A 186087-nucleotide genomic window follows, 5' to 3' on the forward strand; every position below is an offset into this window, starting at 1 on the left:
ATGATTTCGCGTAGCTCGTGCTCGGGCGGCCGACCGATGTCCAGGGCATGCCGGCGTCGCTCGGCCCGCCAGGCCGCTAGGACCGGCTCGACCAGCTCCCAGCGGGCATCGGACAGATCACTCGGATACGCACGACGTTCGGTCATGTCCTGGGCATACCGCCCAAATCCGAGTGCGCCCAGGCGCGCGGCAGTGCCCACGGAAGCACAGTACAGATTCGGGCGTCCCGGAATGAGGCAGGCGCAAGCCGTCTCCAGCCCCAGCCGTCACCCCACCGGGCCCATAAGAGCCGATCAACCCGGCAGCCTCTTCAGCACCCCACCATCACGCCGAAGTAAAGCGGTGATAGCAGGGTGTTCCAGATGAAAACGACCTCTAAGAGGTCGTTTCTTATGGATGGCTGTCACCAGCACCGGAGGAAGCGAGCGCTGGAAAGGAGTGGCCCGTTAAGGGGTGGCTCAGTACGGTCGCCTGGTGTGCCTCCATGCCATCACCTCCTACAAGCTGCACTACGCGTGCGTGTCGTGTCAGCTTCAAGCGGCATGCCGATCCGGAGCGCGAACGCGTCGCCGGGACGGATGCCGACCATCGGGCCGCCACCCTTCGCACGATGAAAGCCAGGGACCATGCGTTCACCGTACGAGCGAGCACCGACATCCTCCAGCAGGGGCGCGAGCTTCACGCTCCTGCGACCTTTCGAGGTAGATGACACCCGCTCTTCAGCGCGACTTGGACTACGGGAGCGGACGCCCGAACGGCCTCCGCGCGCACTCGCCGTGCGCAGAATCAGGGCCTGAGCAACACCTTGATCGCGGTGATCATCGACTGTCCGGTACCGACGCACGAACGGCGCGCCACAGGTCGGAGCCACAGACGCAGGAGGCAACGACCTTAAGTCAGGCCGGCACCGGCGCGGGCTGGATCCGCTTCGCGTCCCAGGCCAGCCACACGCAGGCGGCCGCGAGCAGTACGCCGTGCGCGATCCGCAGCGCGGGCGGACCGAAGAACTGCGGCAGGAACAGCCCGAACCCGACCGCGAACAGGATCGCCGGCACCGTGCGCATCCGGGCTGCGACGAGGATCGCGCCCGCCGCCATGGTCAGCAGCCCGAGCCCGAACATCGTCATCGCGAACGGGTTGTAGCGCACGTCCTCGGCCAGGTCGAGGACGTTCGACTGGTTGGCCATCGCATGCAGGCCGAAGTCCTCGGCGCCGTAGTACGGCAGCGTCAGGCCGGCGCCGATCCAGAACACGATCGCCGCCACGCGGTTGATCGGCAGCAGTGCAATCGCGACCAGGATGAACCCGATCATCGCGCACAGGTGCGCGACGATCCACGCGGTGGAGCCCATCGCGGCGGCGGCACCCGAGGTGGTGGACTCGTCCTCCCATGGGCGGAGGGCGGGGTAGAGCAGGAACAGTACGCCTGCGACGGACAGCGGGATCCTCATGATTCGTTCCTCAGGCTGGCGAGATACATCTGGATGAGCTGGTCGTAGGTGTCGTCGAGGTCTTCCGGCAGGCCGAAGCCGCCCGCGGATTCGATGGACGCGAAGCCGTGCAGGAGCACCCGCAGGCGCCGGGTCGCGTGCACGGCCGCCGAGCCCTCGAGTCCGTAGCCGCGCAGCGTGGCGTACATGACGCCGACGAGCTTCGCGCCGGCCGCCTCCTGGATCGGGTCGTGCAGCGGGTCCATCGGCAGCGCGGCGTACCGCTTCGGGTGCGCGGCGACGTACGCACGGTAGGCGTGCATCAACCCAGTGACCGCCTCATTGCCACCGGTGCCCAAGACGGTCGTCGTGAACCGGTCGGTCATATCCTCCAGCACCCGCACTCCGACGAGCGTCTTCAGTTCGCCGAGGCTCGCCACGTGCTTGTAGAGCGACGGCGTGGCGACCCCGCAGCCGTGCGCCACGGCGGCGAGCGTGAGGCCGTCCGGCCCGTGCTCGTCCACGATGCCGAGTGCCACATCGACCACGGCGGCCGGCGTCAGCGACCTTTTAGCAACCATAGCCCAGAGGCTATTGCCATTAGCCAAGGACGTCAATCGGCACCGGAGCCGGCGAGTGGATGGTTCAGACCGTGGCGTCGAGGCGGGACGTTCGCAGGTGGTCTGTGGTGGCCGCAGCCCTGGGTGAAGATCTCCGCTACGAGGGGCGACCGGTCTGCGGGTGCGGCAGGGAGCCGAAGTTCCGTCCGCGTACGCGTGCCGAACTGCGAGCGCGTCGGCTCGTTGCTTCCAGGGACGGACTTCCGCTGTCCGAGATGTTGTCCCGTGCCGACCCGCTGATTCCAGCAGGCGACTGAGCTCATGCCTTATCGGGTGAGTCGGCGGTGGCAGATGAGGGCTGCGGCGATGCCGACGAAGGCGAGGAAGTGCTCAGCCTTGCGTTCGTAGCGGCGGTGCAGGCGCCGACATCCGGACAGCCACGAGACCGTTCTCTCAACGACCCAGCGGTGGCGGCCGAGTCGGGTGGATGACTCGATGCCCTTGCGGGCGATGCGGTGGCGGATGCGACGTTTGCGCAGCCACCGGCGCAGGTGGTCGTAGTCGTATCCCTTGCCGGCGTGGAGCTTGGCCGGGCGCCGGCGGCGTGGGCCGCGTCGAGAGCGGATGGGCGGGATCCCGCGCACGAGTGGTTGCAGGCCGAGGCTGTCGTGCATGTTGGCACCGGGGATGCCCAGCGACAGGGGCAGCCCGTTCCGATCCGTGATCAGGTGGATTTTCGATCCCGGCTTGCCACGGTCGGTCGGATTCGGTCCGGTCAGTGGCCCTCTTTTGCCGCCCTGACGCTGACGGAGTCGATCGCGCACCGCGACCAGTCCAGCTCCCCTCGGGCGCCAAGTTCGTCGAGGATGACCCGGTGGAGCCTGGCCCAAACCCTCTCCCGGCTCCACTGGGCGAAGCGCCGGTAGACCGTGGGCCAAGCCGGCCCGAACACCGGCGGCAGTTGCCGCCAGGTACACCCCGAGGCGGCCACGAAGATGATTGCCGCTAGGCATTCACGGTCACCGGCCCGTCACCGGCCGCCGCCCTGCGGGCGTATGACCTGCGTCGGCGGGACCACTCGCCGGAACACGTCCCATAACTCGTCCGGCACCAACCGCTCCACCAAATCCGTCATGCACGGATCAACGAACAATCACGCCATAAGAAACGACGTCCAAAGGCCGTCCCTCGCCGACGCGCCCCTCTCGGATCACGATGTCCGGAAACCGACTCGGTCACGTGGACCCGGTGCCCGTACGAGCGTGCGACGACGTCCCGCGGCCCCCGTCCGGTGCCGGGTCGGCCGGTCCGGGCAGACCGCTGGGACCGGCTTCCGGGACCGGGCGTCCGAGGGCCGACTCGGCGCTTTCGCCGAGGAAGCCGCCCGACTGGTGCTGCCACAGCTTGGCGTAGGCGCCGTCCGCCGCGAGCAGTTCCTCGTGGGTGCCCTGCTCGACGACGCTTCCGCGGTCGAGGACGACGAGGCGGTCCATGCCGGCGACGGTGCTCAGGCGGTGGGCGACCACGAGGGCCGAACGTCCGTCCATCAACCGCCACAGGGCGTCCTGGACGAGGAGCTCGCTCTCCGAGTCCAGCGCGCTGGTCGCCTCGTCGAGCAGCAGGATCGGGGCGTCGCGCAGGATGGCCCTGGCGAGGGCGACGCGCTGGCGCTGGCCGCCCGAGAGTTTGACGCCCCGCTCCCCCACCAGAGTGGCGAAGCCGTCGGGGAGTTGGTCGGCGAACTCGGTGACGTGCGCGGCCGCGGCCGCCGCGTGGATCTCCTCGTCGGTGGCGCCGGGCCGGGCGAAGGCGATGTTGTCCCGCAGGCTGCGGTGGAACATGGCGGGTTCCTGCGGGACGTAGGCAATCAGGGAGCGCAGGTCGGTCTGGCGCAGCCGGCTGATGTCCTGACCACCGATCAGGATGCGTCCGTCGTCAAGGTCCGACATCCGCAGCAGGAGCCGGGTGAGCGTGGTCTTGCCGCCGCCGGACCTGCCGACCAGACCGATCCGTGCGCCTGCGGGCACGTCCAGGTCGAGTCCCTGGAAAATCGGCTTCGCACCCGTGTGGGCGAAGGTCACCGCCTCGAAGCGGATGCCGGTGTCCCGCGGTGCGAGCGGTTCGGGTGTCGCCGGGTCGAGCACGGTGGGCGGATCCAGCAGCAGCTCCGTGAACTGTGCGGCCTCGGTCATCGAGCTTTCCAGACGCCGGTAGATCTGGTTGAACTCGAACATGATCTGCGTGGCGTTGGAGTAGTAGGTGAAAGCGACGACGATCTCCTCGACTCCCTGGCCCGAGCCACCGAAGGCGATGGCCACCAGCAGACCCAGCACGTTGGTCAGCACGGACATGGGGGCGACCAGGGTGTCGACGCGCAGATTGCCGAAGTCCCACGACCTCAGCGTCAGGCGCCGGGAGTCCGCGACACGGCTGCGGTGTTCGTCGGCCTCCCGCCGCTCGGCCGCGAAGGCCCGGATGGTCTCCATGTTCATGAGGCTGTCGGCGACGTGGCCGGAGACCCGGGCGATCGCCGCCTCGCGGTCGTTGACGAGCCGCTGCCTGCGACGGACCAGAGGCGTCGCGGCGACCACGGTCAGCGCGATCATCACAAGAAGGCCGACGACGAGCATCGGTTCGTAGCTCCACAGCACCACGGCACCGAACACCAGGGGGACGAGACTGCCCACGATCCGGTACGTCACCGTGTCGACGAAGTCCTCGAAGCGCTTGCCGAAGCTGAGCACCCGTTTGGTCAGGGAGCCGGCGAAGTTGTCGTGGAAGAACGCCGCGTCCTGGGCGAGGAGTTCGTCCATGCCGCTCACGTACAGGTGTTCCATGCCGAGGGCCTCCACGCGGTTCAGGCAGTGCTGCCCGATCCGCCACACGGCCTCGGCGAGCAGCAGCGTCACGCCGAAGCCCAGCACGTACGGCAGCGCCGGGCCGAGGGTGAGACCGCCGTCCTCGGCGGCCTGTCCTGCCAGCTTGGCGATCAGCAGGGGGGCGACGTAGCGGATGCCGATGTTGCCCACGGCCGGTAACAGCAGCGCGGGCAGGGCCAGCAGCCGTAGTCGCAGCAGTTCCCGGCCGTAGCGGCGTAGTGCCAGAACGACCGCGCTCCTGCCCGGCGTCGGCCCTCGCGTACCTGTTGTCCCCATCACACTCCCGGAGGTTCGGAAGTCGGAAGTCTCCCGTCCGCAGACTTTCTCAGTCCAGGCATTTACCGCGGACTGGCGAGAACTGGACACCGCGGCGTTCGGCGTACGCAGCGGACGTATCCGGTGACGCCCTCGCACAGCACAGTTGGGGCCGCGCTGCACTGGGCAGCCGCCGCCTCCTCTCGTTGCGATGCGCGGAAGCTCCGGAGCGCGGCTCGCTCCGGAGCTTCCGGGACAGCCCCTCGTCAGGGCCGCTGCCGGCGTCGTCAGGCCGCGGTACTCACCGGTTCGCCTCGTTCGGCGTCGTGCAGGGACTGGATCAGCCAGGCGCGAGCGCGTGCGACGCGGGAACGGACCGTACCGATCGGACAGTCGCTGAGCTCGGCCGCTTCCGCGTAGGGCAGACCGGCGATCTGGGTGAGTACGAACGCCTCACGGCGTTCGTCGGGCAGTGCCTCCAGCAGGTCGGTGAGGACGATGCCCTCGTCGAAGCCCGGCAGGCCGCGCTCCTGGGCGCACTCCGCAGTGGCCTGCCAGTCGTCGGTGTCGGCCAGGCGAGGCCGGGCCGAGGCATGCCGGTAGCTGTCGATCACCGCACGGCGTGCGATGGACAGCAGCCAGGTCCGGGCGGAGGAGCGGCCCTCGAAACGGTGCAGGCTGCCGAGGGCCCGCACGAAGGTGTCCTGGGCCAGGTCGTCGGCTGCCTGGGGGTTGTGGCTGAGGTAGGTGACGTAATGACGGACGTCTCGCTGCAGAGCGCGGACGAAGTTCTCGACTGCTCTCGGATCACCGGCGCGGGCGGCGAGCGCCCAGGCCGTTATCGACTCCTCGGTCGACGTCTTCTCGTCGCGGGTTCTCTCGGTGTGCGGCGTCGTGTCGGATGCGACAGGCAGGGCAGGACTGATCACCTGAGGTCCTTCTCGGAAGTCCGGAGATCCGGCGTGCGCAGATCCGCGCGGGCCCGGGGCATGGGGAAGGGACCGCGTGGGACGGGCAGCGGATCCGGTGATGGCGTGGGGTGGCGGACGTACGCGCGCAACGGCGACGTACGCCCGCCGCCCGGACCGCCCGGGCGCGGGACGCGCGGGGCGGTGCCGGGGAATCGGCTGTCTCAGACGACAGCGGTTCCCACAGGCGGGCCCCGAGAAGTGATCGCGTGCGCGAGGAGCAGCCGGTGCGGCGTGCGGGCCGAGCGGCCGCGGCGGGCGCGGATGCGCGGTCGGTGCGGTGGCGCCGGCACGGTCAGAGGCAGCCGGAGCGGAGCGGCCAGCCATCCGGCGACGGCCCGCAGGATGCGGAACGCGGCGCGTTCGCCGTACGCGAGCCACAGGCCGCACAGCAGAGCGGCGAGCAGGTGGGCGGCGAGCATGCCGGCGGAGGATGTCCCGCCCATGGCGTGACCCATTCCCGCCATGGCGTCCGAGGAGCCCAGGGCACCCGTCGACTCCCCCACGTCGACCCCGGGGGTCGTAGGCATGACATGGCTCATGTGGACCATCGAGGCCATGTGGTCGCGCGTGCTGTGAACCGTTCCGCCCGTGGGCGCCGGCAACGGGGGCGGCGTCACCAGCCCCTGCGCGCAGGAGAACCACAGGTGCAGCGCCGTCTGCACGGCCACCACCACGGAGGAGACGAGAAGGAGGCCGCGCTCCCGGGCGGCCAGACACCACGCCGCTCCGCCGGTGACGACCGCCGCCGATGTCAGCGCCCACCAGGGCACAGCGGTGCCTGACATCAGGACGTGCCCCAGGGCGGCGAGCAGCACACAGACGGCCGCGAACACCGCGGCCCGTGTCATGCGCAGATGCCACCCAGCAGTCATGGCCGCTCATCCTCGCATTCCTGACCCGCCGTCATGCGGGGATACGGAAACTTCCCACATCCGACGCTCAGCACTCTGACGGTGATTCACATCACAGTAAAGAGCGGGAACCTGATGAGTGTCGGGTCCGACTGCTGTCCCGGGAGGTGCGTCTGTGACGACGGATCGGGTGGGACGAGCAGGGCCCAACGGAGCGCGAGCGGTGGGCGAGAAGGGGGCGGATCCGGCGACCGGCGCTCTGACCGCGCTGCTCACCTGCTCCATGGCCTTCTCGATGATGCAGTTGTTCCTGATCGGGGCGCTCGGCCCGCGGCTCGTGGTGGAGCTGGACGTCTCGCCGACCGCTCTGGGGCTCACGACCACCATGGGATTCAGTACGGCGGCCGTGCTCTCTCCGGTCGGCGGCCGGGTGGTGGACCGGGTCGGGCCGCGGCGTTGTCTGGTGGCCCTGCTGGGAGTGGCGGCGGTGGCGCTGGCGTTGATCGGGTCGGCCCCGAATGCCGGGTTCCTGCTGGCGGCCGTCGCGCTCGGCGGGCTGCCGCAGGCGCTGGCCAACCCCGCCACGAACAAGGCGATCCTCGCCGTGGTGACGCCTGCCCGGCGCGGTGCGGTGACCGGGATGAAGCAGTCGGGGGTGCAACTCGGGGCCTTCGCGGCCGGGCTGCCGCTCGCGGCACTGGCCGGGCTCGCCGGATGGCGGGGTGCCGTGTGGACGGCGGCGGGCGCCGCGGCGGTGGCGGCGGTGTGGGCGGCGCGGGCGATGCCCGCCGATCCTCCGGCGAAGTCGAGCCCGGCGGTCTGGGTGCCGCACGGCATGATCGCCTGGCTGATGGCGTTCTCGCTGCTGCTCGGCTGCGGCATCGCCTCGGTGAACACCTATCTGTCGTTGTACGGCACCGAGCGGCTCGGTCTCGGCCCCACCTCGGCGGGTGCGCTGGTGGCCGTGCTGGGTGTGGCCGGGATCGCGGGCCGGGTGGGCTGGTCGAAGGTCGCGGGGCGGCCCGACCGGGCGGCCTGGCTGCCGGGTTCCCTGGCCGTGGGCGCGGTGGCCGCGGCCCTGCTGCTGGCCGGCTCGTCGTCCTTGCGCCCGTTGGCGTGGGTCGCGGCCGTGGCGGTGGGCGTCTTCGCCGTGGCGGCGAACGCGGTGTCGATGGTCCTGGTGATGCAGCGGGCCGCACCCGGTCGGGCGGGCCAGGACTCGGCACTGGTCTCGGCGGGCTTCTTCGCCGGATTCGCGGTCGGGCCGCCGCTGTTCGGGGTGCTGGCGGAGGCCGGGCGGTACGGGGGCGGGTGGCTGCTCGTGGCGGCCGAGTTCGCGGGAGCCGGGGCTGTGGCACTGCTGTGGGCCGTGCAGGAACATCGGGCAGGCGTACGGTCATGACGGCACGCACGGACGAGGGCACGCCCCCGCAGGAGGACCGACAGGCGCCGCCCGGCCTGGCAACCGCTCCCTCCTGGGCAGGTCCGGCACTCGCCCGCGTCCTGGCCCGAGTCGCCGTCACCCGCACCGAGGTCGGCGACCGGTTCCCGCTGTACGCGGACCCGGGCACCGGCACGTGGCGGACGACCGCGCGCGGCTCCTGGACCGGAGGTTTCTGGGCGGGGCTGCTGTGGCTGCGCGCCCGGTACACCGGCGACGCCGCCGACCGTGCGGTCGCACGGGCCTGCACGGCCCGCCTGGCCGGCTGGGCCGAGGCGGACACCGCCGCCCGCGGACTGATCTTCTGGTACGGCACCGCCCTCGCGGACGACGAACCGAGCCTGCGGGACCGGGCCGCCCGGGCCTGCCTGAACGACTTCGTCCCGGAGCTCGGTCTCGTGCCGTGGGGTTCGGCGTTCGGCGGACCGCGGCTGACGGCGCGTGTGGACGGCGTGCCCGGCATGGTGCCGCTGCTGGCGACGGCGAACCCTGAGGCAGCCCTCTCCCATCTGTGGCGACATGTCGAACTGTGGCTTGGTGCGCGGCCGCCCCGCTGGTCGTGGCGGCACGAGCCCGGCGCGGGCTGGACCGCGTGCGCCGATCCTCCCCCGGGCTGGAGCAGGGGGAGGGCGTGGCTCCTGCTCTCGCTCGCCGAGGCCGCACCTCTGGCAGGCGGCGACGAATTCCTTGACCACGTCGGCCGGTTGCTGACGGAGCACCTGGTGCCGCCCGCCGACTTCGCTCACCCCGGCGGCCCTTGCGACACCTCCGCCGCCGCCGTCACCGCACTGGCACTGCTCGGCCTCGGTCACCGGGACCGAGCAGTCGCCGTCCTCAAGGCACTGGTCGACAACCACCTGACCGCCGACGGCCGCCTCCTGGACGGCTGTTACGACCTGGCGGCCGAAACAGCCGTGCGACAGGAGCTGATCTGGGGCGACTTCTTCCTGGCGTACGCCCTCGCCGTCCTCACCGGCCTCCGTGGACAGGACCTCAGGCCGGATCCGTTCGCAGCACGCGCCGCGCCACCGAGGTGATGTGCAGCTCGTCCGGACCGTCGAGGACGCGGGCCGCGCGGGCGGTGCGGAAGAGGGCGGGGAGCGCGGTGTCCGGGCCGAGGCCCGCCGCGCCGTGGACCTGGATCGCCGCGTCGGCCACCAACTGCAGCGTGCGCGCCGCGGCGACCTTGGCCAGACCCACCTCCACATGGGCGTCGCCGCCCGCGTCCAGCCGGGACACGGCCTCGTGGACCAGAGGCCGGGTCGTGCGCAGGGCGAGCAACGACTCGAAGACGTGGCGCTGGACGAGTTGCAGGTCGCCAAGGGGGCCACGAGAACGGGTGCGGGTGACCGCTCGATCTCTCATGAGCTCGAAGGCGCGGGCGGCCTGGCCGAGCCAGCGCAGGCTGCGCAGGATGCGGCCGAGCTGGAGCCGTTCGGCGGCGACGGCGAGAGCCTTGCCGCGTTCGCCGATCAGATGGCCGTCGTCCACCGCGACACCGTCGAGTTCGATCTCCGCCTGTCCGGCCGCACCGAGTACGGGAAGCTCTCGCACCACCCGGAAGCCACGGGAGACTGTGGGGACCAGCAGCAGGGACAGGCCGTTTCGCTCCGGGGCCCGGCCGTCCGTGCGGGCGAGGACCGTGACGAGGTCGGCGTCGGCGGCACCGCTGACGAACCACTTGCGCCCGGTCAGCCGCCAGCCTCCGGCTTCGCTGTCGTCGGCGCGGGTGGTGGTGAGGAAGGGGTCGGTGCCGGGGACGTCCGGTTCGGTCATCGCGTAGCAGGCTCGCAGGTCGCCGGCGACCAGTGGTGCGAGATAGCGGTCGCGGACGCGCGCGCTGCCGTGCCGCCACAGCATGAGCGCGTCCAGCAGCGAGGCCGATCCGAGTGCCGCCGGGCCGTGGTCACTGGCGCCCTCGGCCTCCGCGACATGGGCGTACGATCTCAACGGCAGCCCATGGCCGCCCAGTTCGGCCGGGAGGGGCAGCGCCCAGAGCCCCTCGGCCTTGGCCTCCTTGCGCAGCCGGCGCAGCGCCGCCGCCGCGTCCGGGCCGCCGCCGTCCAGGACCGGCTCGCACGGCACGACTCGCATACGGACGAAGTCCGCCACCTTGTCTCTCAACTCCCTTAGTTCCGACGGACATTGCGGATCGCCCCACGCCACGTCCAGCACCTCTCGCTCACCCCTTCGGGAACTCCGGCACCTGCCGGTCCGACCACCTCTTCGTGGAACTGGTCGGGGGCGACCGCTCCCGGGTTCCCGCGTGTCAGGAAAGGAGGGGCATGACATCACCAGCCACACCGGCCGTCGCGCACGCGACGGCCCGGCCGCTCGACGGGCTGCGTCTGGAAACCTCGGGACCGCCGGGACCGGCGGACGGACTCGTCGCGGAGCACCTGCGGCTGCTCGGCGCGGAGGGGGCCGCACACCCTGGCGGCCGTATCAGGCTCGGCGGACCGGAGTTCAGCGGATTCACCGCCCACACGAGGTGGGGCGACAGGGCCCTCGACGAGGCGACCGTGCAGGCGGCCACCGGCGTCATGGCCGTACACGGTCGCCGCGGCGGCACCCCGCGCGGCCTTGCCGTGGACTACGCCGCCACCGCCACCGGCCTCCTGGCCGTGCAGGCCCTGCTGGCCGGGCTCCTCTCACAGGCTCGCGGCGGACATGCCATGAGCGCGGAGGTCAGCGCCGAACGGGCCGGGCTGCTCGCCGTCTCCCAGTACCTGGCCGCGGCAGGCGCGGAGGAGGGTGAGGCCGCCGAAGTCGCCCCGGGCGGGCCGCCTTTCACCTCCGCCGACGGGGTCGTCTTCGAACTGGAGACGCTCGACCCGGGCGCGTGGGCCGGCTTCTGGCGTGCGCTGGACGCTCCGCGGGATGCGGTACGGCGCGGCTGGCGGCCCTTCCAGTTCCGGTACGCCACGGCCTGCGCGCCCTTTCCTCGGTCACTGCACGACGCCGCCCGGGCCGCCGCCTGGGCGCTGATCCGGGAAGCGGCCCGTTCCTCCGGTGCCGAGGTGTGCCCGCTGCGTTCGATCGCCGAGCGGGCCGCCGAGTACGACGGGGCCCCGCCGTGGGAACTGACGCAGCACCCCGCGTCGTACTCCGGCGCGGCTGCGGGACGGGCCGACGCCCCTCTGGCCGGGCTGACCGTCCTGGAGGCCGGCCGCCGGATCCAGGCGCCGCTGACCGCGCATCTGCTGGGGCTGCTCGGCGCGGAGGTGGTGCGGATCGAGCCGCCCGGCGGGGATCCGCTGCGCGGCATGCCGCCCGCCTGCTCGGGGATCTCGGCGCGCTGGCTCGCGCTCAACCGCGGCAAGACGGCCGTCGAGGTGGACATCAAGTCGCCGGCAGATCGCGAGCGGCTGCGCGCGATGGCGGCGGAGGCCGATGTGTTCCTGCACAACTGGGCACCGGGCAAGGCCGCCGAACTCGGCCTGGACCACGAACACCTGGCCGCCGTCAACCCCGCGCTCGTCTACGCCTACACCAGCGGCTGGGCCGGCCGACTGCCCGACGCCCCGATGGGCACCGACTTCATGGTGCAGGCCCGTACCGGGGTCGGCGAGGCCGCGCGCCCCGCCGACGAGCCGCCCGCGCCGTCCCTGATGACCCTGCTCGACGTGCTCGGCGGGCTCACCGGTGCCGAGGCCGTCCTCGCCGGGCTGCTGCTGCGGCAGCGCACCGGGGCCGGTGTGCGGGTGGATTCGTCGCTGCTGGGGGCCGCCGACATGCTCACCGCGGCCGCTCGGACGCGTGCCGCGCGGGGTCTCGATCCGCGCCGGCCGGCGGGCTTCCGCCGGCCGCTGCCCACGGCCGACGGCTGGATCGCCCTCCCGGACCACTCCGCCGTCCCGTACGAGGTCCGCGACCTTTCCACGACACAGGCGCTGGAGCGGCTGCGCGAGGACGGTCTGTCCGCTGTCCCGGTCGTCACCGACCTCGCCGACCTGCTGTCCTCCGGCTCGATCGGCCGCGACGCACACGGCGCACCCGCCGTCCCCGCCCCCTGGAGGTTCGCATGACCGTCGCCCTGCACGACCTGCTGCCCGCCGAACTGCGCCGTACCTGGGCCGTGGACGGAAGCTGCCCCGACCTCGACCTCTACAGCCTCTACCGCGCCCGCCGGATCGCCGATCCGCACCACACGGCCGTCCTCGACGCCAAGGGCAGGCTCTGTTACACCGCGCTGGACCGCAAGGCCCGATGTCTCGCCGCTGGACTCGCCGGACTCGGCATACGTGCCGGCGACGTCGTCGGCGTCCAGCTTCCCAACGGACGCGACGCCGTCGTCGTCGACCTGGCGCTGGCCGCCCTGGGCGCGGTCGCGCTGCCCTTCCCCGTCGGGCGCGGCGGGCGCGAGGCGGCGTCGCTTCTGCGCAGATCCGAGGCGGTCGCGGTGATCGCGGCGGCCGAACACCGGGGCAACCACCATGCGGCCGACCTGCTGGCAGTCGCCGGTGAGTTGCCCGCGCTGCGGACGGTCATCGCCTCGGGAGCCGCACCCGAAGGGGCCGTCGCGCTCTCGACGTTGCTGCGCACCGACCCGAAGGCCCTGGTCCCGGCCCGCCCCGACCCCGACTCCGCCGCCCGCATCCTGGTGTCGTCCGGCTCCGAGGCCGAGCCGAAGATGGTGGCCTACTCGCACAACGCCCTGGCCGGTGGGCGCGGCAACTTCCTCGGCTCCCTCATACCGGACGGCCGCCCGCCGCGCTGCCTTTTCCTCGTGCCGCTGGCCTCGGCGTTCGGCAGCAACGGCACTGCCGTGACACTCGCCCGGCACGGCGGGACCCTGGTCCTGCTCGACGCCTTCACCCCGGAGGCCGCGCTGGCGGCACTCGTCGAGCACCGGCCCACCCATGTCCTGGGCGTGCCGACCATGATCCGGATGATGCTGGACCGCATGGCGGAGAACGGCCGGCCGGACTTCACCCCGCCCACGGCCGTGATCGTCGGAGGCTCACCGCTGGACCCGGCCACGGCAGCGGAGGCACGCGAGGCCTTCGGCTGTCCGGTCGTGAACCTCTACGGCTCGGCGGACGGCGTCAACTGCCACACCGGGCTGGTGGATGAGTCCTCCGACGGTGACGGGCGGCCCGGCGTCGCCGCGGGGCGCCCCGATCCCCGGGTCGCCGACATACGGATCACCCTCCCCGGCGCCCATGAGTTGGAGGAGGTGCCCCGGGGTACGGTCGGCGAGATCGTGGCCCGCGGTCCGATGACCCCGCTGTGCTATGTCGCCGCGCCCGACCTCGACTCCCGCTACCGCACGGCGGACGGCTGGGTGCGCACCGGGGACCTGGGACTCATCGACCAGGACGGGACGCTGAGGGTCGTCGGGCGGCTCAAAGACGTGGTGATCCGGGGCGGGGCCAACATCAGCCCGGCGGAGGTGGAGCTCGAACTCGCCACGCATCCGGGTGTGCGGGACGTGGTGTGCGTGGGCGTACGCGACCCGTTGATGGGTGAGCGGCTCGCGGCCTGCGTCGTGCCGCGGGACGGCGCGGCGCCCACGCTGGAAGAGCTGTGCGCCCACCTCGGCACCCGTGGTCTCGAGCGGCGCAAGCACCCGGAACGGCTGCTGGTGCTGGGCGAGTTGCCGCTGACGCCGGCGGGCAAGCCGGACCGGGTGGCACTACGGGAACAGTGCACGGCTCAGGCGGAGGAACGGCGGCCTCTGGCATCGGCCGGCTGACCCGCCGGTGAGCGGGAGGGCCGCCCGGTGACACCCCGGGCGGCCCTCCCTGCGCGTGTCCGCCCCGGCTGCGGCTCAGGATGAGGCCATCGCCTTCTCCACCGCCGTCGCCGCGTTCCTGTACACGGCCAGCAGATCCAGGTCCTCGGCCGGATAGTTGACGATCTCCACCTGGTGCGCGCCCGAGTCGGGAAGCACCTTGCCGGTCGTCATATGGACGTTGTCCAGGACGAGTTGCGGCCTCTTCTTCGAGAGGTCGGACAGCTGCTTGGCCGTCACCGCCTCGGGGCCGTACGTACCGACCAGGTTCGCGCCCGCCATCTTCGCCGACCACGTCGAGAACATCTGGGCGACGACGGTCGGCGCCTTGCCGTCCGGCCAGGCGGCCTTGAGGTCCTTCTGCAACGTGGCGTACTCGGTGTCGAAGGACGTGATCCACTTGGCGGCAGCCTCTTCGGTGCCGAACATCTTGCCCAAACGGGTCACCTCGGCCTTGGCCTTGTCGGCGTCGTTGTCGAGGTCGACCTCGACCAGCCTGGCGTTCGACCCGGCTGCCTCCTTGAACTTCGCGGCGTAGGGCTCGAAGGGCGCGTACAGCACGAAGTCGGCGCCCGCCACGGCTGCCAGGTCGGACGGCTTCGGGTCGTAGTCGGGAGCGTGCTGCACCGACTCCGGGACAATGACCTTGACGTCCCTCGCCCCTGCGGCCTTGGCGAAGGCGCCCTCCCAGCTCGTGGTGGCGACGACGACCGGGGCGCCCTCGTTCGTGCCCCCGGGCTTCGCCTCGGACGAGGAGGACGAGGAGGACGACGGGGTGTTCTCGCTGCCGCAGCCGGTGAGCGAGAGCGCGGTGCCGAGGGTCAGTGCGAGGACGGAAGTGACGGGGCCGCGGATGCGCGCCATGAGCTGATTCTCCGTTCGGGTACAAGATGCACGGCGAGGACGACCACGCCGGAGGTGAGGACCAGGACGGGTCCGGGCGGCCAGTCGAAGCGGAGCGCGATGAGGAACCCGGTCAGGTTCACGACGACACCGGTACTGACCGCCCAGAGGACGATGGAGGACAGGGAACGGCCCAACCGCCGTGCGGCGAGGGCGGGCAGGAGAGTGAGCGCGTCGACGAGCAGGGCACCGGTGAGCTTGATCGCCCCGGCGACCGACACCGCGACCAGGACGAGCAGCAGGAGGGTGAGCCGCTCGACGCGTACGCCCGAGGACAGGGCGAGCTCACGGTCGTAGAGAAGAAGCGCGATGTCCCTCCTGCGCCACCAGAACAGGCCCGGCACGGCGACGGCCAGTGCGGCCAGCAGCCAGAGGTCCGCGCTGCCGACCGAGAGGATGGATCCCCACAGCAGCGCGAAGGCTCCCGCCGCGTTGACGCCCGAGACGGCGAGCACGAGCAGCGCGGCCGCGATCGCCAGGCTCATCAGCAGGCCCATCGCACCGGACAGTCCGTCCGGGGTGCGGGCCAGGGGCGCGACCCCGGCCCCGGCGAGCGCACACGCCACCAGCGCGCACAGCATCGGATCGAGTCCGGTCAGCAGAGCCACCGCGATGCCCAGCAGCGCCACGTGCATCATCGCGAACCGCACCGGCATGATGTCGAGACCGACGATGACGACCCCGATCACGGGCAGCCCGACGGCCGCCACCAACAGGGCGGCGCCCGCTCGCTGGACGGGCACGAGCTGCAGCAGCTGGCCGACGTCGGCCGCGGCCAGAACGCTCACCGGACCTCCCGCAGCCGGCCCGCGGCCATCTCCAGCACCCGGTCGCAGCGGTCGGCAAGGGCTCGGTCGTGGGTGACGACCACAACGGTCACCGGCAGGGACAGCAGCACGTCGGCCGCCTCCTCCTGGCCGGAGAAGTCGAGTGCGGCGGTGGGCTCGTCGGCCAGCAGCACCCCTGCCCCCGCGGCGACGCAACCCACCGCCCGTGCCAGGTACATGCGCTGGAGCTGGCCTCCGGACAACGTGTGCAGCGGCCGGTCGGCGAGATGCCCGACGCCGAGCTTGTCCGCCGCCTCGACCGCTTCGGCGCCGGACGCGCTGCTCGCCAGCAACTCCCGGCCCAGCAGCGGAAACCGGCCGGTCGCCGGCTTCTGCGGGATCCACGCGCAGGTCCGGCGCCGCCATGCCCACTCGGCCGCGCTCCGGGTGTCCCGCCCCCCGACCAGGATCCGGCCGGCGAACTGCCGGTGCAGGCCGAGAACGGCACGCAGCAGCGTCGTCTTGCCCGATCCGTTGGTGCCGGTCAGCGCCACCCGCTGCCCCGCCGCGATGTCGAGGCACACCTCGCGCACCGCTTCGACCCGGCCGTGCCGGCACACGACGCCGGACATCCGGACGTCCAACCCCTCCATGCCACCTCCCTGCTTCGTCACCAGAGCAGTCGGATGGAGAGGCCGGTGAGTTCCCCGGAGAGGTGCCAGGGTTTCGCCCTCGTGGCGCGAGCACGCTCACCACCGGGCCCGACTGCCCGTACAGGACGGGTGGGTGGGGCCGGGCCGCACGCCTTGACGCCCCCGATCGGTCACGCCCCGTCCTGGCCGGGGCGGACAACCACGGCGAGGGCCTCGACGCGTCCCGCGTGTTCGAAGTGCAGGACGAAGGGCACCAGATCGCCGGCCTGCCACCGCCTGGTGACCGGCACGGTGACGTCGCCGGTGTGCGGTGACATGTCCAGCGTGCCGCCGGCCGGAACCGGCAGGCTGTCCGTTGCCTCACGGTAGCCGGATGCCCCCTTGCTCATCCGGTGGCGGCTGAGGGAGATTCCTCCCACGACGGCGGGTGACGTCACCTGCACCAACCGGTCCGGTGCGTCGCCCGTGTTGGTGACCCTGAAGAGCGCAGCCGTCTCGGGCACGTCCCCGAACGGCAGGTAGAGCCGTGCGTGGGTGACCCCGATGTGCGGTGGGCTGCCCGCGTTTCCGGAGGCGGCCCACACCGACAGGCCGCCCAGAGCGAGGACGCAGGCGCACACGGGGGCCATCGCCCCGAGCAGGGTCTCGGTGAGGCGGCGGCGGGTGGGAATCCAGGGGTGGGCTGTCATCGGCGGGCACTCCCGGTCGGCGTCGAGCGGCGGGGACGGGTGGGGGGCCGTCCCCTGGTGGAAGAGGACGTCACGGCATGCTCCGAGGGGCCGGCGGCCGCTTGCGCCCGGACGCGCGCGACGGCTGCCAGACGCGCAGCCGCAGGCTGTTGCCGACCACGAGCAGGGAGCTGGCGGACATCGCCGCGGCCGCGAGCATCGGGTTGAGGAGACCGACCATGGCGAGCGGCACGGTGACGGCGTTGTAGCCGAACGCCCATGCCAGGTTGGTCCGGATGGTGCCGAGTGCTGTGCGGGCGAGCCGTACCGCGTCCGCCAGGGCCTCGATGTCGCCCCGGACCAGCGTCACGTCCGCGGCCCCGATCGCCACGTCCGTGCCGCTCCCCATGGCGATGCCCAGATCGGCGCCGGCCAGGGCGGCGGCGTCGTTGACACCGTCGCCGACGACGGCGACCCGGTGGCCCTCGGCCTGCAACTCGCGTACGAGGGCGCCCTTGCCCTCGGGCGTGCACCGGGCGTGCACCTCGTCGATGCCCAGCTCCGCCGCGACGGCCCGGGCGGCCACCTCGCCGTCACCAGTGGCGAGGACGGGGCGCACGCCCAGCCGCCGCAGCCGGTCCACGGCCCGGTAGCTTCCCGGCCGCAGGACGTCCCCGATCTCGATCAGGGCTTCCGCTCTCCCGTCCACCCGCACCATGACCACTGTGTGCGCGGCGGCCTCGGCGGCCGGCAGCGCGCCCGCGAGGGCCCGCGGCAACTCGTCGTCCGGAATTAGGACTTCGACTTGGTGCTCCTCCACCGCGCCGCGTACGCCACGCCCCGGCAGCGCGACGAAGTCACGCACGTCGGGCAGGCGTTGCCCGCCCAGGATCCGCCCGGCGTATGCCGTGACGGCCCGGCCGAGCGGATGCTCCGAGCCCTGCTCGACGGCCCCCGCGAGTCGCAGCACCGCCTCCGTGCCGAGTCCGTCGGGCCCGGTGGTGACTTTGGCGACGCTCATATGGCCGGACGTGAGCGTGCCGGTCTTGTCCAGCACCACGGCATCGATGTGCTGCAACCCCTCCAGAGCCTCGGCGCCCTTGACGAGGACACCCAGCTCAGCACCCCGCCCGGTTGCGGCCATCAGCGCGGTCGGGGTGGCCAGGCCGAGTGCGCACGGGCAGGCGACGACGAGCACGGCCACGCAGGCGGTGATCGCGGCCTGCGGCTCCACGCCGGCACCCAGCCAGAATCCCAGCGTGGTGGCGGCCAGGGCCAGCACCACCGGGACGAGCACTCCGGCGACCGTGTCGGCAAGGCGCTGCGCCCGCGCCTTCCCGGCCTGGGCCTCGGTCACCAGCCGTGTGATGCGGGCCAGTTGGGTGTCGGCGCCGACCGCCGTGGCCTGCACGAGCAGGAGCCCGCCGACGTTGACGGCTCCGCCGACCACCGAGTCGCCCGGACCGGCCTCCACCGGCTCACTCTCCCCGGTGACCAGCGCGAGATCGACGGCGGAGCTGCCCTCGACCACCGTGCCGTCGGTGGCGACGCGCTCCCCGGGCCGGACCACGAAGACCTGCCCGACCCGCAGTTCCTCCATGGGAACGAGTCTTTCCCCGCCGGCATTGCGTACCGACACCTCCTTGGCCGCGATGCGGGCCAGCGAGCGCAGCGCGGCGCCCGTTCCCCGGCGGGCCCGCGCCTCCAGGAAGCGGCCCGCGAGCACGAACAGGGGCACCCCGACGGCCGCTTCCAGGTAGAGGTGCGCGACACCGTGGGAGGTCGAGGGCACGAGGCTGAACGGCATCCGCATCCCGGGGGCGCCCGCGCCGCCGAGGAAGAGCGCGTACGCCGACCAGGAGAACGAGGCCGTCACTCCGAGCGACACCAGCGTGTCCATGGTCGCCGCCGCGTGACGCAGCCCGCGCACCGCGCGCCGATGGAAGGGCCAGGCCCCCCACACGGCGACCGGTGCGGAGAGCACGAAGCACAGCCACTGCCAGTTGCGGAACTGCGTAGCGGGAGCCATCGACAGGACGAGCACGGGAACCGCGAGCAGGGCCGTGACGATCAGCCGGTCGCGTTCCTGCCGCGGTTCCGCAGGCTCGTCGTCAGCGTGCTCCTCACGCCGCGCTCGGGGCGGCTCGGGCAACGCGGCCGTGCAGCCGGCCTGCTCGACGGCGGCGATCAGCTGCTCCGGGCCGACCCGCGGCGGATGACTGACCCGGGCACGGCCGGTGGCCAGGTTGACGGTGGCGGTGACGCCGTCCAGCTTGCCGAGCTTCTTCTCGACCCGCTTCACACAGGCCGCGCAGGTCATTCCGCCGACGGTGAGATCGGTGACGACCTCCAGGGATGCCGGTTCGGCAGCCATCAGCCCCCGCTTCCGTGGTTCATGTGCGTGCCGCCCATATCGCCCCGGTCCATATCAGCGCCGTCGTGGCCGCCCGTGCCGTCCTGGGTCGTACGGGTTCCGTGCATTCCGGGAGCCACGGGCCCGACGGAGGCTCCCACGGCGTAGGAAGCGGTGAACATGAGTGCCAGCAGCAGGAGGAACCCCCACAGGACAGGCGGCGGCAGCGCGCTGGGGGACGCCTCGGCCACGGGGCCTTCAGCGCGTTGCGGGGTCTGGTCCATCACCGAGTCTCCAGGTCGCTTCGTACGGCAACCGTGCTGTCGAGCCGCACCACATCACTGGTCGGACGCGTCGGCGCCCCAGTTCCTCGGCAACGATGTGCCATGGGTCACACGTTCTCGCTCGTCAACGACGAGAGACGACGAGACGGACGGCACGCTGGACGGAATGGCCACACTCCGCAGGGGAGCGCGGAACACTCCGCGGGCGAGGACGGGACGAAGCGGTTCGGTTTCCTCGTGGAGCGAGCAGCGCGGCCGCCGCCTTTCGTCCCGCGCCGGCAGACCCACGGCCGCCGCGCCGGAGGAGGCCGCCAGGTGCATCCCGGCCGTGTCGTGCACGGTGCCCCCTCCCCCACGGTCGGCAGCCATGCCGCCGGAGTCCGTCACGGCGACCACCCACGCCGTGGCCCCGGCAGCGGCGAACTGCCGAGGAGGGTCTCGGCGTCGCACTCGGCACGCGTGGGCTTCGCCACAGTTTGCCCATTTCGGGACGCATGAATGCCTATAAGTGGTTCTAAAGCCAGTTACAGTCCTCGGGCAGTCAGCTCCGGGGATTCGAAGAGCAGTGACATGGGAGAAGCGTTTGATCACGGCACGTAAACGACGCACCGGGCTGGTCGCCACGGCCGGCGTACTCGGCGGCGTAGTCGCACTCACGGCCCTGGGCGGCACCAGCAACGCCGCCACCAGCGGCAGCGGCGCCGGGGACCACCCGAAATCGCAGGTGCGGCAGGATCAGGCGGCCGCCCCGGACGTTTCCGAAGCCCGAGTAAAGATCACGCCCGCGCGGGGAGCCGACAGCGTCGGGGCCGGCAAACCCGTCAAGGTCACTGTCAGTAAGGGCAAGCTCACCAAGGTGACCATGACCGCCGTCGCGACCGGTGCCGAGATTCCGGGCACCCTGTCCGCGGACGGCACGTCCTGGAAGCCGAACGTCTCGCTGGAGCGGGCCACCAGGTATCAGGTCGCCGCAGAGGCCGAGGACGCCAAGGGCCTCTCCGTCACCGGGTACGCCACGATCACCACAGCCTCCCCGGCCGACGGCTTCATCGGGCACCTCTCCCCCGAGGACGGCTCGACCGTCGGCGTGGGCATGCCGGTGACCGTCAACTTCGACAAGGCGATCAGGGACAAGGCCGCCGTACAGTCGAAGATCCAGGTCAGCTCCAGCAGCGGCCAGCAAGTCGTCGGCCACTGGTTCAACAACGACCGTCTGGACTTCCGCCCCAGGGACTACTGGAAGCCCGGCTCCACCGTCACCGTCAAGCTCGACCTCCACGGCGTCCAGAAGACGATCACGTTCAAGATCGGCCGGAGCCAGATCAGCACCGTCGACGCCAAGACGAAGCAGATGACCGTCGTACGGGACGGCAAGACGATCAGGACCATCCCGATCTCGTCCGGCAGCCCCGAACACCCCACGTACAACGGGCAGATGGTCATCTCCGAGAAGTTCAAGCAGATCCGCATGAACGGTTCGACCGTCGGCCTCACGAAGAAGGACGGCAAGCCCGCGTACGACATCGCGGACGTACCGCACGCCATGCGTCTGTCCGCCTCGGGCACGTTCATCCACGGCAACTACTGGAGTGCCGACTCGGTCTTCGGCAAGGTCAACACCAGCCACGGCTGCGTGGGTCTGAAGGACGTCAAGGGCGGCGACGACGGCAAGCGGCCCGCCGCGTGGTTCTTCGACAACTCGATGATCGGTGACGTCGTGATCGTCAAGAACTCCGAGGACAAGACCGTGCTGGCCCCGGACAACGGCCTCAGCGACTGGAACATGCCGTGGAGCCAGTGGGTCGCGGGCGGCACGACCGGCTGACGTCACGTCACCCCCACATCGGAACCGGGCTCTTTGGCGTCGCGGTACGTCAAAGCTGCCCGACGACCGGCGAGTTCACCTGAGCGTCGACCAGGATCGAAGTCGTGCGGGCGAAGGGCGCGTACGGCAGGGCGGGATCCGTCTCAGTCGTCCCGGCCCGGTGAGCATCGGGCGTTCGTGTCGGTGCGCCGCGAGGACGCGCGGACCCGGAACCGGGCGGTCGTCAGGACCGGTCCCGCGCTCGGCTCGCCCGCGATGCGCGCCTGGAGAAGGTCGAGCAGCGCCAACGTCGTTTCCGCGGCATGGAGTTCGACTGCTGAGATGGCGGGCCGGCTGTGCCGGGTGTGCTCGGAGTCGGAAGCCGCGGCAAGCATCGTCCGATCGGGCACGGCGACGCCGCGCGCCGTGAGACCCGCGAGCACGCCGGCCGCCTGACGACCGGTGTGGCACAGGATCGCGTCGGGGATCCCGTCGTCCACGATCGCGTGCGCGATGTTCTCGCCGCCGTGCTCGCCGGCGCGCTCGGCCGACGTGTAGACGCGCGGCGTGATCCCGACGCTCTCACACCACGCGCGGTACGTCGCCTCGCTGTCGATGTTCCACGCGTTGGGGTCGGTTCCGCGCAGCAGCACGATCGACCGGGCACCGGATGCGGCGAAGTGCTCGTAGATGCGCCCGAAGCTGGAGCCGTCGTCCTCGGTGGCCCAGTCGGTGAAATCCGGGCGGCTGGGATCGCGTCCCAGCGTCACGTACGGGATCCCGCGCCGTTCGAGGAGATCGATCACCGGATCGTCCACGTGCGGCATCGTCACGATGTAGCCGTCGAGTGACAGCGCCAGTGGTGGTGTCGGCCGCTTGGTCGGGTCGGGCACGAGCATCACACTGAGTCCGCGGTCCATCGCCTGTGCCGAAGCGGCACCGATGTAGCGAGTGAACACGTCGACGCCCCGCGGCGTGTACTCACCCAGCGCGTCCAGCGATCGCATGACGAGGCCGATCGCCCCGACCGACGAACGTCGCAGACCGCGCGCGAGGGCGTCGGCCTGGTACTCCATCTCCTCGGCGACGGCCCGGACGCGCAGCCGCGTGGCCACGCTGAGCGTCCCGGTGCCATTGAGCGCCATCGAGACCGCCGCGATGGAGACACCCGCGCGCTGGGCGACATCGCGAATGGTGACGCCCTTCGATCGAGCCATGACGGCCCCTCCTTGGTACGTACCTTTCGCTGCTCCCCCAGACCGCCGGACCGTGGTCGCCGACGCACGCCGGGGCGGCAGAAAGGCAGAAAGTGACACGACAAACACCATTGTATTAAACGTTTTACGTACCTAGCGTGTCGCCCGCCCCTCACCGTGACGGGCCTCACAAGCAAAGGTCGCACAGCAACACCATGAAGCTGCACACACTGCGCACGACCACCACCGACTCCCGCGACCGTGGACGCGAGATCGGCACGCGGTACGCGGACCAGGTGCGTGACGTCAGCGCCCGCTACCTGGCGCATTTCAGGGTTCTGGGCATCTCGGAGACGACCGTCCGCGACATCGTCGCCCACAGCCATGACGCCTTGCGCGACTGGTATCCGGCTCTGGCCGAGGAGTCCGACGGAATCGCCGAGGCATCAGGAATCGAGCCATGGCAGGTGGCAGCGGTCGGCGCACGGACCGAAGTACTGGCCGCCACGCCCGGCAAGGGCGAGTGCACAACCGCCGTGCACACACCGCTCTCCGGCGGACCGCCCGAGACGATCCAGACATGGGACTGGCACGACTCGCTCACGCCGGACGGTCTGCTGCTGTCGCTCGTGACCGGAACGCGACGCCGGGTGAAGCTCTTCACCGAGTTCGGCACGGCCGCGAAGATCGGGGTGAACGACGCCGGCCTCGGCCTGCACTTCAACATCCTGCACCACCGCTCGGACAACGCCGCCGGCGGTGTGCCCGTCCACGCTGTCGCGCGTCGCGTCCTCGAGGAGGCGGCCACGGTGGCGGAGGCCCGCGACATCGTCGCCTCCGCGACCGTGAGCGCGTCCACCGTGCTGACCGTCGCGACCTACCGGGACGGCCACTCCGCAGCAGCGTCCATCGAGATGTCACCGGCCGGATTCGCCGTGGTGCGACCCGGTGCGGACGGCTGGCTCATCCACACCAACCACTTTCTCGACCCCGGCCTCGCCGGCGGTGACACCAGCACTCCGGAATCGGTGTCGGCCGAGCGGTACCACCACGCGCGCGCTGTGCGCGGCGGCATGACCGGCCGCTCCGCGCCGGAGCGCGCGGCCGCCTTCTGCAGCGGTGACGGTGCCGCCGCGGTGGTGTGCGTCCGTGCCGACGATTCCCAGCCGGGCCACGAACAGTGGAGCACCTTGTTCACGGCCTCTCTCGACCTTCCCGGCGTTGCCCTCGAGTACCGGGCAGGCGACCCCGACGCTGCGGCCCGTGAGGGTCTCGACCGTTTCTGAGGAACCCGATGGACAAGGACACGACCATGCCCGCTCATCTCTACCGCAACGCCCGGATCTTCACCTCCGGCCAACGCCCCTGGGCCGACTCGCTCGTGGTGGTGGGCGACCGGCTCACCTACGTCGGCGACGGGGCCACCGCAGCGCGTGTGGCCGGACCGGATGCCCTCATCCACGACCTCGACGGCGCGACCGTCCTCCCCGGCTTCGTCGACGGCCATGCGCACGTGATCGGCACCGGTGAGGCGGCGGTCCAGGTCGATCTGTGGGGCACCAACACGGTGGAGGAGATCCAGCGGCGCATCCGGACGTGGGCGGAGGAGAACCCCGACGCACCCCGGGTGCTCGCCACCGGGTGGAAACACGGTGACATCCCGGGCGGCGTACCCGATCGGGGCATGCTCGACGCCGTCGTCGCCGACCGGCCCGTCTACGCGCAGGCCTACGACTTCCACTCGATCTGGCTGAACTCGGCCGCCCTCGCCGAAGCCGGCATCGACGACACCACGGCATCGCCACCGGGAGGAACGGTCCACCGGGACGAGCGGGGCGCGGCCACCGGCCTGGTCGACGAGACCGCGATGCACCACCTCGTGTGGCCGGTACTCGACCGATTCGCCACTGACTTCGACCGTGACGAGGCCCTGGCGGTCGTCCTCGCGGCGTACGCCGAGTCCGGGATCGTCGGTTCGACCGAGATGGCGCTGGGCGAAGGCGACTACGAGGCGATGCGTCGTGCCGATGAGGCGAGCGTCCTGACCACTCGAATCGCCGCGTTCTGGCGCGTCCAGCCCACCGGCGACGAGGGGAGGAACCTCGCCCAGGTCGAGCGCGCCGTCGAGCTCGCCACCCGCCGGGCGACCCCGTTCCTGCGCGTGACCGGCATCAAGGTCATGGTCGACGGAACCGTCGACGGGTGCACCGCGTCCCTCGGAAAGCCCTACGTGAACGGCACGAACGCCGACCCGATCTGGAGCCTTGCCGAACTCGCGCCGGTGGTGGCCGCCGCGGACGCGGCCGGTCTGCAGGTCGCCCTGCACGCCATCGGTGACGAGGCGATCCGGGTCGCGATCGGGGCCGTAGAACACGCCGTCGCCCTCAACGGCCCCAAGGAGCGCCGCCACCGCATCGAACATCTCGAAGTCGTCGACCCGGCGGACATCGACCGGCTGGCAGCACTCGGGATCACGGCGAGCATGCAGCCCGTGCACGCTGATCCTGCCATCCAGGAGAACTGGCGGCGCGTGCTCGGCGACGAGCGGGCCGACCGCGGCTTCCCGTGGCCCGAGATGACCGATGCCGGAGCCACCCTCGTGCTCGGCACCGACTCCCCCACGTCGCCGCATGCGCCGCTGCCCAACATGTTCATCGCGGCGACACGGCGTTCGGCACTCGATCCGTCGCTGCCCGCCAACATCGCGCACTACGCCCTGCCGCTGGCCGACGCGATCGTGCACGCCACACGTGACGCTGCCTGGGCGAGCCGCTCCGAGCACCTGCACGGCCGTCTGGCCGAGGGGTTGTACGCCGACTTCATCGTTCTCGACCGGGACATCTTCACCCGGCCACTGGAGGAACTGCTCGACACGCGGGTGCTGCGCACGGTCGTGGGCGGCCGCGTGGTCCATCACGCGCAGCCAGGGGTGAACCGATGAGCCCCGCGACCGTGACGGCACCCGTGCGATCAGGGCGGGCGAAGGCGAAGCAGCGGCCCGGCGGCGTGATGCTGCGGTTCGTGGCCACTCGCGTCGTGGGGCTGGTGGTGACCTTGTTCATCGCGAGCCTGGTGGTCTTCGGAGCGCTCTACGCCGCGCCGGGAAGCCCGCTCACCTACCTCACGCACGGTCGCACCATGAGCCCCGAGGCAATCGCCTCGATCAAGGCCGAGTATCACCTCGACGACCCCGTCTGGCAGCAGTACCTGAGGTGGCTCGGCGGCGTGGTGCACGGCGACTTCGGAACATCGATCATCTACAACCAACCGGTGGCGTCGCTGGTCGGAAGCCGCGCCTTCGCGACCACGCTGCTCGTCCTCATGGCCGCGGCGATCGTCCTGGTGCTCGGGTTGGCCATCGGCACCCTCGCCGGCCTCAGGCCCGGCCGGTTGTCACGGTCCGCCATGGCCGGCGCGACGGCCGTCATGGCGGTGCCGACCTTCGTCGGAGCGGTCGTGCTGATCATCGTGTTCGCCGTCGACCTGGAGTGGTTCCCGGTGTTCGGCGCCGGCCGTGCGGGCCTCGACGAGGTCCACCACATGGTTCTTCCGTCGATCGCGCTCGCGTTCGCGTCGGTCGCGTTCGTCGCGCGACTCGCCCAGACCGCGATCCGGCAGGAGCTGTCGGCCGATCACGTGCAGACGGCGATCAGCCGTGGACTGCCCCGCGGGGCCGTCGTACGCAGACATGTGATGCGCAACGCCGCGATGCCGGTGCTCACCGTCGCGGGTCTCACGATCGCGGGCCTGATCGCGGGAAGCGTCGTCGTGGAACAGGTCTTCCAGCTCGGCGGGCTCGGTCAGTTCCTCGTGAGTTCGGTGCAGCAGAAGGACTTCCCCGTCGTACAGGCGATCTGCCTGATGTACGTCGCCGCCTTCATCGTGCTGAACACCCTCATCGACGTCGCCTACACACTGCTCGACCCGCGCGTGTCGATCGGGAAGAAGGACTCATGAGCACGACAGCAGCGGTGCGACGGATCGGAGCCCGAAAGGCCGGCCCACGGACGATGCGTCGTACGAGATCCGTCGGCATGTCCGGTTGGGTGGCGGTCGCCGTCCTCGGACTCGTCGTCTGCTTCGCCGTCCTCGCACCCCTCCTCGCCCCCCACGATCCGAACGCCGTCGACCTCTCCGGTGCGTACCAGGGCTCGAGCGGCACCCATCCGCTGGGAACCGACGCAAGCGGGCGGGACCTTCTCTCGCGCCTCGTCCACGGCTCCCGGACCGCGCTGATCGGACCGTTCCTCGTCGTGATGATCTCGACTCTCCTCGGGACGATCCTCGCGCTCGCGGCCGTGTGGTTCGGCGGTTGGTTCGACCAGATGGTGGTGCGCGTCGTGGACGCCGTGTTCGCCTTCCCGGGGCTGCTGCTGGCGATCCTGGCGACCGCCCTGTTCGGGTCCGGTCTGAAGGCCGCCACCGCGGCGCTGTCCCTCGCCTATGTCCCCTACATCGCGCGGATCGTGCGGAGCGCTGCGCTGCGAGAGCGTTCACTGCCCTACATCGCGGCACTGCGGGTTCAGGGCGTGCACGGGCTGCGGATCGCCTTGCGGCACATCCTGCCCAACGTGGGCGGGTTGATCGTCGCCAACGCCACACTCGCCTTCGGGTTCGCCCTGATGGACTTCGCCGGCCTGTCGTTCATCGGCCTCGGGGTGCAGCCACCGACATCGGACTGGGGCGCGATGGTCGGCAGCGGTATGGCCGGTGTGCTGCAACAGCACCCTCAGGAGGCCCTGTTCGCCAGCGCACTCATCGTCATCACCGTCGGTGCCGTGAACGTGCTCGGCGACCGGCTCACGGAACGCTGGGAGGCACGCTCGTGAACGCACTTCTCGAAGTCGACGGTCTGACGGTCCGGCTGCCTGTCGCGGGCGAGTTGCGCACCGTGCTGCGCGATGTCTCGTTCTCACTCGGCAGCGGAAGCACTCTCGGTCTGGTCGGCGAGTCCGGTTCGGGCAAGTCGATGACGGTGCGCACCATCGCACGCCTGCTCCCCGACGACGCCGACGTCCGGGGCGGTGTCCGCTTCGACGGCGCCGAGGTGTTCGACCTGCGCCCCGACGCCCTGCGGTCCTATCGGGCGAAGGACGTCGCGATGATCTTCCAGGACGCACGGGCCCACACGAACCCCGTACGCACGATCGGCGACTTCCTCACCGAGGCGATGCGCACCAACGACCGGATGCCGAAGTCCGCTGCTCGCAAGCGCGCCCAGGAACTGCTCGCCGAGGTCGGCATCGGGGACCCGGAGCGCCGGCTGCGGCAGTACCCCCACGAGCTCTCCGGCGGCCTGCTGCAACGGGTGATGATCGCTGCCGCGGTGGCCGCACGACCCCGGCTCGTCCTCGCCGACGAGCCGACCACCGCGCTCGATGTCACCACCCAGGCGGAGGTGATGGCGATTCTCGGGCGCATGCAGCGCGAGTACGGCATGGCGATGCTCTTCATCACGCACGACCTGGAGCTCGCCGGTGCCGTGTGCGACGAGACGATCGTGCTGTACGCCGGCCAGGTCATGGAGCGCCAGGCGTCGGTGCGGTTGCACCAGGACCCGCTCCACCCCTACACCGCCGCACTGGTGCAGGCACGACCGGAGATCGACCGACGCGTCGACCGACTGCCCGCGATCACCGGTCATCCGACCACCGCCTACGAGGCACCGGGCGGCTGTGCGTTCGCGCCGCGCTGCCGCTTCGCCGAGGAGCGGTGCCGGGCAGGAGTGCCGCCCCTGCTGCAGATCGGCCCGTCGCAGACCCGGTGCGTCCGGATGCCCGGCCTGCGCGGACAGATGGTGGAGCAGCAGCACGTCGGCTCCCCTTCGCACGAGGAGGTCCAGCGATGACCGCACCGCTGCTCGTGGTCGAGCACCTGACCAAGACCTTCGGCCGTGGGCGTGCCGAGGCAACGGCGGTCGCCGACGTGAGCTTCGCCCTGGCCCCGGGCGGAGCCCTCGGCATCGTCGGCGAATCCGGCTCCGGAAAGACGACCACAGCCCGGATGATCATCGGCCTGGAGCGTCCCTCCGGCGGTCGCATCATGTTCCGGGGCGAGGACCGCACACACCCGGCGCGTTCCGCACGCAGTCGCCGTGAGCGGGGCCGGGACATCCAGATCGTCTTCCAGGACCCATACACCTCGCTCGACCGCCGTCAGCGCGTCGGCGACTGCCTCGCGGAAGTCGTCGGCGTGCATTTCCGGCTCGGCCGCGACGGGACCAGGAAGCGCGTGAGCGAACTCGCCGAGCTCGTCGGACTCGACGACCGGCAGCTCGCGGCACTGCCGAGGGCACTCTCCGGAGGGCAGCGCCAACGCGTCGCCATCGCTCGCGCGCTCGCCGCCGATCCGGACATCCTCATCCTCGACGAGGCCGTGTCGGCCCTGGATGTCTCGATCCAGGCGCAGATCCTCAATCTGCTCTCGGACATCCGGCAGAAACGCGGCGTGAGCTACCTGTTCATCAGCCACGATCTCGCCGTCATCCGCCAGGTGACCGACGACACGATCGTCATGCGTCACGGCGCCGTCGTCGAGCAAGGGCCCACCGCCGCCGTGCTCGACAACCCCCAGGACCCCTACACCCACTTGTTGCGCGACAGCGTCCCTCGCAGCGGGTGGGACCCCGAAGCCCTCACAGCCCGACACTGAACGGGAGTTCCGCCATGTATTCACTCCGCCCCCGCAGACGGGCGACGGCACTGGCCGCCGTCGCCGCCGCGGCCACCCTGGTGCTGGCCGGCTGCTCCGGAGGAGGCACCTCCGGCACCGGAGCGACCGGGTCCTCCGACGCGTTGACGACCTTCACGCCGAAAGGCTCGGGGTCGGTCGACACGATCACCTGGAACGTCTTCCAGGGCGAGCCCCAGACCGTCGACCCCTTCCAGTCGGCCGACTACACGCCGAACATGATCAACTCGAACATGTGCGAGACACTGCTCGCCCAGACGCCCGACTTCCGGATCAAGCCCAATCTGGCGACCTCGTACGCGAACCCCGACCCGACGACCTGGGTCTACAAGCTGCGCGGCGACGTCACCTTCTGGGACGGCTCGCCGATGACCGCCGACGACGTCGTGTGGAGCATGCGGCACAACATGACGGACAAGTCGAGCTTCTACGGCTACCTGTACTCGAACGTCGCCTCGATCGCGAAGACGGGCACCGATGAAGTGACCGTCAGACTCAAGAAGCCGGACTACCTCTTCAACGACGAGCTGGCGAGCTTCGCCGGTGTCGTCGTCGAGAAGAAGTTCTACGAGCAACACGGCAAGAAGGTGGGTACGCCGGGCGTCGGTGTCATGTGCACCGGCCCCTACACGTACGGCAAGTGGACGCAGGGTCAGTCGATCAGCGTGAGCCGTTACGACGGCTACTGGAACAAGTCGCTGCCGTTGAAGGTGAAGAACATCGATTTCACCTTCCTGACCGACGACTCCGCGATCACCTCCGGCCTGCTCTCGGGCCAGATCGACGGGACGTACGGTCCGCCGACGGCCGGGCTGGCACAGCTGAAGGCGTCGTCGGCGGGCAAGCTCTACTCGGGTGCCGCGCCCCTGGCCGTCACGCTCGTGGTCGCGAACCAGAAGGGCGCGATGGGCAACGCGGACGTGCGCAAGGCGCTCCAGATGGCCATCGACTGGAAGGGCATCGGCGACCAGGTGTACGCCGGTGAGGGGACCGCTGTTCCGCTGCAGACCGTGCCGGCCGTGTACGGCTTCGCGAAGGACGAGCTGACCTCGTACGCCGACTCGGTCAGGACCGACGGCTCCGCGAAGGTCGACGAGGCGAAGAAGCTGCTCGCCGGCGTTCCGGCCGACGTGAAGTCGAAGCAGATCAGCCTCGTGGTTCCGCAGCAGGCGGAGACGCAGCAGCTGGGCCTGGGGATCAAGGCCGCGGCCGACAGGATCGGCTTGCACTTCAAGCTCAACGTCGTACCCGCGACCGGCTACTCGAACTACCTGTACGACCCGGCGACGCGGGGCAGCACCGACCTGCTGTACACGCAGTTCTGGCCGAACATCCCGAACCCGCTCGACTGGCTGGGCCTCACCGCGATCACCGGAGGCACCTTCAACCAGTCCGGCTACAGCGACATCGACGGGCTCTACGCCAAGGCGATCAGCACGAAGGACGACGGCGCCCGCGCCAAGCTGGTCGTGCGGATGGAGCAGAAGCTGCACGACGAGATGAATCCGATGTTCTCCGGCATCCAGCTGACGAACGACGTGTGGCTCGGAAGCAGGATCACCGGGGCGCCGGCGGCGTTCGACTACGTCTACTACCCATGGGCGGCGTACCTCGGCGGAACCGGCAAGTAGTCCTCGTCCTGGTCGACGGCCCGGCGGTGGGGAGCGCAGCGGGGGTGGGACGGTCTTGCGTGGGCCGTCCCACCCACGTGTGCCGCTGGTCTCACCCGTGCCGAAGCTCCGCCAGCAGCCGGCGCGTCGCTGAGGAAGGGCTCGCGCTGACCTCCTCCAGCGCGAGTCCGCATCGGCGGTAGTGGTTGATGACCTCGTCGTACTGCCCGAGCGCCCCCGCGATCCGCATGAGCAGCCGCCACATCGACTCCCGGTAGGGATCGCCCTCCAGGGCCTGCTCGGCCAGGGCGAGCGCTGTCTGCGGTGTGTCGAGCCGCCAGGCGAGTTCCGCCGCGTCGGTGGTGACGTCGAGGACGAGCCGGGCCAGTTCCGCCCGCCGTTTCTCCGCCCACGCCGACGTGGCCCGCGGCAGGTACGGTCCGTGCGCGGCCACGGCCAGCGCGGACGTGAGACGGGTCAGGCGCTGATCGCCCCCGCACTCGGCCGCGGTGGCGACCCAGCCGGTGAACTCGTCGGTGTACGTGGTGACCTGGGCCGCACCGGCCAGCGAGATCGTGCCGTCCTCCAGCCGCAGCGCCTCCTCGTCGGGCAGGACGAGACGCAGATGATGGACGGCCTGGCGGAGGTAGGCGCGCGCGGAGCTGTCGGACCGACTGTCGAAGAGCGCGTCGAGCGCGGCCGTCCGGGTCACTGTACGCTCGGGCGCCGCGAGGAGCAGGCCCATCAGCTCGTACGACTTGGCGATACGGGGTCGGACCAGCTCGCCGTTGACGAGGAGACGGGTGGGTCCGAGGTCGTGGAACTCCACCACGGCGGACGTCCCTTCGGCGGCCGGCAGCGGCTCCCGTACCTCAGCGGGCGCGGGTCGTACGGAGGTGGAGAGGAGGGGGCGGCCGAGGCTGTGCCAGGAGGAGTCGGTGTCGGTGAGCCCGTCCAGGCGGCGGGAGAGCACGCCGGGGAACGCGCGCAGCGCGCCGAGCAGGGCGTGCCGGGTGCCCAGCCGGTAGGCGGTGGCGAGCGCCAGGTCGGCGGCGCGGTCGGCCGCGTCGGGGTCGCCGGCCCGCCACTCGGCCTCCGCCAGGTACACCGCGGCGGCGCACAGCTCCAGGATGCGGTCGGCCTCGTGCATCGAGACGACCGCGCGGCGCAGCCGGACGAGGGCCTCCGCGTCGTCGGCGGGCGTGCCGCAGCCGAGCAGGGCGAAACCGTGGAGTGCGTCGAGTTGTTCACCGGTGGACTGGTAACTGCGCGCGTAGGGAAGGGCCTCCAGGTCCTCCAGGACCCGGCGGGCCCGGTGCGGGTCGCGGCACAGCCACAGTTCGAGCTTCGCCTCGGCGAGCATCGAGAACATGTCCCATACCAGGCTGCCGTTGCGCCGGGCGATGTCGCGGCCCTCGGTGAGGAAGGCGCGGGCCCGCTCCTCCTGGCCCAGTTCGGCGGACAGCTCCACGCCGACGACCGCGCTCAGCCCGGCCGTCACCACACCGCGTTCGACGGTGGCGCGCAGCAGCCGGTCGGCCTCGTCGAGACGGCCCAGCGCCCGCAGCGCGGCGATCCGCCAGGGCCCGGACACCACGCCCGCCCAGCGGCTGTCGGTGCTGGCGAGGACGTCGTTCAGGCGGCCGCGCCAGTAGTGGGCGCGGGCGATCAGACCCTCGGCGGGCACACCGACCGCGCTCGGCGGGGTCCGGCCGCGGTCGCGGGAGTCCACCAGGCTCGCGAGGTAGTGCACGGCCTCGATGTCGTCGCCGGGCGGAGCGAGCCGCAGCAGCCGTTCCAGGTCGTCGACGCGGCACGCGTGGTAGTACGACCACGCCATCATCGCGGCGGCCCGGGTGGACCGGGAGGCGATCGCGTCGCGCTCGCCGAGCTGGTGCAGCTGGTCGGCGATGCGCACCCCGCGCCGGTAGTCCTCGCGGCCCACGGCCAGCATCAGTTCGGCCGTGGTCAGCGGGGAGCTGCTCGCGGAGTCCGCGTAGGCGAGCTGGTCCAGCCAGCGCTCGGCGACCTCGTGGTCGCCGCGCTCGATGACGTCCTCGATCGCCTCGACGGCGTGCGGCAGCGCCGCCGCGGTGTCGCCGAGGCCGAGGAATGCCTCGGCGGCCTCCTCGTGCCGGCCTTCCGCGCCGAGGAGTTCGGCCGCGGTGAGCCGGGCGGTACGGGCGCGGACGGCGCCGTACTCGTCGAGCTGCTGCACCAGGCAGTCGCGGAAGCACAGGTGCAGCCGCATCGCGGCCGGGCGGGTCTCCCAGACGGCGGGCAGCTGGTGGGCGCGCAGGGCGGTGAGGGTGCGGGCCGCGTCGGGGAAGCCGAGTGCCTCGGCGCGCGGCACCGTCACCACGTCCAGCACCGATGTGCCGATGAGGAAATCCCGCTGATCCTCCGTCAACCCGTCGAGGAGCTGCTGCGATATGTACGCGGACAGCGGCTCCGTGTCGAGGGACGGCCAGGCGTCGTCGTCCGCGGCCGGTGTCTCGGCGAGGAAGCACACCCCGGTCACCCAGCCTCGGGTCACCCGCAGCAGCTGCTCCACGTCGCGGGACGGGCCCGGCAGCCCTGCGACGACCTGGGCGGCCTCGGCGCGGGTGAGGGCGAGCTCGGCCTCGCCGATCACGGCGGGCGGCCCGCCCGGCCCCGTACGCGGTACCGGTGCCTGACCGAGGCGCACAGCACGCCGGCTCACGAGCAGGAACCGCAGGCCCTCGGGTGCGTACCGGAGCAGGCCGTCGAGGACGGTGAGGGCGGCGGGGGAGCCGCTGAGCCGCTCCACCTCGTCGAGGACGAGCACCAGTTCGACATCGGCGTCATCGTCGCCGTTCGTGACGGAGTCGCTGGCGCCGCTTCTGGTGCCGTTCCGCCAGGAGTCCGAGGTTCCCTTCGCCAAGGCCGCCTGGTCCGTCGCCTCGGCCAGCAGCCCCGCGGTCTCCGCGTGCGGAATGCCCGCCGCCAGGGCCGAGGCGACCGTCCCCGCGACCTCCGGAACGGCCGAGGCCAGCGCCGCCTCCAGATACGTCAGCAGGCGGCCGGACGCGCAATCCGTGTCGTCGAGGGACAGCCAGGCGACGCGCCGGCCGGTCGCCGCGAGGTACTGGCGCACAGCCGTCGTCTTTCCGGAACCCGCCATTCCGAGGATCTGCACCGTCTGGTGCCGGTGCAGCGCGTGGTCGAGCAGGGCGGTGAGACGGGGGCGGGCGACGGCGCGGTCGGGGAGGGGAGGCAGCTGGATCTTGCGTCGGATGAGATGGACGTTCTCCCGAATCATCCGTACCGCCTTGTCTCGTCGTGCCGGGCCGCGCCGACGGCTCAGTGCGGTCCGGCGTGGCGGAAAAAAGGTGCTGAAGGACGGAATCTACGTGGTCAGTGGCCGAAATTGCATCCCCCTCCGGGGACGGCACCTGCCCCGGGCGCGGCGAAACGGGGGTTCCCCGTGCTGGTTTCGCCGCCGTTAACGGGCCGCGCGGCAGCCTGTGGGACGTGACGAGAGCGATGACGCAAGCCGGTCTCCAGGGCCGTGCGGACAGCAGGCCGCTGCCGGTACGTGAAGTACGGCGGCTGGCCGCGCTGTTGGCGCGGGCCATGGAGTCGGGTGAGCCGACGGCCCCGCTCCACCTCGCCTTCCCTGAGGTGGACGGCGCCGAGGCCGAACGCATCCGTGCGGCCCTGCTGGACCGCACCGCCGACGACGGCCCGCGCTGGGCCGTCATCGCCGACCCCGCACCCGGCGGTGAGCGCTCGCTCGCCCACGTCACGGCCGGCATGGTGCACCCCGGTGGCCGTGTCCTCGTCGAGCGACCGGACGCCGTGGTGCTGCGGGCGCGGCTGCTGCTGCGCGTCGCACCCGGTTCCCCCGGCCTGCTGCCGCCGCTCGCCCTGTGCTGGGAGCTGCGCCGCCAGGTCTACGGGGAGGGTCCCAGCCCCGCCGACCTGATCGCCGCCAACGCCGGCGTGCTGCTGGTCGTCCCCGGCGACATGCCCGCCGAGGCGGCACGGGGCCGGGAGCCCGGCACGGTGTCGTGGAGCGTTGGCGCGGCCGGCGATCGCGCCGCGAGCGGTGTCCTCACCGCCGACGACGTCCGCGACGACCTCGCGTGGGCGGCGGGACTCGCCGGCGACCCCTTCGGGTACGTGCTGTCCCGGCCGCTCGGCCCGCCACTCGGTCCCGGCGTCACCTCGGCGACGCTGACCGCCGACGCGGCCGGGCTCACCCGCTCGGTGACCGTGGCGCTGGAAGCGCCGCCCGTCACCGGGTCCCGGACGGACCCGGGCCCGACCGGTCCGCGTCCGTCCGGGACCGTCCAGGGGCCGCGGTCCGACGCCACCGACGTCGGACCCCGCCCCGGCCGGTGACGACCGGGGCCCGCGACACCCGATCCCGCCCAAGTGCCCCGCACGGCCCTCCGTGCCTCACCCCGCACGGCTTCTCGCGCCGTGCTCGTACGGCCCACCGACCCGTACGACCCCTTCGACCCTCCGCCCCAGTGCCCTCCTCGCCCCTGCGACAGGCCTTCACCCGCCCGAGGTGGTAGCGATGCAAACCGACGCCCCGCAGACCCCGTCCCCGCACGCGGAAGTCCCTCCCAGCCGTAAGGAAGCCCAGACCCGGGCCGGTTCCACGGCGGCCGCCGCCCCGCCGGGCCGCACGAAGAGCGCCGAGGTCCGGCGCGCGTCCGGCGGCGCCGTGGACCTCTTCCAGCGGTACGCGGTCCTGCTGGTCCTCGTGGCCCTGGTGGCCGTCTACTCGGTGCTCGCCCCCGACACGTTCCCCACCATGGACACGTTCCGCGTGATCACCTCCACGCAGGCGGTGCTGATCGTGGCCGTGCTGGGTCTCACCCTGCCCTTCGCCGCCGGCGAGTTCGACCTGTCCTTCGGCGCCGTCATCGTCTGGGCGTCGACGCTCACCGCCGTCCTGACGAAGCAGCAGGAGTGGCCGCTCGCGGCCGCCGTACCGGTCGTGCTGGTCAGCTGTCTGCTGTGGGGAGCGCTCAACGCGCTGTTCGTGGTCGGCTTCGGCATCAGCTCGATGGTGACCACGCTCGGCTCCAGCACCGTGATCATCGGCCTGACCCTCGCGGTCAGCCAGTCCCAGGTCATCGCGGGTCCGCCCGAGCTGCTGACCAACCTGACGACCGGGAAACTCCTCGGTCTGCCCTACCCGGTGTGGTTCAGCTTCGCCGTCGCCGTGGTGGTCTGGCTGATCCTGGAGCACACCCCGCTCGGCCGCTACCTGTACTTCACCGGTGAGGGCCGCGAGGTGGCCCGGCTCAGCGGCCTTCCCGTGGACCGGCTGCGCACCGGCGCGCTCATCGCCAGCGCCCTGTTCTGCGGTGTCGCCGGGATGATCAGCTTCGGCCGGCTGGGCAGCGCCGACCCGAACCTCGGCTCGTCGTTCCTGCTGCCGGGTGCCGCCGCCGTGTTCCTCGGCGCCACGGTCGTCCGCCCCGGCCGGTTCAACGCCTGGGGCACCGTCATCGCCGTGTACCTGCTGGTCACCGGCGTGACCGGGCTCCAGCTCCTCGGCGGGGCGGGCTGGCTGGAGAACGTCTTCAACGGCGGGGCGCTCGTACTCGCCGTCACCTTCGCCCACGTCGTCGCCCGCCGCCGCACCCGCGTCTGAGCCGGCGCGCACGCCATCCCCGATACGTCACTCACCGGATGGAACGCCACGTACGCCCCCCGGCACTGCCTGGCGCTCCCCCGGCCCGAACGGCCCCGCACCACCCGTGCGCAGGCGACGCGCACGCCCACGACTCCACCCGAACGCCGAAAGGAACCCTCGTGCGAATCCACAGCCTCCCCCGGAGCAGAGCCGCCGGTGCCGCACTCCTCGCCGCCGCGCTGATCGTGCCGCTCTCCGCGTGCAGCGCCGCCCAGGGCATCACCGAGAAGGCCGCTGACAGCAAGACCGTCGCCGCCGCCCGGAAAAGCGCGCAGGCCCTGGTCGACAAGGCCTCCGGCCCCACCGTGTTCAGCAAGCCCGGCGACGCCTTCGACATCACCGCGGCCCGCGGCAAGACGGTCTGGGTGGTCACCCTCGACAACAGCATCCCGTACGTCCGCTCCGTCCTGAACGGGATGACGGAGGCCGGCCGCCAGGCCGGAGTGAAGGTCCGCGTCTTCGACTCCAAGGGCTCCACCAGCACCGCGGGCAAGGGTGTCGAGCAGGCGCTCGCGACCGACGCCGCCGCCGTGGTCGCCTTCGGCATCAACCTCAGCGAGGTCAGCGGCGCCGTCCGCGCCGCGCAGCAGGCGAAGGTGCCGGTGATCTCCGCGTTCAACGTGGACGCCAACGCGCCGCTGGAGGAGGGCGCCGCCGGTGCCGTGAGCGTCGACTTCTACGACTCCGGCCGCATCCTCGCCGCCCACGCGGTCACCGCGACCGACGGCCCGGTGCACGCGTCGTACCAGCACCTGCCCTCGGTCGCGACGTTCACGGCGCTGAAGAAGGGCCTCCAGGACGGGTTCAAGGAGTTCTGCCGCAGTGGCTGCAGCCTCTCCGTCGACGATCTCAACCAGGCCGACTTCAAGCAGGGCGCCGAACGGGTCACCTCCTCGACGCTGATGCGCAACCGCAAGCTGAACTGGGTGTTCCCGGCGATCGACGGCATCGCCCAGTTCACGGTGCCCGCGATCGAGGCCGCGAACCGGCCCGAGGTGCAGGCGTCCAGCATCAACGCGGTCACCGCCAACCTCGAGTTCGTCCGCAACGGGCGCGTCCAGAGCGCCGACGTGGGCAACAACAACTCCTGGCTGGGCTGGGCGATGATGGACCGCAGCCTGCGCGCGATCACCGGGCAGAAGGCGGCCACGACCGTCGTCCCGCTGAAGCTGTTCGTCAAGGACAACCTGAAGGGCAAGGACCTCGCCGACGAGGACGCCCTGTTCGACGGCGCCGACTACCGCGGTGGCTTCACCGCCCTGTGGAAGACGCGATGACCGCGCCCGGCACCCTCACGGAACAGGGCGGCGGACGGCCCGAGGACGCCGGGTCCCGTGCGCAGCACCGCGGCATCAGGCTGGAGGGCATCAGCAAGACCTTCGGCCCGACCCGTGTCCTGCACTCGGTCTCCCTCGACTTCCCGGCCGGCCGCACCACCGCGGTCCTCGGCGAGAACGGAGCCGGCAAGTCCACCCTGTTCAAGATCCTCTCGGGCTTCCACGCCCCCGACGCCGGTGGCCGTCTCGTCGTCGACGGCACCGAGCACCGGCTGCCGCTCACCCCGACCTCCTCCGCCGACCTGGGCTTCGCCTTCGTCCACCAGGATCTGGCCCTCGCCCAGACCCTCAGCGTCGCCGAGAACGTGTGCGTCGGCGCCCTCGTCACCTCCCGCGCCGGACTCGTGCGCTGGCGGGAACAGGCGAGGCAGGTCAAGGAGTTGCTGGACGGCCTCGGCATGGACATCGACCCCGCGGCCCCCGTGCACCGGCTGCCGCAGGGCGAGCGGGCGGTCCTCGCCATCGCCCGTGCCCTGTACGCGCGCGGCCGGCGCCACTCCAAGCTGCTGGTCCTCGACGAGCCGACGGCCAACCTCACCGAACGCGAGCGCACCAGCCTGTTCGACGCGATCCGCCGGGTCACCGCCCGCGGCACCGCCGTCGCCTTCTGCACCCACCGTCTCGAAGAGGTCGGCATGATCGCTGACCGCGTGGTCGTGCTGCGCGACGGGCGCCTGGTGTCCGAGCACAAGGCGGGCGACATCGCAGGACCCGGTGAACTCGCCGCCGCCATCATCGGATCCGCGCCCCGGGCGGCGGCCGCCCGGACCGCGCGCACCGAACCCGGCGCGCCCGTCCTGCGCGCCGAGGGACTTCGTGGCCGCACCGGCAGCCCCGTCGACCTGACCGTGCACGCGGGCGAGATCGTCGGGGTCACCGGGCGCGCGGGCGCCGGCCACGACGCCCTGCCCATGCTGCTCCTCGGCTCCGACCGCACCGCGGGCACCCTCACCGTCGGCGAGCGCACCCTGCGGGCCTGGCGCCCCTCGGCCGCGCTCGCCGCGGGACTCGCCGTCCTGCCCGCCGACCGCAAACAGCACAGCGGCGTGCAGAGCTTCGGCATCCGCGAGAACCTCACCCTGGTCAGCCTGCGCCGCCACACCCGCCGCGGCTTCGTCGACCGGACCGCCGAGCGCCGTACCGTCCAGGACGCGATGGAGCACTACGACGTACGGCCCCGCACCGAACCCGACCGGCCGCTTGGCACCCTGAGCGGCGGCAACCAGCAGAAGGTGCTCCTCGCGAAGTGGCTCCAGCGGCCCGGGCTGCGCTGCCTGGTGCTGCACGAGCCGACGCAGGGCGTCGACGTGGGCGCCCGCCGTGCCCTGCTCGACACCGTCACCGCGCTCACCGAGGAGGGCCTCGGCGTCCTCGTCGTCGGCTCCGACCACGAGGAACTGGCCCAGATCTGCGACCGCGTCCTCGTGATGTCCCGCGGCGCCGTCGTCGGCGAACTCGACCGCCCGGCCGCGGACGAGATCTCGGCGGCGTGCCTGGGCGCGACGACGCCCGCGGCGGCATCGGCGACGACGGGAGCGGCGCCGTGACGGCGTGCGAGGGTCTCGGGAGCACGGGACCGGTCCCCGCGACGGCCGGCGCGCGCCCCGGCGTCGCGGCGACGACGGCCCCCGCCCACGGCACCCGTCGCTCCGTCCTCGTCCTCAACCCCAACAGCTCCGCCGTCGCCACGGGCCGTATCCGCTCCGGCGCCGAGCTCTGGGCAGGTCCGGGCATCGACGTCGACGTGCGCTCGCTGCCGGGCGGTCCGGCGGGGATCGACAGCGGCGACGACATCGCACTCGCCGCCGCGCTGACCCTCCGGGAGGCACCCCGGCTCGCGGCCGGGCGGGACGCGGTGGTCGTCGCCTGCGGCCACGACCCCGGCCTCGCCGAGGTCCGCGGGCTGCTGCCGGTGCCCGTCGTCGGCATCGCCGAGGCCGCCATGCTCCAGGCCTGCCTGTACGGCGGCCGGTTCGCCGTACCGGTGTTCTCACCGCGCTCCGTGCCGCTGGTGCGGGGCCTCGTGCACCGGTACGGGCTCGACGCGCGGCTCGCGTCGATCGTGCCGATGGCGACGGACACCGCCGCCGCCGTACGCGACCCGGAGGCGCTGCTCGACCAGTACGTGCGGGCCGGGCGCACCGCACGGGACCGGGACGCCGCCGACAGCCTCGTCCTGATCGGCTCCGTCGTCGGCGCCCTCGCCCCGGCCCTCGAAGCCGAACTCGGCGTCCCGGTGGTCGCCGGACTGCCCGCCGCGCTCGCCCTCACCGGCGCTCTGCTCACCCACCGCACACCCCAGGAGTCGATCCGATGAGCACCACCACCCTCGTCCACGGCGGTCCCGTCCTCGATGTGCGCCACGGCACCTGGCGCGAGGGCGCCGCCGTGGTCGTCGAGGACGGGCGCGTCACCGAGGTCGTCGGCCGTGACGCCGTCCCGCACGAGACGGACGCCGAGATCGTGGACACCGACGGAGGGCACATCCTGCCCGGCCTCATCGACGCGCACGCCCACCTGATGAGCCGGTCAGGCGTCGAGGCGGACGCCGGACTCATCACGCGCAGCGTCGTCGACGGCGTCATCACCGCCCGCCGGTTCATCGAGTCCGGCGTCACCACCGTCCGCGACCCCGGCTGCAAGCACCGCGGCATCCACGCGCTGCGCGCCGAACTCGCCGCGGGCCGGGTGCTGGGCCCGCGTGCCTTCACGGCCGGACCGAACGTCGTCGGCAGCGGCGCTCCCGTCGACTGGCGCAACGTCTTCGCCGACGGTCCGGACGCCGTACGCCGCGCCGTCCGGTTGGAGCGGCTGGCGGGCGCCGACTTCATCAAGCTCGTCCTCAGCCACACCACCGCCGACTCCGACTGGACGGCGTGCCTGCGGTACCTCAACGACGAGGAGATCGCGACGGCCGTCAGCGAGGCCCATCTCCTCGGGGCCCGTGTCGGCTGTCACTGCGAGGGCATCGACGCGGCCCGCGCCGCCGTCGACGCCGGCGTCGACGTCGTCGACCACGGCCTGGCGATCGACGCGCCCCTCGCCGCCCGGATGGCCGCGCAGGGCACCGTCTACGTCCCCACCCTGTGGGCGTTCCGCACCAAGACCCACCTCAACGTCGGCCAGACGATCACCGAGGACCAGGCGGCCGTGTACGAGGAGCGGATCGGCGCCGTCCACGAGCAGTCGGTCCGGAACGCCGTCGAGGCCGGCGTCACGATCGCCGCGGGCAGCGACCCGATCCACTGGATCCCCGCCCGCGACGTCCTGATCTGCGAGCTGGAGGCACTGACGGAAGCCGGACTGAGCGCCGCAGACGCGCTGCGCGCCGCGACCCTCGGCAGCGCCACCGCGCTCGGCGAGCAGGACAACCTCGGCAGCCTGGAGCCCGGCTACCGCGCCGACGTCCTCGTCGTCGACGGCGACCCGCTCACTGATCTGCGCGCCCTCGGCCGGCCCCGGCTCGTGATGAGGGACGGCCGCGTCCTTGTCGACCTGCGCGACGACAAGGCGGCGGCCGAGGCCCTGTGGGCCGACATCGCCACCGGACAGCCCGCGTCCGAGCGCCAGCCGGAGATCTGGCTGCGCCGCGACTGAGCAGGCCCGGCCCGGAACCGGACCGGACCGTCCGCACCACCCCCCGACCCCGACGACCCTTCGCAAGAGGAGCACCCCATGACCGTCACCGCCCAGGAATGGCACCAGCGGGCCGAGCAACTGCGCTGGGAGGAGCGCGCGTTCATCGACGGCGCCCACACCGACGCCGCCTCCGGCGAACGCCTCGACACCGTCTCGCCCGTCGACGGCCGCACCGTCGCCTCCAGCCCCGCCATGGGCCCGGCGGACGTCGACCGGGCCGTCGCCGCCGCCCGCCGCGCCTTCGAGTCCGGCGTCTGGTCGCGGATGGCGCCGATCGCGCGCCGCGCGGTGCTGCTGCGGTTCGCCGAGCTGATCCGACGCGACCGCGAGCACCTCGCGCTGGTCATGACCCTCGACAGCGGCAAGCCGATCGGCTCCACGCTCGGCGAGGCCGACCACGCGGCCGACGTGCTGCGCTGGTTCGCCGAGGCCATCGACAAGGTCTACGGCGAGGTCGCGCCGACCGCGGACAGCGCGCTCGCCCTCGTCACCCGCGAACCCCTCGGCGTCGTCGCCGCCGTCGTGCCGTGGAACTTCCCGATCGGCATGCCGATGTGGAAGATCGCCCCCGCCCTCGCCACCGGCAACTCCCTCGTCGTGAAGCCCGCCGAGCAGGCCCCGCACGTCGTCCTCGCGCTCGCCGCGCTGGCCGCGGAGGCGGGCGTCCCCGAGGGGGTGTTCAACGTCGTCACCGGCCTCGGAGAGTCCGTCGGCCGCGCCCTCGGTCTGCACCCGGACGTCGACAAGGTCGCCTTCACCGGTTCCACCCAGGTCGGCAAGTTCTTCCTGGAGTACGCGGCGCAGTCGAACATGAAGAGCGTGTCGCTGGAGTGCGGCGGCAAGTCCCCCAACATCGTCCTGGAGGACGCGCCCGACCTCGCCGCCGCGGCCGAGGGTGCCGCGCTCGGAGCGTTCGTCAACCAGGGCGAGATGTGCAGCGCCGGCTCCCGCGTCATCGTGCAGGAGTCCGTGCGCGAGGAGTTCACCGAGCGGCTCATCGAGGCCGCGGGCGCCTGGCGGCCCGGCGACCCCCTCGACCCGGCGGTGAGGATGGGCGCGCTCGTCGACGAGTCCCAGCTCTCCCGCGTCCTCGGCTACGTCGGCATCGGCCGTGAGGAAGGCGCGCGCGTCGCCACCGGCGGCGAGCGCGGACGCCCGGACTCCGGCGGCTGCTACCTGGAGCCCACGGTCCTCGCCGACGTCACCAACGACATGCGCGTCGCCCAGGAGGAGATCTTCGGCCCCGTGCTGTCCCTGATCACCGCGAAGGACGCCGACGACGCCGTACGGATCGCCAACGACTCCCAGTACGGGCTCGCCGCCGCCGTCTGGACCCGTGACGTCACCACCGCGCACCGGGTCTCCCGCGCACTGCGCGCCGGCACGGTGTGGGTGAACTGCTACAACCACTCCGACGTGACCGTCCCCTTCGGCGGCTTCCGGCAGTCCGGCACCGGCCGTGACAAGTCCCTGCACGCGATGGAGCAGTACACGCTGCCGAAGACGGTCTGGGTGAACCTCGGTGCCTGAGTTCACCCGGGGGAGGGCACCGCACTACGCCGCGTCCGGTGCGCCGACTCCCCCGGTCGCCGGCCGGGTGCTCGTCGCCGGAGGCACCGTCATCGGCCCCGACGCCACCGAAGCGGCGGACGTCCTCGTCGAGAACGGGGTCATCACGGCGGTCGCGAGCCCGGGAGTGCTGCGCCACGCCGACGCGGACGAGACGATCGACGCGGGCGGCTGCTGGGTGCTGCCCGGCGGCATCGACCCGCACACCCATCTGGACACCCTGATCCGCGGTCACCGCACCTGCGACGACTTCCACCGGGGAACCGTCGCCGCGCTCGCCGGGGGCACCACGTCGATCCTCGACTTCTGCTACCCGGAGCCCGGCGAGTCACCGCTGGCCGCGCTGCACGCCTGGCAGGACCGAATGCTCGCCCAGCGGCCCGCGGCGGACGTCGGCGTCCACATGGTGCTCGTCCAGCCCGGCGAGGACGAACTGGCCGAGCTGCCCCGCCTGGTCGCCGAGGGCGTCACCAGCATCAAGGTGTACATGGCCTACCGGGGCCGCCGGATGACGGACGACCGCGGGCTGCTGCGGATCCTGCAGTGCGCGGCCCCGCTCGGCATCACCGTGCTGGTGCACGCGGAGAACGGCGACGCGATCGACCTGCTCACCGCGCAGGCGATCGACCGCGGCGAGACCGCGCCGCACCACCACTCGCACACCCGCCCCGACCTGCTGGAGGCCGAGGCCGTCAACCGGATCGCACACCTGGCCCGGGTCGCAGGCGCCCGCGTCTACATCGTCCACGTCTCCGGCGTCACCGCACTCGACCCGATCCGCAGGTCCCGCGCGGCGGGCTGGGACGTACACGGCGAGACCTGCCCGCACTACCTCGTCCTCGACGAGCATGCCCTGGAGGGCGACCTCGCCACCGCGGCGCAGGCCGTGTGCTCACCGCCGCTGCGCCGGGCCGCCGACCAGGAGGCGCTCTGGAAGGCGCTCGCCGACGGCAGCCTCGCCATGGTTTCCAGCGACCACTGCGCGTTCCGGATCGCCGACCAGAAGATCATGGAGCCGCGGTTCGACTGCATCCTCAACGGCCTCCCCGGCATCGAGCAGCGCATCATGCTGCTCCACCACTTCGGGGTCCGCACCGGTCGCATCACCCCGCGCCGCTGGGCCGACGCCGTGTCCACGGCCCCGGCCCGCATGTTCGGGCTGCTGCCCCGCAAGGGCCTGATCGCCCCCGGCGCCGACGCCGATCTGCTCGTCTTCGACCCGGAGCGCCGCCGCACCCTCACGGTTGCCGACCACCACTCGGCCGTCGACCACCTGCCGTACGAGGGCATCGAGGTCATCGGCGCGCCCCGCGCCGTCCTCGCCGGCGGACGGATCGCCGTACGCGACGGGCGCCCCGTACCGGGCCTCGCGGGCGGCGGCCGCTTCCTCGCCCGCACGCCCGGCGTCCCGCACGCGGAGGAGCCGCGGCCCGCGGCCCCGGTCCTCCAGACCACCTGACCGCACACACCTCAGCCCACGACAGCCAGGAGAGAGATCACATGACCACCACCCCCGACCGCCCCTACGCCCCGCCGACCACGGTCTCCGTCTCCCGTGGGCGCCGCACCGACGCGTACCACCTGCTCACCCCGGCCAACCAGTTCCCGAGCCGGCTGCCCGGCTTCGACGGAGTGATCGTGAAGAAGCTGGCCACGCCGCGGCTGCACCGCGCCCGGTTCGGCTGGTACCTGCTGGAGATCGAGCCCGGCGGCGGCACCTCGGCCGTCACCGGCGCCGAGCACGAGCACTTCCTGCTCGGCCTCGACGGCACGCCGCACGTCCTGGCCGGCGACGCCGAGCACGACCTCGCCGACCAGGGGTTCGCGTTCCTGCCCGCCGGCACCGGCTTCCAGCTGCGCAACGACACCGCGGCCCCGGCCCGGCTCCTGTGGATCAAGCAGGAGCACCAGCCCTGGCCCGGCGTACCCGCCCCGCAGCCGGTCAGCGGACGGCTCGGCGACGCGGAGTACCGGCCCGGCTCGGTCGCCGGGATCAGCCGCGCCGAACTGCTGCCCGTCGACGCGCCCTACGACTTCTCGATGAGCGTGCTGTCCTTCGAGCCGGGCGCCGTCTTCCCGAAGGTCGAGGTCCACGACGAGGAGCACGGCCTGTGGATGCTGAAGGGCTCCGGGCTGTACCACCTCGACGGCGACATCATGGAGGTGGAGACCGAGGACTTCATCTACATGGCCCCGTACTGCCCCCAGTACTTCTACCCGACGGGCCCCGGTACCGCCGCCTACCTGCTCTACAAGGACATCAACCGTGACGGCTTCTGAGCACACCACCGACGCGACGGGCCCGGTACCGACGGGGACCGCGCTGCGCGACGCGCTGTGGACGAGGATCGACGAACGCGCCGACGAATTCCTTTCCTGGCTCGTCGAACTCGCCGCGCAGCCCAGCGTCAGCGTCACCGGTGAGGGCGTACGCGAATGCGCGGCGCTCCTCACCGACATCCTCAAGCGGATCGGCGTCGACTCCGAGACCCTGGAGACCGGCGGCAGCCCCATCGTCTGGGCGTCCCTCGGCGAGCACTCCGCCGAGGACACCCCGCACCTGCTGATCTACGGCCACTACGACGTCGTGCCCGCCGGCGACCCCGCCGACTGGCCGTTCCCGCCGTTCGAGCCCACCGTCCACGAGGGGGCGCTGTGGGGCAGGGGGGTCGGCGACAGCAAGGGCCAGCTCCTCGCCCATCTGTGCGCCCTCGCCGTCTGGACCGACGTCACCGGCGCTCCGCCGCCGCTGCGGCTCGACCTGATGCTCGACGGCGAGGACGAGACGGGCTCCCTGAACACCCGCCGCTTCATCGCCGAGCACCCGGAACGGTTCACCGCCGACGCCCTCTACACCTCCGACGCCTCCACGCTGGGCCTGTGGCAGCCGGCACTCTTCCTCGGCGTACGGGGCGCGCTCTACCTGGAGTTCACCTGCGAGGGCAGCCCGCAGGAGTGGCACTCGGCGAGCTACGGCGGCATCCTGCCGAACCCGGCGGACCGCCTCACCCGGGCGCTCGCGTCCCTGACCGACGCGGACGGACACATCCTCGTCGACGGCTTCCACGACGGCATCGAACCGGTCCCGGAGTCGGTCCGGACCGCGGCGGCGGCCCTCCCCGACACCTTCCTCCCCCCGGCCCAGGACCTGGGCGTCCGCGCCTACACCACGTCCGACCCGGTGGACGCGATGTTCTTCTCGCCGCGCATCTGCGTCTGCGGCATCGAGGCCGGCTACACCGGCGAGGGCCTGAAGATGGCGGTGCCGACCCGGGCGACCGCCAAGGTCGACATCGCCCTCATGCCCGGCCAGAGCCCGGCGCGCACCGCCCAGCTGATCCGCCGTCACCTGGACGACCACGGCTGGGACGACATCACGTTCACCGTCCTCGCCGACTGCCCACCCTCCTCGATCCCCGACACCCACCCGCTCGTCACCACGGCCCGCGCCGCGCTCGGCGCCGTGTGGGGCCAGGAAGCGGCGGTGATCCCCTCGATCGGCGGAGGAGGCGTCTTCGGCGCGTTCGTCGAGCACGCCGGACTGCCCTGCCTCCTCGTCCCGTACGGCCAGCCCGACCTGCAGGAGCACTCCTCGCAGGAGCACTTCTCCCTGGAGTGGTTCAGGAACGGCATCAAGACCAGCGCGGAGGTGTTGCGCCGCCTGGCCGAGGGCGAGGCCACGGGGTGGACGCGCCGCGTCCCGTCAAAGGAGGCCGGATGACCGTCGTCGACGTCCACACCCACATGCTGCCCTCGCAGGTGCTGGCCGGCGACTGGCCGCCGGCGCTCGCGGCGGGCCTGCGCACCACCGAGGACGGCCGCCTGCTCTCACCCACCGGGGAACGCTTGCCCGCCCACTACCCGGATCTGACCGACCCGGCCGCGGCACTCGCCCGTATGGACCGGCAGGGCGTGGACCGCGCCGTGGTCTCCCTGACCCCCCACGCGTACGCCGTCGGTACGGGACCGGAGGCGACGCGGTACGCCCGCGCCGCGAACGACGCGCTCGCCGCGTACGTGGGCGGCGCGGCGGCGGCCGGCCGGCTGACCGGCCTCGCGACCCTGCCCGTGGGCCGCCCCGAGGACGCGGCGGCCGAACTGGAGCGGGCGGTCACCCGCCTCGGTCTCGCGGGCGCGCAGATCACCACGGGCCCGGTCGCGGGCCGCCCCCTCGACCGCGCGGGCCTCGACGCGCTGTTCACGGTGTGCGAGACCCTGGACGTCCCGCTGTCCCTGCACCCGTCCTACTGCGGTCCCCTGCAGGACCCGGACCTGTTCCTGCACAACTCGGTCGGCGCCCCCCTGGACACGGCCCTCGCCTACGCTCGCCTCGCCGCCTCCGGCACCCTGGACCGCCATCCACGCCTGCGCCTGGTACTGGCCCACGGCGGAGGCGTCCTCGCCCAGCTCCTGCCCCGCCTGGACAACAACTGGCACTACCGCGCCGACCTCCGCACCCGCGCCCACCACCCGCCGAGCGCCTATCTGGACCGGGTCTGGTGCGACACGGTGGTCCACACCGCCCCCGCCCTCCGCCACCTCAAGGAAACCTTCGGCGAACCCCACCTTCTCCTGGGCACGGACGCCCCGTACGGCACGGGAGTGGCAGACCCGGTCCCCGCCCTGGAACAGGCAGGCCTGAACCCCCACGCACTGGGCGGGACCGCCGAACGCCTCTTCCGCACGGTGCGGTCCGGGTCGACCGCGACAGGACACTCCGCGGAGACCGTGGTGGATCTCCGCGAGGAGATCATCCGCCTCGAGTCCTCGCTCCTCGGTGCCGAGGCGCGCAATGACGTCGGCCGGCTCGAACAGCTGATCCATCATGACTTCTACGAGATCGGGCGCACCGGAAAGTACTGGGAGCGCGAGGAGGTGATCCGCGTCCTCAACAGCATCCCGGACCAGGTGCAGGGCGTGACCTTCGACCGGGTCGTGGAACTCGCCCCGGGCGTCGTCCACATTCGGTTCCGCACCGAGGACGCCGTTGGCGTGGTTCACCGCAGCTCCATCTGGACGCGCGAGGACGGTCGCTGGCAGCAGCGGTACCACCAAGGCACGCCGGACACCCAGGCCGGCTGACCGAGGCGGCCGCGCGGCCGGCGCCGCCCACCTCCGGACGACGAGGGCCGGGTGGTGCGCCACTTCCCCATCGGTGTGTGGCGTGCCCCTGCCGCAGTGTGATGGCGGCGCCTTCACGCCCGGTGCCGCTCCGCTCGCCGCGGCTTCGGCAGGTGCAGCGTGAACACCGTTTCGACGCCGGGGTCACTCGTGGCCGTGACGGTGCCGCCGTGGGCGGTGACGAGGTGGCGCACGATGGCCAGTCCCAGGCCGCTTCCGCCCGTCCGCCGGCTGCGTGACTTCTCCGCCCGCCAGAACCGGTCGAAGATGTGCGGGAGATCCTCCGGGGCGATGCCGCTTCCGGTGTCGCGCACCGTGAGCAGGACGTGGTCGTCGGTCTGCCCGGCGGTGAGGGTGATCGTGCCGCCTGCGGACGTGTGGCGGAGGGCGTTGGACACCAAGTTGCCCACGATCTGGCGTATCCGGACCGGGTCGGCTTCCATCTGAACGCCGTCGGCCGCCTGATGGAGCAGGGCGATGCCCGACGCCTCGGCCTGTGCTCCGTGCGCCGCGGCGACGTGGGAGAGGAGTGCGCCGGCCGACAGGAGTTCGCGGTGCAGCTTCAGCGTGCCGGCGTCGGCCGCGGCGAGGTCCTGGAGGTCGTCGACGACGCGTTGCAGCAGGAGGGCTTCCTCGTGGAGGCCGGCGATGAGCTCGGGGTCGGGCTCCACGATCCCGTCCCGGGTGACCTCCAGCCACCCGCGGATATTGGTGAGGGGGGTTCTCAGCTCGTGGGCGATGTCGCTGACCATGGCCTTGCGCTGCTCCTCCAGACGCTCGCGGCGCGCGGTGAACTCGTTGAACGCGGCAGCGAGGTACCCGGTCTCGTCCCGGGTGGTGACGGGCACCCGGATGTGCTGGTCGGCGGGGCACTGGGCAGCGGCCGCCAGGACCCGAAGGGGGCGTACGAGCCGTACGGCGACCACAGAGGTGATGGCGATGGTGAGAGCCAGGATCAGCCCCGTGACGCCGATGACCTTGATCTTGTTGGCGGTGGAGAGGTCGAAGCGCGGGTCGCTGCGTGAGACGTCCCCGAGGTACAGCTCGGCGACCGGTGCCACATAGGCGCCGAGCTGCCGGCGACGTGCCTCGTCCGCACAGTTCCGCGCCTTCTCGTCGTACTTGTCGTCGATGCGCTTGCCCTGGACGTAGGAGTCCCGCTCGGACCCCGGTAGTGAGAGGAATGCGTCGTGTCGGCCCAGACATGACTGGAAGAGTCCGTTCAGCTCGTCCAGTGCCGTCTGTTCGCTGTGTGTGGGGGTGTTCAGCTTGCCGTCGGCGCAGTCCCACGGGATCTCCTCGGCGCCGATCACCATGAGTCGGCCGCTCGGAGTCTCCTCCATGTCACCGTCAAGACCCTGGCTCCGCAGGCAGGCGAGGCGTTTGTCGGCGAGGCCGCGCAGATGTGCCCGATCGGCGTCGGACAGCAGGTAGGGCCCCACCGCACGCGGATCGATGCCGCCGAGCTGCGCCCCGGGCGAGGTGTAGGTGTCCACATGGAGCGGATCCACGATCGCCGACGCCTGGGTCGACGGGCGAACGCCCCGCGAGGCCGAGTCCGCGATGACGACCCCGCTCGTCGTCGTGAGGGATATGCGGCGGCCTGTGGTGCGGGACAGTTCGGTGACGATGCCCTGGACACCGTCCCAGCGGGGGTGGGTGGCGGCGAATCCGCTCAGGCGCCGGAGGATGTCCGTGTCCTCGGACAGGACATGGCCGCGCGCCTCGGTCACGGCCCTGGTCGTGGTCTGCACGGCGAGCCATGCGGTGGCGGCCACCGAGCAGACGGCGATGACCACCGAGGTGAGCAGCAGCCGGAAGAGCAGGCTGCGATGGAGAGGAACCTCAGGAAGCACCACGGCCGCCGACGAGCTTGTATCCCACGCCGAAGACGGTCTGCAGATACGCCGGTCTGCGGGGATTCGGTTCGATCTTCTTCCTCAGGTTCATGATGTGCACGTCCACGGCCCGTTCGGTGGACGCCCGGTCGAAGCCGCTGGAGTGCTGCAGCAGTTGCCGGCGCGAGAAGACGCGGCCCGGCTCGGCGACCATGGCGAGCAGGATTCCGAACTCGCCGGGGGTGCAGGGCACGATCCGGCCCCCGCCCCTGACCTCGTGCCGTACCGGGTCCACCGTGATGTCACCGGCCCGCAGCACGCGGTCGCCGCCGTCGGTGTGGCGCTGGGTCCGGCGCAGCACGCTGCGGATCCTGGCGAGGAGTTCCCGGGGGCTGTAGGGCTTGGTCATGTAGTCGTCCGCGCCGATGTCCAAGCCGGCGAGGACGTCTTCCTCGGTGGAACGAGCGGTGAGCATGAGCACGGGAATGTCGTGGTGGCGCCGCAGAGCGCGGCAGACGCCGATTCCGTCGAGCTCGGGGAGCATCACGTCGAGGACGATCAGGTCCGGGATCCGTTTCAGCGCCTCGTCGACGGCGGCCCTGCCGTCGTGCACCACGACCGCCTCATGACCCTCCGACAGCAGGAGTCGCCGGATCAGCGCGGACTGCAGCTCATTGTCTTCGGCAACCAGGATATGTGCGCACACGGCGATGACTTTAACCATGCTGACCTGCGGTTTCTATGCACAGAGCGGTATCTCGCATCCTGACAACTTCCTGAAAACTGCCTGCCACCCTGTGGCCGTGCCCGATGGCGCGTGCGGTGTGGTCGACGCACGAACGCGTGACACGCGGCCCTCGTCGGCCGCGGGCGTCCCCGTATATAAGGGTCGACGGAGAGGTATTCGTCGGCCGGCGCACCCGGCAGAACGGAACCCGGTAGGCGGCCCGGTTCCCGGATCGTCCCGGCGGTGACGGAGGGTCAGGGCCACGCTTCCGTGCGGCGCGGCGGTCGCGTCACCGTGCGGGACCGATTGGCAGGCGGGCTCTGCCACCCGTTGAGCACACGCGGTCCGGTGGCCCCGGCCCCTCGTCCCGGCACCACCGGACCGCGCGCTCAGCGGGCCAGGGACTCCGCGTCGCCCATGACGATCACGGGATGCCGTGCGGGATCCAGCGCGAGCAGCAACGCTTTCATATGGGCCTTCCGCAGGCTCACACAGCCATGGGTCGGACCACCGTGGTCCACGTGCAGCCAGATCCCGCCGCCCCTCTCCGCGCCGAGGGGCCGGGTCCAATCGAGCGGTGAAGTGCCCGCCTCGCGGTTGTAGTTGATGGCGACGACATAGTCGAAGGAGCCGGCCAGCGGCTCACCCGCGAATCCGTTCCCGCCGATGCTGAAGGCGTTGGAGCGGCTGTACGGAAGCCGGGACCCCGGGTCCGGCAGAAGACCACCGGCATCGGTGAGGCGGAACACCCCGATCGGCGAGCGCAGATCGTTGAGATGGTGGTCGTCGGTCCAGCCCTGGAGAGCGTTGTGCGCCTGCCAGACGCTCCCAGCCTGCCAGCCGGAGGCGGCGCGGTCGTACAACGCCACAGTCGACTCCGGGGAGTTGATGCCGTTCCCGGTGACGAGCACGACCTGCTCGCTCTCCTCGGGAATCGAAGCCGACGTCTGCGGCCCCACGCCGGGCAGTCCGGCGGACGCGGTTTCCTCGTGCAGCGAGGTCGAGGCAGCCGCACGTGCCGGAGCAGACACGACGGCCCGGGGTGAGTGGGCCGGCCTGTTCGCTTCCTTCCCCTCGCCCGCGACGACGACCTGGTCCGTGACGCCCGGGCCACTGGCAGTGCCGCACCCCGACAGCACCGAAACGGCGGCCCCGCAGGCGATGGACAGACGTATGCGGAACACGGGTGAACGCATGGAGTACTCCGTACAGCGAGGACAGCGGAGGCACGGGCGGCCGATCGGCGTCACCCGCGGGCATGGCCTCACCCTGGAGCACACTTTTGAGGATCTCGTCAGAGTCGGTGAGGAGCAGCACGCACACCGGACGGGGCCCTCGCCCGGCGGGGACGGACGTCGTCCACCTGCGGCGAAACCTCATCGCTCAGATCGTCGTCCTCGCAGGAGAGATCCAGCCTTCTTCTTCCGTCGGTATGCGCTGAGTGCCGCGTTTTCCCCCGGCTGGGCTCATGGTGTCACGCGTTGAACATGTCCGAAATGACAGTTACCAGGGCTGTTATTACGTTCATCTCAGGTCGGTCACCCGACCGACCTCCGTGAGACAGAGAGAAGTGACATGCCCACGCGTACCTTTGCTGTGGCCGCTGCCGGCGTAGGCGCGGCGGTCCTTGCAGCCGCCGGTATCACCTACGCCGCGACCTCCGGATCCTCTCCGGCGTCCCCATCTGTCCACCAGCCGGCCGCAGCTGTCCACCGGGCTGCGCAGCCCGACCAACGAGCCGCCCAGCCCGACCAACGGGCCGCCCCTGCCGCGGCTCCCGAGAGCGGCGGGGGCGGAGAGAGGGGCGGCGGCGAAGAGAGGGGCGGGGGCGGAGAGAGGGGCGGGGGCCACGACCGCGAGGGCGGCGGACGCGACTTCGGACGCAAGGAAGAGGGAAGGATCTACTTCAACGACCGTGTGTACTCCGCCGCCGCCGAGGGCTGCATCACCACCGCCAGCGGACTGGGCTCCAGCAGCTTCAACGTTTTCAATGACAGCCGGCGGACCATCGAGGTCTTCCGTGGCTTCACCTGTGACAACGGCGCCCCGGTCGCCACCGTGGGTCCCCACGGCGCCACCAATGGCGTGGTGACCCGTACCGTCCACGGGAGCCTGTTCGGTGACGATGGTGTCGTGGGCAGCTTCCTGGTGCTCGCCGACGACGACGAAGACTGGTGACAGCGTCGCCCGGAGCACAGGAAGGATCCCGGCCCGCCGTAATCGGGCCGACACTCCCCGAACCGCTCCGGGTCTGACGCAAGGCTCCGAGCCCTCCCGGAGCCCGGCTTCTTCCCAGCCACCGAAAAACGGCGCCTGACCTGGTCTTTCGACCGTCAGGCGCCTCTTGTTCGACCACACTCACGGCAGGGCCCGGTTTTGCGCGGCTTTCCAACGCGGCCGTGAAATGGGCAAGTTGCTCGCCATCAGGTGGCACAAGCACCGAAAGGAGCGGGCCCCGGCCGCCTCCCGAGAACCGGCTCGAAACAGCGGGGGCCGCAGGAATATTCCGACGCGGCGACTCCTCGGCGCGTGGTGCACCTCACGCCCGAACTAGTTCATCGTTCAACAAGTCGGGGTTAGGGTCTTCAGTGCCCAGTGAGGCAGATAAGCACTAATTTTCCCGTTCGCATCGTGGAGCGAGGAAAGAGAGGAAACACCATGGCAAGCAGGACTGTTCGTGGGGCTGTCATCGCGATCATCTCGACCGCCGTCGCGGCAGCCGGGCTTCTCGCCACCGGCGGCTCCGCCTCGGCTGCGACGTACCCGAGCAGCAGCCAGTCGGGTGTCGTCTCGGCCGTCCGCGTCTCCGACCACCACAAAGAGGACCGGCACAACCACCACGGCAGCCGCCACTGGACCAGGCACGACAAGCATGACGGCGACCGGGCGCGGATCGACGAAGGCCGTCAGCAGTGGGTTCTCGACCAGCTCCGCTGGGTCGACGGCCACGGACACACCTCCTGGGACGGCCTGAAGCACCACGACGCCTCACACCGCTGAGGAACCGCGGTCACCAGGACCGCCACCGTTCGGGCTGCCGTACATCAGGGGGCAGGTAACGCGGCCCGAGCCACCCCGGCCCCTTGCGGGCCGGCGTCACAGAACCGCGGGGGCGGCATTCGGGGTCGCTCAAGGGACAGCGGCGGCCACAGGACCGAATGCCTCCCCCGCGCCCCCAGCGAAGGTTCGGCGGCCACCGCCGCCCCTTCCGCCGACGAGACGCACACAAAGTCATGATCACTTGCGTAGACCACATGCTCGGCATGGAGCTCGTGACGCCCCAGGGCACACGGCTCCCCGTACCGACCCACCTGCTCTACAGGTCGCAGGACCCACTCGTGGTGGAGTTCCTCTTCCAGGGCCTCGCCCTGAGCCCCGTGTCCTGGGTCATCTCACGCGAGCTGCTTGCCCGAGGGATCCTGGCGGCCGGCGGAGAGGGCGACGTGAGGGTGTGGCCGACCGGAACCGGCCCGGAAGCCCTCCTGCACATTCTCCTGAAACCACCGGACGGCTCGGCCCACCTCATCGCCCCGCTGCCGGCCCTCGCGCACTGGCTGTTCCGTACCTACGAGATGGTGCCGGCCACCCACGAGACTGAGGCACTGGACCTGGAAAGCCACCTCGACCGGCTTCTGAACGAGTCGCCCTGAAGGCGCCCGCCACGGGAACTCCCGCGACGCCTCATTTCCCGCGCGGGAGGGACGTCAGCCAGGCCGCCGTGCCGTCGGGGTGCCCGAAGCGGAGGGTGTCGAGAGGAGCGAAGCGGGGATCACGGACACGGCGCTCGATCTCCCGGCGGCGGGGCCCGTGTTGGGACCACGCCCACCAGGCCGGGTGTTCCCGGCTCAGCCAGTCCCTCCAGGTCTCCCTGTTGCCGCCGAACAGAACCTCGCGTGTGACGGTGCGCCGGAAGGACCGGCGCAGGACGCGGGGCATGATGACACGCTTGGGATAGTCCAGCCATATCACGGTGTCGGCGCGGTCCCACAGCAGGTCACGGACTTCCGGATAGCCGAGGGAGTCGATGATCCAGCAAGGCTCCGCGGTGAGCCGCGAAACGTCCCCGGTCAGTTCGTCGTTGACGGCCCAGTCGGGACCGTTGAAGTACAGCGCGTCCATCTCGTGGTAGGGCAAACCCAGCCGACGGCTCAGGGCATGGGCGAGCGTGGATTTGCCCGCACCGGTGACACCCACCACCAAGATCCGTTCCACGGGTGCACTTTATCCCTGCACCCGGCGAGGAACGTCCCGCATGTCCTGTGGCCGATACACGCCACGGCGTAAACCCGTGCCAGGGCGCACACTGCCTGGTCCTCGCGGCCGGGGCCTACTTGGTGAGGTGCGACTCCAGGTCGCCGAGCACTTCCTCGGCTGCCGTCACGCCGAGGCCGAGGTACCAGGTCTCGTCCGGGACGTCGTAGGCGTGCCCGGCCTTGACGGCGCCGAGGTTCTTCCAGAGCGGGTTGCCCTGCGCCTGGGACTTGTCGGTCGCCTTCGCGTCGCCGTAGACGCCGGTGAAGATGTAGTCGGCGTCGGCCTGGTCGATGTTCTCGGCGCTGACTTCGGCGGCGAGGTCGTCGATGTCCTGGTTCTTCGGCCGGGGGATGCCGACGTCCTTGAGGATCGTGCCGATGAACGAGGCGTTGGCGTACAGGCGGATGACGCCGTCGGGCAGGTAACGGACCATCGAGACGGTCGACTTGTCGGCACCGAGCTTCTCGCCGAGGGCCCCGGCCCGCTTCTCGTAGGCGGCGAGCTTCTGCTTCGCCTGAGCGGTCTTGTCGAGCGCGGCGGCGTTCAGCAGGTAGTTCTCCTTCCAGGTGAAGCCGGGACGGAGGGAGAAGACGGTCGGCGCGATCTGCGACAGCTCGTCGTACTTGTCGGCGGCGCGGAGTTGGCTGCCCAGGATGAGGTCGGGCTTGAGCGCGGCGATCGCCTCCAGGTTGAGGCTGTTGATCGTGCCGACGTTCTTCGGGCTGCCCGCGTCCTTCTTCAGGTACGACGGGAGTTCGGGGGATCCCTCGGTGGGCGCGAGGCCGACCGGCTTGATGCCCAGAGAGACGACGTTGTCGAGTTCGCCGACGTCGAGGACCACCACGCGCCTGGGCTGGGCCTTCAACTCGGTCCTGCCCATGGCGTGGGTGATGGTGCGGGGCCACTCGCCGGGTGCCGCGTCGGTGCCCATGGCGGCGGTCTTCTTCGCCGCGTCCTTGAAGTCCTCCCCGCCCTGGGCGACGGACTTCTTGCCGCCCGCCCCGGCCTCGGCCGAGGACTTGCCGCCCGCGCCCTCGCCGCCTGCGGAGGATCCACCGCAGGCCGTCAGGGCGAGCGCGGCGGCGAGAGTGAGGGCTGCGGCGGTGGTGCGGCGGCGTCCGGCGGACATGGGAAGGGCGCTCCCGTCGTGAGAGGGGTGGGGACACACGGGAAACGCCAGGGTCAGGACCCCGGCGAACCCGCAGAGTTTTAGGTAAGGCTTACCTTATGAGATGCCTGTGTGTCTGATACATCCAGAGCGTGTGCTTCCGCTCACATGCCGCCTTGTCTGCTCATTTCCGAAGCGTCTTTTCGCAGGTCACCGGGCGCCATTACGCGCCGCCGGGACGGTCGCTCCGCCCTTCGTGTCCTCACCCGCGCTCGTGCCGTCCGCCGACCGCGGAGGGCCGGGCACCACCATGGGCCCGCCCGTGACCGGGTCCGGCACGACGACCGACGTGAGCCCGAACACCTCCTGGACCAGCTCGGCGGTGACGATGTCACCGGGCGGCCCCTGCGCGACGATCCTCCCCGCCCGCATGGCGATCAGATGGTCGGCGTAGCGCGCGGCCTGGTTCAGGTCGTGCAGCACCGCCACCACCGTCCGGCCGCGCTCCCGGTTGAGCCGGCGCACCAGGTCCAGGACCTCCACCTGATGGGCGATGTCCAGGTACGTCGTCGGCTCGTCGAGCAGCAGCAGATCGGTGTCCTGGGCAAGTGCCATGGCGATCCACACCCGTTGGCGCTGCCCGCCCGACAGTTCGTCGACCGGACGCTCGGCGAGATCGGCGGTCCCGGTGCGTTCCATGGCCTGCGAGACGGACGCCTCGTCCGTCTCGGACCACTGCTGCCACCACTTCTGGTGCGGCTGGCGCCCGCGCGCGATCAGGTCCCCGACCGTGATCCCCTCCGGCGGCACCGGGGTCTGCGGCAGCAGCCCGATCACCTGGGCGATCCGCTTGGTGGGCAGGCGGGCCAGTTCGGTGCCCTCCAGCAGGACGGCCCCGCGCCGCGGCTTCAGCAGTCGGCCCAGGGCACGCAACAGGGTGGACTTGCCGCAGGCGTTGGGGCCCACGATGACGGTGACCCTGCCGTCCGGGACGTCCAGGTCCAGCTCCTCGACGACCGTACGGTCCTCGTAGGCGAGGGTGAGCCCCCGCGCGGCGAGACGGGAAGTCCCGGGGGCGGTGGGTTGGTTGCCGGTCACGCGGTTCCTCCGGAACGGCTGCTACGGGTACGGACGATCAGCCACATCAGATAGGGGGCGCCCACCAGGGCGGTGAACACGCCGACCGGAAGCTCCAGCGGCGAGAAGAGCCTGCGGGCCAGCAGATCTCCGACGACCACGATCAGCGCGCCCGTCAACGCGGAGCACACCAGCGGAATGTGCGGGGCACGGGTGAGCCGGCGGGCGATCTGCGGGGCGAGCAGGGCCACGAAGTCGACAGGCCCCGCCGCACCGGTCGCGACGGACGCCAGCACGACACCGAGGACGCTGAGCCCGACCCGGACGCGGCCGAGCCGGACACCGAGGGCGACGGCCGTGTCGTCGTCGAAGGCCGAGCCGCGCTGCGCGCGGGCCGCCCACAGTAGGAACGGCACCAGCAGCACCAGGACCGTGGCGAGTGGTGCCGCCTGGTCGTAACCGCGGCCGTTGAGCGATCCGGTGAGCCAGATCCTGGCCTGCTGGGCGACCAGATAGTCGCCCTTGGTCACCCACAGCCTGGTCAGCGAACCGAGTGCCACCGAGATGCCGATGCCGATCAGGACGAAGCGGGAGGCGGCCAGCCCGCCCCGCCAGGCGAACAGGTAGACGAGCAGCGCGGCGAGCAGACCGCCCGCCACGGACACGTACGGCAGAACGGTGTACGAGGTGAGCCCGAACGTCATCGCGGCGACCGTCGCCGCACCCGCGCCGTGCGTCACGCCGATGACGTCCGGACTGGCGAGCGGGTTGCGGGCCATGGTCTGGATCAGCGCGCCGGACAGGCCGAAGGCGATGCCCACCAGCAGCCCGGTCACCAGGCGCGGCAACCGCAGTGTGCCGACCACCAGTCGGTCGGGGCTGGGCAGTCCCAGCAGGACGCGGACCACCTCGCTCGGCGCGACGAACGACTCGCCGACGCACAGCGACGTCACCACGGCACCCGCGAGCAGCACGGTGAGGACGGCACCCACCACCAGGGCCCTGCGGTGCACCAGGAAACTGCCCCGCCCGGCCCGCAGCACGGCGTGTCCGGCGGGCCGGCCAGGCGGACGCCCGCCGCCGTTGCCGCCGTTGCCGCCGTTGCCGCCGTTGCCGCCGTTGCCGCCGTTGCCGCCGGCGGCATCGTGTCCGCCGTGCCCCGCGTGCTCCGTCCGCTTCAGGTGCGCGGCGCGCTCCCCATGACCCAGCCGCGTCATGCCGCCACCGCCTTCCGCCGGACCAGCACGATCAGGAACGGCACACCGGCCAGCGCGGTCATCACGGCCACGGGCACCTCCGCGGGCCGCACCACGACCCGTCCGAGCACGTCCGCCAGCAGCAGCATCACCGGCCCGAGCAGCGCGGCCACCGGCAGCAGCCAGCGGTGGCCCGGTCCGACGAGGGCCCGGGCCATGTGCGGCACGGCGAGGCCGATGAAGGCGATGGGACCGGCCGCCGCGACCGCGGCGCCGGTCAGAACGGTCGCGCCCAGGGCACCGGTTGCTCGCAGCAGCGCGACGTTGCGGCCAAGCCCCCGGGCGATGTCGTCGCCGAGGGCGAGCGCGTCGAGGCCGCGCGCCATGGCCAGCACCAGCAGCAGGCCGGCGAGGAGGAACGGCCAGACCTGACCGGCGATCGTGGCGTCCCGGCCGCTGATCGAACCGACGTCCCAGAACCGGAACTCGTCCAGGGCGCGTGCGTTGGTGGTGAGGACGGCCGAGATCAGCGAGGCGAGGAACGCGTTCATCGCGGCGCCCGCCAGCGCCAGCTTGACCGGGGACGCGCCGCCTCGTCCGCTGCTGGCGACGGCGTAGATCAGGACCGCCGCGACTCCCGCGCCCACGAACGCGTACCAGACGTACCCGGTCAGGCTGTGCACCCCGAGGAAGGCGATGGCGCAGACGACGCCCATCGACGCACCCTGGCTGATGCCCAGGATGCCGGGCTCCGCGATGGGGTTCCGGGTGATGCCCTGAAGAACCGTTCCGGCAACGGCGAGCGCGGCCCCGACCATCACCCCGATGACCGTGCGCGGCACCCGCAACGACCGTACGACCTGCGCGTCGGCGCTGGTCCCGCCGTGCACCAGGGCGTCCCAGACCACCGAGGGCGCCACCGGGCGACTGCCCACCGCGAGACTGAGCAGCACCGCCAGCAACAACAGGAGAAGAGTGGTGACCAGCCACCCGAGGCGGCGTCTTGCGACTCCTGACATGAACCCTTCCCCGTATCGCTTAGCTTAGGCTCGCCTAAGCGTACGTGGTGTCCCAAACGCGCCCTCGCCCACGTCGGGCACGCGGAGGCGGGACCAGCGGGACACCTCGCTCGACTCCCACACAGGAGCGGCACAGAAATGGCATGAACCGTTCATCGACCGGCCATGCGAGACGCGTTGGGCCGACAAGATCCGGCCATTGAATCTCATCGCGCGGACCGACCGGTCATCGCGAGATTCGTTTCCACAGTGGGGGGACCACACGTGGTGGCCACGCACCATGGGCTCGGCGGACGAGATGCGGACGGACCCGGCCCGGGCACAGCGGAGTCCGAGGCATCGGTTTCCGGCAGATCGGGGTCCGACAGACCTGACTCCGACAGATCGGACTCCGACAGACCGGAGCCCTGCAGCGGGCAGTTCGGCAGCCCGGAGTCGGGTGAACCGGCGCCCCGGCGGCCCCGTGCCGCGCGCGGGTTCGGAGACCGGGTCTTCCGCTTCCAGCTGACGGCCACCGGAGTCGTCGTCCTCGCCATCATGGCGGCGGTCGGCCTGTTCCTCCTGCTGAGGGCCGGACAGGCGCTGCGCGTGGCCAAGTTCTCGTTCCTCACCACGGCCGCGTGGCAGCCGGACGCCCACAACTTCGGCATCGCGGCCGTGCTCACCGGAACCCTGCTGATCGCCGCCGTCGCGGTGACCATCTCCGTTCCTCTGGCCATCGCGACGGCCCTGTTCATCTCGGATGTGGCGCCGCGGAAGCTGCGCCGCTCCCTGGTCACCATGGTCGACCTGATGGCCGCCGTGCCGTCGGTGGTGTACGGACTGTGGGGGCTGTTCCTCCTCCAGCAGAACGTCATCGGGCTGTCGCGCTGGCTGTCCGACTGGTTCGGCTGGATCCCCCTCTTCAAGGTGGACGGCACCCAGCCGGGCGACCCGCTCGCCTCCGCCAGCGTCTACACCGCGTCCACCTTCGTCGCCGGCATCGTCGTCGCCCTGATGGTCGCACCGATCCAGTGCTCGGTGATGCGCGAGGTCTTCACCCAGGCGCCGGCCGGTGAACGCGAGGGCGCCTACGCGCTCGGCGCCACCCGCTGGGGGATGATCCGTGCGGTCGTCCTGCCCTACGGCAAGGGGGGCATCATCGGTGGGACGATGCTCGGGCTGGGCCGGGCGCTCGGCGAGACGATCGCGGTGTACATGATCATCTCCCCGGTCTTCGTCATCCAGCCGCACATCCTGCAGACCGGCTCGAACTCGGTCTCCGCGCTGATCGCGCTGCACTACGGCGACGCCTCCCCCTTCGGTATGTCGGCGCTGATGGCGGCGGGCCTGGCGCTGTTCGTGCTCACCCTGGCGGTCAACTTCACCGCCTCGACCATCGCGGCCCGCTCCCGTTCCGGCGCACAGAGCGAGGCATGAGATGACCGTCGTCCAGGACACCGCCCACAACATCGCCGAGGACCCGGCACCCGTCGGCGCTCCCGCGCCCGGCGAACTCCCCGACGAGCCCCGCCGGATCGGCGGCCCGACCCGCTCGGGTGTGCTGGCCCTGTGCGGCTCCGCCCTCTCCGGGCTCTGCGCCGCCGTGTTGCTGTTCGGGCAACTCGCCCCGTTCTCCGGCCGCCTGGGGTTCGCGGTCACCGCCTACCTCGCCTTCCTCGCCTGTTACGCGGTGCTGACCGGGCTGGAGGAGGACGGACAGGCCGTACGCGACCGCGTGATGACCGTGGTGCTGTGGACAGCGGCCACGCTGCTGTTCTTCGCGCTCGCCCTCGTCGTCGGTTTCACCGCCTGGCGCGGGCACGAGGCGCTGAGGCACCTCAACTTCCTCACCGAGGACATGCAGTCCGCGGGCTCGCTCGACCCGCTCACCATCGGTGGTATCGCCCATGCGATGCTCGGCACCCTCTTCATGATCACCATCGCCCTGGCGATCACCGTGCCACTGGGCCTGGCCTGCGCGGTCTACCTCAACCAGGTCCCAGGACGCTTCTCCCGGTTCGTACGGACCATCGTGGAGGCGATGACGGCGCTGCCGTCGATCGTGGCCGGCCTGATGGTGTACGCCATCTGGATCCTCAGCCTCGGCATGGAGAAGTCCGGCCTCGCGGCGGCCTTCGCGATCAGCGTGATGATGCTGCCGATCGTGATCCGCGCGGCGGACGTCGTGCTGCGGCTGGTGCCCGGCACGCTGACCGAGGCGGCCGAGGCGCTGGGCGCTCCGCGCTGGCGCACCGTCTGGCACGTGGTCCTGCCGACCTCGCGCTCCGGCCTCGCCACCGCGGTGATCCTCGGCACGGCCCGCGGTGTCGGTGAGACCTCGCCCGTACTGCTCACCGCCGGCTACAACGCGGCGTTCAACGCCGACCCGCTGCACGGCCCGATGGTCTCGCTGCCGCTCGCCGCCTTCACCTTCGTCAAGCGGCCCGACCCCGCGATGATCGCCCGCGGTTTCGGCGCGGCGGCTGTCCTGATGGCCCTGGTCCTCGTGCTCTTCGCCATCGCCCGGGTGATCGGCGGACGCGGTCCCGGCCAGCTCACCCGCCGCCAGGCCCGCCGCACGGCCCGTGCCTCCCGCCGTGACGTCGACCGCTTCGCCGAACTGCACGCCCCGGCGCTCTCGCTGTTCGACGGCGTCCCCCAGACCACCGACCTGTCCACCACGACTTCCAGGCCCACCACCGAGGACCTGGGACACAAGCCCGGAGAAACCGACTGATGCGCAGTCACCTGCACCTTCGTCCGCGCCGCCTGCGCGCGCCGGCGATCCTGGGCGCGCTGCTCGCCATGATCGCCGGGCTGCTGGCCGGCCCGCTCGCGGCGACCGCCGCCGCCGAGAGCTACACCCCGATCGCCGGAGCCGGCTCCACCTGGGCCGAGAACGCCGTCGACGAATGGCGCCGCGCCGTCAACCAGTACGGCATGCGGATCAGCTACGCCGGCACCGGATCCTCCGACGGCCGCCGCCAGTTCCTCAGCGGCACGGTGGACTTCGCGGTCTCGGACATCCCGTTCCAGACCAACCCGACCGACGGCTCCGCCGCCGAACGGCCGGCCGGCGGATCGTACGCCTACATGCCGATCGTGGCCGGCGGCACCGTCTTCATGTACCACCTGACGGTCAACGGCCAGCGGGTCACCAACCTCCGGCTCTCCGGTGACGTGGTCACCAAGATATTCACCGGCGCCATCAAGTCCTGGGACGACCCGGCGATCAAGGCCGACAACCCCGGCCTTCAGCTGCCGCACCGCCCCGTCGTCCCGGTGGTCCGCTCGGACGGTTCCGGCTCGACGGCCCAGTTCACGCTGTGGATGGCCAACCAGCACAAGGCCCAGTGGCAGGACTACTGCCGCAAGGTCGGACGCTCCAGCGCGTGCGGGCAGACCTCGTACTACCCGACCGTACCCGGCATGATCGCCCAGTCCGGTGACCTCGGTGTCGCCGCCTACGTGGCCCAGAGCTACGGCGAGGGCGCGATCGGCTACGTCAACTACTCGTACGCGCTCAACGCGCACTATCCGGTCGCCAAGGTCCTCAACCACGCCGGCTACTACACCGAGCCGACCCCGCAGAACGTCGCCGTCTCGCTGCTCCAGGCGAGGATCAACACGAACAAGAGCTCGCCGGACTACCTCACCCAGCAACTCGACGGCGTCTACAACGACCGGGACAAGCGCAACTACCCGCTCTCCAGCTACTCGTACATGATCCTGCCGCTGAAGGTGCAGGGCACGTTCACCAAGGAGAAGGGCAAGACGCTCGGCGCGTTCTCCTACTACTTCATGTGCCAGGGCCAGCAGCAGGCACCCCAACTGGGGTACTCGCCACTGCCGATCAACCTCGTCAAGGCGGGCTTCGACCAGATCCGCCGGATCCCCGGCGTGCAGACCCAGAACATCAACATCAAGGGCTGCAACAACCCGACCTTCACGGCCGACGGCCACAACAAGCTCGCCGAGACCGCGCCCTACCCGGCGGAGTGCGACAAGAAGGGCGCCTCGGCCTGCACCACGGGCAGCGGCGGCGCCAAGTCCAGCGGCGGCTCCGGAACGTCCGGTGGCGCCTCGGGCGGATCCACCGGCGGCGGTACGAACGGCGGCTCCACCGGCGGCAGTTCCACCGGCGGCGGCGCGACCGGCGGTTCCACCGGGGGCGGTTCGGCGACCGGCGGCGCGAACGGCGGCGGCTCGGGAGGCACGGGCGGCACCGGTGGCGCCGGCGGCACGGGCGGCACCGGGCCGGACGGCACCGGACAGCCGTCCGTCGACCCCGACACCGGGCAGACCCTCGCGCCGGGCGGCGCGGCGGGCGGCGGAGCCACGGTCGCCGACGGCACCATCGCCCTGGCCCAGCCGGTCACGGTCGCCGGGCGCCACGGCTGGACCGGCACCCAGACCCTGATGCTGATCACCGCCCTGCTGCTGCTCGGGCTCGTCCTGCTGCCCTCCGTCGTCTCCCGGGCGATCGCCGCCCGCAACGGCGGCCGCGGCGGCCACGATCGGTTCACGGACGGGGGTTCGCGATGAGCCGCGACACACGAGGCAGGACCGCGCGCGTGCGCGGGCTGCTCCTGCGGCTGGTGGCCGGGGCCGCCGCCGGCGCCCTCGCGGGCCTCGGCGTGGCCCAGGCCGCCCAGCCCGCGACCGCCGCGAACGGTACGGCCGGCACCGGCTCCGCCGTCACGGTCTCCGGCCGCGGCGAGTTCAAGGACATGAAGTTCACGGTCGACCAGACCACCCACCTGACCAGCCAGGCGATCACCGTCTCCTGGACCGGCGGCACCCCGACCACGTTCGCGGGCACCCTGTTCAACACCGACTTCGTGCAGATCATGCAGTGCTGGGGCGACGACGACGGCACGGTCCCGGGCAACCCCGGCCCGCCGCGCACCCAGTGCCAGTACGGCGCCTCTCCGACCACCGGCCGGGGCAGCTGGCCCGGCAACGAACGCGACGACACGCGCAACGTCACCTACAACGCCACCCCCACCAGCTACGGCGAGGACGACCGGTACGGCGCGGGCGGCGCCTTCGGCCAGGGCGAGGTGCCCTTCAAGTCGGTCGACGGCACGATGGTCACGGCCAACACCCAGAACAACCCGTTCTACAACCGCAACACCACCAACGAGGTCGACTTCGCCCGCACCGGTGCCGACGGCACCGGCCGCGAGTACTTCGAGGTGCAGACCGCCAACGAGGCACCCCACCTGGGGTGCGGTACCCAGGCCGGAAAGAAGGGCGCCGCCCAGCCGCGCTCCTGCTGGCTGGTGATCGTCCCGCAGGGCCACCTCGACCTCGACGGCGAGCCGTACGCCGACAAGAGCATCGTCAACGCGGGCTCGCCGGTCTCCTCCACCAACTGGAAGAACCGCATCGCCGTCCCGCTCCGCTTCAACCCGGTCGGCAGCGGCTGCGCCCTCGGCTCCGACGAGCGGCCCACCATGGGCAGCGAACTCGTCGCCGACGCCATGACCAGCTGGCAGACGGCCCTGTGCCCGACCGGCACGGTCTACGGCTACACCAAGCTCGGTGAGCCCGACGCCCGCACCCGGCTCGCCAACACCGGCTCCGCCGGACTCGCCTTCACCACCCGGGCCCTGGGCACCGACGAGGGCACCACCGCGCCGTCCGGCACCACGGCCTACGCCCCCGTCGCGCTCTCCGGAGCCGTGATCGGCTTCACCATCGAACGCAGGCCCAAGGCAGGGGCCCCGGACGACATCCAGAGGCTCGCCGGGACGAAGGTCGAATCCATCGACCTCACACCCCGCCTGGTCGCCAAGCTGCTGACCGAGTCGTACCGCAACTCCCCCTGGGGAGCGGTGCTCGGCGACCAGGTCGCCAAGGGCTACGACTGGGTGAGGAACAACCCGGCGGGCCTCGCGAGCGACCCCGAGTTCATCGCCCTCAACCCGGAGTTCGCGCATCTGTCGGTCTCCGAGACCCCGGCCACCGACACCGACCTGATCACCTCGCTCGGCCACTCGGACACGGCCCGCGCGCTGTGGCAGTGGATCCTGTCCGACAAGGACGCCCGCGGCTTCCTCGCGGGGACGGCCGACGACTGGGGCATGCGCGTCAACCCGTACTACGGCACCGACACGCACCTGAACCCGACGGGCGTGCCCTACGACCCGGCCCGCACCGACGACTACCCCAAGAGCGACCCCTGGTGCACGATCCCGCCGGGCACCGGCGCCACCGACAAGCAGTGCATGACCGACTTCCACCCGTACGTGCCCGACATGCACGCCGGCGCCCTGCACACCCGACGCGCCGACACCCTGTGGAAGGCGACCTGGGACGCGCTGGCCAACCCGCCGGGGTACAAGAGCACCGGCCCGCAGACCGTCGGATCGCGGTTCGTGATCGCGGTCACCGACACGGCCTCCGCCGAGCGCTACGGGCTGCAGACCGCCCGGCTGCGCAACGCCGCCGGCCGCTTCACCGCGCCCACCACGGCATCCCTGGCCGCCGCCGCCACGAGCGCTGCCGGCAAGGGGGCGCCGGAGATCAGCCCGGGCCGGGCCACCGCCGAGGGCGCCTACCCGCTCGCCCAGCTGATCTACGGTGCCGCGCGGCCGGGCGAGCTGGACGCCACCGCCCGCAAGGACTACGCGGCGCTGCTGCGGTACGCGGTGGGCGACGGACAGGTCAGCGGCGCCGACCCGGGTCGGCTCCCGGCCGGTTACGCCCCGCTCTCCAAGGACCTGCGCACCCGCGCACTGCACGCCGCCGACACGCTCGAGCACTACACCGGGCCCTCGTCCCACGACGGCGGCTCGGGAAGCGGCTCGACCGGAGGCAGCGGGGGCTCCGGCTCCGGCGGCTCCGGCTCGGGTGGCTCCGACGCGGGCGGTGCCTCGGGCGCCGGGGGCGCGTCGGGCGGCGACGCGGCCGGGGGCGGTACCGGCTCCGGCGGGGCCGGCCCGGACGGCGGGGACGCGAGCCCCACGCCCAGCGGCGCGCCCTCCTTCGACGGCGGCAAGGCCGTCCAGACCACAGCCTTCGGCACCACGCCTGCCGACCCCGCGAACGCGCTGCGCTACGCCGTCCCGGTCGGTGCCGGGCTCGGCGCCGCCGCGGCGGCGGGCGCGCCCTTCGCGGGCGGCAGCCGACTGCGCCTCCCGCTGCGGGTGCCGCTCCCCGGCGGCCGCACGGTGACCGTCATACCGGCGTTCACCCTGCCCGAACGGCTGCGGAGGCTGCTGCCGCCCGGCCGGGGCTGACCCTCCAACCGGAGCCGGGCCTTCCGGGGCCCGGCTCCCCACAGACGGCCGCCCGCCCCGAAAGGCAGTCGGGGCGGACGGTCTGTACCACCCTGCCAGATTCTCGGCGTGCTCTCGGCCGGCTCGACGCAGGGGACCCCCACGGCACCTCCCCCACACCCACCGCACAGCACATCCACGCACACCGTCAGGAGACTCTCGATGCGCAGAATGCGCTCTACGGCCGCGCTCGTGGCCGCCGCCGTGGTGGCCGGTGGCCTCGCTCTGGCGAGCCCGGCGTCCGCCGACCCCGCACCCGCCGGGACGTTCCGCCAACTCGTCGGCGTGGGCTCCGACACCACGCAGGACGTGCTCAACGCCCTCGCCGGTGACGCCCCCGGCTACGCCGGCTCCGCCATCAAGTCGGCGGGCGGCGCGGGCATCGCCTCGTACGACGCGGTCGAGCCCGGCACCGGCTCCACCACCTCCAAGATCCAGACCCGTACGGGCGGCCCGTCCTTCCTGCGGCCCAACGGCTCCGGCAAGGGCCGTCTCGCGCTGAGCATGTCGCTGACCGGCGACAAGTTCCCCGACAGCAACGGTGCCGCCATCAAGGGCCAGGTCGACTTCGCCCGCTCCTCCGGCGGCCCGAGCACCTCCGGCAGCGCGCTCACCTACATCCCCTTCGCCCGGGACGCCGTCGGTGTCGCGGTGCGCGGCTCGGCCCTGGACAACCTGACGGTCGACCAGCTGCACGACATCTACGCGGGCATCCTCAAGGACGTGAACGGCCAGGCCGTTCACCCGTACATCCCGCAGAACGGGTCCGGCACCCGCGCCTTCTTCCTCGGCACGATCGGTCTCAACGACTCGACGATCGATCCCAAGATCCCGACCGTCCAGGAGAACCAGGCCAACGACGCCCTCACCGCCGCCGGCGCGCTCGTCCCGTTCTCCGTGGGCAGCTGGATCGCCCAGATCAACGGGGTCGCCCCGGACCACAGCAAGACCGCTGCCGCCGCCGGCGCCCACCTCGCCTCGGTGCAGCTGCCCGGCGACAAGGGCGTCACCAACCCGGTGACGACCGTCAACGGCCGGCTCGAGCCGGTCCGCGGCTACTACGAGAACGCCACCTTCGGCCGGGACGTCTACAACGTCGTTCCCAGCCGGGCGATCGACCCCACCAGCATCTTCTTCGACAAGGACCTCTACGACGTCTTTGTCACCGACAGCGGCCACACCGCCCAGATGGCCACCGACAACTCCCAGAAGGTCATCGCCGACTTCGGCTTCATGAACGAGTCGTACAACGGCTCGATCAACCCGGCCAAGCACGCCAAGTTCGGCGGTCTGGAGCAGTCGGGCATCGACCTCGCGGCGCCCGCCGCGCCGGCCCTCAAGGCCACCCCCGACACCGGGAAGCTCGCGCTGACCTGGACCGCCCCGGCAGCCCCCGGCCTGCCGGTCACCGACTACCGCGTCACGCTGACCCGTGCGGACGGCTCCGTAGCGGCGGCCAAGGACGTCCCGGCCACGACCACGTCGTACACGTTCAGCGGTCTGGCCAACGGCAAGTACACCGCCACGGTCGCCGCCGCCAACCTCAACGGCACCGGCGCCCCCGCCACCTGGACCGGTGACGTCAGCCTCAAGGCCGCGAGCACCACGAAGGCGACCGCCACGACGACCGCGTACGGCAAGGCGCCGAAGGTCGCCGTCACCGTCACCGGCTCGAACGGGACCGTCCCCAGCGGCAAGGTGACGGTGAAGGAGGGTTCCACCACCCTCGGTACCGGCACCCTCAGCTCCTCCGGCAAGGTCACCGTCGGCCTGTCCAACCACCTCAAGGTCGCGACCCACAAGCTGACCGTCTCCTACGGCGGCGACAGCAAGCTCAACGCGTCCTCGGCGACGGTCTCGCTGAAGATCACCAAGGCGGCGCCGTCGGTCGCCGTCACCCGGCCCTCCTCGATCAGCCACACCGCCCGCGCCAAGGTCACCGCGAAGGTCACCGCGACCGGCACCACGCCGACCGGCACCGTGCGCGTCTACGAGGGCTCCAAGGTGATCGCCACCGGCACGCTGAAGTCCGGCAAGGTGACCATCACCCTGCCGAAGCTGAGCCGCGGCAAGCACACCCTGCGCGCGTACTACGCGGGCTCCTCGACGGTGAACGCGAAGAACAGCGCGAACTTCACCATCAAGTCCACCTGACCCCGCTGCCGGGGAGGCCGCCGCGACGGCGGCCTCCCCGGCGGTACGTGAAACCCCACGACCCATGAAGGAGGCGGGCCGCCGTGACAGTCGCCGTACAGACCACGCCCGCACCGGCCCTGCTCCGGACCCGCGTCCGGAGCGTCCCGGCCGTCCGCCACATCGCCCGGGGCGCCCTGCTCAGCCTCGCCGCCCTGCTGCTCGGCATCACCGTCCAGCTGCTGTTCCTCAGCGGCGTCCAGGAACGGGCCGCCCAGCACACGGCGTACGACGAACTGCGCAACGCACTCGCCCTGGGCACCGCCCCGGTCTCCCAGACCGACCAGCAGGGCAGGCTGCTGGCGCCCGGTACGCCGGTCGCCCTGATCGACATCCCCTCCCTGCGCGTGCGTCAGGTGGTCCTCGAAGGGACCGACTCCGGCGTCATGACCGACGGCCCCGGCCACCGCCGCGACACCCCGATGCCCGGGCAGGCCGGCACCAGCGTGCTGATGGGTCGGGCAGCCGCCTACGGCGGCCCGTTCGAACGGCTGGCCGACCTCGCCGAGGGCGACAGGTTCACGGTGACGACCGGCCAGGGCGCGGCGAAGTACCAGGTCGTCGGCGTACGGCGGGCCGGAGACCCGGCGCCCGCCCCGCTGGCCTCCGGCCAGGGCCGTCTGGTGCTGGCCACGGCCACCGGCCCGAGCTACATGCCGGGCGGCATCCTGCGCGTCGACGCGGACCTGGTGTCCGCGCCCTTCGAGACCCCGGCGGCCGTGATCAGGCCCGGCACGCTGCCGGAGTCCGAGCAGCCGCTGGCCCGCCCCGCCGGGGTGCCGTGGCCGCTGGTGATGTGGCTCCAGGCCCTGCTGGTCGCGGCCGTCGCCGCGGTATGGACCTGGCACCGCTGGGGCCGCCACCAGACGTGGATCGTCTTCGCCCCGGTGGTCGCCGTGCTGGGCCTCCAGGTCGCCACCCGGACCACCGAACTGCTGCCCAACCTGATGTGACCGCTTACCGAGCCCAGCCGCGAACCGAGGTACCCGCCGTGACCGATGCCACCGACTCCCTGACCGACACGGTCGTCCTGCCCCCCGTCACCACCGTCGCCCCCGTCCCCGCCGCCCCGGGCGGGCCGATTGCCGCACCCGCGACGCTCGAAGCCCTGGCGGTGTCGGCCTGGTTCGGCAGCCACCAGGTGCTGAGCCGGGTGTCACTGACGATGCCCGCCGGCCAGGTCACCGCCCTGATCGGCCCCTCCGGCTGCGGCAAGTCGACGTTCCTGCGCACCCTCAACCGCATGCACGAACTGATCCCGGCGGCGGCCTTCGCGGGCGAGGTGCTCTTCGAGGGCGAGGACATCTACGCCCCCGAGCGGCGCCTGACCGACGCCCGGCGCCGCATCGGCATGGTCTTCCAGAAGCCCAACCCCTTCCCCGCCATGTCGATCTACGACAACGTGGTGGCGGGTCTGCGCCTGACGGGCACGCGCGCGAGCAGTCGGACGAAGGACGAACTGGTCGAGGAGTCCCTCACCCGCGCCGGCCTGTGGAAGGAGGTCAAGGACCGCCTCCGCCAGCCCGGCGGTGCGCTGTCCGGCGGTCAGCAGCAGCGCCTGTGCATCGCCCGCGCGCTGGCGGTACGCCCCCGGGTGCTGCTCATGGACGAACCGTGCTCGGCGCTCGACCCCACCTCCACCCGCCGGGTCGAGGAGACGATCCAGGAACTCGCCGGCCAGGTGACGGTCGTGATCGTCACCCACAACATGCAGCAGGCGGCCCGCGTCTCCCACCAGTGCGCCTTCTTCCTCGCCGAGCAGGGCACCCCCGGCGGCATCGTCGAGCACGGCCCGACCGACGACGTCTTCGGCAGGCCGAAGGACCAGAGGACGGCGGACTACGTGGCGGGCCGGTTCGGCTGACGGGTCGCCCACGGGAAGCGGGCGGCCGTGCCGGAGGGCCGGACGATGGCCCGCGTGCCGGTACGACGTATGCGTCCGGGCAGCGGGCGTTCAAGGGGCTGCCAGCGTGGGTCGTTGCGCGCGTGGCGCCTCGGCGCTGAGGTTGTGCGGATGAAGACCCTGCTCGAGATCGTCCTGAAGCCCTTCATCGGTGGTCTGCTCGTGGTGGGTTTCGCCCTGGTGGCGGAAGCCGTCCAGCCCAAGCGGCTGGCCGGGATCTTCGCCGCCGCCCCCTCGGTGGCGCTGGGAGGGCTGATCCTGACGGTGGTGTTCAAGGGCGACCTCGACGCGGCGACGGCGGCCCGGGGCATGGTGGCCGGAGCGCTGGCGTTCACCGCCTACTGTCTCGTCGATGTTCCGGCGCTCGCCCGGTTCGGAGCCATGCGCGGGTCCGCGGCGGCCCTTGTCGTGTGGTTCGCGACAGCGGCCGCCATCGCCTTCGCGGTGGCTCCGTGAGGCGATCGGCGAGGCCCGGGGACGGGAGCGGAGAAGGCGCCGAGGACACCGACCGGATGCGGGTGGACCTGCGGGCGGCCGCGCGCACGCCGCGCAAGGATCTGCTCCTCCGGTTCGCCTTCGGCGCGGGCGTGTCACTCCTGGCGGCCGTCGTGTCACGGCTCTTCGGGTCGTTCGTCGGCGGCGTCTTCCTCGCCTTTCCCGCGATCCTGCTGGCCAGTCTGACCCTGGTGGCCGAGGAGGAAGGGCTCATGAGCGCCCGCGACGACGCGCGTGGCGCCGCCCTGGGCACCCTGGGGCTCGTGGCGTTCGCCGTCGTCGCCGCGGCTCTCCTCCGTCACCACTCGGCGTGGCTCGCGCTCGGGGCCGCCACGGCGGCATGGCTCGTGGTCTCACTCGGCGCCTACGGGATCGCGCGAGCGACAGGGGTCGGCGGCGACGAACGTTCCCCTGCGGACGGGTGAGGCCCCGCGCGGGTTTGGTCATGGAGCCTGCGGCCACCGGAGGAGAAGAGGTGGCCATGGTGAAGAAGGAGAACACCGGGGAGTCGCCAGACGCCGCGGTCGAGGCGGTCCTCTCCGCGGCCGCACGCTCGTCCGGAAACGCTTGAGCCTCGTCGCCTACAGTCGGAATTGTGGTACTGGGTGAGGGAACGTACGGATTCGGATCGCCGATCGGCCGGCTGCTGATCAGGACCAGCCGCGCGGGGCTCGGGCGGAAAGCGGGGCACGACCTCACGCTCGAAGCCACCCGGTGGACCGGGGAGGCGGTGGTCGTCACGGGTGATCCCGGGAAGTCGTCGGTGACCGTGACGGTCGAGACGGGTTCGTTGACGGTCCGGGAGGGGACGGGAGGGCTCAAGCCCCTCACCGACGCCGACAGGACGGAGATCAAACGCCTGCTGGAGGGCGAGGGCCTGCTGCACACCGCACAGCATCCCGTCATCGTCTTCCGCTCCACGAGCGTCACGGGAACGCCGGAGTCCTTCGAGATCACGGGGGACCTCACGATCAAGGGCCGGAGCCACCCGGTGACCGTGCACGGGGGCGGCGACGGGGACGGATTGGTGTGCGGCTGGGCTACCGTCACCCAGTCCACCTGGGGGATCAAGCCGTACAGCGCGTTCCTGGGCGCGCTGAGACTGGCCGACGACGTCCGGATCGAGTACGCGGTGACCGGGCTCGGACCGCTGCCCGGTCCCGGGCGGAGCCCCGAGCGGTCATAACGGGCGACGAGCCCTCTCTCAGCGTCAAACACGCGCGCTCTCGGCGTAACCGGCCTACATGTGCCTGCCGTGGGCGACCGAGACGATGAACAGGACCACGATGCACAGCACGATGGCGGCGAAGACGGGCCAGCAGCGTCCCCCATCCCCGTCCTCGCCGGGCCGCCCGCCCGTTCCCGCGGCGGCCAATGCCGGGGAGGAGGCCACATGGCGCCAGCCGTGGCAGGCCGCGCAGGGCCGGGACGGGAAGGGGACCCGGACGTTCCGGCTGCTCAGCCCCGCGGTGGGGAAGGTGGCCCGGACGCCGGGCGAGGTGGGCGTCAGCCCGTGCAGGTAGATGGCGGTGCGCTGATGATCGAGGATCGCCGAGCGGTCGTCGTCGGGGTGGGCCAGTGCGGTCACGACCTGGGCCGTGGCCAGGGCGACGAGCTGGATGTCCACCCGGGCACCGCGGGCCGCCTGGGTGTCGGCGGTCCCCTGCCGGAAGGCCACCGCGCACTCGTAACAGGGTGTCCGCCTGCCGGGGAGCACCCACAGGATCTCGCCGACCTCGGCGTCACGGATCCTGGGGTCCACCCAGACCGCCGGATACACCGCGGGCCTGCCCACCGCCAGGGCCACGCGGTTGACATGGCGCTGGCACACGGCGGAGTCGGTCGCCGCCACCACCACGTCCGCGCCGCCCACCAGCGACCACTGCTCGTCCGCGGGCAACGCGAGGAAGTCCGCATGATGGCCGGTGGCGTCGCAGGAGGGGAAGTCGCGACGGATCTTCGCAGCCAGTGCCAGGGCCTTCGGCTGTCCCAGGGCGGGAGCACCGAGTGGGTGGCGAATCAGGTTCTCCACCGCGAGCGTGTCGGGGTCGACCAGCCGGAGCGGGCTGAATCCGATCCGGGCGAGTTCCTCGGCGAGGAATCCGCCGACCGCTCCCGCGCCGACGATCAGCACCGCTCCCGTACGCCGGTGGTGACGCGCCCAGACGCGGTCCTCGGGCGGAGCAGTCAATCGAAGGTCCAGCGAGCCACGCGAACCGGGCCCGGCCCGGTCTGCTCGACGCGGTCGGAACTCTCCTCCGGTTTCAGCTCCCCGGTGTCGGCATCGAGGAACCACTGACGCTCACTCGCGCGTTCCTGCTCCTCCGTCAGTTCGGCCTTCTGCAGGGTCTCCGGTGCTGTACCCACGAGAATCCCTCCCGCCTGGTCTCTTGAGTTTCCTGCATCGCCCTTTCCACGCTACGCGCCGGTATGGGCGCCGCATCCCGGGAGCGGACCGACCGGCAACCTACGGCGGGGCGGCGCCCCTGGCGGGCGGGCGGATCCCCGTGAGGGCGCTCACTGCGCGAACCGCCGCCGGGCCGGACATGGATGCGGGCACCCGAAGGCCCAGCGTCTCCCGACGCGCGTCGGCGCGGCCCGGGCGGTGTGCTCGCCCGGGCCGTGCGGGCCGGCTCGCCCGGCCCCTCACGGGTTGCGGGGCGGGGCGGTTCCGGTGGTGGAGGAGGGAGTGGAGGAGGTGGAGGACGCGGTGGTGGTGGGAGAGGCCGCGGACTCCTCGGGCCGCAGCACGCACAGGGCCCAGATGATGAACCCGGAGAACGCGATCATCACGACCGCCCAGACCGGGTAGTACGGCAGGGACAGGAAGTTGGCGAGGATGATCAGCCCGGCGATCGCCACACCGGCCACGCGCGCCCACATCGCCGTCTGGAACAGCCCGATGCTGATGATCACGGCGAGCACCCCGAGGACGAGGTGGATCCAGCCCCAGCCTGTGAGGTCGTACTGGAAGACGTAGTTCCGCGTGGTGACGAAGACGTCGTCCTGGGCGATGCCCATGATTCCGCGGAAGATGTCGAGCACTCCGGCGATCATCAGCATGACGGCGGCGAAGGCCGTCAGGCCGGTGGCCCATGCCTGCTTCGCCGGGTGCGGCCGTGCCGTGTGGGTCGCGGTCATCTTCTCCCTCGTTTCGTCTCGCCCGGCAGGTTCATCGACGGCCGGGAGTGGAGCTGACGGAGCTGTCGGGGCTCTCGGGGGTGGAGGTCACGGAGGTGGCGCGGCCCTCGGGGGCGCCACCGGCCAGGATCATCGCCTTGGCGCGGGCGAACTCCTCGTCAGTGATGTCTCCACGGGCACGCAGGTCGGACAGCCGGGCGAGTTCGTCGACCTTGGACCCGCCCCCGCCGCCGGCCGCGGTCTGCCGGATGTAGGCGTTGAACGCCTCCTGCTGCTCCCGCGCCTGCGCGATCTCCCGACGGCCCATGCTCCTGCCGCGGGCGATGACGTAGACGAGGACGCCGAGGAACGGCAGCACGATGCAGAACACCAGCCACCCGGCCTTGGCCCAGCCGTTCAGGCCGTCGTCACGGAAGATGTCGAGGATGACCCGGAAGAGCAGGACGAACCACATGATCCACAGGAAGAACCACAGCATCGTCCAGAAGGCGCTCAGCAGCGGGTAGTCGTACGCGAGGTTCATCTGCGTGCTCATTTCTCTTCTCCGTCCGGGCCTGTGCCCGGATGCGCTGTCTGCCCTCTGTCAGCGTGCGCACGGCAAGGCCCGGGCGCCTCACCCGAAGCGGGTGACCGTGCGGCGCCGCCGCGGTCCCGCGCCCGCGCGGCCCCGGGGTTCGGGGGCTCAGGACGTCGCGGGGCGTACGCCGCCGGATCCCGCGGGCTCGGCGGGGCCCGTGGCGGAGGCGAGGACGGCCAGGAGGATCAGGACGGCGAGGACGACGCACAGGACGAGTGCGACGACCGCGACCGTGGGGTGGTTCCAGAGCACCAGGGCGAGCGCGCCGGCCGCGATGACGACGCCGGTGGTCCACTTCCGGTGGGCGTCCAGCCAGTGTCCGGCCGTACCGGTGTGCACTCCGGCGCGGCCGAGCGCCTCGCCCGCGGCGGTGGTGCTCCGCCCGGCCAGCGTCCGCACCCCGCGAGCCGCGCGTCCCGGGCCGTACAGGTAGGCGGCCAGCGCCGTGATCACGGCGACGACCAGGAGGGTGCGCGCGCTGTCGCGGAGGAACCTCACCAGGGTGTCGTAGATGACCGCGGCGGCGTCGGGGGGCAGCGTCGTCGGCGGGACGGAGCCGAGGTAGACCCGGCGGGCCACGGCCAGGGCGATGAGCAGGACGATCATCATCACGCCCACGCCGATGGCCGTGACCTGCAACATCAGCCGGTGCGACGGAGCCGTCCACACGGTCAGCGCGGCGAGCACGATGGTCACGACGGGCAGCCAGACGCCGACGATGTCGAGCAGCCGCATGGCGTCCTGGGCCTTGCTCAGCTTCTCGGTCCTGAACAGGGTGATCGAACGGTCGGGGGCGGGTATGACCGAGGCCTTCCGGAAGCCGGCGCTCTCCAGCTCGTGCTTGACCTGGTCGACGACGACCCCGATGTCCAGTTGCACGGTGTCGCCCTGGGCCCGTACGGCGCCCTTCTGGTTTCCGGTGAGGACGTTCATCAGAGCCGTCTGCGCCCGCCGGTTGGCGGTCACCCAGACCTCTTCGAAGACGTCGCTGGTGATGACGCGTTTGACGACGCGGTGCACCACGTCGGTGACGGCGCCGCGCAGCGGGCCGGTCAGCACGGTGGAGTTGTCGACGACGCGCGGCGGGGCCCCGGACTTCCTGAGGGCGTCGGTCAGCGCCGCGGTCACCGCGTTCAGGTCGATGTTGTCCACGACGCGTTTGGTCAGCCGGTCGGTCACGGCGTTCTGCACCGCCGGTTCGCGAGCCAGGGGCGTGACGGTCTGGACGTAGCGGTCGGTGTCGCCGACCGTGTCGTGCACCCAGGCGGCGACCACGGCCAAGGGGGCGAACACCAGGGTCACCACCAGCAGGACCGTGGCGCCCGCCCGGCGCAGCCTCCGGTGCTTGACCGCGGCGGCCCGGCGGAGCCGTTCGTAGTCGGCGTACTCCGCGGGGGTCAGGGAGCGCCGGGGCTCCCCGGCGCCGCCCGGGGCCGGCGGGACGGGGGCGTCGGCGGGGGCCATGGATCCTCCTTGGTCGTCGCGTGCGGGGCGGCGCGCCATAGGGCGTGAACCGCCCGGACGCGGGCCGGACCGGCCGAGGGCAGGACGGCCGGCGTGCGGCCCCGGACCGGCACCGCGGTCGGCGTACGAGGGGCTCAGACCGTCGCCGCGGGCCCCGACGGAATCCCCGTGGCGGCCCTGCGCAGTGCCGACCGCCAGGCGAAGGCGACGCCCAGTTCGACCAGGCCGAGCAGCACGAGCCACAGGCCGAGCAGCCGGGTCAGCACCAGGGCCGACTGCGTGGGCAGCGCCAGCACCACGATGCCCGCGACGATGCCGAGCGCCGCCGCGCCGAGGAGGACGCCGCGGTGGGGCAGGCTCCGGAAGGCGAGCGCCGTGTAGGCGGTGAGCATGCCGGACAGCAGCCAGACGATCCCGACGATCAGAGAGAGCGCGGCGATCGTCTGCAACGGGTGCCTCAGGCACAGCACCCCGGCGAGGACGAACAGCACCGCGACCAGCAGCCGCGGCAGGCGCTCGCCGTGCTCCTCCCGGGAGAACGCGGCGACGAACCGGAACGCGCCGGTCACGAGCAGGTACAGCCCGATCACGATCGCCAGGACGTGCAGGGTCTCGTTCGGCCAGGCGAGCACGATGATCCCCGGCACCAGCGTCGCCAGCGCCGAGCCCAGGAGCCAGGACCACGAACTGCCGAGGCCCGCCAGCATGTCGGCGGGGTCGCCGTCCGGGTGGGGGCCCGTCCCGCCGGGCCTGTGCTCCGCTCCGGCATGCGATGCCGAACCACGCGACACGGTCATGGCTCCTCCTCGCGGGGATCGGTTGCAGGTCGCTGCCGGACCGCCGACGGGACGGTGTGTGGGGACCCGTACGCCAGCGTCCCGCGGGGCGGAGTCCCACGGGTCACCCGTGGGGGGTGATCCGTCCCCCGCGCCGCCGCGTTGATCTGGATGCGGACCTGCGCGCGCGTTTCCCGGACAGCGGAACCGGAGGGACACGAGATGAGCGACTCGGCAGCTCCTCGCAACCCGGACACCGCGGGGAGGCGCCCGCCGCGGCGGGACCGGGAGCAGCGTGTGCCCAGGTCGGCGGCCGTCATGGTGCTCGCTCGCTCGGTGCTCGTCACGGCCGGTCTGGTGACGGCGTACTACCTGCTGCCCCTGGACGGCCGGGCCTCGGCCACGACGGCGGTCCTGCTCGGGCTGGGGCTGGCCGGTGTCGCGCTGTTCTTCGCGTGGGAGGTGTGGGCCATCGCCCGCTCGCCCTACCCCCGGCTGAAGGCCGTGGAGGCGCTGGCGATCACGCTTCCGCTCTTCCTGCTGCTGTTCGCCGGCGCCTACTACCTCCTGGACCACTCCGACCCGAGCTCCTTCACCGAGCCGCTGACCAGGACGGACGCCCTGTACTTCGCGCTGGCCACGTTCACCACCGTCGGGTACGGCGACATCACGGCCCGGTCGCAGACGGGGCGGGTGCTGGCCATGCTCCAGATGACCGGCGGGCTGCTGCTCGTGGGTGTCGCGGCGCGCGTGCTGACGGGTGCCATCCAGGCGGGTCTGCGCCAGCAGCACCGTGACCGGCCGCCCGGGTAACTCACTCCGGGACGCGGCGCATCTCCAGGACCCGCAGGCCCAGTGACTGGCAGCGGGCCAGCAGCCCGTACAGGTGCGCCTCGTCCACGACGGGTCCGTACAGGACGGTCTGACCCGACATCACCACGTGGTCCAGCTCCGGGAATGCCTTGGTCAGCGTCTCCGACATGTGCCCGTCGACGCGGATCTCGTAGCGCATCAGCCGCTCCCACGGTGGCCTGGGGACGGGCGTACCACGCCCCCAGTCCGAGGGTCCGTCCGGCCGGGCCGCCGGACCTCACCCGGCGCAGGTGATACGGCAGGTGAGTGTGTCCCGGGTCAGTGGGTGAGGACGACCTTGAACGCGAGGATCAGCAGTCCGATCACCAGGTTGACCGCCGCCATGCCCGCGACCAGGCCCCAGGAGGCGCCGGCCCGGCGCGCCGCGGCCGCCGACCAGCCCACCTGTCCGGCCACGGCCACGGCGAGCGCCAGCCACAGCCCGCCCGACAGGTCCAGGCCGAACAGCGGGCTGACGGCCAGCGCGAGAGCCGGCGGCAGGGCCGCCTCGGCGATCGGCCACTCGTCGCGGCACACGTGCAGGACGGTGCCGCGGTCCAGGTGGCGCTGGGCCAGGCGGGCGCCGAACAGCTGGGCGTGCACGTGCCCGAGCCAGAACACCACACCGGTGAGCAGCAGCAACAGCGCCAGTTGCAGGCGCGGGAAGGATTCCGGTACGCCGGCGCCGACCACCACGGAGGCGGCGAGCATGGACCCGTACACCCCGCCGGTGCCGTCGGTGTGGGCCCGTCGCGGGCGGTTCACAGCAGGCGCAGTTCGCGGGCCCGGTGCACCGCTTCGTTGCGCCGGTTGACGCCGAGCTTGCGGTACACGCTCTTGAGGTGGGTCTTGACGGTGTTGACCGACACGAACAGGTCCGCGGCGATCTCCTCGGTCGTCATCATCAGCGCGAGCCGCTGGAGCACGTCCCGCTCGCGGCCGCTGAGCTGGTCGACGACCAGGGCGGCCGGGCGGCCCGTTCCCGGATCGGTCCCGGACGGGGGACCCGGGCGGGCCGGCGGCCGGGAGAACGCGTCCGTGTCCAGCAGGCGGCGCAGCCACGGTCCGGCCTCGTGGAAGGGGCGCCGCAGCCGCTCGTTGCGGGCCTCCAGCAGCGCGCGGGTCGCCAGCCGCCGCGCGGTGGCGTGGTCGCCCTGCCGGCCGGTGGCCTCGGCCCGCACGAGCAGGGCCCGGACCGTGACGGCGGGGCCGCTGCGCGGCCCGGCGGGAAGGGCGTCGAGCAGGTCCAGAGCGGTGCCCGGGTCACCCGCGGCGAGGTGGGCGCGGGCGGCCGCCACCGTGCAGGCGGCCTCGGTGCCCACGGCGTCCTCCAGCACCTTCACGGCCAGCTCGGGGCGGCCCTCGGCGAGGTGGGCGGCGGAGACGACGAGCGCGGTGTGGGCTTCGGCCCAGGGCGAGGCCACGGCGGCGGGGACGGCCGACTCGGCGGTCTCCAGGGCGGCCCCGGCCTCTCCGCGGGCCAGTTGGAGCCGTGCCCGCGCGATGACCAGGCCGGCGGCCGCCACGGGATCCCACGGCACCGGCTGCGAGGCCGTCGCCCGGTCCAGCAGGGCCTGGGCCTCCCCCAGTTCGTCACGGTCGACGGCCACCGCGGCCAGCACCAGGCGGCCGAGTCCGGAGCCGGTCGGCTCGGCCAGGCTGAACCGTTCCGCGTCGGCGAGCGCCGCCAGGACCTTGCGTTCCGCGCGCGTGGGCCAGCCGGTCAGGTAGTCGATGAGCGCGAGCTGGCTCAGGGACTCCTCCCGGGGCAGCGCGGTGGCGCCGTCGGAACCGGCCGCCGCGGCGGACAGCGCGGCCCTGGCGTCCTCGAAGCGACCCGCCCAGAGGCGGGCGGCACCGAGGTGGGTCTGCAGCAGGGCGGCGAGTTCGGGGTGCTTGTCCAGGAGTTCGGCGGGGAGGTCCTGTCGCAGGTCCCGCGCCGTCCGGGCGGCGTGTTCGGCCCGGCCCGGGGCGCCGGTCAGCCGGGCGGCGAGGGTGTCCAGGAGGGCGAAGCTGAGCCGGGCCGCCGCCATGTCGGCACCGGTGCGGGCCAGTTCCCGGCGGGCGTGCTCCAGGTGCGGGCGGGCGTGGCCGAGGTCGCCGTCGGACAGCTCGCGCGCCGCGCGGACGAGGTCGGCCTCGGGGCCGGCGGTCTCGGGGGTCATCCGCGAGAACAGCGTGCCCAGGTCCCCGGAGCGCAGGCCGGTGAAGAACTCCCCGATCGCGAGGTCGTCCACCAGGGCGCGGGCGGTGAACCGCCAGTCGCCGGCCGCGGCGCCGTGGGCGAGCGTCTCGGGCAGCGGTCCGCTGTGCCGCAGCCACGCGGCGGCCCTGCGGTGCAGTTCGGTCTCCAGGCTGGGGAACCGCACCCGCAGGTGCGCCGCGAGGATCTCCGCGAAGAGCGGGTGGAGGCGGTACCAGGAGTGGCCGAGGTGCTCCACGAACGCGTTCGCCCGGTGCAGCTCGGCCAGGATGGGTTCGGCGTCCCGGCGACCGGCGAGCGCGTTGGCCAGGTCGGGGCAGAACCGGTCCAGGACGCTGACCCGCAGCAGCAGGTCCTGGGTCGGGGCCGGCTGTCTCTTGAGCACCTCGGCCAGCAGGAAGTCCGCGATCGTGCTCTGTCCGGCCTCGAACTCCTTGAGGTAGGTCTCCGGGTCGCTGCTCTGCCGCGCGGCCAGGGCGCACAGCCGCAGGCCCGCCGCCCAGCCCCGGGTGCGCTCGACGAGCGCGCGGACCGCGTCGCCGCCGAGCCGCAGCCCGTGCAGTTCCAGCAGGCTCCCCGCCTCGTCCGGGGTGAAGGCCAGTTCCGCGCCCCTGATCTCGGTCAGGGTGCCGTCCGCGCGGTAGCGGTGCAGGGGTAGCGTCGGTTCGGTGCGGGTGACGAGGACCAGGTGCATGCCCTGTCCGGCGTGGTGCAGGACGAAGCCGAGCTGATCGGCGATATCCGGTGCGGTCACCCGGTCGTACTCGTCGAGGACGACGACCACGGGCCGGTCGCGGCCGTTCAGCCGCGCGGCGAGCCGGGCGAGCAGGCCGTGGTCCACCGCGCCGGCCTCGGCCGGGCAGCCGACGTCGCGGATCTCGTGCGCCCCGCAGGCGCGCAGAGCCTCCAGCAGGTAGGCCCAGAAGACGCCGGGTGCCTGGTCGGTGGCGTCCGCGGTGAGCCAGGCCACCGGCCGTTCCAGGTGGGCGGCCCAGTCGGCGACCAGCAGCGTCTTGCCCGCACCCGCGCCGCCGTTGACCATGGTCAGCGGTGTGGCCAGTGCCTGGTCCAGGTGATCGAGCAGGCGCTGCCGGCGCAGGAACGTGGCCGGCGGTACCGGCACGGCGAACCGGGTGCGCAGGAACGGGTCCCCCAGAGGATCAAGGCCCGCGGCCGTCGGCCCGGAACTGTTGTCGCCGCATTCGGACACCGCGCTCACCACCACCGGTCATGTCATGGGCAGCGCTTCTCCCGCTCAGGATCTCAGTGATCGCCCGTACGCGCGCGTCGCGAGGGGGCACGGCGGCCCGACGTCGTCCGGCAGACCCCCGGGAACGCGTGCCGTGCAACCTTGTCGCAACCTCCGTGCTGCTTGTCTGGGTACGGCTTCTTCTTCCGGGGCGGCGAAGGACGGTGACGATGTACGAGGAGATCCCGCGTGTGGAGTTCACCCCCTCGGCGGCCGGCCTGGTCCGGCGGCTGAGCGAGGCGCACGGGCCCCTGATGTTCCACCAGTCGGGCGGCTGCTGCGACGGAAGCGCGCCGATGTGCTACACGGACGGCGAGTTCCGTACCGGGGGCTCGGACGTGCTGCTCGCGGAGCTGGAGGTCGAGGGGGTGGACCGGCCCGTGCCGTTCTGGATGTCGCGCAGCCAGTACGAGGTGTGGAGTCACACCCGGCTCATCGTCGACGTGGTGCCCGGACGGGGCAGCGGTTTCTCCCTGGAGGCACCCGAGGGAGTGCGTTTCCTCATCCGCTCCCGTGTCATCGAGGCCTGAGCCCCGCACCGGACATCACGTCCCGGAACGCGGGGCGCGGTTCCGGAACGACGGCAGAATCACACGTTCGGAGGACACGTCTACCGCACGGCCTGACCCTCCGCTACGCCACACTTGCGGCCGTTAGCCGCGAAGTGGGCGTGGCGGAGGAGGACGACGATGGCCATTTCCATCTCTGTGGTGCTGCTGCTCCTGCTCCTAGCGGTGATCTTCGTGCGCAACTGCGCGCTGAAGTTCTCGCACGCCCTGGTCTGTGTCCTGCTCGGCTTCTTCCTTGCGGGTACGAGCATGGCGCCCACCATTCACGAGGGTCTGATGGCCACGGCGCAGATCGTCGGCAGCCTGCACCCCTGACGCCCGGCGGGACGTCAGGGCGCTTCGAGGCCGACCAGCCGGGCCAGCGCCTCGCGGTGGGCGCCCGCGGTGCCGTACGCGATCGAGTCCGCCTTGGCCCGCTTCAGGTACAGGTGGACCGGATGCTCCCAGGTCATGCCGATGCCGCCGTGCAGTTGCAGCGCCTCCTCGGCCGCGTGGACGGCGACGGGCGCCGCGTAGGCCTGGGCGACGGCCACCGCCACGTCGGCGTCCTCCTCCCTGGCGAGCGCGTCGGCCGCGGACCGGGCGGCGGCGCGGAGTCCGGCGACCTCCAGCCACAGCTGGGCGAGCCGGTGCTTGAGCGCCTGGAAGCCGCCGACCGGCCGGTTGAACTGCGTGCGCTCCTTCAGGTAGCGCACGGTCTCGGTCAAGGTCCAGTCGGCGAGGCCGACTTGTTCGGAGGCGAGCAGTCCGGCGCCGGCCCGCAGCGCCCGGTGCACGGCCGGCCCGGCGTCGCCCAGCCGGCGGCCCCGTACGGCGTCGAAGGAGATGGTCGCGAGCGGCCGGGTCAGGTCCAGCGACACCTGCGGGGTGATGGTGACGTCGTCCGCGTCGACCGCGTGGAGCGCGCCGTCCTCCGCGGGCACGAGCAGCACATCGGCGATCGCCGCGTCCGCGATGCCCGTCAGCTCTCCGTGCAGCAGCCCGGATTCCAGTCGTACGGCCCTGAAGGCGCCCGGCGCGGTGTGCAGTCCGACCGCGAGGGCGCCGATCGCACGACCGGACGCCAGGCGGGACAGCAGCCCGGCGCAGTCGTCGCCGGCGCAGGCCAGCAGCGCCTCGGTGGCGACCACGGCGCTGGTGAGGTACGGGACGGGAGCCACCGCGCGGCCCAACTCCTCCAGAACGACCGCCGCTTCGCGGTGCGTGGCGCCCTGACCGCCGTATTCCTCGGGCACCAGCAGACCGGCCAGGCCCATGCCGTCGGCGAGCGTCTTCCACAGTGCCCGGTCGTGCGGGGCGTCCGTCTCGGCGCGCGCGATCACGTCCGCCGGGGCGCAGTGGTCGGTGAGCAGGTCCCGGACGGCGGCGCGCAGCGCCTCTTCCTCCTCCGAGTACAGCAGGTGGGGTTCGGCGCTCGTGGTGCTCATCGGGCTCAACGCGCTCATCGGGCGAGGTCCTTCCAGGCGACGTCCTTGTCGGTGCGCGGCTCGGCGGGCAGTCCGAGGACGCGCTCGGCGACGATGTTCAGCAGGACCTCGCTCGTTCCGCCCTCGATGCTGTTGCCCTTGGCGCGCAGATAGCGGTAGCCGGCGTCGCGGCCGGTGAAGTCGACCAGTTCGGGGCGGCGCATGCTCCAATCGTCGTGCAACAGCCCCTCCTCGCCGCGGAGTTCGACCTCAAGGCCACTGATCTCCTGGTTGAGGCGGGCGAAGGCGAGCTTCATGCCGGAGCCCTCGGGGCCGGGCTGGCCCGCGGCCAGTTGCTGGCGCAGCCGCTCACCGGTCAGGCGGGCGACCTCGGCCTCCACCCACAGTTTCAGCAGCCGCTGGTGCAGGTCGTGGGTGCGCAGTTCCGGGCGCTCGCGCCAGGTCCTCGCGACCGGGCCGATCATGCCGCCCTCGCGGGGCAGCCGCATGCCGCCGATGGACACGCGCTCGTTCATGAGCGTGGTCCGGGCGACCCGCCAGCCGTCGCCGACGTCGCCGAGACGGTGGGAGTCGGGGATGCGCACGCCCGTCAGGAAGACCTCGTTGAACTCGGCCTCTCCGGTGATCTGGCGCAGCGGCCGCACCTCGACACCGGGGTCGGTCATGTCGCAGAGGAAGTAGGTGATGCCCTGGTGCTTGGGCAGGTCGAGGTCGGTGCGGGCGATGAGGATGGCCCAGCGGGCGAGGTGGGCGCTGGAGGTCCACACCTTCTGGCCGCCGACCACCCACGTGTCACCGTCGCGGACCGCCCGGGTGCCGAGGGCGGCCAGGTCGGATCCGGCGCCCGGTTCGCTGAACAGCTGGCACCAGACCTCCTCCCCGGTCCACAGCGGCCTGAGGAAGCGCCGCTTCTGCTCCTCGGTGCCGTGGCGCAGGAGGGTCGGCGCGGCCATGCCGAGGCCGATGCCGATGCGGCGCGGGTCGTTGTCCGGGGCGCCCGCCGCCGTCAACTCGGCGTCCACGACGGTCTGGAGAGAGCGGGCGGCGCCGAGGCCACCGAGGCCTCGCGGGTAGTGCACCCAGGCGAGCCCGGCGTCGAAACGGGCCCGGAGGAAGTCGAGCGTGCCGGTGGTGGCCGGCGGGTGCGCGGCCAGCAACTCTCCGGTGCGGCGGCGCAGTTCCTCGGCGTCGGTCATGCGGTGGCTCCGTTCTCCAGGCCGGGCACCACGGCGACGCGGCCGGTGGTGGCTCCGTCGGCGACCCGCTGGACGGCGGCCGCGGCCCCGGCCAGCGGCACCCGTTCGCTCACCAGCGGCTTGATCGCGCCCCGGGCGGCCAGGTCGGTGAGCTGCTCGTGGCAGTGCCGGACCAGCTCGGGGTTCTTGGTGTTGTACAGGCCCCAGTGCAGGCCCACGATCGAGTAGTTCTTGACGAGTGCGTGGTTGAGCGCGGGGCTGGGGATGGTCCCGCCGGCGAAGCCGACGACCAGGATCCGGCCCTCGAAGGCGACGGCCTTGGCGGACTGGGCGTAGGCCGTGCCGCCGACCGGGTCGTAGACCACGTCCGCGCCCCGGCCACCGGTGGCCTCCTTCACGGCGGCGACGACGTCCTCCGTGTGCCGGTCGATCACCACGTCGCAGCCCAGCCCACGGGCCACGGCGGCCTTCCCGGCACCGCCGGCGACACCGATGACCCGGGCGCCGGCCGCCTTGCCGAGCTGCACGGCCGCGCTGCCGACGCCTCCGGCGGCGGCGTGGACGAGCAGGGTCTCGCCGGCCTCCAGGCGCGCCCGGCGGTGCAGGCCGAACCAGCCCGTCTGGTAGCCGATGTGCAGGGCGGCCGCCTCGGCGTCGTCCAGCGCGTCGGGGGCGGGCAGTACGGCGTCGGTGGCGGCGACGGCGTACTCGGCGAAACCGCCGTACGGCAGCTCCGGGTTGGCGATCACCCGGCGGCCGTCCTCCGTCTCGCCGCAGATCTCCACGCCCGGGGTGAAGGGCAGCGGCGGCCTGACCTGGTACTGGCCGCGGCACAGCAGCGCGTCCGGGAAGTTGATGGTGGCGGCACGCACCTTGAGCAGGATCCGGCCCTCGCCCGGGACGGGCGGCTCGGTCTCCTCCAGGCGCATCACCTTGCCCGGCTCGCCGTTGTCGTGCACTCGCCATGCCTGCATGCGCCGCCTCCAGGGGACCGCGTCGTCGCGTCGTCTGACCGGGTCATTTGCATACTAAGCAGTCGCTTGCCCCTCGGGGAACACCCGCGGTCAGCCGTCCTCGCCCCCTCGGGCCGGTCGCGCCCGTACGTGCATGCGCTCGCCCTGCGGCCCGAACAGGCTCAGGAACTCCACCGGCCCCTCCCCCGTCGACCCGAACCAGTGCGGCACGCGCGTGTCGAACTCCGCCGCCTCACCGGCCGTGAGCACCACGTCGTGCCCGCCGAGCACCAGCCGCAGCCTGCCGGACAGCACGTACAGCCACTCGTAGCCCTCGTGCGTCCGCGGGTCCGGTTCGAGCCTGCGCCGCGGTTCCAGCACCTTGAACGCCTGCAGGCCGCCCGGCTGCCGGGTCAGCGGCCAGTGGGTGCGGCCGCCGCGCACGATCGGCTCGGCCCGTACCCGCGGGTCGCGCACCGGAGGGGCTCCGACCAGTTCGTCCAGCGGCATCCGATGGGCCTGGGCGATCGGCAGCAGCAGCTCCAGACTGGGCTTGCGCAGGCCCGACTCCAGGCGCGACAGGGTGCTGACGGAGATCCCGGTCGCCTCCGCGAGGGCGGAGAGGGTGACCTCCCGTTCCTTGCGTATCCGGCGCAGCCGGGGGCCCACGTCTGCCAGAACGTCCTCGATGCTCATGTCTCGATAGTGCTGCCTTGGTTGCGGAACCGGCAAATGTGTTTGTCAATCCGGCACCGGACGGACGACCTTCTCCGTGGAGGTGGTCACCATGACCGAGAAGAGCGGGAAGACCGAGCCGGCCGAGCAGGCTGTGCAGGCCGAGAAGTACGAGGCCGTCGTCGTCGGAGGCGGCGCGGCGGGCCTGTCCGCCGCGCTGGTCCTCGGCCGGGCCAGGCGGCGCACGCTGGTCGTCGACGCGGGCGAGCCGCGCAATGCGCCGTCCGCGCACATGCAGGGCTTCCTGTCCCGGGACGGCATGTCCCCGGAGCGGTTCCTCGCCGCCGGCCGCGAGGAGATCGAGCGGTACGGGGTCGAACTGGTCCGGGACCGGGCGGTGGAGGCCGTCCGGGACGCCGGGGGTGAGTTCGACGTGACGCTGGCCGGAGGGCGCACGGTCCACGCCCGGCAGATGGTCGTGGCCACCGGCCTGAAGGACGAGCTCCCGGCGGTCCCGGGCCTCGCCGAACGCTTCGGCCGCGACGTCCTGCACTGCCCGTACTGCCACGGCTGGGAGGTGCGCGACCAGGCCTTCGGCGTGCTCGCCACGACCCCGCTGAGCGTCCACCAGGCGCTGATGGTGACCCAGTGGTCCAAGGACGTGACGCTCTTCCTGCACGAGGTCGGCGAGAACGAGCTGAACGACGACGACCTGCGCAGGCTGGCCGCGGCCGGTGTCCGCGTGGTGCCGGGCGAGGTGGCCGGGATCGTCGTCGAGGCGGACCGGCTGACCGGGGTCCGCCTCGACGACGGCTCGACGCACGCCCGCGAGGCTCTGTTCGTCGCACCGCGCGCGCTGCCGCGGACCGACCTGCTCCAGCAGCTGGGCGCCGAACTGCGCGAGACGCCGTTCGGCGCCTTCCCGGTGATCGACGAACGGGGCCTGACGACCGTCCCCGGCCTGTGGTCGGCCGGAAACGCGAGCGGTTTCGCCGAACAGGTGATCAACGCCGCCAGCCGCGGCTACCGCGCCGGCGCGGCAATCAACGGCGAACTGCTGTTCACCGACCTCGACGCAGCGGTGACGGCGGGGGGCGCGGCCCGGGTGTAGGGCACCACGCTGTACCTGGGCGGCACCCGAGCGCGAGGGGCTGCCCTGCACCCGGCAGCAGGCCGCCGCCCCCGTGCAGGACGACTCCCGAATGCGGACCGCCGCCCGGGTACAGGGCAGCACCCGTACAGGCCGGGGCCCAGGTGCAGGGCGGCGCCCGCGCGCAGGACGGCGGCCCACATTGCACGACAGCAGCCGCGCGCGGAACGCCACCCAGGTGCCCAGCAACACCCAACTCCGCGCCGGCATGCCGGACCACGCCCGGGTACAGGCCCTCGCCCGCCTGCGAGACCACCGCTGTGTACACGCCGACGCCCGCGTGCGGGACCGTGCCCACGTACAGGCCGACGCTCGCGTACACGGCCGCGCCCACAGGCCCGCGCCCGCGAACCGGGTCACGCCCGGTTCAGGCTCGCGTCCACCTGTGGGACCACGTTCGTGTACAGGCCGCGCACGCGAGCGGTACAGCGACCGCCCGCGTGCCGGTGGCGTCCGGGTGTATGGCGGCGTCCTGCGTTGCACCATGGCTGCATGTTGCTCGCGCGGTTGGCTCAGGTTTCGCGGGAGGTTGCCGCCGCCTCGGCGCGGTCTCGGAAGATCGTTCTGCTTGCGGAGTTGTTCCGGGAGGCGGGGGCGGAGGATGTGCCGGTCGTCATTCCGTATCTGGCGGGCCGGCTGCCGCAGGGGCGGCTGGGGGTGGGCTGGAAGGTGCTCGGCCGCCGGGTCGTCCCGGCCGCCGAGGCCTCTCTCACCGTGCGCGAGGTGGACGCCCGGCTGAGCGAGCTCGGCAAGGTGTCCGGGCCCGGGTCGCAGGCGGAACGCGCCCGGATCGTCGGTGAGTTGATGGGCGCGGCGACCGAGGACGAGCAGCGGTTCCTGCGGGGGCTGCTCACCCGGGAGGTCCGGCAGGGGGCGCTGGACGCCATCGCCGTCGAGGCGCTGGCCGGGGCGACGGGCGCGCCCCCGGCGGACGTGCGGCGGGCGGTGATGCTGGCCGGATCACTGCAGACGGTGGCCCAGGCACTGCTCGCGGACGGCCCGCCGGCGCTGGAGCGCTTCCGGCTCACCGTCGGCCGCCCGGTCCTGCCGATGCTGGCGCACAGCGCCTCCTCCGTGGCCGAGGCGGTCGAACGGCTCGGCGCGTGCGCCGTCGAGGAGAAACTCGACGGCATCCGGGTCCAGGTCCACCGGGACGGCGACACCGTACGGGTGCACACCCGCACCCTGGACGACATCACCGACCGGCTTCCGGAACTGACGGCGGCCGCACGGGAGTTGAACGGCGCACGGTTCATCCTGGACGGCGAGGTCATCTCCTTCGGGGCGGACGGGCGGCCGCGCTCGTTCCAGGAGACCGCCGGACGCGTGGGCTCGCGTGTCGACGTGGCCACGGCCGCCGAGGCGGTCCCCGTCTCCCCCGTCTTCTTCGACGCGCTGTCGGTCGGCGACCGCGACCTGCTCGACCTGCCGCTGACCGAGCGCCACGCCGAGCTGGCCCGTCTGGTGCCGGAGCCGATGCGGGTCAGGCGCACCCTGGTGTCCGGACCGGACGACGTGGGCGAGGCCGAACGGTTCCTGGCCGAGACGCTGCGGCGCGGCCACGAGGGTGTGGTCGTCAAGGCCCTCGACGCCGCCTACAGCGCGGGCCGGCGAGGCGCGGCCTGGCTCAAGGTGAAGCCCGTGCACACCCTGGACCTGGTGGTCCTGGCCGCCGAGTGGGGCCACGGCCGCCGCACCGGCAAACTGTCCAACCTGCACCTGGGCGCACGCACCGCCGACGGCGGCTTCGCGATGCTCGGCAAGACGTTCAAGGGCATGACGGACGCGATGCTGGCCTGGCAGACCGAGCGACTGCGCCGGCTCACCGTCGAGGACGACGGCTGGGTGGTGACCGTGCGCCCCGAACTCGTCGTCGAGATCGCCTACGACGGCCTGCAACGGTCCACCCGCTACCCGGCGGGCGTGACCCTCCGCTTCGCCCGGGTCGTGCGCTACCGCGAGGACAAGCGGCCCGAGGACGCCGACAGCGTCGCGACGCTGCTGGCCGCGCACCCGGAGATCGCGCCATGAGCGCCCGGCGGGGCCGGCGCAGTGCCGGTCTGCTGCTGTACCGGCGCTCCGGCGACGGCCTGGAGGTGCTTCTCGGACACATGGGCGGCCCCTTCTTCGCCCGGCGGGAGGCGGGGGCGTGGACGGTGCCGAAGGGCGAGTACGACCCGGAGGAACCCGCATGGGAGGCGGCCCGCCGCGAGTTCCGGGAGGAGCTGGGGCTGCCGCCGCCGGGCGGGGAGGCCGTACCGCTGGGCGAGGTCCGGCAGACGAGCGGCAAGACCGTCACTGCCTGGGCGATCGAGGGCGACCTCGACCCGGCGGCGATCGTCCCCGGCACCTTCACCATGGAGTGGCCGCCGCGGTCCGGACGCACCCAGGAGTTCCCGGAGCTCGACCGGGTGGCCTGGCTCGGTCTGGACCGGGCCCGCGAGGTGATCGTCACGGCCCAGACCGCGTTTCTCGACCGCCTGGCCGAGCACTCGCTCTGACGAGGACCCCACGCGTTGCGATCGGCACCGCGGCGCGGGAAGGTCGAAGCACAGCCCGTCATAGGGGAGGTCAGCCATGTCCATCGCCACGGTGAACCCGGCCAACGGCGAGACGCTCAAGACGTACGAGGCCATGGGCGAGGAGGAGATCGAGCGCCGGCTCCAGCTCGCGCAGGCCACGTTCCGTACGTACCGGACGACGGCCTGCGCCGAGCGGGCCCGGCTGATGAACAGGGCCGCCGCCCTCCTCGACGAGGACCAGGAGGAGATCGCCCGTGTCATGACCACGGAGATGGGCAAGCCGGTCAAGCAGGCCCGCGCGGAGGCCGCGAAGTGCGCCAAGGCGATGCGCTGGTACGCCGAGCACGCCGAGGAACTCCTCGCCGACGAGCGGCCCGCCGAGTCGGACGTGAAGGACTCCGGGGCCTCCCGCGCCCTGGTCCGCTACCGGCCGCTCGGACCGGTGCTGGCCGTCATGCCCTGGAACTTCCCGCTGTGGCAGGTGATCCGCTTCGCCGCGCCCGCCCTGATGGCCGGCAACGTCGGCCTGCTCAAGCACGCCTCCAACGTGCCGCAGACGGCCCTGTACCTGGAGGACCTGTTCCACCGGGCGGGCTTCGCCGAGGGCTGTTTCCAGACCCTGCTCATCGGCTCCGGAGCGGTCGACGACATCCTGCGCGACGAGCGCGTGAAGGCGGCCACCCTGACCGGCAGCGAACCGGCCGGGCGGGCGGTGGCGTCCACCGCCGGGGAGATGATCAAGAAGACGGTGCTGGAGCTGGGCGGCAGCGACCCGTTCATCGTGATGCCGTCGGCCGACATCGACCGGGCCGCCGGGGTCGCGGTGACCGCCCGGGTGCAGAACAACGGCCAGTCCTGCATCGCGGCCAAGCGGTTCATCGTGCACACGGACGTCCACGACGCCTTCGCCGAGCGCTTCGTGGCCGGTATGACGGCGCTGCGGATCGGCGAACCGTTGCAGGAGGACACCGACGTCGGGCCACTGTCCAGCGAGCGGGGCCGGGCGGACCTGGAGGAGCTCGTCGACGACGCCCGGCGCGGCGGGGCCCATGTGCTGTGCGGTGGCGAACGGCCCGACCGGCCCGGCTGGTACTACCCGCCGACCGTGCTGTCCGGCATCACCCGCGAGATGCGCATCCACCGCGAGGAGGCGTTCGGTCCGGTGGCCACGCTGTACCGGGCGACCGACCTCGACGAGGCGGTACTCATCGCCAACGACTCGCCCTTCGGTCTGAGTTCCAACGTCTGGACCGAGGACGAGACCGAGGTGGAACGGTTCGTACGGGACCTGGAGGCGGGCGGGGTGTACATCAACGGGATGACCGCCTCGCACCCGGCGTTCCCGTTCGGCGGTGTGAAGCGGTCGGGGTACGGACGTGAGCTGTCCGGGCACGGAATCCGCGAGTTCTGCAACATCACCACCGTGTGGCACGGGGCATGAGGCTTCCACGGCTACGATCCCCTTTGTGAACCGCGAAGTGACTCTGCCTCTGATCGTCGACGACCGCGGTACCTTGCAGGTGGCCGCGGCGGACGTGAGCAAGCTGCTGCGCACGGTCGGCGGCCGGTGGCTGCGGCTGGTGGAGGCCGGCCAGGAGGGTCTCGACGAGGACACGGTGGCCGCGCTGACCATCGAGCTGGCCAAGCTGGCCGACCGCATCGACGTGGCCTGCATCGCCCACAGCAGTGGAACCGCCTCCGGCTGACGCTTCGGCGGCGCCTGGCCCTGCCCCGCCTCATCGACAGCGGCAGCACCGCCTCCCGGACGGACCGAGCCGACGGGACCCGCCCACGGCTGCCGTCTCGGCGATGTACGCGCCACGCGGGGTGGTGGCGAGGTGACCCGGCGGCCGCTTCGGCACCTCCCGCCCGCCCGGCCCTGCCCCGTCACGTCGCGCCCCACCTCGCCTCGCCCGCGACTGCGGAACCGCCTCCGGCTGACCGGACGGACCGGGCCTGCAGGCCGACGGGAGCGCCGCGGCGCCGGACCGGCTGCCGCGGCCCGGCGGGCGCTCCGGTGCGTCGCCGCGCCCGCTGCGCCCTCCCTCGCCTCGCCCTCGCCCCGCCCTCGCCCTCGCCCCGGCCCGGCCCGGCCCGGCCCGCCCCGAGACACGGAGCCCGGCCGTGCGCCTGCGCGTCGCCCGCGGCGCCGGCTCCGCAGCCGCAGCGACGGCGGCTCCCTCCGTACCGACAGGCGCCGTACTCCTGAAGGCTGACGCCGACGCCCGCCCCCGGGGGCTCAGGAGGCGCGGCCTGGATCTTCCTGTGGTGGGTGGCGGACGGAGCGGGCCGCGAGGCTCGTGACGGAGCGCGACCTCAAGCCTGTGAGCAGGCGTTTTCCGGCCGCGGAGGCCGGTTCCCCGTCCTCCGGAGCCAAGCCTCGCGAGCCCGCCGGGCGCTGTTCGCCGTCGCCGGATTGGAGTAGTTCCGCGAGAAGATCGTCGCTCTCCCGGGGGATCGTGGATAAGCCACCTTTTTGGGTGCAGCACCCTCCCCGGGCGGCAACCGGCCTTCCGGAAGGCGAAAGCAGGCACGGCTCATGGCGACTTTGTGCAGACCCTCGGTGTCCGTTCCAGAGCACGTGATCACGATGGAGGAGACACTGGAGCTCGCGCGCTCCCGCCACGCGGACCACCCGCAACTCCCCCTGGCCCTCCGACTGATCGAGAACACCGGCGTGCGGACCCGGCACATCGTGCAGCCCATCGAGGAGACCCTCAAGCACCCCGGCTTCGAGGAGCGCAACAAGCTCTACGAGCAGGAGGCGAAGGCCCGGGTCCCCGCGGTCATCCAGCGGGCTCTCGACGACGCCGAGCTCCTGGCCCGGGACATCGATGTCATCATCTACGTGTCGTGCACGGGCTTCATGATGCCCTCGCTCACCGCGTGGCTGATCAACGAGATGGAGTTCGACTCGACCACCCGGCAGCTCCCCATAGCCCAGCTGGGCTGTGCGGCCGGGGGCGCCGCGATCAACCGGGCCCACGACTTCTGCACGGCCTACCCGGACGCCAACGCGCTCATCGTGGCCTGCGAGTTCTGCTCGCTGTGCTACCAGCCCACCGACCTCGGCATCGGCTCCCTGCTCTCCAACGGCCTGTTCGGCGACGGCATCGCCGCGGCCGTGGTCCGCGGCACCGGCGGCACGGGCGTCCGGCTGGAGCGCAACGGCTCGTACCTGATCCCCAAGACCGAGGAGTGGATCGCCTACGACGTCCGGGCGACCGGCTTCCACTTCATGCTGGACAAGCGGGTGCCCACCACGATGGAGCCGCTCGCCCCGGCCCTGCGGGACCTGGCCGGAGTGCACGGCTGGGACGCCTCCGACCTGGACTTCTACGTCATCCACGCGGGTGGCCCACGCATCCTGGACGACCTCAGCAAGTTCCTGAACGTCGAGCCGCACGCGTTCCGGTTCAGCCGGGCCACGCTCACCGAGTACGGCAACATCGCCAGCGCCGTCGTCCTGGACGCGCTGCGCCGGCTGTTCGACGACGGCGGCACCGAGGACCGGGCGCGCGGACTGCTCGCCGGGTTCGGCCCCGGCATCACCGCCGAGATGTCGCTCGGCTACTGGCAGGCCGGAGGCAGGGCATGACCGAGGAGACGCTCGTCGAGGAGGCGCGCACCGGGACGGCGCCGCCGGTCCGGCACTGGCCGGCGTTCGACCTGACGGGCGTGGCCTTCGACCCGGTGCTCTCCGAGCTGATGGAGCAGGGCCCGGTCACCCGTATCGAGCTGCCCAACGGCGAGGGCTGGGCGTGGCTGGTGACCCGCATGGACGACGTGCGGACGGTCACCAACGACCCCCGGTTCAGCCGTGAGGCGGTCGTCGACCGGCAGATCACCAGGCTGGCCCCGCACTTCATCCCGGCCCCCGACGCGGTCGGCTTCCTGGACCCGCCCGACCACACCCGGCTGCGCCGCACGGTCGCCCCCGCCCTCACCGCGCACGGTGTCGAGCGGGTGCGGGACAGCGCCCGGCGGATGCTGGACGAACTGGTCGACGACCTGCTCGCGAACGGCCCGCCCGCCGACCTGACCGCCGAGGTGCTCAGCCCGTTCCCGATCGCGGTGATCTGCGAACTGATGGGTGTGCCGGCCGCGGACCGGCAGGGGATGCACGCCTGGACCCGGCTGATCCTGTCCTCCGCGCACGGCGCCGCCGTCGGCGAGCAGGCCAGGGAGGAGATGGGCACGTACTTCGCCGAGCTCCTCGACGCCCGCGCGGACAGCGCCGGTGAGGACATCGCCTCACTGCTCGGGACCGCCGTGGCACGCCGTGAGATCGCCCTGGCGCAGGCCGTGGGCCTCGCGATCCTCCTGCAGATCGGCGGCGAGGCGGTCACCGGCAACAGCGGGCAGATGTTCTACGTCCTGCTGAGCCGTCCCGAGCTGGCCGACCGGCTGCGCGCGGACCGGCGGATCCGCCCCCGGGCCATCGACGAGCTGCTGCGTTACATCCCGCACCGCAACGCGGTCGGGCTGTCCCGGATCGCCCTGGAGGACGTGGAGATCAAGGGGGTGCGGATCCGGGCGGGCGACGCGGTCTACGTGTCGTACCTGGCCGCCAACCGCGATCCGGACGTCTTCCCCGACCCCGGGACGATCGACCTCACGCGCAGTCCGAACCCGCACGTGGCGTTCGGCTTCGGCCCGCACTACTGCCCGGGCGGCCAGTTGGCCCGGCTGGAGTCGGAACTGCTGGTGGACGCTCTGCTGGACCGGGTGCCGAATCTGCGGCTCGCGGTGTCCCCGGAGCAAGTGCCCTTCAGAAAGGGCGCGTTGATCCGGGGGCCCGAGGCCCTGCCCGTGACGTGGTGAGCCGGCGATGACCACGGAAGGGCTGCTCGTACCGCCGGGCCAGGGCCGCGTCGTCGAGGCGCCGGCCCAGCGCGTGACGTTCAAGGTGACCGGCTCGCACTCGCGGACGGCCTCCACCTTCGAGGTGGAGGTCCCGCCGGGCTTCGACGTCGGCGCCCATGTGCACACCCGCAGCGAGGAGTTGTTCTACGTGCTCGAGGGCGAGCTGGACGTGCTCGCCTTCGAGCCGCGGATCCGGACCCCCGACCACTGGCAGCGGTGGGAGTCCCACTCCGGCAACCGCGTGGTGCGGGCGACCCCGGGCACGGTCATCGTCGTCCCGCCGGGCTGCCCGCACGCCTTCGCCAACCCCACCGACTCCCCCGCCAAGATGTTCTTCCAGGCGTCCCCACCGCCGGACCACGAGCGGTACTTCGAGGAACTGCTGGAGATCCTGGGCAACGGGGGCCCGCCGGACCACACGGCGATCGGGGCCCTCAGAAAGCGCTATGACATCGAGCAGCTGACGCCGCTGCGGCACCGCTAGTCCTGTGGCCGGGAAGGTGTGCCGGGAAGCTCGCGGCGTCCGGTGCTGGGGGCACCTCCCACGCCCTTCAGGCAGTGGGGGAACATCGCAAGGCGGAGCATTGCCCGCGTACGGGATGTACTCGGGTGATGCGACAACGCGGCGTGGGGGTACCCCCGGCCGAAGGCTGGGGGAGTGCCGTGCCGGGCGTCGCGAGCCGGTGAACCTTTCCGGTCACCGCACTAGCGGATCGGCATGCCCGAGATCGTGCGGGAGATCACCAGCCGCTGGATCTCGCTGGTCCCTTCGAAGATGGTGTAGATCGCCGCATCACGGTGCATCCGCTCCACCGGGTACTCCCGGGTGTAGCCGTTGCCGCCGAGGATCTGGATGGCCTGGGCCGTGACCTTCTTCGCGGTCTCGCTGGCGAACAGCTTGGACATCGAGCCCTCGGCGGCCTCGAACGGCCTGCCGTTGACCGCCATCCACGAGGCCCGCCAGACCAGCAGCCGGGCGGCGTCGATCCGCGTGCGCATGTCGGCGAGCTGGAACGCGACGCCCTGGTTGTCGATGATCGGCCGGCCGAACTGCTCCCGCGTCCTGGCGTAGTCGAGGGCGACCTCGTAGGCGGCCCGGGCGGTGCCGACCGCCATGGCGCCCACGGCGGGGCGGGACGCCTCGAAGGTGGCCATCGCGGCGTTCTTCACCCTCTCACCGCCCTTACGGGCCTTCTCCCGGGCGCGGGCGAGCCGCTCGTCGAGCTTCTCCTTGCCGCCGAGCAGGCAGGACCCGGGGACGCGTACTCCGTCCAGGACCACCTCGGCGGTGTGCGAGGCGCGGATGCCGTGCTTCTTGAACTTCTGGCCCTGCCTCAGTCCCGGTGTGCCCGGCGGGACGATGAAGGAGGCGTGGCCCTTGGAGCCGAGTTCGGGGTCGACGGAGGCGACGACCACGTGCACGTTGGCTATGCCGCCGTTGGTCGCCCAGGTCTTGGTGCCGTTGATCACCCACTCGTCCTTGGCCTCGTCGTACACCGCGCGGGTGCGCATCGAGGCCACGTCGGAGCCGGCGTCGGGCTCGGAGGAGCAGAAGGCGGCGACCTTCACGTCGCTCGGGTCGCCGTACATCTGCGGGATCCAGGTGCCGATCTGCTCCTCGGTGCCGTTGGCGAGGACGCCCACGGCGGCGAGGCCGGTGCCGACGATGGACAGGGCGATGCCGGCGTCGCCCCAGAACAGCTCCTCCATGGCCATCGGGATGCCGAGGCCGGTGGCGTCGAAGTACTGCTGGGCGTAGAAGTCGAGGGAGTAGATGCCGACCTTGGCGGCCTCCTGGATGACCGGCCAGGGGGTCTCCTCGCGCTCGTCCCATTCGGCGGCGGCCGGGCGCATCACACCGGCCGCGAAGCCGTGCAGCCAGTCCCGGACCTCCTTCTGCTCGTCGTTGAGCTCCATGGTGAACTCGGCCATGTCCCCTCCAGCGGCACACCTGCGTGTTACTTGCGGTAACGATACTATGTTACTGGTCAGTAGAAAAAGTCGACTCCTGATCATTCCCCGGCAGCCCGTTCGAGGTATCCGGCCCAGTCAGTGTTACTTTGCGCAGGCGTCACCGAACCAGCACGGGTGGGGAGATCTCATGGACACCACGCAGCGGACCGATCAGCAGCGGTCCGCCGACCGCCGACGGCGCGAGCTGCTGGAGGCCGCCGACCGGGTGGTGCTGCGCGACGGCCCGCACGCGTCGATGAACGCCATCGCCGCCGAGGCCGGCATCACCAAGCCGATCCTCTACCGCCACTTCGGCGACAAGGGAGGGCTGTACGCCGCCCTCGCCCAGCGCCACACCGACGCCCTGCTCGGCTCCCTGCGGGCCGCGCTGGACGCCCCCGCGGACCGGCGGGAGCGCGTGGAGTCGACGCTGGACACCTACCTCGCGGCCATCGAGGCCCGCCCGCAGGTCTACCGCTTCCTGATGCACCCGGCGGAGGGCGGCCAGGGCACCGACCAGGGCTTCGACGTCGGCAAGCACTCCGCCCCGCTGCTGCGCCGCATGGGTGAGGAGCTGGCCCTGGTCATCGAGGAGCGGCTCGACCTGGGTCCGGCCGGACAGCAACTGGCCCGTGTGTGGGGCCACGGCATCGTCGGCATGATGCACGCGGCCGGCGACTGGTGGCTGGGCGAACGGCCGTGCTCGCGGGCGGAGTTGGTCCGCAGCCTGGCGGACCTCCTGTGGGGACGGCTGGCGGCGGTGGGCGACAAGATCGGCGGCCCCGGGTTCTGAGCCGCGCCCCCGCGCTCGGTGCTCATCCCCGTGCGGCCGCTCCGCGGGGCGCGAACGGCCGCCGACGGCCCGTGGCCGCGCGGTGGTTCACCGCCCCCACGGTGCCCGTGCGGCCTGCCGCAGCAGCCGGCTGCGCCGCCACCCCGAGAGGCGGTCGGCGTACACCCGGCCGTCGAGGTGGTCGCACTCGTGCTGGAGGCAGCGCGCGAAGAACCCCGTCCCGTGCACGGTGACCGGCTCCCCGGTCGCCGAGAAGCCCTCGACCACCGCGTGGTCGTAGCGCTCCGTCCCCGCCTCCAGGCCCGGCAGGGACAGGCAGCCCTCCGGCCCGCGGATCTCCACTCCGTCGGCCTCCACCAGCCGCGGGTTGACCACATGGCCGAGGTGGCGCACGTCCTCGTCGTCCGGGCAGTCGTACACGAAGACGCGCAGCGGCAGCCCTATCTGGTTCGCGGCGAGGCCCACGCCACGCGCCGCGTACATGGTCGCGAACAAGTCCTCCACCACCTGGAACAGTTCGGGACCGAAGTCGGTGACCTCCTCGCAGGGAGCGTGCAGAACGGGGCTGCCGAGCAGGGAAAGGGGCCGGACGCGCCCGCGGGCGCCCGGGATCGAGCCATGTCGCATGGCGGCAAGGGTACGGTTCCATGTGCCCCTGCCTGCCGCGCTGGCAGGGGCCGGGATTCGGGAGCGTCGGCGGATCTCGATAGGCTGAGGTCCACACCACGTTGCCGGATGACTCAGGGCGCGGCGCGTACGCAAGGAGGATCGAGAACTGATGGCAGGCAACTCGGACCCGCTCACGCCGCGGGCCAAGCTGGCCGTGACCGCGGGCAAGGCGGTCGCTGCGGCATCGCGTGCCGCGGGACGGGGCAGCGGTTCGGTGATCGGCGGTCGGGTGGCCCTCAAGCTCGACCCCGATCTGCTCGCCCGGCTCGCCCAGCACCTGGACGTGATCCTGGTCTCGGCGACCAACGGCAAGACCACGACCACCCGGCTCATCGCCGAGGCGCTGCGGGCCGCGGGCCCCGTCGTGTCCAACGCGCTCGGGGCGAACATGCCCGCGGGCATCACCTCGGCGCTCGCCGGCGGCTCGGACGCCAAGTTCGGCGTGATAGAGGTCGACGAGAAGTACCTCGCGGGCGTGGCCCGGGACACCGATCCCAAGTGCATCGCGCTGCTCAACCTCTCCCGCGACCAGCTCGACCGGGCCGGCGAGACCCGGATGCTCGCCGAGAACTGGCGTGAGTCGCTCAGCGGCTCCAAGGCCGTGCTCGTCGCCAACTGCGACGACCCGCTGGTGGTGTGGGCCGCGTCCTCGTCCCCCAACGTGATCTGGGTGGCCGCCGGGCAGATGTGGAAGGACGACGCCTGGTCCTGCCCCTCCTGCGGCGGAGTGATGCAGCGTCCGGGCGACGACTGGTACTGCGGCGAGTGCGGCTTCCGCCGGCCCACCCCCAGCTGGGCCCTGTCCGGCGACCACGTCCTCGACCCGCACGGCTCGGCCTGGCCGATCCACCTCCAGCTGCCGGGCCGCGCCAACAAGGCCAACGCCGCCTCGTCCGCGGCCGTCGCCGCCGTCTTCGGGGTGCCGCCGCAGGTCGCCCTGGAGCGGATGTACCAGGTGCAGGCGGTCGCAGGCCGCTACGACGTCGTCCAGTTCCAGGATCGCGACCTGCGTCTGCTGCTGGCGAAGAACCCGGCCGGCTGGCTGGAGACGTTCTCCCTGATCGACCCGCCGCCCACCCCGGTCATCCTGTCGGTCAACGCGCGCAGCGCCGACGGCACCGACACCTCCTGGCTGTGGGACGTCGACTACACGCGCCTGACCGGGCACCCGCTCTTCGTGCTCGGTGACCGGAAGCTGGACCTCGCGGTGCGCCTGGAGGTCGCTGGCCAGCAGTTCCAGGTCTGCGACAGCCTGGACCAGGCCGTGCAGCAGGCCCCGCCCGGCCGGATCGAGGTCATCGCCAACTACACCGCGTTCCAGGACCTGCGCCGCCGCGTCGGCAACTGACCACAAAGGACGACCACTTCATGAGTGACAACCAACTGCGGCTGGTGTGGATCTACCCGGACCTGCTGAGCACCTACGGTGACCAGGGCAACGTCCTCGTGGTGGAGCGCCGGGCCCGCCAGCGCGGCCTGGACGTGGCCCGTCTCGACGTGCGCAGCGACCAGCCGATCCCGACCTCCGGCGACATCTACCTGATCGGCGGTGGCGAGGACCGGCCGCAGCGGCTGGCGGCGGAGCGGCTGCGCCGCGACGGCAGTCTGCACAGGGCGGTGGAGAACGGCGCGATCGTCTTCTCCGTCTGCGCCGGGTACCAGATCCTCGGCCACGAGTTCGTCAACGACCTCGGGCAGCGTGAGCCGGGGCTCGGCCTGCTCGACGTCGTGTCGGTGCGCGGTGAGGGCGAGCGGTGCGTCGGCGACGTGCTCGGCGACGTGGACCCGCGGCTCGGCCTGCCCCAGCTGACCGGGTTCGAGAACCACCAGGGCGTCACCCACCTCGGCCCCACCGCCCGCCCGCTCGCCCAGGTCCGCCTGGGCAGGGGCAACGGCACGGGCGACGGCACGGAGGGCGCGTACAACGACACCGTCTTCGGCACGTACATGCACGGGCCGGTGCTGGCCCGCAACCCGCTGATCGCGGACCTGCTGCTGAAGCTGGCACTCGACGTCAACGCGCTGCCGCCGATCGAGGACCACTGGTACGAGGCACTGCGCAACGAGCGCATCGCGGCTGCGCAGCAGCCTGCGTAGTGACAGTTGCGCAGCAGCCTGCGTAGTGACAGTTGCGCAGCAGCCCGCGTAGGGACCGCCGCGCAGCAGCCCGCACAGGGACCGCCGCGCGGCAGCCCGCGCAGGACCGGCCGCGCGCGTCGGGGCGCGGCCGGAACAGGCCCGCGGCAGCCCGCGCGGACGGCCCCGGCGGGAGCCCGTCTGACACGGTGTCCGCACAGGTGAGCGGGCCCGTCCAGCAGGCGGACGCAGGGTTCGGCCCCACCGCCCGGTGCCGCTAGGGTGGCGGGGACCGACCGGACAGTGTGGTCCGGTCCCCGCGCCCATGTTGAGAAGGTTATTCGGGCTATGCGCATTGGCGTCCTCACCTCCGGCGGCGACTGTCCCGGCCTGAACGCCGTCATCCGGTCCGTCGTACACCGTGCCGTCGTCGATCACGGCGACGAGGTCATCGGCTTCCGCGACGGCTGGAAGGGCCTCCTGGAGTGCGACTACCTCAAGCTCGACCTCGACGCGGTGAGTGGCATCCTCGCCCGCGGCGGGACCATCCTCGGCTCCTCCCGGGTCCGTCCCGAGCACCTGCGTGACGGTGTGCAGCGGGCCAGGGGCCACGTCGAGGAGCTGGGGCTCGACGCGATCATCCCGATCGGCGGCGAGGGCACGCTCAAGGCGGCCCGGCTGCTGTCGGACAGCGGCCTGCCGATCGTCGGCGTGCCCAAGACCATCGACAACGACATCGCGGTCACGGACCTCACCTTCGGCTTCGACACCGCCGTGACGGTCGCCACCGAGGCCCTGGACCGGCTGAAGACCACCGCCGAGTCCCACCAGCGGGTGCTGATCGTGGAGGTCATGGGCCGTCACACCGGCTGGATCGCGCTCCAGTCCGGCATGGCGGCCGGCGCCCACGCCATCGTCGTCCCCGAACGCCCCTTCGACATCGAGGAGTTGGCGGCGAAGGTGGGCGAGCGTTTCGCGGCCGGCAAGCGGTTCGCGATCGTCGTGGCCGCGGAGGGCGCCAAGCCCAGGGCGGGCACCATGGACTTCGACGAGGGCGGCAAGGACGTCTACGGCCACGAGCGGTTCGCCGGCGTCGCCCGGCAGCTCTCCCTCGAACTGGAGCAGCGGCTCGGCAAGGAGGCCCGGCCGGTGATCCTCGGGCACGTCCAGCGCGGCGGCACGCCGACGGCGTACGACCGGGTGCTGGCCACCCGGTTCGGCTGGCACGCCGTGGAGGCGGTGCACCGCGGGGAGTTCGGCCGGATGACGGCACTGCGCGGCACGGACATCGTGATGGTGTCCCTGGCCGAGGCGGTGGCGACCCTCAAGACGGTCCCCGCGGAGCGGTACGCCGAGGCGGAGTGCGTGCTGTAGAACCACGCCGCGCTTCCCCACCGCCCCCGGTCGCAGTCGCGGCCGGGGGCGGCTCTAGTCTGGGTGCGGACAGACAGCTGTGGACAGACAGCGCACAATCCACACGAATCAGGAGCCGGCGGATGGATCACAGCGGGCACGGCATGATGAACGATCTGCCGCCGTTCACGCTGGGACGCGGTCTCGAGTGGTCCGCGGACCCGTTCTTCCTCGTCGCCTGCCTGCTGGGGCTCGGACTGTACGGCTGGGGTGTGGTGCGGCTGCGGCGGCGCGGCGACGCCTGGCCGGTGGGCCGGACGGTGGCGTACGTCATCGGTGTGCTGACCGTGGCCCTGGTGATGTGCACCAAGCTGAACGACTACGGCATGGTCATGTTCAGCGTGCACATGGTCCAGCACATGATCATCAGCATGCTGTCGCCGATCCTGATCCTGCTCGGCGGCCCGATCACGCTGGCGCTGCGCGCGCTGCCGGTGGCCGGGCGGGGCCGCAAGGGGCCGCGTGAGCTGCTGCTGGCCCTGCTGCACAGCCGGTACCTGCGGGTCGTCACGCATCCCGCCTTCACCATCCCGATGTTCGTCGCGAGCCTGTACGCCCTGTACTTCACGCCGCTGTTCGACTTCCTGATGGGCTCTCGGGCCGGCCACATCGCGATGATGGTGCACTTCCTCGCGGTGGGCCTGGTGTTCTTCTGGCCGATCATGGGCGTCGACCCGGGCCCGAACCGGCCGGGTCACCTCATGCGGATGCTGGAGCTGTTCGCGGGCATGCCGTTCCACGCGTTCTTCGGCATCGCGCTGATGATGGCGACCACGCCCATGGTCGGCACCTTCATGAACCCGCCCGCCTCGCTCGGCATCGACGCCCTGACCGACCAGAACGCGGCCGGCGGCATCGCCTGGGCGTTCAGCGAGATCCCCTCGGTCCTGGTGCTGCTCGCCCTGCTCTTCCAGTGGTACAAATCCGAACAACGCCAGGCCCGCCGCAAGGACCGCGCCGCGGACCGCGACGGCGACAAGGAGCTCGAGGCGTACAACGCGTACCTGGCGTCCCTGAACGCACGGGGCAACTGAGCCCGTCAGCGTCCGGACGGTCCTGAACGGGACACGGTGAGGCGCGGGCTCGACGCCGAGGGACCTCGGCGCACCGCCCAGAACCGCGGCTCGCGCCGTCGCCCGCGGCGGTCCTCCGCCGGGCCGTGGTGGGGGTGAGGGTGCAAGCGGCTTGTTGTGGGGGATGCCGATGGCCGAACCGGGGCACCATGGAGGTTACGGACCATGAGGAGGGTGCCGCGATGCACGGTTCCACGGACGGTTCCACGAAGGCGATGGGGGTGCTCACCGTCGGCGCGCTCGTCGCGGTGACGGCCTACACGGTGGCGCTCGGCGGCAACGGCTGGCTGTGGTTCGGCTGGGTCGTGCTGGGCCTGGTCACGCTGGGCATGGTCGTCACCCGCGGCACCTGAGCAGGATCACTCCCCGGTGAGCCGCGTCGCCGAGTGGACGCCCGGCTGGTACTTCGGCAGCCGGGCGCTGATCTTCATGCCCGCACCCTGCGCGGTCTCGATGACCAGTCCGTGGTCGTCGCCGTAGACCTGCCGGAGCCGGTCGTCGACGTTGGACAGTCCGATACCGCCGGAGGGGCTGTGCTCACCCGCGAGGATGCGCCGCAGCAGGCCGGGGTCCATGCCGGCGCCGTCGTCCTCGATGACGACCACCGCCTCGGCACCCTCGTCGCGCGCGGTGATCCTGATGTGGCAGGTGCCGGTCTTGCCCTCGAGGCCGTGCTTGACGGCATTCTCCACCAGCGGTTGCAGGCACAGGAACGGCAGGGCGATGGGAAGCACCTCGGGCGCTATCTGGAGGGTGACCGACAGGCGGTCGCCGAAGCGGGCCCGTACGAGCGCCAGGTAGTGCTCGATGGCGTGGAGTTCGTCGGCGAGCGTGGTGAAGTCGCCGTGCCGGCGGAACGAGTACCGGGTGAAGTCGGCGAACTCCAGCAGCAGGTCCCGCGCCCGCTCGGGGTCGGTGCGGACGAACGAGGCGATCACCGCGAGCGAGTTGAAGATGAAGTGCGGGGAGATCTGCGCGCGCAGGGCCTTGATCTCGGCCTCGATGAGCCGGGTGCGGGACCGGTCGAGGTCCGCGAGCTCCAGCTGCACGGAGACCCAGCGGGCGACCTCGGCCGCGGCGCGGGCCAGCACGGCCGACTCGCGGGGCGCGCAGGCGACGAGGGCGCCGTGGACCCGGTCGTCGACGGTGAGCGGGGTGACGACGGCCCAGCGCACCGGGCAGTCCGGGGTCCGGCAGGTGAGCCGGAAGGCCTCGCCGCGGCCGGTCTCCAGGGGCCCGGTGAGGCGTTCCATGATCTCGGTGCGGTGGTGGCCTCCCACGCCGTCCCAGGCGAGGACCCGTGTGTCGTCCGTGAGGCACAGGGCGTCGGTGCCGAGCAGGGAGCGCAGCCGACGGGCCGACTTGCGGGCGGTCTCCTCCGTCAGCCCGGCCCGCAGCGGGGGTGCCGCGAGCGAGGCGGCGTGCAGGGTCTGGAAGGTGGCGTGCTCGACGGGGGTGCCGAGCCCTCCGAGGCTCTGCGGGCGGGCGGTGCGCCGGCCGAGCCAGTACCCGGCGGCGAGCAGCGGCAGCACGGCCACGCACATCCCGGCGAGGAAGCCGCTCATCCCGTCACCTCCGCCCGCAGCTGCTCGGGCAGGTGGAACCGGGCCAGGACGGCCGCGGTGCCGGCCGGTACCCGGCCGGGCGTGGCCAGGGACACCAGCATCATCGTGAGGAAGCCCAGCGGCACCGACCACAGGGCGGGCCAGGCGAGCAGCGCGTGCAGCGGCCCGGTGCCCGGGAAGCCCGCCATGGTCACGGCGACGGCGACGAGCGCGGCGCCGCCGCCCGCCAGCATCCCGGCGGCCGCGCCGGGCGGGGTGAGCCGCCGCCACCAGATGCCGAGGACGAGCAGCGGGCAGAAGGAGGAGGCGGACACCGCGAAGGCCAGCCCGACGGCGTCGGCGACGGGCAGTCCGCCGACCAGGACGCTCGCCGCGAGCGGTACGGCCATGGCGAGCACCGTGCCGAGCCGGAAGTGGCGTACGCCGCGCGAGGGCAGCACGTCCTGGGTGAGCACCCCGGCCACCGCCATGGTCAGGCCGGAGGCGGTCGACAGGAACGCCGCGAACGCGCCGCCCGCGACCAGCGCGCCCAGCAGGTCCCCGCCGAGGCCGCCGATCACCCGGTCGGGCAGCAGCAGCACGGCGGCGTCCGCGCTCCCGGTGAGGGTGAGTTCGGGGGCGTAGAGGCGGCCGAGGGCGCCGTACACCGGGGGCAGCAGGTAGAAGGCGCCGATCAGGCCGAGCACGGCCACCGTGGTGCGGCGGGCGGCCACGCCGTGCGGGCTGGTGTAGAAGCGGACGACGACGTGCGGCAGGCCCATGGTGCCGAGGAAGGTGGCGAGGATCAGCCCGTAGGTGGCGTACAGCGGGCGTTCCTCACGGCCCGCGACCAGTGAGGTGGACATGCCGCCGCTGCCGCCGCGCTCGGCCACCGGGACTCCGGCGCCCCGGGCGAAGGTGAGCCGGGTGCCGCCCTCGACGCGGTGCGTCCCGGCCGGCAGGCTCACCCGCCGCTCGTGATGGGCGCGGCCGTCGACGGTGCCGGTCACGGTGACGGTCAGCGGGCCCTCCAGCCGGAGGTCGAGGGTTTCCGCGACGCGCACGGTGCGCTGCTCGCGGAAGGCGGCCGGCTCGTCGTAGGCGCGGCGCGGCGCCCCGTCCCCCTGCCAGGCGAGCACGAGGAAGAGGGCGGGGACGAGCAGTGCGGTCAGTTTCAGCCAGTACTGGAAGGCCTGGACGAAGGTGATGCTGCGCATCCCGCCCGCGGCGACGATGGCCACGACGACCACGGCGACGATCACTCCGCCGAGCGCGGCGGGCGCCCCGGTCAGTACCGCCAGGGTGAGTCCGGCTCCCTGGAGCTGCGGCAGCAGGTACAGCCAGCCGACGCCGACGACGAAGGCGCCCGCGAGCCGCCGCACGCCCTGGGAGGCGAGCCGGGCCTCGGCGAAGTCGGGCAGCGTGTAGGCCCCGGACCGGCGCAGCGGGGCGGCGACGAACAGGAGCAGGACCAGGTAGCCGGCCGTGTAGCCGACCGGGTACCACAGCATGTCGGCGCCCTGGACGAGGACCAGTCCGGCTATGCCCAGGAACGAGGCCGCGGAGAGGTACTCCCCGCTGATGGCGGCCGCGTTCAGGCGCGGGCCCACGGTGCGGGAGGCGACGTAGAAGTCGGAGGTGGTGCGGGAGATGCGCAGGCCGAAGGCGCCGACGAGGATGGTGGCCACCACGACGAGGGCGACGGCGGGGACGGTGTAGGCGGAGTTCACGGCGGTCAGCGGTCTCCGACGAGCCGTACGAAGTCGCGTTCGTTGCGCTCGGCGCGGCGCACGTACCAGCGGGCGAGGAGCACCAGCGGGGCGTAGAGGCCGAAGCCGAGGACCGCCCACTTCAGCCGGCGGGCGTCGGGGGCCGCGGCGAACACCAGCGGCAGCGGGCCGACGAGGAGCACGAGCACCGCGAACACCGTGAGGGCTGCCCGCAGTTGGCTGCGCATCAGGGAGCGGACGTAGGTGTGGCCGAGGGTGGTCTGCTCGTCGATCTCCGTGCGCGGACGGTAGTGGCCCGGGGCCCGGCGGGTGCGGCGGGGCGGCCCGGTGACGACGACACGGCGTTCGGTCGGGTCCTGCGGCATGACGTACGGCTCCCTAGCGCGCGGTCCGGCGTATCAGCAGCTCGCGCAGTTCCCGCGCGTGGCGTCGGCTGACCTGGAGTTCCTCGGTGCCGACCAGGACGCTCACGGTGCCCGCGTCCAGGCGGAGTTCACCGATGTGGCGCAGGGCGACCAGGTACCGGCGGTGGATGCGGACGAAGCCGCGGGCGCGCCAGCGCTCCTCCAGGGTGGACAGCGGGATGCGCACGAGGTGGCTGCCCCTGCCGGTGTGCAGCCGGGCGTAGTCACCGTGCGCCTCGACGTGGGTGATGTCCTCGACGGCCACGAACCGGGTCACCCCGCCGAGCTCGACGGGCAGATGGTCGGGATCGGGCTCGCTGACGGGTATCCGCGGGGCGGCGCCGCGCAGTTGGGCGGCGCGGCGGACGGCCTCGGCGAGTCGTTCCTTGCGGACGGGCTTGAGCACGTAGTCGACGGCCTTGAGGTCGAAGGCCTGCACGGCGAAGTCCTCGTGGGCGGTGACGAACACGATCAGCGGCGGCTGGGCGAACCCGTTCAGCAGCCGGGCCAGGTCGAGGCCGTCGAGGCCCGGCATGTGGATGTCGAGGAAGACGACGTCGATCGCGTCGGGTCCGTCCGGGCCGGACTCCAGCGCCCGGTTGATGCGGCGCAGCGCCTCGGTCGCGTCGCCGGCGCCCTCCACGCCGGCGATCCGGGGATCGGCGTTCAGGAGGTACAACAGTTCCTCGAGCGAGGGGCGTTCGTCGTCGACGGCGAGGGCGCGCAGCATGAACGTGGAGTGTAGGGGCGAAAAGCACGCTGTGACATGTGCCGGGCACCGGCGTCCGTGCTGGATACAGTGCCGCCATGAACAGCAGGCAGGCACCGTTCGACGAACTCGACCGGAAGATCCTCACCGCTCTGATGGCGAACGCCCGCAGCAGTTTCGCCGAGATCGGCGCCGCCATCGGCCTGTCCGCGACGGCCGTCAAGCGGCGCGTGGACCGGCTGCGCGAGAGCGGCGTGATCACCGGGTTCACGGCCACGGTGAAGCCTGTGGCGCTGGGCTGGCGCACGGAGGCGTACGTCGAGGTGTACTGCGAGGGCGCGGCCCCGCCGCGGCGGCTGGCCGAGGTGGTGCGCCACCATCCGGAGATCACGGCGGCGATGACGGTGACCGGCGGCGCGGACGCGCTGCTGCACGTGCGGGCGCGGGACGTGGAGCACTTCGAGGAGGTGCTGGAACGCATCCGTACCGAGCCGTTCATCCGCAAGACGATCAGCGTGATGGTGCTGTCCCACCTGCTGCCGGACAGTCCTGAGGCGGGCGCCAGTCAGCCCGCCCCACCGGACGCATCAGACGTGCGCTGAGCCGTCGAGACACGCAGCATTCCTGCTTGAACGCGCAGCTTTTGTTTCTTGTCGTCCGTCTTCGCCACTTCCTACCTTTGAATCACCCCAGTCGCCCCCCAGGAAGCGGAGGGACCCCTCTGTGCCCGAGACCCGTGTGCCGCGCCGGCGGCGCTTCCTCGTCTGCGAACCCGGACACTTCGCCGTGCAGTACGCGATCAACCCCTGGATGCGTCCCGACCTCCCCGTGGACGTGTCCCTGGCCCAGGCCCAATGGCACGAGCTGACGCGCGTCTACCGCGCCCACGGCCACAGCGTCGACACCGTGGAGCCCGTCCCTGGCCTGCCCGACATGGTCTTCGCCGCCAACGCGGCGGTGGTCGTGGACGGCCGCGTCTTCGGCTCCCTCTTCCACGCGCCCGAGCGCCGTCCGGAGTCCCTTCCCTACGACACGTGGTTCAAGTCGGCCGGCTTCGATGTCTACCGTCCCGAGTCGGTGTGCGAGGGCGAGGGCGACTTCGTGCCCGCCGGCCGCTGGATCCTCGCCGGCACCGGCTTCCGCACCACCCGTGAGGCCCATCGGGAGGCGCAGGAGTTCCTCGGCGCCCCGGTGATCGGCCTGACCCTGGTGGACCCGTACTTCTACCACCTGGACACGGCGCTGTTCGTCCTCGACGACGAGGGCGAGGGGAACATCGCGTACTACCCGGACGCGTTCTCGCCGGGCAGCCGCGAGGTGCTCGCCAGGCTGTACCCGGACGCGCTGATCGCCACCCGCGAGGACGCCATGTCCTTCGGCCTGAACTCCGTCTCGGACGGGCACCACGTCTTCATCTCGCCCGGGGCCACGGCCCTGGCCGAGCAGCTCGCCGACCGCGGCTACGTCCCCGTCCCCGTCGACCTGTCCGAGTTCCACAAGGCCGGCGGGGGAATCAAGTGCTGCACCCAGGAGATCCGCTGATGACCGCACCTGCCCGTACCCGTACCTCCGCAGAGCTGATCCAGGCCGAGGAGCCGGTCCTCGCGCACAACTACCACCCGCTGCCCGTGGTCGTGGCCGGCGCCGAGGGCACGTGGGTGGAGGACGTCGAGGGGCGCCGCTACCTCGACATGCTGGCCGGTTACTCGGCGCTCAACTTCGGTCACCGCCACCCCGTGCTGACCGAGGCCGCCCACCGCCAGCTCGACCGGCTCACCCTGACCTCGCGGGCGTTCCACAACGACCGCCTCGCCGAGTTCGCCGAGCGGCTGGCGGCGCTGACGGGGCAGGACATGGTGCTGCCGATGAACACCGGCGCCGAGGCGGTGGAGAGCGGCATCAAGGTCGCCCGCAAGTGGGCGTACGAGGTCAAGGGCGTCCCGGCCGACCGGGCGACGATCGTGGTCGCGGCGGACAACTTCCACGGCCGTACGACGACGATCGTCAGCTTCTCGACGGACGAGACGGCACGGTCGGGTTTCGGGCCGTTCACTCCGGGCTTCAAGATCGTCCCGTACAACGATCCGGCGGCCCTGGAGGCGGCGATCGACGAGACGACGGCGGCGGTGCTGATCGAGCCGATCCAGGGCGAGGCCGGCGTACTCATCCCCGACGACGGCTACCTCGCCGGCGTGCGGGAGCTGACCCGCCGGGCGGGCTGCCTGTTCATCGCGGACGAGATCCAGTCGGGCCTCGGGCGCACCGGGCGCACCCTCGCCGTCGAGCACGAGGACGTCGTCCCGGACGTCCTGCTGCTGGGCAAGGCCCTCGGCGGCGGCATCGTGCCGGTGTCCGCGGTCGTCGGGTCCCGGGAGGTGCTCGGGGTCCTGCGGCCCGGTGAGCACGGGTCGACGTTCGGCGGCAACCCGCTGGCCGCGGCGGTCGGCACGGCGGTCGTCGGGCTCCTGGAGACGGGCGAGTTCCAGCTCCGGGCGGCGGAGCTGGGCAAGGTGCTGCACGAGGGGCTCGTCCAGCTGGTCGGCCGGGGTGTCGTCGGCTTCCGCTCACGGGGCCTGTGGGCGGGCGTGGACGTGGATCCGGCGATCGGCACCGGGCGGGAGATCGGCGAGCGCCTGATGCGGGAGGGCGTCCTGGCCAAGGACACCCACGGTTCCACGATCCGGCTGGCGCCGCCGCTGACCATCACCGAGGAGGAGCTGCGCTCGGCCCTCGCCTCACTGGAGAAGGTGCTGGCCGCCTGAGGCGCACACCCGCGCCGGACGCACACCGCCGGAGGCCGTCCGGCGGTGTGCGGCGTCCCGGTTCGGGCTCCGTCGCAGCCGAGGACGCCGGCCGGATCGCCTGGCCGGATCGCCCGGGAGGTGGTGGAGCGGCCCGGTGGTGGGCTGGTCGGTAGTGGGCTGGTCGGTAGTGGGCTGGGTACCCGCCTCGATGAGTGACTCTTCGAGGAGATGACTCCCATGCTGCTCATCGGCCTGCTCCTCCTTGCGGCGACGGCCGCGTTCACCGGCCTGGTCATCGCCGACAACCTGTCCGGCGGCCCGCACTACCCGGTGTCGGTGCTCGGCAACCACATCGCCACCATGAACACGCTCGAGGTCTTCAGCGCGGGTCTCGCCCTCGCCCTGCTCTTCTGCCTGGGCGCGAGCCTCCTGACCGGCGCCGCGACGCACCACCGGCACGCGCACCGGGCCGCGCGCCACTACGGCGGCGGGCGGGACACCGGCTCGCTGAACGAGCCCACGGGCCGGGACGGCCGCTGACGCCCACGGCCGCACCCGCAAGGCCGGCGCCGGTCGTGGGCGTGCGCGCCCGTGGGGAGCACATGTGTCCACGGGCCGGCAGGTGTGGCCGTGCCCCGTGGACGGCGCGGGTGACGCCGTCAGTCCTCGCGGCGCCTGCGCCGCAGCAGGTGCCGCACGATCAGCGCGACGACGAGGACCCCGAGTGCCACGAGCACGTACACCTCGTAGCGGCGGATCTCGTCGTAGACGGTGCCGATGTGCGCGCCCGCGGCGTAGGCGAGGCTCACCCACAGGCCGACCCACAGCGCCGCGCCGAGCGCGTTGAAGGCGAGGAAGCGGAGCCAGTGCATGCCCGTGGTGCCGGCGATGATGCCGTTGGCCTGGCGCAGGCCCTCGATGAACCGGGCCACCACGACGATCTTGCCGCCGTGCCGGCCGAAGAACCGCTCGGCCGCCGCGAACCGCTCAGGCGTCAGGAAGATGTACCGGCCCCAGCGGTGCACGAAGGGGCGTCCGCCGAGGTGGCCGACGAGGTAGCCGATGTTGTCCCCGACGACGGCCGCGGCGAACGCGATCAGGGCCACGGCCACGACGTCGAGCTGCCCGGCCCCGGCGTACACCCCGGCCGCGATCAGGATCGTCTCGCCCGGGGCGGGGACGCCGAAGTCCTCCACGAAGACCACGGCGCCGACGGCCCAGTAGCCGTAGTGGCTGAGCAGCGGTGCCAGGTGCGCCAGCGGACCCGGAAGCGGAGGGGCCATGCCCACACCGTACGTCGGTGCGTGAACGGTCACCGGCAGACACGGCAACGCGCCGCCGCGCACTTCCGGAACCCGGACGGCGCCCCGCGACCCCGTTACCGCACGATCGGCCAGCCCGTCACGGTCTTGGGCCTCGGCGGTGCGTAGCTGCGCACCTTGCTGGTGCTGAGGCCGAGCCGGACGAGCCCTTCGGCCAGGGTGACCGCGGCGGCGACGCCGTCGACGACGGGGACGCCCGTGGCGGCACTGATCTTCTGATCGAGCCCGGCCATACCGCCGCACCCCAGGCAGATCACCTCCGCCCGGTCCTCGTCGACGGCCCTGCGGGCCTCCGCCACGATCGCGTCGGCCGCGCGCGTCGGATCCGCCTCCAGCTCCAGCACGGGCAGCCCGGAGGCCCGCACCGAGGCACACCGCTCGTTCAGCCCGGCGAGCAGCAGCCGGTCCTGGATCTGCGGCACGGCCCGGTCCAGGGTGGTGACGACCGAGTACGTACGGCCGATCAGCATCGCCACCTGCGCCGCCGCCTCGGTGATGTCCACCACCGGGACGTCCAGCAGTTCCTGGAGGCCCTCCCGGCCGTGCTCGCCGTACCCGGCCTGGATCACCGCGTCGTAGGGCTCGTCGTAGCGGACGATCCGGTCCATCACGGCGACGGCGGCCAGATAGCTCTCGAAGTTGCCCTCCACCGACTCCGGCCCGAACGAGGGGGTGAGCCCCACGATCTCGACGCCGGGGGAGGCGGAGGCCGCGGCCTGTGCACGGATCGTCTCGGTCATGGAGGCGGTCGTGTTCACATTGGCGATCAGTATGCGCATCTTGGTCCTTTCTCTTTCGGCCTTTTGGTCGCCCGCGGCGCCGGCCGGCCCGTCGGTCAGCGGGCCGGCCGGACTGCGTGGGTGGGTGGGTTCTCGCCGGACCCCCCAGCCGGTCAGGACAGGTGTACTTCGGTGCCGACGCCGTGGCGCCGTGCGGCGTCGACGACGAGCCGGGCGGCCGCCACGTCCTGGATGCCGACCCCGACCGAGTTGTAGAGCGTGATGTCGTCCGTGGAACGCCGCCCGGGCGCCCTGCCGGTGATGACGTCACCGAGTTCGGTGCGGAAGTGCTCCGGGGTGATCGCCCCTTCCCGCATCGGGATCAGCACCTCACCGGACTCGTGGGACGACACCGAGAAACTGTCGACCACGACACGGCTGCGGACGATGCCCGCCGTGTCGATCTCCCGGTGATCCGGCCGCGGCGGCGCCCCGACCGCGTTGACGTGCAGACCCGGCCCGAACCACTCCCCCCGCACCACCGGCCTACGCGACGGCGTCAGCGTGCACAGCACCTCCGCCGCGCGCACCACCTGCTCCGGGTCGTCGGCGACCTTGACCGCGTACCCCTGCCCGCGGGCGTGCTCGGCGAACGCCTCGACAGTGGCACGGGTCCGGCTCCACACCAGCACCTGGCCGATGTCCATCACCCGTGCCAGCGCGGCGAGATGGGCACGCGCCTGGGCTCCGGCGCCGATCAGGCCGAGGACGCCCGCACCCTGGCGGGCCAGGTGCCGGGTGGCGACGGCCGACGCCGCCGCCGTGCGCAGCAGGGTGATCGGGGCGCCGTTGAGGACCGCTTCGCAGGTGCCGGTGTCGGGGTCGATGAGTGTGATCACCGACTGCTGGACCGGCAGTCCCCGGCCGGCGTTGGGCGGAGTGTCGGTGAGGAGTTTGACCCCGGCACTGGACAGTGGGTCGACCGCGGCGACCATCGGCACCAGCAGTCCGGCCCCGCCGGGCAGTTCCATCGCGGACCGGTCGGGCTGACGCGCCGTGCCGGTGGACAGGGCCGCGTGGGCCTGCTCGACGACGTGCATCACCTCGCCCAGATCCAGCAGACTCGCGACCTGCGCCCGGTCCAGCACCAGCAGGGGTGCCCGGCCGGTACCCGTCTGGTCCGTCACGGCGTCACCTCGGCGGCGGCCTGCTCGGCGGGGCGGGCGTCGATCAGGTCCGCATACGGGACGGGGGCGTCGAGGAGGCCGTCCTCGGCGAGGATGCGCAGCCACTCGGCGTAGCCGTCCTGGCTGACGCGGATGTCGTCCCAGATGCCGCTCGCGCGCAGGTCGTCGACGACCGGGACCAGGACCTTGGTGTCCAGGGACGGCCACTCGCGGGCCAGCAGACCGGCCAGCTCGTCGGCGTTGTGCGTCTTGAGCCAGTCGATCGAGCGCTGGAGCGCCCGGCAGAAGCGGAAGACGAGTTCGTCGTCGCGGTCCAGGACCTCCCGGGTGGTGTAGTAGACGCTGTTGGGCATCAGCCCGCCCGCCCGGTCGTAGCGGACCGCGATGTGGGCCAGCCCGCGGTGCTCGAGGAAGGCGGCGTTGACGGCGTCGGTGACCAGCGCGTCCCCCATGCCGCCCAGGAACAGCTCGGTGAGCATCGATCCGGACAGGTCCCGTACGAACCGCACCTTGGACATGTCCACACCGGCCTTGCGCATCAGCCCCGCGGTGTGCACGTACGGCGCGGTGCCGCCCGCACCCGGGGCCAGCACGATCCTGCCCTCCAGGTCCGTCCACTCGAAGTCCGACACCGGCTCCCGCACCACCAGGGCCTTCGGGTTGCGGTGGTTCAGCTGCGCGAACGCCCGGTACTCACGGCCACGCCCGTGGTACATCGCCGGCACCCACAGCCCCCCGAGAACGACCTCGGCCTGACCCTCCTCCAGATCGGCCAGCACCCGCGTCCAGTCGTCCGGAGCGCTGCGGGAGAAGGCGATTCCCTCCTCCTCGTAGAAACCGAACTCCCGGGCAACGTACTCGGGCAGGTAGTTCGGCCAGTGCGAAGTAGCCGAGACATGCAGACGGTCCATCATCTCTCCTTGGTATTTCTGACGGTGTTTCACATCAGGGTTGGTTGGTATGGGGTACCGGACCGGCCGGGCGGGACGTACCGCACGGCCGGCAGGGGGTCAGGCGGCGGCCGGCGAAGAGGCCTCCACGTTGATGTCTTCGAGGGGGCGGCCGTGGGTTTCGGGGGCGAAGCGGACGGCGACGGCCATCACCCCGTACATCGCGGCGGTCAGGACGAAGACCGCGACCACGCCGGCGTGATCGAGGAGCAGGCCCGCGCCGATGGGCACGAAGGCGCCGGCCACGTTGCCCTGCACGGCGATCATCGAGGTGCCGAAGGCGCGTACCCGGGTCGGGTACAGCTCCGGCGCCCACGCGAACACGGTGCTGTTCAGCAGCAGCACGAAGAACTGGAAGGTGCCGCCGAGCACCAGGACCAGGGCCGGGGTACCGGCCAGGAAGCCGAAGGCGAGCGCGGCCAGGCAGGCGGCCACGGCGCCGCCGGTCATCACCAGCCGGCGCGGCCAGTGCATCGCCGCATACGTCGCCGCCGCCGCGCCGAGGAGGCTGCCGACGTTCATCACCATGGTGAAGGTCAGGCTCTCGGTGATGCTGTAGCCCTGGTTGACCAGGATCGTCGGCATCAGCACCAGCACGGTGATCTGCGCACCGAACGTCATCCAGGACACCACCGCCAGCGCGGCCGTGCGCCGCAGCAGCTCGCCCCGGAAGACCTCCCCGAGCCGCACCTTCTCCGCCTTGCCCTCCTGCGTGGCCGGCTGCGTCAGATACGGAACCGTGGGCAGGTCACGGCCCTTCAGCCGGCCCGACGCCAGCCGCGTCAGCACCTGGTTGGCCTCCTCGATCCGCCCGCGGGAAGCCAGATAGCGGGGCGTCTCGGGCAGATACCGGCGGTAGAACAGCACCAGCACCGCCGGCAGCACCAGCAGCCCGAACATCCACCGCCAACTGCTGTCCGGACCACCGAAGAAGTTCCCCAGCGGACCGAGCACCACCGCGGCGAAACCGAACGAGACCACATTGCCGAAACCACCGGCACCCACGTTCAAGGACGCCACCACCGCGCCCCGGAACCGGGTGGGCACCAGCTCGCTCAGCAGCGTCATCCCCGCCGCGAGCTCACCACCGAGCCCGACACCCACCACGAAGCGCCCGACCGCCAGCACCGCGTAATTCGGCGCGAGCGCGCAGACCAACGCCCCCGCGCAGTACACGAACAAGTTGAACGCCAGCGCGAACCGGCGCCCCTTCAAGTCACCGATCGCACCGGTGACCACCTTGCCGATGATCATCGCCGAGATCGTGACCGTCTGCAGAAAGGCCAGTTCAGGCGTGGAGATGTGCCAGACATTCTTCAACGCCGGACCCACCGCGCCCAGCGAGTTCTCCTCCATCACGTCGAAGAACGCGCCGAGCAGAACCATTATCAGGATGAGTTTGTGCGCCCGGTTGAAACCGATCGAGTCCAGCGCCCGGCCGACCGCCGAGCCCGCTGGAGACGAACCGCCGTCCACCACATCAACCGCCGCAGCGCCGGCTGAGTGGGTGGACATGTCACCGGAACCGGAGCCACCGGTGTCCGGAGTGGGGGAATCCGATCTGTGCAATGGAGCCGACCTCCTTCAGAGGACGCTCGGGCTTCAGAGAGGAGCCCAGGCAGGGGACAGCCCGGGAGGACGCGAGGGGTCGGGCTGTTGAGAGGCCACCTGAAGGCCTCTGGTGACATAATTAGCAGTCATCTGATGACTTGGAGAAGGGGTGGGGATGAAGAAGATTGAGCGAGTCTCTCTGGTCGAGGCCGCGAGCAGGCAATTGCAGGCGGAGATCGAGAGCGGCCGCTGGGAGGTCGGCCGGCGGCTGCCGTCGGAGGGCGAGCTGGCCGAACGGCTGGGCCTCAGCCGCGTATCGGTGCGTGCCGCCGTCCACGGTCTGGCCCAGATGGGACTGCTCACCACCCGCCAGGGCGACGGCACCTACGTGGCCGCCAGGGACGCGACCGACGTCGCCCTACGACGCCGGCTCGACGACGCCCACGACGGCGACGTCCTCGAAGTCCGCCGCGGCCTGGACATCCTCGCCGCCGGACTCGCCGCCGCCCGCCGCACCCAGCACGACATCACCGCCCTCGACGACGCGCTCACCCGACGCGCCGCGGCCGGAACCGCGGGCGACGAAGCCGCGTTCGTCGCCGCCGACGTCGACTTCCACCTCCACGTCGCCCGCGCGACCCACAACGAACTCCTCGTCGAGCTCTACTCGACCTTCACCAGGGCACTGGCCGACAGCATCCGCGACGACCGCTGCCTGAAGGTCTTCACCCAGGGACGGGACACCTGGCACAACACCCTCGCCGCGGCCATCGCCGAAGGCGACGCCGACAAGGCCACCACCGCCTCACTGGCCCTGCTGGAGAACGGCCCGGCGACCCGGGATCGCTGATGCCGCGTCACATCGGGATCATCGAGGAGAACATGAGCTGATTCGGGCCGGGGCCGACCGCCTGTTCGGCCCAGATGGTCTTCCCGCGCCGGCTGTAACGGCTGCCCCAGCGGGTGCTGAGCTGGGCGACGAGGAACAGGCCCCGGCCTCCTTCGTCGGTGGTCCGGGCCCGCCGCAGCCGGGGCTGGGTGTTGCTCGGGTCGCTGACCTCGCAGACCAGGACGTCCTCGTGGATCAGCCGCAGCCCGATGGGGCCGCCGGCGTAGCGGACGGCGTTGGTGACCAGTTCGCTGACCAGGAGCTCGGTGCTGAAGGCGAGGTCGTCGAGCCCCCACGCGGCCAACTGGCGGGTGGTGGCCACCCGGGCGTCGGACACGCTGGCGGGGTCCGCGGGGAACTCCCAGTCGGCGACGGACTCCGCGGGGACCACGCGGGTGCGGACGAGCAGCAGCGCGATGTCGTCCCTGGGCGGGTGGTCGTCGAGGCCGGCGAGGAGCGCTCGGCCGATCTCGTCCAGCGGCCGGCCGGGACGGCAGTGGGCGGCGAGGCGGTCGGTCAGCCGTCGCAGTCCGGCGTCGATGTCGCCGTCGTCGCCCTTGATCAGTCCGTCGGTGTACAGGGCGAGGACACTGCCGGGCGCCAGATCGAGCGTGGCGGTCTCGAAGGGCATGCCGCCGACGCCCAGGGGCGGTCCGGGAGAGAGGTCCACGGGTCGGGCAGTGCCGTCGCAGGGGGAGACGACGGGCACCGGATGTCCGGCACTGGCGACGGTGCAGCGGCGGGCGACCGGATCGTAGAGGGTGTACAGGCAGGTGGCGCCGACGGTGTCCCGGTTCTCGGGGGCGGCCTCGCCCGCGAGTCGCTGCACCAGGTCGTCGAGGTGGGTGAGCAGTTCGTCGCAGTCGAGTTCCAGGTCGGCCAGGGTCTGCACGGCGGTGCGCAGCCGGCCCATGGTGGCGGTGGCGTGCAGGCCGTGGCCGATGACGTCGCCGACGACGAACGCGGCCCGCAGCGAGGGCAGCGAGAGGACGTCGAACCAGTCGCCGCTGATCTCCGCTCCGCCGCCCGCGGGCCGGTAGACGCCGACGGTCTCGGCAGCGGGCGTCTCGGTGGTCGCGCGTGGGAGGAGGCGCCTTTGGAGCGCGACGGCGGCACGGTGCTCCCGCGTGTAACGGCGGGCGTTGTCGACGCTGAGCGCGGCCCTGGACGCGATCTTCTTCAGCAGGTCCGCCTCGTCCTCGTCGAAGGGCTGCCCCTGTTCGTTGCGGCTGATCCCGACGACGCCGAGCATCGTGCCGCGCGCGAACAGCGGTGCCACGGCGAGCCAACGCGCGTTCTCCGGCACCAGCAACTCGACCAGGTGCGGCTCGCCGAACATGCCGCTGATCGTCTCGCTGTCGACGACGATGACGTCACCGCGCTGGACCGCGAGCAGGGTGGGCATGTCCGGTTGCCGGGGCGCCGCCGCGCCCTTCTGCAGCAGACGGGAGGGCCACGTCCCGTCGGCCGAGGCGACCGCGACCCGCCGCCAGCTCAGCCAGGCGCCGCCGAGCACATTGGCGGGCTCGTCCCCCTCGATGACGGGGTCCGCCAGTTCCACCCAGGCAAGGTCCCCGAGTGCGGGGACGAGGACGTCGACCAGGTCCTGCGCGGTGCGCACGACGTCCAGTGAGCCACCGATGCGGGTGGAGGCGTCGCGCAGCAGATCCAGGTGGTCGCGGGTCCGCTGCTGCTCGGAGATGTCGGTGACCAGCGTGACGACACCCGCGGGCTCCCCTCGCGCGTCCTCCAGCCGGAAGGCGGACAGGGAGAGGGTCCGGTGCCGCCCGGGGAGGAGCGGTGAGCGCACGTCCTGTGCCTCCCCGATCAGCGGCGTGCCCGTCTCCAGCACCCGGCGCAGGGCCGCCTCCGCGGCTTCGGCGTTCCTGGCGTCGGCCACCTCCCTCATCTCCACGTCGGCGGCGCCTGGAGGTCCGCCGAGCGTCTCGAGGGTGATGTTGGTCCGTACGAGGGCCAGGTCCGTGTCGCGGAGGGTGACCCCCATCCGGGCCTGGGCGAAGAGCGCGCGCAGCAGGGACAGGCCCTGTTCCCGCTCGGTCGTGTCGGCCGCGGGGGCGGCCAGGGCCAGCAGTTCGGAGGATCCCTCCAGGCGCACGATCCGGAAGGCGACGTCCACGGCACGGCCCGAGCGGTGCCGCAGCCGTGTCCGGCCGGCGGCCGGAAACCCGTCCGCCGCGAGCGCGCAGTGGTGCGGCTCGTCGGGGGCATCGGCGAGAAGGTCCCCGACCGGGCGGCCGCAGACGTGCGCGGCCGGGTGTCCCAGGAGGTCGGCCGCCGCCTGGGACCACCGCACGACGGTCCCGGCTTCGTCGAACACGGCGGCTGCCACGGCGCCGAGGGCAAGGGCGCCGGCGGGGTCGAACCCGTTCATCTCGCTCCTCGCTGGCGGCCGAGCCGCCCGACAGGCTCGTCCCCATTATCGGCGATTCCGGACAGCCCGCGCCTCCGCTCCCCCGCCCGGCGTCCCTGGTCCGGAACGCGGTCGACGGCCCCGGACGCCCCGCACACGGCGTGGGGCCGGACCCGCAAGGCGCCGCCCCTTGCCGCCCTGGCGCAACCGTCCGGCGGGCGGCCGGGAGCCGCCCTCAGACCGTCGCCGCGGCGCTCACACGTCCCCTTCGCCGCCGCCTTCGAGGATCGCCAGCGCCGCGCTGGTCGCGGCGACCGGGTCGCCGGCGCTCACCGCCTCGAACAGAGCGCTGTGGAACAGGTCCTCGCCGGCCTCGTCCATGCACCGGCCGGCCTTGACGGTCTCCCGCAGGGCGTCGCTCATGTTCCGGTACAGGTCCCCGAGCAGCGGGTTGTGCGCGGCTTCCGCGACACACAGGTGGAAGTCGACGTCGGCGTCGGTGAACGCGTCCAGGTCGGCGGCCAGCCCCGCGGCGGCGCGCCGGTCCATGGCCTGGCGGAGCGCCGTGAGGTCCTCCTCGGTGCGCGCGGTGGCGGCCAGCCGGGCCGCGACGATGTCCAGGCCTCGGCGTACGTCGAGGATGTCGTCGGCCGTCACCCCGCCGAGGTGACGGCGGAGCGCGACCTGTCCCTCGTCGGTGGCGGTCACGTAGGTGCCGGCGCCCTGGCGGGTGCTCAGCAGTCCGGAGTGCACCAGCACGCGGACGGCTTCGCGGACCGAGAGCCGGCTCACGCCGAGAGACTCGGCCAACTGGCCCTCCGGAGGGATCCGTTCGCCGACCCGCCACACGCCCCGGGCGATCTCCGCGCGTAGCTCACTGATCACGGTATCGACGATCGATACGCGCCCCACCGTTTCCATCCGACCCTCTTCTCGGTCATCTGACGACGTCAGAAGCCTAGGAAGCCCCAGAGCCCAGGTCCAGCCCTCGGCCCTGCCGCCGGGGGTCTTCCGGCCACGCACACGTCTTCCGGCCACCCGCATGTCTTCCGGTATGTCTTCCGGCCCGGGGCCGGGCCGCCGCAGCCCCCGCCGGCCGGCTCGTCGAGGACTCCGGGAGGAAGCACCGGTTCCCGTCCGTCCGGCCGCCGCCGAGCGCGTCCTCGAGCTATCCCGGCAACTGCCTGCGGTGGGTCGCGGCCACGTCGCGGCTGGTGGCCAGGTGCTTCATGACCAGGTCCTCGACCCTCGGCACGTCCCGGTCCTCGATCGCCTCGTAGAGCGCCTCGTGCTCCTTCGCGACGGTCAGCAGGTCGTCGTGCTGGGCCAGCAGCCAGCGCATACGGCTGCGGAGAGTGGTCCCCAGCTCGTTCAGAAGCTCGTTGGCGGCCATCGACGTCACGGTCTCGTGGAAGTCGGCCGCGGCGCGCCGGGCCTTGACGGCGTCCCCCTGGCGCGCGGCTTCGAGTTCGAAGTCCAGGTCCGCGCGCAGCTTCTCCAGGCCGGCGCGGTTGCGCCGTTGAGCCGCGAGCCGGAACGTCAGCGTCTCCAGGGCGCAGCGGACCTCGTCGAGGTCGGAGATGTCGGTGGAGGTGAACTCGCGCACGACGGCCCAGGTGCGTGGGCGCGGTGTGACCAGTCCCTCCGCCACCAGCGCCCTCAGAGCCTCGCGGACCGGGAGTCTGCTCACCCCGAGTTCGGCGGCGAGCTCCCGTTCGACGAGTTTGCTGCCGGGCTGACGGTCACCGTCGAGGATCTGGTCGCGCAACTGTCGCGTGACGCGTTCGGACTCGGACTCAAAACCCTCGGACCCTGGCATGGGCCTCATTCTCGCAGGTCCGCGCCACCCGTCTGCCGCATACCGGTACGTCCGCCCGGCACGGGGGCGACGGGTCAGCATGAGCACGGCCGAAGGCGGTTACAGATGACTACTGACGCACGTGGACCAATTCCGGGATCCTGCCCTTTACCTGGCAAAACACCGGTCTGAAGCCGAGCTGGTCGGAGTGAGGGGCGAGCCGTGTTCTACTACCTGCTCAAATACGTTCTGCTGGGACCGCTGCTCAGATTGGTCTTCCGGCCCCGTATCGAGGGGCTGGAACACGTGCCGGCCTCGGGAGCGGCCATCGTCGCGGGCAACCATCTGTCGTTCTCGGACCACTTCGTGATGCCGGCGATCCTCAAGCGGCGGATCACCTTCCTGGCCAAGGCCGAGTACTTCACGGGACCGGGCATCAAGGGCCGGCTCACCGCGGCCTTCTTCCGCAGTGCGGGGCAGATCCCGGTGGACCGGTCGGGCAAGGAGGCGGGGCAGGCCGCGATCCGGGAGGGGCTCGGGGTGCTGAGCAAGGGCGAGTTGCTCGGCATCTACCCGGAGGGCACCCGGTCGCACGACGGCCGCCTGTACAAGGGCAAGGTCGGCGTCGCGGTCATGGCGCTCAGGGCCGGGGTGCCGGTCGTCCCGTGCGCGATGATCGGCACGTTCGAGGCCCAGCCGCCCGGAAAGGTCGTCCCGCGCCCGCACGCGATCGAGATCCGCTTCGGCGAGCCGCTGGACTTCTCCCGTTACGCGGGCTTGGAGAACGAGAAGGCGATCCTGCGCGCCGTCACCGACGAGATCATGTACGCCATCCTGTCGCTGTCCGAGCAGGAGTACGTCGACCAGTACGCGGCCGTGGCCAAGGCGGAGCAGGCCGAGGCGAAGGGCGACAGGCGCAGGTTCCCGCGCGCGCCGCTCACCTGACGCCGCGGGGCACGCCGTGCGCGCGAGAGGGGCGGCCGGGCATCCCGGCCGCCCCTCGTCGTCACCTTCCGCCGGTCGCTACGCCTTCGGCGTGGCGTGCGGCGCGCAGGTCACGTCCGCAGTGTCGACCTTGCCGGTGAGCAGGTAGGTGTCCACCCGGTCGTTGATGCACGGGTTGGCCAGGCCGGTGACGCCGTGGGAGCCCGCGTCCTTCTCGGTGATGAGACGGGAGCCCTTGAAGCGCTTGTGCAGCTCGACGGCGCCGGCGTACGGGGTGGCGGCGTCGCGCGTGGACTGCACGATCAGCACCTGCGGCAGGCCCTTGCCGGTCTTCACGTCCACCGGGTTCTGCTGCTTGACCGGCCACGTGGCGCACGGCAGGTTCATCCACGCGTTGGCCCACGTCATGAACGGGGCGGTCTTGTGGAGCCTCGTGTTGTCCCGGTCCCACGTCTGCCAGTTGGTGGGCCACTTGGCGTCGGTGCACTCCACGGCGGTGTAGACGGCGTTGCCGTTCTCCGAGGAGATGTTGCCCGCGATGTCGGACATGTCCGGGGCGGCGGCGTCGATCAGCGCCTGGGTGTCACCGGCGACGTACTTGCTGAACACCCTCGCCACCGGCGCCCACGACGAGTCGTAGTAGGGCGCGCTCTGGAAGAAGGAGATCAGCTCGTTGGGGCCGACGACCCCGCCGATGGGGCTCTTCTTGGCGGTGGCGCGCAGCTTCAGCCACTGCCCCTGGACGGCGTCGCGGGTGGTGCCCAGGTGGTAGGTGGCGTCGTTCGCGGCGACCCAGTCCTGCCAGTCCTTCCAGCGGCCCTCGAAGGCGGTGTCCTGGTTCAGGTTGGCCTGGTACCAGATGTTCTCGCGCGCCGGGTTGACCACGCTGTCGACGACCATCCGGCGCACGTGGCCCGGGAACATCGTGCCGTAGACGGCGCCGAGGTAGGTGCCGTAGGAGACGCCGAGGAAGTTGAGCTTCTGCTCGCCGAGCGCGGCGCGGATGACGTCCAGGTCGCGGACCGTGTTCGCGGTGGTCATCGACTGGAGCATGGCGCGGCCGGTGCGCTCGTAGCAGCCCTGCGCGTACTCGCGGGCCAGCTTGCGCTGGATGCTCTTGTCGGCCTCGGAGTCGGGCACCGGGTCCATCCCGGAACCCTGGGCGAACTCCTGCGGGTCCGCACAGGAGATGGGCGCCGAGTGGCCGACACCGCGCGGGTCGAAGCCGACGAAGTCGTAGGCCTTCGCGACGTTGGCCCAGATCGCGTTCTTGTTGGTGACCCGGGTCGGGAAGCGCAGGCCCGAACCGCCGGGGCCGCCCGGGTTGTAGACGAGGGCGCCCTGGCGCTCCTCCTTGGTGCCAGTGTTGCCGATCCGGTCGACGGCCAGCTTGATCTGCTTGCCGTACGGGTCGGCGTAGTCGAGCGGCACCGAGACGTAACCGCACTGGATGGGCTTGACCAGCCCCCAGTCGGCGGGGCAGTCCTGCCAGTCGATGCCGGCCTTCGCGGCACGCTCCGCGGCGATCGCCGCGCCACGCGTCTCGCGGTCCTGGCCCTGGCCGTTGTTCGCGCCGGCCGCGGGCGTCGCCACGGCGCCGGCCATCAGGGTCGCCGTGACCAGCACGCCGGCCGAACCGAGCGCCAGCGCACGGCTCTTGGGTCTCACGTCCCTCAAGTGGGACCTCCCCGTACATCGTTACGAATTGGGTACGGGGATCCTTGCGGCTGTGAGGTCCCTGAGAACAGGGGGCGTTGACCTTCTTTGCCAATCCGATAAGCGGCGCGCCGTGTCCCGCTGAGCGGAGTTCCGAGGGGCACGGCAACGGCGCGGGGCCCTGGGGCTGTTCGCCACTCACCCAGGCGCCTGAGCGCGCCGCCTTGCGGCACGACGGCGCAGCGGGGCCCCTCGCGGGGCGCCTTGGGGTATTCAACTGCCCTGTCGGGCAGTGCAGTTCAGACCAGCCGGCCACGCGGGACGCGCGCCGCCCCGGGCCTCACCTACTGGCGGACCTCCGGCCCCCGATGGTCCGCCGAGATGCCGAAGCGCTGCTGCTCACGAGGGGCGGACGGGACATCGTGGACCTGCGAGACGGCGCCGACCACCGGGTCCCCGGCAGGCTCCGCGAGCTGCTCGAGCCGTTCCAGATCGGCGGCGGAGACCAGGGCGACGAGCGGCTTGCCGTGCCGCGTGACGACCACGCGCTCACCGCCGTACACCACCCGGTTGATCAGGTCGGCGAGCTCAGCCCTGGCTTGCGTCACCGGAATCTCGTAGGCCATACCCCCACCTTACGGGGCGTTCGCGCCGCTCTCAGGGCTGCGACCGCCCGCCGGAGAAGCCTGCGGAGCACCGCCCCAGCGCCCGCCTCAGCTGCTCCAGCTCGATGTCGGGCAGAGCACCGCCCTGCGCGAACTTCAGCACGTGCTCGGCCACCGTGCGCAGCTTGGTGTTCGACCGCTGGGAGACCTCCCGCAGGACCTGCCAGGCGTCCTCGGGCGGGATCCGCCCGAAGGTCACCACGGCGCCGATCGCCTGGTCGATCACGGCGTGCGAGGTCAGGGCCCGCTGGAGCTGATCGATCTCCTGGTGCAGCCGCTCGCGCTCCAGCACCAGATCTGCGGCGGAGAGCGGCGGGAAAGGGTGCCGCTCGGACATCGCGAAGAACACCATGGCCAGTCCCCTGGGTCGTCGAGCACCCGCGCTTCCAGCTTCACCCCGCAGGAGACCGTGCACGACCCGGGACCGTTCCCGCACCCGGCCCGGGAAAGCCCTCGGCGAGTAATGCACGTCCTGTACATTTCTTACGGAGCCCCCTCCGGCCGGATCCGGCGCCGCCGCATGGAGGGGTGTGCCATGACGCGGCCGTCCGCCCGCTACGTCCTGCCGGAGTTCACCGAGATCACCAGCGCCGGCCGGCGCTCCCTGGATCCGTACGCGAAACCGCTCGAGGAGCGGATCGCCCTCCTCGGCACACCGATCGACGACACCGCGGCGAACGACGTGATCGCGCAGTTCGTCCACCTGGAGCACCGGACGCCCGGACGGGACATCTCGCTCTGCATCAACTCGCCCGGCGGCTCGTTCTAGCACGACGCCGGCCGTCCACGACACGATGCGGTACGTGTGCTGGACGTGGAGACGATCCGACTGGGCCAGGCCGTCGCGTCCGCGGCGGCGCTGCCGGCCGCGGGCACCCCGGGCAAGCGGTACGCGCCGCCCGGCGCCCGCGTGGTCCTGCGGCAGCCGTCACCGCCCGAGCCGGTCGGGGGCCAGGCGTCCGACCTGGCGGTCCAGGCGGACGAGCTGACGCGGATGCGCGCCCGCCTGGAGGAGCTGCTCGCGCGGAGCACCGGGCGGTCCGTGCGGCAGGTGCGGACCGACCTGGAGCGGGAGCAGGTGCTGGACGCGCAAGAGGCCCTGACATATGGACTGATTGACCGAATCCTCCCGAACCGCGGAGCCACGCGCACCGCGCCGGACGCGGGGTGAGCCGCCGATGCCGCCACCCGAGCCGCCACCCCTGCCGGCGCCGACCCGCGCCGAGGCGGAGCTGATCGACCGTCACCTGGAGCCGGCCGACCTGCTGGGCCGCGTCAACCCGGGACGGCCCGGAGACACCTACCGGGCCCCGAGGGCCGCCCAGGCGCTCGCCGGCAGGGCGGTGGAGCTGCGCGGCACCCGGGCACTGATGCACCGGCGGGGCGAGACCGAGCCGCACGCGGACACTCCGGCCCGGGCTCTGTGAGTGCTGGACGGCGAGCGGCGCACGGCCCGTGTCACCCTTCCCCCCGACTGCGGAAGTTGACGTCGTCCACAGCCGCGGTCTCGGCGGGAAAAGGGGCCCATCTGTCTGGACACGGGGTGAAATCGCCCCGAATGACCGACCGCCTTTCGGTGTAGGTTCAGCTCCTTTTTCGGGACCGCCGCAGTCGCGCAACACGCCTCCACGGATGGCGGAATGAGGTGCTCCGCTGCTGGTCCGGGGGTCGTCGCGGGCGGGGGCAACCGTTCGATCGCGAGGGTGTCCACCCGAACGGGCGCGTGGTGAGTAACAACACAAACACGCGGTTCCATTGGGATTTTCGGACATCCGTAGGTGAAGATCCCTGTCTGACGACAAGCCCCCGCCACAACGGCGGGGCGGTCCGGGCGGACGCCGAGTCCTGCCGCCGCCCGGATGACCGGTCGACAGGAGTGGATCGGCAGGAGTGGAGGACCCAAGCACGACGGGTCGCCGGAACGGTCACGCCATGGCCGGTCCGAGCAGCCCTTGGGGTGAAGCCGCGACAACGCGGCCGGGCAACTTCGCCAGCCCGAATCCGACAGGTCATCCTTCACAGGCGGCTGACGAAGGGTTGCGCATGACTGCGCTCAATCGTGTCCCGTCGCTGATGGCCCGGGCCGGCACGGCCTCGGCCCTGACCCTGGCCGCCGTGGGCGGCTCGATCGTGGTCCCGGGTGTGGCCTCCGAGGCCTCGGCCGTGACCACCGCGAACACGGCGCTGCGGATCGCGGCGTCCAAGCAGGGGTCGCCCTACCAGTGGGGCGCCACGGGGCCGCGGAGGTTCGACTGCTCCGGGCTCACGCTGTACTCGTTCAAGAGGGCGGGCAAGAAGCTGCCCCGCACGGCCGCACAGCAGTACAACAACAGCCGGCACATCTCCGCGGGCAGCCGCCGAGCCGGGGATCTGGTGTTCTTCCACTCGGGCTCGCGCGTCTACCACGTGGGCATCTACGCCGGCAAGGGCAAGATCTGGCACGCTCCGAAGACCGGGGACGTGGTGAAGCTCCAGAAGATCTGGACGAAGAGCGTCTGGTACGGCCGGGTGAGCTGACCCGGCCGCAGTGCGGTGCCGTGCGGTGGCGGAGCTTCGACGTCGCCACCGCACGTTCCTACGGTTCCTGACCCGCGGCAGTCACGGGGCGGGCGGGAACCGTCCACGGAAGTTCGATGCAGACCGTCTTGCCGCCCTCCCGGGTCGGCCGCACGGTCAGTCTGCCGCCGCACTCGGCGGTGAGCCACCGGATGATCACCATGCCCCGGCCGTTGTCCTGCTGGACAGCGGCCGGCAGGCGTTTCGGGAACCGGGGGTGGCTGTCGGTGACCCCGATGCGCAGTCGTTCGTCACGCACGAGGACGAGGTCCACCGTGAAGGTGGGTGACTGCCCCAAAGTGTGCTGTACGGCGTTGGTGGCGAGTTCGGACACGATGAGCCGGACCGTCTCGGCGGTGTCCGTGGACGGCGGCAGGCCCCACTCCGCGAGCGTGCCGGCCACATAGGCACGGGCCGCACAGACCGAGGCGGGATCGCTCGGCAGAGTGACGGATGCTTCCAGATGGTCTGCCATGGCGAGGTCGTCCCTTTCCCACGGGGCCGGAGTCCGACAATTGGCGGATGGTTCGAGTACGGTCCCGCACTGGTGCTTCGCCGTCAGACTGCCATCACCTCTCCGGTCTCGGTGGCGATCCACCGAGATATGCATATATCTGTCGCTCGATGCGGTGAACTCTGCGACGGCAGACCGTATCCGGAGCGGGTCGCGTGGAGCGTTCAGAGGGAGCGAGGGAGTAGCCCATGCAGCACGGTCCCGAGGTGCGCCGCCGGAAGCTGGGCGCCGAACTGCGCGCGCTGCGCACCGGCGCGGGTCTCACCAGCGGTGAGGCGGCCCGCCTGGTCGGCTGGCACCAGTCGAAGGTCAGCCGGATCGAGACCGGCACCAGCGGGGTGAAACCGGCCGACGTGCGCTCGCTCCTGGACGCGTACGCGGTCCACGACACCCAGCTGCGCGAGCTGCTCCTGGTGCTCGCGGGGCTGGACGACGGCGGCGACCGGCACCACTGGTGGCACGCCTATCGCGGAGTGCTGCCGCCGACCTATCGGGACTTCATCAGCCTGGAGTCGCAGGCGAGCAGGATGCGCACCCTGGAGACCTCGGTCGTTCCCGGACTGCTCCAGACACCCGAGTACGCCCGCGCGGTCACCCGGGCCGCGGTGGACGGGCTCGACGAGGACCGGCTGGACGCGCTGGTGGAGGTGCGGCTGGCCCGCCAGGACGTGCTGCGCTCGCGACCGCCGCTGGAGCTCGACGCGGTGCTGGACGAGGCGGTGCTGCGCAGGGAGGTGGGCGGGCCCGAGGTCATGAGGCGGCAGCTGGAGCGGCTGACGGAGGCGGCCCGGCTGCCCCAAGTACGGCTCCAGGTGTTGCCGTTCGCCGCCGGCGCGCACATCGGGATCACCGGCCCTTTCGTTATCTTCTCGTTTTCGAACACTTCCGATCTGAACGTGGTGGTTCTCGACCACTTGACGAGTAGCCTCCACCTCGAGCGGAAAGAAGACCTAGAGGCCTACGCCGAGGCCTTCGACACCCTGCGGATCCACGCCCTCTCGCCCGAGGACTCGTTGGACTTCATCGCCGGGATACGCCAGACCCCCTGACGGCGCACAACCGCGTACCGCGTAAGGAGGCCCCATGTCCACTCCGCCTCGGCACGTACCTTCCACCACCGATCTGCACGGCGTGCGCTGGCTGCGCAGCAGCTACAGCACGGGAGCCAACAACTGCGTCGAGACGGCCCGGCCCGCCACGGGACCGTGGGCCGGGCTGCTCGCCGTGCGCGACTCCAAGGCCCCGGCCGGTCCCGCGCTGCTCTTCTCCCCCGCGAGCTGGGCAGGCTTCACGGCCGCGGCACACCGCACCTGACGGACAATCCGGTCATATCCACACCTGGTGGTGCCCGGCCGTGTCACGCCGACTCATGGTCGTGTTCCACCGATCACCCGTACAGCGCGTTCGATCTGCGCCCCGGAGAGGTCCGCGCGGGCGGTCAGCCTCAGCCGTGAGATGCCGTCGGGCACGGAAGGAGGACGGAAACAGCCCACGGCCAGCCCGGCCGCCCGGCAGTCGGCCGCCCATCGCACGGCCCGCTCCGGGGACGGCGCGCGCACCGAGACCACCGCGGCGTCCGGACGCACCGCCTCCAGGCCCGCGGCGGTCAGGCGTGCGTGGAGTTCGGCCGCCACGGCACGCGCGCGTGCCGCCCGCTCCGGCTCGCGGCGCAGCAGTCGCAGCGCCGCGAGGGCGGCACCCGCGGCCGCGGGCGCGAGACCGGTGTCGAAAATGAACGTCCGGGCCGCGTTGACCAGGTGGTCGATCACCCGCCCGGGCCCGAGGACGACTCCGCCCTGGCTGCCGAGCGACTTCGACAGCGTGGCCGTGGCGACCACGTCGTCGGCGCCCGCCAGCCCGGCCGCGTGCGCGGCGCCGCGGCCGCCCGCGCCCAGGACGCCCAGCCCGTGGGCGTCGTCGACGACGAGACCGGCGCCGTGCTCCCGGCAGACCGCTGCGAACTCCGCCAGCGGGGCCGCGTCGCCGTCGACCGAGAACACCGTGTCCGACACGAGTACGGCCGGGCCCTCGTGCGTTCCGAGCGCCTTGCGCACGGCGTCCGGGTCGGCGTGCGCGACGACCTGTGTCGTGCCCCGGGCCAGCCGGCAGCCGTCGATGAGCGAGGCGTGGTTGCCCGCGTCGGAGACGACGAGCGAGCCGTGCGGCGCGAGCGCGGTGACCGCGGCCAGGTTCGCGGCGTATCCGGAGGAGAAGACCAGCGCCGCCTCGAAACCGCAGAATCCGGCCAGTTCGCGCTCCAGTTCGGCATGGAGTTCGGTGGTGCCGGTGACCAGCCGGGAGCCGGTGGAGCCGCCGCCCCAGGTACGCGCCGCGGCCGCGGCCCCCTCGGTCACCTCCGGATGGCGGGCCAGCCCCAGGTAGTCGTTGCCCGCGAGGTCGAGCAGCGGCGAGTCGGCGGGGCGGGGCCGCAGGGTCCGTACGAGTCCGGCCCGGCGACGTGCGTCCGCCTGCTCCTCGATCCAGCCGAACGCCATGGGTCCTCCGGGGCTTTTGTAGGCAGTGGACAGACCCTAGCGGCAGGGCCGGCCGCCCATGATGTGGCAATACCCACATGTCGATGCGCCCGTCGTTGTGCGGAGTCTCCTTGGCCGCGGACCGGGCCGTAGGACAGGATCAGCTCTCATGAACCTGCTGAACACGCTGGTGGACAAGGGGCTTCGGCGCGAGTCGCCGACCCGCGAGGAAGCTCTGGCCGTACTGGCCACCTCCGACGACGACCTGCTCGACGTGGTGGCCGCGGCAGGGAAGGTGCGCCGCCACTGGTTCGGCCGGCGGGTGAAACTCAACTATCTCGTCAACCTCAAGTCGGGCCTGTGCCCCGAGGACTGCTCCTACTGCTCCCAGCGGCTCGGATCGAAGGCGGACATCCTCAAGTACACCTGGCTCAAGCCCGACGACGCCTCCAGGGCCGCCGCGGCGGGGCTGGCGGGCGGCGCGAAGCGGGTCTGCCTGGTGGCCAGCGGGCGCGGTCCGACCGACCGTGACGTGGACCGGGTCTCCGACACCATCAAGGCGATCAAGGAGCAGAACGAGGGCGTCGAGGTGTGCGCCTGCCTCGGTCTGCTCTCCGACGGCCAGGCCGAACGGCTGCGCGAGGCCGGGGCCGACGCCTACAACCACAACCTCAACACCTCCGAGGCGACGTACGGCGACATCACCACCACCCACACCTACGCCGACCGGGTGGACACGGTGCACAAGGCGCACGCGGCCGGGCTGTCCGCCTGCTCCGGGCTCATCGCCGGGATGGGCGAGAGTGACGAGGACCTGGTCGACGTGGTCTTCTCGCTGCGCGAGCTGGACCCGGACTCCGTTCCGGTGAACTTCCTGATCCCGTTCGAGGGCACACCGCTCGCCAAGGAGTGGAACCTGACCCCGCAGCGCTGCCTGCGGATCCTGGCGATGGTCCGGTTCGTCTGTCCCGACGTGGAGGTGCGGATCGCGGGCGGCCGCGAGGTGCACCTGCGCACCATGCAGCCCCTCGCGCTGCACCTGGCCAACTCGATCTTCCTCGGCGACTACCTGACCAGCGAGGGCCAGGCGGGCAGGGCCGACCTGGAGATGATCGCGGACGCCGGGTTCGAGGTGGAGGGCGCCGACCAGGTGACGCTGCCCGAGCACCGGGTGGCGGCCGGGGGCGGGTGCGGGTCCCACGGCGGCACGGGGTGCGGGTCCCACGAAGGCTCGGGATGCGGATCGCACGAGGGGCCGGGGTGCGGATCGCACCAGGGTGGCGGGGTCTGCGGTCCCGCCGCGGCACCGGCGGAGGAACCGGCATCGGCACCGGCCGCGACGGGCAACGAGCCGCGCACGGATCTCGTCTCCGTACGCCGCCGGGGCGCCGGAACGGACCTCGCGCCCAATGCCTGAACCGCACACCACGCCCGGCCCGGGCGTGCCCGAGCTGCTGGACCTCGACCGGCGGCACGTGTGGCACCCGTACGGACCCATGCCCGGCCGCCACGAACCGCTCGTCGTGGAGTCGGCGAGCGGGGTACGGCTGCGACTCGCGGACGGCTCGGGCGAACTGGTCGACGGCATGTCGTCGTGGTGGGCGGCGATCCACGGCTACAACCACCCGGTGCTGAACGAGGCCGCCCGGGGTCAGCTGGAACGGATGAGCCACGTGATGTTCGGCGGGCTCACGCACGAGCCCGCCGTCCGGCTCGCGAAGCTCCTTGTCGACATGTCACCAGAGGGCCTCGATCATGTGTTCCTCGCCGACTCCGGTTCGGTGTCGGTCGAGGTCGCGGTCAAGATGTGCCTTCAGTACTGGCGCTCGCTCGGCCGGCCGGACAAGCGGCGGCTGCTGACCTGGCGGGGCGGCTACCACGGGGACACCTGGCAGCCGATGTCCGTGTGCGACCCCGAGGGCGGGATGCACGAGCTGTGGACCGGTGTGCTGCCGCGTCAGGTCTTCGCGGACGCGCCGCCGGCCGAGTACGAGGAGGCGTACGCCGACCATCTGCGGGAGACGGTCGAACGGCACGCCGGCGAACTGGCCGCCGTGATCGTCGAACCGGTGGTGCAGGGCGCGGGTGGAATGCGCTTCCACTCCCCCGCCTATCTGCGGGTGCTGCGCGAGGTGTGCGACGCGCACGACGTGCTCCTGGTGTTCGACGAGATCGCGACCGGGTTCGGGCGCACCGGCGCCCTGTTCGCGGCGGAGCACGCCGACGTCACTCCGGACGTGATGTGCGTGGGCAAGGCGCTGACCGGCGGCTATCTGACGATGGCGGCGACGCTGTGCACCGCGCGGGTGGCCGAGGGGATCTCGCGCGGCGAGGTGCCGGTGCTCGCGCACGGCCCGACGTTCATGGCCAACCCGCTGGCGGCGGCCGTGGCCTGCGCGTCGATCGGGCTGCTGCTCGGCCAGGACTGGCGCACGGAGGTCAAGCGGATCGAGGCGGGTCTGCGGGACGGGCTGGCTCCGGCCGCGGAGCTGCCGGGAGTGCGGGACGTACGGGTCCTGGGCGCCATCGGCGTGGTCCAGCTCGACCACGCGGTGGACATGGCGGCGGCCACCCGGGCGGCCGTGCGCGAGGGCGTGTGGCTGCGGCCGTTCCGTGACCTGGTGTACACGATGCCGCCGTACGTCACCGGTGACGTGGACGTGGCACGGATCGCGCGCGCGGTGTGCGCGGCGGCGCGGGAGGGTTGAGATGCCGGTACTGGTGATCACGGGCACGGGCACGGAGGTCGGCAAGACGGTGGCGACGGCCGCCGTCGCCGCGGCGGCCGTCGCGGCCGGGCGGTCGGTGGCCGTGCTGAAGCCCGCGCAGACCGGTGTGGGGCCGGACGAGCGCGGGGACGCCGACGAGGTCGCTCGGCTGGCCGGTGCGGTGACCGCACGCGAACTCGCCCGCTATCCCGAGCCGTTGGCGCCCGCGACGGCGGCCGTGCGGGCCGGGCGGGCGCCGGTGAGCCCGCACGAGGTGGCCGAGGCCGCCGCCAAGCTGGCCACCGAGCACGATCTGGTGCTGGTGGAAGGCGCGGGCGGGCTGCTCGTCCGCTTCGAAGCGGACGGCGGCACTCTGGCGGACGCGGCGAAGCTGCTGGGTGCCCCGGTGCTGGTCGTGGCCACGGCGGGTCTGGGCACGCTGAACACGACGGAGCTGACGGCCCGTGAACTGCGAGCCCGCGACCTGGATCTCCTCGGCGTGGTGATCGGCAGCTGGCCCGCCGAGCCCGACCTCGCCTGCCGCTGCAACGTCACCGACCTCCCCGAAGCGGCCGGCGCCCCCTTGCTCGGCGCCCTCCCCGAGGCCGCGGGCGCCCTGCCGCCGGGGACCTTCCGGTCCCTGGCCCCCGAGTGGCTGGCCCCCTGTCTGAGCGGCAGGTGGAACGCGGAGGAGTTCACCACCCGGGAGGCACCCGCGCCGTTCGCACGGGGGGCCTGAGCGGGACGGGGCCCGGCGGCCGGGTGACCGCCGCGGCGGACCCGTGCGCGGCGGCCGGGCGCCGAGCCGTCGGGCCAACCCGGGCGAGCACACGGCCGACGCCGCAGGCGAACGCATCGGGGACGGATACGGCTCACGCCATCCAACGCGGTCGACCGCGACGCCCACTCCACGCGCATCGGGCGGCCTCCGGGCCCCGGCAGCCGAGTGACGGCCGCAGCCGGCCCGTGCGCGGCAGCCGGGCGCCGGACCATCCCCCTTGCCGGCAGGCTCGTCGGGCCGACCCGGGATGCGCCGGCGGGGTCGGGGATCGGCATGGGCGGGCGTGCGGTGGGTGGGCGCGGGGGACACTCACCGTAGGCCCGTCAGGGTCGGGGAGGGTGTCATGTTCTTGCGGTCCGCCGGCTCCGGGAAGGCGGCGCGGGATGCCGTGCGGCATCCGGTGTTCGCCCGTTACTACGCCCGCGCCGGCGTGGCCGCGGAGACCAGCATGGGCATGGCCGGGGTGCGCCGGCGGCTGCTGGCCGGGCTGTCCGGGCGGGTGATCGAGATCGGCGCGGGCAACGGGCTGAACTTCGCGCGCTATCCGGGCTCCGTCGCGGAGGTCGTCGCGATCGAACCGGAGCGGCTGCTGCGGCAGCGGGCGGTCGAGGCCGCCGTGCGCGCCGAGGTCCCGGTCGACGTGGTGCCGGGCTGCGCGGAGGCGCTGCCGGTCAAGAGCGAGGCGTTCGACGCGGTGGTGCTCGCGCAGGTGCTGTGCAGCGTGCGCGACGTGCCGCGCGCGCTCGCCGAGGCGCGGCGGGTGCTGAAGCCCGGCGGCGAGGTGCGGTTCTTCGAGCACGGCAGGGGCGGCGGCCGGGCGATGAACCTGACCCAGCGCGCCCTGGACCTCACCGTGTGGCCGCTGCTGTGCGGCGGCTGCCATCTGTCCCGCGATCCGGTCTCCGCCCTGCGCGACGCCGGGTTCGAGCTCGGCCCCTATCGGCGGATGCTGGTTCCGGAGCAGGGTCCGCTCCAGCCCTCCTCGTACTGCGCGCTGGGCACCGCCTGGCGACCGGTCTCCACCGGCCTCGGTGATCGGCCGACCACCTGATCGGCCCATCAGCTGGTCACTCGCGCTTCCGCCGCGCGGGCACGGGCACAGCGTGGAGCCTGCATGCCTCTCACACGGGTATCAGGGCCCCGTCCTGAAGACGGAGACCGCTGCTGGGCCCAACGGAGGATACCGACTGTGGGCCCGATCACATTACGCTCGTCCAGGGACAAACCTGTCATGAGCCAGGACGTAACGGGTCGAAGGACCCCCAAGGAGGCCCCGTGTCCACACCTGCTGCGCCGACGGCCCAGGCGTCGGTCGACGGGATCGCGGCCCGCGCCCGCGGACTGACCAAGGCGTACGGATCGGGCGAGACCGCCGTGCTCGCGCTGGACTCGGTGGACGTCGACATCGAGCGCGGCCGGTTCACCACGGTCATGGGCCCCTCCGGCTCCGGGAAGTCCACGCTGATGCACTGCCTGGCCGGGCTCGACACCGTCTCGGGCGGTCAGGTCTGGGTCGGCGACACCGAGATCACCGGACTGAAGGACCGCGAACTGACCCGGCTGCGCCGGGACCGGATCGGCTTCATGTTCCAGTCGTTCAACCTCATCCCCACCCTGAACGCGCTGGAGAACATCACCCTGCCGATGGACATCGCGGGCCGGAAGCCCGACGAGAAGTGGCTGGACGAGGTCATCGGCACACTGGGGCTGCGCAACCGGCTGGGACACCGGCCGTCCCAGCTGTCCGGCGGCCAGCAGCAGCGCGTGGCCTGCGCGCGGGCCCTGGCCTCCCGGCCGGAGCTGATCTTCGCCGACGAACCGACCGGCAATCTCGACTCACGGGCCGGTCTGGAGGTGCTCGGCTTCCTGCGCGACGCCGTCGACACCCTCGGGCAGACCGTCGTCATGGTGACCCACGACCCGAACGCCGCCGCCCACTCCGACCTGGTGCTGTATCTCGCGGACGGCCGGATCGTGGACGCGATGGAGCACCCGACCGCGGAGGCCGTGCTGGAGCGCATGCGCCTGTTCGCCGGAGGAATCGTCTCCAGCTCCGGCCCCGCCCCCGACCTCACGCCCGGCCCCACCCCCGACCCCGCCCCCGGCTTCGACGTGGTCCACGGCCGGTTCGACGGGAACGGCGTCGCCGTCGAGGAGGCCTGACCCCGTGCTCAAGGCGACACTGCGCAGCTTCCTGGCCCACCGGGGGCGCCTGCTGCTCTCGGCCCTGGCCGTCATCCTGTCCGTGGCCTTCGTCACGGGCAGCCTGATCTTCTCCGACACCGTCGCCCGTACCTTCGACCGGCTCTTCGCCTCCACCGCCGCCGATGTGACGGTGGCCCCGAAGCAGGAACTGAAGTCCGCCCTGCCCACCGGGGTCGTGCAGACCGTGCCGGCGTCCCTCGCCCAGCGGGTGGCCGGGGTCGACGGCGTCGCGGCGACGCACGTGGACGTGGCCGTCCAGAACGCCATGGTCGTCGACAGCCGCAACGAACCGGTCGGCCCGACCACGGGCGCCCCGACGATCGTCTCCAACTGGCAGGTCACCGAACGCAGCCCGGTGCGGCTGACCTCCGGCCACGCCCCGCGCGGCGACGGCGAGGCCCTGCTGGACGCCGACACCGCCCGGCACGACGGCGTGCGGATCGGCGACGTGCTCGCGGTCCAGGCGCAGCCCGGCCCGTTCCGCGTCCGGGTCGTCGGCATCGCCACGTTCACCACCACCAACCCGGGCGCGGCCAGGCTCTTCCTGGACACCCCCACCGCCCAGGCCAGGCTGCTCGGCTCCACGGACCGCGCGACGAGCATCTCGGTCGACGCGGTCAGGGGTGTCACCGACGCCGAGCTCAAGCAGCGCGTCGGCCGGGCCGTCGGTACCACCGGCTACGACCTCAGGACGGCTGGTGAGCAGGCCAAGTCCGCCGCCGCCCGGCTCGGCGGATTCGTCAAGATCATCAAGTACGTCATGCTCGGATTCGCCGGGATCGCGGTCCTCGTCGGCGTCTTCCTGATCGTCAACACCTTCTCCATGCTGATCGCCCAGCGCACCCGCGAGCTGGGCCTGCTGCGCGCCCTGGGCGCCGACCGGCGGCAGGTTCGCCGCTCGGTGCTGGCCGAGGCGGTGCTGCTCGGCGTGGTCGGCTCCACGGTGGGGCTGGCGGCCGGGATCGGCCTCGCGGCCGGGCTGATCCGGCTGATGAGCGCCTTCGGTATGAACCTGACGACCGCGGCGATGGTCGTGCGGTGGATCACGCCCGTCGCCGCGTACGCCGTCGGTATCGGCGTCACCTTCCTCGCGGCCTACCTGCCGGCCCGTCGCGCCGCGAGCGTCTCACCCATGGCAGCCCTGGCGGACACCGAGGTGGCCGGGACGGGGCGGCCGCTGCGGGTGCGCGCGGCGGCGGGCGCGGGCGTCGGCGCGGCCGGGGCGGCCGCGCTCGCGGGCTGCGCCGCCGCGCACCGGACCGCGACCGCCGCCTCGCTGCTGGGCGTGGGCATCGTCCTCACCCTGGTCGCCGCCGTCGTCGCGGGGCCGCTGCTGGTGCGCCCGCTGATCCGGGTGCTGGGCGGGGTCTTCCCGGCGCTGTTCGGGTCCATCGGCCGGATGAGCCAGCGCAACGCGCTGCGCAACCCGCGCCGGACCGGAGCCACGGCGGCGGCTCTGATGGTGGGCCTGGCCCTGGTGGGCGGGCTGTCCGTGGCCAGTGCCTCCATGACCCGCTCCCTGGACCGCCAGATCGACAAGGTGCTGGGCGCCGACTACGTGGTGCAGAACCGCAGCTTCCTGCCGTTCTCCGCGGAGGTCACGGACGCGGTGCGCGGCACCCGGGGCGCCGGCACCGTCGTACGGCAGCGGCTGGCCGCGGTCGCCATGAGACTGCCGGACGGCAAGCGCGTCGAGACCACCGCTTCCGGATACGACCCGCGGTTCGACTCGGTCGTCCGCATGTCGTACGTCCACGGCGACACCGCGTCGGCGCTCGCCGACGGAAACCTCGCCATGGACGCCGGCTTCGCCAGGAAGCACGGGGTGCGGCCCGGGGACGTGCTGCCCGTCGAGTTCCAGGGGGGACGGCAGGCCCGGCTGACCGTGGGCGCACTCACCAAGCAGGACCCGGCCGAGGGGTTCGGGGTCCAGGGCGGCGTGTACTTCGGGATCGGAACCGTGGAGAAGTACGTGCCGGGCACCCCGGACGCCGCGGTGTATGTGAACGCCGCTCCGGGCACGGGCACCGATCAGTTGCGCTCCCGCCTGGAGAAGGCCCTCGCTCCGTACCCGAATGTGCAGGTGCGCGACCAGGCGGACTACAAGAAGCTGGTCCACGACCAGATCGCGGTGCTGCTCTACCTCGTCTACGCGCTGCTCGGCCTCGCGATCGTCATCGCGGTCCTGGGCGTGGTCAACACGCTCGCCCTGTCGGTGGTGGAGCGCACCCGGGAGATCGGTCTGCTGCGGGCCATCGGGCTGGCCCGCCGGCAGCTGCGGCGGATGATCCGGCTGGAGTCGGTGGTGATCGCGGTCTTCGGCGCGGTCCTGGGGCTGGCACTGGGCCTGGTGTGGGGCCTGTGCACCCAGCGGGTGCTGGCCCTCCAGGGCATGAAGGTGCTGGCCATCCCCTGGAGCACGATCGTGGCGGTGGTGGTCGGCTCGGCGCTCGTGGGCGTCGTCGCGGCCCTGCTGCCCGCGCTGCGCGCCTCCCGGATGAACGTGCTGGCGGCGATCGCGCACGAGTGACGCGGTCGCGGCGGTGCGCGAGCGTCCGGATGCTGGAATGGGGCCCGGCGGGCGGCGGTGCGTGGTGTGATCACCGCATGAGCGATCTGCACATACGCGCCGCGACCGCCGACGACCTCGACACCGTGCTGGCCTTCTGGGCGACGGCCGCGGAGGGCACCAGCATCAGCGACGACCGGGACGGCATGGCCCGCCTGCTCGCCCGCGACCCGGAGGCCCTGCTGCTGGCGGAGCAGGACGGCGAACTGGCCGGCACGGTCATCGCGGGCTTCGACGGCTGGCGCTGCCACCTGTACCGGCTGGCCGTGCACCCGGACCGGCGGCGCCGGGGCATCGGCTCGGCCCTGCTGGCGGCCGCTGAGGAGCGGTTCGTGCGGCTCGGCGGGCGACGCGGGGACGCCATGGTGCTCACCCGCAACGAGAGCGCGCACCACGCCTGGCGGGCGGCGGGCTACGCGCCCGAGGAGCGCTGGCGGCGCTGGGTGAAGCCCCTGGCGGACTGACCCGTGAGGCCCTGACGGACCGACCTCGACCCCTTCTTTGCCCTTCCTTTACTCTTGGAGGACACCCGGTCCTTCATGAAAGGTTGTGAGCGTCCGCCCATGGGCGAGCCTCCCCGAGCGCGACATAGCGCGCCTGTCCCTGTCCTGCCCGACCATGGGTCGGGGGTGACCCGATGACCGAAGTGCTCCTGTTGCTGGTCGCGGTGCTGCTGAGCCTCGCCTGCGGCGCCTTCGTCGCGGCCGAGTTCTCGCTGACGACCGTCGAGCGCGGTGCCCTGGAGCGGGCGGCCGAGCGCGGTGAGCGCGGCGCGCCCGGCGCGCTGAAGGCCGTACGGAACCTGACCTTCCAGCTCTCCGGCGCGCAGCTCGGCATCACCGTCACCAATCTGGTGGTCGGCATGCTCGCCGAACCGTCGATCGCCAAGCTGATCGCGGGTCCCGTCCAGGCGCTCGGCCTGTCCCGGTCCGCCGCGACCACGGTGGCGCTGGTCCTCGGTACGGCCCTGTCCACCGTGTTCCTGATGGTCGTCGGCGAGCTGGTGCCCAAGAACTGGGCGATCTCCTCGCCGCTCGCGGTGGCCAAGCGGGTGGGCAATCCGCAGCGCTGGTTCAGCGCCGCCTTCCGCCCCTTCATCACCCACCTGAACAACACGGCGAACCACCTGGTGCGCCGGCTCGGCGTGGAGCCCGCCGAGGAACTCGCCTCCGCGCGCGGCCCCCAGGAGCTCGCCGCCCTGGCCCGGCACTCCGCCAGGGAGGGCGCCCTGGAGGCGGACACCGCCGAGCTGTTCGTGCGGACCCTCAACCTGGCCGACCTGACCGCGGAGAACGTGATGACCCCGCGCGTCCAGGTCGTGGCCCTGGACGCCCAGGCGACCTGCGAGGACGTGGCGAACGCGACCCGGGCGACCGGGCTGTCGCGGTTCCCCGTGTACCAGGGCGGTCTCGACTCGGTCGTGGGCACCGCCCACATCAAGGACGTACTGGCGGTGTCCGCCGAGCGCCGCACCCGCACGCGGGTCTCCGAGATCATGCGCGAGCCGCTCCTGGTCCCCGAGTCGCTGACCGTCGACCGGCTGCTGGACCGGCTCTCCGGCAAACGCACGATGGCGGTCGTCATCGACGAGTACGGCGGCACCGCGGGCGTGGCGACGCTGGAGGACATCGTCGAGGAGGTGGTCGGCGAGGTGCGTGACGAGCACGACCCGCACGAGACGCCCGACCTCGCCCCGGCCGGGACCGACGAGGAGGGCCGCGGCCTGTACTCGGCGGACGGCTCCGCGCGGGTGGACCAGCTCGCGCGCGTCGGGCTGCGGGTGCCGGAGGGCCCGTACGAGACGCTGGCCGGCCTGATCGCCACCGAGCTCGGCCGGATCCCCGGGACCGGCGACATCATCCAGGTCGCCGGATGGCGGCTGGACGTGGTGGACGCGAGCGGCCGCCGGGCCGCGCGCGTGCTGCTGCACGCGCCGCTCGACGACGAGGACGGCGACGGCCGCGAGGGACCCGCACGGCGGACCGATCATCCGCGCGGTGACGCGCACGACGAGAAGAGGGCCGACCGGTGACCGCCGTACAGATCCTGATCGGCCTGGCGTCCCTGTTCGTCAACGCCTTCTTCGTGGGCGCCGAGTTCGCGCTGATCTCGGTGCGCCGCAGCCAGGTCGAGCCGTACGCCGAGGAGGGCGACCGGCGCGCCAGGAGCGTGCTGTGGGGCCTGGAGCACGTGTCCGCGCTGCTGGCCGCGGCACAGCTCGGCATCACCCTGTGCACCCTGGTCCTCGGTGTGGTCGCCGAGCCGGCGATCGCGCACCTTCTGGAGCCGGTGTTCCACGCGGTGGGCGTGCCGGCGGGGGCGGGCCACGCGGTGTCGTTCGTGATCGCGCTCGCTCTGGCGACGTATCTGCACATGCTGCTCGGCGAGATGGTGCCGAAGAACGTCGCGCTCGCGGAGCCGGTGCGCAGCGCGCTGCTGCTCGGACCGCCGCTGGTCGCGCTGTCGCGGGCGCTGCGTCCGGTGATCTTCACGGTGAACGCGTTCGCGAACAGCCTGCTCAAGCTGTTGCGGGTGGAGGCCAAGGGCGAGGTCTCGTCGACCTTCACGGACGCGGAGCTGGCCCAGATCGTCAAGGACGCCAGCGCGGCCGGCCTCATCGACGACCGGGCGCAGGAGCGGCTGCACGACGCGCTGGAGCTCGGCAGCCGGCCGGTGCGCGACGTGGTGCTCCCGCTGGAGCGGGTGGTCCACGCGCGTCTGGGGATCACTCCCGAGCAGTTGGAGCGGCTGTCGGCCGAGTCCGGTTTCTCACGCTTCCCCGTGGTCGACGAGGAGCGCCACATCGTCGGGTACCTGCATGTGAAGGACGCCCTGGACGCCTCGCCGCGAGGAGAGCCGTTCCGGCTGCGGGACATGCGCGCGATCGCCCGGGTCCGCGAGGGCACTCCGCTGGACGACGTGCTGACCGCGATGCGCGGCAGCCGTACGCATCTGGCGGCGGTCCTGGGTGCCGACGGCCGGCTGGCGGGCCTGGTGACGATGGAGGACGTGCTGCGGGAGCTCTTCGGACCGGCGGGAGTGACCGGGATGGCCTGACCCCGGCGGACCAACCGCTTGGTATGGCGCCGGGTCGCGGGGATACCATCGCTCACGCCATGCAGACGAATCCCACGTACACCAGCCTGGTCGCGGTCGGCGACTCCTTCACCGAGGGCATGTCGGACCGGCTGCCCGACGGTTCGTACCGCGGCTGGGCGGACCTCCTCGCGGCGCGGATGGCCGCCCGCACGCCCGGCTTCCGGTACGCCAACCTCGCCGTGCGCGGCAAGCTCATCGGACAGATCGTCGACGAGCAGGTGGAGACGGCGGCGGCCATGCGGGCCGATGTCGTGACGCTGGTGGGCGGCCTCAACGACACGCTGCGGCCCAAGTGCGACATGGGCAGGGTCACGGGGCTGCTCACGGAGGCAGTGGAGCGGCTGGCCCCGTCGTGCGAGCGGCTGGTGCTGATGCGCAGCCCCGGCCGGCAGGGCCCCGTCCTGGAGCGCTTCCGGCCCCGCATGGAGGAGCTGTTCGCCTGCGTCGACGAGCTCGCCGAACGGCACGGCGCGCTCGTCGTCGACCTGTACGGGGCACCGTCGCTCGCCGACCCCCGGCTGTGGGACGTGGACCGGCTGCACCTGACCGCCGAGGGCCACCGCCGGGTCGCGGAGGCGGTGTGGCAGACGCTCGGCCACGAGCCCGAGGACGCCGAGTGGCGTACGCCCGTGCCGGCGACCGCGCGTCCGGACTGGCGCACCCGCAGGGTGGCGGACGCCCGCTTCGCCCGGCAGCATCTGCTGCCGTGGATAGGGCGGCGCCTGACCGGCCGTTCCTCGGGCGACGGCCGCCCCGCGAAGCGGCCCGAACTGCTGCCCTACGAGGACCCGGCGCAGCCGCCGACGGCGGCCGACGCGGAGCTCTCGTAGCTTCCCATGAACACCCCCGTGGCGCTGGCCTGCACGAATCGCCAGTAGAATCCGTTCACGTGACTTCAGCGCCCGCCAAGCCCCGCATCCCGAACGTCCTCGCCGGACGTTACGCCTCCGCCGAGCTCGCCACGCTCTGGTCGCCCGAGCAGAAGGTGAGGCTGGAGCGGCAGCTCTGGCTCGCCGTGCTGCGCGCCCAGAAGGACCTCGGCATCGAGGTGCCGGACGAGGCGATCGCCGACTACGAGCGGGTCCTCGACCAGGTCGACCTGGCCTCGATCGCGGAGCGCGAGAAAGTCACCCGGCACGATGTGAAGGCGCGGATCGAGGAGTTCAACGACCTCGCCGGGCACGAGCACGTGCACAAGGGCATGACCTCCCGCGACCTGACGGAGAACGTCGAGCAGCTGCAGATCCGGCTCTCGCTGGAGCTGGTGCGTGACCGTACGGTCGCCGTCCTCGCCCGGCTGGGCAGGCTGGCCGCCGAGTACGGCGAGCTGGTCATGGCCGGCCGCTCGCACAACGTCGCCGCGCAGGCGACCACCCTCGGCAAGCGTTTCGCGACCGCGGCGGACGAGCTGCTGGTGGCGCACGGACGGGTCGAGGAACTGCTGGGGCGCTACCCGCTGCGCGGTGTCAAGGGCCCGGTGGGCACGGCCCAGGACATGCTGGACCTGCTCGGGGGCGACGCCTCGAAGCTCGCGGAGCTGGAGCGGCGCGTCGCCGGGCACCTCGGCTTCTCGCGGGCGTTCACCTCGGTCGGCCAGGTCTACCCGCGCTCGCTGGACTACGAGGTCGTCACCGCGCTGGTGCAGCTGGCGGCGGCGCCCTCCTCGCTGGCGAAGACGATCCGGCTGATGGCCGGGCACGAGCTGGTCACCGAGGGCTTCAAGCCGGGCCAGGTCGGCTCCTCGGCGATGCCGCACAAGATGAACACCCGCTCCTGCGAGCGCGTCAACGGCCTGATGGTGATCCTGCGCGGCTACGCCTCGATGACCGGCGAGCTGGCGGGCGACCAGTGGAACGAGGGCGACGTGTCCTGCTCGGTGGTGCGCCGGGTCGCGCTGCCGGACGCGTTCTTCGCGCTGGACGGCCTGCTGGAGACGTTCCTGACGGTGCTCGACGAGTTCGGCGCCTTCCCCGCGGTGATCGCCCGCGAGCTGGACCGCTACCTGCCGTTCCTGGCCACGACCAAGGTGCTGATGGGCGCCGTGCGGGCCGGGGTCGGCCGCGAGGTCGCCCACGAGGCGATCAAGGAGAACGCCGTCGCGACCGCGCTCGCCATGCGCGAGCAGGGCGCCGAGCGCAACGACCTGCTCGACAAGCTGGCCGCCGACGACCGCCTCCCGCTCGACCGCGCGGGGCTGGACGCGCTGATGGCCGACAAGCTGTCCTTCACCGGTGCGGCGGCCGATCAGGTCGGCGCGGTCGTGGGCCGGATCGAGGAGATCGTGAAGCAGCGCCCGGAGGCCGCCTCCTACGCGCCGGGGGCGATCCTCTGACCCGTTTCACCCCGGCGGAGCTCCAGGCCGCCCGCGACCGTCCGGTCCCGGATGTCGTCGCGGACGGCCTGAGGGTTCTGTTCTGCGGCATCAACCCCGGTCTGATGACGGCCGCGACCGGCCACCACTTCGCACGGCCGGGCAACCGGTTCTGGCCGGTGCTGCACCGGTCGGGGTTCACCCCGAGGCTGATGAAGCCCGCGGAGCAGGGCGAGTTGCTGTCGTACGGGCTGGGCATCACGAACGTCGTGGCGCGGCCGACGGCCCGGGCGCAGGAGCTGACGCCCCTGGAGTACCGGGAGGGCGGACGGCTCCTGGCCCTGAAGGTGGCGCGGCTGCGGCCGAGGTGGCTGGCCGTGGTGGGTGTCACCGCCTACCGGGCGGCGTTCGGCGACCGCGCCGCCCGAGTGGGGCCGCAGGAACGGACGTTCGGCGAGACGCGGGTGTGGGTGCTGCCCAATCCGAGCGGGTTGAACGCGCATTGGACGGCCGAGACGATGGCTGAGGAGTTCGCGCGGCTGAGGGTGGCCGCGGAGACGTCGTAGCGGGCGGGTCACGGCGGATCGACGTCGGTGACGACCGCAAGGAGCTGGAAGGGCAGCTCCTGGCCCCACTGGGAGACCCCGAGCGCTATCCACCGGCCGCTCTCCTGCGCCCTCCACAGCTGGACGTCCGGTACGTGCCCGCTGAGCGAGGCCCACGGCTCGGGCACGTCCTCACCCGCCAGGGTCCGTTCGAGCACGCTGTACAGGCTGAACACCTGCGGCGGGCCCCAGCGTCCGGTGAGCCGCTCCCCCAGTCCGTCCCGGTCGAGTTCGTACTGCCCCGCCGTCGCCTCCCGCCGGCTGCCGTCGTCCTCCCAGAAGTCGTCGCTCGTCTCCAACTCGGCCATCCGGTAACCGGGTCCGGCCGTGCCGAGGGCCGTCCGGGTGCGCCGAGCGGGATACTCCCCGCAGCGCAGCCGGTCGATGACGGCGAGAGCCTTCGCGATGTCCATGTGCTCCAGTAAAGCGGCCCCCACTGACAACTGGCGGGGCGTCAGCGACCGCACCCCCGGGCGGGCGGCGCTCCGCCGGGCGCGCGCTCGCGCCGTCCCCGGCGCTCGCTGCCCCGGCCCGTGCCGAGTACGATCCGCCCAACACGCGCACGAGCTGGGAGGACGGACGGTGGGGCGGCTGACCGGCGGGGATCCCTCGCTGCTGCGAAGGATCAACTCCGCGGTGGTGCTGCACGCGCTGCGTGCCACGGACTGTGCGACGCTCACGGAGATCACCCGGGTGACGGGGCTGTCCCGGCCGACGGTCGAGGGCGTCGTGGAGGGCCTGATCGAGGCGGGACTCGTCGTCGAGACGGCGGCCGAGGAGGGTGCCGCACGACGGCAGGGACGGCCCGCGCGCCGGTTCCGGTTCCGGGCCGAGGCCGGGCACCTGCTGGGCCTGGAGATCGGCGCGCACCGGGTCGCCGCGCTGCTGGCCGATCTGGACGGCCGTGTGGTGGGCGCCCAGGCCAAGGACGTGGAGGAGACCGCCGAGGCGGACGAGCGGCTGGAGCGGCTGCGCGGCGCGGTCGCCGAACTGCTGCGCAGGGCCGGTGTCCCGCGCAGTTCGCTGCGGGCCGTAGGGGTCGGCACGCCCGGGATCGTCGAGGCGGACGGCACGGTACGGCTGGGCACCGCGCTGCCCGGGTGGACCGGCCTGCACCTGGGTGAACGGCTGAGCCGTTCGTTCAAGTGCCCTGTGCTCGTCGAGAACGACGCCAACGCGGCGGCGGTGGCCGAGCACTGGAAGGGCGCCGCCACCGAGTCCGACGACATGGTCTTCGTACTGGCGGGGCTGAGCCCGGGTGCCGGTTCGCTCATCGGCGGGCGGCTGCACCGCGGGTTCGGCGGGGCCGCCGGGGAGATCGGCGCGCTGCACCTGCTGGGCCGGGAGGCGACCCCCGAGACGCTGCTGTCGACGACGGACCAGCCGCTGCACCCGCTGGACGAGCGGGCGGTGGCCGACGTCTTCGCACTGGCCCGCCGGGGTGACCGGCGGGCCGGCGCGGCCGTCGAGCGGTTCATTCAGCGGCTCGTCCACGATGTGGCGGCGCTGGTGCTGGCCCTGGACCCGGAACTGGTCGTCATCGGCGGCTGGGCGGCCGGGCTGGACGGCGTGCTGGAACCATTGCGGCGCGAACTGGACCGCTACTGCCTGCGGCCGCCCAAGGTCACCCTGTCGATGCTCGGCGAGGCGGCCGTGGCGACGGGCGCGCTCCGGCTGGCCCTCGACCACGTCGAGGAGCAGCTGTTCGCGGTGGAGGGCACGGTGACGGCGCGCCGGTCCCCGTGAGGGGTCGCCGTAGGGGGGTGTGGCCCGGCTTCTTCCGGTGACGGGCCGCCGGACCCGGTGACAAGCCGCCGGACTCGGTGACGGCCGGCCTGCTGGTCCCCATCGGGGGCCGCTGTGAAGGGGCCGCCCTGAGTCGTCGCCAGGAGGTCCACTCCTCCCGGCGACGACTGACCGTTCCCGATGACGAGCCGTCGCCGTCAGTGGCTCCGCGGTGAGGGGTCCGGGGGCCACCCTCCCGGTGATGACCAACCCGTCCCGGTGCCGGCCCGGTCCTTCCCGTGACGCCAGGCCGTCCGCCGTGACGGCCTGCCGCCGAGGGCGGGTAACGCCGGCCAGGGGACCTGCCGGCCGGAAGACCGGCCGGCTAGGAGGCCCGCTGGTGGGGGCCGTGGTGTATCTCCACGCCGCCCGAGTCCCCGAAGGTCAGCCGGCAGGTGTCGGCGCGGTAGGTGGCGACGGAGATCGCGGCCGTGCGTCCCCGGGCGACGAAGCGGGTGGTGACGACGAGTACGGGGGCGCCGGGCAGCCGGTCCAGTTCCTTGGCGTCGTCCGCGCGGGCCGAGCCCAGTTCGACCGAGCGGTCCTGGCCCTCCAGCTCGAGGCGGCGCAGCTCACGCAGCACGGCACGCGCGCGTGCCGGCCCGGACGGCGCGTCTATCGCGCTCAGGTCGGGCACCGATCCGTCCGGAACGTAGAGCAGTTCGGCGGCGACCGGCTGACCGTTGCTCATCCGGGACCTGCGCACCATGTGCACGGACTCCTCGTGGCCGGTCTCCAGGGCGTCGGCGACCGTGGCCGGCGGGACGGCCAGGGTGCAGTCGACGCTCTGCCAGGCGTCACCGGCCGCTCCCGGCCAGGCGTGCTGCTCGGTGCCGACGGCCACGCCCACGCGTGGCGGCGCGACGGTCGTACCCACGCCACGGCGGCGCTGCAGCCGTCCCTCCAGCTCCAGCTGCTCCAGCGCCTGGCGCAGCGTGGCGCGGGCCACGCCGAAGCGGGCGGCGAGCTCCCGTTCGTTGGGCAGGATCTCGCCCACCGAGAACTCGGAGTCCAGTGCCTCGCTGAGCACTGTCCTGAGATGCCAGTACTTCGGCTCCGGCACCGATTCCAGCTGCGTGGTCCCCACCCTGTCCTCCGCAATCGCCGTGGTCCGGCCGCGTTTTAGCGCCCTTGTTTATTAAAGGTTGTTGTACTTATCTGCGACGATAAGGCGGCCCCCACCCTTGGTCAAGACCAATCCTCGTTCCCTCGGACGGCGCACAGACACCTGTCGCACGGTGTTCACGACCCGTTCGCACGGGGCCGTATTTCCGGACATCACGCCGCGGCCCCCGCCATCCGGGACGGGGCCGTGGCAGCCGCGCAGACGTCTGGGGCCGGGGGCCGCGGCAGCCGTGCGGGCGTCGGGGCCGGGAGGCTCAGGCGGCCAGGGACCGCAGCTTGTCGGGGTTGCGGACGACGTAGACGGTCTGGACACGCCCGTCGGTCACGTCCAGTTGGAAGACGCTGTCGGGCGCGCCCCCGGACAGGATCAGCACGGCCGGGCCGCCGTTGACCTCCAGGAAGCGGACGGACGGATCCAGGATGCCCCTGTGCGCCACGCCGACCAGGAAGCGGCCCACCTTGTCGGCGCTCTCCAGGACCCGCAGCGGCGCCCTGGCCTTGCCGCCGCTGTCGCCCACCAGGCGGGCGTCGGGCGCGAGCAGCGACATCAACCCGTCCAGGTCGCCGCCCGCCGCGGCGGCCAGGAACCGCTCGGTGAGGTCGCGCCGCTGGTCGGGGTCGACCTCGTAGCGCGACCGCCGTTCGCCCACGTGCCTGCGGGCCCGGCCGGCCAGTTGGCGCACCGCGGGCTCGCCGCGGTCGAGCAGGGCGGCGATCTCCGCGTACGGATAACCGAAGGCCTCTCTCAGGACGAACACCGCGCGTTCGAGGGGCGACAGCGTCTCCAGGACGACCAGCACGGCGAGCGACACGGAGTCGGCGAGGACGGCCCGCTCCTCCGTGTCCGGGACGGTCTGCGCGAGATCCGTGACCAGCGGTTCCGGCAGCCAGGGGCCGACGTACGACTCGCCGCGCGCCTTGATCCGGCGGAGCCGGTCGATGGCGAGCCGGGTGGTCACCCTCACCAGGTAGCCGCGCGGCTCGCGCACGGCACCCCGGTCGGCGGTGGACCAGCGCAACCAGGCTTCCTGGAGCACGTCCTCGGCGTCCGCCACGCGCCCGAGCATGCGGTAGGCGACACCCATGAGGGCGGGGCGGTGCTCTTCGAAGGCTTCGGTCCCGGTATCGGTGGTCACGCCCTCATCCCAGCCGACGTCCGGAGTCCGTGTCCAGGCGCACCGGGCCGGGGGCGCCGTGGCCGCGGAGGGGCGCCGGCGTTTCGGGGTTCGCCTCAGACCTGGGGGCTACCCGTCGGTAGCAATTGCTGACAGTCTGTCTACCGTCGTTGTCGGCGATTCCCGCACGAGGAGCATCCATGTCCGCCACCGTCTCCTTCGAGGTTCCCTCCGCGCACGGCCCGCGGACCGTGACCCTCTCCTACGCGCGCGTGGGCGGCGGCGAGCCGCTGCTCCTGCTGCACGGCATCGGACACCACCGCCAGGCCTGGGACCCGGTGGTCCACCTGCTCGCGGCCGAACGCGAGGTGATCACCGTGGACCTGCCGGGCTTCGGGGCCTCCCCCGCGCTGCCGGAAGGGCTCCGGCACGACCTGCCCACGATGAACGTGGTGCTGGGCGCCCTGTGCGAGGCACTCGAGATAGAACGGCCCCATGTGGCCGGCAACTCCCTGGGCGGCCTGCTGGCCCTGGAACTCGGCCGCGAGAAGCTCGTACGGTCCGTCACCGCCCTGGCCCCGGCGGGGTTCTGGACGCAGGCCGAGCGCCGTTACGCCTTCGGCGTGCTGCGGACGATGCGCACGCTCGCCCGGCGGATGCCGCTGCCACTGGTCGAGCGGCTCTCACGGACGGCGGCCGGCCGCACCGTCCTGACCAGCACCATCTACGCCCACCCGGCCCGCCGTTCGCCCGAGGCCGTGGTGGCCGAGACGCTCGCCCTGGCAGGGGCGGACGGATTCGAGGAGACCCTCCGGGCGGGCGTCGGCGTCCACTTCACCGACGTCCTGTCCGACATCCCCGTCACCGTCGCCTGGGGCACCAGGGACCGGCTGCTGGTGCGGCGTCAGGGAGTGCGCGCCAAGCAGATCATCCCCAAGGCCCGGCTCGTGCGTCTGCCCGGCTGCGGGCACGTCCCCATGAACGACGACCCGGCCCTGGTCGCGCGCGTCCTCCTGGACGGCAGCCGCTGACCGCCGCCGGCGTCCGGCCGGCCTCGACGCCCCTGCCCCCAGCGCGACTCCCGCGCCCACCAGGGCGCTGCCCAGGGCCTGGACCGCCCCGTACGAGCCGGCGCCGACGATCGGCGCGGTGCAGGCGGCCGCCACGGGGATGAGCCCGGAGAAGAGCGTGGCGCGCTCGGCGCCGATCCGCTGCACGCCCATGTACCAGCACACGAAACCGACGACGGTGACGACGGCCGCCTGCCACAGCAACGCGGCGGCCTCGGCCGCGTCCGTACGCCTGAGCCAGTCGCCGCCGAGGACGGCCCCGGCCACCGCCGACTCCAGGGCCGCCAGCCCGCACACGACGGCGGACAGCAGCCGGGGCCCGAGCGGGCGCAGCACGGGCACCGCGAGGACAGCGAAGCCGACCTCGCCGGCCAGCGCGCAGGCGGAGAAGGTGATTCCGGTGCCGTCGGTCCGGCCCCAGCCCTGCACGGTGACGGCCCCGGCGGCGACCAGAAGGGCACCGTGGAGGACCGTCCGCCGGGGCCGGCGTCCCTCCAGTACGGGAACGACGACCGCCACCACCACGGGGGCGCAGCCCACGAAGACCCCCGGTACCGCCGGCTCGGCGCTGCGTTCGGCGGCGAGCACGGCCAGGTTGAAGCCGACCATGCCGACCGCCGCGAGCAGCGCGAGCCTGACCCACTGGCGGGGTGTGAGCCGCCGCAGCCGGGCCGGTGCGTCCCGCCCGGCGAGCGGCAGGAGCAGCAGGCAGGCCAGGCCGTAGCGCAGGAACTGGCCGCCCGCGTACGGGTAGTGGCCGAGGACGCTGTTGGCGGTGAAGGACGCCCCGACGAGGACGCAGGCGAGCGCGGCGAGCAGGGTGCCGCGCGCGGGGGTGGCGTTCATGGCAGCGACGCTAGGAGGCGCGGCGGTCCGGTTTAAGGTCCACTTCCATGACGTCATCGGGGACCAATCCGGGCGGACTCACCGGCTCGGCCGCCTGGGAACTGCTCCTTCCGGCCGCCTCCGCCCCGGCACGCGCGCGTGGCCGCTCTCTGCGGGCCGCGCTGCGCGAAGCGGTCCGCTCGGGGCGGCTCGCGGCGGGCACACGGCTGCCCTCCAGCCGGGACCTCGCCGCGGACCTGGGCGTCTCGCGCGGGCTGGTCACGGAGGCGTACGAGCAGTTGACGGCGGAGGGCTACCTCCGCAGCGGCCGGGGTGCGGGGACCTGGGTGGGCGACGCCGTCCGGGGCGCACGCACGCGTGCGTGTGACCTCGCTCCCCGCTCCCCCGGCGCCCGCGCGGACTTCGTGCCCGGCACCCCGGACCTGTCGCTGTTCCCACGGACCGCCTGGGCGGCCACGCACCGCTCCGTGCTGACGGACCTGCCGCACCACGACCTCGGCTACCCCGACCCACGCGGACTGCCCCGGCTGCGCACGGCGCTGGCCGAACTGCTGACCCGGCGCCGGGGCGTGGTCGCGGACCCGGAGCGGATCGTGGTCGTCTCGGGGGTGGCCCAGGCGAGCGCTCTGGTCGGCTCGGCGCTGCACGCGCGCGGGATGCGCACCGTGGGCGTCGAGGATCCCGGCAGCCCCGAGCACAGCGCCCTGTACGCCTCGGCCGGAGTCGGCACCGTCCCGCTGCCCCTGGACGCGGAGGGTCCGGCCGTCGGCCCGCTGCTCCGGTCCGGAGTACGGGCCGTCGTGACGACACCGGCCCACCAGTTCCCGACCGGCATCGCCTGCTCCGCCCGGCGCCGCGCCGAACTCCTCGACTGGGCGCGGGCGGTGGACGGCATCGTCTTCGAGGACGACTACGACGGCGACTTCCGCTACGACCGCGCCCCGGTGGGCGCCCTCCAGGGTCTGGATCCGGAGCGCGTCGCCTACGCCGGGTCGGTCAGCAAGTCCCTCGCCCCGGGTCTGCGGCTGGGCTGGCTGCTCCTGCCCGACTCGCTGGCCGACGAGGTCGTCGAGCGCAAGCGGACCATGGACCTCGGCCATCCGACGGTCGACCAGGCGGTGTTCGCGCGGTTCGTCGAGCGCGGCGACTACGACCGGCAGTTGCGCCGGTGCCAGCGCGCCTACCGCGAACGACGCGACGCGCTCGTCGCCGCCCTGGACGAGCACTTTCCCGGGGCGCGCCTGTCCGGGATCGCCGCGGGCCTGCACCTCATCGCCGCGCTGCCCGGCCGGTACGCCCCCGAGGAGCGCTTCCTCGCCCGCATGGCCGAGGCCCGCGTCGCGGTGCGCGCCCTGTCGGCGTACCGGCACGCGGATGCCGCCGGCTCCGGCCACGACGGCGTGCGCCTCGTTCTCGGCTACTCCCACCTCTCCCCCGCCCGGATCCGGGCGGGGGTGCGGCTGATGGCGGAGGCGGCCGGCGCCTGACCTCCGCCGGACCGGGAGGCGCGTGCCGGGCCCGGCGGGCGAGTCCCGCCTCGGCGGCCCACGGCCCGCTGCCGAAAAGGGTGCCGCGACCAGGTCGCAACTCCCGGTCCGAGAAGGGGGTTTCCGCAGGTCACGGCCGATTGTCAGTGGTCGCCCCTACGGTTTTTCCATGACGCGATCCTTGCAGGCCGTGGCCTATTCCCGACCCTCCGTGCTGGAGCCCGCCACGGGCGGACGGCGCCTGGGACTCGAGACGTCCCGGGGTGCGACGCCCTCGGGAATCCAGGACCATCCGCGGTTCTTCTCAGGCTTCCTGACGGCTCCTCAGGTGGCGTCCGCCGGGCTGCTGGCGGTGGCGGACGTGGCGGCCGCCCGCTACTACCAGCCGCAGTTGCGTGCCTCCCTCGACCCGGTGGTGACGGGGAACGGCGACCGGCTGCGCTTCGAGTCCTTCTCCGGCTGCTGCGGGGTGTACGCGCGCCTGGACGTGCTGCGCCCGGGCCTGGACGGTGGCGAGGTGGGGCACGGCACGACGAACGTCGACGTCAACAACCCGCTGCGCGAGGCGCTGTCCCGGATCGGCTCGGACGATCCGCTGCATATGCGGGTGGGTCCGGAGGAGCTGGCCGTGACCACCGTGGACGGCCCCGTGGTGGAGAAGAAGGTGCCGCTGCCGGACCGTTGGCTGCGCGGGTTCGCGGAGGCCCAGGTCATGGCCGCCGGATTCGATCTGCGGGCCGAGCTGCCGGCGGCCGAGGCCGTGCGGTTCCTGCGGTCGCTGCCGCGGAGCGGGCCGCGGGGTGCCGGGGGCGGTCCGCGGTGGGTGGTTCCGGCGGGTCGCGCGCTGCGGCCGACCACCCGGCCCGTGCCGGGCGCGGTCTGCCTGCCCGGGCCCGAGCGGCTCGCCGCTCTCCAGCGGGTGCTGCGGCATGCCACCGCCCTGCGCGTCTACGGCCCGGCGGTCGCGGGCGCCGCCGCCACGGCCAGTGCCTGGGAGGCGGTCCTGCCGGGCATGCGGCTCACGCTGACGCTGTCGCCCGACGCCTCGCGCGGGTTCTCCGGCGAGGGCGGGGTGCTGGACGCGCTCGCCACCGACGAGGCGGCCGAGGACGCGGAGCTGATCGCGGTGCTGCTGGCCTGGGAGCCCCGCGTCGACGTCGCCGACCTCGCCGCCGCCTCCGGGCTCGCCCCGGAGCGGGTCCGCGCGGCGCTGGTCCGGCTCGGCACCTCGGGCCGGGTCGGATACGACACCGCGGAGGCGGCGTACTTCCACCGGGAGCTGCCCTACGACGCGGATCGCGCCGAGCGGCACAACCCGCGCCTGCGGGCCGCCCGTTCCCTCGTCGCCGCGGGAGCGGTCGCCCTGGACGGTGCCCTGGCGACGGTGACGGCCGAGGACGGCCACGCGCACCGGGTGCGCGAGGACAAGGGCGTGCTCAGTTGCAGTTGCCAGTGGTGGGCGAAGTACCGGGGCGGGCGCGGGCCGTGCAAGCACGCGCTGGCGGTGCGGATGGCGCGGCGGAGCGCCGCCGTGGTGGAGCGGGACCTGGCACGAGTCGACGGGGGTGCGCGATGACAACGCTGACGGAGGCGGTGCGAGCCGGGCGGACGGCCGAGGCGGTCGGTCTGCTGGACGCGATGACCGACACTGAACGCCGGGCTTTCTTCCCGGAGCTGAAGGCGCTGCGCAAGGAGCTGAGGGCGACGCGCTGGGACGGGCCGTCCCGCCGCGCGTATCCGGCGCTGTACGTGGCCGGGGTGGCGTGCCAGACGGGCGCGGCCGGCGTGGCGAGCTGGATCTCGGCCGCCGACATGCGCTGGCCGGGGGTCTCCCCCGCGGTGCTGCTCCGCGTCCTCGCCGGCCGGGAGACCGACTGGCTCGCCGATCTGGCGAACCGGCTCGCCCAGCGGCCCGCCACCGCGCAGGTGCCCTACGAGCTGATGTCCGCCCTGGTGCGTCTGGCGGGCTGCCCGGTGCCGACGACCGACGCCTATGTGCGGGGCTGGGTGCGGCAGGTCGGCGGCAACTGGCGGCGAGGCGACACCTTGCTGGAGAGGCTGCGTACGGACCCGCACCTCGTGCCGCTCGTGGCCGCGCTCTTCGAGGTGAACGACATCGGCGGCCTGCTGGAATGGGCGGCCGACGAGGGACCCGCCAGCTGGCACGGCGCCCTCGCACAGCTCACCGCGGAGGGGCCGCTCGACCGGAGGGCCACGGTCGACGCCTGTGTGGCCCGCCTGCTGCGGGGTGGCACGAACGCCGACCACCGGGCGTTCCTGCGGGTACTGACATCCCTGGCACTCACGCGCGAGGAGCAGCGGGAGCGGGTGGCCGACTGGGGGGCGCTGGCCTCGGACGCGGTGTCTCCGGTGGCGTCGCACGCCCAGTCGGCGCTCGGGACCCTGGCCCTGGAAGGTCAGTTGACGCACCGTCACCTGGCGGACGTGTCGGAGGCGGTGCTGTTCCGGCCGGAGCGCAAGCTGGTGCGGGCGCAGCTCGTGCTGCTGGGCAAGGTGCTCGCCCGGGACGCCGGGGCGGCGGACGAGCTGCTGCCCGCCGTCGCGCAGGCCTTCGGGCACGAGGACGCCGGTGTGCAGGAGCGGGCACTCAAGCTCGCCCAGCGGCATGTGAAGAAGGTCCGCTCCGCCGAAGTGCGCGTCGAACTCGCCTCGGCCGCCGATGTGTTGATCCCGCCGTTGCGCGCTCAGGCGGTCGCGTCGCTGGGCGCGGCACCGGCGGAGGTGGCCCCGGCGTACGAGGAGGTGCTCCCCCTGGTTCCCGAGCCGGCACGTCTCGCGCCCGCGGCGGCCTCCGTCGTCGAGCTCGCCGAGGAGGTGGGGGCCGCGCTGGCGTCCGACACCGGCGTGACCGGCTTCGAACGCGCCCTGGACGGGCTGGTGCGCCACGCCCACCGCGACCGGGACGCCCTGCTGGAGGCGCTGGAACCGGTGGTCTCCCGCCGATGGTGGGACGGCGCCGATCCGTTCCACGACCTGCGGATGGACCATCAATTCGGCGACGCCCGGGGCGGCTTCGACGGGTTCGCGGGCCTGGATCTGCTGCTCATCACGCTGCGGGGAAAGCTGAGCACCGCCAGGCTGCACGCCGCGATCCGGCCGGGGGCACCGCATCGGACCTGCGTGCACGGAGCGCTCTCCCGGGCCTTCGACGCCCGCCTGTGGGAGGTGGCGTACCGGATCCGCACGGATCCCCTGCCGTTCCTGCTCTCGACGCCCACCTGGAGCACGGGCCTGCTGGAGCCGGACGAGCTGGTGGAGCGGCTCGACGCGTACCGGCGCCTGGGGGCGCGCGTGTCGGCCGCCGACTTCGCGCAGGCGCTGCTGCGGGTGCGGCGCGGGGACCGTCCGGCGGCAGCGGCCGCGGCGGAGCGGGCGGCGGCCCTCGGTACGACGGAGGGGAGGCGACTCGCCCGCTGGCTGACCGCCGGCGCTCCCGTGCTGCCCGCGATGCGGCGCCGCGCATCGGGGCCGCACATACTGGCGGAGTCCGGTGAGCTTCCCGCATGGCAAGAGGACCTCCCCGACGCCTTCCGCGCACTGGGGAGGCCGTCCAGCGCCTTCGCGCAAAGCCGGTACTGCGCCCACTGGAGCGGCTCCGCGCACCCCCACTGGCTGGCCGTGCTGCCCGAACTGCGTGAACTGGTGGCCGTGCGGATCCTCCGGGACCTGTCCGCCGTGGCCGTGGACGACAGCCGGGGCGCGGCCTCCGTCCTTCCGCTGCTCGCCGAGTCCGGCGGCGAGGCGGGCGAGGCGACGCACCTGTGCGTGGCGTACGGACTGGGCGCCCGGCACCCCGAGGACCGGCTGGCCGCCGTGGACGCGCTGCTCGTCCTCGCCGCGCGCGGACAGCTGGACGCCACCCGCCTCGGCGCGGACCTCGGTGAGCTGGTGCGGCTCGGTGCGGTGAAGCCGCTGCGGCTGGCGGAGTCGCTGCGCACGGCCGCTTCCACCGGGGCGTACGCCACCGTGTGGGGCCTGCTCGGCCACGCGTTGCCGCCGCTGCTCTCCGACCTCGCCGCCGACGGACCGGCCGGTCCGGTGCGAGGGCTCGGTGATCTGCTGGCCGTCGCGGCCGAATGCGCCGAGCGGTCCGGTGCGCGGGGCGACCTGCCGCACCTGGCACGGGCGGCGGACCGGCGCGGCTCGTCGCGCCTGGTCGTGGAGGCCCGCCGGCTGCGCGGCGCGCTGGCCATGGAGGTGGCCGCCTGATCCGGCGCCCGCCGGGCTCACCCCTGGGAACAGCCGCCGGAGACAACCGCGAAAAACAACTACGAAAGGTGCGAATATTGCTTTACTCATCGGTCACAGCGCGTTCGTGATCACGCAACACCGTTCCGTCACAGTGGCCGTATGACTCGAGAAGTGTCGAACATGACGTGGGCGAAGCACGGTCGCCGGGCGCATCACTGGCGGCGGGACCTGGTCGAACTGGCCGCGCTCTTCACGGCTGTCGCCGTGGCCGACGGGGTGGCGAACCTGATCGGTCACGGCCCCGACGGTCCGGCCCTGCTGGTGATCTCGGCGATCGCGCTGGTGGCCACGGCGGCCTTCCACACCTGGTGGGCGCGGCGCCACGGTCACGCACCGCCCGGGGACGATACCGGCACCCGGCCACTCGCCACCCAGCAGGCCGGGCCGTCCGCCGTCGGCCTCGCGGCGGCCGAAGCGGCGCCGGGCGACCGCACGCTGTGGCGGATGCGGACGACCGTGCGGGACGCGCCCGGTTCGCTGGCCTCGCTCTGCTCGGCGCTGGCGGCCCGGCACGTGGACATCCTGAGCCTGCAGACGCATCCGCTGGCCGAGGGCACGGTGGACGAGTTCCTGCTGCGCGCTCCCCGCGGGCTCGAGGCGTCCGGCATCACCCGGGCGGTCACACTGGCCGGCGGTGCCGACACATGGATCGAGCGGGCGGACGCGCACGACCTGGTGGACACGCCGACACGGGTTCTCGGCCTGGCCGCGCGCACGGCGCTCGACGCGGCGGAACTCCCGCTGGCGCTGCGGCAGTTGCTGGGGCGGTGCACCATCCGTTCACTGCCGCACCCGTCGGCGGCGGCCGGGGACCTGCAGGAGGTGCCGGCCGAGGGGATACTCGCGGACACCGTGATGCGGCTGCGGGCGCCGGCGGGCGGGACGATCACCGTGGAGCGGCCGTATCTGCCCTTCACGCCCACCGAGTTCGCGCGGGCGCGCGCCCTGGTGGAGCTGGACACCCGACTCGGACCGCGCATTCCGCGCGGCCAGGACGTGCTGACGCTGCCCGAGGGCGAGGCGATCACCGTGCGCAGGGCCGACACCGGCGACCTCGCGGCGGCCAGGGCGATGCAGGCGCGCTGCTCGGCGCGCACCCTCGGCCTGCGCTACCACGGGCCGGTCGGCGACGCCGACCGCTATCTCGACCACCTGCTGAGCCCGCGGTTCGGCCGCACACTGGCCGCGCGGACCGCCTCCGGGCGGATCGTCGGCCTCGGTCATCTGCTGTGGGACGGCGACGAGACGGAGGTCGCGCTGCTCGTCGAGGACGCCTGGCAGCGCCGCGGTGTCGGCGGCGAACTGCTGGGCCGGCTGGTGGCGATGGCCGTCGAGGCGGGCTGCGCGACCGTGTACGCCGTGACGCAGGCGGCCAACACCGGCATGGTCGCCGCCATGCGGGGCCTGGGCCTGCCGCTCGACTTCCAGATCGAGGAGGGCACCCTGGTCATCACGGCCCGGCTGGACGCGACCCCGGTGGCCTCCCGGCTGCCGTACGACGCCGAGCGGGCACAGGCCGAGCAGACACAGGCCGAGTGGTCCCGCCTGCGGGACTGAGCGGCGGCTCCGGGGGCCCGCGGCCAGGCACAGGGTCCGGCCGCGCGCCCTCCGGGCCGGCCTCAGTCAGCTCATCGCCTGGTGCAGCCCCTTCACTTGCGGCTGTCCCGGCCGCGCCCCCAGCGCCCGGTCCAGGTCCGCCCACAGGTCCTCGACGTCCTCCAGGCCCACCGACATCCGCAGCAGCCGGTCGCCGACCCCCGCGCCCCGCCGGTCGTCCGCGTCGACGATGCGGTGGCTGATGGACGCCGGGTGCTGGATCAGGGTGTCGACGCTGCCGAGGCTCACGGCCGGCGTGATCAGGCCGACGCCGCCGATGACGGCGTGCGGGTCGCCGTGCACCTCGAAGGAGACCATGGCACCGCCGATGGACGGGTAGTGCACCCGGGCGACGCGGGGGTCGTCCGCCAGGCGGGCGGCCAGTTCCGCCGCGGTGGCGGAGGCGGCCCGCACCCGGACCGGAAGCGTGGACAGCCCGCGCAGCAGCAGATAGCCGGCGAGCGGGTGCAGCACCCCGCCGGTGGCGAACCGCACCTGCCGCAGCCGTCCGGCCAGTTCCTCGTCGCAGGCCACCACGCCCGCCATCACGTCGCCGTGGCCACCCAGGTACTTGGTGGCGCTGTGCAGCACCAGTCGGGCGCCCTGCTCGGCCGGGCGTTGCAGGACGGGGGTGGCGAAGGTGTTGTCGACGAGGAGCGGCACGGAGCCGCAGGCGTGGGCGACGGCCCGCAGGTCCACCTCGGCGAGCGTCGGGTTCGCCGGTGTCTCGACCATGACCAGGCCGGTGTCCGGGCGCAGCGCGTCGGTGATCCCGGCCGGGTCGGTCCAGGTCACCTCGGTACCGAGCAGCCCGGCGGTGAGCAGGTGGTCGCTGCAGCCGTACAGCGGGCGCACGGCGACGACGTGCCGCAGGCCCATGGCGGACCGGACGAGGAGCACCGCGCTCAGCGCGGCCATGCCGCTGGCGAACGCCACCGCGGCCTCGGTGCCCTCCAGCCGGGCCAGGGCGGTCTCGAAGCGGGCGACGGTGGGGTTGCCGAGCCGTCCGTAGACCGGGGTGCCGTCGAGTTCGGCGCCGTCGGTGGCGAAGGCGTCGATGCGGGCGGCCTCGGCGCGGCTGTCGTAGGAGGGGTAGGTGGTGGACAGGTCGATCGGCGGGGCGTGCAGTCCCTGCCGGGCGAGGTCGTCACGGCCGGCGTGCACCGCCTCGGTGGCCAGTGCTCTGGGTGCGGGGCGTACGTCGTCGTACGCGGGCGTGCTCGCGGAGTCCAAGGGCGTGTCCATGACCGAAGGGTGAACAGCGGCCGGGATCGCGGGGCCGAGGGCCGTGCTACGTTCGCCACATGGCCGAATCCGTCGTACTGGATCCGGTGGATCTGCATCTGCTGCGGCTGTTGCAGAACGACGCCCGGACCACCTACCGCGACCTCGCCGCGCAGGTCGGGGTCGCTCCGTCGACCTGCCTGGACCGGGTGACCCGGCTGCGCCGCTCGGGGCTCATTCTCGGCCACCGGCTGCGGCTCGACCCCGCCAAGCTGGGCAGGGGTCTTCAGGCGCTGCTGTCGGTGCAGGTCAGGCCGCACCGGCGGGAGCTGGTGGGGCCGTTCGTGGAGCGGATCCGGGCCCTGCCGGAGTCGCTGACCGTGTTCCATCTGACCGGTCCGGACGACTACCTGGTCCATGTCGCGGTCGCGGACATGGCCGATCTCCAGCGCCTGGTCCTGGACGAGTTCACGGCCCGGCGGGAAGTGGCCCGGGTGGAGACGCGGCTGATCTTCCAGCAGTGGGACTGCGGCCCCCTGCTGCCGCCCGGCGCGCAGCCGGGCACGCCCTCGGCGAAATCGGACTGAATACGGTCCGATGCCCGGTAAACCGGGCTGACGCGAGCCGCCCTTCCGTACGAGGATGGTCGGCATGTCACAGACCAAGAGCCCGCTGCCCCGTCAGGTCGCCGACGCCTACGTCGACGAACTCATCGCCCTCGACCCGATCACCGGTACCTATCTCGGCGTGAAGGAGAGTTCGAGCAGGCTGCCCGACACCTCGCCCGCCGGCCAGCAGGCGCTCGCGGACCTCGCGCGCACCACCCTCGCCCGGCTGGACGAGGCCGAGCGGCAGCCCGGCGCGGACAGTGACATCGAGCGCCGCTGCGCCCGCCTGCTGCGCGAGCGCCTGACCGCGGAACTGGCGGTGCACGACGCCGACGAGGGCCTGCGCACGGTGAGCAACATCCACAGCCCGGTGCACTCGGTGCGCGAGGTGTTCACGATCACCCCCAGCGCCACCGACGAGGACTGGGCCGCGATCGCCGAGCGCCTGCGGGCCGTGCCGGCCGCGCTGCGCGGCTACCGCGAGTCCCTCGCCCTCGGCCTGGACCGCAAGCTGTACGGCGGCCCGCAGCCGACGGCGGTCTTCATCGAGCAGCTCACCGAGTGGTCGGACACCGACGGCAACGGTCGCGGCTGGTTCGAGGACTTCGTCTCGGAGGGCCCCGAGTCCCTGCGCGCGGAGCTGGACGAGGCCGCCCGCGCGGCGACCGCGGCCGTCGCGGAGCTGCGGGACTGGATGCGCGACGTGTACGCGCCGACGATCGGCGACGCACCGGACACGGTCGGCCGTGAGCGCTACGCACGCTTCTCGCGCTACTTCAACGGCACGGACCTGGACCTCGACGAGGCGTACGCGTACGGCTGGTCGGAGTTCCACCGCCTGCTCGGCGAGATGAGGCAGGAGGCCGAGAAGGTCCTGCCCGGCGCCGGGAGCCCGTGGGTGGCCCTCGCGCACCTCGACGAGCACGGCACGCACATCGAGGGCGTCGACGAGGTCCGCCAGTGGTTGCAGGACCTGATGGACGAGGCGATCGAGGCGCTCGACGGCACCCACTTCGAACTGGCCGAGCGGGTGCGGAAGGTGGAGTCGTGCATCGCGCCGCCCGGAGGTGCCGCGGCCCCCTACTACACGGCGCCGTCCGCCGACTTCTCCCGGCCGGGCCGGACCTGGCTGCCGACCATGGGGGAGACCCGCTTCCCGGTCTACGACCTGGTCTCGACCTGGTACCACGAGGGTGTCCCCGGCCACCATCTCCAGCTCGCCCAGTGGGTGCACGTGGCCGAGAACCTCTCGCGCTACCAGGCCACCGTCGGCGGGGTCAGCGCCAACGCCGAGGGCTGGGCGCTGTACGCGGAACGTCTGATGGACGAACTCGGCTTCCTCACCGACCCGGAGCGGCGGCTCGGCTATCTGGACGCGCAGATGATGCGCGCGGTCCGCGTCATCATCGACATCGGCATGCACCTGGAGCTGGAGATTCCGGCGGACTCGCCGTTCCACCCGGGTGAGCGCTGGACGCCGGAGCTGGCGCGGGAGTTCTTCGGCGCGCACAGCAGCCGTCCGAGGGACTTCGTGGCGAGCGAGCTGATCCGCTATCTGTCGATGCCCGGCCAGGCGATCGGCTACAAGCTGGGCGAGCGGGCCTGGCTGCTGGGCCGGGAGAAGGCCAGGCAGCGCCATGGTGCCGCGTTCGACGCGAAGGCCTGGCACATGGCGGCCCTGTCGCAGGGTTCGCTGGGCCTGGACGACCTGGTGGACGAGCTCTCCCAGTTGTGAGCCCCCTGGGGGCGGCCGGCCTCCGGCCGCCCCCCGCTGGTCCTGCTCCCCCGTTCCAGGCCGCTCAGCCCGCTCCGCGCAGCCGTACGGTCGATCCCGACCGGCCCTTGACGACCTCGAGTTGGGCGTGGACGCGGCGCCGCAGGTCGGCGACATGGCTGACGATCCCGACGCTGCGGTCGCGTTCGCGCAGGGCGTCGAGGACGTCGAGGACCTCGTCCAGGGTCTGGTCGTCGAGGCTGCCGAAGCCCTCGTCGATGAAGAGCGTGTCCAGGCGCACCCCTCCGGCCTCGTCCGTGACGACGTCCGCGAGGCCGAGGGCGAGGGCGAGGGAGGCGAAGAACGTCTCGCCGCCCGACAGGGTCGCCGTGTCCCGCTCCCGGCCCGTCCAGGCGTCGACGACGTGCAGTCCCAGACCGCTGCGGCCGCGGCCCGCCCGGTCGTCGGAGTGGACGAGGGTGTACCGGCCGGACGACATGCGCCGCAGGCGCACGGTCGCGGCGGCGGCCACCTGTTCCAGGCGGGCCGCGAGGACGTAGGACTCCAGGCGCATCTTGCGCTCGTTGTCGGCCGAGGTGCCCGCGGTGAGGGAGGCCAGGCGGGCCACGCGGTCGTACTCCTCGCGCAGCGGAGCCAGCCGGCGCATGCCGGTCGCGGCGCGTGCGGAGAGCCGGTCGAGTTCGGCGCAGCGGCGGTCGGCGGCGTCCTGTGCGGACGAGGCCTCCCGTACCCGCCGGCCCGCGGCTGCCTCGGCCGCCTCCGCGGCGGTGAGGTCAGCGGGCGGCAGCCCGGCGGCGGCCGCGGTGTCGGCCTCGGTGAGGACCGCGCGCACGGCGGCCTCCTCGGTGTGCCAGACGTCCAGGCGCCGTTGCAGCTCACGGTGGGCGGCGTCGTCGAGGAGGGCGGCGGACGCGGCCTCGGGGGTGTCGAAGCCGGCCCGGAAGGCGGCCTCGGCGAGCCGTCCGTCGGCGTCCTTGAGCCGCTCGGCGCTGTCCTCGGCGGTGCGTGCGGCGTCGGCGGCCTCGGTGAGCAGTGCCGCCCGCCGCTCCAGTTGGGCGGCGCGCGCGGCGACGGTCTCGGCGGCGCCCCGGGCTTGGGCCAACTCCGCCTCCAGGGCGGTCTTCTCACGCTCCAGGCCGTCCCGCTGGGCCAGCCGGGAGGTGGCTCGGAGTTCGGCCTGCCTGCGGTCGGTCAGCCGCCTCTCGCGCTCCTGCTCGGCGCGGTGCAGCTCCTGCCGCGCCGCGTGCAGGGCGGAGGCGTCCCGGCGGGCCCGGGCCAGCTCGGCCTCCAGTTCCCCGGCCTCGTCGGCGAGTTGTGCCGTGGGGGTGTCGCCCGCCTCGGCGGTGGCGGCGGCCAGCTCCTCGCGTACGGCGCCGAGGCGGCGCTCGTGCCGGGCGCGCCGCTCCTCGGCGTCCTGGTGGTCGCCGAGCGCGCGCTCCTCCGCCTCGCGGTCGACGTGCCCGGCGACCTTCCGCGCGGGCGCGGGGTGTTCGGTGGCGCCGCAGACGGCGCAGGGCTCTCCGTCGGCGAGGCTCGCGGCCAGTTCGGCCGCGATGCCGTTCAGGCGCTGCTCCTTCAGGTCCAGCCAGTGGTCCTTGGCGCGTGCGGCGGCCTCGGCGGAGGCGAGCGCCCGCCGCCGCGCCTCCTCGGTGTCCGCGGCCAGTGAGTCGCGCACCCGGGCGGCGGCGAGCCGCTGTCGCGCGGGTTCCAGCCGCAGGGCGAGCCGCTCGGCCAGGGCGGCCGCCTCCTGGGCGGTGTCGATGCGCGTCTGCAACGCGGGCCGGGTCGTCTCCCATCCGGCGAGCCAGGCCTCGGCCTCCTGGAGGACGTCGTCGTCGGCGCGTTCCTGCCGGTCCGCCGCGGCGCGCTCGGCGACGACGTCGGCCAGGCGCCGCTCGGCGCGGCGGGCCGGCTCGAGCCCGCCCAGCTCCTCGGCGGCGCGGCGCGCGGCGGCGGCCAGTCCGGCGGCGCCGGCGTCGGCGAACTCCGCCGGGAGCACCGCACGCGCGCGTGCCTCGGCGGCTGCCGCACGGCGGTGCGCGGCGTCGGCGGCCTCGCGCAGTTCCAGCGCCGGTGCCACCGTCCCGGCCTTGCGCCCCCGCTCCATCCGCGCCTGTGCCTCCCGGTGGGCGCCGGCCCGCTCCGCCAGGCGCTCGGCGCGCTCCCGGGCCTCGGCGGACCGCCGTTGCAGCCGGGCCACTTCGCGTACCCGGTGCAGCGACGCCTCGGCGTCGGCGTGGGCGGACTCGGCGGACGTGAGCCGGCAACGGGCGACGGTCAGTTGCTCACGCGCGGTGGTACGGGCGACGGCGGCCGCGGTCAGGACGGCCTGCGCCAGGCCGGGGTCGCCGGGCGCGAGTTCCGGCAGCTCCATGGCATCGCCCGCCGCCTGCTGCATACGGTGCGCGTCGGCCAGCAGCGCGGCGTCGCCCTCGCGCACCCGGGCCTCGGTGGCGCGCCTGCGCTCGGCGAGGCGCTTCTCCACCTCGGCGAAACGGTGCGTGTCGAACAGCCGGCCGAGCAGCTTGCCCCGGGCCTCGGCGTCGGCGCGCAGGAACCGTGCGAAGTCGCCCTGCGGCAGCAGCACGACCTGGCAGAACTGCTCGCGGCTCATTCCGAGCAGCTGGGTGATCTCCTCGCCTATCTCCTGGTGGGAGCGGCTGAGGTCCTTCCAGGCACCGGCCGTCGCGTCGTACTCGCGCAGCAGGCTCTGGGCCTTGTCGAGCGTCGTGCCCGTGCCGCGCTTCTTGGGGCGCTCCCAGGGCGGCAGGCGGGTGACCTCCAGCCGGCGTCCGGCGACGGTGAGGTCGAGGGTGACCTGGGTGCGGGTGCCCGTGGCGGCGTGGTCGCTGCGCAGGGTCGTGCCCTGCCCGCTCTGCCGGGCGCCGGGGACCGCGCCGTACAGTGCGTAGCACACGGCGTCCAGCACGGAGGTCTTGCCGGCGCCGGTGGGACCGTGCAGCAGGAACAGCCCGGCGGCCGACAGCGCGCCGAAGTCGACCGTCTGCGAGCCGCCGAAGGGACCGAAGGCGGTGATGTCGAGCCGGTGCAGCCTCACCGCGCCACCTCCCGTACCGCCTCGTCCGCGCGCACCGCGTCGAACGTCTCGCGCAGCACGGTCCGTTCGTGCTCGTCGGGTGCGGCGCCGCGTACGTGGGCCACGAAGTCCTCCGCGATCTGCTGGTCGCCGCGGCCGGCGAGCCGGCGGGCGTAGGACACGTCCGGCTCGCCGGGGACGCGTTCGGGCTCGAAGACGAGGCTGAGGGTGTGCGGGAAGCGCTCGGTGAGGCGGGCCATGGGTTCGGCGGGGCGGACCGGGTCGGTGAGTGTCGCCTCGACCCACGCCTCGCGGTGGCGGGCGAGGTCCGGGTCGGCGAGCAGGTCCTCCAGCGTGCCCCGGATCCGGGCCAGCGCACGCGGGACCGGGCAGTCGACCCGCTCGGCGCCGGCGAAGCCGTCGGCGTCCAGGTCGATCAGCCACATGCTCTTGCGGTGGGCGGCCTCGGAGAAGGAGTACGGCAGCGGGGAGCCCGAGTAGCGCACGCGCTCGGTGATGGTCTGGCAGCCGTGCAGATGGCCCAGGGCGGTGTAGTCGACACCGGCGAAGACGTCGGCGGGGACGGCGGCGACCCCGCCGACGGTGATGTCCCGTTCGCTGTCGCTGGGCCGGCCGCCGGTGACGAAGGCGTGCGCGAGGACGACGGAACGGGTGCCGTGCGCCCGTGTGGCGAGGTCGGCGCGGACCCGGTCCATGGCGGCGGCCAGTACTGCCTCGTGGCCTGCGCTGTCGACCCCGAACTCGTCCTTGACCAGGGCCGGTTCAAGGTAGGGCAGACCGTAGAAGGCCACTTCGCCGTGCGCGTCCGCGAGGACCACCGGGGTCCCGCACGCCGACGGCTCGGTGCGCAGGTGGATGCCCGCGCGGTCGATGAGCCCCGCGCCGACGCCGAGGCGGCGGGCCGAGTCGTGGTTCCCGGAGATCATCACCGTGGGCACGCCGAGGCCGGCGAGCCGGTGCAGCGCGTCGTCGAAGAGCTCGACCGCGGCCAGCGGGGGCACCGCGCGGTCGTACACGTCCCCCGACACGACCACCGCGTCGACGTCGCGCTCGCGCACCGTCGCGACGAGGTGCCCGATGAACCCGGCCTGGGCGTCGAGCATGTTCACGCGGTGGAACGCCCGGCCCAGATGCCAGTCGGAAGTGTGCAGGAGCCTCATGATCCCGGAAGACTAACGGCCGGGTCTGACATCACGGGCGGTTACTCCCGTATCGACCGTCATGCACGACACCGGGCAGGCCGATTGGTGCGATATGCCCGATATGTCACGCATCTCCGTAGGCCTCGCCGCCCAGTTCGAACCCGGCGGTCCCGGCCGTGACGTCCGCGAGCCATCCCCGGAAGTCGTCCACGTCGGCGTCCGGCAGGCCGATCTCGATGGTGACGGCCTCGCCGTAGCGCACGTCCCGCACTGCGCGCCCGGTGGCCCGGAGGTCGTTCTGCACCTTGCCGGCCCGCTGGTGGTCCACGGTCACGGTGGCGATGCGGAACCTGCGGCGGGTGCGGGTCCCGAGCGTGTCCAGCGCCTCGCCGACGGCTCCGCCGTAGGCCCGGATGAGCCCGCCCGCGCCGAGCTTGACGCCGCCGTAGTAACGGGTGACGACGGCGACGACGTACCGCATGTCGCGGCGCAGCAGCATCTGGAGCATGGGGACGCCGGCGGTACCGCCCGGCTCCCCGTCGTCGCTCGCCTTCTGGATCCCGGCGTCGGCGCCGATGACGTAGGCCCAGCAGTTGTGCGTGGCGTCGGCGTGCTCCTTGCGGACGGCGGCGACGAAGTCCTGGGCCTCCCGCTCGGTGGCCGCCGGGGCGAGAGCGCACAGGAAGCGCGAGCGGTTGACCTCTGTCTCGTGCACGCCCGCGCGTGCGACTGTGCGGTACTCGTCCTGCATCGGTCCAGCCTATGCGGCGCCCACGCGGGTGCCGCACGAGGGTTCGCCCCGGCCGGCCGGAGGGAGAACCGGCCGCCGGGCACGCGCGCGGTTCACCGCCGTTTCTTGGCGCCCCTCGGCACGGTCAGGTCCGTCAGGAGGGCGGCGCCCGGGGCGAGGGACGGCCAGCCGGGGCCGTGCCAGGACAGGATGGCGATCGCGGAGGTCGGGAACTTCGTCCGGAGCCGGTCCAGCGCGTCGTCCAGACCGTCCCCGGCCAGTTCCAGGACCAGTTCCTCCAGGCCCGGGTTGTGGCCGAGCAGGAGCAGCGTCCCGACCTCGGGCGGCGCCTCGCGCACGGCGGCGAGCAGATCGGGGGCGTCGGCGGCGTACAGCCGGCGGTCGTAGCGCACCGGCGGTGGGGTCCCCCACTGGGCTGAGGCCAGTTCCCAGGTCTGCCGGGCGCGCAGCGCGGTGGAGCACAGCGCGAAGTCGGGGAGGCAGTCGGCCTCGGCGAGCGCGCGGCCCGCCGCGGGCGCGTCCCGGCGGCCGCGGGGCGCGAGCGGGCGGTCGTGGTCGGCGACGCCCTCGGGCCAGGCGGACTTGGCGTGCCGCAGGACCACCAGGCGGCGCAGCGGGCCGGCTCCCGCGCGGGCGATCACGCCGCACGCCCCAGGTCGCGCGTGAGGTCGAGGCCGAGCAGCCGGTCCGCGTACGCGTACGTCTCGAAGCGCGCGCCGTCCGCCAGGTCCTGATCGGTCCCGGCCCACTCCAGCACCCGCAGGACCGCCGGCACGTCCAGGTCGTCCTCCCAGGCGCCGCGCAGCCGTCCGCGCACCTCGTCGGGGACCGGCCGGGAGGGCCGCCGCGCCCAGTCGGCGACCGCCGCGCGCCATCGCGCCAGAGTCCGGCGGGCGTCGTCCAGCGCGGCCTCGTCCAGCCGTACGGGCCGGGTGTGGCGGCGGGCGAGCAGTGCCAGGCGCCAGGCGGCGGGGTCGTCGTCGCGTGCGGGGACGGCGGGCACCGTCGCGTCGACGGGCGCGACGGCGATCCGGACGCCCCCGGTCGCGGTATCGGCGCCCTCGACGGCCACATGGACGATCTGGGCCTCACCCGGGGCGGTGCCGGCGCCGCGGCCGTCCTCGAAGGGCCGGATGCCGAGGACGGCGGCCGCCGCCCGCAGTTCCCGCGCCTGTTCCCGGCCGCCGGACAGCAGCGACCACACGGGCGTGCCGCTCAGTTCGAGGGCGCGGACGAGGATGTCGGCGACCAGCAGTACGCGCAGGCCCGACGCGTCGCAGCCCGACGCGTGCGCCTCGACACGGGTCAGCCCGCGGCGGGCGGGGGCGGCGTCCACGGGCTCGCCGGTTCGGGCGTCGATGATGCGCAGCACGGCCCGAGCGTAGGCCGCCGGACGGCCGCGCGCAGGCCGAGGCCGCGCGTTCCGGACAGGTCGGCGGGTTCCGTACCGGCCGGGAATCGCCGGGCGGCGCCCGTCGTTGCCCGGACGGCAACCCTTCCCGAGACGAGGAGACCCCTGGTGTACGGCGACGCTGCGACCATCCGGAAGATCCTGACCGAACACGGTGACACCTGGGCGGTCGTGGGCCTGTCCTCGAACCGCGGCCGGGCCGCGTACGGCGTCGCCGAGGTGCTGCGGCGCTTCGGCAAGCGTGTCGTCCCGGTCCACCCGAAGGCGGAGACGGTGCACGGCGAACAGGGGTACCCCTCCCTCGCGGACATCCCGTTCGACGTGGACGTGGTCGACGTGTTCGTCAACAGCGATCTCGCCGGCCAGGTCGCCGACGAGGCGGTCGCCAAGGGCGCGAAGGCCGTCTGGTTCCAGCTGGGGGTGGTCGACGAGGCCGCCTTCGAGCGCACCCGTGCGGCGGGCCTCGACATGGTCATGAACCACTGCCCGGCGATCGAGATCCCCCGTCTGGGCTGACTTTCGCCGCCTTCCCCCAGGACCCGCCGCCCTCACCTGTGGGGGGGCGCCTCAGTCGTGGAGGGGCCGGTCGCCGAGCCGGCGGTCGGCGACGTTCAGCGCCTCGTCCACCAGCCGGCGCAGGTGGCCGTCGCGCAGGGAGTAGACGACCCGGCGGCCCTCCTTGCGCGTGTTCACCAGCCCGGCCAGCCGCAGCCTTGCCAGGTGCTGGCTGACCGCAGGACGGGCCGCCCCGCACGCCTCGGTGAGCGTCGTGACGTCGGCCTCGCCGGACGTCAGCGCGTGCAGCAGGGCGAGCCGAGTGCGGTCGCCGAGCAGGGCGAGGAGTTCGGCGGCCAGCGCCAACTGCTCCTCGCCCGGGGTGCGCGGGTGCGCATCGTGCGCAGATGACAGGTGCATGCGTGCGCTCATACGCACATAATGGCGTCGTGGGCGCCACACGTCCACCTCCGCGCGCACGGAAGGGGAAGCACGTGACCGACCGGCACCACCGCGGGCACCACCACGGACCCGAGCACGAGCCCGCGCACGGACCCTCTCTCCGCCACCGCCTCGCGCACCTCCTCGCCCCCCACTCCCACGACTCCGCCGACCGGCTGGACCGCGCGCTGGAGTCCTCCGCCCGCGGTATGCGGGCGCTGTGGGTCTCGCTGGCCGTGCTCGGCGCCACGGCGCTCGCCCAGGCGGTGGTGGTGGTCGCGTCCGGCTCCGTCGCGCTGCTCGGCGACACGGTGCACAACACGGCGGACGCCCTGACCGCCGTACCGCTGGGAATCGCCTTCGTGCTGGGCCGCCGCGCGGCAACCCGGCGTTTCACCTACGGCTACGGACGCGCCGAGGACCTGGCGGGCCTGGTGATCGTGGTGACCATCGCCGCGTCCGCCGCCTTCTCCGCCTGGGCCGCCTTCCAGCGGCTTCTCGATCCGCGCCCCGTCGAGCACCTGCCCGCGGTCGCCCTGGCGGCCCTCGTCGGGTTCGCGGGCAACGAGTGGGTGGCCCGCCACCGGATCCGTGTCGGCCGCGCCATCGGCTCGGCCGCGCTGGTCGCCGACGGGCTGCACGCGCGCACGGACGGCTTCACCTCACTGGCCGTCCTGCTGGGCGCCGCCGGCTCGGCCCTGGGACTGCGGGCCGCCGACCCGATCGTGGGGCTGGCGATCACGACGGCCATCGCGCTGGTGCTGCGCGACGCGGCCCGCGAGGTGTTCCGGCGGATGATGGACGCCGTCGACCCGGCCCTGGTGGACCGCGCCGAACGGGCCCTGACCGAGGTGCCGGGCGTGCGGGCGGTCGGCGAGCTCCGGCTGCGCTGGATCGGCCACCGGCTGCGCGCGGAGGTCGCGGTGGTCGTGGACGGCGAGGCGACCGTGCGCCAGGCCCACGCCACCGCCGTGGAGGCCGAACACGCCCTGCTCCATGCCGTACCCGGCCTCACCGCGGCCCTGGTCCACGCCGACCCGGCTCCGGCCCCCGGCGAGGCCGACCCGCATCTGCGGCTCGCCCACCACGCGCCGGCCTGAGCGCCGCGGACGGGATCAGACCCCGAGCCCGTCCAGCACCACCGCGCCGGGCAGCTGCGCGAACGCCTTGCCCGGCACCAGGAGCTTGCCGCGGCGCCGCCCGCTGCCGACCAGGACGTAGGGCAGGTCGACGACGCGGGAGTCGACCAGGAGGGGCCAGTCGGCGGGGAGTCCGATGGGCGTGATGCCGCCGTACTCCATGCCGGTCTCCCCGGTCGCCATCTCCATGGGCGCGAAGGAGGCCTTGCGGGCGCCGAGTTGGCGGCGCACGACACCGTTGACGTCGACGCGGGTGGCGGACAGGGCGAGGCAGGCGGCCAGTCGGGTCTCGCCGCCGCGCCGGCCCGCCACGACCACACAGTTCGCGGAGGTCTCCAGCAGTTCCGGGCCGTAGTGCTCGACGAAGACGGCGGTGTCGGCCCACTCCGGGTCCGTCTCGACGTAGACGATCTCGTCGGCCGGGACAGCTCCGCGCCAGTGGCGTACGGCATCGGCGACCGGGCGGGTCAGCTCGTCGAGGCAGTCGGGGGCGGGCGTGGCCTGGTCGAAGTTCCCGATGGGTGCGCGCATGACCGCACGCTAACAGCCGCGCCGGGCTGTGCGGCGGGGCGTCTCAGTGCACGGGCGGGACCGACACGGCCATCACCATGTCCATCGGCTCGGCACCGTCGTTGGCGTACGTGTGCGGGGTGTTGGCCTCGAAGGAGGCGCTCGCGCCGGCCGGCACGCGGTACTCCACCGCGTCGACGGTGAGCGTCAGCTCCCCCGCGGTGACGTGGACCAGTTCGACGGTGCCGGCGGGGTGCGGGTCGGAGGGGCTGCCCTCGCCGGGCATCAGGCGCCACTCCCACATCTCCAGCGGACCGGGCGCCTCGACACCGGCCAGGAGCCGGTTGTAGCTGCCGGCGTCGGTGTGCCACAGGCGGACGGCCTGGTCGGCCGGGACGACGCGGACCCGGGGGCCCTGCTCGTAGTCGAGCAGGCTGGTGATGCTGACGCCGAGCGCGTCACCGATCTTGACGACGGTGCCGAGGCTGGGGTTGGTGCGGGCCTGCTCGATCTGGATGAGCATGCCGCGGCTGACTCCCGCGCGGGCGGCGAGCGTGTCCAGGGTGAAGCCCCGCTCGGTACGCCAGCGTTTGACGTTGCGCGCCAGGGACTGGGTCAGCAGTTCGAGGTCCGACACATTCCGTCCAATATTCTGGATGACAGAGTTTACTTCGCTGAACTACGGTGGGTTGCACCCGATCGTTCACCGAACTGTACTGCGAGGCGCGCCGTGACAGCATTCTTCGCCCTGGCCACCAGCCTCCTGTGGGGGCTGGCCGACTTCGGCGGCGGACTGCTCACCCGGCGCATGCCCGCGCTGACGGTCGTCGTGGTCTCCCAGTCCGTCGCGGCGGCGGTGCTGGGCGTGATCGTCGTCGCCACCGGCGGCTGGAGCGAGGCCGGACCGCGGCTGTGGTTCGCGTTCGCCGCCGGCCTGGTCGGCCCGGTCGCGATGTTCTCCTTCTACAAGGCGCTCGCCCTCGGCCCGATGGGCGTGATCTCACCGCTGGCCTCGCTCGGCGTGGCCGTGCCGATCTCCGTCGGACTGGTGCTCGGCGAGCGGCCGGGACTGCTCCAGGTCGCGGGGATCGCGGTCGCCGTCACGGGTGTCGTGCTCGCGGGCGGGCCGCGCCGGGGAGGCGCCGCCGTGCAGCGGCGGGCGATCGGGCTGACCCTGGTCGCGGCCCTCGGCTTCGGCACGGTGTTCGCACTGATCGCCGAGGCCTCCACCACCGTCACCGGCCTGTTCCTCGCGCTCTTCGTGCAGCGCGTGACCAACGTGGCGGCGGGCGGCGCCGCCCTGTACGCCTCCGCACGGCGCGGCGGGCCCGTACTGCCCGAGGCCGGATTCCCCTGGCGCTCACTGCCCGCGCTCGGCTTCGTCGGCCTCGCGGACGTCGCCGCCAACGGCACGTACTGCGTCGCCGCCCAGCACGGCCCGGTCACGGTGGCCGCCGTCCTCGCCTCCCTCTACCCGGTGGTGACCGCGCTCGCCGCCCGCGGCTTCCTCAGCGAACGGCTGCGGGCCGTCCAGGCGGCCGGAGCGGGTCTGGCGCTCGTGGGGACCCTGCTGCTGGCGACGGGCTGAGCCCTGGACCGGCCGGGACCGGATCAGCCGCCCTCGGTCTCCAGCCCGGCCAGCCGGGAACCGGACTCCTTGTCCCACTCGGCCAGCCGGGCAGCGCTCTCCTCGTCCAGCTCCGCCAGTGCCAGCAACTGCTCCGGGGTGACGCCCTGCGGTATCGGTACCGGGGCCGGGGTACGCAGCGGCGGCTGCCAGCCCTCGGCGGCGGTCCAGCGGCGTACGACCCGGGCGGGCGCACCCGCGACCACCGCGTGGTCGGGGACCTCGCCGCGCACCACCGCGCCGGCCGCCACCACGACGTTCCGCCCGATCCGCGCGCCGGGCAGGATCACCGCTCCGGTGCCGATCCAGCAGCCGGGACCGATCTCCACCGGCTCCATCCGGGGCCACTGCTTGCCGATGGGCTGGTGCGGGTCGTCGTAGGAGTGGTTGGTGGAGGTGACGTAGACGTAGGGGCCGAAGTAGCAGTCGCTGCCGATGGTCACCGTGGTGTCGGCGATGACGTGACTGCCGCGGCCGAGCACCACCCCGTCCCCGATGCGCAGGATCGGCTCCGGGCCGAGGTCCAGGTCGGGCATCAGACCGGCGGTCAGCGTGACCTGCTCGCCGACGATGCAGTGCGCGCCGAGGTGGATCCACGGTTCGCCGAAGACCGTGCCGAGCGGGAAGGCCAGCCTGGTACCTGTTCCCATCGCGCCGAAGCGGAGGCGTCCGGGCCGCTCGGCCGTGACGGAGCCCGTGCGCTGCACCCAGGCCCAGCCCGCGTGGACGGCGCGCTGCGCGAGGCGGCGCCACCATGATGAGAACGTGTTCCTACGCGTGGGCACCCGCTCACCGTACTCAGCCCGGGCCACGCCCATGGCGCCCCACGTCTGTGATCTTCGCCCTACCGGATGACGTACGGTGCCGTCGGACCCATGCGGTGAAAGGGAGAACGAGGATGACGGACAAGGCGCTGATCGCGGGCATCGGCGGTCGCGAGCCGCAGGTGGACGAGGGGGCGTTCGTGGCGCCCACGGCCACCGTGATCGGTGACGTGGCACTGGGCGCGGGCGCGAGCGTCTGGTACGGCGCGGTGCTGCGCGGCGACGTGGAGCGGATCGCCGTCGGCGCGGGCAGCAACGTCCAGGACAACTGCACGCTGCACGCCGACCCCGGCTTCCCGGTCGGCGTCGGCGAGCGCGTCTCGATCGGGCACAACGCCGTGGTGCACGGCGCGACCGTCGAGGACGACTGCCTGATCGGCATGGGGGCGACCGTGCTGAACGGGGCGGTGATCGGCGCGGGATCCCTGGTGGCCGCGCAGGCGCTGGTGCCGCAGGGCATGCGGGTGCCGCCGGGCTCGCTGGTCGCGGGCGTCCCCGCGAAGGTCAGGCGGGAGCTGACGCAGGAGGAGCGCCAGGGGATCACCCTGAACGGCACGATGTACACGCAGCTCGCGCAGGCGCACCGGGAGGTGCACGCGTAGGGCCCGGGACCCGCGCCCCTTCGGGGGCGCCCGGCTACTCCCCGGCGGGAACCGGCTCCGGCTCCTCGGTCTCGCTCTGCGTGCCCGCCTGCGCCTTCTTCGCCCTGCGCTTGAGCACCAGCATCGAGCCGAGCCCGAAGAGCACGGCCGCCACCAGGCCGAGCCAGGAGAACTTCTTCAGCCAGGACTCGGCCACGACACCCACGTAGTAGATGACCGCCGTGGTGCCGCCCGCCCAGCAGATGCCGCCGAGGACGTTGGCGACGAGGAACCTCCAGTACGGCATGTGCAGCACGCCCGCCAGAGGGCCGGCGAAGATGCGCAGCAGGGCGACGAAGCGGCCGAAGAAGACCGCCCACATGCCCCACTTCTCGAAGGAGCGCTCGGCGGTCGCGATGTGCCCCTCGCTGAAGTGCTTGGGGAACTTCTTCCCCAGCCAGGCGAGCAGCGGCCTGCCGCCCTTGCGGCCGATGGCGTAGCCGATGGAGTCGCCGACGACCGCGCCGACGGTGGCGCACACGCCGAGGACGACCGGGTTGATGCCCGCGTGCTGCGAGGACAGCAGCGCCGCGGAGACCAGGACGATCTCGCCGGGCAGCGGGATGCCCAGGCTCTCCAGACCGATGACCAGGCCGACCACGGCGTAGACGGCGGCCGCGGGTACCGTGTCGAGCCATTCCTGGACGTGCACCGCCGGTTCCTCCCCGTTTCGCGTGCATGTGCTGCGGAGCGCCACGAAGACGCACCCCCCGGGAAGCCTACCGGTTCGGCCCGGCCGGGCGGCTCCCGCGGATCGCACCGGCGTTCCCGTCCGCGACCGGAACGCCGGCTCGGGAGGCTCGGGGGCTCGGGGATCGCCGGATGTCCGCCTGATGCTCCGCGGCCGTGTGGAGGGCGGGCGGCAGCCGCTCAGCCGTCGGGCGGCAGCCGCTCAGCCGTTGGGCCGCAGGGTCCAGACGACGGTCATCTCTCCCGTGACGGCCCCGTCCGCGCGCCGGATCTCGACCGGCACCGGGAACTCCGGCCGCTGTCCCGCGTCCAGTTCCGCGACGACGTCGGCGGCGGGACGGCCCAGGGTCGCGGTGGCGGTGACGGCTCCCATGGCCAGCTTCCGGTAGGCGATCTCGGCCCGCACGGCGAGTGGCACGGCACGGGAGAGCTGGTCGCCGAACGCGGCCAGCACGATGGCCCCGCTCGCGGACTCCCCCAGCGTGAACATCGCGCCGGCGTGGGGCCCGCCCACGTGGTTGTGGTAGTCGGCCTGGTCCGGCAGGGTCACCACCGCCTTCTCCGGCGTGGTCTGAAGGAACTCGAGGTTCAGGGTCCGGGCCATCGGCACGGTGGCGGCGAGCATCTCGCCGATCGACATCTGGTCAGCGCTCATACCGGAATGTTACTCATCAGTAGACCGTCCGGGCCAGAGCGGGCGGGCCGGTATCCGCACCCGTCACTGGTACGTCCCTGACAAAGAGCGGTGACCGAATCGTGTCCCTGGCGCCACTAGGGTTACTGGCCATGTGGCCAGGACAGCAGCCGCCCGGGGGCGAGCAGAACCCGCAGAACAACCCGTACCAGCAGCCGGGACACCAACAGCCCAATCCCTATCAGCAGCCCGGCTACCAGCAGCCCAACCCATATGCCCAGCAACCGCAGTGGGGTGCGCCCACACAGATAGGCGGCCCCCAGTCGCCGAAGCAGCCGGGCGGGGGCGACAACCGGACGAAGCTCGTCGCGATCCTCTGCCTCACGGCCGTGGCTCTGACCACCGGGGTGACCGGCTTCCTGGTTCTCGGCGGGAACAAGGACGACAAGGCCGACGGCGCGTCGAACGACGCCAAGTCGAGCCCGTCGCCCACCGCTTCGGCCTCCGCCGACCCGAGCGCCTCGGACTCGGGCTCGGACGACAACCCGCGCGGCACGGAGACCGAGAAGCCGACGATCCCCGGCTGGAAGGTCGTCGTGAACCCCAAGCGGGGCATCGCCTTCGACGTCCCGGCCGACTGGGAGGTCCAGTCGGCGGGGGTGAGCATCGGCTTCGAGGAGCACAAGGACGGCAAGCTGATCACCATCATGTCCGGCGTGGCCGAGTACAAGTCGAAGTGGTGCACGTCCGACGACGACAAGGACGGCCGCGAGGAGGACACGTCGCTCGCCGCGGTGGGCACCAAGGGTGCCGACGGCGCCAAGGACACCAACGAGGTGGCCGTGAACACCGTGGGCTGGTGGGTCTACGGCGGCTACACCCAGCCCGACAAGAAGAGCCTGACGTTCGACCAGAAGGCCAAGCCCTACACGACCACGTCGGGCATCAACGGCAGCATCGCCTGGGCCCGGTCGAACAACACGCCCCAGAAGGGCAAGTGCGCGAGCGACGGCAAGGCGCTCTCCTTCGGCTTCAAGAACTCCGCCGGGGACTTCGTGTCCTGGAACTTCTACGGTGCCAAGGGCGTCGGCGAGGAGGTCCCCACCGCGACCATCATGAAGATCCTCAGTACGGTCCGGCTGCACGGAACCCCGACCGGCGGCTGAGCGGCACCCGTGGCGGCGCCGGGCGGCACCGATCAGCCGATGCCGAACGCGCCGTCCGGAGGCTCGGGCGACGGTACGGCCTCGTCGTCCCGCACCGGCCCGGCACCCCCGGTGAACTCCCTCAGTGTGGCGCCGTGTTCGACGCGGGCGGGGAACGCGTCGGAGGCGGTCCGCCGGGTCAGCGCGGCCACGTCGAGCGGGCGGTGCGCGGCGATCAGCACCGCGTTGCCGAAGCGGCGGCCGCGCAGCACCGCGGGTTCGGCGATCAGCGCGATCTCCTCGAACACCTCCGCGAGGGTGGCGAGTTGGGAACGCAGGAAGGCGAACGGGGCGGCGTCGGCGAGGTTGGCGAGGTAGACCCCGTCGGGGCGCAGCACGCGCTCCGCCTCGCGGACGTAGCCGAGGGACGTGAGGTGGGCCGGGACGCGGGAGCCACCGAAGACGTCCGCGATCAGGACGTCCGCCGAGTCGTCGGGGGCGGCCTCCAGCCAGGCGCGGGCGTCGGCGGCGTGCAGCGAGACGTCGGCGCCGTCCGGCAGCGGCAGGTGCGCGACGACCATCTCCAGCAGGCCGCGGTCCGCCTCGACGACGTCCTGCCGGGAGCCGGGCCGGGTCGCGGCGACGTACCGCGGCAGGGTGAGGGCGCCCCCGCCGAGGTGCAGCACGTCCAGCGGGGAGCCCGGCCGCGCGACCGTGTCCAGGGCGTGGCCGAGCCGCCGCGCGTACTCGAACTCCAGGTGGGCGGGCGCGTCCAGGTCGACGTACGACTGCGGCGCACCGTCCACGGTCAGCAGCCAGGCCCGCTCGCGGTCGACGTCGGGCATCAGCTTGGCGGTCCCGTGATCGACGGCTCGGGTCACGGGTATCGGCTCGTTCACGCGTCCATTGTGCCGGGCCGTCACACCCCGGACGGCCCCGTCACGCACCGGACGCCTCCGTCACGCGAGAGGCGGCGAGGGGACCGCCGGCCGACAAGCACCGGCCGGCGATCCCCGACCTCCGCGGGTTCCCTTCACACGAGGGCGGTCACGGTCCCCGCGCCGACGGTGCGGCCGCCCTCACGGATGGCGAACCCCAGCCCCGGCTCCAGGGGCACCTCGCGCCCCAGCTCCACCGTCATCGTGACCGTGTCGCCGGGCCGCGCGACGGCCGCCTCGCCGAGGTCGACGTCGCCCACCACGTCCGCCGTGCGGATGTAGAACTGCGGCCGATAGCCAGTGGACACCGGTGTCGTACGGCCGCCTTCGCGCGCCGACAGCACGTACACCCGCGCGGTGAAGCACCGGCGCGGGACCACGCTGCCCGGCGCCGCGACGACGTGGCCGCGGCGGACCCCGTCACGCGGCACCCCGCGCAGCAGCAGCGCCACGTTGTCCCCGGCCTGTGCCTCCTCCATGGGCTTGCCGAAGGTCTCCAGACCGGTGACCACCGTCTCCAGGCCGGCACCCGGTACCTCGACCCGGTCGCCGACCCGGACCGTGCCGCGCTCGACCGCGCCCGTCACCACGGTTCCGCGGCCGGTGATGGTGAGCACGTTCTCCACCGGCAGCAGGAACGGCGCGTCCAGGTACCGCTCGGGCATCGGCACGTAGGTGTCCACCGCGTCGAGCAGCGCCTCGATCGACGCCGTCCAGCGCGGGTCGCCCTCCAGGGCGCGGAGCCCGGAGACGCGTACGACGGGTACCGCGTCGCCGCCGAAGCCGTGCTCGGTGAGCAGGTCACGGACCTCCAGTTCGACGAGGTCGATGAGCTCCTCGTCGCCGGCGTCGGCCTTGTTGAGGGCGACGACGATGTGGTTCACGCCCACCTGCCGGGCGAGCAGCACGTGTTCGGCGGTCTGCGGCATGATCCCGTCGAGCGCGGAGACGACGAGGATCGCGCCGTTGAGCTGCGCGGCCCCGGTGACCATGTTCTTGACGTAGTCGGCGTGGCCCGGCATGTCCACGTGCGCGTAGTGCCGGGTGTCGGTCTCGTACTCGACGTGCGCGATGTTGATGGTGATGCCGCGCGCGGCCTCCTCCGGGGCCCGGTCGATGCGGTCGAACGGGACGAAGGTGCCGGAGCCGCGCTCGGCCAGCACCTTCGTGATGGCGGCGGTCAACGTGGTCTTGCCGTGGTCGACATGGCCCATCGTGCCGATGTTCAGGTGCGGTTTGGTGCGTACGTACGCCGTCTTGGGCATGGCTGTACCTCGAAGCCTGGTAGATGCTGCGGGACCCCACGGGATGGCCGACCCTCCCCCTGAGGGGTCCGCCGGACGATCCGGGGAGGGTCAGCTTCGGGCGCCGTCGACTGCGGCGACGAGGATCAGGACGGCAGCCTCCGGGGCATCCGCTACCGCGGATGCTGCGAGGACGAAGGCGTGCCGGAACATGGGACCGATCATTCACGACACCCGGCCGCCCGTCGAACGGTTTTAGGGCGGCGAACGGTTCTCAGGACAAGAGGGCCGGGGGCTTGGGGACTTGGCCAAGGCGCCGACGGCGCGCACTCGGCGGCGCCCGCCCAGCCCCGGCCGGTCCGCAGCACCTCCGGGAACAGCCCGACCACCAGGTCGAGGTGCTGCTCGTGGACGCACTCGTGAGCCGGGCCGGACGGCGATCACTCGCATCCGTCCGCTAATGTCACCGAATGCTCGATGCCACCACCCGCTCTGGGGGCACCGCCACGGCCTCTCCCCGGGCCGCCGCCACCGAGCCGGCCGTCGCCGTCCCCACGGCCCCGCCGGTCCCGGTCGTTCCGTCCGCCCCGCCGGCCGGCCCAGCCGCCCGCTGGGCGCGTGTGCTGCTGTCGCCCTGGGCGCGGCTCGCCCTCCTGCTCGTCCTGCTCACGGCGGCCGGAGTGTCCGTGCTGCTCTTCGAGCCGCAGAGACTGCTGGCACACGGCTGGCCACCGCAGCTGGGCGGGGCCGTCGCGACGGTGGTGTTCGCCGCGGCGTACGGCCTGTGCACGGTGGCGTTCGTGCCGCGGCCGCTGCTGAACCTGGCCGCGGGCGCGCTGTTCGGCTCGCAGCTGGGACTGGCGGCGGCGCTGGCCGGCACGGTGCTGGGCGCCGGGGCGGCCTTCGGCCTCGGCCGCGTGCTGGGCCAGGACGCGCTGCGCCCGCTGCTGCGCGGCCGGCTGCTGAAGGCGGCGGACGGGCAGCTCAGCCGGCACGGCTTCCGTTCGATGATGGCGGCCCGGCTCTTCCCTGGAGTCCCGTTCTGGGCCGCCAACTACTGCGCCGCCGTCTCCCGCATGGGCTGGACGGCGTTCCTCCTCGCCACGGCCCTCGGCTCGATCCCCAACACCGCCGCCTACGCCGTCGCCGGCGCCCGCGCCTCCGCACCGACCTCTCCGGCCTTTCTCCTGGCGATGGCCTGCATCGCGGTACCGGCCGTGCTCGGCACGGCGGTCGCCTGGCGCAAGCGCCACCACCTGCGGAACCACTGACGGCACCGCACGCGTACGCGTACGCGACGTCCCGGTCGGTACGGCGGTCGGGACGGTCGCGGGTGACCGAGTCCATGCGGCCGCTGTAGCCGTCCGGTAGCGCAGTGTCAGTCCTTGCCCCTAGGCTGTGGCCATGTTCCGCGATTCAGTGGCCCCTGGTTCCGTGCGGTCCGCCGCCGAGCTGAACGAGCAGATCCGGTCGCTGTGGCTGCGCTCAGGCGGGTCCCTGTCGGCCCAGGAGCGCGAGGCGTACGAGCTGCTGGTGGTCGAGTGGGCCGCCGCGATGAGGGACGAGCTCATCGCGGCCGCCTGACGTCCCCGGTCCACGGGCGGTCGCCGCTCCGGCCCGGGCCGGCCCGTTCGGGCGACCCGGTTCACGCTCAGCGTCCGCCCGACACCCGCAGCACCGCTCCCGTCGTGTAGGAGGCGTCCGGTGACATCAGCCATGCGACGGCCGCGGCGATCTCCTCCGCCCGGCCGGCCCGGCCCAGCGGGATGTTTCCGGCCGCCCGCCGCGCCCGGTCCGGGTCGCCCATCGCCGCGTGCATCCCCGTGTCGATCATGCCCGGCGCGACCGCGTTGACGCGGATGCCGTCCGGGCCGAGTTCCTTGGCCAGGCCCAGGGTGAGGGCGTCCACGGCGGCCTTCGTCGCGGCGTAGTGGACGAACTCCCCGGGGCTGCCGAGTGTGGCGGCCGCGGACGACACGTTCACGATCACGCCGTTCTTCCGGGGCGCCATCAGCTGGGCCGCACGGCGCGAACACAGCAGGGTGCCCAGCAGGTTGACGTCCACGACGCGACGCAGATCGGCGGTGTCGGTGTCGGCGAGCCGGCCCAGCGGTCCGCTCACCCCGGCGTTGTTCACCAGTCCGGTGATGGGCCCGAGCCGTTCCTCCGCCACGGCGAAGAGCCGTTCGACGTCCGCCTCCACCGAGGTGTCCATCCGCACGGTCACCCCGCGCGCCCCGGCCTCGAGCACCTCGTCGGCCACCGCCTCGGCGGCCGCGGTGTCGTCGACGTACCCCACGACCACGTCGTGCCCGTCGGCCGCCAGCCGTCGGCAGATCGCGGCCCCGATGCCCCGGCCACCGCCGGTGACGACTGTGACGAGACGTTTCATTCTGACCTCCGCAGCACCGAGCGACCACACCCCATGTGATCATCCTAGGACCCCGGCGCTCGCGCGCGGAGACAGGAATTCCGGGCGCCTCCAAGGCCCACTGGGCGGGATCTTCCGGGGCGCGCACACTGGAGCCATCCGCGGGGGTAGGAGGGCACCGTATGAAGATGTTCGGCCGGTGGCTCACCTCCCCGTGGCGGCGTTCGGTGCTCGCCGCGCTCGCGGGTGCCCTGTTCGTGTTGGCGTTTCCCGCCCCGTCGCTGTGGTGGTTCGCCTACGTCGCCCTGGTCCCGTGGATCCTGCTGGTCCGTTCCGCTCCGACCGGGAGGCGGGCGGCGTACGACGGCTGGTCCGGCGGGCTGGGGTTCATGCTGGCCGTCTTCCACTGGCTGCTGCCGAACCTGCACGTGTTCACCGTCGTGCTCGCCGCGCTCATGGGCGTGCTGTGGGCGCCCTGGGGCCGGCTGGTACGGCGGTTCCTGGCGGGGACGCCCTCGCCGGGGCGGGCGGCGGCCGCGCTGGTCGTGCTGCCGTCGGCGTGGCTGGCGATCGAGCTCGTCCGGTCCTGGCAGGGGCTGGGCGGACCGTGGGGCATGCTGGGCTCCAGCCAGTGGCAGGTGGCCCCGGCGCTGCGGCTGGCCTCCGTGGGCGGGGTGTGGCTGCTGAGTTTCCTGGTGGTGGCCGTCAATGTCGCCGTCGCGCTGCTCGTCGCGGTCCGCGCGGCCCGGGTGCCCGCGGTGGCCGGGCTGGTGGCCACGGCCGCGGCGACCTCCGCGGTGTGGATGTGGGCGCCGCGCCCCGGCGTCGACGGCCACGTCCGGATCGCCGTCGTGCAGCCGGGTGTCGTGGCCGGCACCGAGAGCGGGCAGCGGCGGTTCGACCTGGAGGAACAGCTGACCCGTCGCCTGGTGGGACAGCACCCCGACCTCATCGTCTGGGGCGAGAGCAGCGTCGGCTTCGACCTGAGCCACCGGCCGGACCTGGCGCGGCGGATCGCGGCGCTGTCCCGCGCGACCGGCGCCGACGTGCTGGTCAACGTGGACGCCCGGCGCTCCGACCAGCCCGGCATATACAAGAGCTCGGTCCTCGTCGGCCCGAACGGCCCGACCGGCGAGCGCTACGACAAGATGCGGCTCGTCCCGTTCGGCGAGTACATCCCGGCCCGCTCGGTGCTCGGCTGGGCGACCTCCGTCGGCCGGGCCGCGGGTGAGGACCGCAGGCGCGGCACCGAGCAGGTGGTGATGGACGCCGGCCACGGCCTGCGTGTCGGCCCGATGATCTGCTTCGAGACGGCGTTCCCCGACATGAGCCGGCATCTCGCGCGGGACGGCGCGCGGGTACTGCTCGCGCAGTCCTCGACGTCGACCTTCCAGCAGAGCTGGGCCCCCGAGCAGCACGCCTCGCTGGCCGCGCTGCGTGCCGCCGAGACCGGGCGGCCGATGGTGCACGCCACGCTGACGGGCGTGTCCGCCGTGTACGGCCCGCGCGGGCAGCGCGTCGGCTCCTGGCTGGGCACGGACACGAGCACCGCGCGCGTGTACGACGTACCGACCGCGCACGGCGTCACCCTGTACGTCCGCTTCGGCGACTGGCCCGCGCACGGCGCCCTGCTGGTGCTGGCCGTGCTGGGCGCGGCGGAGGGACTGCGGGCGTTCAGGCGGCGCCGGAGCGCTCCAGAACCGCCCGTACCACCCGTTCGCACAGTTCGTGGGTCTCCAGCGCGTCACGGGCGCTGAGCACCTTCCCGGCGCGTACGGCGTCGAGGAAGGACAGCACGGCCTGCTCGATGCCTCGCTGCCGGGCGACGGGCACCCAGTCGCCGCGCCGGCGCACGGTCGGCTGCCCCTTGTGGTCGACGGTCTCGGCGAGGTTGACGACCTGCCGCTTGGTGTCCTGCCCGGAGACCTCGAGGACCTCCTCCGTCGAACCGCTGAGCCGGTTCATCACGCCGAGCGCGGTGAATCCGTCCCCGGCGAGTTGCAGCACGACGTGGTGCAGCAGGCCGTCACGCACGCGCGCGCGTACGGTGACGTCGTCGACCTCGCCCGGCACCAGGAACCGCAGGGTGTCCACGACGTGGATGAAGTCGTCGAGGATCATCGTGCGCGGTACCTCGGGCAGTCCGATGCGGTTCTTCTGCATCAGGATCAGCTCGCGGGGGTGGTCGGCGCACTGCACGTAGCCGGGTGCGTGGCGCCGGTTGAAGCCGACCATGAGCGAGACGTTCCGCTCCTCGGCGAGCCCGACCAGCCGCGCGGAGTCGGCGAGTTCGTAGGCGAGCGGCTTGTCGACGTACGTCGGCACGCCCGCCTCCAGGAGCCGGGTGACGATCTTCGGGTGGACGGCGGTGGGGGCGTGCACGAAGGCGGCGTCCAGGTCCTGGGAGAGCAGGGAGTCCAGGTCGGCGTGGCGCCGCTCCGCGGGCAGGTGCAGGCTGTCGGCGACCCGCTGGAGCGTCCCGGGCGTCCGGGTCTGCAGGTGCAGGTCGACTCCGGGTTGGGTGCCGAGCACCGGCAGGTAAGCCTTCTGCGCGATGTCGCCGAGTCCGATGCAGCCGACCTTCACCTGGGCTCCTTCACCGCTCTGCCGTGCCTGACTGCACGGCAGCATACGGGGGCTGCGGGGGACGCCAGTCGGCGATGCCGTCGAATCCGCGCAGGAGCAGGTCCGGGCCGACCCTGGACAGCGCGGCGATCGCGTGGTCGCGCAGGACGATCCCGGCGCGGTTGCGCATCATGTCGAGCCGCGCGGCCCTGACGGCCCGGCGGGCGATCATGGTCGTGCGGGGCAGCCGGGCCGCGGTGTGGGCGGCGAGGTCGTCGGCGTGGTGGGCGAGGACGACGGCGTCCTCGATGGCCTGGTTGCCGCCCTGCCCGAGGTTCGGCGGCATGGCGTGGGCGGCGTCGCCGATGAGTACGGTCCGGCCGCGGTGGTGGGCGGGCAACGGCTGGGCGATGTGGTGGACGTCGTGGCGCAGCACGTCCTCGGGACGGGCGGCGGCGATGACGGCGGGGATCGGGTCGTGCCAGTGCCCGAAGCGGCGCAGGAGTTCGGCCTTCTCGTCGTCGGCCGCGCGCCGGCCGGGAGGCGTGACGGCGGCGGCGTACGCGTAGACCCTGCCGTCCTTGAGCGGGTGCGTGCCCCACAGGCGTCCCCTGCCCCAGGTCTCGTGGGAGGCGAACTCGGCGCCGGGTACGGGGATCACGAGCCGCCAGGTGGTGAATCCGGCGTAGACGGCCCCGGGATGGGCCGGGAACAGCGTGCGGCGCACAACGGAGTGCACGCCGTCGGCGGCCACCACCAGGTCGGCCTCCAGTTCACCGTCGGGGGTGCTCACGCGGGCCGGGCGGTGGTCGTCCCCGGGGTCGGCGAGGCGCGCGTCGGCGGCCGTGCGGACGGTGCCGGGCGGGAGGAGGGCGGCCAGGCTCTCGATCAGGGTGGCGCGGTGCAGCAGGACGAGAGGGCCGCCGAACCGCTCGGCCGCCGCGGCGGCGTCCGTCCTGGTGATCCAGCGGCCGGACGGGCCGCGCAGCCCGCCCTCGCCCTGCCAGGCGGCGAGATCGCGGATCCGGTCGCCGATGCCGAGGGCGTCCAGGGCGCGCAGGGCGTTCGGGGCGAGCGAGATGGCGGCGCCGACGGGCTCCAGGGAGGGGGCCCGCTCCAGCACCGTGACCTGCCGGCCGCCGAGGTGCAGGGCCGCGGCCGCGGTGAGTCCTGCGATGCCGCCGCCGATGACGACGGCGCGTGGCTGCTGGGGCATGGCTCCTCCTGCACAGTGAGACTACATCTGTAGTGAACCGGCGGCTCGACGATACTACGGATGTAGTGCGCTGCACTACGGGTGTAGTCGCCGGGTAGGTTGATCTCCATGTCCGCACGTCCCGAGAGCGCTCAGCGCGCCGATCTCGTCGCCGACACCGCGCTCGCCCTGCTCGCCGAGCGCGGGATGCGCGGTCTGACCCACCGGGCGGTCGACGAGAGGGCCGGATTGCCGCAGGGCTCGACGTCGAACCTCGCCCGCACCCGGCAGGCCCTGCTGGAACTGGCGGTGCGGCGGCTGGCCGAGCGGGAGGCGCGGGTGCTGGCGCTGCACGAGATGCCGGACCCGCGAACCGGGGGGCTCGACTCGCTGGTGGAGGGACTGGTGCTGGCCACCCACCGTGCGCTGACCCGCAACCGGGCCCTGACGCTCGCCCGCTACGAGCTGGCCCTGGAGGCCACCCGCCGCCCGGAACTGCGGTCCTACTTCGACGCGGCGGGCGCGCGCTTCCGTGACCAACTCGGCACGCTGGTCACGGCGATGGGCTCGACCACCCCGGAGCGGCACGTGCTGTCGCTGGTCGCCTGGGCGGACGGGCTCATGTACTCCTGCGTGGCGGGATCGTTCCATGCCCAGGTGCCGGAACTGGAGGAGTTGCGGGCGGGGTTGCGGGAACTGCTGGAGGGGATGTTCGGCGCCGGAAAACCCTTGGTGTGACGGGCCGGGTGTGGGCCAGGATCGGGGCATGACGACCGAGCGACGACAAGAGCCCGCCCAGAACGCCTCCGAACGCGCCATGCTGGAAGGCTGGTTGGAGTACCACCGGCAGACGCTGGCGCAGAAGTGCGAGGGCCTGACCGACGAGCAGTTGCGGACCGCGTCCGCGGAGCCGTCCGAGCTGACCCTGATGGGTCTGGTGCGGCACATGGCCGAGGTGGAGAGGCACTGGTTCCGCAACGTGCTCCTGATGGACGACCCCGGACCGATCTACTTCGACGAGCAGGACCCGGACGGCGACTTCCACGTCACCGAGGCGGACACCTGGGCGGAGGCGTACGCCACCTGGCAGTCCGAGATCGAGACCGCCCGCCGCAACGCCGCGGGCCTCGGCCTGGACGAGATGTCGCAGCGCAAGAGCAACCGCACCGACGAACCGTTCAGCCTGCGGTGGATCTACACCCACATGATCGAGGAGTACGCCCGGCACAACGGGCACGCCGACCTGCTCCGCGAGCGGATCGACGGAACGACGGGAGACTGAAGCCGGCATCCGTCACCCGGCGTCAGCGGCGGGCGCGGTGAGACACCCCTTACGGGGCCCAGGATCACCCGTCCGTGGCATCCTCCGCCCGGCCGCGGTCCGATCACGGCCCGCACCCAGCAGAGTTGCACGGGTGCATCGTACGACGACCACCGCAACGCTCCTGGTCTCCGCGGCCGTCTCGGCCCTCTCCGGCTGTGTCACGGTCGAGCGGCCGCCCGCGCCCGGCCCGGCGGCGGCCACCACCACCCCTCTATCGGTCGCGCGCCCGGACGGCAGCGCCGGGCACCCGGCCGTGCAGGCCCCCGCCCGCGAAGCCCTGGAGCACATCGGCAACCCGCGCCACTCCGCCACCCCGGCCGAACCGGCCCAGGCGCCGTCCGCGGGAGCCCCGCCCGGGAAGCGGCAGCCGCCGGCACCGGCGCACTCCCCCAGCCCGGCCCCGGCACACGCGGCGCCCCGGCACCCACGGCCCGCGCCCCCACCGCGCGCACAACTCCCCGGCCCCAAGCACGCCCTGCCACCGAACGCAGACCTCTGCGCCCTCGGCAGGCAGTACGGCGGCTGGAAACCGGACAGCCCGGAGACCAGGATCTGCCACCAGACGTACAACCACTGAGACACAACGGGCCTGCACCAAGGACACGGCGCAGGCCCGGCAGCGACCACGCACGGGCGGACGTACGCCCGGTAAGGCGCCCGCCCCCGTCGATCGGCGGCGAGCAAAACCCGCAGCACCACACACCGGGCCCCGGCACAGCACCACGCGGACAGGCGGACAGTGAACCACCGCCTCACGACGGGCACGGCGCAGGCCCCACAGCAGCCCGGAAGAAACCACCCACCGGCGGACGTACGCCCGGTAAGACGCCCGCCTCCCATCGATCGGCGGCGAGCAAAACCCGCAGCACCACACACCGGGCCCCGGCACAGCACCACGCGGACACGCGGACAGTGAACCACCGCCTCACGACGGGCACGGCGCAGGCCCCACAGCAGCCCGGAAGAAACCACCCACCGGCGGACGTACGCCCGGTAAGAC

General features: G+C 72.6%; 168 protein-coding genes, 4 pseudogenes and 1 riboswitch. Of the genes and pseudogenes, 95 read left to right on the forward strand and 77 right to left on the reverse strand.

Annotation, left to right across the window (positions count from 1 at the left end; translation table 11 throughout):
* The 7 genes and pseudogenes from ACIQMV_RS25555 to ACIQMV_RS25585 form a co-directional block, all read right to left on the reverse strand.
* A pseudogene (locus ACIQMV_RS25555) lies at positions 1-146 on the reverse strand (IS5/IS1182 family transposase); the annotation flags it as partial.
* A 750-nt stretch (positions 147-896) separates the two neighbouring features.
* The gene (locus ACIQMV_RS25560) at positions 897-1451 is read right to left on the reverse strand and encodes a hypothetical protein (protein ID WP_141364062.1); all 555 of its coding nucleotides are present in this window, start codon (positions 1449-1451) and stop codon (positions 897-899) included.
* Entirely contained in the window at positions 1448-2011 is a 564-nt protein-coding gene (locus ACIQMV_RS25565; RefSeq protein WP_402595840.1) for a TetR/AcrR family transcriptional regulator, read from the reverse strand. The genes ACIQMV_RS25560 and ACIQMV_RS25565 overlap by 4 nt, the downstream gene beginning before the upstream one ends.
* 305 nt (positions 2012-2316) lie before the next feature.
* A pseudogene (locus ACIQMV_RS25570) lies at positions 2317-3125 on the reverse strand (IS5 family transposase).
* Between the two features lie 100 nt (positions 3126-3225).
* Entirely contained in the window at positions 3226-5145 is a 1920-nt protein-coding gene (locus ACIQMV_RS25575; protein ID WP_402595842.1) for an ABC transporter ATP-binding protein, read from the reverse strand.
* A 266-nt stretch (positions 5146-5411) separates the two neighbouring features.
* The gene (locus tag ACIQMV_RS25580; protein ID WP_401780476.1) at positions 5412-6053 is read right to left on the reverse strand and encodes a sigma-70 family RNA polymerase sigma factor; all 642 of its coding nucleotides are present in this window, start codon (positions 6051-6053) and stop codon (positions 5412-5414) included.
* A gap of 203 nt (positions 6054-6256) precedes the next feature.
* Entirely contained in the window at positions 6257-6967 is a 711-nt protein-coding gene (locus tag ACIQMV_RS25585) for a hypothetical protein (RefSeq protein WP_402595844.1), read from the reverse strand.
* 262 nt (positions 6968-7229) lie between these two features.
* On the opposite strand from ACIQMV_RS25585, the gene ACIQMV_RS25590 reads away from it, so the two are divergent.
* Positions 7230-8348 (forward strand): MFS transporter, encoded by a 1119-nt coding sequence (locus ACIQMV_RS25590; RefSeq protein ID WP_402595994.1) that lies wholly within the window; start codon positions 7230-7232, stop codon positions 8346-8348.
* The gene (locus ACIQMV_RS25595) at positions 8345-9424 is read left to right on the forward strand and encodes a sugar ABC transporter permease (protein ID WP_402595846.1); all 1080 of its coding nucleotides are present in this window, start codon (positions 8345-8347) and stop codon (positions 9422-9424) included. The genes ACIQMV_RS25590 and ACIQMV_RS25595 overlap by 4 nt, the downstream gene beginning before the upstream one ends.
* Here ACIQMV_RS25595 and ACIQMV_RS25600 read toward each other — a convergent pair.
* Positions 9381-10562 (reverse strand): acyl-CoA dehydrogenase family protein, encoded by a 1182-nt coding sequence (locus ACIQMV_RS25600; RefSeq protein ID WP_402595848.1) that lies wholly within the window; start codon positions 10560-10562, stop codon positions 9381-9383. The two genes, ACIQMV_RS25595 and ACIQMV_RS25600, sit on opposite strands and share 44 nt — an antisense overlap.
* A gap of 110 nt (positions 10563-10672) precedes the next feature.
* On the opposite strand from ACIQMV_RS25600, the gene ACIQMV_RS25605 reads away from it, so the two are divergent.
* A complete protein-coding gene (locus ACIQMV_RS25605; RefSeq protein WP_402595850.1) occupies positions 10673-12415 on the forward strand; it encodes a CoA transferase in 1743 nt (580 codons plus the stop codon).
* Entirely contained in the window at positions 12412-14085 is a 1674-nt protein-coding gene (locus tag ACIQMV_RS25610; RefSeq protein ID WP_402595851.1) for a class I adenylate-forming enzyme family protein, read from the forward strand. The genes ACIQMV_RS25605 and ACIQMV_RS25610 overlap by 4 nt, the downstream gene beginning before the upstream one ends.
* Before the next feature lie 75 nt (positions 14086-14160).
* Here the strand turns inward: ACIQMV_RS25610 and ACIQMV_RS25615 are convergent, their stop codons facing one another.
* The 6 genes from ACIQMV_RS25615 to ACIQMV_RS25640 all read right to left on the reverse strand — a co-directional run bounded on the left by ACIQMV_RS25615 (position 14161) and on the right by ACIQMV_RS25640 (position 19752).
* Positions 14161-14988 (reverse strand): metal ABC transporter solute-binding protein, Zn/Mn family, encoded by an 828-nt coding sequence (locus ACIQMV_RS25615; RefSeq protein ID WP_402595853.1) that lies wholly within the window; start codon positions 14986-14988, stop codon positions 14161-14163.
* On the reverse strand, positions 14946-15815 hold the full coding sequence (locus ACIQMV_RS25620) for a metal ABC transporter permease (RefSeq protein ID WP_402595854.1): 870 nt from the start codon (positions 15813-15815) through the stop codon (positions 14946-14948). The genes ACIQMV_RS25615 and ACIQMV_RS25620 overlap by 43 nt, the downstream gene beginning before the upstream one ends.
* On the reverse strand, positions 15812-16447 hold the full coding sequence (locus ACIQMV_RS25625) for an ABC transporter ATP-binding protein (RefSeq protein WP_141363324.1): 636 nt from the start codon (positions 16445-16447) through the stop codon (positions 15812-15814). The genes ACIQMV_RS25620 and ACIQMV_RS25625 overlap by 4 nt, the downstream gene beginning before the upstream one ends.
* A gap of 170 nt (positions 16448-16617) precedes the next feature.
* A complete protein-coding gene (locus tag ACIQMV_RS25630; protein ID WP_402595855.1) occupies positions 16618-17136 on the reverse strand; it encodes a copper chaperone PCu(A)C in 519 nt (172 codons plus the stop codon).
* Positions 17137-17206: 70 nt separating this feature from the next.
* The gene (locus ACIQMV_RS25635; protein WP_402595857.1) at positions 17207-19489 is read right to left on the reverse strand and encodes a heavy metal translocating P-type ATPase; all 2283 of its coding nucleotides are present in this window, start codon (positions 19487-19489) and stop codon (positions 17207-17209) included.
* The gene (locus ACIQMV_RS25640) at positions 19489-19752 is read right to left on the reverse strand and encodes a hypothetical protein (protein WP_402595859.1); all 264 of its coding nucleotides are present in this window, start codon (positions 19750-19752) and stop codon (positions 19489-19491) included. Before ACIQMV_RS25640 ends, ACIQMV_RS25635 begins: the two co-directional genes overlap by 1 nt.
* A gap of 583 nt (positions 19753-20335) precedes the next feature.
* On the opposite strand from ACIQMV_RS25640, the gene ACIQMV_RS25645 reads away from it, so the two are divergent.
* Positions 20336-21577: an Ig-like domain-containing protein gene (locus ACIQMV_RS25645; protein WP_141363316.1), complete on the forward strand. Its 1242-nt coding sequence runs from the start codon at positions 20336-20338 to the stop codon at positions 21575-21577.
* Between the two features lie 143 nt (positions 21578-21720).
* Here the strand turns inward: ACIQMV_RS25645 and ACIQMV_RS25650 are convergent, their stop codons facing one another.
* Positions 21721-22773, reverse strand: a complete 1053-nt coding sequence (locus ACIQMV_RS25650) for a LacI family DNA-binding transcriptional regulator (protein ID WP_402595861.1) — start codon at positions 22771-22773, stop codon at positions 21721-21723.
* Positions 22774-22967: 194 nt separating this feature from the next.
* On the opposite strand from ACIQMV_RS25650, the gene ACIQMV_RS25655 reads away from it, so the two are divergent.
* The 7 genes from ACIQMV_RS25655 to ACIQMV_RS25685 all read left to right on the forward strand — a co-directional run bounded on the left by ACIQMV_RS25655 (position 22968) and on the right by ACIQMV_RS25685 (position 31073).
* Positions 22968-24038: a C45 family autoproteolytic acyltransferase/hydolase gene (locus ACIQMV_RS25655; protein ID WP_402595863.1), complete on the forward strand. Its 1071-nt coding sequence runs from the start codon at positions 22968-22970 to the stop codon at positions 24036-24038.
* Between the two features lie 8 nt (positions 24039-24046).
* On the forward strand, positions 24047-25693 hold the full coding sequence (locus tag ACIQMV_RS25660) for an amidohydrolase (protein ID WP_402595865.1): 1647 nt from the start codon (positions 24047-24049) through the stop codon (positions 25691-25693).
* Complete coding sequence (locus ACIQMV_RS25665) at positions 25690-26709, forward strand: ABC transporter permease (RefSeq protein ID WP_402595867.1); 1020 nt, start codon at positions 25690-25692, stop codon at positions 26707-26709. The genes ACIQMV_RS25660 and ACIQMV_RS25665 overlap by 4 nt, the downstream gene beginning before the upstream one ends.
* 77 nt (positions 26710-26786) lie before the next feature.
* Entirely contained in the window at positions 26787-27581 is a 795-nt protein-coding gene (locus tag ACIQMV_RS25670; RefSeq protein WP_402595869.1) for an ABC transporter permease, read from the forward strand.
* Positions 27578-28600, forward strand: coding sequence for an ABC transporter ATP-binding protein (locus ACIQMV_RS25675; protein WP_402595871.1), 1023 nt, complete (start codon positions 27578-27580; stop codon positions 28598-28600). Before ACIQMV_RS25670 ends, ACIQMV_RS25675 begins: the two co-directional genes overlap by 4 nt.
* The gene (locus ACIQMV_RS25680; RefSeq protein ID WP_402595872.1) at positions 28597-29403 is read left to right on the forward strand and encodes an ABC transporter ATP-binding protein; all 807 of its coding nucleotides are present in this window, start codon (positions 28597-28599) and stop codon (positions 29401-29403) included. The genes ACIQMV_RS25675 and ACIQMV_RS25680 overlap by 4 nt, the downstream gene beginning before the upstream one ends.
* Before the next feature lie 14 nt (positions 29404-29417).
* A complete protein-coding gene (locus ACIQMV_RS25685; protein WP_402595874.1) occupies positions 29418-31073 on the forward strand; it encodes an ABC transporter substrate-binding protein in 1656 nt (551 codons plus the stop codon).
* 91 nt (positions 31074-31164) lie between these two features.
* Here ACIQMV_RS25685 and ACIQMV_RS25690 read toward each other — a convergent pair whose 3' ends face one another.
* A complete protein-coding gene (locus ACIQMV_RS25690) occupies positions 31165-34335 on the reverse strand; it encodes a BTAD domain-containing putative transcriptional regulator (protein ID WP_402595876.1) in 3171 nt (1056 codons plus the stop codon).
* Between the two features lie 212 nt (positions 34336-34547).
* Here ACIQMV_RS25690 and ACIQMV_RS25695 point away from each other — a divergent pair, with 212 nt between their 5' ends.
* The 11 genes from ACIQMV_RS25695 to ACIQMV_RS25745 all read left to right on the forward strand — a co-directional run bounded on the left by ACIQMV_RS25695 (position 34548) and on the right by ACIQMV_RS25745 (position 48359).
* Complete coding sequence (locus ACIQMV_RS25695; RefSeq protein ID WP_401779867.1) at positions 34548-35420, forward strand: hypothetical protein; 873 nt, start codon at positions 34548-34550, stop codon at positions 35418-35420.
* Between the two features lie 181 nt (positions 35421-35601).
* Positions 35602-36690 carry an ABC transporter permease gene (locus ACIQMV_RS25700; RefSeq protein WP_388479790.1) on the forward strand — a complete coding sequence of 363 codons (1089 nt, stop codon included), beginning with the start codon at positions 35602-35604 and terminating at the stop codon, positions 36688-36690.
* A 161-nt stretch (positions 36691-36851) separates the two neighbouring features.
* The gene (locus ACIQMV_RS25705) at positions 36852-38009 is read left to right on the forward strand and encodes a sugar ABC transporter substrate-binding protein (protein ID WP_402595877.1); all 1158 of its coding nucleotides are present in this window, start codon (positions 36852-36854) and stop codon (positions 38007-38009) included.
* On the forward strand, positions 38006-39616 hold the full coding sequence (locus ACIQMV_RS25710; protein ID WP_402595878.1) for a sugar ABC transporter ATP-binding protein: 1611 nt from the start codon (positions 38006-38008) through the stop codon (positions 39614-39616). Before ACIQMV_RS25705 ends, ACIQMV_RS25710 begins: the two co-directional genes overlap by 4 nt.
* On the forward strand, positions 39559-40386 hold the full coding sequence (locus ACIQMV_RS25715) for an aspartate/glutamate racemase family protein (RefSeq protein ID WP_402595879.1): 828 nt from the start codon (positions 39559-39561) through the stop codon (positions 40384-40386). Before ACIQMV_RS25710 ends, ACIQMV_RS25715 begins: the two co-directional genes overlap by 58 nt.
* A complete protein-coding gene (locus tag ACIQMV_RS25720) occupies positions 40383-41666 on the forward strand; it encodes an amidohydrolase family protein (RefSeq protein WP_402595880.1) in 1284 nt (427 codons plus the stop codon). Before ACIQMV_RS25715 ends, ACIQMV_RS25720 begins: the two co-directional genes overlap by 4 nt.
* Positions 41667-41744: 78 nt before the next feature.
* On the forward strand, positions 41745-43238 hold the full coding sequence (locus tag ACIQMV_RS25725) for an aldehyde dehydrogenase (protein ID WP_141363290.1): 1494 nt from the start codon (positions 41745-41747) through the stop codon (positions 43236-43238).
* Entirely contained in the window at positions 43231-44736 is a 1506-nt protein-coding gene (hydA, locus tag ACIQMV_RS25730) for a dihydropyrimidinase (RefSeq protein WP_402595881.1), read from the forward strand. Before ACIQMV_RS25725 ends, hydA begins: the two co-directional genes overlap by 8 nt.
* A 41-nt stretch (positions 44737-44777) precedes the next feature.
* Positions 44778-45557, forward strand: coding sequence for a (S)-ureidoglycine aminohydrolase (allE, locus tag ACIQMV_RS25735; protein ID WP_402595882.1), 780 nt, complete (start codon positions 44778-44780; stop codon positions 45555-45557).
* On the forward strand, positions 45544-46998 hold the full coding sequence (locus ACIQMV_RS25740) for a M20/M25/M40 family metallo-hydrolase (RefSeq protein ID WP_402595883.1): 1455 nt from the start codon (positions 45544-45546) through the stop codon (positions 46996-46998). The genes allE and ACIQMV_RS25740 overlap by 14 nt, the downstream gene beginning before the upstream one ends.
* Positions 46995-48359, forward strand: coding sequence for an amidohydrolase family protein (locus ACIQMV_RS25745; protein WP_402595884.1), 1365 nt, complete (start codon positions 46995-46997; stop codon positions 48357-48359). Before ACIQMV_RS25740 ends, ACIQMV_RS25745 begins: the two co-directional genes overlap by 4 nt.
* 113 nt (positions 48360-48472) lie before the next feature.
* Here the strand turns inward: ACIQMV_RS25745 and ACIQMV_RS25750 are convergent, their stop codons facing one another.
* The 3 genes from ACIQMV_RS25750 to ACIQMV_RS25760 form a co-directional block, all read right to left on the reverse strand.
* Positions 48473-50257: a sensor histidine kinase gene (locus ACIQMV_RS25750; protein ID WP_402595885.1), complete on the reverse strand. Its 1785-nt coding sequence runs from the start codon at positions 50255-50257 to the stop codon at positions 48473-48475.
* Complete coding sequence (locus ACIQMV_RS25755) at positions 50244-50942, reverse strand: response regulator transcription factor (protein ID WP_402595886.1); 699 nt, start codon at positions 50940-50942, stop codon at positions 50244-50246. The genes ACIQMV_RS25750 and ACIQMV_RS25755 overlap by 14 nt, the downstream gene beginning before the upstream one ends.
* 410 nt (positions 50943-51352) lie before the next feature.
* Entirely contained in the window at positions 51353-52159 is an 807-nt protein-coding gene (locus ACIQMV_RS25760; protein WP_402595887.1) for a L,D-transpeptidase family protein, read from the reverse strand.
* Positions 52160-52880: 721 nt separating this feature from the next.
* Here ACIQMV_RS25760 and ACIQMV_RS25765 point away from each other — a divergent pair.
* The 3 genes from ACIQMV_RS25765 to ACIQMV_RS25775 all read left to right on the forward strand — a co-directional run bounded on the left by ACIQMV_RS25765 (position 52881) and on the right by ACIQMV_RS25775 (position 54613).
* A complete protein-coding gene (locus ACIQMV_RS25765) occupies positions 52881-53141 on the forward strand; it encodes a hypothetical protein (protein WP_253266233.1) in 261 nt (86 codons plus the stop codon).
* A gap of 480 nt (positions 53142-53621) precedes the next feature.
* Positions 53622-53963 carry a hypothetical protein gene (locus tag ACIQMV_RS25770; RefSeq protein WP_402595888.1) on the forward strand — a complete coding sequence of 114 codons (342 nt, stop codon included), beginning with the start codon at positions 53622-53624 and terminating at the stop codon, positions 53961-53963.
* A gap of 233 nt (positions 53964-54196) precedes the next feature.
* Positions 54197-54613, forward strand: a complete 417-nt coding sequence (locus ACIQMV_RS25775) for an SsgA family sporulation/cell division regulator (RefSeq protein WP_402595889.1) — start codon at positions 54197-54199, stop codon at positions 54611-54613.
* A gap of 31 nt (positions 54614-54644) precedes the next feature.
* Here the strand turns inward: ACIQMV_RS25775 and ACIQMV_RS25780 are convergent, their stop codons facing one another.
* The 5 genes from ACIQMV_RS25780 to ACIQMV_RS25800 form a co-directional block, all read right to left on the reverse strand.
* Positions 54645-55175 carry an adenylate kinase gene (locus ACIQMV_RS25780; RefSeq protein ID WP_402595890.1) on the reverse strand — a complete coding sequence of 177 codons (531 nt, stop codon included), beginning with the start codon at positions 55173-55175 and terminating at the stop codon, positions 54645-54647.
* A 115-nt stretch (positions 55176-55290) separates the two neighbouring features.
* On the reverse strand, positions 55291-56346 hold the full coding sequence (locus tag ACIQMV_RS25785; protein ID WP_402595891.1) for an ABC transporter substrate-binding protein: 1056 nt from the start codon (positions 56344-56346) through the stop codon (positions 55291-55293).
* A gap of 189 nt (positions 56347-56535) precedes the next feature.
* Positions 56536-57423, reverse strand: coding sequence for an ABC transporter ATP-binding protein (locus tag ACIQMV_RS25790; RefSeq protein WP_402595892.1), 888 nt, complete (start codon positions 57421-57423; stop codon positions 56536-56538).
* Complete coding sequence (locus tag ACIQMV_RS25795) at positions 57420-58619, reverse strand: FecCD family ABC transporter permease (RefSeq protein ID WP_402595893.1); 1200 nt, start codon at positions 58617-58619, stop codon at positions 57420-57422. The genes ACIQMV_RS25790 and ACIQMV_RS25795 overlap by 4 nt, the downstream gene beginning before the upstream one ends.
* Positions 58616-59617 carry a FecCD family ABC transporter permease gene (locus tag ACIQMV_RS25800; RefSeq protein ID WP_402595894.1) on the reverse strand — a complete coding sequence of 334 codons (1002 nt, stop codon included), beginning with the start codon at positions 59615-59617 and terminating at the stop codon, positions 58616-58618. The genes ACIQMV_RS25795 and ACIQMV_RS25800 overlap by 4 nt, the downstream gene beginning before the upstream one ends.
* Positions 59618-59782: 165 nt before the next feature.
* Between ACIQMV_RS25800 and pstC the strand changes: the two genes are divergently transcribed.
* The 10 genes from pstC (at position 59783) to ACIQMV_RS25850 (ending at position 72662) form a co-directional block, all read left to right on the forward strand.
* Complete coding sequence (pstC, locus tag ACIQMV_RS25805; RefSeq protein WP_402595895.1) at positions 59783-61036, forward strand: phosphate ABC transporter permease subunit PstC; 1254 nt, start codon at positions 59783-59785, stop codon at positions 61034-61036.
* A 1-nt stretch (position 61037) separates the two neighbouring features.
* On the forward strand, positions 61038-62336 hold the full coding sequence (pstA, locus tag ACIQMV_RS25810) for a phosphate ABC transporter permease PstA (protein WP_402595896.1): 1299 nt from the start codon (positions 61038-61040) through the stop codon (positions 62334-62336).
* Entirely contained in the window at positions 62336-64144 is a 1809-nt protein-coding gene (pstS, locus tag ACIQMV_RS25815) for a phosphate ABC transporter substrate-binding protein PstS (protein ID WP_402595897.1), read from the forward strand. Before pstA ends, pstS begins: the two co-directional genes overlap by 1 nt.
* Before the next feature lie 29 nt (positions 64145-64173).
* Positions 64174-66846, forward strand: coding sequence for a hypothetical protein (locus tag ACIQMV_RS25820; RefSeq protein ID WP_402595898.1), 2673 nt, complete (start codon positions 64174-64176; stop codon positions 66844-66846).
* Between the two features lie 201 nt (positions 66847-67047).
* Positions 67048-69039, forward strand: coding sequence for an Ig-like domain repeat protein (locus ACIQMV_RS25825; protein WP_402595899.1), 1992 nt, complete (start codon positions 67048-67050; stop codon positions 69037-69039).
* 83 nt (positions 69040-69122) lie between these two features.
* Entirely contained in the window at positions 69123-70031 is a 909-nt protein-coding gene (locus ACIQMV_RS25830; protein ID WP_141363254.1) for a sortase, read from the forward strand.
* A 128-nt stretch (positions 70032-70159) separates the two neighbouring features.
* Complete coding sequence (gene pstB, locus ACIQMV_RS25835; RefSeq protein WP_402595995.1) at positions 70160-70942, forward strand: phosphate ABC transporter ATP-binding protein PstB; 783 nt, start codon at positions 70160-70162, stop codon at positions 70940-70942.
* Positions 70943-71092: 150 nt separating this feature from the next.
* Entirely contained in the window at positions 71093-71437 is a 345-nt protein-coding gene (locus ACIQMV_RS25840) for a DUF3147 family protein (RefSeq protein WP_225078360.1), read from the forward strand.
* 56 nt (positions 71438-71493) lie between these two features.
* Positions 71494-71901 (forward strand): DUF3147 family protein, encoded by a 408-nt coding sequence (locus ACIQMV_RS25845; RefSeq protein WP_402595900.1) that lies wholly within the window; start codon positions 71494-71496, stop codon positions 71899-71901.
* 170 nt (positions 71902-72071) lie between these two features.
* Positions 72072-72662: a YceI family protein gene (locus ACIQMV_RS25850; RefSeq protein ID WP_402595901.1), complete on the forward strand. Its 591-nt coding sequence runs from the start codon at positions 72072-72074 to the stop codon at positions 72660-72662.
* Between the two features lie 54 nt (positions 72663-72716).
* Here ACIQMV_RS25850 and ACIQMV_RS25855 read toward each other — a convergent pair whose 3' ends face one another.
* The 6 genes from ACIQMV_RS25855 to ACIQMV_RS25880 all read right to left on the reverse strand — a co-directional run bounded on the left by ACIQMV_RS25855 (position 72717) and on the right by ACIQMV_RS25880 (position 77455).
* The gene (locus ACIQMV_RS25855) at positions 72717-73667 is read right to left on the reverse strand and encodes a HesA/MoeB/ThiF family protein (RefSeq protein WP_402595902.1); all 951 of its coding nucleotides are present in this window, start codon (positions 73665-73667) and stop codon (positions 72717-72719) included.
* On the reverse strand, positions 73664-73843 hold the full coding sequence (locus tag ACIQMV_RS25860) for a hypothetical protein (RefSeq protein WP_172633046.1): 180 nt from the start codon (positions 73841-73843) through the stop codon (positions 73664-73666). The genes ACIQMV_RS25855 and ACIQMV_RS25860 overlap by 4 nt, the downstream gene beginning before the upstream one ends.
* A gap of 279 nt (positions 73844-74122) precedes the next feature.
* A complete protein-coding gene (locus ACIQMV_RS25865; RefSeq protein WP_402595903.1) occupies positions 74123-74617 on the reverse strand; it encodes a hypothetical protein in 495 nt (164 codons plus the stop codon).
* A gap of 31 nt (positions 74618-74648) precedes the next feature.
* The gene (locus ACIQMV_RS25870) at positions 74649-75152 is read right to left on the reverse strand and encodes an SHOCT domain-containing protein (protein ID WP_402595904.1); all 504 of its coding nucleotides are present in this window, start codon (positions 75150-75152) and stop codon (positions 74649-74651) included.
* 147 nt (positions 75153-75299) lie between these two features.
* Positions 75300-76658 carry a hypothetical protein gene (locus tag ACIQMV_RS25875; protein WP_402595905.1) on the reverse strand — a complete coding sequence of 453 codons (1359 nt, stop codon included), beginning with the start codon at positions 76656-76658 and terminating at the stop codon, positions 75300-75302.
* Positions 76659-76792: 134 nt separating this feature from the next.
* Positions 76793-77455: an HdeD family acid-resistance protein gene (locus tag ACIQMV_RS25880; RefSeq protein ID WP_402595906.1), complete on the reverse strand. Its 663-nt coding sequence runs from the start codon at positions 77453-77455 to the stop codon at positions 76793-76795.
* Between the two features lie 201 nt (positions 77456-77656).
* On the opposite strand from ACIQMV_RS25880, the gene ACIQMV_RS25885 reads away from it, so the two are divergent.
* Positions 77657-78247, forward strand: a complete 591-nt coding sequence (locus tag ACIQMV_RS25885) for a potassium channel family protein (protein ID WP_401779953.1) — start codon at positions 77657-77659, stop codon at positions 78245-78247.
* Between the two features lies 1 nt (position 78248).
* Here the strand turns inward: ACIQMV_RS25885 and ACIQMV_RS25890 are convergent, their stop codons facing one another.
* The 3 genes from ACIQMV_RS25890 to ACIQMV_RS25900 all read right to left on the reverse strand — a co-directional run bounded on the left by ACIQMV_RS25890 (position 78249) and on the right by ACIQMV_RS25900 (position 81699).
* Positions 78249-78446 carry a hypothetical protein gene (locus ACIQMV_RS25890; protein WP_141363236.1) on the reverse strand — a complete coding sequence of 66 codons (198 nt, stop codon included), beginning with the start codon at positions 78444-78446 and terminating at the stop codon, positions 78249-78251.
* 119 nt (positions 78447-78565) lie between these two features.
* Complete coding sequence (locus tag ACIQMV_RS25895) at positions 78566-78997, reverse strand: hypothetical protein (protein ID WP_253266230.1); 432 nt, start codon at positions 78995-78997, stop codon at positions 78566-78568.
* A gap of 50 nt (positions 78998-79047) precedes the next feature.
* Complete coding sequence (locus tag ACIQMV_RS25900) at positions 79048-81699, reverse strand: LuxR C-terminal-related transcriptional regulator (protein ID WP_402595907.1); 2652 nt, start codon at positions 81697-81699, stop codon at positions 79048-79050.
* 209 nt (positions 81700-81908) lie between these two features.
* On the opposite strand from ACIQMV_RS25900, the gene ACIQMV_RS25905 reads away from it, so the two are divergent.
* Positions 81909-82268, forward strand: a complete 360-nt coding sequence (locus ACIQMV_RS25905) for a DUF779 domain-containing protein (RefSeq protein ID WP_402595908.1) — start codon at positions 81909-81911, stop codon at positions 82266-82268.
* 159 nt (positions 82269-82427) lie between these two features.
* Positions 82428-82622 (forward strand): hypothetical protein, encoded by a 195-nt coding sequence (locus tag ACIQMV_RS25910; protein ID WP_141363227.1) that lies wholly within the window; start codon positions 82428-82430, stop codon positions 82620-82622.
* 14 nt (positions 82623-82636) lie between these two features.
* Here the strand turns inward: ACIQMV_RS25910 and ACIQMV_RS25915 are convergent, their stop codons facing one another.
* The 4 genes from ACIQMV_RS25915 to ACIQMV_RS25930 form a co-directional block, all read right to left on the reverse strand.
* Positions 82637-83752: an acyl-CoA dehydrogenase family protein gene (locus ACIQMV_RS25915; RefSeq protein WP_402595909.1), complete on the reverse strand. Its 1116-nt coding sequence runs from the start codon at positions 83750-83752 to the stop codon at positions 82637-82639.
* The gene (locus tag ACIQMV_RS25920; protein ID WP_402595910.1) at positions 83749-84930 is read right to left on the reverse strand and encodes an acyl-CoA dehydrogenase family protein; all 1182 of its coding nucleotides are present in this window, start codon (positions 84928-84930) and stop codon (positions 83749-83751) included. The genes ACIQMV_RS25915 and ACIQMV_RS25920 overlap by 4 nt, the downstream gene beginning before the upstream one ends.
* Positions 84927-85904, reverse strand: coding sequence for an NADPH:quinone oxidoreductase family protein (locus ACIQMV_RS25925; RefSeq protein WP_402595911.1), 978 nt, complete (start codon positions 85902-85904; stop codon positions 84927-84929). Before ACIQMV_RS25925 ends, ACIQMV_RS25920 begins: the two co-directional genes overlap by 4 nt.
* A 90-nt stretch (positions 85905-85994) precedes the next feature.
* Positions 85995-86579, reverse strand: a complete 585-nt coding sequence (locus ACIQMV_RS25930; protein ID WP_141363222.1) for a helix-turn-helix domain-containing protein — start codon at positions 86577-86579, stop codon at positions 85995-85997.
* A gap of 91 nt (positions 86580-86670) precedes the next feature.
* Between ACIQMV_RS25930 and ACIQMV_RS25935 the strand changes: the two genes are divergently transcribed.
* The 8 genes from ACIQMV_RS25935 (at position 86671) to ACIQMV_RS25970 (ending at position 95580) form a co-directional block, all read left to right on the forward strand.
* Positions 86671-87669, forward strand: a complete 999-nt coding sequence (locus tag ACIQMV_RS25935; protein ID WP_402595912.1) for an NAD(P)/FAD-dependent oxidoreductase — start codon at positions 86671-86673, stop codon at positions 87667-87669.
* Positions 87670-88200: 531 nt separating this feature from the next.
* A complete protein-coding gene (locus ACIQMV_RS25940; RefSeq protein WP_402595913.1) occupies positions 88201-89739 on the forward strand; it encodes an ATP-dependent DNA ligase in 1539 nt (512 codons plus the stop codon).
* Positions 89736-90209 carry an NUDIX domain-containing protein gene (locus tag ACIQMV_RS25945; RefSeq protein WP_402595914.1) on the forward strand — a complete coding sequence of 158 codons (474 nt, stop codon included), beginning with the start codon at positions 89736-89738 and terminating at the stop codon, positions 90207-90209. The genes ACIQMV_RS25940 and ACIQMV_RS25945 overlap by 4 nt, the downstream gene beginning before the upstream one ends.
* Before the next feature lie 76 nt (positions 90210-90285).
* Positions 90286-91671, forward strand: a complete 1386-nt coding sequence (locus tag ACIQMV_RS25950; protein WP_402595915.1) for an NADP-dependent succinic semialdehyde dehydrogenase — start codon at positions 90286-90288, stop codon at positions 91669-91671.
* Between the two features lie 25 nt (positions 91672-91696).
* Positions 91697-91936: a DUF6213 family protein gene (locus ACIQMV_RS25955; RefSeq protein ID WP_141363213.1), complete on the forward strand. Its 240-nt coding sequence runs from the start codon at positions 91697-91699 to the stop codon at positions 91934-91936.
* A gap of 770 nt (positions 91937-92706) precedes the next feature.
* A complete protein-coding gene (locus ACIQMV_RS25960; RefSeq protein ID WP_402595916.1) occupies positions 92707-93828 on the forward strand; it encodes a type III polyketide synthase in 1122 nt (373 codons plus the stop codon).
* Positions 93825-95054, forward strand: a complete 1230-nt coding sequence (locus ACIQMV_RS25965) for a cytochrome P450 (protein ID WP_402595917.1) — start codon at positions 93825-93827, stop codon at positions 95052-95054. Before ACIQMV_RS25960 ends, ACIQMV_RS25965 begins: the two co-directional genes overlap by 4 nt.
* Before the next feature lie 7 nt (positions 95055-95061).
* Complete coding sequence (locus ACIQMV_RS25970) at positions 95062-95580, forward strand: cupin domain-containing protein (protein WP_141363207.1); 519 nt, start codon at positions 95062-95064, stop codon at positions 95578-95580.
* Between the two features lie 221 nt (positions 95581-95801).
* Here the strand turns inward: ACIQMV_RS25970 and ACIQMV_RS25975 are convergent, their stop codons facing one another.
* Positions 95802-97028: an acyl-CoA dehydrogenase family protein gene (locus ACIQMV_RS25975; protein ID WP_141363205.1), complete on the reverse strand. Its 1227-nt coding sequence runs from the start codon at positions 97026-97028 to the stop codon at positions 95802-95804.
* A gap of 169 nt (positions 97029-97197) precedes the next feature.
* Between ACIQMV_RS25975 and ACIQMV_RS25980 the strand changes: the two genes are divergently transcribed.
* Entirely contained in the window at positions 97198-97842 is a 645-nt protein-coding gene (locus tag ACIQMV_RS25980; protein ID WP_141363203.1) for a TetR family transcriptional regulator, read from the forward strand.
* Between the two features lie 87 nt (positions 97843-97929).
* Here the strand turns inward: ACIQMV_RS25980 and def are convergent, their stop codons facing one another.
* Complete coding sequence (gene def, locus ACIQMV_RS25985) at positions 97930-98469, reverse strand: peptide deformylase (RefSeq protein WP_141363201.1); 540 nt, start codon at positions 98467-98469, stop codon at positions 97930-97932.
* A gap of 151 nt (positions 98470-98620) precedes the next feature.
* Between def and ACIQMV_RS25990 the strand changes: the two genes are divergently transcribed.
* The 5 genes from ACIQMV_RS25990 (at position 98621) to ACIQMV_RS26010 (ending at position 103426) form a co-directional block, all read left to right on the forward strand.
* The gene (locus ACIQMV_RS25990) at positions 98621-99859 is read left to right on the forward strand and encodes a MurT ligase domain-containing protein (protein ID WP_141363199.1); all 1239 of its coding nucleotides are present in this window, start codon (positions 98621-98623) and stop codon (positions 99857-99859) included.
* A 20-nt stretch (positions 99860-99879) separates the two neighbouring features.
* Positions 99880-100608, forward strand: coding sequence for a type 1 glutamine amidotransferase (locus ACIQMV_RS25995; RefSeq protein ID WP_141363197.1), 729 nt, complete (start codon positions 99880-99882; stop codon positions 100606-100608).
* 327 nt (positions 100609-100935) lie between these two features.
* The gene (locus ACIQMV_RS26000) at positions 100936-101961 is read left to right on the forward strand and encodes a 6-phosphofructokinase (protein WP_401779988.1); all 1026 of its coding nucleotides are present in this window, start codon (positions 100936-100938) and stop codon (positions 101959-101961) included.
* 122 nt (positions 101962-102083) lie between these two features.
* A complete protein-coding gene (locus tag ACIQMV_RS26005; protein WP_141363193.1) occupies positions 102084-103034 on the forward strand; it encodes a cytochrome c oxidase assembly protein in 951 nt (316 codons plus the stop codon).
* A 221-nt stretch (positions 103035-103255) separates the two neighbouring features.
* Positions 103256-103426, forward strand: a complete 171-nt coding sequence (locus tag ACIQMV_RS26010) for a hypothetical protein (RefSeq protein ID WP_225079052.1) — start codon at positions 103256-103258, stop codon at positions 103424-103426.
* Positions 103427-103432: 6 nt separating this feature from the next.
* Here ACIQMV_RS26010 and ACIQMV_RS26015 read toward each other — a convergent pair whose 3' ends face one another.
* The 4 genes from ACIQMV_RS26015 to ACIQMV_RS26030 are packed head-to-tail and all read right to left on the reverse strand — an operon-like array spanning position 103433 to position 107481.
* Positions 103433-104638 carry a sensor histidine kinase gene (locus ACIQMV_RS26015; RefSeq protein WP_402595918.1) on the reverse strand — a complete coding sequence of 402 codons (1206 nt, stop codon included), beginning with the start codon at positions 104636-104638 and terminating at the stop codon, positions 103433-103435.
* Complete coding sequence (locus ACIQMV_RS26020) at positions 104635-106347, reverse strand: cation acetate symporter (protein WP_401779994.1); 1713 nt, start codon at positions 106345-106347, stop codon at positions 104635-104637. Before ACIQMV_RS26020 ends, ACIQMV_RS26015 begins: the two co-directional genes overlap by 4 nt.
* Positions 106348-106352: 5 nt before the next feature.
* Positions 106353-106712: a hypothetical protein gene (locus tag ACIQMV_RS26025; RefSeq protein WP_225079055.1), complete on the reverse strand. Its 360-nt coding sequence runs from the start codon at positions 106710-106712 to the stop codon at positions 106353-106355.
* Positions 106713-106725: 13 nt separating this feature from the next.
* Positions 106726-107481: a LytTR family DNA-binding domain-containing protein gene (locus tag ACIQMV_RS26030; RefSeq protein WP_141363183.1), complete on the reverse strand. Its 756-nt coding sequence runs from the start codon at positions 107479-107481 to the stop codon at positions 106726-106728.
* A 77-nt stretch (positions 107482-107558) separates the two neighbouring features.
* Here ACIQMV_RS26030 and ACIQMV_RS26035 point away from each other — a divergent pair, with 77 nt between their 5' ends.
* The 4 genes from ACIQMV_RS26035 (at position 107559) to ACIQMV_RS26050 (ending at position 110744) form a co-directional block, all read left to right on the forward strand.
* Positions 107559-108062, forward strand: a complete 504-nt coding sequence (locus tag ACIQMV_RS26035; protein ID WP_402595919.1) for an Lrp/AsnC family transcriptional regulator — start codon at positions 107559-107561, stop codon at positions 108060-108062.
* Positions 108063-108183: 121 nt separating this feature from the next.
* On the forward strand, positions 108184-109002 hold the full coding sequence (ddaH, locus tag ACIQMV_RS26040) for a dimethylargininase (protein WP_402595920.1): 819 nt from the start codon (positions 108184-108186) through the stop codon (positions 109000-109002).
* A complete protein-coding gene (gene rocD / locus ACIQMV_RS26045; RefSeq protein ID WP_141363177.1) occupies positions 109002-110222 on the forward strand; it encodes an ornithine--oxo-acid transaminase in 1221 nt (406 codons plus the stop codon). Before ddaH ends, rocD begins: the two co-directional genes overlap by 1 nt.
* 219 nt (positions 110223-110441) lie before the next feature.
* Positions 110442-110744: a hypothetical protein gene (locus tag ACIQMV_RS26050; RefSeq protein ID WP_401780008.1), complete on the forward strand. Its 303-nt coding sequence runs from the start codon at positions 110442-110444 to the stop codon at positions 110742-110744.
* Positions 110745-110863: 119 nt separating this feature from the next.
* Here ACIQMV_RS26050 and ACIQMV_RS26055 read toward each other — a convergent pair whose 3' ends face one another.
* The 5 genes from ACIQMV_RS26055 to ACIQMV_RS26075 all read right to left on the reverse strand — a co-directional run bounded on the left by ACIQMV_RS26055 (position 110864) and on the right by ACIQMV_RS26075 (position 115897).
* A complete protein-coding gene (locus ACIQMV_RS26055; RefSeq protein ID WP_401780011.1) occupies positions 110864-111487 on the reverse strand; it encodes a DedA family protein in 624 nt (207 codons plus the stop codon).
* A 95-nt stretch (positions 111488-111582) separates the two neighbouring features.
* The gene (locus ACIQMV_RS26060) at positions 111583-112305 is read right to left on the reverse strand and encodes an aspartate/glutamate racemase family protein (RefSeq protein WP_402595921.1); all 723 of its coding nucleotides are present in this window, start codon (positions 112303-112305) and stop codon (positions 111583-111585) included.
* A 113-nt stretch (positions 112306-112418) separates the two neighbouring features.
* Positions 112419-113432: an ornithine cyclodeaminase family protein gene (locus ACIQMV_RS26065; protein WP_402595922.1), complete on the reverse strand. Its 1014-nt coding sequence runs from the start codon at positions 113430-113432 to the stop codon at positions 112419-112421.
* Positions 113429-114343, reverse strand: coding sequence for an ABC transporter substrate-binding protein (locus ACIQMV_RS26070; protein ID WP_402595923.1), 915 nt, complete (start codon positions 114341-114343; stop codon positions 113429-113431). The genes ACIQMV_RS26065 and ACIQMV_RS26070 overlap by 4 nt, the downstream gene beginning before the upstream one ends.
* A gap of 99 nt (positions 114344-114442) precedes the next feature.
* On the reverse strand, positions 114443-115897 hold the full coding sequence (locus ACIQMV_RS26075; protein WP_402595924.1) for an MFS transporter: 1455 nt from the start codon (positions 115895-115897) through the stop codon (positions 114443-114445).
* Positions 115898-116108: 211 nt separating this feature from the next.
* Here ACIQMV_RS26075 and ACIQMV_RS26080 point away from each other — a divergent pair, with 211 nt between their 5' ends.
* Positions 116109-116783: a FadR/GntR family transcriptional regulator gene (locus tag ACIQMV_RS26080; RefSeq protein WP_141363163.1), complete on the forward strand. Its 675-nt coding sequence runs from the start codon at positions 116109-116111 to the stop codon at positions 116781-116783.
* Positions 116784-116790: 7 nt separating this feature from the next.
* On the opposite strand, the gene ACIQMV_RS26085 is transcribed toward ACIQMV_RS26080, so the two are convergent.
* The 3 genes from ACIQMV_RS26085 to ACIQMV_RS26095 all read right to left on the reverse strand — a co-directional run bounded on the left by ACIQMV_RS26085 (position 116791) and on the right by ACIQMV_RS26095 (position 121012).
* Entirely contained in the window at positions 116791-119214 is a 2424-nt protein-coding gene (locus ACIQMV_RS26085) for a SpoIIE family protein phosphatase (protein ID WP_402595925.1), read from the reverse strand.
* 234 nt (positions 119215-119448) lie between these two features.
* Positions 119449-120078 carry a FadR/GntR family transcriptional regulator gene (locus tag ACIQMV_RS26090; RefSeq protein ID WP_402595926.1) on the reverse strand — a complete coding sequence of 210 codons (630 nt, stop codon included), beginning with the start codon at positions 120076-120078 and terminating at the stop codon, positions 119449-119451.
* 283 nt (positions 120079-120361) lie between these two features.
* On the reverse strand, positions 120362-121012 hold the full coding sequence (locus tag ACIQMV_RS26095; RefSeq protein WP_402595927.1) for a GntR family transcriptional regulator: 651 nt from the start codon (positions 121010-121012) through the stop codon (positions 120362-120364).
* A gap of 201 nt (positions 121013-121213) precedes the next feature.
* Between ACIQMV_RS26095 and ACIQMV_RS26100 the strand changes: the two genes are divergently transcribed.
* Positions 121214-121936: a 1-acyl-sn-glycerol-3-phosphate acyltransferase gene (locus tag ACIQMV_RS26100; RefSeq protein ID WP_141363155.1), complete on the forward strand. Its 723-nt coding sequence runs from the start codon at positions 121214-121216 to the stop codon at positions 121934-121936.
* 78 nt (positions 121937-122014) lie between these two features.
* Here ACIQMV_RS26100 and ACIQMV_RS26105 read toward each other — a convergent pair whose 3' ends face one another.
* The 3 genes from ACIQMV_RS26105 to ACIQMV_RS26115 all read right to left on the reverse strand — a co-directional run bounded on the left by ACIQMV_RS26105 (position 122015) and on the right by ACIQMV_RS26115 (position 124609).
* On the reverse strand, positions 122015-123613 hold the full coding sequence (locus tag ACIQMV_RS26105) for an alpha/beta hydrolase (RefSeq protein ID WP_402595928.1): 1599 nt from the start codon (positions 123611-123613) through the stop codon (positions 122015-122017).
* 323 nt (positions 123614-123936) lie between these two features.
* Positions 123937-124218 carry a type II toxin-antitoxin system Phd/YefM family antitoxin gene (locus ACIQMV_RS26110; protein ID WP_401780040.1) on the reverse strand — a complete coding sequence of 94 codons (282 nt, stop codon included), beginning with the start codon at positions 124216-124218 and terminating at the stop codon, positions 123937-123939.
* A gap of 31 nt (positions 124219-124249) precedes the next feature.
* Positions 124250-124609 carry an ANTAR domain-containing protein gene (locus tag ACIQMV_RS26115; RefSeq protein WP_402595929.1) on the reverse strand — a complete coding sequence of 120 codons (360 nt, stop codon included), beginning with the start codon at positions 124607-124609 and terminating at the stop codon, positions 124250-124252.
* Positions 124610-124792: 183 nt separating this feature from the next.
* On the opposite strand from ACIQMV_RS26115, the pseudogene ACIQMV_RS26120 reads away from it, so the two are divergent.
* The 3 genes and pseudogenes from ACIQMV_RS26120 (at position 124793) to ACIQMV_RS26130 (ending at position 126774) form a co-directional block, all read left to right on the forward strand.
* Positions 124793-125428 (forward strand): annotated as a pseudogene (locus tag ACIQMV_RS26120) (ATP-dependent Clp protease proteolytic subunit).
* Positions 125429-125435: 7 nt separating this feature from the next.
* On the forward strand, positions 125436-125684 hold the full coding sequence (locus tag ACIQMV_RS26125) for a hypothetical protein (RefSeq protein ID WP_402595930.1): 249 nt from the start codon (positions 125436-125438) through the stop codon (positions 125682-125684).
* Positions 125685-126083: 399 nt separating this feature from the next.
* A riboswitch (cyclic di-AMP (ydaO/yuaA leader) is annotated at positions 126084-126297 on the forward strand.
* 3 nt (positions 126298-126300) lie between these two features.
* Entirely contained in the window at positions 126301-126774 is a 474-nt protein-coding gene (locus tag ACIQMV_RS26130; protein WP_402595931.1) for a C40 family peptidase, read from the forward strand.
* Between the two features lie 58 nt (positions 126775-126832).
* Here the strand turns inward: ACIQMV_RS26130 and ACIQMV_RS26135 are convergent, their stop codons facing one another.
* Positions 126833-127288: an ATP-binding protein gene (locus tag ACIQMV_RS26135; protein WP_402595932.1), complete on the reverse strand. Its 456-nt coding sequence runs from the start codon at positions 127286-127288 to the stop codon at positions 126833-126835.
* A gap of 227 nt (positions 127289-127515) precedes the next feature.
* Between ACIQMV_RS26135 and ACIQMV_RS26140 the strand changes: the two genes are divergently transcribed.
* Both ACIQMV_RS26140 and ACIQMV_RS26145 read left to right on the forward strand, forming a co-directional pair.
* Entirely contained in the window at positions 127516-128376 is an 861-nt protein-coding gene (locus ACIQMV_RS26140; protein WP_402595933.1) for a helix-turn-helix domain-containing protein, read from the forward strand.
* A 34-nt stretch (positions 128377-128410) separates the two neighbouring features.
* Complete coding sequence (locus ACIQMV_RS26145; protein WP_402595934.1) at positions 128411-128641, forward strand: DUF397 domain-containing protein; 231 nt, start codon at positions 128411-128413, stop codon at positions 128639-128641.
* Between the two features lie 53 nt (positions 128642-128694).
* Here the strand turns inward: ACIQMV_RS26145 and ACIQMV_RS26150 are convergent, their stop codons facing one another.
* On the reverse strand, positions 128695-129822 hold the full coding sequence (locus ACIQMV_RS26150; RefSeq protein ID WP_402595935.1) for an 8-amino-7-oxononanoate synthase: 1128 nt from the start codon (positions 129820-129822) through the stop codon (positions 128695-128697).
* Positions 129823-129970: 148 nt separating this feature from the next.
* Between ACIQMV_RS26150 and bioB the strand changes: the two genes are divergently transcribed.
* The 12 genes from bioB to mug all read left to right on the forward strand — a co-directional run bounded on the left by bioB (position 129971) and on the right by mug (position 144040).
* Positions 129971-131218: a biotin synthase BioB gene (gene bioB, locus ACIQMV_RS26155; protein ID WP_402595936.1), complete on the forward strand. Its 1248-nt coding sequence runs from the start codon at positions 129971-129973 to the stop codon at positions 131216-131218.
* Positions 131211-132509, forward strand: a complete 1299-nt coding sequence (locus ACIQMV_RS26160) for an adenosylmethionine--8-amino-7-oxononanoate transaminase (RefSeq protein ID WP_402595937.1) — start codon at positions 131211-131213, stop codon at positions 132507-132509. Before bioB ends, ACIQMV_RS26160 begins: the two co-directional genes overlap by 8 nt.
* Before the next feature lies 1 nt (position 132510).
* Positions 132511-133248 (forward strand): dethiobiotin synthase, encoded by a 738-nt coding sequence (bioD, locus tag ACIQMV_RS26165; RefSeq protein ID WP_402595938.1) that lies wholly within the window; start codon positions 132511-132513, stop codon positions 133246-133248.
* A gap of 385 nt (positions 133249-133633) precedes the next feature.
* A complete protein-coding gene (locus ACIQMV_RS26170) occupies positions 133634-134341 on the forward strand; it encodes a class I SAM-dependent methyltransferase (RefSeq protein ID WP_141363131.1) in 708 nt (235 codons plus the stop codon).
* Between the two features lie 224 nt (positions 134342-134565).
* Positions 134566-135453 carry an ABC transporter ATP-binding protein gene (locus tag ACIQMV_RS26175; RefSeq protein ID WP_402595939.1) on the forward strand — a complete coding sequence of 296 codons (888 nt, stop codon included), beginning with the start codon at positions 134566-134568 and terminating at the stop codon, positions 135451-135453.
* A gap of 4 nt (positions 135454-135457) precedes the next feature.
* Complete coding sequence (locus tag ACIQMV_RS26180; protein ID WP_402595940.1) at positions 135458-138025, forward strand: ABC transporter permease; 2568 nt, start codon at positions 135458-135460, stop codon at positions 138023-138025.
* Positions 138026-138102: 77 nt separating this feature from the next.
* Positions 138103-138528, forward strand: a complete 426-nt coding sequence (locus ACIQMV_RS26185; RefSeq protein ID WP_402595941.1) for a GNAT family N-acetyltransferase — start codon at positions 138103-138105, stop codon at positions 138526-138528.
* Positions 138529-138701: 173 nt separating this feature from the next.
* Positions 138702-140096, forward strand: coding sequence for a hemolysin family protein (locus tag ACIQMV_RS26190; RefSeq protein ID WP_402595942.1), 1395 nt, complete (start codon positions 138702-138704; stop codon positions 140094-140096).
* Positions 140093-141121 carry a hemolysin family protein gene (locus ACIQMV_RS26195; protein WP_141363123.1) on the forward strand — a complete coding sequence of 343 codons (1029 nt, stop codon included), beginning with the start codon at positions 140093-140095 and terminating at the stop codon, positions 141119-141121. Before ACIQMV_RS26190 ends, ACIQMV_RS26195 begins: the two co-directional genes overlap by 4 nt.
* Positions 141122-141180: 59 nt before the next feature.
* Positions 141181-141993 (forward strand): SGNH/GDSL hydrolase family protein, encoded by an 813-nt coding sequence (locus tag ACIQMV_RS26200; protein WP_402595943.1) that lies wholly within the window; start codon positions 141181-141183, stop codon positions 141991-141993.
* Between the two features lie 59 nt (positions 141994-142052).
* Positions 142053-143495, forward strand: a complete 1443-nt coding sequence (gene purB, locus ACIQMV_RS26205) for an adenylosuccinate lyase (RefSeq protein ID WP_141363119.1) — start codon at positions 142053-142055, stop codon at positions 143493-143495.
* The gene (mug, locus tag ACIQMV_RS26210) at positions 143492-144040 is read left to right on the forward strand and encodes a G/U mismatch-specific DNA glycosylase (RefSeq protein ID WP_402595996.1); all 549 of its coding nucleotides are present in this window, start codon (positions 143492-143494) and stop codon (positions 144038-144040) included. Before purB ends, mug begins: the two co-directional genes overlap by 4 nt.
* A gap of 8 nt (positions 144041-144048) precedes the next feature.
* On the opposite strand, the gene ACIQMV_RS26215 is transcribed toward mug, so the two are convergent.
* Positions 144049-144492, reverse strand: a complete 444-nt coding sequence (locus ACIQMV_RS26215; protein ID WP_402595944.1) for a hypothetical protein — start codon at positions 144490-144492, stop codon at positions 144049-144051.
* A gap of 169 nt (positions 144493-144661) precedes the next feature.
* Between ACIQMV_RS26215 and ACIQMV_RS26220 the strand changes: the two genes are divergently transcribed.
* Positions 144662-145825: an ROK family transcriptional regulator gene (locus ACIQMV_RS26220; RefSeq protein ID WP_141363116.1), complete on the forward strand. Its 1164-nt coding sequence runs from the start codon at positions 144662-144664 to the stop codon at positions 145823-145825.
* 364 nt (positions 145826-146189) lie between these two features.
* On the opposite strand, the gene ACIQMV_RS26225 is transcribed toward ACIQMV_RS26220, so the two are convergent.
* Complete coding sequence (locus tag ACIQMV_RS26225) at positions 146190-146951, reverse strand: GntR family transcriptional regulator (RefSeq protein ID WP_402595945.1); 762 nt, start codon at positions 146949-146951, stop codon at positions 146190-146192.
* Between the two features lie 292 nt (positions 146952-147243).
* Positions 147244-148125 (reverse strand): RNA polymerase sigma-70 factor, encoded by an 882-nt coding sequence (locus tag ACIQMV_RS26230; protein ID WP_402595946.1) that lies wholly within the window; start codon positions 148123-148125, stop codon positions 147244-147246.
* 179 nt (positions 148126-148304) lie between these two features.
* Between ACIQMV_RS26230 and ACIQMV_RS26235 the strand changes: the two genes are divergently transcribed.
* A complete protein-coding gene (locus ACIQMV_RS26235; protein ID WP_402595947.1) occupies positions 148305-149135 on the forward strand; it encodes an alpha/beta fold hydrolase in 831 nt (276 codons plus the stop codon).
* Positions 149136-149234: 99 nt separating this feature from the next.
* Here ACIQMV_RS26235 and ACIQMV_RS26240 read toward each other — a convergent pair.
* Positions 149235-150077, reverse strand: a pseudogene (locus ACIQMV_RS26240) (DMT family transporter); the annotation flags it as partial.
* On the opposite strand from ACIQMV_RS26240, the gene ACIQMV_RS26245 reads away from it, so the two are divergent.
* The 4 genes from ACIQMV_RS26245 to ACIQMV_RS26260 all read left to right on the forward strand — a co-directional run bounded on the left by ACIQMV_RS26245 (position 150068) and on the right by ACIQMV_RS26260 (position 157336).
* Positions 150068-151507 (forward strand): PLP-dependent aminotransferase family protein, encoded by a 1440-nt coding sequence (locus ACIQMV_RS26245; RefSeq protein WP_402595948.1) that lies wholly within the window; start codon positions 150068-150070, stop codon positions 151505-151507. The pseudogene ACIQMV_RS26240 and the gene ACIQMV_RS26245 overlap by 10 nt on opposite strands.
* Before the next feature lie 169 nt (positions 151508-151676).
* A complete protein-coding gene (locus ACIQMV_RS26250) occupies positions 151677-153083 on the forward strand; it encodes an SWIM zinc finger family protein (RefSeq protein WP_402595949.1) in 1407 nt (468 codons plus the stop codon).
* Positions 153080-155737 carry a DUF6493 family protein gene (locus ACIQMV_RS26255; protein WP_402595950.1) on the forward strand — a complete coding sequence of 886 codons (2658 nt, stop codon included), beginning with the start codon at positions 153080-153082 and terminating at the stop codon, positions 155735-155737. Before ACIQMV_RS26250 ends, ACIQMV_RS26255 begins: the two co-directional genes overlap by 4 nt.
* A 162-nt stretch (positions 155738-155899) precedes the next feature.
* Positions 155900-157336: a GNAT family N-acetyltransferase gene (locus ACIQMV_RS26260; RefSeq protein ID WP_402595997.1), complete on the forward strand. Its 1437-nt coding sequence runs from the start codon at positions 155900-155902 to the stop codon at positions 157334-157336.
* Between the two features lie 66 nt (positions 157337-157402).
* Here ACIQMV_RS26260 and ACIQMV_RS26265 read toward each other — a convergent pair whose 3' ends face one another.
* On the reverse strand, positions 157403-158620 hold the full coding sequence (locus ACIQMV_RS26265; protein WP_402595951.1) for a trans-sulfuration enzyme family protein: 1218 nt from the start codon (positions 158618-158620) through the stop codon (positions 157403-157405).
* A 59-nt stretch (positions 158621-158679) separates the two neighbouring features.
* Between ACIQMV_RS26265 and ACIQMV_RS26270 the strand changes: the two genes are divergently transcribed.
* A complete protein-coding gene (locus ACIQMV_RS26270; protein WP_141363100.1) occupies positions 158680-159186 on the forward strand; it encodes an Lrp/AsnC family transcriptional regulator in 507 nt (168 codons plus the stop codon).
* 64 nt (positions 159187-159250) lie between these two features.
* Positions 159251-160942, forward strand: coding sequence for a DUF885 domain-containing protein (locus ACIQMV_RS26275; protein WP_402595952.1), 1692 nt, complete (start codon positions 159251-159253; stop codon positions 160940-160942).
* Between the two features lie 64 nt (positions 160943-161006).
* Here ACIQMV_RS26275 and ACIQMV_RS26280 read toward each other — a convergent pair whose 3' ends face one another.
* The 5 genes from ACIQMV_RS26280 to ACIQMV_RS26300 all read right to left on the reverse strand — a co-directional run bounded on the left by ACIQMV_RS26280 (position 161007) and on the right by ACIQMV_RS26300 (position 167265).
* Positions 161007-164000 (reverse strand): AAA family ATPase, encoded by a 2994-nt coding sequence (locus tag ACIQMV_RS26280; RefSeq protein WP_402595953.1) that lies wholly within the window; start codon positions 163998-164000, stop codon positions 161007-161009.
* The gene (locus ACIQMV_RS26285; protein WP_402595954.1) at positions 163997-165160 is read right to left on the reverse strand and encodes an exonuclease SbcCD subunit D; all 1164 of its coding nucleotides are present in this window, start codon (positions 165158-165160) and stop codon (positions 163997-163999) included. The genes ACIQMV_RS26280 and ACIQMV_RS26285 overlap by 4 nt, the downstream gene beginning before the upstream one ends.
* A 106-nt stretch (positions 165161-165266) precedes the next feature.
* On the reverse strand, positions 165267-165893 hold the full coding sequence (locus ACIQMV_RS26290) for a YigZ family protein (protein WP_402595955.1): 627 nt from the start codon (positions 165891-165893) through the stop codon (positions 165267-165269).
* A 92-nt stretch (positions 165894-165985) separates the two neighbouring features.
* On the reverse strand, positions 165986-166534 hold the full coding sequence (locus tag ACIQMV_RS26295) for a histidine phosphatase family protein (RefSeq protein WP_141363090.1): 549 nt from the start codon (positions 166532-166534) through the stop codon (positions 165986-165988).
* Entirely contained in the window at positions 166531-167265 is a 735-nt protein-coding gene (locus ACIQMV_RS26300) for a hypothetical protein (protein ID WP_402595956.1), read from the reverse strand. The genes ACIQMV_RS26295 and ACIQMV_RS26300 overlap by 4 nt, the downstream gene beginning before the upstream one ends.
* 147 nt (positions 167266-167412) lie before the next feature.
* On the opposite strand from ACIQMV_RS26300, the gene ACIQMV_RS26305 reads away from it, so the two are divergent.
* A complete protein-coding gene (locus tag ACIQMV_RS26305; protein WP_398228194.1) occupies positions 167413-167820 on the forward strand; it encodes a CoA-binding protein in 408 nt (135 codons plus the stop codon).
* A gap of 51 nt (positions 167821-167871) precedes the next feature.
* On the opposite strand, the gene ACIQMV_RS26310 is transcribed toward ACIQMV_RS26305, so the two are convergent.
* Entirely contained in the window at positions 167872-168231 is a 360-nt protein-coding gene (locus ACIQMV_RS26310) for an ArsR/SmtB family transcription factor (RefSeq protein ID WP_402595957.1), read from the reverse strand.
* Positions 168232-168293: 62 nt separating this feature from the next.
* On the opposite strand from ACIQMV_RS26310, the gene ACIQMV_RS26315 reads away from it, so the two are divergent.
* Positions 168294-169340 carry a cation diffusion facilitator family transporter gene (locus ACIQMV_RS26315; protein ID WP_401781065.1) on the forward strand — a complete coding sequence of 349 codons (1047 nt, stop codon included), beginning with the start codon at positions 168294-168296 and terminating at the stop codon, positions 169338-169340.
* A 15-nt stretch (positions 169341-169355) separates the two neighbouring features.
* On the opposite strand, the gene ACIQMV_RS26320 is transcribed toward ACIQMV_RS26315, so the two are convergent.
* Both ACIQMV_RS26320 and ACIQMV_RS26325 read right to left on the reverse strand, forming a co-directional pair.
* Positions 169356-169910 carry a YbaK/EbsC family protein gene (locus ACIQMV_RS26320; protein ID WP_402595958.1) on the reverse strand — a complete coding sequence of 185 codons (555 nt, stop codon included), beginning with the start codon at positions 169908-169910 and terminating at the stop codon, positions 169356-169358.
* Positions 169911-169953: 43 nt separating this feature from the next.
* Positions 169954-170526: a helix-turn-helix domain-containing protein gene (locus tag ACIQMV_RS26325; protein ID WP_141363080.1), complete on the reverse strand. Its 573-nt coding sequence runs from the start codon at positions 170524-170526 to the stop codon at positions 169954-169956.
* A 93-nt stretch (positions 170527-170619) separates the two neighbouring features.
* Between ACIQMV_RS26325 and ACIQMV_RS26330 the strand changes: the two genes are divergently transcribed.
* Positions 170620-171477, forward strand: a complete 858-nt coding sequence (locus tag ACIQMV_RS26330; RefSeq protein ID WP_401781069.1) for an EamA family transporter — start codon at positions 170620-170622, stop codon at positions 171475-171477.
* A 23-nt stretch (positions 171478-171500) separates the two neighbouring features.
* On the opposite strand, the gene ACIQMV_RS26335 is transcribed toward ACIQMV_RS26330, so the two are convergent.
* Positions 171501-172334: an acyltransferase gene (locus tag ACIQMV_RS26335; RefSeq protein ID WP_172633039.1), complete on the reverse strand. Its 834-nt coding sequence runs from the start codon at positions 172332-172334 to the stop codon at positions 171501-171503.
* A gap of 80 nt (positions 172335-172414) precedes the next feature.
* Between ACIQMV_RS26335 and ACIQMV_RS26340 the strand changes: the two genes are divergently transcribed.
* Positions 172415-172942: a gamma carbonic anhydrase family protein gene (locus tag ACIQMV_RS26340; protein WP_376504454.1), complete on the forward strand. Its 528-nt coding sequence runs from the start codon at positions 172415-172417 to the stop codon at positions 172940-172942.
* Between the two features lie 34 nt (positions 172943-172976).
* Here ACIQMV_RS26340 and ACIQMV_RS26345 read toward each other — a convergent pair whose 3' ends face one another.
* Positions 172977-173633, reverse strand: a complete 657-nt coding sequence (locus tag ACIQMV_RS26345; RefSeq protein ID WP_141363072.1) for a DedA family protein — start codon at positions 173631-173633, stop codon at positions 172977-172979.
* Positions 173634-173873: 240 nt separating this feature from the next.
* Positions 173874-174311, reverse strand: a complete 438-nt coding sequence (locus ACIQMV_RS26350; protein ID WP_141366822.1) for a DUF4442 domain-containing protein — start codon at positions 174309-174311, stop codon at positions 173874-173876.
* Positions 174312-174457: 146 nt separating this feature from the next.
* Here ACIQMV_RS26350 and ACIQMV_RS26355 point away from each other — a divergent pair, with 146 nt between their 5' ends.
* Positions 174458-175471 carry a hypothetical protein gene (locus ACIQMV_RS26355; RefSeq protein WP_402595959.1) on the forward strand — a complete coding sequence of 338 codons (1014 nt, stop codon included), beginning with the start codon at positions 174458-174460 and terminating at the stop codon, positions 175469-175471.
* A 32-nt stretch (positions 175472-175503) separates the two neighbouring features.
* On the opposite strand, the gene ACIQMV_RS26360 is transcribed toward ACIQMV_RS26355, so the two are convergent.
* Both ACIQMV_RS26360 and tuf read right to left on the reverse strand, forming a co-directional pair.
* On the reverse strand, positions 175504-176349 hold the full coding sequence (locus ACIQMV_RS26360; protein ID WP_402595960.1) for a spermidine synthase: 846 nt from the start codon (positions 176347-176349) through the stop codon (positions 175504-175506).
* 134 nt (positions 176350-176483) lie between these two features.
* Positions 176484-177653 (reverse strand): elongation factor Tu, encoded by a 1170-nt coding sequence (gene tuf / locus ACIQMV_RS26365; protein WP_402595961.1) that lies wholly within the window; start codon positions 177651-177653, stop codon positions 176484-176486.
* 449 nt (positions 177654-178102) lie between these two features.
* Between tuf and ACIQMV_RS26370 the strand changes: the two genes are divergently transcribed.
* Both ACIQMV_RS26370 and ACIQMV_RS26375 read left to right on the forward strand, forming a co-directional pair.
* Positions 178103-178903 (forward strand): TVP38/TMEM64 family protein, encoded by an 801-nt coding sequence (locus ACIQMV_RS26370; protein WP_402595962.1) that lies wholly within the window; start codon positions 178103-178105, stop codon positions 178901-178903.
* Positions 178904-179036: 133 nt separating this feature from the next.
* Positions 179037-179216, forward strand: a complete 180-nt coding sequence (locus tag ACIQMV_RS26375; protein ID WP_141363062.1) for a hypothetical protein — start codon at positions 179037-179039, stop codon at positions 179214-179216.
* 67 nt (positions 179217-179283) lie between these two features.
* On the opposite strand, the gene ACIQMV_RS26380 is transcribed toward ACIQMV_RS26375, so the two are convergent.
* Positions 179284-180024 (reverse strand): SDR family NAD(P)-dependent oxidoreductase, encoded by a 741-nt coding sequence (locus ACIQMV_RS26380; RefSeq protein ID WP_141363061.1) that lies wholly within the window; start codon positions 180022-180024, stop codon positions 179284-179286.
* Between the two features lie 161 nt (positions 180025-180185).
* On the opposite strand from ACIQMV_RS26380, the gene lnt reads away from it, so the two are divergent.
* On the forward strand, positions 180186-181760 hold the full coding sequence (gene lnt / locus ACIQMV_RS26385; RefSeq protein ID WP_141363058.1) for an apolipoprotein N-acyltransferase: 1575 nt from the start codon (positions 180186-180188) through the stop codon (positions 181758-181760).
* Here lnt and ACIQMV_RS26390 read toward each other — a convergent pair.
* Both ACIQMV_RS26390 and ACIQMV_RS26395 read right to left on the reverse strand, forming a co-directional pair.
* Positions 181678-182589 carry a Gfo/Idh/MocA family protein gene (locus ACIQMV_RS26390; protein WP_402595963.1) on the reverse strand — a complete coding sequence of 304 codons (912 nt, stop codon included), beginning with the start codon at positions 182587-182589 and terminating at the stop codon, positions 181678-181680. The two genes, lnt and ACIQMV_RS26390, sit on opposite strands and share 83 nt — an antisense overlap.
* 10 nt (positions 182590-182599) lie before the next feature.
* Entirely contained in the window at positions 182600-183784 is a 1185-nt protein-coding gene (locus ACIQMV_RS26395) for an FAD-dependent monooxygenase (RefSeq protein ID WP_402595964.1), read from the reverse strand.
* A gap of 108 nt (positions 183785-183892) precedes the next feature.
* Here ACIQMV_RS26395 and ACIQMV_RS26400 point away from each other — a divergent pair, with 108 nt between their 5' ends.
* From ACIQMV_RS26400 to ACIQMV_RS26410, 3 genes are all read left to right on the forward strand, one after another.
* A complete protein-coding gene (locus tag ACIQMV_RS26400; protein WP_402595965.1) occupies positions 183893-184501 on the forward strand; it encodes a TetR/AcrR family transcriptional regulator in 609 nt (202 codons plus the stop codon).
* Between the two features lie 28 nt (positions 184502-184529).
* On the forward strand, positions 184530-185045 hold the full coding sequence (locus ACIQMV_RS26405; protein WP_402595966.1) for a DinB family protein: 516 nt from the start codon (positions 184530-184532) through the stop codon (positions 185043-185045).
* A gap of 133 nt (positions 185046-185178) precedes the next feature.
* Positions 185179-185664 (forward strand): hypothetical protein, encoded by a 486-nt coding sequence (locus tag ACIQMV_RS26410; protein WP_402595967.1) that lies wholly within the window; start codon positions 185179-185181, stop codon positions 185662-185664.
* Positions 185665-186087: the final 423 nt, after the last annotated feature.

It is taken from the genome of Streptomyces sp. NPDC091412 (assembly GCF_044756885.1).
Lineage (GTDB): Bacteria > Actinomycetota > Actinomycetes > Streptomycetales > Streptomycetaceae > Streptomyces.

Excerpts from the sequence above, each read along its gene's own strand:
- ACIQMV_RS25845 (WP_402595900.1), top strand. The coding sequence starts at position 71,494 with ATGCGGGTGGACCTGCGGGCGGCCGCGCGCACGCCGCGCAAGGATCTG.
- ACIQMV_RS26350 (WP_141366822.1), bottom strand. The coding sequence starts at position 174,311 with ATGTCGATCGGCGAGATGCTCGCCGCCACCGTGCCGATGGCCCGGACC.
- ACIQMV_RS26145 (WP_402595934.1), top strand. The coding sequence starts at position 128,411 with ATGTCCACTCCGCCTCGGCACGTACCTTCCACCACCGATCTGCACGGC.
- ACIQMV_RS26320 (WP_402595958.1), bottom strand. The coding sequence starts at position 169,910 with ATGCGCGCACCCATCGGGAACTTCGACCAGGCCACGCCCGCCCCCGAC.
- ACIQMV_RS25650 (WP_402595861.1), bottom strand. The coding sequence starts at position 22,773 with ATGGCTCGATCGAAGGGCGTCACCATTCGCGATGTCGCCCAGCGCGCG.
- ACIQMV_RS25940 (WP_402595913.1), top strand. The coding sequence starts at position 88,201 with ATGTTGCTCGCGCGGTTGGCTCAGGTTTCGCGGGAGGTTGCCGCCGCC.
- ACIQMV_RS25575 (WP_402595842.1), bottom strand. The coding sequence starts at position 5,145 with ATGGGGACAACAGGTACGCGAGGGCCGACGCCGGGCAGGAGCGCGGTC.
- ACIQMV_RS26000 (WP_401779988.1), top strand. The coding sequence starts at position 100,936 with ATGCGCATTGGCGTCCTCACCTCCGGCGGCGACTGTCCCGGCCTGAAC.
- ACIQMV_RS25660 (WP_402595865.1), top strand. The coding sequence starts at position 24,047 with ATGGACAAGGACACGACCATGCCCGCTCATCTCTACCGCAACGCCCGG.
- ACIQMV_RS25980 (WP_141363203.1), top strand. The coding sequence starts at position 97,198 with ATGGACACCACGCAGCGGACCGATCAGCAGCGGTCCGCCGACCGCCGA.
- ACIQMV_RS26355 (WP_402595959.1), top strand. The coding sequence starts at position 174,458 with ATGTGGCCAGGACAGCAGCCGCCCGGGGGCGAGCAGAACCCGCAGAAC.
- ACIQMV_RS25970 (WP_141363207.1), top strand. The coding sequence starts at position 95,062 with ATGACCACGGAAGGGCTGCTCGTACCGCCGGGCCAGGGCCGCGTCGTC.
- ACIQMV_RS25760 (WP_402595887.1), bottom strand. The coding sequence starts at position 52,159 with ATGCGTTCACCCGTGTTCCGCATACGTCTGTCCATCGCCTGCGGGGCC.
- pstS (WP_402595897.1), top strand. The coding sequence starts at position 62,336 with ATGCGCAGTCACCTGCACCTTCGTCCGCGCCGCCTGCGCGCGCCGGCG.
- ACIQMV_RS26275 (WP_402595952.1), top strand. The coding sequence starts at position 159,251 with ATGTCACAGACCAAGAGCCCGCTGCCCCGTCAGGTCGCCGACGCCTAC.
- ACIQMV_RS26370 (WP_402595962.1), top strand. The coding sequence starts at position 178,103 with ATGCTCGATGCCACCACCCGCTCTGGGGGCACCGCCACGGCCTCTCCC.
- ACIQMV_RS25795 (WP_402595893.1), bottom strand. The coding sequence starts at position 58,619 with ATGACGCGGCTGGGTCATGGGGAGCGCGCCGCGCACCTGAAGCGGACG.
- ACIQMV_RS25615 (WP_402595853.1), bottom strand. The coding sequence starts at position 14,988 with ATGGCGCGCATCCGCGGCCCCGTCACTTCCGTCCTCGCACTGACCCTC.
- ACIQMV_RS26310 (WP_402595957.1), bottom strand. The coding sequence starts at position 168,231 with ATGAGCGCACGCATGCACCTGTCATCTGCGCACGATGCGCACCCGCGC.
- ACIQMV_RS26235 (WP_402595947.1), top strand. The coding sequence starts at position 148,305 with ATGTCCGCCACCGTCTCCTTCGAGGTTCCCTCCGCGCACGGCCCGCGG.
- ACIQMV_RS26010 (WP_225079052.1), top strand. The coding sequence starts at position 103,256 with ATGCACGGTTCCACGGACGGTTCCACGAAGGCGATGGGGGTGCTCACC.
- ACIQMV_RS25945 (WP_402595914.1), top strand. The coding sequence starts at position 89,736 with ATGAGCGCCCGGCGGGGCCGGCGCAGTGCCGGTCTGCTGCTGTACCGG.
- ACIQMV_RS26380 (WP_141363061.1), bottom strand. The coding sequence starts at position 180,024 with ATGAAACGTCTCGTCACAGTCGTCACCGGCGGTGGCCGGGGCATCGGG.
- ACIQMV_RS25680 (WP_402595872.1), top strand. The coding sequence starts at position 28,597 with ATGACCGCACCGCTGCTCGTGGTCGAGCACCTGACCAAGACCTTCGGC.
- ACIQMV_RS25785 (WP_402595891.1), bottom strand. The coding sequence starts at position 56,346 with ATGTCCGCCGGACGCCGCCGCACCACCGCCGCAGCCCTCACTCTCGCC.
- ACIQMV_RS26250 (WP_402595949.1), top strand. The coding sequence starts at position 151,677 with ATGACGCGATCCTTGCAGGCCGTGGCCTATTCCCGACCCTCCGTGCTG.
- pstA (WP_402595896.1), top strand. The coding sequence starts at position 61,038 with ATGACCGTCGTCCAGGACACCGCCCACAACATCGCCGAGGACCCGGCA.
- ACIQMV_RS26060 (WP_402595921.1), bottom strand. The coding sequence starts at position 112,305 with ATGCGCATACTGATCGCCAATGTGAACACGACCGCCTCCATGACCGAG.
- ACIQMV_RS25610 (WP_402595851.1), top strand. The coding sequence starts at position 12,412 with ATGACCGTCGCCCTGCACGACCTGCTGCCCGCCGAACTGCGCCGTACC.
- ACIQMV_RS26125 (WP_402595930.1), top strand. The coding sequence starts at position 125,436 with ATGCCGCCACCCGAGCCGCCACCCCTGCCGGCGCCGACCCGCGCCGAG.
- ACIQMV_RS26080 (WP_141363163.1), top strand. The coding sequence starts at position 116,109 with ATGAAGAAGATTGAGCGAGTCTCTCTGGTCGAGGCCGCGAGCAGGCAA.
- pstC (WP_402595895.1), top strand. The coding sequence starts at position 59,783 with ATGCGAGACGCGTTGGGCCGACAAGATCCGGCCATTGAATCTCATCGC.
- ACIQMV_RS26170 (WP_141363131.1), top strand. The coding sequence starts at position 133,634 with ATGTTCTTGCGGTCCGCCGGCTCCGGGAAGGCGGCGCGGGATGCCGTG.
- ACIQMV_RS25925 (WP_402595911.1), bottom strand. The coding sequence starts at position 85,904 with ATGCAGGCATGGCGAGTGCACGACAACGGCGAGCCGGGCAAGGTGATG.
- ACIQMV_RS26150 (WP_402595935.1), bottom strand. The coding sequence starts at position 129,822 with ATGGCGTTCGGCTGGATCGAGGAGCAGGCGGACGCACGTCGCCGGGCC.
- ACIQMV_RS26160 (WP_402595937.1), top strand. The coding sequence starts at position 131,211 with ATGCCTGAACCGCACACCACGCCCGGCCCGGGCGTGCCCGAGCTGCTG.
- ACIQMV_RS25975 (WP_141363205.1), bottom strand. The coding sequence starts at position 97,028 with ATGGCCGAGTTCACCATGGAGCTCAACGACGAGCAGAAGGAGGTCCGG.
- ACIQMV_RS25565 (WP_402595840.1), bottom strand. The coding sequence starts at position 2,011 with ATGGTTGCTAAAAGGTCGCTGACGCCGGCCGCCGTGGTCGATGTGGCA.
- ACIQMV_RS26095 (WP_402595927.1), bottom strand. The coding sequence starts at position 121,012 with ATGCCAGGGTCCGAGGGTTTTGAGTCCGAGTCCGAACGCGTCACGCGA.
- ACIQMV_RS25905 (WP_402595908.1), top strand. The coding sequence starts at position 81,909 with ATGTACGAGGAGATCCCGCGTGTGGAGTTCACCCCCTCGGCGGCCGGC.
- ACIQMV_RS25965 (WP_402595917.1), top strand. The coding sequence starts at position 93,825 with ATGACCGAGGAGACGCTCGTCGAGGAGGCGCGCACCGGGACGGCGCCG.
- ACIQMV_RS25950 (WP_402595915.1), top strand. The coding sequence starts at position 90,286 with ATGTCCATCGCCACGGTGAACCCGGCCAACGGCGAGACGCTCAAGACG.
- ACIQMV_RS25840 (WP_225078360.1), top strand. The coding sequence starts at position 71,093 with ATGAAGACCCTGCTCGAGATCGTCCTGAAGCCCTTCATCGGTGGTCTG.
- ACIQMV_RS25585 (WP_402595844.1), bottom strand. The coding sequence starts at position 6,967 with ATGACTGCTGGGTGGCATCTGCGCATGACACGGGCCGCGGTGTTCGCG.
- ACIQMV_RS25870 (WP_402595904.1), bottom strand. The coding sequence starts at position 75,152 with ATGAGCACGCAGATGAACCTCGCGTACGACTACCCGCTGCTGAGCGCC.
- ACIQMV_RS25910 (WP_141363227.1), top strand. The coding sequence starts at position 82,428 with ATGGCCATTTCCATCTCTGTGGTGCTGCTGCTCCTGCTCCTAGCGGTG.
- ACIQMV_RS25655 (WP_402595863.1), top strand. The coding sequence starts at position 22,968 with ATGAAGCTGCACACACTGCGCACGACCACCACCGACTCCCGCGACCGT.
- ACIQMV_RS26335 (WP_172633039.1), bottom strand. The coding sequence starts at position 172,334 with ATGGGCGTGGCCCGGGCTGAGTACGGTGAGCGGGTGCCCACGCGTAGG.
- ACIQMV_RS26245 (WP_402595948.1), top strand. The coding sequence starts at position 150,068 with ATGACGTCATCGGGGACCAATCCGGGCGGACTCACCGGCTCGGCCGCC.
- ACIQMV_RS25865 (WP_402595903.1), bottom strand. The coding sequence starts at position 74,617 with ATGACCGCGACCCACACGGCACGGCCGCACCCGGCGAAGCAGGCATGG.
- ACIQMV_RS26070 (WP_402595923.1), bottom strand. The coding sequence starts at position 114,343 with ATGGACCGTCTGCATGTCTCGGCTACTTCGCACTGGCCGAACTACCTG.
- ACIQMV_RS25670 (WP_402595869.1), top strand. The coding sequence starts at position 26,787 with ATGTCCGGTTGGGTGGCGGTCGCCGTCCTCGGACTCGTCGTCTGCTTC.
- ACIQMV_RS25995 (WP_141363197.1), top strand. The coding sequence starts at position 99,880 with ATGAGTGACAACCAACTGCGGCTGGTGTGGATCTACCCGGACCTGCTG.
- ACIQMV_RS25590 (WP_402595994.1), top strand. The coding sequence starts at position 7,230 with ATGGCCTTCTCGATGATGCAGTTGTTCCTGATCGGGGCGCTCGGCCCG.
- ACIQMV_RS26265 (WP_402595951.1), bottom strand. The coding sequence starts at position 158,620 with ATGGACACGCCCTTGGACTCCGCGAGCACGCCCGCGTACGACGACGTA.
- ACIQMV_RS25745 (WP_402595884.1), top strand. The coding sequence starts at position 46,995 with ATGACCGTCGTCGACGTCCACACCCACATGCTGCCCTCGCAGGTGCTG.
- ACIQMV_RS26005 (WP_141363193.1), top strand. The coding sequence starts at position 102,084 with ATGGATCACAGCGGGCACGGCATGATGAACGATCTGCCGCCGTTCACG.
- lnt (WP_141363058.1), top strand. The coding sequence starts at position 180,186 with ATGAAGATGTTCGGCCGGTGGCTCACCTCCCCGTGGCGGCGTTCGGTG.
- bioD (WP_402595938.1), top strand. The coding sequence starts at position 132,511 with ATGCCGGTACTGGTGATCACGGGCACGGGCACGGAGGTCGGCAAGACG.
- ACIQMV_RS25665 (WP_402595867.1), top strand. The coding sequence starts at position 25,690 with ATGAGCCCCGCGACCGTGACGGCACCCGTGCGATCAGGGCGGGCGAAG.
- ACIQMV_RS25875 (WP_402595905.1), bottom strand. The coding sequence starts at position 76,658 with ATGGCCCCCGCCGACGCCCCCGTCCCGCCGGCCCCGGGCGGCGCCGGG.
- ACIQMV_RS25725 (WP_141363290.1), top strand. The coding sequence starts at position 41,745 with ATGACCGTCACCGCCCAGGAATGGCACCAGCGGGCCGAGCAACTGCGC.
- ACIQMV_RS25935 (WP_402595912.1), top strand. The coding sequence starts at position 86,671 with ATGACCGAGAAGAGCGGGAAGACCGAGCCGGCCGAGCAGGCTGTGCAG.
- ACIQMV_RS25775 (WP_402595889.1), top strand. The coding sequence starts at position 54,197 with ATGATCACTTGCGTAGACCACATGCTCGGCATGGAGCTCGTGACGCCC.
- ACIQMV_RS26140 (WP_402595933.1), top strand. The coding sequence starts at position 127,516 with ATGCAGCACGGTCCCGAGGTGCGCCGCCGGAAGCTGGGCGCCGAACTG.
- ACIQMV_RS25625 (WP_141363324.1), bottom strand. The coding sequence starts at position 16,447 with ATGGAGGGGTTGGACGTCCGGATGTCCGGCGTCGTGTGCCGGCACGGC.
- ACIQMV_RS26200 (WP_402595943.1), top strand. The coding sequence starts at position 141,181 with ATGCAGACGAATCCCACGTACACCAGCCTGGTCGCGGTCGGCGACTCC.
- ACIQMV_RS25770 (WP_402595888.1), top strand. The coding sequence starts at position 53,622 with ATGGCAAGCAGGACTGTTCGTGGGGCTGTCATCGCGATCATCTCGACC.
- ACIQMV_RS25635 (WP_402595857.1), bottom strand. The coding sequence starts at position 19,489 with ATGGCTGCCGAACCGGCATCCCTGGAGGTCGTCACCGATCTCACCGTC.
- ACIQMV_RS26055 (WP_401780011.1), bottom strand. The coding sequence starts at position 111,487 with ATGGCCCCTCCGCTTCCGGGTCCGCTGGCGCACCTGGCACCGCTGCTC.
- ACIQMV_RS26085 (WP_402595925.1), bottom strand. The coding sequence starts at position 119,214 with ATGAACGGGTTCGACCCCGCCGGCGCCCTTGCCCTCGGCGCCGTGGCA.
- ACIQMV_RS26215 (WP_402595944.1), bottom strand. The coding sequence starts at position 144,492 with ATGGACATCGCGAAGGCTCTCGCCGTCATCGACCGGCTGCGCTGCGGG.
- ACIQMV_RS25885 (WP_401779953.1), top strand. The coding sequence starts at position 77,657 with ATGAGCGACTCGGCAGCTCCTCGCAACCCGGACACCGCGGGGAGGCGC.
- ACIQMV_RS26400 (WP_402595965.1), top strand. The coding sequence starts at position 183,893 with ATGTCCGCACGTCCCGAGAGCGCTCAGCGCGCCGATCTCGTCGCCGAC.
- ACIQMV_RS25605 (WP_402595850.1), top strand. The coding sequence starts at position 10,673 with ATGACATCACCAGCCACACCGGCCGTCGCGCACGCGACGGCCCGGCCG.
- ACIQMV_RS26115 (WP_402595929.1), bottom strand. The coding sequence starts at position 124,609 with ATGGTGTTCTTCGCGATGTCCGAGCGGCACCCTTTCCCGCCGCTCTCC.
- ACIQMV_RS26375 (WP_141363062.1), top strand. The coding sequence starts at position 179,037 with ATGTTCCGCGATTCAGTGGCCCCTGGTTCCGTGCGGTCCGCCGCCGAG.
- ACIQMV_RS25595 (WP_402595846.1), top strand. The coding sequence starts at position 8,345 with ATGACGGCACGCACGGACGAGGGCACGCCCCCGCAGGAGGACCGACAG.
- ACIQMV_RS25640 (WP_402595859.1), bottom strand. The coding sequence starts at position 19,752 with ATGGACCAGACCCCGCAACGCGCTGAAGGCCCCGTGGCCGAGGCGTCC.
- allE (WP_402595882.1), top strand. The coding sequence starts at position 44,778 with ATGACCACCACCCCCGACCGCCCCTACGCCCCGCCGACCACGGTCTCC.
- ACIQMV_RS25710 (WP_402595878.1), top strand. The coding sequence starts at position 38,006 with ATGACCGCGCCCGGCACCCTCACGGAACAGGGCGGCGGACGGCCCGAG.
- bioB (WP_402595936.1), top strand. The coding sequence starts at position 129,971 with ATGAACCTGCTGAACACGCTGGTGGACAAGGGGCTTCGGCGCGAGTCG.
- ACIQMV_RS26185 (WP_402595941.1), top strand. The coding sequence starts at position 138,103 with ATGAGCGATCTGCACATACGCGCCGCGACCGCCGACGACCTCGACACC.
- ACIQMV_RS26405 (WP_402595966.1), top strand. The coding sequence starts at position 184,530 with ATGACGACCGAGCGACGACAAGAGCCCGCCCAGAACGCCTCCGAACGC.
- ACIQMV_RS25630 (WP_402595855.1), bottom strand. The coding sequence starts at position 17,136 with ATGACAGCCCACCCCTGGATTCCCACCCGCCGCCGCCTCACCGAGACC.
- ACIQMV_RS25685 (WP_402595874.1), top strand. The coding sequence starts at position 29,418 with ATGTATTCACTCCGCCCCCGCAGACGGGCGACGGCACTGGCCGCCGTC.
- ACIQMV_RS25880 (WP_402595906.1), bottom strand. The coding sequence starts at position 77,455 with ATGACCGTGTCGCGTGGTTCGGCATCGCATGCCGGAGCGGAGCACAGG.
- ACIQMV_RS26255 (WP_402595950.1), top strand. The coding sequence starts at position 153,080 with ATGACAACGCTGACGGAGGCGGTGCGAGCCGGGCGGACGGCCGAGGCG.
- ACIQMV_RS25990 (WP_141363199.1), top strand. The coding sequence starts at position 98,621 with ATGGCAGGCAACTCGGACCCGCTCACGCCGCGGGCCAAGCTGGCCGTG.
- ACIQMV_RS26075 (WP_402595924.1), bottom strand. The coding sequence starts at position 115,897 with ATGTCCACCCACTCAGCCGGCGCTGCGGCGGTTGATGTGGTGGACGGC.
- ACIQMV_RS26395 (WP_402595964.1), bottom strand. The coding sequence starts at position 183,784 with ATGCCCCAGCAGCCACGCGCCGTCGTCATCGGCGGCGGCATCGCAGGA.
- ACIQMV_RS25800 (WP_402595894.1), bottom strand. The coding sequence starts at position 59,617 with ATGTCAGGAGTCGCAAGACGCCGCCTCGGGTGGCTGGTCACCACTCTT.
- ACIQMV_RS26135 (WP_402595932.1), bottom strand. The coding sequence starts at position 127,288 with ATGGCAGACCATCTGGAAGCATCCGTCACTCTGCCGAGCGATCCCGCC.
- ACIQMV_RS25690 (WP_402595876.1), bottom strand. The coding sequence starts at position 34,335 with ATGATTCGGGAGAACGTCCATCTCATCCGACGCAAGATCCAGCTGCCT.
- ACIQMV_RS25560 (WP_141364062.1), bottom strand. The coding sequence starts at position 1,451 with ATGAGGATCCCGCTGTCCGTCGCAGGCGTACTGTTCCTGCTCTACCCC.
- ACIQMV_RS26130 (WP_402595931.1), top strand. The coding sequence starts at position 126,301 with ATGACTGCGCTCAATCGTGTCCCGTCGCTGATGGCCCGGGCCGGCACG.
- ACIQMV_RS25915 (WP_402595909.1), bottom strand. The coding sequence starts at position 83,752 with ATGAGCGCGTTGAGCCCGATGAGCACCACGAGCGCCGAACCCCACCTG.
- ACIQMV_RS25720 (WP_402595880.1), top strand. The coding sequence starts at position 40,383 with ATGAGCACCACCACCCTCGTCCACGGCGGTCCCGTCCTCGATGTGCGC.
- ACIQMV_RS26190 (WP_402595942.1), top strand. The coding sequence starts at position 138,702 with ATGACCGAAGTGCTCCTGTTGCTGGTCGCGGTGCTGCTGAGCCTCGCC.
- ACIQMV_RS26050 (WP_401780008.1), top strand. The coding sequence starts at position 110,442 with ATGCTGCTCATCGGCCTGCTCCTCCTTGCGGCGACGGCCGCGTTCACC.
- ACIQMV_RS26260 (WP_402595997.1), top strand. The coding sequence starts at position 155,900 with ATGACGTGGGCGAAGCACGGTCGCCGGGCGCATCACTGGCGGCGGGAC.
- ACIQMV_RS26110 (WP_401780040.1), bottom strand. The coding sequence starts at position 124,218 with ATGGCCTACGAGATTCCGGTGACGCAAGCCAGGGCTGAGCTCGCCGAC.
- ACIQMV_RS25920 (WP_402595910.1), bottom strand. The coding sequence starts at position 84,930 with ATGACCGACGCCGAGGAACTGCGCCGCCGCACCGGAGAGTTGCTGGCC.
- ACIQMV_RS26290 (WP_402595955.1), bottom strand. The coding sequence starts at position 165,893 with ATGCAGGACGAGTACCGCACAGTCGCACGCGCGGGCGTGCACGAGACA.
- ACIQMV_RS25700 (WP_388479790.1), top strand. The coding sequence starts at position 35,602 with ATGCAAACCGACGCCCCGCAGACCCCGTCCCCGCACGCGGAAGTCCCT.
- ACIQMV_RS25890 (WP_141363236.1), bottom strand. The coding sequence starts at position 78,446 with ATGCGCTACGAGATCCGCGTCGACGGGCACATGTCGGAGACGCTGACC.
- ACIQMV_RS25895 (WP_253266230.1), bottom strand. The coding sequence starts at position 78,997 with ATGCTCGCCGCCTCCGTGGTGGTCGGCGCCGGCGTACCGGAATCCTTC.
- ACIQMV_RS26340 (WP_376504454.1), top strand. The coding sequence starts at position 172,415 with ATGACGGACAAGGCGCTGATCGCGGGCATCGGCGGTCGCGAGCCGCAG.
- ACIQMV_RS26270 (WP_141363100.1), top strand. The coding sequence starts at position 158,680 with ATGGCCGAATCCGTCGTACTGGATCCGGTGGATCTGCATCTGCTGCGG.
- ACIQMV_RS26030 (WP_141363183.1), bottom strand. The coding sequence starts at position 107,481 with ATGCTGCGCGCCCTCGCCGTCGACGACGAACGCCCCTCGCTCGAGGAA.
- def (WP_141363201.1), bottom strand. The coding sequence starts at position 98,469 with ATGCGACATGGCTCGATCCCGGGCGCCCGCGGGCGCGTCCGGCCCCTT.
- tuf (WP_402595961.1), bottom strand. The coding sequence starts at position 177,653 with ATGCCCAAGACGGCGTACGTACGCACCAAACCGCACCTGAACATCGGC.
- ACIQMV_RS25825 (WP_402595899.1), top strand. The coding sequence starts at position 67,048 with ATGCGCAGAATGCGCTCTACGGCCGCGCTCGTGGCCGCCGCCGTGGTG.
- rocD (WP_141363177.1), top strand. The coding sequence starts at position 109,002 with ATGACCGCACCTGCCCGTACCCGTACCTCCGCAGAGCTGATCCAGGCC.
- ACIQMV_RS26285 (WP_402595954.1), bottom strand. The coding sequence starts at position 165,160 with ATGAGGCTCCTGCACACTTCCGACTGGCATCTGGGCCGGGCGTTCCAC.
- ACIQMV_RS26015 (WP_402595918.1), bottom strand. The coding sequence starts at position 104,638 with ATGAGCGGCTTCCTCGCCGGGATGTGCGTGGCCGTGCTGCCGCTGCTC.
- ACIQMV_RS25930 (WP_141363222.1), bottom strand. The coding sequence starts at position 86,579 with ATGAGCATCGAGGACGTTCTGGCAGACGTGGGCCCCCGGCTGCGCCGG.
- ACIQMV_RS26025 (WP_225079055.1), bottom strand. The coding sequence starts at position 106,712 with ATGCCGCAGGACCCGACCGAACGCCGTGTCGTCGTCACCGGGCCGCCC.
- ACIQMV_RS26035 (WP_402595919.1), top strand. The coding sequence starts at position 107,559 with ATGAACAGCAGGCAGGCACCGTTCGACGAACTCGACCGGAAGATCCTC.